205 protein-coding genes and 1 tRNA gene (2 of these 206 running past the window's edge) are annotated in these 230686 nt (G+C 44.8%); 119 read left to right on the top strand and 87 right to left on the bottom strand.

Annotation, left to right across the window (positions count from 1 at the left end; genetic code table 11):
* Positions 1-643, top strand: partial view of an ABC transporter permease gene (locus FHS57_RS07210; protein ID WP_183972185.1) — the end only. Its footprint begins 1778 nt before the window's first position; the window shows 643 of its 2421 coding nt (coding positions 1779-2421); its start codon lies beyond the left edge, outside the window; it ends in the stop codon at positions 641-643.
* Positions 644-740: 97 nt separating this feature from the next.
* Here FHS57_RS07210 and FHS57_RS07205 read toward each other — a convergent pair whose 3' ends face one another.
* Positions 741-1733 (bottom strand): hypothetical protein, encoded by a 993-nt coding sequence (locus FHS57_RS07205; protein ID WP_183972184.1) that lies wholly within the window; start codon positions 1731-1733, stop codon positions 741-743.
* Between the two features lie 33 nt (positions 1734-1766).
* Positions 1767-4706 carry an FAD-binding and (Fe-S)-binding domain-containing protein gene (locus FHS57_RS07200; RefSeq protein ID WP_183972183.1) on the bottom strand — a complete coding sequence of 980 codons (2940 nt, stop codon included), beginning with the start codon at positions 4704-4706 and terminating at the stop codon, positions 1767-1769.
* An 80-nt stretch (positions 4707-4786) separates the two neighbouring features.
* Here FHS57_RS07200 and prmA point away from each other — a divergent pair, with 80 nt between their 5' ends.
* The 3 genes from prmA (at position 4787) to FHS57_RS07185 (ending at position 7346) form a co-directional block, all read left to right on the top strand.
* Positions 4787-5620, top strand: a complete 834-nt coding sequence (gene prmA, locus FHS57_RS07195) for a 50S ribosomal protein L11 methyltransferase (protein ID WP_183972182.1) — start codon at positions 4787-4789, stop codon at positions 5618-5620.
* On the top strand, positions 5617-6438 hold the full coding sequence (locus FHS57_RS07190) for an NAD(P)H-binding protein (protein WP_183972181.1): 822 nt from the start codon (positions 5617-5619) through the stop codon (positions 6436-6438). The genes prmA and FHS57_RS07190 overlap by 4 nt, the downstream gene beginning before the upstream one ends.
* A gap of 395 nt (positions 6439-6833) precedes the next feature.
* On the top strand, positions 6834-7346 hold the full coding sequence (locus FHS57_RS07185) for an RNA polymerase sigma factor (protein ID WP_183972180.1): 513 nt from the start codon (positions 6834-6836) through the stop codon (positions 7344-7346).
* A 282-nt stretch (positions 7347-7628) separates the two neighbouring features.
* On the opposite strand, the gene murB is transcribed toward FHS57_RS07185, so the two are convergent.
* The 5 genes from murB to FHS57_RS07160 all read right to left on the bottom strand — a co-directional run bounded on the left by murB (position 7629) and on the right by FHS57_RS07160 (position 13734).
* Positions 7629-8648, bottom strand: a complete 1020-nt coding sequence (gene murB, locus FHS57_RS07180; RefSeq protein WP_183972179.1) for a UDP-N-acetylmuramate dehydrogenase — start codon at positions 8646-8648, stop codon at positions 7629-7631.
* Positions 8649-8694: 46 nt separating this feature from the next.
* Entirely contained in the window at positions 8695-9888 is a 1194-nt protein-coding gene (locus tag FHS57_RS07175; protein WP_183972178.1) for an RsmB/NOP family class I SAM-dependent RNA methyltransferase, read from the bottom strand.
* Between the two features lie 111 nt (positions 9889-9999).
* A complete protein-coding gene (locus FHS57_RS07170; protein WP_183972177.1) occupies positions 10000-11337 on the bottom strand; it encodes a GntP family permease in 1338 nt (445 codons plus the stop codon).
* 235 nt (positions 11338-11572) lie between these two features.
* Positions 11573-12100 carry an REP-associated tyrosine transposase gene (locus tag FHS57_RS07165; RefSeq protein ID WP_183972176.1) on the bottom strand — a complete coding sequence of 176 codons (528 nt, stop codon included), beginning with the start codon at positions 12098-12100 and terminating at the stop codon, positions 11573-11575.
* Between the two features lie 707 nt (positions 12101-12807).
* Positions 12808-13734 carry a LysR family transcriptional regulator gene (locus tag FHS57_RS07160; protein WP_183972175.1) on the bottom strand — a complete coding sequence of 309 codons (927 nt, stop codon included), beginning with the start codon at positions 13732-13734 and terminating at the stop codon, positions 12808-12810.
* 93 nt (positions 13735-13827) lie between these two features.
* Between FHS57_RS07160 and FHS57_RS07155 the strand changes: the two genes are divergently transcribed.
* From FHS57_RS07155 to FHS57_RS07145, 3 genes are all read left to right on the top strand, one after another.
* Positions 13828-15264 (top strand): NADP-dependent isocitrate dehydrogenase, encoded by a 1437-nt coding sequence (locus FHS57_RS07155; protein ID WP_183972174.1) that lies wholly within the window; start codon positions 13828-13830, stop codon positions 15262-15264.
* A gap of 12 nt (positions 15265-15276) precedes the next feature.
* Positions 15277-15516 carry a hypothetical protein gene (locus FHS57_RS07150; RefSeq protein ID WP_183972173.1) on the top strand — a complete coding sequence of 80 codons (240 nt, stop codon included), beginning with the start codon at positions 15277-15279 and terminating at the stop codon, positions 15514-15516.
* Between the two features lie 86 nt (positions 15517-15602).
* Complete coding sequence (locus FHS57_RS07145) at positions 15603-16142, top strand: hypothetical protein (RefSeq protein WP_183972172.1); 540 nt, start codon at positions 15603-15605, stop codon at positions 16140-16142.
* Here the strand turns inward: FHS57_RS07145 and FHS57_RS07140 are convergent.
* Genes FHS57_RS07140 through FHS57_RS07130 form a run of 3 tightly spaced genes read right to left on the bottom strand, consistent with a single transcriptional unit; the run spans position 16131 to position 18704 of the window.
* Positions 16131-16529 carry a hypothetical protein gene (locus tag FHS57_RS07140; protein WP_183972171.1) on the bottom strand — a complete coding sequence of 133 codons (399 nt, stop codon included), beginning with the start codon at positions 16527-16529 and terminating at the stop codon, positions 16131-16133. The genes FHS57_RS07145 and FHS57_RS07140 overlap by 12 nt on opposite strands.
* A gap of 12 nt (positions 16530-16541) precedes the next feature.
* Positions 16542-17774, bottom strand: a complete 1233-nt coding sequence (locus FHS57_RS07135; protein WP_183972170.1) for a sulfite oxidase — start codon at positions 17772-17774, stop codon at positions 16542-16544.
* Between the two features lie 33 nt (positions 17775-17807).
* Positions 17808-18704: a LysR substrate-binding domain-containing protein gene (locus FHS57_RS07130; RefSeq protein WP_183972169.1), complete on the bottom strand. Its 897-nt coding sequence runs from the start codon at positions 18702-18704 to the stop codon at positions 17808-17810.
* Between the two features lie 107 nt (positions 18705-18811).
* On the opposite strand from FHS57_RS07130, the gene FHS57_RS07125 reads away from it, so the two are divergent.
* Positions 18812-19768: an AAA family ATPase gene (locus FHS57_RS07125; protein WP_183972168.1), complete on the top strand. Its 957-nt coding sequence runs from the start codon at positions 18812-18814 to the stop codon at positions 19766-19768.
* On the opposite strand, the gene FHS57_RS07120 is transcribed toward FHS57_RS07125, so the two are convergent.
* Positions 19737-20636 (bottom strand): lysophospholipid acyltransferase family protein, encoded by a 900-nt coding sequence (locus FHS57_RS07120; protein ID WP_183972167.1) that lies wholly within the window; start codon positions 20634-20636, stop codon positions 19737-19739. The two genes, FHS57_RS07125 and FHS57_RS07120, sit on opposite strands and share 32 nt — an antisense overlap.
* 112 nt (positions 20637-20748) lie before the next feature.
* On the bottom strand, positions 20749-23613 hold the full coding sequence (locus FHS57_RS07115; protein WP_183972166.1) for an alpha/beta hydrolase family protein: 2865 nt from the start codon (positions 23611-23613) through the stop codon (positions 20749-20751).
* 103 nt (positions 23614-23716) lie between these two features.
* On the opposite strand from FHS57_RS07115, the gene proC reads away from it, so the two are divergent.
* Together proC and FHS57_RS07105 are read left to right on the top strand one after the other, a co-directional pair.
* Entirely contained in the window at positions 23717-24520 is an 804-nt protein-coding gene (gene proC / locus FHS57_RS07110) for a pyrroline-5-carboxylate reductase (protein ID WP_122932374.1), read from the top strand.
* A gap of 122 nt (positions 24521-24642) precedes the next feature.
* Complete coding sequence (locus FHS57_RS07105; protein WP_183972165.1) at positions 24643-28311, top strand: DUF7948 domain-containing protein; 3669 nt, start codon at positions 24643-24645, stop codon at positions 28309-28311.
* Positions 28312-28468: 157 nt separating this feature from the next.
* Here the strand turns inward: FHS57_RS07105 and FHS57_RS07100 are convergent, their stop codons facing one another.
* The 8 genes from FHS57_RS07100 to FHS57_RS07065 all read right to left on the bottom strand — a co-directional run bounded on the left by FHS57_RS07100 (position 28469) and on the right by FHS57_RS07065 (position 34994).
* Complete coding sequence (locus FHS57_RS07100) at positions 28469-29179, bottom strand: zinc metallopeptidase (protein ID WP_122932372.1); 711 nt, start codon at positions 29177-29179, stop codon at positions 28469-28471.
* 21 nt (positions 29180-29200) lie between these two features.
* Positions 29201-29686 (bottom strand): D-glycero-beta-D-manno-heptose 1-phosphate adenylyltransferase, encoded by a 486-nt coding sequence (rfaE2, locus tag FHS57_RS07095; RefSeq protein ID WP_183972164.1) that lies wholly within the window; start codon positions 29684-29686, stop codon positions 29201-29203.
* Between the two features lie 108 nt (positions 29687-29794).
* The gene (locus tag FHS57_RS07090) at positions 29795-30802 is read right to left on the bottom strand and encodes a lysylphosphatidylglycerol synthase transmembrane domain-containing protein (protein ID WP_183972163.1); all 1008 of its coding nucleotides are present in this window, start codon (positions 30800-30802) and stop codon (positions 29795-29797) included.
* Between the two features lie 95 nt (positions 30803-30897).
* Positions 30898-31245, bottom strand: a complete 348-nt coding sequence (gene panD, locus FHS57_RS07085) for an aspartate 1-decarboxylase (RefSeq protein ID WP_122932370.1) — start codon at positions 31243-31245, stop codon at positions 30898-30900.
* A gap of 34 nt (positions 31246-31279) precedes the next feature.
* The gene (panC, locus tag FHS57_RS07080) at positions 31280-32122 is read right to left on the bottom strand and encodes a pantoate--beta-alanine ligase (protein WP_183972162.1); all 843 of its coding nucleotides are present in this window, start codon (positions 32120-32122) and stop codon (positions 31280-31282) included.
* A 143-nt stretch (positions 32123-32265) separates the two neighbouring features.
* Complete coding sequence (locus FHS57_RS07075; protein ID WP_183972161.1) at positions 32266-32895, bottom strand: hypothetical protein; 630 nt, start codon at positions 32893-32895, stop codon at positions 32266-32268.
* A gap of 163 nt (positions 32896-33058) precedes the next feature.
* Entirely contained in the window at positions 33059-33418 is a 360-nt protein-coding gene (locus FHS57_RS07070) for a DoxX family protein (RefSeq protein ID WP_183972160.1), read from the bottom strand.
* A 304-nt stretch (positions 33419-33722) separates the two neighbouring features.
* Positions 33723-34994: a M14 family zinc carboxypeptidase gene (locus tag FHS57_RS07065; RefSeq protein WP_183972159.1), complete on the bottom strand. Its 1272-nt coding sequence runs from the start codon at positions 34992-34994 to the stop codon at positions 33723-33725.
* Positions 34995-35090: 96 nt separating this feature from the next.
* On the opposite strand from FHS57_RS07065, the gene FHS57_RS07060 reads away from it, so the two are divergent.
* Together FHS57_RS07060 and FHS57_RS07055 are read left to right on the top strand one after the other, a co-directional pair.
* Positions 35091-36485: a hypothetical protein gene (locus FHS57_RS07060; RefSeq protein ID WP_221225562.1), complete on the top strand. Its 1395-nt coding sequence runs from the start codon at positions 35091-35093 to the stop codon at positions 36483-36485.
* Positions 36486-36565: 80 nt separating this feature from the next.
* Positions 36566-36997: a hypothetical protein gene (locus FHS57_RS07055; protein WP_183972157.1), complete on the top strand. Its 432-nt coding sequence runs from the start codon at positions 36566-36568 to the stop codon at positions 36995-36997.
* Positions 36998-37068: 71 nt separating this feature from the next.
* Here FHS57_RS07055 and FHS57_RS07050 read toward each other — a convergent pair whose 3' ends face one another.
* Together FHS57_RS07050 and FHS57_RS07045 are read right to left on the bottom strand one after the other, a co-directional pair.
* Complete coding sequence (locus FHS57_RS07050; protein ID WP_183972156.1) at positions 37069-38322, bottom strand: glutamate-5-semialdehyde dehydrogenase; 1254 nt, start codon at positions 38320-38322, stop codon at positions 37069-37071.
* Positions 38323-38362: 40 nt separating this feature from the next.
* The gene (locus FHS57_RS07045; protein WP_221225561.1) at positions 38363-40798 is read right to left on the bottom strand and encodes a DUF5686 family protein; all 2436 of its coding nucleotides are present in this window, start codon (positions 40796-40798) and stop codon (positions 38363-38365) included.
* 138 nt (positions 40799-40936) lie between these two features.
* Between FHS57_RS07045 and FHS57_RS07040 the strand changes: the two genes are divergently transcribed.
* From FHS57_RS07040 to FHS57_RS06985, 12 genes are all read left to right on the top strand, one after another.
* Positions 40937-41305, top strand: coding sequence for a BlaI/MecI/CopY family transcriptional regulator (locus tag FHS57_RS07040; protein WP_028524084.1), 369 nt, complete (start codon positions 40937-40939; stop codon positions 41303-41305).
* Positions 41302-43392, top strand: coding sequence for a M56 family metallopeptidase (locus FHS57_RS07035; protein WP_183972154.1), 2091 nt, complete (start codon positions 41302-41304; stop codon positions 43390-43392). Before FHS57_RS07040 ends, FHS57_RS07035 begins: the two co-directional genes overlap by 4 nt.
* Positions 43393-43532: 140 nt before the next feature.
* Positions 43533-44048: a GtrA family protein gene (locus FHS57_RS07030; protein WP_310586977.1), complete on the top strand. Its 516-nt coding sequence runs from the start codon at positions 43533-43535 to the stop codon at positions 44046-44048.
* A 131-nt stretch (positions 44049-44179) separates the two neighbouring features.
* Positions 44180-45085 carry an ATP-binding cassette domain-containing protein gene (locus FHS57_RS07025; RefSeq protein ID WP_183972152.1) on the top strand — a complete coding sequence of 302 codons (906 nt, stop codon included), beginning with the start codon at positions 44180-44182 and terminating at the stop codon, positions 45083-45085.
* A 13-nt stretch (positions 45086-45098) separates the two neighbouring features.
* The gene (locus FHS57_RS07020) at positions 45099-45878 is read left to right on the top strand and encodes an ABC transporter permease (RefSeq protein ID WP_183972151.1); all 780 of its coding nucleotides are present in this window, start codon (positions 45099-45101) and stop codon (positions 45876-45878) included.
* Between the two features lie 31 nt (positions 45879-45909).
* Positions 45910-46971 carry a sensor histidine kinase gene (locus FHS57_RS07015; protein ID WP_183972150.1) on the top strand — a complete coding sequence of 354 codons (1062 nt, stop codon included), beginning with the start codon at positions 45910-45912 and terminating at the stop codon, positions 46969-46971.
* Entirely contained in the window at positions 46961-47650 is a 690-nt protein-coding gene (locus FHS57_RS07010) for a LytR/AlgR family response regulator transcription factor (RefSeq protein WP_183972149.1), read from the top strand. Before FHS57_RS07015 ends, FHS57_RS07010 begins: the two co-directional genes overlap by 11 nt.
* Before the next feature lie 205 nt (positions 47651-47855).
* Entirely contained in the window at positions 47856-48557 is a 702-nt protein-coding gene (locus tag FHS57_RS07005) for a LytR/AlgR family response regulator transcription factor (protein WP_183972148.1), read from the top strand.
* A gap of 60 nt (positions 48558-48617) precedes the next feature.
* On the top strand, positions 48618-49910 hold the full coding sequence (locus tag FHS57_RS07000; protein WP_183972147.1) for an MFS transporter: 1293 nt from the start codon (positions 48618-48620) through the stop codon (positions 49908-49910).
* Positions 49911-49914: 4 nt separating this feature from the next.
* A complete protein-coding gene (locus tag FHS57_RS06995) occupies positions 49915-51129 on the top strand; it encodes an MFS transporter (RefSeq protein ID WP_183972146.1) in 1215 nt (404 codons plus the stop codon).
* Between the two features lie 50 nt (positions 51130-51179).
* The gene (locus FHS57_RS06990) at positions 51180-51398 is read left to right on the top strand and encodes a DUF2683 family protein (protein ID WP_229601273.1); all 219 of its coding nucleotides are present in this window, start codon (positions 51180-51182) and stop codon (positions 51396-51398) included.
* On the top strand, positions 51395-51664 hold the full coding sequence (locus FHS57_RS06985) for a Txe/YoeB family addiction module toxin (RefSeq protein WP_122932350.1): 270 nt from the start codon (positions 51395-51397) through the stop codon (positions 51662-51664). Before FHS57_RS06990 ends, FHS57_RS06985 begins: the two co-directional genes overlap by 4 nt.
* A 63-nt stretch (positions 51665-51727) precedes the next feature.
* Here the strand turns inward: FHS57_RS06985 and FHS57_RS06980 are convergent, their stop codons facing one another.
* From FHS57_RS06980 to FHS57_RS06970, 3 genes are read right to left on the bottom strand one after another with little or no spacing between them, the layout of a single operon-like run.
* Entirely contained in the window at positions 51728-52831 is a 1104-nt protein-coding gene (locus FHS57_RS06980; RefSeq protein WP_183972144.1) for a hypothetical protein, read from the bottom strand.
* Complete coding sequence (locus FHS57_RS06975; RefSeq protein WP_183972143.1) at positions 52809-53405, bottom strand: mediator of RNA polymerase II transcription subunit 16 family protein; 597 nt, start codon at positions 53403-53405, stop codon at positions 52809-52811. The genes FHS57_RS06980 and FHS57_RS06975 overlap by 23 nt, the downstream gene beginning before the upstream one ends.
* 59 nt (positions 53406-53464) lie before the next feature.
* Positions 53465-54022, bottom strand: coding sequence for an RNA polymerase sigma factor (locus FHS57_RS06970; protein ID WP_183972142.1), 558 nt, complete (start codon positions 54020-54022; stop codon positions 53465-53467).
* A 213-nt stretch (positions 54023-54235) separates the two neighbouring features.
* Between FHS57_RS06970 and corA the strand changes: the two genes are divergently transcribed.
* The 4 genes from corA (at position 54236) to FHS57_RS06950 (ending at position 59788) form a co-directional block, all read left to right on the top strand.
* A complete protein-coding gene (gene corA / locus FHS57_RS06965; protein ID WP_183972141.1) occupies positions 54236-55180 on the top strand; it encodes a magnesium/cobalt transporter CorA in 945 nt (314 codons plus the stop codon).
* A 153-nt stretch (positions 55181-55333) separates the two neighbouring features.
* Positions 55334-56620 (top strand): sialidase family protein, encoded by a 1287-nt coding sequence (locus FHS57_RS06960; protein ID WP_183972140.1) that lies wholly within the window; start codon positions 55334-55336, stop codon positions 56618-56620.
* A complete protein-coding gene (locus FHS57_RS06955) occupies positions 56617-57117 on the top strand; it encodes a heme-binding domain-containing protein (RefSeq protein ID WP_183972139.1) in 501 nt (166 codons plus the stop codon). The genes FHS57_RS06960 and FHS57_RS06955 overlap by 4 nt, the downstream gene beginning before the upstream one ends.
* A 211-nt stretch (positions 57118-57328) precedes the next feature.
* Positions 57329-59788 carry a TonB-dependent receptor gene (locus tag FHS57_RS06950; RefSeq protein ID WP_374757995.1) on the top strand — a complete coding sequence of 820 codons (2460 nt, stop codon included), beginning with the start codon at positions 57329-57331 and terminating at the stop codon, positions 59786-59788.
* 15 nt (positions 59789-59803) lie between these two features.
* Here the strand turns inward: FHS57_RS06950 and FHS57_RS06945 are convergent, their stop codons facing one another.
* The 6 genes from FHS57_RS06945 to FHS57_RS06920 all read right to left on the bottom strand — a co-directional run bounded on the left by FHS57_RS06945 (position 59804) and on the right by FHS57_RS06920 (position 67432).
* Positions 59804-61405 carry a sensor histidine kinase gene (locus tag FHS57_RS06945; protein ID WP_183972138.1) on the bottom strand — a complete coding sequence of 534 codons (1602 nt, stop codon included), beginning with the start codon at positions 61403-61405 and terminating at the stop codon, positions 59804-59806.
* A 36-nt stretch (positions 61406-61441) separates the two neighbouring features.
* Positions 61442-62758: a S41 family peptidase gene (locus FHS57_RS06940; RefSeq protein ID WP_183972137.1), complete on the bottom strand. Its 1317-nt coding sequence runs from the start codon at positions 62756-62758 to the stop codon at positions 61442-61444.
* A gap of 136 nt (positions 62759-62894) precedes the next feature.
* Entirely contained in the window at positions 62895-63716 is an 822-nt protein-coding gene (locus FHS57_RS06935; RefSeq protein WP_183972136.1) for a helix-turn-helix domain-containing protein, read from the bottom strand.
* A gap of 13 nt (positions 63717-63729) precedes the next feature.
* Entirely contained in the window at positions 63730-65001 is a 1272-nt protein-coding gene (locus tag FHS57_RS06930) for a metallophosphoesterase (RefSeq protein ID WP_183972135.1), read from the bottom strand.
* Positions 65002-65010: 9 nt separating this feature from the next.
* The gene (locus FHS57_RS06925; RefSeq protein ID WP_221225560.1) at positions 65011-65982 is read right to left on the bottom strand and encodes an alpha/beta hydrolase; all 972 of its coding nucleotides are present in this window, start codon (positions 65980-65982) and stop codon (positions 65011-65013) included.
* A gap of 7 nt (positions 65983-65989) precedes the next feature.
* Positions 65990-67432 (bottom strand): SDR family NAD(P)-dependent oxidoreductase, encoded by a 1443-nt coding sequence (locus tag FHS57_RS06920; RefSeq protein WP_183972134.1) that lies wholly within the window; start codon positions 67430-67432, stop codon positions 65990-65992.
* A gap of 142 nt (positions 67433-67574) precedes the next feature.
* On the opposite strand from FHS57_RS06920, the gene FHS57_RS06915 reads away from it, so the two are divergent.
* Entirely contained in the window at positions 67575-68003 is a 429-nt protein-coding gene (locus FHS57_RS06915) for a hypothetical protein (protein ID WP_183972133.1), read from the top strand.
* Position 68004: 1 nt separating this feature from the next.
* Here FHS57_RS06915 and FHS57_RS06910 read toward each other — a convergent pair whose 3' ends face one another.
* The 11 genes from FHS57_RS06910 to plsY form a co-directional block, all read right to left on the bottom strand.
* Complete coding sequence (locus FHS57_RS06910) at positions 68005-68928, bottom strand: sugar phosphate isomerase/epimerase family protein (protein ID WP_183972132.1); 924 nt, start codon at positions 68926-68928, stop codon at positions 68005-68007.
* Between the two features lie 93 nt (positions 68929-69021).
* Entirely contained in the window at positions 69022-70929 is a 1908-nt protein-coding gene (locus FHS57_RS06905) for an amidophosphoribosyltransferase (protein WP_183972131.1), read from the bottom strand.
* Positions 70930-71054: 125 nt separating this feature from the next.
* Positions 71055-72338 carry a UDP-N-acetylmuramoyl-tripeptide--D-alanyl-D-alanine ligase gene (locus tag FHS57_RS06900; protein ID WP_183972130.1) on the bottom strand — a complete coding sequence of 428 codons (1284 nt, stop codon included), beginning with the start codon at positions 72336-72338 and terminating at the stop codon, positions 71055-71057.
* A 163-nt stretch (positions 72339-72501) separates the two neighbouring features.
* The gene (locus tag FHS57_RS06895) at positions 72502-73203 is read right to left on the bottom strand and encodes a membrane or secreted protein (RefSeq protein WP_183972129.1); all 702 of its coding nucleotides are present in this window, start codon (positions 73201-73203) and stop codon (positions 72502-72504) included.
* Between the two features lie 142 nt (positions 73204-73345).
* Entirely contained in the window at positions 73346-74272 is a 927-nt protein-coding gene (locus FHS57_RS06890) for an AraC family transcriptional regulator (RefSeq protein ID WP_028524107.1), read from the bottom strand.
* 189 nt (positions 74273-74461) lie between these two features.
* Entirely contained in the window at positions 74462-75619 is a 1158-nt protein-coding gene (locus tag FHS57_RS06885; protein WP_183972128.1) for an acyl-CoA dehydrogenase, read from the bottom strand.
* Positions 75620-75705: 86 nt separating this feature from the next.
* The gene (fabG, locus tag FHS57_RS06880) at positions 75706-76440 is read right to left on the bottom strand and encodes a 3-oxoacyl-[acyl-carrier-protein] reductase (protein ID WP_122932327.1); all 735 of its coding nucleotides are present in this window, start codon (positions 76438-76440) and stop codon (positions 75706-75708) included.
* 20 nt (positions 76441-76460) lie between these two features.
* The gene (locus FHS57_RS06875; protein WP_183972127.1) at positions 76461-76919 is read right to left on the bottom strand and encodes a MaoC family dehydratase; all 459 of its coding nucleotides are present in this window, start codon (positions 76917-76919) and stop codon (positions 76461-76463) included.
* A 6-nt stretch (positions 76920-76925) separates the two neighbouring features.
* Positions 76926-78530: a M28 family peptidase gene (locus tag FHS57_RS06870; RefSeq protein ID WP_183972126.1), complete on the bottom strand. Its 1605-nt coding sequence runs from the start codon at positions 78528-78530 to the stop codon at positions 76926-76928.
* A 30-nt stretch (positions 78531-78560) separates the two neighbouring features.
* Positions 78561-79181 carry a rhomboid family intramembrane serine protease gene (locus FHS57_RS06865; protein WP_183972125.1) on the bottom strand — a complete coding sequence of 207 codons (621 nt, stop codon included), beginning with the start codon at positions 79179-79181 and terminating at the stop codon, positions 78561-78563.
* An 87-nt stretch (positions 79182-79268) separates the two neighbouring features.
* A complete protein-coding gene (plsY, locus tag FHS57_RS06860; protein ID WP_028524113.1) occupies positions 79269-79913 on the bottom strand; it encodes a glycerol-3-phosphate 1-O-acyltransferase PlsY in 645 nt (214 codons plus the stop codon).
* A 133-nt stretch (positions 79914-80046) separates the two neighbouring features.
* Between plsY and FHS57_RS06855 the strand changes: the two genes are divergently transcribed.
* From FHS57_RS06855 to FHS57_RS06810, 10 genes are all read left to right on the top strand, one after another.
* The gene (locus tag FHS57_RS06855; RefSeq protein ID WP_183972124.1) at positions 80047-80757 is read left to right on the top strand and encodes an SDR family oxidoreductase; all 711 of its coding nucleotides are present in this window, start codon (positions 80047-80049) and stop codon (positions 80755-80757) included.
* 88 nt (positions 80758-80845) lie between these two features.
* Positions 80846-81754, top strand: coding sequence for an ROK family protein (locus FHS57_RS06850; protein ID WP_183972123.1), 909 nt, complete (start codon positions 80846-80848; stop codon positions 81752-81754).
* Between the two features lie 188 nt (positions 81755-81942).
* A complete protein-coding gene (locus FHS57_RS06845; protein ID WP_183972122.1) occupies positions 81943-83061 on the top strand; it encodes a glycoside hydrolase family 130 protein in 1119 nt (372 codons plus the stop codon).
* A gap of 3 nt (positions 83062-83064) precedes the next feature.
* Entirely contained in the window at positions 83065-83676 is a 612-nt protein-coding gene (locus FHS57_RS06840; RefSeq protein WP_183972121.1) for a PH domain-containing protein, read from the top strand.
* Between the two features lie 292 nt (positions 83677-83968).
* Entirely contained in the window at positions 83969-84658 is a 690-nt protein-coding gene (locus FHS57_RS06835) for a 3-keto-disaccharide hydrolase (protein WP_183972120.1), read from the top strand.
* Between the two features lie 3 nt (positions 84659-84661).
* A complete protein-coding gene (locus FHS57_RS06830; protein ID WP_183972119.1) occupies positions 84662-85543 on the top strand; it encodes a tyrosine-type recombinase/integrase in 882 nt (293 codons plus the stop codon).
* A gap of 12 nt (positions 85544-85555) precedes the next feature.
* Positions 85556-86872 carry an Nramp family divalent metal transporter gene (locus FHS57_RS06825; protein ID WP_183972118.1) on the top strand — a complete coding sequence of 439 codons (1317 nt, stop codon included), beginning with the start codon at positions 85556-85558 and terminating at the stop codon, positions 86870-86872.
* Between the two features lie 181 nt (positions 86873-87053).
* The gene (locus FHS57_RS06820) at positions 87054-87389 is read left to right on the top strand and encodes a hypothetical protein (RefSeq protein WP_183972117.1); all 336 of its coding nucleotides are present in this window, start codon (positions 87054-87056) and stop codon (positions 87387-87389) included.
* 196 nt (positions 87390-87585) lie between these two features.
* Positions 87586-88005: a hypothetical protein gene (locus tag FHS57_RS06815; RefSeq protein ID WP_183972116.1), complete on the top strand. Its 420-nt coding sequence runs from the start codon at positions 87586-87588 to the stop codon at positions 88003-88005.
* Positions 88006-88082: 77 nt separating this feature from the next.
* Positions 88083-88316 carry a hypothetical protein gene (locus tag FHS57_RS06810; protein WP_183972115.1) on the top strand — a complete coding sequence of 78 codons (234 nt, stop codon included), beginning with the start codon at positions 88083-88085 and terminating at the stop codon, positions 88314-88316.
* A gap of 25 nt (positions 88317-88341) precedes the next feature.
* Here FHS57_RS06810 and FHS57_RS06805 read toward each other — a convergent pair whose 3' ends face one another.
* The 3 genes from FHS57_RS06805 to FHS57_RS06795 all read right to left on the bottom strand — a co-directional run bounded on the left by FHS57_RS06805 (position 88342) and on the right by FHS57_RS06795 (position 89969).
* On the bottom strand, positions 88342-88680 hold the full coding sequence (locus tag FHS57_RS06805) for a type II toxin-antitoxin system RelE/ParE family toxin (RefSeq protein WP_183972114.1): 339 nt from the start codon (positions 88678-88680) through the stop codon (positions 88342-88344).
* Complete coding sequence (locus FHS57_RS06800) at positions 88673-88891, bottom strand: hypothetical protein (protein WP_183972113.1); 219 nt, start codon at positions 88889-88891, stop codon at positions 88673-88675. The genes FHS57_RS06805 and FHS57_RS06800 overlap by 8 nt, the downstream gene beginning before the upstream one ends.
* An 82-nt stretch (positions 88892-88973) precedes the next feature.
* Entirely contained in the window at positions 88974-89969 is a 996-nt protein-coding gene (locus FHS57_RS06795; RefSeq protein ID WP_183972265.1) for a cation diffusion facilitator family transporter, read from the bottom strand.
* Between the two features lie 104 nt (positions 89970-90073).
* Here FHS57_RS06795 and FHS57_RS06790 point away from each other — a divergent pair, with 104 nt between their 5' ends.
* Positions 90074-90631, top strand: coding sequence for an NUDIX domain-containing protein (locus FHS57_RS06790; RefSeq protein WP_183972112.1), 558 nt, complete (start codon positions 90074-90076; stop codon positions 90629-90631).
* A 31-nt stretch (positions 90632-90662) separates the two neighbouring features.
* Positions 90663-91289, top strand: coding sequence for a LysE family translocator (locus FHS57_RS06785; RefSeq protein ID WP_183972111.1), 627 nt, complete (start codon positions 90663-90665; stop codon positions 91287-91289).
* A 61-nt stretch (positions 91290-91350) separates the two neighbouring features.
* Here FHS57_RS06785 and FHS57_RS06780 read toward each other — a convergent pair whose 3' ends face one another.
* Genes FHS57_RS06780 through FHS57_RS06770 form a run of 3 tightly spaced genes read right to left on the bottom strand, consistent with a single transcriptional unit; the run spans position 91351 to position 93613 of the window.
* Entirely contained in the window at positions 91351-92718 is a 1368-nt protein-coding gene (locus FHS57_RS06780; protein ID WP_183972110.1) for an alpha/beta hydrolase family protein, read from the bottom strand.
* Positions 92715-93359 carry an SdpI family protein gene (locus FHS57_RS06775; protein WP_183972109.1) on the bottom strand — a complete coding sequence of 215 codons (645 nt, stop codon included), beginning with the start codon at positions 93357-93359 and terminating at the stop codon, positions 92715-92717. Before FHS57_RS06775 ends, FHS57_RS06780 begins: the two co-directional genes overlap by 4 nt.
* Positions 93356-93613, bottom strand: coding sequence for an autorepressor SdpR family transcription factor (locus FHS57_RS06770; RefSeq protein ID WP_028524127.1), 258 nt, complete (start codon positions 93611-93613; stop codon positions 93356-93358). Before FHS57_RS06770 ends, FHS57_RS06775 begins: the two co-directional genes overlap by 4 nt.
* A 179-nt stretch (positions 93614-93792) precedes the next feature.
* Here FHS57_RS06770 and FHS57_RS06765 point away from each other — a divergent pair, with 179 nt between their 5' ends.
* From FHS57_RS06765 to FHS57_RS06695, 15 genes are all read left to right on the top strand, one after another.
* Positions 93793-95016: an OmpA family protein gene (locus FHS57_RS06765; protein ID WP_183972108.1), complete on the top strand. Its 1224-nt coding sequence runs from the start codon at positions 93793-93795 to the stop codon at positions 95014-95016.
* Between the two features lie 101 nt (positions 95017-95117).
* Positions 95118-95786, top strand: coding sequence for a CBS domain-containing protein (locus tag FHS57_RS06760; RefSeq protein WP_183972107.1), 669 nt, complete (start codon positions 95118-95120; stop codon positions 95784-95786).
* Positions 95787-95836: 50 nt separating this feature from the next.
* A complete protein-coding gene (locus FHS57_RS06755) occupies positions 95837-96712 on the top strand; it encodes an NAD kinase (RefSeq protein WP_183972106.1) in 876 nt (291 codons plus the stop codon).
* 87 nt (positions 96713-96799) lie between these two features.
* A complete protein-coding gene (locus FHS57_RS06750; RefSeq protein ID WP_183972105.1) occupies positions 96800-97798 on the top strand; it encodes a DUF6089 family protein in 999 nt (332 codons plus the stop codon).
* Positions 97799-97852: 54 nt separating this feature from the next.
* Positions 97853-98542 carry a type IX secretion system protein PorG gene (gene porG, locus FHS57_RS06745; protein ID WP_183972104.1) on the top strand — a complete coding sequence of 230 codons (690 nt, stop codon included), beginning with the start codon at positions 97853-97855 and terminating at the stop codon, positions 98540-98542.
* 57 nt (positions 98543-98599) lie between these two features.
* Positions 98600-99610, top strand: a complete 1011-nt coding sequence (locus tag FHS57_RS06740; protein WP_183972103.1) for a dipeptide epimerase — start codon at positions 98600-98602, stop codon at positions 99608-99610.
* 18 nt (positions 99611-99628) lie between these two features.
* Complete coding sequence (locus tag FHS57_RS06735; RefSeq protein ID WP_183972102.1) at positions 99629-100711, top strand: aminotransferase class I/II-fold pyridoxal phosphate-dependent enzyme; 1083 nt, start codon at positions 99629-99631, stop codon at positions 100709-100711.
* A 123-nt stretch (positions 100712-100834) separates the two neighbouring features.
* The gene (locus FHS57_RS06730) at positions 100835-101533 is read left to right on the top strand and encodes a DUF2306 domain-containing protein (RefSeq protein WP_183972101.1); all 699 of its coding nucleotides are present in this window, start codon (positions 100835-100837) and stop codon (positions 101531-101533) included.
* 78 nt (positions 101534-101611) lie between these two features.
* The gene (locus tag FHS57_RS06725) at positions 101612-102082 is read left to right on the top strand and encodes a MarR family winged helix-turn-helix transcriptional regulator (protein ID WP_183972100.1); all 471 of its coding nucleotides are present in this window, start codon (positions 101612-101614) and stop codon (positions 102080-102082) included.
* Positions 102083-102485: 403 nt separating this feature from the next.
* On the top strand, positions 102486-103136 hold the full coding sequence (locus tag FHS57_RS06720) for a TetR/AcrR family transcriptional regulator (protein WP_183972099.1): 651 nt from the start codon (positions 102486-102488) through the stop codon (positions 103134-103136).
* Between the two features lie 50 nt (positions 103137-103186).
* Entirely contained in the window at positions 103187-104545 is a 1359-nt protein-coding gene (locus FHS57_RS06715; protein WP_183972098.1) for a TolC family protein, read from the top strand.
* 17 nt (positions 104546-104562) lie between these two features.
* Positions 104563-105750: an efflux RND transporter periplasmic adaptor subunit gene (locus FHS57_RS06710; protein ID WP_183972097.1), complete on the top strand. Its 1188-nt coding sequence runs from the start codon at positions 104563-104565 to the stop codon at positions 105748-105750.
* Between the two features lie 87 nt (positions 105751-105837).
* Positions 105838-109296, top strand: a complete 3459-nt coding sequence (locus FHS57_RS06705) for an efflux RND transporter permease subunit (protein ID WP_183972096.1) — start codon at positions 105838-105840, stop codon at positions 109294-109296.
* Positions 109297-109441: 145 nt separating this feature from the next.
* Positions 109442-109675, top strand: a complete 234-nt coding sequence (locus FHS57_RS06700) for a hypothetical protein (RefSeq protein ID WP_183972095.1) — start codon at positions 109442-109444, stop codon at positions 109673-109675.
* Positions 109672-110112 (top strand): PIN domain-containing protein, encoded by a 441-nt coding sequence (locus FHS57_RS06695; protein ID WP_183972094.1) that lies wholly within the window; start codon positions 109672-109674, stop codon positions 110110-110112. Before FHS57_RS06700 ends, FHS57_RS06695 begins: the two co-directional genes overlap by 4 nt.
* Before the next feature lie 4 nt (positions 110113-110116).
* On the opposite strand, the gene msrB is transcribed toward FHS57_RS06695, so the two are convergent.
* From msrB to FHS57_RS06675, 4 genes are read right to left on the bottom strand one after another with little or no spacing between them, the layout of a single operon-like run.
* Positions 110117-110620 carry a peptide-methionine (R)-S-oxide reductase MsrB gene (gene msrB, locus FHS57_RS06690; protein ID WP_183972093.1) on the bottom strand — a complete coding sequence of 168 codons (504 nt, stop codon included), beginning with the start codon at positions 110618-110620 and terminating at the stop codon, positions 110117-110119.
* Positions 110621-110670: 50 nt separating this feature from the next.
* The gene (locus FHS57_RS06685) at positions 110671-112380 is read right to left on the bottom strand and encodes an alpha/beta hydrolase (protein ID WP_183972092.1); all 1710 of its coding nucleotides are present in this window, start codon (positions 112378-112380) and stop codon (positions 110671-110673) included.
* A gap of 4 nt (positions 112381-112384) precedes the next feature.
* Positions 112385-113380 carry a glycosyltransferase family 2 protein gene (locus FHS57_RS06680; RefSeq protein WP_183972091.1) on the bottom strand — a complete coding sequence of 332 codons (996 nt, stop codon included), beginning with the start codon at positions 113378-113380 and terminating at the stop codon, positions 112385-112387.
* Between the two features lie 6 nt (positions 113381-113386).
* Entirely contained in the window at positions 113387-114421 is a 1035-nt protein-coding gene (locus tag FHS57_RS06675; protein WP_183972090.1) for a hypothetical protein, read from the bottom strand.
* Between the two features lie 136 nt (positions 114422-114557).
* On the opposite strand from FHS57_RS06675, the gene FHS57_RS06670 reads away from it, so the two are divergent.
* The gene (locus FHS57_RS06670) at positions 114558-115280 is read left to right on the top strand and encodes a class I SAM-dependent methyltransferase (protein ID WP_183972089.1); all 723 of its coding nucleotides are present in this window, start codon (positions 114558-114560) and stop codon (positions 115278-115280) included.
* Positions 115281-115329: 49 nt separating this feature from the next.
* Here FHS57_RS06670 and FHS57_RS06665 read toward each other — a convergent pair whose 3' ends face one another.
* Genes FHS57_RS06665 through FHS57_RS06625 form a run of 9 tightly spaced genes read right to left on the bottom strand, consistent with a single transcriptional unit; the run spans position 115330 to position 126093 of the window.
* A complete protein-coding gene (locus FHS57_RS06665) occupies positions 115330-116832 on the bottom strand; it encodes a lipopolysaccharide biosynthesis protein (RefSeq protein ID WP_183972088.1) in 1503 nt (500 codons plus the stop codon).
* A 2-nt stretch (positions 116833-116834) separates the two neighbouring features.
* Positions 116835-117899, bottom strand: coding sequence for a pseudaminic acid synthase (gene pseI, locus FHS57_RS06660; RefSeq protein WP_183972087.1), 1065 nt, complete (start codon positions 117897-117899; stop codon positions 116835-116837).
* Positions 117899-119023, bottom strand: coding sequence for a tail fiber domain-containing protein (locus FHS57_RS06655; RefSeq protein ID WP_183972086.1), 1125 nt, complete (start codon positions 119021-119023; stop codon positions 117899-117901). The genes pseI and FHS57_RS06655 overlap by 1 nt, the downstream gene beginning before the upstream one ends.
* Positions 119020-120030 carry a GNAT family N-acetyltransferase gene (locus FHS57_RS06650; protein WP_183972085.1) on the bottom strand — a complete coding sequence of 337 codons (1011 nt, stop codon included), beginning with the start codon at positions 120028-120030 and terminating at the stop codon, positions 119020-119022. Before FHS57_RS06650 ends, FHS57_RS06655 begins: the two co-directional genes overlap by 4 nt.
* On the bottom strand, positions 120017-120712 hold the full coding sequence (gene pseF, locus FHS57_RS06645; RefSeq protein WP_183972084.1) for a pseudaminic acid cytidylyltransferase: 696 nt from the start codon (positions 120710-120712) through the stop codon (positions 120017-120019). Before pseF ends, FHS57_RS06650 begins: the two co-directional genes overlap by 14 nt.
* Before the next feature lie 3 nt (positions 120713-120715).
* Positions 120716-121363: a pseudaminic acid biosynthesis-associated methylase gene (locus tag FHS57_RS06640; protein WP_183972083.1), complete on the bottom strand. Its 648-nt coding sequence runs from the start codon at positions 121361-121363 to the stop codon at positions 120716-120718.
* 7 nt (positions 121364-121370) lie between these two features.
* The gene (gene pseC / locus FHS57_RS06635) at positions 121371-122555 is read right to left on the bottom strand and encodes a UDP-4-amino-4,6-dideoxy-N-acetyl-beta-L-altrosamine transaminase (protein ID WP_183972082.1); all 1185 of its coding nucleotides are present in this window, start codon (positions 122553-122555) and stop codon (positions 121371-121373) included.
* Entirely contained in the window at positions 122552-123562 is a 1011-nt protein-coding gene (gene pseB / locus FHS57_RS06630; RefSeq protein WP_183972081.1) for a UDP-N-acetylglucosamine 4,6-dehydratase (inverting), read from the bottom strand. Before pseB ends, pseC begins: the two co-directional genes overlap by 4 nt.
* 50 nt (positions 123563-123612) lie before the next feature.
* A complete protein-coding gene (locus tag FHS57_RS06625; protein ID WP_183972080.1) occupies positions 123613-126093 on the bottom strand; it encodes a putative glycosyltransferase family protein in 2481 nt (826 codons plus the stop codon).
* Positions 126094-126227: 134 nt separating this feature from the next.
* Between FHS57_RS06625 and FHS57_RS06620 the strand changes: the two genes are divergently transcribed.
* Both FHS57_RS06620 and FHS57_RS06615 read left to right on the top strand, forming a co-directional pair.
* A complete protein-coding gene (locus FHS57_RS06620) occupies positions 126228-126812 on the top strand; it encodes a Uma2 family endonuclease (protein WP_028524152.1) in 585 nt (194 codons plus the stop codon).
* 2 nt (positions 126813-126814) lie between these two features.
* Positions 126815-128752: a c-type cytochrome gene (locus tag FHS57_RS06615; protein WP_183972079.1), complete on the top strand. Its 1938-nt coding sequence runs from the start codon at positions 126815-126817 to the stop codon at positions 128750-128752.
* Between the two features lie 86 nt (positions 128753-128838).
* On the opposite strand, the gene FHS57_RS06610 is transcribed toward FHS57_RS06615, so the two are convergent.
* Complete coding sequence (locus tag FHS57_RS06610) at positions 128839-129663, bottom strand: mechanosensitive ion channel family protein (RefSeq protein WP_183972078.1); 825 nt, start codon at positions 129661-129663, stop codon at positions 128839-128841.
* Positions 129664-129769: 106 nt separating this feature from the next.
* On the opposite strand from FHS57_RS06610, the gene FHS57_RS06605 reads away from it, so the two are divergent.
* Together FHS57_RS06605 and FHS57_RS06600 are read left to right on the top strand one after the other, a co-directional pair.
* The gene (locus FHS57_RS06605) at positions 129770-130261 is read left to right on the top strand and encodes a dihydrofolate reductase (protein WP_183972077.1); all 492 of its coding nucleotides are present in this window, start codon (positions 129770-129772) and stop codon (positions 130259-130261) included.
* A 43-nt stretch (positions 130262-130304) separates the two neighbouring features.
* The gene (locus FHS57_RS06600) at positions 130305-131762 is read left to right on the top strand and encodes a M20 family peptidase (RefSeq protein WP_183972076.1); all 1458 of its coding nucleotides are present in this window, start codon (positions 130305-130307) and stop codon (positions 131760-131762) included.
* A gap of 69 nt (positions 131763-131831) precedes the next feature.
* Here FHS57_RS06600 and FHS57_RS06595 read toward each other — a convergent pair whose 3' ends face one another.
* From FHS57_RS06595 to FHS57_RS06570, 6 genes are all read right to left on the bottom strand, one after another.
* Complete coding sequence (locus FHS57_RS06595) at positions 131832-132200, bottom strand: helix-turn-helix domain-containing protein (protein WP_221225558.1); 369 nt, start codon at positions 132198-132200, stop codon at positions 131832-131834.
* A complete protein-coding gene (locus FHS57_RS06590) occupies positions 132169-132486 on the bottom strand; it encodes a type II toxin-antitoxin system HigB family toxin (protein WP_183972075.1) in 318 nt (105 codons plus the stop codon). The genes FHS57_RS06595 and FHS57_RS06590 overlap by 32 nt, the downstream gene beginning before the upstream one ends.
* A 188-nt stretch (positions 132487-132674) precedes the next feature.
* Positions 132675-135722: an efflux RND transporter permease subunit gene (locus FHS57_RS06585; RefSeq protein WP_183972074.1), complete on the bottom strand. Its 3048-nt coding sequence runs from the start codon at positions 135720-135722 to the stop codon at positions 132675-132677.
* 45 nt (positions 135723-135767) lie between these two features.
* A complete protein-coding gene (locus FHS57_RS06580) occupies positions 135768-136835 on the bottom strand; it encodes an efflux RND transporter periplasmic adaptor subunit (RefSeq protein ID WP_183972073.1) in 1068 nt (355 codons plus the stop codon).
* Positions 136836-136850: 15 nt separating this feature from the next.
* Positions 136851-138218 (bottom strand): TolC family protein, encoded by a 1368-nt coding sequence (locus FHS57_RS06575; RefSeq protein WP_183972072.1) that lies wholly within the window; start codon positions 138216-138218, stop codon positions 136851-136853.
* 71 nt (positions 138219-138289) lie between these two features.
* Complete coding sequence (locus tag FHS57_RS06570) at positions 138290-138907, bottom strand: TetR/AcrR family transcriptional regulator (RefSeq protein WP_183972071.1); 618 nt, start codon at positions 138905-138907, stop codon at positions 138290-138292.
* A 195-nt stretch (positions 138908-139102) separates the two neighbouring features.
* On the opposite strand from FHS57_RS06570, the gene FHS57_RS06565 reads away from it, so the two are divergent.
* The 24 genes from FHS57_RS06565 to FHS57_RS06450 all read left to right on the top strand — a co-directional run bounded on the left by FHS57_RS06565 (position 139103) and on the right by FHS57_RS06450 (position 162398).
* Positions 139103-139615 carry an HNH endonuclease gene (locus FHS57_RS06565; RefSeq protein WP_122932275.1) on the top strand — a complete coding sequence of 171 codons (513 nt, stop codon included), beginning with the start codon at positions 139103-139105 and terminating at the stop codon, positions 139613-139615.
* Positions 139616-139742: 127 nt separating this feature from the next.
* Entirely contained in the window at positions 139743-141563 is a 1821-nt protein-coding gene (gene rpsA / locus FHS57_RS06560) for a 30S ribosomal protein S1 (protein ID WP_183972070.1), read from the top strand.
* A gap of 110 nt (positions 141564-141673) precedes the next feature.
* Positions 141674-141744, top strand: a tRNA-Cys gene (locus FHS57_RS06555).
* 293 nt (positions 141745-142037) lie between these two features.
* Positions 142038-143237 (top strand): c-type cytochrome, encoded by a 1200-nt coding sequence (locus FHS57_RS06550; RefSeq protein ID WP_229601271.1) that lies wholly within the window; start codon positions 142038-142040, stop codon positions 143235-143237.
* A gap of 42 nt (positions 143238-143279) precedes the next feature.
* On the top strand, positions 143280-146369 hold the full coding sequence (locus FHS57_RS06545) for a TAT-variant-translocated molybdopterin oxidoreductase (RefSeq protein ID WP_183972068.1): 3090 nt from the start codon (positions 143280-143282) through the stop codon (positions 146367-146369).
* 110 nt (positions 146370-146479) lie between these two features.
* On the top strand, positions 146480-147907 hold the full coding sequence (gene nrfD, locus FHS57_RS06540) for an NrfD/PsrC family molybdoenzyme membrane anchor subunit (protein ID WP_028524166.1): 1428 nt from the start codon (positions 146480-146482) through the stop codon (positions 147905-147907).
* A 50-nt stretch (positions 147908-147957) separates the two neighbouring features.
* Positions 147958-148485 carry a DUF3341 domain-containing protein gene (locus tag FHS57_RS06535; RefSeq protein WP_122932271.1) on the top strand — a complete coding sequence of 176 codons (528 nt, stop codon included), beginning with the start codon at positions 147958-147960 and terminating at the stop codon, positions 148483-148485.
* 15 nt (positions 148486-148500) lie between these two features.
* Complete coding sequence (locus FHS57_RS06530) at positions 148501-149091, top strand: c-type cytochrome (RefSeq protein WP_084332209.1); 591 nt, start codon at positions 148501-148503, stop codon at positions 149089-149091.
* 104 nt (positions 149092-149195) lie between these two features.
* Entirely contained in the window at positions 149196-150512 is a 1317-nt protein-coding gene (locus tag FHS57_RS06525) for a quinol:cytochrome C oxidoreductase (protein WP_183972067.1), read from the top strand.
* A 66-nt stretch (positions 150513-150578) separates the two neighbouring features.
* Positions 150579-151688, top strand: coding sequence for a cytochrome c oxidase subunit II (locus FHS57_RS06520; protein ID WP_183972066.1), 1110 nt, complete (start codon positions 150579-150581; stop codon positions 151686-151688).
* Between the two features lie 31 nt (positions 151689-151719).
* Entirely contained in the window at positions 151720-153597 is a 1878-nt protein-coding gene (locus FHS57_RS06515; RefSeq protein ID WP_028524171.1) for a cytochrome c oxidase subunit I, read from the top strand.
* Positions 153575-154597, top strand: coding sequence for a COX15/CtaA family protein (locus tag FHS57_RS06510; protein ID WP_183972065.1), 1023 nt, complete (start codon positions 153575-153577; stop codon positions 154595-154597). Before FHS57_RS06515 ends, FHS57_RS06510 begins: the two co-directional genes overlap by 23 nt.
* Before the next feature lie 2 nt (positions 154598-154599).
* Positions 154600-155475, top strand: coding sequence for a heme o synthase (gene cyoE, locus FHS57_RS06505; RefSeq protein ID WP_183972064.1), 876 nt, complete (start codon positions 154600-154602; stop codon positions 155473-155475).
* A gap of 42 nt (positions 155476-155517) precedes the next feature.
* Entirely contained in the window at positions 155518-156102 is a 585-nt protein-coding gene (locus FHS57_RS06500) for a cytochrome c oxidase subunit 3 (protein ID WP_183972063.1), read from the top strand.
* A 42-nt stretch (positions 156103-156144) separates the two neighbouring features.
* Positions 156145-156906, top strand: a complete 762-nt coding sequence (locus FHS57_RS06495; protein WP_183972062.1) for a cytochrome c oxidase subunit 3 — start codon at positions 156145-156147, stop codon at positions 156904-156906.
* A 65-nt stretch (positions 156907-156971) separates the two neighbouring features.
* Complete coding sequence (locus FHS57_RS06490) at positions 156972-157286, top strand: cytochrome C oxidase subunit IV family protein (RefSeq protein ID WP_028524176.1); 315 nt, start codon at positions 156972-156974, stop codon at positions 157284-157286.
* A gap of 4 nt (positions 157287-157290) precedes the next feature.
* Positions 157291-157809 (top strand): hypothetical protein, encoded by a 519-nt coding sequence (locus FHS57_RS06485; protein WP_183972061.1) that lies wholly within the window; start codon positions 157291-157293, stop codon positions 157807-157809.
* Between the two features lie 2 nt (positions 157810-157811).
* Positions 157812-158354 carry a DUF420 domain-containing protein gene (locus FHS57_RS06480; RefSeq protein ID WP_183972060.1) on the top strand — a complete coding sequence of 181 codons (543 nt, stop codon included), beginning with the start codon at positions 157812-157814 and terminating at the stop codon, positions 158352-158354.
* 21 nt (positions 158355-158375) lie between these two features.
* Positions 158376-158654, top strand: coding sequence for a CAMCR motif-containing small membrane protein (locus tag FHS57_RS06475; RefSeq protein ID WP_183972059.1), 279 nt, complete (start codon positions 158376-158378; stop codon positions 158652-158654).
* A gap of 24 nt (positions 158655-158678) precedes the next feature.
* On the top strand, positions 158679-159542 hold the full coding sequence (gene prmC / locus FHS57_RS06470; RefSeq protein ID WP_183972058.1) for a peptide chain release factor N(5)-glutamine methyltransferase: 864 nt from the start codon (positions 158679-158681) through the stop codon (positions 159540-159542).
* Positions 159543-159566: 24 nt separating this feature from the next.
* Complete coding sequence (locus FHS57_RS06465; protein WP_183972057.1) at positions 159567-160274, top strand: hypothetical protein; 708 nt, start codon at positions 159567-159569, stop codon at positions 160272-160274.
* A gap of 9 nt (positions 160275-160283) precedes the next feature.
* On the top strand, positions 160284-160742 hold the full coding sequence (yidD, locus tag FHS57_RS06460) for a membrane protein insertion efficiency factor YidD (protein WP_183972056.1): 459 nt from the start codon (positions 160284-160286) through the stop codon (positions 160740-160742).
* Positions 160739-161581 (top strand): hypothetical protein, encoded by an 843-nt coding sequence (locus FHS57_RS06455; RefSeq protein ID WP_183972055.1) that lies wholly within the window; start codon positions 160739-160741, stop codon positions 161579-161581. The genes yidD and FHS57_RS06455 overlap by 4 nt, the downstream gene beginning before the upstream one ends.
* Positions 161526-162398 (top strand): hypothetical protein, encoded by an 873-nt coding sequence (locus tag FHS57_RS06450; RefSeq protein ID WP_221225557.1) that lies wholly within the window; start codon positions 161526-161528, stop codon positions 162396-162398. Before FHS57_RS06455 ends, FHS57_RS06450 begins: the two co-directional genes overlap by 56 nt.
* A 36-nt stretch (positions 162399-162434) precedes the next feature.
* On the opposite strand, the gene FHS57_RS06445 is transcribed toward FHS57_RS06450, so the two are convergent.
* Both FHS57_RS06445 and FHS57_RS06440 read right to left on the bottom strand, forming a co-directional pair.
* The gene (locus FHS57_RS06445) at positions 162435-162878 is read right to left on the bottom strand and encodes a TM2 domain-containing protein (protein ID WP_164490112.1); all 444 of its coding nucleotides are present in this window, start codon (positions 162876-162878) and stop codon (positions 162435-162437) included.
* Positions 162879-162962: 84 nt separating this feature from the next.
* Positions 162963-163490: a hypothetical protein gene (locus FHS57_RS06440; protein WP_183972053.1), complete on the bottom strand. Its 528-nt coding sequence runs from the start codon at positions 163488-163490 to the stop codon at positions 162963-162965.
* A gap of 313 nt (positions 163491-163803) precedes the next feature.
* Here FHS57_RS06440 and cmk point away from each other — a divergent pair, with 313 nt between their 5' ends.
* The 13 genes from cmk (at position 163804) to lpdA (ending at position 195835) form a co-directional block, all read left to right on the top strand.
* Positions 163804-164511: a (d)CMP kinase gene (gene cmk / locus FHS57_RS06435; protein ID WP_028524184.1), complete on the top strand. Its 708-nt coding sequence runs from the start codon at positions 163804-163806 to the stop codon at positions 164509-164511.
* The gene (locus FHS57_RS06430) at positions 164508-165587 is read left to right on the top strand and encodes an NAD(P)/FAD-dependent oxidoreductase (RefSeq protein ID WP_183972052.1); all 1080 of its coding nucleotides are present in this window, start codon (positions 164508-164510) and stop codon (positions 165585-165587) included. The genes cmk and FHS57_RS06430 overlap by 4 nt, the downstream gene beginning before the upstream one ends.
* 44 nt (positions 165588-165631) lie before the next feature.
* Positions 165632-168841: a hypothetical protein gene (locus FHS57_RS06425; protein WP_183972051.1), complete on the top strand. Its 3210-nt coding sequence runs from the start codon at positions 165632-165634 to the stop codon at positions 168839-168841.
* Between the two features lie 468 nt (positions 168842-169309).
* Positions 169310-169576: a hypothetical protein gene (locus FHS57_RS06420; RefSeq protein WP_183972050.1), complete on the top strand. Its 267-nt coding sequence runs from the start codon at positions 169310-169312 to the stop codon at positions 169574-169576.
* Positions 169577-169646: 70 nt separating this feature from the next.
* Positions 169647-181334: an SdrD B-like domain-containing protein gene (locus tag FHS57_RS06415; RefSeq protein ID WP_183972049.1), complete on the top strand. Its 11688-nt coding sequence runs from the start codon at positions 169647-169649 to the stop codon at positions 181332-181334.
* Positions 181335-181339: 5 nt separating this feature from the next.
* Positions 181340-182344, top strand: a complete 1005-nt coding sequence (locus FHS57_RS06410) for a PorP/SprF family type IX secretion system membrane protein (protein ID WP_122932248.1) — start codon at positions 181340-181342, stop codon at positions 182342-182344.
* A gap of 101 nt (positions 182345-182445) precedes the next feature.
* A complete protein-coding gene (locus tag FHS57_RS06405; RefSeq protein ID WP_183972048.1) occupies positions 182446-184830 on the top strand; it encodes a carboxypeptidase regulatory-like domain-containing protein in 2385 nt (794 codons plus the stop codon).
* Between the two features lie 160 nt (positions 184831-184990).
* Positions 184991-186997 carry a carboxypeptidase-like regulatory domain-containing protein gene (locus tag FHS57_RS06400; RefSeq protein WP_183972047.1) on the top strand — a complete coding sequence of 669 codons (2007 nt, stop codon included), beginning with the start codon at positions 184991-184993 and terminating at the stop codon, positions 186995-186997.
* A gap of 115 nt (positions 186998-187112) precedes the next feature.
* Complete coding sequence (locus FHS57_RS06395) at positions 187113-188534, top strand: TlpA family protein disulfide reductase (RefSeq protein ID WP_183972046.1); 1422 nt, start codon at positions 187113-187115, stop codon at positions 188532-188534.
* Between the two features lie 397 nt (positions 188535-188931).
* Positions 188932-189849 (top strand): PorP/SprF family type IX secretion system membrane protein, encoded by a 918-nt coding sequence (locus tag FHS57_RS06390; protein WP_183972045.1) that lies wholly within the window; start codon positions 188932-188934, stop codon positions 189847-189849.
* A gap of 83 nt (positions 189850-189932) precedes the next feature.
* Positions 189933-192707 carry a 2-oxoglutarate dehydrogenase E1 component gene (locus tag FHS57_RS06385; RefSeq protein WP_183972044.1) on the top strand — a complete coding sequence of 925 codons (2775 nt, stop codon included), beginning with the start codon at positions 189933-189935 and terminating at the stop codon, positions 192705-192707.
* 48 nt (positions 192708-192755) lie between these two features.
* Entirely contained in the window at positions 192756-194306 is a 1551-nt protein-coding gene (gene odhB, locus FHS57_RS06380) for a 2-oxoglutarate dehydrogenase complex dihydrolipoyllysine-residue succinyltransferase (RefSeq protein WP_183972043.1), read from the top strand.
* Between the two features lie 125 nt (positions 194307-194431).
* A complete protein-coding gene (gene lpdA, locus FHS57_RS06375; RefSeq protein ID WP_183972042.1) occupies positions 194432-195835 on the top strand; it encodes a dihydrolipoyl dehydrogenase in 1404 nt (467 codons plus the stop codon).
* A gap of 39 nt (positions 195836-195874) precedes the next feature.
* Here the strand turns inward: lpdA and FHS57_RS06370 are convergent, their stop codons facing one another.
* Positions 195875-197164 (bottom strand): McrC family protein, encoded by a 1290-nt coding sequence (locus FHS57_RS06370; RefSeq protein ID WP_183972041.1) that lies wholly within the window; start codon positions 197162-197164, stop codon positions 195875-195877.
* A gap of 114 nt (positions 197165-197278) precedes the next feature.
* Between FHS57_RS06370 and rimP the strand changes: the two genes are divergently transcribed.
* From rimP to FHS57_RS06335, 7 genes are all read left to right on the top strand, one after another.
* Complete coding sequence (rimP, locus tag FHS57_RS06365) at positions 197279-197746, top strand: ribosome maturation factor RimP (RefSeq protein ID WP_183972040.1); 468 nt, start codon at positions 197279-197281, stop codon at positions 197744-197746.
* Positions 197747-197809: 63 nt separating this feature from the next.
* Positions 197810-199054 (top strand): transcription termination factor NusA, encoded by a 1245-nt coding sequence (gene nusA / locus FHS57_RS06360; RefSeq protein ID WP_122932228.1) that lies wholly within the window; start codon positions 197810-197812, stop codon positions 199052-199054.
* A gap of 168 nt (positions 199055-199222) precedes the next feature.
* Positions 199223-202573 carry a translation initiation factor IF-2 gene (gene infB / locus FHS57_RS06355; protein WP_183972039.1) on the top strand — a complete coding sequence of 1117 codons (3351 nt, stop codon included), beginning with the start codon at positions 199223-199225 and terminating at the stop codon, positions 202571-202573.
* Positions 202574-202797: 224 nt separating this feature from the next.
* Complete coding sequence (locus FHS57_RS06350) at positions 202798-203694, top strand: CPBP family intramembrane glutamic endopeptidase (RefSeq protein WP_183972038.1); 897 nt, start codon at positions 202798-202800, stop codon at positions 203692-203694.
* A gap of 54 nt (positions 203695-203748) precedes the next feature.
* Positions 203749-203961, top strand: a complete 213-nt coding sequence (locus FHS57_RS06345; RefSeq protein ID WP_028524209.1) for a DUF2007 domain-containing protein — start codon at positions 203749-203751, stop codon at positions 203959-203961.
* A complete protein-coding gene (locus FHS57_RS06340; RefSeq protein ID WP_183972037.1) occupies positions 203942-204775 on the top strand; it encodes a phosphatidate cytidylyltransferase in 834 nt (277 codons plus the stop codon). The genes FHS57_RS06345 and FHS57_RS06340 overlap by 20 nt, the downstream gene beginning before the upstream one ends.
* A gap of 57 nt (positions 204776-204832) precedes the next feature.
* Positions 204833-205567 carry a carboxypeptidase-like regulatory domain-containing protein gene (locus FHS57_RS06335; protein ID WP_183972036.1) on the top strand — a complete coding sequence of 245 codons (735 nt, stop codon included), beginning with the start codon at positions 204833-204835 and terminating at the stop codon, positions 205565-205567.
* On the opposite strand, the gene FHS57_RS06330 is transcribed toward FHS57_RS06335, so the two are convergent.
* On the bottom strand, positions 205568-206383 hold the full coding sequence (locus tag FHS57_RS06330) for a UDP-2,3-diacylglucosamine diphosphatase (RefSeq protein ID WP_183972035.1): 816 nt from the start codon (positions 206381-206383) through the stop codon (positions 205568-205570).
* 84 nt (positions 206384-206467) lie between these two features.
* On the opposite strand from FHS57_RS06330, the gene FHS57_RS06325 reads away from it, so the two are divergent.
* The 7 genes from FHS57_RS06325 to hemJ all read left to right on the top strand — a co-directional run bounded on the left by FHS57_RS06325 (position 206468) and on the right by hemJ (position 212107).
* Positions 206468-206974, top strand: coding sequence for a cupin domain-containing protein (locus FHS57_RS06325; RefSeq protein WP_183972034.1), 507 nt, complete (start codon positions 206468-206470; stop codon positions 206972-206974).
* Positions 206974-207504 (top strand): YfiT family bacillithiol transferase, encoded by a 531-nt coding sequence (locus FHS57_RS06320; protein ID WP_183972033.1) that lies wholly within the window; start codon positions 206974-206976, stop codon positions 207502-207504. The genes FHS57_RS06325 and FHS57_RS06320 overlap by 1 nt, the downstream gene beginning before the upstream one ends.
* A gap of 82 nt (positions 207505-207586) precedes the next feature.
* Positions 207587-208027: a YkvA family protein gene (locus FHS57_RS06315; protein WP_183972032.1), complete on the top strand. Its 441-nt coding sequence runs from the start codon at positions 207587-207589 to the stop codon at positions 208025-208027.
* Between the two features lie 179 nt (positions 208028-208206).
* A complete protein-coding gene (locus FHS57_RS06310; protein ID WP_028524216.1) occupies positions 208207-208407 on the top strand; it encodes a Sec-independent protein translocase subunit TatA/TatB in 201 nt (66 codons plus the stop codon).
* Positions 208408-208562: 155 nt separating this feature from the next.
* Positions 208563-210017 (top strand): Asp-tRNA(Asn)/Glu-tRNA(Gln) amidotransferase subunit GatA, encoded by a 1455-nt coding sequence (gene gatA, locus FHS57_RS06305; RefSeq protein ID WP_310586978.1) that lies wholly within the window; start codon positions 208563-208565, stop codon positions 210015-210017.
* A 78-nt stretch (positions 210018-210095) separates the two neighbouring features.
* A complete protein-coding gene (locus FHS57_RS06300) occupies positions 210096-211559 on the top strand; it encodes a lytic transglycosylase domain-containing protein (RefSeq protein ID WP_183972031.1) in 1464 nt (487 codons plus the stop codon).
* Positions 211560-211570: 11 nt separating this feature from the next.
* Positions 211571-212107: a protoporphyrinogen oxidase HemJ gene (gene hemJ / locus FHS57_RS06295; protein ID WP_183972030.1), complete on the top strand. Its 537-nt coding sequence runs from the start codon at positions 211571-211573 to the stop codon at positions 212105-212107.
* A 3-nt stretch (positions 212108-212110) separates the two neighbouring features.
* Here hemJ and FHS57_RS06290 read toward each other — a convergent pair whose 3' ends face one another.
* A complete protein-coding gene (locus tag FHS57_RS06290; protein WP_183972029.1) occupies positions 212111-213205 on the bottom strand; it encodes a C1 family peptidase in 1095 nt (364 codons plus the stop codon).
* Between the two features lie 204 nt (positions 213206-213409).
* On the opposite strand from FHS57_RS06290, the gene FHS57_RS06285 reads away from it, so the two are divergent.
* The 3 genes from FHS57_RS06285 (at position 213410) to FHS57_RS06275 (ending at position 216107) form a co-directional block, all read left to right on the top strand.
* On the top strand, positions 213410-214414 hold the full coding sequence (locus FHS57_RS06285) for a Gfo/Idh/MocA family protein (protein WP_183972028.1): 1005 nt from the start codon (positions 213410-213412) through the stop codon (positions 214412-214414).
* Between the two features lie 3 nt (positions 214415-214417).
* Complete coding sequence (locus tag FHS57_RS06280) at positions 214418-215275, top strand: LytTR family transcriptional regulator DNA-binding domain-containing protein (protein WP_310586976.1); 858 nt, start codon at positions 214418-214420, stop codon at positions 215273-215275.
* 118 nt (positions 215276-215393) lie between these two features.
* The gene (locus tag FHS57_RS06275; RefSeq protein ID WP_183972027.1) at positions 215394-216107 is read left to right on the top strand and encodes a DUF8737 domain-containing protein; all 714 of its coding nucleotides are present in this window, start codon (positions 215394-215396) and stop codon (positions 216105-216107) included.
* Here FHS57_RS06275 and FHS57_RS06270 read toward each other — a convergent pair.
* The 4 genes from FHS57_RS06270 to FHS57_RS06255 all read right to left on the bottom strand — a co-directional run bounded on the left by FHS57_RS06270 (position 216089) and on the right by FHS57_RS06255 (position 220682).
* A complete protein-coding gene (locus tag FHS57_RS06270) occupies positions 216089-217786 on the bottom strand; it encodes an ATP-binding protein (protein WP_183972026.1) in 1698 nt (565 codons plus the stop codon). The genes FHS57_RS06275 and FHS57_RS06270 overlap by 19 nt on opposite strands.
* 102 nt (positions 217787-217888) lie before the next feature.
* Complete coding sequence (locus tag FHS57_RS06265) at positions 217889-219019, bottom strand: sensor protein KdpD (protein WP_183972025.1); 1131 nt, start codon at positions 219017-219019, stop codon at positions 217889-217891.
* A 4-nt stretch (positions 219020-219023) separates the two neighbouring features.
* Complete coding sequence (locus tag FHS57_RS06260; RefSeq protein WP_183972024.1) at positions 219024-220097, bottom strand: porin; 1074 nt, start codon at positions 220095-220097, stop codon at positions 219024-219026.
* A 21-nt stretch (positions 220098-220118) separates the two neighbouring features.
* On the bottom strand, positions 220119-220682 hold the full coding sequence (locus tag FHS57_RS06255) for a K(+)-transporting ATPase subunit C (RefSeq protein ID WP_183972023.1): 564 nt from the start codon (positions 220680-220682) through the stop codon (positions 220119-220121).
* Positions 220683-220716: 34 nt separating this feature from the next.
* Between FHS57_RS06255 and FHS57_RS06250 the strand changes: the two genes are divergently transcribed.
* Positions 220717-220974 (top strand): hypothetical protein, encoded by a 258-nt coding sequence (locus FHS57_RS06250; RefSeq protein ID WP_183972022.1) that lies wholly within the window; start codon positions 220717-220719, stop codon positions 220972-220974.
* 12 nt (positions 220975-220986) lie between these two features.
* Positions 220987-221235 carry a Txe/YoeB family addiction module toxin gene (locus tag FHS57_RS06245; RefSeq protein WP_183972261.1) on the top strand — a complete coding sequence of 83 codons (249 nt, stop codon included), beginning with the start codon at positions 220987-220989 and terminating at the stop codon, positions 221233-221235.
* 17 nt (positions 221236-221252) lie between these two features.
* Here the strand turns inward: FHS57_RS06245 and kdpB are convergent, their stop codons facing one another.
* Complete coding sequence (gene kdpB / locus FHS57_RS06240) at positions 221253-223310, bottom strand: potassium-transporting ATPase subunit KdpB (RefSeq protein ID WP_183972021.1); 2058 nt, start codon at positions 223308-223310, stop codon at positions 221253-221255.
* 35 nt (positions 223311-223345) lie between these two features.
* Here kdpB and FHS57_RS06235 point away from each other — a divergent pair, with 35 nt between their 5' ends.
* Both FHS57_RS06235 and FHS57_RS06230 read left to right on the top strand, forming a co-directional pair.
* Entirely contained in the window at positions 223346-223669 is a 324-nt protein-coding gene (locus tag FHS57_RS06235) for a hypothetical protein (protein ID WP_183972020.1), read from the top strand.
* Positions 223666-224013, top strand: coding sequence for a toxin-antitoxin system TumE family protein (locus tag FHS57_RS06230; protein WP_183972019.1), 348 nt, complete (start codon positions 223666-223668; stop codon positions 224011-224013). The genes FHS57_RS06235 and FHS57_RS06230 overlap by 4 nt, the downstream gene beginning before the upstream one ends.
* On the opposite strand, the gene kdpA is transcribed toward FHS57_RS06230, so the two are convergent.
* From kdpA to FHS57_RS06185, 9 genes are all read right to left on the bottom strand, one after another.
* Entirely contained in the window at positions 224000-225742 is a 1743-nt protein-coding gene (gene kdpA, locus FHS57_RS06225; RefSeq protein ID WP_183972018.1) for a potassium-transporting ATPase subunit KdpA, read from the bottom strand. The genes FHS57_RS06230 and kdpA overlap by 14 nt on opposite strands.
* Before the next feature lie 10 nt (positions 225743-225752).
* Complete coding sequence (locus tag FHS57_RS06220) at positions 225753-225833, bottom strand: potassium-transporting ATPase subunit F (RefSeq protein ID WP_183972260.1); 81 nt, start codon at positions 225831-225833, stop codon at positions 225753-225755.
* Between the two features lie 281 nt (positions 225834-226114).
* Positions 226115-226708 carry a hypothetical protein gene (locus tag FHS57_RS06215; protein WP_183972017.1) on the bottom strand — a complete coding sequence of 198 codons (594 nt, stop codon included), beginning with the start codon at positions 226706-226708 and terminating at the stop codon, positions 226115-226117.
* Positions 226709-226744: 36 nt separating this feature from the next.
* Positions 226745-226966: a hypothetical protein gene (locus FHS57_RS06210; RefSeq protein WP_183972016.1), complete on the bottom strand. Its 222-nt coding sequence runs from the start codon at positions 226964-226966 to the stop codon at positions 226745-226747.
* A gap of 67 nt (positions 226967-227033) precedes the next feature.
* Positions 227034-228368 carry a sigma-54-dependent transcriptional regulator gene (locus tag FHS57_RS06205; RefSeq protein ID WP_183972015.1) on the bottom strand — a complete coding sequence of 445 codons (1335 nt, stop codon included), beginning with the start codon at positions 228366-228368 and terminating at the stop codon, positions 227034-227036.
* An 87-nt stretch (positions 228369-228455) separates the two neighbouring features.
* On the bottom strand, positions 228456-229331 hold the full coding sequence (gene galU, locus FHS57_RS06200; RefSeq protein WP_183972014.1) for a UTP--glucose-1-phosphate uridylyltransferase GalU: 876 nt from the start codon (positions 229329-229331) through the stop codon (positions 228456-228458).
* 8 nt (positions 229332-229339) lie between these two features.
* Complete coding sequence (locus FHS57_RS06195; protein WP_183972013.1) at positions 229340-229576, bottom strand: hypothetical protein; 237 nt, start codon at positions 229574-229576, stop codon at positions 229340-229342.
* The gene (locus tag FHS57_RS06190) at positions 229566-229760 is read right to left on the bottom strand and encodes a hypothetical protein (protein ID WP_183972012.1); all 195 of its coding nucleotides are present in this window, start codon (positions 229758-229760) and stop codon (positions 229566-229568) included. The genes FHS57_RS06195 and FHS57_RS06190 overlap by 11 nt, the downstream gene beginning before the upstream one ends.
* Before the next feature lie 41 nt (positions 229761-229801).
* Positions 229802-230686: the 3' portion of a M28 family peptidase gene (locus tag FHS57_RS06185; RefSeq protein ID WP_229601270.1), read on the bottom strand. It continues 684 nt past the right edge of the window; only the last 885 of its 1569 coding nucleotides appear in the window; its start codon lies beyond the right edge, outside the window — the gene reads right to left on this strand; the stop codon is at positions 229802-229804.

Genomic DNA, 230686 nt, shown 5'->3' with positions numbered 1-230686 from the left:
GACTCGCAAAGTAGAAATTGTGGGGGTGATGAAAGATTTTCACTATGGCAAAGTCGATAATCTGATTGAACCCGTTGCTTTTATGCACTGGACGCCCGAGGATAGAGCCGTCGTGAATGTAAAAATAAAAAGTACCGATTTGCTAGCAACAAGAGCCAAAATAGAGGCAGCTTGGAAGGGAATTGACCGAGTACACCCTCTAAACGCAAAATTTTATGACGAAGAAATCGAAGAGGCTTACAGCGAATTTTCTACACTGCTCAAAATCATTGGTTTCCTTGCATTTTTGGCTATTTCAATCGCCTCTATGGGGTTGTTTGGCATGGTGGCTTACACTACCGAAACACGGTTGAAAGAGGTAAGTATTCGCAAAGTAATGGGGGCTACGTCGAGCCATCTTATTTATGTGCTTAGCCGTGGGTTTCTGTTTCAGTTGCTGCTTTCGGCGGGTATTGCTTTGCCCGTGACGTATGTTTTCTTTGAACGCTTTGTACTCACCAATTTTCCTTATCATACACCTGTGCAGGTGGTTGAGTTGTTGGCGGGTTTATTGGTAGTATTGTTGATTGCCTTTCTGATGATTGGCTCGCAAACGCTCAAAGCGGCAAGAAGTAACCCCGCTGAAGTGTTGAAAAATGAATAAAACGAAGATAGATAATAAATAATGTCGAATGTAGAGTGCAGAATGTCGAATGAAATCCACTTACTCGACATTCTGCACTCTACCCTCGACACTCCAACTAATTTTTAGGCTTTTCAATGGGTTTGAAGCGTATATCAGTTGAAATAATGGCTTCGTTGATGGCTTCTAAATAAGAGGAATTAGGGAAATCACGTTGAAAGCGCTCGAAAAGCCCTTGGAAATTTTTTGTTCTTCCGTTGGGGCCGATACCCCCGCGGGTAAAAAGCGACCGATGCGTGAGTTGAGCTAGGGTCAACTCGCGCGTGTGCGGGAGGTGTTGTAGCCCTTCCGAAAGCGTATTGTAAGCCTTTTCCCATTGAGTACTGTCTGGAATGACAAATGTTCCTCGTACCATACCCATATCTAAACTCGTTCCCAAAAAATGCTGCTGAACAGACGAGATATATGAGTCAGAGATTCGGGCATCGTCTGAAAGTAGTTTAAAAGGCGGCTTTTCGTTGATATACAATTCTCCCTGCGACCGAAGGTGGGCCTGTTTACGAATAAACTTTTGTCCTTCGATGGATGCCATTACGTAGGTGTTCATAAACGAATGGCTAGTATCACACGTTCGTTGAAAGCGTTCCCAATACTGATCAGCGAGGTCATTAATAATCGTACTGTAATTATCCAAAGACATGTGCCTCACCAGCGGTTTGTCGGCCAAAGAATCTTTCCCGAACAGCATACTTTCGTACAAAAACTGATGCAGTGCGGCCGTACGCCCCTGCACTTGTGGTGACTGCATACGGCTTGGATTACAGAAAACGAGGGTGTCGTTGGGAGATAAAATAAAATCAACCCGATAGCCGAGGCAATCAATGGAAACTTTTTGGGGCGTTTCTAAACGAATATCGGTTTCAAAGTTGCCATGATTATCAGTGTACCCTTTCGCAATCGAACTCGACGAATAGAAGGAGTTCGAGAGTTTTATTGAAATTTGGTATTTTGAGGATGGGAACCCCTCAAAATGCCCCCGAATGTGAACATTGGGTTGCGCAAGGCACTGCATTGCTCCCAATAACAACGTACACAAAAATCGCATCTTCATTTGGTGTAAATAAATAGTGATTAAGGGTCAATTTTAACGCAAGGCATTCCACAAAATCTCAATCGGATGAAGGGCTTTTTTGCCCGTACCGTCTTTGATTTGGTGACGGCAACTGGTGCCTGGTGCGGCGATAAGCACATCGTCGGGCTGTTGTCGAACCGTAGGGAAAAGCACCAATTCTCCTACCTGCATCGAAAGTTCGTAATGTTCTGTTTCATATCCAAATGAACCCGCCATTCCGCAGCACCCCGATGGAATCAGCTGTACCTGATAGTTTTGTGGCAATGACAACATTTTCTTCGTCGGGGTCAGCGAACCAAGCGCTTTTTGGTGACAGTGACCGTGTAGTTTTATGAGCTGACGGTCTTCCGTAAATTGGCTACTACGGATGTTTTTGGCGTCGATTTCGCGAGCGATAAACTCATCAAACAACAAGGCATTTTGGGCCAATTTTTGCGCCTCTTCGCGGAGCGAGGCAGGTACCAAATCGAGGTATTCGTCGCGGAAGGTCAACAAAGCCGAAGGCTCGATGCCCACCAACGGCGTCTCGCTCGAAATCAAGTCTTTCAGCAACGTTACGTTTTGAATGGCTATCTTTTTGGCTTCTTTAACCAGTCCCTTCGAAAGGTACGTGCGCCCGCTTTCGAGGTGAGTAGGAATGAGCACTTCGTAGCCTAATTTCTCCAAAAGCTGAATGGCCTTTTGGCCAATTTCTACGTCATTAAAATTCGTAAACTCATCACAAAAAAGATAAACCTGCCCTTTGCCTTTTGCCCCTTGCTCCTTGCCCTTTGCCCACTGCTTCAACGTGGTGCTACTCAGCATGGGCATGGTGCGGTCGGGGTGAAAACCGACGATGCGGTTGGCGATTTTGCGTAAACTTTCGGTACCAAAAACGGCGTTGTACGCCCAAGGGACGAGGCTCGCGAGCTTCATCTGTTGCGTAAAGTTGGCAATCAAACGCGCACGAAACGGAACGCCATTTTTGTCATAATAGCTTTGCAAGAACTCGGCCTTCATTTTGGCAATGTCCACGCTCGACGGGCATTCTGATTTACAGCCTTTGCACGACAAACACAAATCAAGAATTTCTTTGGTTTCTTCGGCGCTGGTAGGCGTAGGCGTAGCCTCGGTATAAAAGTGACGAAGCATATTGGCGCGGGCGCGGGTGGTATCGCGTTCGCGGCGACTGGCCATGTAGCTGGGGCACATCGTACCTCCCGTGATTTGGGTTTTGCGGCAGTCGCCCGAACCGCTGCATTTTTCGGCCAACCGAAGGATGCTTTCTTGGTGGCTAAAATCAAAAACGGTTTCGGTTTTGGGCGCAACTTGGTCGGGTTGGTAGCGCAAAAATTCGTTCATGGGCGGCGTATCCACAATTTTGCCACGGTTAAATACGCCGTTCGGGTCAAAAATGGCTTTCACTTTTCTAAACAGCTCATACACCTGCTCGCCCATCATAAAAGGAATAAACTCGCCGCGCAGACGTCCGTCGCCGTGCTCGCCCGAGAGCGAGCCGTTGTATTTTTTGAGCAATACGGCCGTGTCGGCCAAAATCGCCCGAAACGTAGCTTTTCCTTCGGAAGTTTTTAAGTTCACCATTGGCTCCACGTGCAACTCGCCCGCTCCTGCGTGCGCATAGTATGAGGCATGAACCCCGTGTTTTTGAAGCACTTCGCCAAGGTCTTGAATGTAATCGGGCAGGTCTTCTACCGCTACGGCACAGTCTTCGATGAGGTTCACGGGCTGGGTGTCGCCAGGGAGGTTTCGGATAAGACCCAAACCTGCTTTACGAACATCCCACGCTTTTTTCGATTCGTCGCCAAACAAAAGCGGGTAAGCATAGCCCAAATTGGCGGCTTTTAGCTCAGCCACCAAGCGGCTCGCCATGGCTTCTACTTCGGGGCGGGTCGCAGCGCCAAATTCCACCATGAGCATGGCTGCGGGGTCGCCTTCGATAAAAAAGCGATTGTGGCGGTATTCGTTGTGGCCTTTGGTAAAATCCATGATGTATTTATCGACCAGCTCCGACGCCAATGGCTGATGACGCATGGCGAGGCCGTTGGCTAGCAACGACTCGTGCAGCGACGTGCAATGAATGCACAACAAACCCAACTCAGCAGGCGGCAGCGGCAATAAATTTAGTTTTGCTTCGGTCACAAAACAGAGCGTTCCTTCCGAGCCTGCAATAAGTCGGCATAGGTTAAAGGCTTCCGTTCCCCCAAAAGGCGCGGTATCCAGCAGGGCGTCGAGGGCGTAGCCTGTGTTGCGCCGAGTGACGGTTTTTTTGGGGAAGTTTCTATGAATTTCTTCTTGGTACGAAGGCGTTGAAAGCAGGGCAAAAATCTCGTTGTCGATTTTTTGCTTCAAGTCACCTTCGGTATTTTTTGGTGAATTAGTCTTTGAAACTTCGGGGCCAAAATGAACTTCGCTACCGTCGGAAAGCAGGGCTTTTACTTCCAACAAATGGTCGCGGGTGGTGCCCCAACTGATGGAGTGGAGACCGCAGGAATTGTTACCAATCATTCCGCCCACCATCGCGCGGCTCGCCGTGGACGTTTCGGGGCCAAACATCAAGCCGTAAGGTCTCAAAAAGGCGTTGAGGTCGTCGCGAATAACGCCAGGCTGTACTCGAACCCAACGTTCTTGTGGGTTGACTTCCAGGATTTTATCAAAATATTTAGAAATATCGATGACAATGCCATTGCCTACTACTTGCCCCGCAAGCGATGTACCTGCGGCCCTTGGAATAAGCGTCAGTTGGTGGCGGGTAGCAAACGCAATCAATTGTTGAATGTCCTTACTACTGCGCGGCAAAGCCACCGCCAAGGGCATTTCTTGATAGACCGAAGCATCGGTGGAGTACAATTTACGGATGGCTTGGTGCGGAGTGGTGGTATCAAAATACAATTCTCCCTCAAAATCAGAGGTAAGTTGTTCAAAAGGAAGTTGGGTAGTGGTAACGTAAAACATCAGACATGAATGGTTTGTGCAAATGTAGTTTAAAATCAGATTGGGCGTACCTTTGCAGCGAAACGGTAATTTATGAAACTATGCCTGCTACTTATTATGAAGCGCGTTTGACGCTTAATCCTGATTTTAACGAAATCGTGATGGCTGAATTAGGCCAAATTGGCTACGAGTCGTTTGTCGAAACCGACGAAGGGCTTTTGGCTTATATCATAGATGAACAATTTGACGCTGCCCAACTTCAGCAATTGGTTGACGACTACCAGTCGATGACGCCGATTACGGTGGAATACCAACAGCTCGAACCCAAAAACTGGAACGAAGAATGGGAGAAAAACTACCAGCCGATTGAAGTGGCGGGGAAAATCCGCGTGCGTGCGTCGTACCACGAGCCGAATCCTGCGTTTCAGTACGAAATTGTGATTGACCCCAAAATGTCGTTTGGAACGGGTCACCACGAAACCACTACCTTGGTCATGGAACAACAACTTTCGCTGGATCATCAGGGAAAATCGTTGCTCGACGTAGGAAGTGGTACGGGTATTTTGGCGATTTTGGGGGAACTATTGGGTGCGACTAAACTCACCGCCTTCGACATCGAAGAATGGGCGTACCTCAATGCCGTCGAAAACGCTGAGATGAATGGTTGTAAACACATGACCGTTTTTCAAGGAACCATCGAAGACTGTCCGCACGACACCTACGACATTGTGTTGGCCAATATCAACCGCAACATTTTGCTTCGCGAAATTCCTATTTATGAAACGTTCTTAAAAGCGGGTGGTACGATGATGGTGAGCGGTTTTTACGAGTTTGACATAGCGGATATTACGCAAAAAGCCGAAGAAGTTGGACTCAAGTTAGTAGCTCAAAAAACGCTCAACCAATGGGCAACCTTACGTTTTGAAAAACCATGAAAGTAAGTATTTTAGGATGTGGCTGGCTGGGCTTACCTTTGGCCAAAAAACTCATAGAACAAGGACACGTGGTCAGAGGCTCAACAACCCGTGCCGAAAAACTGAGCGAACTGCGTCAGGCAGGGATTGAGCCGCTTTGGCTGCAATTGTCGCCCGAACCGAAAGGAATAGGCTGGGACTATTTGTTGGATACCGAAGTGTTGGTTGTAAATATCCCGCCGCGATTGGCGCACACGGGCGCGACGTTTCATCCTGCCCAAATCGAGCACCTGGCCACTTTGCTAAAAAATAGCTCGGTGCAGCGCGTGATTTACGTAAGTTCAACGTCGGTCTATGCCGATGACAATCGGACGGCGGTAGAAGACGACGTAATAACACCCGAGCAGGCGGCGGCACCTGCCTTGGTCGAAGCCGAGCGTATCATTCAGGAAGTAGGAAAAACGTGGCTCGTGCTTCGTTGCGGTGGCTTGATGGGCTACGAGCGTATTCCTGCAAAATACGTATCGGGTAAAAAAAATCTGACGACGGGGCATTTGCCCGTCAACTATCTGCACCGCGACGACGCCATCGGAATCATTGAAACGTTTTTATCTTCGCCCAACGAAGCATGGAATCAAACCTATAACGTGGTTTCGCCCCAACATCCTACCCGCCGCGAGGTTTATTTGGGGAGTTGCGAACCGTTTGGGTATATTCCTCCAACGTTTGAGGATGATGCTTCAGCGCCTTACAAACTGATTTCGTCGGAGCGCCTGCAAACGCACCTTCCCTATTCGTTTTTGTACCCCAACCCTTTAGATTTTTATTACGCACTCTAAAAGGTCTCTCATTTTGAGGTAAGTAGATATACCAAAAAAGCGCCATCGAAAGTGGCGCTTTTTTGGTTGTTTCCTTCGGTGAATAGGGGGTTTTTGTTTAATAGATTGTTTTTAATATTAAACAGACATTAGAATTTTTGATTTTGTTTAACTTATTTTTCTATAAATTAAACAAAACTAAAAATTGTACTTTTTTGTGTAAAATGCCCCTTTTTTGCTTCTTTTTGACTTGTTTTTTTGGAAAAAAGGCATTGTAAAAGACATTAAAATTAGTCGCTTAGAATAAAATTAGTAGGATTTTGTTCTATAATTTCCAAAATAGGTTTGGTATTGTAAAATATTATTGTTTAACTTTGCTTCATAAAGATTAAACAAAAATCAACAATCCAAAGACCATGACCGCCATAGAATTCACCTACAATATTTCAAAAGTTTCAAAGTCATTGAAACCATTTGCCATGCGCCTCACCAAAGACCATGATGATGCCAATGATTTGCTTCAAGATACCTTGTTGAAGGCGTTTACCAACCGAGAAAAATATGCTGATGGAACTAACCTAAAAGCGTGGCTCTACACAATTATGAAAAACACGTTCATTACCAACTATCAGCGCATGGTAAGGAAGAATACTTTCATTGACGAATCTGAAAATTTGTACTACATCAATTCGCTTGAGAATAGCACGGATAATGACGCGCCTTCAACGTTTATAATGAATGACATCAACCGCGCCGTAGATTCATTAGAAGAATCGTTCCGTACGCCGTTTATGATGCACTACCGAGGATTCAAATACCATGAAATTGCGGAGCGTTTGCGTATTCCGATTGGAACAGTCAAAAACAGGATTCACATTGCTCGAAAAGAATTGAAAGACAAATTATACGTGTACGAACACGCATTTTAGGGGAGAATAGACAGATTCGGGCAGTTGGCCGTTTAAAGGGAACTTTTCAGTTGTCTTTAGAACGATTTGGCGAAGGTTTTATGTTATAAAAAGCGCAGTGAGTGAATTAAGCTGCAATAAATAGGTTTTAACAACTCTCCAATAAATATAAACCAAAAAGACGAAAAAAGGAGAGTAAAAAGATATAGAGGTTTGTTTTTTAAGGAAACATCAAAAATTTTAATTTTTGGTTAAAAAAGAGGAAGGTTCCGAAAAGTTGGCTAGTTTCTGGCCAACTTTTTTTTATACGAAGTTTACCTCTGTATGCAACCGAATACCAAATTGCTCTTCGACTGAGTTTTGAATCTTATAGGCAAGTTGTTGTATGTCAGCACCTTTTCCTCCGCCGTAGTTGACCAGTACCAGCGCTTGTCGGGTATGAACGCCAATGCTTCCAAAACGTTTTCCTTTCCAGCCGTTTTGTTCAATCAACCAACCTGCTGGCACTTTCACGGTCGTGTCGTTGATCACATAGCCTGGAATGGCTGGGTATTGGATTTTAAGTGCTTCGTACTGCGAAGCAGGGATTTCGGGGTTTTTGAAAAAACTGCCCGCGTTTCCGATTTCGGCGGGGTCGGGGAGTTTGCTACGTCTAATTTTGATGACGGCTTCACTTACTGCTCGAATGCTTAATTCTTTGACGCCCATTTGCGTAAGGGTCGTTTGAATGTCGCCGTACGATACCTGAAAAGTGGGCTGTTTGGCCAGCTTAAACTGAACACTGCTGATGATATATTGGCCTTTCACTTCATTTTTAAACACACTATCGCGGTAGCCAAAGCGGCAATCGGCATTGGTAAAAATGTGTTTTTCGCCCGTGGCTAACTGCACTGCTTCGAGGCGGTCGAAGGTGTCTTTGATTTCGACACCGTACGCACCAATATTTTGCATGGGGGCGGCTCCGACGGTACCAGGTATCAAAGATAAATTTTCGAGGCCAGCCCAGCCTTTTTCGACGCAGTGCATGACAAAACCATGCCAGTTTTCACCAGCCCCCGCCCGTACCCAGACGTGCTCTTGGTCTTCTTTCACAACTTGAATGCCTTTGAGATTGATTTTGACCGCCAACCCATTAAAGTCTTGCGTGAGGAGAAGATTGCTGCCACCGCCCAAAATGAGCATTGGTGACGTGTGTGCATTGGGAAGTTGAAGGAGTGTCTGAATGTCTTCTTCGTTTTCTACTTCTACCAAGTAGCGTGCGGTGGCATCGATACCGAAGGTATTATACGGCTTGAGTGAAACGTTGCTTTGAATGGTAAGCATTATGGGTGAGTGGTTCCTTGGACAAATAACGTAAAAAAGGTGGTTTTTAACAAGGTTTTACCAACGATGCCATATAAAACCCGTCGAATCCGTCGCGGGCGGGAGAGGTGCGCGTTTCGGTTTCAAGCGTCCATTGTTGGCCTTGCTCTTTGAGAAAGCGCTGCACCTGATTTTCGCTTTCTGAGGGTAAAATGCTACAAGTAGCATAGACTAATTTGCCGCCAGGTTTAACCATTTGTGAGTAATGGCTTAAAATATCGTACTGCGTTTGGCGAATTTGCGCCAAAAATTCGGGCATAATCTTCCATTTAGAATCTGGATTTCGTCGAAGCACTCCCAAACCTGAACAAGGCACGTCTAACAAAACGCGATCGGCCGTTTCGCGGAGGCGCTTGATGGTTTTGGCTTCGATGAGGCGCGTTTCGACGTTGCTTACCCCATTGCGACGTGCGCGGCGGCGAAGTTCGTCTAGTTTCCAGTTCTCTACGTCCATAGCAATCAATCTCCCTTGGTTTTGCATCAAAGCGGCCAAGTGCAAGGTTTTTCCACCAGCGCCTGCGCAAGCATCAATGACCCGCATTCCAGGCTGAACGTCGAGCGTGGGGGCAATCACCTGCGAACCCGCGTCTTGAACCTCAAAAAAGCCGTTTTTGAACGCCTCCGTTTGAAATACATTTTTCTTTTCTGTCAATGCCAACGCCGAGGGCAACGAAGGAAGTGGGTTCGTTTGAATGCCATCTTCAGCCAACTGCTTTTGAAGTGCTTCGCGGTTGGTTTTGAGGGTATTGACGCGTAAAACAACGGGGGCAGTTTGGTTGAGCGCGTGCAGTTCATCGTCCCATTTCTCTCCTAATTCCAAAGCTCCCACTTCGTCGAGCCAATCGGGGATAGATTCGCGGACTTTTCGGATTTTCTTAGCTTCTTCGTAGGCTTGACGAATACGCTGCGGCTGAATGTGGTCAAATTCGGTCCAGGCGGGAAGTTCGTTGCCCTTGAGTGTCTGCCAAATGGCAAAAATATCGCTGTAAGCGGGTCGTTCTTCTTGACTTACAAACAATAACAACCGCCACCAGCGGACGATTTCGTAGGTATTTTCGGCAATAAAACCGCGGTCGCGAGCGCCCCATTTACGGTTTGATTTGAGGACTTGCTCAATCACTTTATCGGCTTGACGGCCTTTTTCAAAAATTTCGCCGAGCGAAAAAACAATCGCTTCGACCAACACACGGTGGTATCTCATTCGGGGAAGATGGACAAATATTCCTCAAAAGTACAAGGAATTCCGCGAATGTCGAAGGTAGAGTGCAGAGTGTCGAATAATTCTGCCGAAGGATGCTCATCACCTGATTATTTACAGAAGTAAGAATTTTAGAAGATAAACCATGCTCAGAGCGACCAGGCCCATCAGGGTAGAGGCTGGCGAAAAGAGACGCAAGGTCTGAGATACGCTAAGATTGCCAAAGCGAGAAATGACCCAGAAGTAAGAATCGTTGGCGTGTGAAGTCACCATCGAACCTGCTCCCGTAGCAAGTAGGGCGAGCACCGTGCCTGTTTCGGAAGCAAAACCTAACGAATCTAACAAAGGCGCAATTAATGAAGCAGTAGAGACAACAGCAACCGTCGAAGACCCTTGGGCAGTTTTGAAAATAGCGGCTAATCCAAAAGGAATAAGCAGTCCCCAACCACCCGAAGCAATGGCCGAACCATAGACTTTTCCGAGTTCAAGCCCTTTGATGATTTCTCCAAAAGCTCCTCCCGCCGCCGTTACAATCAAAATCGGTCCTGCTTTGGAGATGGCATCGTCGAACAGGGCATTGAGTTGCTCCTTTTGCAGCGGACGAAACAATGGTAAGGTCAGTAGTAAGCCAACAATAAGGGCAGGAATAGGCTCACCCAAAAACTTGACCATTGTAAGTAAAACCGCAGGCAGCGCGTCGGGGCTAAGCAATACGACTGATTTGAGCGAAATGAGGGCAATGGGAACGATAATCGGTAGAAAGGAGCGCAAAGGAGAAGGAAGATTTTCGGTCGGAATGGTTGGGGTAGGTAAGGAGTTTTGATCGGGTGTTTCTATTTCGGGAGTTGGCTGGGCAAGGCTGTACAGATACCCTACAATGGCAGCGGGTAATGCGACCAATACGCCTAATAACATGGCTTTTCCTAAATCGACGTTGAGCACCCCAGCGGCGGCGGTGATTCCAGGGTGAGGCGGTACCAAGCAATGCACTGCATAAAGCGACGTTGCCAAACAGCCTATCAGCGATATTCGCTTTTGGGGCAATTGAAGCCCCAACGAAACGACAAGCCCGCTCAATACGACAAAGCCTGAATCACAAAAAATCGGTAGTCCAATCAAAAAACCAATGATACTCACGGCCAAGGGAGCGTAGCGTTCGCCTGTTTTAGCCAAAACAAAATGAGCAAGACTGAGGGTCGCGTTGGTTTTATCCAAAATAACGCCCAGCGTAGCACCCAAAATAATGAGTAAACCTATTTTTTCAAGTGTACCTCCAAAACCTACTTTGAGGGCTTTGAGTACATTTTCTCCGTCCATGCCTGCGGCAAATCCTACGCCCATTGCTACGAGTACCAGCACAAAAAAGGTGTTGAACTTGTACCGCGAGCTCAAAATAATAATGGCTAAAATGCTGATAAACAGTAGAACGCTGACGAAGAAAGGGCTAAGCATTATGAATAGGGTTTTTGTACATTATCATTGAAACTCAGCTAAGCCCTTTTTTTACTCTTATGATGGCGCGAGGCTGTGCCTCGTGCCGTTTATTTATAGGCTTCCACCCAGATTATAAATGAAGGCTAGAAGCCTTTGAATAGGAATCACGAGCAGAATGCTCGCGCTATCAGCGTTAAGAAGATGGCGCGAGGCTGTGCCCCGTGCCGTTTATTCAAAGGCTTCCAGCCTAGGTTTATTTTGGTATTTTTAATTCTGTAAATGGATATGCACTGCTGTAAATGTAATGTTGTGGTTCGTCAACCATACCTGCTTTTACAGGGTTATTCCAGATGTATTCTGTTTTCTCTTGTATCCATTTTGAAGATTCTAAACTAATGGGGTGATTGTGTTGTTGCCAAAATTGATTTTGGGCGTTGTGACTATTACGTTTGGCAAAAAACGTAAACATATACTGCAACCACTCTTTTCTACTTTCTTGAGGATTCTCTTGTATTTGTTCAATAATTCGTTTTGCCGTAAAGCTTTTAAAATCCCTCAAAATACTTCCAAGATTACCTTTTTTTGCTTCACAAATTAAATGAAGATGGCTAGGCATTATACAGAACTCATGGACAATAAGGCCTTTATTATCAATGCAATAATTTAGGTTTTTGATAATTGTTTCAGCGTAGTCTTTTCTAGTAAAAACATCAATCCATCCTACGACTGTAAGGGTAACAAAAAACAGCCCTCCCTCGAAAAATTTATACTTTTCTGACATACTATGTTGAAGTTAAAATGGCTAACTTGTTTAGCAGTAATAGGACGAAAAGTTAACCGAAAGGTATCAGAGGTAGCAGAAGATGGCGCGAGGCTGCGCCTCGTGCCGTTTATTTACAGGCTTCCAGCCGGAGTTATAAATTAAGGCTAGAAGCCTTTGAATAGGAATCACGAGCAGAATGCTCGCGCTATCAGTTTTCAGGCAGATGGCGCGAGGCTGCGCCTCGTGCCGTTTATTCAAAGGCTTCCAGCCTAATAGTGGGAGTTTCATGAAAAACGGCTAGAAGCCTGTGAATAGGAATCACGAGCAGAATGCTCGCGCTATCAGTTTTCAGGCAGATGGCGCGAGGCTGCGCCTCGTGCCGTTTATTTATAGGCTTCCAGCCAGATATCGGGAGTTTCATGAAAAATGGCTAGAAGCCTTTGGATAGGAATCACGAGCAGAATGCTCGCGCTATCAGCGTTAAGAAGATGGCGCGAGGCTGCGCCTCGTGCCGTTTATTTACAGGCTTCCAGCCAGAGTTATAAATTAAGGCTAGAAACCTTTGAATAGGAATCACGAGCAGAATGCTCGCGCTATCAGCGTTAAGAAGATGGCGCGAGGCTATGCCTCGTGCCGTTTATTCAAAGGCTTCCAGCCTAATAGTAGGAGTTTCATGAAAAACTGCTAGAAGCCTTTGAATAGGAATCACGAGCAGTATGCTCGCGCTATCCCTGATTTTCAAACCAAGCAAACTTTTCATGAATTAGGTTCTGTTTTTCTTGGGTCACGTAGTCTAAGTAAGCTTGGGCAACGGGCGAAAGCTTTTTGTCTTTCAACCAAATCAACGTCCAAGTAGAAGTGATGGGAAAACCTTCTACGGGAATAATGCGCAGTTGCTGATTGACCAGTTCGTTTTTGATACCAATGAGCGGCATGATGGAATACCCAAGTCCCGCAATGACGGCCTGTTTGACGGCTTCGTTGGAGGTCAATTCCATTTTTTTGCGGACGGGAAGGTTATTTTGAAGAATAAATTTTTCCATCACATGCCGTGTACCTGATCCTTGTTCTCGATAAATGAGCGGAATATTTTCAAAAATGGATTTATCATAAAGAGCTTCGTTGTACTGCGTTTCGGCATTTCCTACTACGAAAAGCTTGTTTTGCATAAGCTCAATTTTTTCAATTTTCAGGGTCTCGGGCAAGACACTTACCCACGAAAAATCAACCTCATTTTTTTCGAGACTCGTTACCACTTGGGTTTTGTTGGTAACGTCCATTTGGAGCTCTACGCCAGGGTGTTGCCTGATAAAATCGGCAATGAAGTAAGGGGCGATGTACTTGCCCGTCGATACCACCGAAAACTTGAGTTTGCCCGTAAGTTGACCTTTGTGGGCGTGCATTTTATAATTGATGGCATATACTTCGGTCAAAATCTTGTCGGCAGCTTCGGCTATTTCTTGACCAAAATCAGTGACGTAGATTCTCTTGTGGAGCACTTCAATCAACGGAATATCAAACTGCTCTTGGAAGTTTTTGAGCTGAATCGAAACCGCAGGCTGCGTCAAATGTAGCTCTTCAGCAGCTTTCGTAATGCTGCGTGTTTGTGCCACTTTGAGGAATATTCGTAATTGGTTAAGCGTATAATTCATAAAAAATATTTATGATAACTATTGTAAAGTTAAATAAAAATTTATAAATACTACTACAGACCTTTGCACCGTCAACCAAAAACAAATTCATTAATGAAAAGAATTACGGTAGCAAAGGGCGACGGCATCGGTCCCGAAATCATGGATGCCACTCTTTCCATTATCAAAGCCGCAGGGGCGCAAATCGAAGTAGATGAAATCGAGGTGGGTGAAAAAGTGTATTTAGCAGGTAACACCTCAGGGATTGCCAAAGAATCGTGGGACATTATCCGCCGCAACAAAGTATTCTTGAAAGCCCCTATTACGACTCCCCAAGGTGGTGGTTACAAAAGTTTGAACGTAACTACGCGTAAGTTTTTGGGTTTGTATGCCAACATCCGTCCGTGCATTAGTTTACATCCTTTTGTGAAAACAAAACACCCGCAAATGGACATCGTGATTGTGCGCGAAAACGAAGAAGATTTGTACGCAGGTATCGAACACCAACAAACCGACGAGGTGGTGCAATGTTTGAAACTGATTAGCCGCCCAGGCTGCGAAAAAATCGTTCGCTATGCGTTTGAGTATGCCAAAAACTACGACCGTAAAAAAGTGACGTGTTTTACCAAAGACAACATCATGAAGCAAACCGACGGACTGTTTCACCAAGTCTTTGATGAAATTGCGAAAGAATACCCTACCATCGAAAATGAACACTGGATTATTGACATTGGAGCTGCTAAAATGGCGGATACACCCGAAGCGTTTGACGTCATTGTGATGCCGAATTTGTACGGAGACGTGCTTAGCGACGTGGCCGCTCAGATTGCGGGCTCAGTAGGTTTGGCGGGTTCAGCCAATATCGGCGAAGAGTGCGCTATGTTTGAGGCGATTCACGGTTCGGCACCCCGAAGAGCAGGCCAAAACATGGCTAATCCGTCGGGCTTATTGCAAGGAGCGGTGCTGATGCTCAACCACATTGGCCAAACCGATGTAGCCGAAAAAGTACAAAACGCCTGGCTCAAAACCATCGAAGAAGGCATCCATACCTACGATATTTACAAAGAAGGGATTAGTAAGCAAAAAGTAGGGACGAAGGAGTTTGCCGAGGCAGTCATCAAAAATTTGGGTGAAAAACCGACTCAATTAAACGCCGTAAGTTATGCCGCAGGCACTTCGTTTAACCTGCCAAAATACCAACGCAAAGCTCCCAAGAAAAAAGAATTGCTAGGGGTGGATTTGTTTGTGCATTGGGACGGCGAAAGTGCCGATGAGTTGGCAGCGATGGTGCAGAAAATCAACACATCCGAGGCAACATTGAGCATGATTACCAACCGTGGTATCAAAGTTTGGCCAGAAGGTTTTCCCGAAACATTCTGCACCGACCACTGGCGTTGCCGCTTTAAACCTGTCGGAACAACCGAGTTAGACAAACAACAAATCGTAGGGTTGTTGGAGGCCGCAAGCGAGCACAACATCGACATCATCAAGACCGAAAACTTGTACGCTTTTGATGGCACCCCTGCTTTTTCACTAGGACAAGGACAATAACTTTCTGAAAAAATGAATATACAACTTTTGAATGGTCATTTTTCGTCATTGGAGGCCATTGACCTCTTGGCGCAGTTTGTGCAGGTGAAAGTGCGGTTTCACGAAAATAAAATTGAAAAAAGCCAAAATGAAGAAGATATAAAAATGCGCGAAAAGCGTATTAAGCAACTTCAGCAGGATTTTTTTGAAGCCAAACAACAGCTTTTGAAGCAACCAACTACTGGGCTGAATGCGGAGATAAAAATCAACTAACCTACACTGTACTTTAAGAAAAGTACCATTACCAAAGGGCTGTTCCAATTACTGGAACAGCCCACCTTCATCAACAACCAAATGCTATGAATTCCATTTCTTCAAATCAGTTATTTTTGGTATGTCCTTTCTGCCAAATGGAAGGATTTATTCGCAGGCATTTTGGCGACGTATTCTTTCTGACATCCCCTGCTTCGGTGTTTGATTTTGAGGATGATGCGTATTTGAAAGAAGTAAAGAAAACGATTCACAGCGAAAACATTCAGGATATTTACTTGGTGGGAGACGTTTCCTGTCGATTTGTGAGAAATGCCTTGATTCCGAGAAAGTTGGGTTATTTATGGTGCGAGCAATTTATCAGTGAACTGTGTTCTGAAACTGATACGTCGATTTCCTTGACGGAGAAATTACTCAGAAAACAACTCTATGAGCTAAGTGCTGAACGTATATTCGGTAGCGAACTAAAAAAAGGGGAACTACGATTGCACGCGTTAATGACTTCCAAGGCGGAGAATTTGATTTCTCCTGTGTATTGTGAGTTCTTACAACGAATGCAGCTAGGTATTGAAAAAAAAGCTAACGGCACGCGCCTTGAACACGTGCCGTCATTGGAGTTAATTCTCTAATTTATACCATTTTACATTACGCAGTGCTTCGCGCCGCGAGTAGGCACTTTGGCTGGGGGCGTAGTGTTTTGCTAGGTAATCGAGGACGGTCTTTTCTGACTCCCCCAAATCCCACAATTTATGATTGCGCTGCATCCAGCGAATTTTACTCAACCATTCGTCGCGGGTAAAACGGTGTTGAAGAATGAGTTTTGGGGAATGGCAACTCGTACATTGCGCCTTCACAATCATGAAGTTAGGGTCGAGGGCCAATCCTGTTTCTTTATCGACACTGTCGGCAACGGCTGCGGTCAGCGTCGCTGACGGATAGGCGGACGGTTCGCGGCGAATGGCCGCCAAACAAAACGCCACCACGGCCACACAAAGGAATATGATGTTCGTTCTCATTGGTATATCGGGTTAAACGACTTTAACAGCAATACGGTGACAAGCGTTGTTGAGGTAACCACCTGGATTCCACGCAGGAATCACCATCGGTTGCGATACCCCTTGCGAATCTACGGCGCGTACCCACACTTCGTAGTACCCTTTTTGAGGAAACTGGACTTGAGCGGCCCACTGCTGCCACGCCAAACGATTTTTGGGTGTTTGGAGCGTGGTTTTTTGCCAAGTAGCTCCGTAGTCAATGGACGTAAATACGTCTTTGACGGCTAAATCGCCCGCCCAAGCGTGGCCACGAAGAGACAGTGATTTCCCAACATCAATCATCGCGCCCGTTTTGGGGAAAGTAATAAGCGATTTTACGGGCATCGACTCAATGATGCGGAAGTTTTCGGGCGTTTCGGCTAGTTTTTCTCCTGGCATCACAGCTTGGCGTGGTACTCGGTAGCTGTGTCCGTCCATTTTGGCACCGTCGTGTTCTTTGTTGCGTACCGCAATCGTGTGCAGCCATTTGCCTGATACCGACGCAGGCCAGCCACCTACCACAAGGCGCAGCGGAAAGCCGTGCATTAGCGGGAGGTCTTTGCCGTTGAGACTCCACGCAATGAGGGTTTCGTCTTCCATGGCTTTTTTGATGGGAACCCCGCGCGAAATCACGACTTTGCTCGGGTCGCGGCTCGGATGAAGGTCTTTGCCATAATACCCAATATAAACGGCATCGTCTTTTAGACCCACATCGTTCAGAATATCTTTGAGGCGTACACCCGTCCATTCGGCACAGCTTACCGCCCCTTGATCCCACTGATTTCCAGAGGTTTGAGGAACATAGCCTGAACGGCCATTTCCGCCGCATTCCAACACCAGCTGGTAGGTGTAGGTTTTGAATTTGGCCTTTAAGTCGCTGATTTTATAGGTTTTGGTTTGCTTGACCGATTCACCTTTGATGGTGAGTGTCCAAGTCGAAGGGTCGATTTTTTCCTCAGGAACGAGGCCGTTATTACGAATAAACATCCGTTCTATGGGCGTAATGGCGTCGTCTAACAAGTGGGGCGGCGTTTCTACATTCCATGGTTTGTCACTCAGTACAACCATGTCGGGGTGCTTTCCTGCCAATCCTTCGTCGAAAGCCAACGGAACGTGGTGTGGAGGCATGTTTTTGGCAAAAACAATCTCCGTCCCCACCATGCCCGCAAGGGTAGTGAGGGCACTTTTCTTGAGAAAACCTCGGCGATTGTGAATGTGTGAGTTCATAGAGAAATCGAAATAGGTTAGATGGATACGTTGTTATTTTTTAGGATATTCACGAAAGGCAAACCGCATAAACGCTTCAGCCATAGGTTCTGGCTGACCTTGTAAGTGAATGAGCCAAAATTTCCGTAATAATTGTAATTCGTTGATTTTTATAATTTTAACTTGGCCCGTTGTGAGTTCTTTTTGGATAGAACGAATGGACAAAAAAGCCATGCAATTTGAATGCTCCAGAAACGATTTAATGCTTTCGGTTCCCCCCAAGTGCATTACGATTTGGAGCGACGATAGCTTGAGGTTGTGTTCTTTGAGGGCGCTTTCAATCACTTCTAACGTCCCAGAGCCTCGTTCGCGCAGTACTAGCGGAATTTTTGCTAACTCTTGTACCGAAATCTCGTTGAGGGTAGATAGCTTACTTTTAACGTGCACCACCGCTACGAGCTCATCGTCCATAAAATCAACGTATTTAATACCCGATTGGTGCTTTTTGCCTTCTACCACCCCCAAATCAATGTGGTGAGAAAGAACAGCATTTTCAATCATTTCGGTGTTGCCGTTGAGGAGAGAAAGCTCCACTTGCGGGAATTTTTCGTAGTATTTCGCCAAAAGTGGCGCAATCAAATACTGACCGATGGTCGTACTCGCTCCCAGCCGAAGAACACCGTTATGCTTGTCTTGCAGCGTCCCCAATTCAAACGCGGCTTCTTGGTATAAATGCAAAATCTGCGACGAATAGCGTTTCAAAATTTCGCCCGCTTCGGTTAATACGACCGAATTGCCTTTGCGCTCAAAAAGGCGTGTGCCGTACTGCTGTTCGAGTTCTCGAATGTGCTTGGTGACGGCTGGTTGGGAAACAAACAATTCGCTTGCGGCCTTGGTAAAGCTAAGGTGTTGGGCTACACTACAAAAAACTCTTAATCGAAAATCGGACACAGTGCTTATAAATTCGGTTGATATACAAAGTAAATAGAATTGTGAAAATAATGTCCTAAATGTCTAACTTTACGCTTTGAGATTTTGAAAAAAAGCGACAAACCAAGATGTCACAAAAAAAAATAAAAGCGGTTTTTGAAGAAATGGGTAAGGTAGTGGTAGGGCAAGAAACCCTCATCAACCGCCTTTTAGTGGGGCTTTTTACGGGAGGCCATATTTTGTTGGAGGGAGTGCCTGGGTTGGCCAAAACACTGACAGTGAATACTTTAGCTCGTGTGCTAAGCCTCGATTTTCAACGCATCCAATTTACGCCCGACTTGTTGCCTGCAGACATTGTGGGGACGATGATTTATAGACCCAAATTGGGCGATTATGAAGTAAAAAAAGGGCCGATTTTTGCCAATTTGATTTTGGCCGATGAGGTCAACCGTTCGCCTGCCAAAGTGCAATCGGCGTTGCTTGAAGCTATGCAAGAAAAACAAGTGACCATTGGAGAAGAAACATTCCAATTGGATCAACCGTTTTTTGTGTTGGCGACCCAAAACCCCGTAGAACAAGAAGGTACGTATCCGCTTCCTGAGGCGCAATTAGACCGTTTTATGATGAAGGTGTTCGTAGATTATCCTACCAAACCCCAAGAATTGGAGGTCATGCGTCGGATGTCGAATCTGGATTATAATTATGAGCCTAAGCCTATTTTGTCGAAAAAAGACATTGCTCAAATCCGTCAGGAAATCAACCAAATCACGTTATCCGAAACCCTTGAAAACTACATCGTAGAGTTGGTATTTGCCACGCGCCGCCCGTTGGATTATGCCCTTCGTGAAGAAGCACGCTATATTCAGTTTGGGGTGTCACCGCGCGGAACCATTAAACTCAACCTTGCCGCCAAAGCCTTGGCGTACATGGATGGCCGAGACTATGTGCTGCCCGAAGACATCAAAGAAGTAGCTCCCGATGTGTTCAACCACCGCATCATGCTCAACTACGAAGCCGAAGCCGATGGCATGACAACCCGTTTTGTGATTGATTCTATCCTTCGGAAAGTGGCGATTGGACGGTAGTTCGTTTGTGCTTCCATCGTTTGTGGCTCCAGAGCCAAGTCGCAGGTTCTTGGCGGATGTCGGCTTCGAGCCACTTCATCATTTTCTCGGTGATTTCTCCGTAGGCCGTTTCGCGGGGAGTGTCGGTGAGTAATTCAAAATTGGCGTAGTAATAACCGCGCTTTTGGGCGTGAATGTGCCCAAAAACAACGGGAAGGTCGTATTCTTTGGCGTATTTTTCGGTGCCAAACAGAATGGGGGTGTCTTGGTTTAAAAACTGCATCCAGTAGGCGCTCTCTGGATTGGACGGCGATTGGTCCATGGCAAAGGCCGCCGCCACGGGTTTCTCGACGACTTGCTCCCCAAACTGCGATTTGATTTCGTAAATCGATGCTAAGTTTAAACCCAATTTGCTACGGCTCTGCTTGATTTTTTCGTCAAAAAAACGATTGTTCAAAGGACGGTACAAGGCCATTACTTTGTGTTTTACGAGTGGGTCGATGCCCGTCACGAGCCATTCATAGTTGTGGCAATGCCCCGCGGCTATGATAATGCTTTTACCTTGTTTGGCATAATGGTCGAGAAGGTCTAAGCCCGTAAACGAAACGCGCTGCATAAATTCAGCACGGGTCATACTGAATGCCTTAACCGTCTCGATGATAAGCGTACACAAATGCGTGTAAAAGTCGCGGGCAATTTGCTGTATTTCAGCTTCTGATTTTTCGGGGAAAGAGTTGCGGATGTTTTCCACAACTACTTGTTTGCGGTAACCCACTACGTTGAAAAAAAGCCAACTCAGGCCATCGGCAATGGCATACAAGACGCCAAATGGAAGGCGAGAGATGGGAATAAGTAGGAAGTAATAGAAGAAAGCAGATAAATAATACATTCGATTGAGCAGAGCTGTAAGGTTTCAAAAACCTTACAGCTCTAAAGGGCTAAATAAAAACTACTTTTGCCAGACCTGGAAGGTTTTAAAAACCTTATAGGTCTAATAATGTCTATTTTTGCGAGCCACTACCGAGCTGCGAAGCCTTCTGAGAAGAAACGGGGCTAAGTCCTTGACGGATTCCCTTTTCGACCATTGGAAGGCCCTCCGACATCCACTCGGGAGCAGGTGCATCCTTGAGGTAGTGGTCAAAATATTGGTACAAACGTACGGCAAAATCTTTCATATTTTGTCGTTTTGTTAATCCATGTTTTTCTCCGTTGTAATTAAGCATCCAAACGGGCTTGTTGAGGCGCTTGAGTGCCATGTAAAATTCGATCCCTTGGTACCAAGGCACGGCACCATCATCGTCGTTGTGCATCATCAACACAGGCGTTTCGATTTTGGGGGCGTGGAAAAGCGGCGAGTTTTCGAGGTATTGCATGGGCTTTTCCCAAAGTGTCCCACCAATACGGCTTTGGGTACGCTCGTACTGCGCTTGGCGCGACATTCCTGAATCCCAGCGAATTCCGCCGTAAGCACTCGTCATGTTTGAGACAGGAGCGCCTGCTTCGGCTGCACGGAATAGGTTGGTTTGGGTCACAAGGTAAGCCGTTTGGTAGCCGCCCCAGCTGTGGCCTGAGATACCAATTTTGTCTTTATCCACAAACCCTTTATCAATCATACTCAACACGCCTGGCACGATGCAATTGTACGCACTTTGGCCAGGGTAGCCGTCTTTGTAAACAATATCAGGAACAAAAACCACGTACCCATTGCTGGTAAAGTACGAGAAGTTGATGTACGAACGAATCGGGCGAGGGGCGTAGTGGGTATGAATATTTTCGGAATTTTTCTCGTAGAAATACGTCATCATTGGGTATTTCTTGGTCGGGTCAAAATTCTCAGGTTTGTAGAGTAACCCTTGCAATGGTGTACCATCACCCGCGCGCCAATTGACGATTTCGACGCTTCCCCACCAGTAGTTGGCTTGCTGGGCGTTAGCTTCGGTAACGCGTTTTACGTTTTTGAAACTTAAATCGGTCGCGTACCAATCGGGATATTCTTTGAACGTTTCTTTGGTGAAAAGAACACGGTCGGCGTCTTTGGCCTTCAACACGGCCATTCCTACTTTGAAATCGCCTTCGTACAAACGCTGGATAGCACTGCCCGTCAGCTGACTGAAACCTTCTTGGCGGGTAGTTTCGTTGACGGTACGCAACAAAAGAGACTTACCAAGATCGATGTTTCGCTCTTCGGCATCCAAACGAACGTAGCGGTACTGGTTTTTGGCGGCGCGGCCATCGGTTAATTTTACGAGCGATGTAGGCTTTTTAGGGTCAATTTGCCAAATGTCAAAACGGTCATATACCAACAAATACTGGTCGTTTTTAGTCCAGCCCGCTATGCCGTACGGATTGGGGAAATCTGGATGGTCATCTTCTTCGTCGGCGTATTTAACGGTTTTATTATTGGTCAACTGAATGGTTTGATTGGCCGTAATATCGTGCGCAAACCAAGCGGTGTCAGGGTTAGAAAACCAGTACAAATACTTGCCTTCTGGTGAGGTACGCGCACTGCCTTCTATTTTTTCTTTGGCCATTTTTTTAGAACCATCGCGCAAGCTAATGATATAGGCATCCTCTACGGGATTCCAATCCCAGTGCTGGTGCGAGTAGCGACGGTCGGATTTACCAACGGCAAAATCAGCATTGCCTTCATTGACAAGTGTAACATCAGGAACTTCTAATGTACCCAACTGCGTCAATTTTAGGTCGTTAAGGTGAGCAACGGCCAAATACGACTGCTTTTTGTCGCGTTCGAGGCTTACTTTTTGCTGGGTTTGAAGGCGTTCGTCTTGCCAATGCCATACTTCCACGTTGACAATTTCTTCGGTAAGCAAGGTGGTGTCTTGTACGATGGGCTTGGGGTTGGTACCAAAAAACAACTTAGAACCATCTTTGGCAAAACGAGGGGTGTATTCGCCACTCACAAGCCATCCTTGCGCCGCAGGTTGGTTCGCCTCATCGGCTAGGCGAGCGGCAGTAGCTTGACCCGCTTTCCAGTAGAATAATTTGGGCAAACGAATTTGGGCTTTGCTGTTGGTGTCCAAATCGGCAATGAAAGCCAATTGTTCGCCATTTTCGTCAAAAGACAGCTTTTTGAATTTGTGCTTTGAATGCCCTTCATAAACCTGCTGAAGTTGGTTTGACGTGGGTTCAAAGACATAAACCCCCGCTTTGGTAGAATCGTTACCTGAAGTTGCAAATGCCAAGCGCTTGCCGTTTTTGCTCACTTCATAATCGGTCACAAACCCGAATGCGCGTTCGGTACTGGTTTTGAGCATACGCGTCACCAAGCGGTAGCCGTTTTCATCCGATTCGCGTTTGGCGCGTCTTGTGGGGGCTTTTTTGGTGGTGTCAGGCTTTACTTTGGGACTTTCGCCTAAGTACGCGACCCATTCGCTGCCTTTTTCGGGTAATTTGAATGACTGAATGGCAGGAAATTTGCTGAGTTTTTTGGTCGAAAGCGCATAGATGCCCAGCGAGTCTTTTGGCATTTCGTCCTTTTTCTTTTTGGCCCGCTTGGCCGCTTTGGTAGCGCTCAATTGGGGCTTGATTTTGAAAACGGCAAATTCAGAATCGTTGGAAAAACGCAACTCACCGCCTCGTGCCACCGAGTCGGTTTGGTTCGTGACAAAATTTTGAAAAACGACTTTCCCGTCGCCTTCTTGTGGGTTAAGCGCATAACCAAACCATTGCCCATTGTTGCTGACGACGCGCTCAGGAATGTCTTTCCAAAAGTCGTACACATCGTGGGTAAGGGCTTTTTTGGCAATCGGCGCGGGGGGCGGCGTTGTTTTTTTGGGTTTCTTTTGGGCGAAAGCAGTGTAGCAGCCCAAGAAACATAATGAAGTGTAAAGGAGAAGTTTTTTCATGAAAATGAACGTATTTGGTCTTCAAAAATACACTAATGGAGCGTTTTATTGGTAAATTATCCTCAATTTTGCGACATAATCTCAAACTTCTTAGTCGAAACTGATGAAAATTGCCATTGTAGGTTGCGGAAACATGGGAATGGCCTTTGCCAAGTCGTTTTTGCAATATGATTTAGTAAAAAAAGAAAACCTTCTTTTGATTGAAAAAAGCGCCAATCGCGCCGAAAACCTGCGAACCGAAAACACGGGTGTGGTGGTCGAAACCATCAGCGCGCACGTGGGCGAGTACGACGTCGTGATTTTGTCGGTAAAGCCGCAAGATTTCGGCATGGTTCAGGACGCCTTGCGGGAGGTACTTCAACCGCAGCAAGTGGTGTTGTCAATAATGGCGGGGATTCCGATTTCTACCATTCAAGAAACACTAAATCACCGTTTGGTCATTAGGGCCATGCCTAATACCCCTGCCATGCTGGGAATGGGTATCACGGGCTTTTCGGCGGCGAAGGAGTTGAGTTTTGCCCAATTGCTAAAAGTTGATAATCTCATCAATGCCACGGGACGCTCGGTGTTTTTGGAAGACGAGTCGATGCTTGATGCCGTAACGGCCTTGAGCGGTAGCGGCCCTGCGTACTTCTATTATTTGGTCAAAGCGATGGTGGAAGCAGGCAAGCAAATGGGCTTTGAGGAGTCGATGGCAACTTTGTTGGTAAAGCAAACCATGTTGGGGTCTTTCCATCTTATCAACAACGCCGATAAAAGCCTCGATGACCTGATTAAGGCCGTTGCTTCCAAAGGAGGAACGACCGAAGCCGCCCTTCGCGAGTTTGAAGGTGGGGGCTTGGCCCAGACGCTCCAAACGGGAATTTTGGCCGCTGAGCGCCGCGCCAAAGAACTCTCAAAAGGGTAATAGGAGAGGCTGAACGCTGATTTTTAAAGAAAATAACGAGGCTTTCCAACGTTCCAGCGTTTTGGAAAGTCTTGCCTTTATAGGTTGCATAATTTCAACGAATTCTTTTCGTTTGTTTTAGTATGAAGCATTTTGTACGCATTTTAGTTGTATTGTTTTTGGTGTGGGGAGAGGGGCGTGCGCAAACCCCCTCGGCGGTTCGTTTTGTGCGTAATCAAGGTCAATGGGACGCCGACGTACGTTATCGCGCCGATATTCCAGGAGGGTATTTGCTCCTGAAAGAAAAATCGCTGATGTACGTTTTTTTTGAGGGAAATCCTCTTCGTAGTGCCCATGCCACGGGTGAGCGCTTGTCTAACGCCCGTATAAGTCCGCTGGTAAACGGGCACGCGGTGGAAGTGATGTTTGACGGGGCGTCGTCGGCCATCAAAGTAAAAGAAGACCATTCAAACGCCGCCAAGTTTAACTATTTCTTGGGCAATGACCCCAGCAAGTGGGCGCAAGATGTGTCCTCGTTTGGCGAGATTGTCTATGAAGATGTCTATCCTGGCATCGACTTTAAAATGTATGCCTTCCGCCAAACCCTCAAGTACGAATTTTTGGTAGATCCTCAGGCCGATGCCTCTAAAATTAAGCTTCGTTACGAGGGTAGTAAGTCGTTGAAGTTGGAAGATAATCAACTGGCGGTCGAAACTTCCATCAATACATTTCGGGAATTAAAACCTTATACGTACCAAGAAATCAACAACCGTACCCGCGAAGTAGCAGCTCATTATCAGTTAGATGGAAATCAGTTGTCGTTTAATTTTCCAAAAGGATACGACCGCAGCCAAGCGCTGACGATTGACCCTGAGCTGGTGTTTTCGACTTTCTCGGGTTCGTTTGCCAACAATTTTGGACACGCTGCTACGTACGACGAACAAGGGAACTTGTATTCGATTGGTACATTGCACTCAACAGGGCCTTTCCCAGCCACTGCGGGAGCTTTTCAGCGTCAAGCAACGCAGAGTGTGGATATGGGTTTGTTAAAATTTAGCCCTGACGGTACTCGTCTTCTTTACGGAACCTACATTGGAGGCTCCGACGTTGACGTGCCGCACAGTATGATTGTGAATAACAAAGGAGAACTGGTGATTTTTGGGACAACATCGTCGCAAAATTTTCCGCTCTCATCTGGTGCCTATCAAACGCGTTTTGGCGGCGGAACGGCCGTTGAACCTGTCGGAGGATTTGGATATACCAATGGTAGCGACATTTTTGTGCTGAAACTGAGTGTCGATGGGTCAACGTTAGCGGCAAGTACGCTGGTGGGAGGCAACGGCAATGATGGAATTTGCCGCACTTTTGATTTTAACTTGATCAACTACAGCGATGAGTTCAGGGGGGAAGTAGTGGTAGATGACAAAGACAATGTCTATGTGGCTACTTCGACCAACTCGACCAATTTCCCGACGGTCAATCCCACCACGGCGCAGTACGGAGGGGGGCGCCAAGATGCGGTGGTGTTTAAGCTAAGTTCAGACCTCAGAACAATGCTCATGAGTACGTACTTGGGAGGAACAGCTGCGGACGGAGCATACGGCGTAAAATGGGCACCGTCGGGGGCTTTGTACGTCGCAGGGTTGACCCGAAGCTCAAATTTACCCGCTAAAACAACCGCATTTAAGAGCACCAAAAGCGGGGAAGAAGATGGTTTTGTGGCCAAATTTGTCAACGATAAATTGGAACAATTGACCTACCTCGGGACGGATAGCTCAGACGTGGCGTATTTGTTGGATGTGGATGCGGAAGAAAATGTCCACGTTTTTGGACTCACGCGTGGCCGTTATCCCACCACTACAGGAGTTTATAGCAATACCAATGCGGGGCAGTTTATTCATGCTTTAGATAAAACACTTTCGCGAACGATATTTTCAACCACCATTGGTTCATCAAGAGCAAGGCCAGATATTGCACCGACTGCTTTTTTGGTCAACGAATGTGGGAATATTTATTTGTCGGGTTGGGGAGGGGTCGTCAATTCACGAAATGGCTATAACCCCACCAGTAGCACCATTGGCTTGCCAACAACGCCTGACGCTTATCGACAAACCACAACGGGAAGCAATTTTTACATTGCTATTTTAGAAAAAGGAGCAAAATCGCTGTTATACGGTACATTTATTGGAAGTACAACCGCGAGTACCGACGGTGATCACGTGGACGGTGGAACGAGCCGTTTTGCCAAAAATGGTGTGATTTATCAGGCCACGTGTGTGTGTCGCCAAGCCAATTTCCCTTCTACGCCCAACGTGTGGGCGGTAAATCGTAACAGTGGGGATTGTAACAACGCGGCATTCAAGTTTGACATCGACCGCCTCAAGGCCGATTTTGATGTCTATCAAGGGACAACCAAAAATGTATTGTCGGGTTGTGCGCCTATGACGTTGGATTTCTTAAACACCAGTGAAGGTGGAAAGACTTATACCTGGGATGTGCAAGGAAACAACATCTCGCGTGATCCGCTGAAAGCAACTTACACATTTAATCAACCAGGTGAATACCGTGTGACGCTGCGGGCATCTAATCCCTTGGTTTGCCGTGGACAAGATGTTGTGACAAAAATTATCAAAGTAGGCGTAAGCAAAGCGGCTGCCAGTGGAGATACCACTGTTTGTAGCAACGTAGGTGTGCCACTCAAAGCGACTGGCGGATTGAAATATTCGTGGACGCCTGCGGCGGGTTTGAGCAATCCAACTATTGCTAATCCCATCGCGAAGGTGAATGCTACTACCAATTTTATTTGCACCATTACGGATTCGGCTTGCGTCGTGACGCGTACCGTAACGGTTAAAATCAACAACGATAAGCCTGACTTTGCGGCGTTTAAAGATACCACGATTTGCGTAGGACAAAGTGCCGTTTTGAGTGCCCAAGGTAGCGCCACTCGTTATCGTTGGACTCCTTCGTTGACGTTGAGTGATTCGGTCGGAACGCGGGTAACTGCCAAACCGTTGGTGACAACCGTCTATACCGTGACGGGGCAATATGCCGATGGGTGTTTGCCACAAAAAACCATTACTGTTCGCATTGATAACAATAAGCCTGATTTTAGAGTAACACCTGACACGACAGTTTGTGTGGGGCAAACGGCCATGTTGTTAGCGCAAGGTGCAGGGACAATTCGCTGGAAAGCGTCACCAACTTTGTCGGATACCACAATCAAAAACCCCGTTGCTAACCCTTTGCAAACTACTACCTACACCGTGACGGCTGTTTATCCTGATGGCTGTAAACCAAGTAAAACAGTGACGGTAAACGTGGAAAGTGGCCCACAAAACACCAGTTTTGATGTCGTACCCACCTACGCTTGCGGCAAACCGACGATGGTGCAATACGTGAATAGAACAACGGGAGCATCGCGTTATGAGTGGGATTTTGGTAATGGAACGAAGTCGGGCGTGGCGGCACCTGGAGCGTTGGATTATACCCAAAACGGAACGTATCAAGTAACACTCAAAGCGTATTCGCCGCGCGGGTGTGCAAGTACCGTGACGCAGTCGGTGTCGGTGTTGAACTTAGACAAAATTCCGAACGTCATCACCCCCAACGGCGATGGTAAAAACGATACCTTCGTGGTAGGCGCTCCAAGTACGCGCATTGAGATTTTTAACCGTTGGGGAAAACGCGTTTTCGCCAGTGACAACTACGCTGATGATTGGGGCAAAGATGTTATAAACGGCACGTATTATTACCAGCTCACACTGCCAGGCAATTCAATCTGTAAAGGCTGGATTCAAGTAATTGAATAGAGGCGAATGACGAATTGAGGAGTGACGAATGACGAATTTTGAATAACGATAGTGCAACAAAAAAGCGGCCGAAAGCCGCTTTTTTGTTTGTTTGTGTTGAGGTTGCTCACAACCTCAACGGTACTTTAGAGATTGTGAGCAACCTCAACACGTACTTTTAGTCATCGCTACGACGACCGAGCAATAAACTTGCGTAATATAGTAAGTTTGCTAACGCTCCCAACGCAGCTACTACGTAGGTGAGGGCAGCCCATTGGAGTGCATCTTTGGCCATTCCGTATTCGTTACGATTGACAACGCCACGTTGTTCAACCCACGCCAAGGCGCGGCGGCTTGCATCAAATTCGACAGGAAGGGTAATCATGGCAAACAAGGTTACCCCTAAGTTGGCGGCTACCAAAACAGTTAGAATGGTGGTGCTAACCAGACCTTGATTGTAGAAAATAAACCCGCCAATGAACATCATCGCCATGTTGAAAAAGTTCAGGATGTTGCTACACACCTGCACCACAGGTACCAATGCTGAACGCATCTTCAGGGGGCCATAAGCTACTTTATGTTGTACGGCGTGTCCGCATTCGTGGGCAGCCACGGCCGCCGCCGACACACTGCGTCCGTGATACACATCGGCGCTTAGGTTAACGGTTTTATCCGCGGGATTATAGTGGTCAGTAAGCATTCCTTCTACTTGCGTGATGCGCACGTCGTAGATGCCATTATCGCGCAGCATTTGTGAGGCAATTTCTGCACCACTCATGCCGTTCATTAATCCTACCTGCGAGTATTCGGTAAATTTGCTTTTTAAGCGCCATTGGACAATCATACCAATGACCATAAAGACAATTCCAATGAGAATTAAACCACCCATGTTTTCTTAGATTTTTCGCTGTCAATAACTATTTTTAATCTTTTCGATGAGCGAAGTCGTCGAATAACCTTTCACTAACGGAATGGTTTTCACGGCTCCTCCTCTATTAACGACAAAATCCGCACCAACGATGTTATCTACTGAATAATCGTCGCCTTTGACCAAAATATCAGGACAAATTGTCTGAATTAGCTCCAACGGCGTAGGTTCTCCGAACAAAATGACAGCATCCACAAACCCCAATGAGGCCATCAAGCGGGCGCGGGCGTATTCGTTGACCACAGGGCGAAGCGGGCCTTTGATGCTGCTTACCGAGGCGTCGGTGTTGAGGCCAAGCACCATTCTATCGCCTAAGTTACGGGCTTTTTCGAGGTAATCGATGTGGCCCAAGTGAACGATGTCGAAACATCCGTTGGTAAATACAATTTTTTGACCATCTGCTTGCCAAGCGCGGGCGGCTTGCGCACCTTCTTCCCAAGATAAAATTTTAGCGGCGGAGTTAAACATGAGATTGTTACGTAAAAATTACACAAAAGTTGAAATTGTAACCGAAGAATAAGTTATCCGTTATCAATCACGATTAACAGTTAACGGATAACAGTTATACACATAACGTTATCCCACTGCGGTTTTTGGGCTTTTTACGAGGGTGATGATAAACGAAATTCCGCCTAGAATTAGCATCAGAATCATTTGGGTACCGTGGATGTACGTCGCGAGGGCAAGGCCGTCTTCTTTCGATAATCCGTAAAGTACCAATGCGCTACTTACCAAAATATGATAGGGGCCAATGCCTCCTTGCACGGGTGCCGACATTCCCAAACCACTCATGATAAGAATGGTTAGTCCTGCCAGAAGGGTGAGGTTTGATGACTCAGGCAGTACAAAAAAACAAACGTACGAACTGAGCAAGTACATAGTCCAGATGAGAATGGTATGGAACAAAAACAACCACGGATTCCGTAGTTTTCGGACGCTCAACAAACCATCAATTAGCCCCAATACAAATCCTTCGATTTTGGCAAAAAGCGAATTTTGACGCAAACGCTCGGCATTTTTTCGGTAAAACCACCACGCGGCTCCTAAAAAGCCTATTCCTAGTACCGCCAAACCTCCCAAAAGGGCTATTCGATTGCTACCACTTCCTTGGCCTATCCCTAACTTTTCACCAAACAACTCCATGAAGAAATTGCTCAAACGCCCAAATTCGAGCACAAACGCAAGTCCAATCAAAAACAAAAGCGTTACAACGTCAAAAACGCGTTCGGCTACTACGGTACCAAAGCCTACATTGACGGGTACTTTTTCGAGGCGATTGAGCGTACCGCAACGGGTCACTTCGCCCGCCCGTGGAATGAGTTGATTGGCAAAATATCCCGTAAAAACGGCCACGGTCGAGTCGAAGGCAGAGGGACGATACCCCAGTGGTTCGAGGAGCATATTCCAACGGTAGGCACGGCTCCAAGCGGCAACGATGGTAAAAATGGTGACCAAAATGAGCCAGCTATGGTTGGCGTGTTGGAATTTTGCCCACATGGAAGCCAAGTCCATGTCTTTAAAAACGTACCACATCAACCCACCCGCTACGGCAAGCGAAAGGCAGTATTTGAGAATATTTTTCATCTGTATGTTTTTTGTAGTCCATAGTCCACGGTCGATAGTCCATAGTAGATTCGTTATTTTCTATGGACTGTGGACTATTAACTATCGACCATTAACTATAAAACTCTGTTATTTTCGTCGGGGAAAACGATTTTTGGTTTGAAGGTTTTGGCTTCTTCTTCGGTCATCATTCCGTACGAAATGATAATGACCACGTCGCCTACTTGGGCTTTGCGGGCGGCGGCACCATTGAGGCAAATAATGCCCGTATTGCGCTCTCCTTTGATGACATACGTGATGAGTCGTTCGCCGTTGTTGTTGTTAACTACGTGTACTTGTTCATTTTCCAAGATACCCGCCGCTTCCATGAGGGCTTCGTCGATGGTGATGCTTCCTACGTAGTTGAGCTCGGCTTGCGTTACTTTAACGCGGTGGATTTTTGACTTAAAAAGGGTAACAAACATTGTTGTTTGGATTGTTTTCGCGGCAAATTTCAGTCTAAAAAACTATATTATCAATCAGACGAACCTTTCCAAGGTGGGCTGCAATACACAGCGCGGTTTGTCCTTCAGGTTGTAGCTCAGTAACATCTTGCAGACTGAAAGCATTCACAATTTCAAAATATTCTAAACGAAAAGCGGGTTCTTGGGCAAAGTGTGCATCCATCCACGCTTTGACATCAGCGGGGGAACGACCTCCTAAAAGGGAAGCTTTGGCCGCACTTAGGCCCGCGTAAATGTGAGGCGCAAGGGCGCGTTCGTCGGGGGTGAGGTTACGATTGCGCGATGACATCGCCAGCCCGTCCGCTTCGCGAAGGGTGGGGCGAGGGTGAAGTTCTATTTGAAATCCCAAATCAATCATCATGCGTCGCACAACGGCCACTTGTTGCAAGTCTTTTTGGCCAAAATACGTACGGTCGGGCTGAACGATGTTGAATAATTTCGAGACAACGACGCCCACACCGTTGAAATGGCCAGGGCGAAATTTACCCTCCATCACACGTTCCAAATCGCCAAAATCGAAGGTTAAAAGGGACTTTTCAGGGTACATTTCTTGAACGGACGGCGCAAAAACGGCGTCGCAACCAACGGTTTGGAGCAATTCACAGTCGGTTTCCAGCGTACGAGGATACCGAGCGAGGTCGTCGGGGTTGTTAAACTGAATCGGGTTGACAAAAATACTGCAAACCGTCAGGTCATTTTGGGCGTTGGATGCCTCGATGAGCGACAAATGTCCTTCGTGAAGCGCCCCCATCGTGGGTACAAATCCGACAGATTTGCCTTGGGTACGTTGCGTACGTAAGTAGGCCCGCAAATCGGCTATGGTGGGAAAAATGTGCATTTTAGGTTTCTATATTGTTTGCAAGTCAACAAATGTACTTTTGAGTACAGGTTAAACTGTTGAAAAAGAGCTTCGGAGAGGCGTACCATTTGTAGTAAAATAAATGAGCCCCCATTCCTTTTAAGCTCCATAGGAGTGTCATCTTATTTCGTCAAATGGTTGTCCAATACCCATTGAATGTGCCATTTCAATCGTTCAAATGTACCGTTGTCCATAGGAGAAGGACCTTCAAACATACTTGAGAAAAATAGGGGTATTGTATCGTTAAAATAATAGGTTCCTATTGTGGAGTTAAACTCAGAAATTGAATAATTTCCTTCTTCTTTAAAACTCTCTAACAACTCACGACCAAAAGCATTATTGACAATAATAATTTTAGGATTTAATGCTTTGATAATTTCGGTGCTCACCTTGAGTTGGGCTTTTATAAACTCTTTATTTTCCTTCCATAATTTTTTAACATCCGTAGAATCCGTTTTTCTTAAAAAAAGTAAATCTATGTGCGACCATTCATAGCCTGTATTTTCTACGAGTAAAGGGAATCTTCTAAAATATTTGTGAAGTTTATCCCCTCCATGTTGAGGATAACTCGAAGTATTTGTGCCATCTACATTAGTTTGAATTTCCTCATTTTTTAATGGAGATGAGGGGTTTAAGCCAACTATTAAAATAGCATTTTCTAAGGCTGTTTTTGGCAAAAGAGCAGTGTCTTCACATTGAAAACGAGAGAATATTTCGTCAATTTCCTCTTTGTATTTTTGGAATACTTCCATTTGAAATTAAATTTTTTTGATGAAAAATAATGATTCTATCGTTCTGTAAGCGTGAAAGATGTCACTCCTATGGAGCTTAGTGATAAGAGGGGCGCTTTTCGTATCTACTAAGATTTCACCTCTCTGAGGCGTTTTTTAGTGCGTTTAGTCTATTTCCCAGATTCTATTTCTTATAAATAAACCAAGCCCAAGCAATCAAAACAAATTGAATGGGTAAACGTATCAAGGCGACTTGGTGGCTACCAATGGCAGGGTTTTCTTTGAAAACATCAATAACGTGCAAAGGCAAAAATACCAGCATCATGACGAAGATGCCAAGTGCGGCAAGTGAACGAAAACGGGGAATAAATATGCCTATTCCTACAGCAATTTCTGCGATACCTGCCAAGTAATTAATTGCGGCTTGGGGGAGGAAATCAGGAATGAACGGAAAAAACATCGCTGGCTTTAAAAAGTGACTAACGCCTGCAAAAATCATTACAGCTCCGAAGAGAAATGTTAAAACCAGCTTTGCTCTTTTCATTGATTTTTAAGTTTATTGTTAACTAAGGACTTTCAGTTATTTCGCCCGCAGAAGGCCGCTGACTAATAAAAACGCAGATTTTCGCTGAAAAAGGACTTAATGAGGCTATTCATCTGCGGTTCTCTCTGTGCTAATCTGTGGGTAAAAACGTTGGACAAGTCTAACTAACGCTGTATTGTTTTGCCTATTTATTGCTCCAGGGGAGCCAAATCTTCGTAGAACGAAATACCAGATTCTCCAAAAGCCCCATCGGGGTGACATATTTCACTTTTTCTACAAATAATCTGGACAGGCACGTAGAAAGTTAATTTTTTAAAAATCCGTTGTCAACTTTCCAGTTTTTCTTGTCCGAACGCAATTCAAAATTGGCGCGGTCGCCTAGTTTTAATACCACAGGTTTGCCGCTCTTGGGGTCGAGCAGTTGCGCTCCTTGGGCGTCGATTTCTTCGATGCCATAAAACACCGACAAATCACCAAAATCTTCGACACTACTGCGGTAGCTAAAGCCCGTCGCATCGGCATTATTGGACTCGTTGCGGTTAATGGCTACATCAACGGTATAGCTGACGCCGTTGAGTTCCGTGCGGGCGTTGCGGATAATAAGGTCAAAGTGGTTTTTCTCGTTTTGCGGAATTTTTTCGTAGTCGTTCCGATTCTGACGCGTGTAGGTTCCATCGGCGATGGCTTCAAGCGCGGTCAAAATAGCGATGAAATTCATCTTGCGTAAATACTGCTTCTCGGGGTCGTTTTTGTAGCCGCCCGACTCAATGAGTACCAAACTCGTTCCCCATTTGGCAATGTTATCGCCGAAAGCCCTGGGTTCAAACTCGTCCGAATACCGAGCGACCTGATTGGGGATATATTTCTGTAAATCGCGGTTCATGCCCACAATGAGCTGCATGGCTCGCTCGCGGACGGAGTTGATGGTACGTTCTTCGTTGTAAGCCGTTGCCAAAAACGAAATCGCGGCTACTTCTTTGGTATTCCCTACACTGTACCGAGGGCTTTGGTCGTGGAGGTTGAAGCCCACCAACGGCTTGAGGGTTTGTTGAAGGTTTTTAAGCAGTTTCGACTCTGGGCATTGAAGACGCACCGCATCGCGGTTCATGTCGATTTCTTGAGCCGTGCGGCGCTGCCAACGTTCGACGCCGTCGGGATTAAGCATTGGCACAAAATACAACGTACTTTTCTCCAAAAGCTTTTTGCGAAGGTCATCAAAACCATCGCCGCTGGCATTCAGGAAGTTAAAAATATCGAGGAGAGCCATCGTCGCGGTAGCTTCGTCGCCGTGCATTTGCGACCAAAGAAGCACAGGAGGTGCGCCTTTTCCGTATTTGATTTGATAAATGCCACGTCCTTCAAACGATTTTCCTGCTTCGCTTACCGCAAAATTAGGGCTCGTTTTGAGGCGTTCGATAAGCGGCACCAAGTGGCGGTGCTTAAATTCGCGACGTACGTTTACGCTTTTTTCTCGAAATAAATCGTGCGCGTCGAAAAGGCGCTGGGCGAGGTTACTTTGGGCAATAATGGTTTCAGACATACAAAAAAAAGAAACCACCAATAACAGGTGTTTCATGATCTTAAAGGAGATATTGTGAAAACTCCGCGAAAGTTCAGAACTTTCGCGCAGGTTCGCAAGTACGAACGCTAAATCAGCCATCAGCCCATGAAAATGAAATTGTTAATCATCGCTCTGCTGTTGATAGGGCTTGAACTCCGAAGTCAACGCCCTACCAGCTTTCTTGACCTTAAATTTGAAACGCCCAACCTCAAATACACCCCTCTAATAGATTGGGAAAACTACCAATTTACCGCCCGCGATGTACCTATTGATAGCAACCATTTTTTGCGCGTAGGCGTACCCATCGAGCGCTCGCAAGTGGTGTATGTTCATTACATGGATACCACCAACCGCACGTACATCCACCGTTTTTTCTTGCCCAAAGGCGATACCCTCAAAGGGCAGGAAGTCCACGGAAAGTTTGAATTTGAAGGCAAAAACAAAGCCGCAATCATCAACCGCTTTTTGTACCAGCAGGGGGTATTTGGGGGGGATTCGTTGATGAAGCGGCCGTTGATGCAAAAAGTCTCTACCGACATTTATACCAAATTAATGCAAGATTTGGCCGAAGAAAGCTGGGAACGCTACAAGGCGACACAAGACACCTCCGACACGGGCCAAAATGCGTTTGTAAGAGCGGCGTTAGAAGCGCAGTATTACGAGCGTACTAAGTTTTTTGTCGCTACTAAAAACTGGACGGAGGCTATGTTTGAGGAGTACCGCAAAGGGAATGAACCCTCGTTTTTTTCGTCGGAGGTATATCATCCGCCGTTGCGTATTTTGCCCTTTGACGATGCGGTGTTGTCATTGGACTACCAAGGGTGTTTGTTAGAACATATTCAAAAAGACATTACACCTCTGCCAGATTTGTACGAGGTAATGACAGAATTTTACAATGTACTAGACCGTCAATTGTCTCATTTGCCAGTTACGCGTGAAACGCTCTTGACGTCGTTGTTGCTGTGGAAAAGAGATTATCCCCGCAAATACGAGATTATCACCCGCTTTGAACGGGATTTTCCAAATTCGAAGCGCCTCAAAGAGTTGAAATACGAGTTTTGGAAAAATCAGAAGCCTGTTTCTGGAATCTCCATGCCTTCGTTGCCGCTTTTGACGGTGGACAGCAACCAAGTTTTTTTACCGACCCTTGCCAAAACCACCCATTCGCTGCTGTTGATTTGGAATACGTGGGAAGATGGCTGCGAACTTGCGTTGACTACTTGGGCAACTTTGGCAGAAAAATACACGTCTCCTAGCCTCAGCTTTGCTACCGTAGGGGTTCGGAATCATTTTGATAGTTGGAAAGAAGCGTTGAAGAAAAACGGGGTTACTTCAAAAACAGGAACTCATTGGTATGCCCGTCATGCGGAGATCGAACTACTGGAAGCAATGTTTGGGGCAAAACGCCCGCTGGTGGTAGTGATGGACGCCCAAGCCAATTACGTGGAGCATTTTTCGCCGTTTGAAAAGGAGCGACTGGATAAGTGGCTGAAACGACAATTTTAAGACTCGTTTATACCTTCCCGAAAGTTCCAAACTTTCGGGAAGGTAATTGAGGAATGGTAGTTTTATAAATTGACAATAAAATGAAAAAAACAATATATGCTTTCGTTCTTTTTGTGATAGTGAGTGGCTGTGACTTGGGAATTGACACTTACGAAATACACGATGTATCAAACAAACAGATTTTTAGGCCAGAAATTAGGGAGCTATTTTTAACAGACAGAACTGACAGCTACTCCATTCATGTTGAGGGTACCTTAGACGGTGATGCTGAAATCTATGTGTTGTCACCCAATGCCGATATTCACAAACTAAGAAGTTGTACGCCCTTTGATAATACTAAAATGAAAAAGGGTAAGGTAGATGTTATTTTCAATCGCAGTGGTTCTTATAAATCTGGTGAAAAGCCCTATCTCTATTACTTACCTTGCACGGCAAAAAAAGGGTATTTAAAAGTACGGATTTCGTTTACTGAGTACCTTAAGGGAAATGGGAAAAATACTCAGTTTTTGTAAATTTACACCTTCCCGAAAGTTCTAAAACTTTCGGGAAGGTAGTGCAAAACTTTCGGAAAGGTGTAAATTTATCACCAACGAACTTGTCCATCACCTACCACTACCCACTTCTCCGTCACGAGTTTTTCGAGGGCAAAGGGCCCACGGGCGTGGAGTTTTTGGGTGGAAATACCAATTTCAGCCCCCAGACCAAACACACCTCCGTCGGTGAAACGCGTGGAGGCATTGGCATAGACCGCCGCCGCATCCACTTCGGCCAAGAAGCGGTCGATGAGGGGTTGGTTTTGGGAAACAATAGCTTCGGAGTGGCGCGACGAATAATTCTGAATGTGCGAAAGCGCTTCGTCGAGGCCGTCAACTACTTTTACGGCTAGTTTATAATCCAAAAACTCGCGCCCAAAATCTTGGGGTTGAGCGTGTTGAAGTTTTGGGTAAGAGATGCCTTCAAAAATTGGGTACGATTCTTCATCGGCATACACTTCGACGTTCCACTTGATAAAATCGTCGTTGAGCATGGGCAAAAACTCAGCCGTAATGGCACGGTCAACAATCACGCAGTCCATGGAGTTGCAGACCGAAGGCCGCGAAACGCGCGCATTGACCACGATGTCACGAGCTTTGACAAGGTCAGCTGTGGACTCAATATAGCCATGACAAACCCCCGCACCTGTTTCGATGGTAGGAATCAAGGAGTTTTTCCGTACAAACTGAATCAACGACTCCGAACCGCGCGGAATGATAATATCGACATAGCGGGTAGCCGTGAGCAATTCGGTCACAAACTGACGGTCGGTAGGAAGCAGCATCACGGCGTTGGTATCCACTCCTGCTTCTTGCAGCGCTTGATGAATCAACCCTACCAAACAGCGGTTAGAAAAATCGGCTTCTTTGCCGCCCTTCAGCACACAGGCATTGCCCGAACGCAAACACAACGAGGCCACGTCCACCGTCACGTTGGGGCGTGATTCGTAGATGGCACCGACGACGCCAAGGGGAACCGCAATTTTTTTCAATTTAAGCCCTTGTTCAATCTCTCGTTCCAACAACACCTGCCCCGACGGGTCGGGCAACAGCGCTACGTCGCGAAGGCTGTCGGCTAGTCCCTGAATCCGTTTTTCGTTTAAAAACAAACGGTCTTTTTTGGGGTCGCCATCGGGCATTCGCTCCATGTCTTTCTGGTTTTCGGCCATAATCAGCGCTTGGTGCGCTAGCAGCAAATCGGCGAGGCGATTGAGCAAGGCCGTTTTTTGCTCGCTAGTCAAGCGACGCACTTGCGCAGCGGCTTGTTGCGTGGCTTGAAGTTGGGGTACGATGGTAGTTGTCATAATGAATAAATTGAGCCGCAAAGATAGCAACTTTGAGGGGTTATCGGCTCAAATTTATGCCCAACCAATACGCTTTTGCGTTGTTTTGCCAAAGTCCTGTGGGCGCAGGTGCGTACTGATACGCTACTCCCATGCCCGTACCTAGAAAAATGCTTCGAATCGGGATTCGCAAAAGGTCGCGCACTTCTAAGCCTGCTTCGGCGTGGAAAGGGTTGGATTGGTAGTTCCACGAAAACGAATGTTTTTCGGGCGTGCGCAGTCCCCCGACCAATACATTGTTATAGACCAGTAATCGAGGTTGGCTGTATTTATTTTTGAGGCGAAGCAAAGTGCGACTAAAATCGTGGCTGTAATACAAAGCCGCGTATCGGTCGGCAATAAACGCATACGAGGGCAAGGTACGGAAAGTGGCCAGCGGAAAACTCGACGCATTGAGCCCCGAAATGTTGATGAGTCCCGTACTTCCCAGCGACCCGAACAAGTAGGAGTAGGGCAGGTTACCACTCGTGTAGCCACCCGCCAGTTTTACGTTACTAAACCCAAGGCGTTTGGTTCTGAATTGAAAATAAAGCTGCATTGCTAATCGCCAATAGTCAAACTGACTTCCCAAGGCGGGCAGCCCTTTAGAAATCTGAACGTTGATAATGGGAAAATAACGATTTACTACCGACTCCATACGCCCCGTGCGATAGACGGCTTCTCGAAAAGCAAAACGCCAGTCGAGGGTAAGTTCGGTGATTTCAAATGTGTTGTTGTCCTGATAAAAATACCGATAACTGGGTGTACGCTGTTCGTGGTGGAGGTCTAACCGAAACCAATTCCACGGAAAAGGCTTAAAATGCAGCGATACACCGTACCGTTGGTAGTAGTCGGCCTGAAAGGGAATAGAGTCTTTTTGGGAGAAAAAAGGAAGCGATGGTTTGGGGTCGATGAGGTAATTGGGACCTAAAAATTCGGTCGTGCCTGGCTGGACAAGGTCGCGTTGGTGATACACACTAAGTCGATTGTAACGGTCGCGGGTGATGTGCCAACTAGCCAATATTTTGTATTTCCAACGGTGGTCTCTCAATCCGTAGCCAGCATATCCGTATAGCCGAAACCGCGGGCGGTTGCTTTGGTTGTTTTGAAGACCTACCCCAAGCCGTATAAACTCAGCTGAATTACCCATCAATAAATCACTCGGCTGAAACTCAATGGGGCCTATCTCAAATACATTGGACAGAAGGCTGCCTAAAATATGCCCATACGTGGAGTCGAGGCGGCTTGCCAGCCCATTGGGTTTTTTGAAATTGAAATACATTTTTCGTTCCCAGTCGGCCAATGTATCGGGGCGGAGGGCTTTAAACGTCTCGTACGTATGGCGCGTGGCGGAAGGACGCATGGCGCGTTGGACTTCGTCAAACAGCTGGTCGTCAAGCGGAATGTTCAGTGCTACGTCGTGGAGTTGCGTCGTAAACTTCACCTGAAAAGCACCCGTGTACCCGCTGGAGGAATACCCCGCCAAAAGCCGCGTGGTAGCGGTTTGGGGAAACCAACGTCCCGAAATCCGCTGGTAGCGTTGTTGAATCCGAAAACCAAAATTTTGTAACGTATCAACGGGCGCGACGTTGATGTATTCAAGGGCATAGCCGTCGGTGTTGATGTGCATCACTCCTTTTAAGGCATCAAAGTTCGTTTTGGGGTAGGGGCGAAAACTAATGATGAATGTGCTGTCGCGTTCGTGAAAGAGGGTGTCTTCGAGTGTAAAATCGTACTGGGAGAATGTTTTGGAATTGAGCGGATTGACATAAAATCGCTTGAGGAGGGGAAAGTTGTAGAGTTCGGAATAGAAATCAATTTTGTGCAAATCGAGCGGAAGGTAGTTGAGCATCTGACTGTACACCTGCGCGATGTTATTGACCGACGCCACGACTGTCTCCTTGTTTTTATTGGGCTTTTTGTGAATCAATTCACTGATGTTTTCTACGATGTAGATGGGCGCCGTTATTTTTTTAGAACCAATAACCTTCTTGGTCGAATCTTTCAACACTCGATTGAGGCTATCGACCACGACCAAGATTTTGGTGTAAGCACTTGCCTTGTAAGTATCGAGTTGGTTAGGGTCGTTTTGGGGACGGTTGGCCAACACGTTTCGAATAATGGCCCACGCGGGATTTTCGCCAGGACGCACACGTACTTCGGCCAACTCGTTGACTTTTTGACGGAGTTTGATGGTAACGGTTGTGCCTTTGGGGGTAACTAGTACCGTTTCGTAGCCAACCATGCTCACCAGTAGCGTGTCCGACGATGATTTGAGTCGCAGCGAAAACCGACCTTCCATGTCGGTGAGGGTTCCTGAAGTTTGGCCTTTGAGCCGTACACTGGCCTGAGGTAGCGGCACGTTGTCTTTGGCATCAATGACGATGCCTTTGACTCGGATTTCTTGAGCAATTACAATTTGGCATACCAAGAGACAAAGTAAAAGCTGTTTTATCATGGCCAAAAGAGAATTTTCTACTAAACGATACAAGGTGAAATAGATTTTAATCGAGTCCTACGAAATATTTCGTATAAAAAATTTGGTAATACGAAACGCTTCGTATATGTTTGCTACGAAATTATTCGTACTTAGACCATGAAACCAACAGACTCCGAACTCGAAATCTTACAAGTGCTTTGGCAAGAAGGCCCTTGTACCGTACGGCAGGTCAACGAGCGTTTGACCGAAAATCGCGACGTGGGTTACACCACCACCCTCAAACTAATGCAAATCATGTACGAGAAAGGGCTACTGACACGGGTAGAAGACGCCCGTTCGCACGTATATGAAGCCAACGTGAGCGAAGAAGAAACCCAAGCCACGCTGCTTGAGCGATTTGTGGGTACGGCCTTTCGGGGGTCGGCCAGCAAGCTGGTCATGCAAGCCCTTGGTTCGCACAAAACTACCCCTGCTGAACTGGATGAAATTCGTAAACTCTTAGACCAAATCGAACAACAGCCATGAAAACGACGACTTTTTTCTCCGAACCCATCACCTCGGCTTTGGGATGGACATTGCTTCACTCTCTTTGGCAAGGGGGAGTGGTAGTACTCCTTGCCGCAGTTGCGTTGTTTGCCTTGCGTAAGCGCTCAAGCGTGGTGAAGTATTGGGTAGGTATCAGCGGCTTGGTCGCCCAAGTTGTTGCTTCGGCGGCGACCTTTGTACTTTATTATCAGCCAGTAAGCGCCGTTGCCACGTCTTCATTGACAACGCTTCAAACGCAACGTTACTGGGCCTCGGGCATGACTTACGCCAAAGTGGCGTTGCCTTGGTACAAAGAAGTGCTCCTGTTTCTCCAACTCCATTTGGACACCATCGTGCTATTTTGGGGCATTGGTGCTTCGGTACTATTGGTGCGTTTGGTGGGAAGTTGGGTGTACGTGCAACAACTCAAAGCCGAAGGCATTCAACTGACCGAGCCTAGTGTGCAGTCGTTGTTTCGTCGGGTGTTGGGTACGTTGCGCATTCGTCAAAACGTGCATTTGTTTGAGTCGGTGCGCGTCAATACGCCCATGGTGATTGGGTTTATGAAACCTGTGGTGCTTTTGCCCGTTGGCTTGGTTACGGGGTTGAGCCCTAAGCAAATTGAGGCAGTTTTGGCCCACGAACTAGCCCACGTGAAGCGTTACGATTATTTGGTGAACCTACTCCAATCGTTGGTCGAAGTGGTTTATTTCTTTCATCCAGCCCTGTGGTGGTTGTCGGGGCGCGTCCGTCAAGAGCGGGAACACTGCTGCGACGACATTGCCGTTGCCGTTTGTGGCGACAAAATGGCCATGGCCAAAGCCTTGGCCGAAGTAGCCGCTTACCGTTCCACCCCCGCGTTAGCAATGGCGTTTGCCAATAAAAAAGGAGCCATGCTACACCGCGTCAAAAGAGTATTGGGCGTGACTGAAAAGCCGCAGCAACGGTTGAACGCGAGTGGTTTGTTGTTGGTATTACTCTTGGTAGTAGGCGTTTCTGTGTATGCTTTTCAGCCGCAGGATAAGCCCAAAAAAGACGCCAAACTTAGAAACACCAGCCATACCTTGAAAGACATGCAATTTGTGATGGATGAACAGGGTAAGTTGACCAAAGTAAAATGGAAAAATCGTTTTTTGTCGTCAAAGCAAGTGGCGGAGTTACAGCATCTAAAGGAGCAGTTGGCAGAGGGAACGGTAACGCTTAGCGATATTAAACAAGCTGATTTTAGGGCTATATTGTCTCGGATTACGGAAGTTGAAGATGGGTTGTCAACAGGTTTGTCTGCTTTGGGCAACATTTCGCTGGATAACATAGAGCTCATGGATGCAGTAGAAGATGTGATTGAGCCTGTTGAGGAATTGTCAGAAGTTGAACTAGCCGACTCCATTCTAGTCAACGGAAAATGGGTAGAGGTAGGTAGTGCATTTGAAGCTAAAATAGACGAGGCAAAAATGGCCTATTACCACCGCCAAATCGACAGCCTTCACCGATTGATGGAGCCTCAGATGCACAAAATGAACGAGCTGCGCCTAAAAATGGAGCAGTACGAATTTCAGGTAAACGAAGTGGAGCGCAAGCGGGAAGTACTCGAATGGAAAAAGAACAAAGCGTCCAATGAGCGCAGTCAAATTTTGGACAAACGTAGTCAGTTGCTTCACCAAGAAAATGCGGCCAAAAAGCTATCAGACGATCAGATTGAAAAGGCATTGGTGCAGTACGAAGAGCAGGTGAAACAATTTGAAAGTCAGATGCAGCAGTTTAATAAGCAGATGGCCGAATTGTCGGAACAAGAAAAGGCCGCCCGCAAGCCCATCGAGGAATTGGAAGAGCAACAACGTAAGTTGGAAGCGATAAACGAGAAGTTTTCGCAGGAAATGGAACGCTACTCAGATGAGTTGAATAATTTATTCCCGCCTCCGCCACCCCCGCCACCAGCCGAGTTTCGTGCGAAAGCGGCCCGTACTCCTCGCGCACCACGTGCCGTTCATACGCCCGCATCTGCGGCCAAGGCCGTGGCTCCCATTGCTCCCAAAGGTGCAGGAACGCCTCCGCCACCACCTCCGCCACCCGCCAAAAAGAAGAAGTAATTGGCCTTAAAAATACCCTTGAAAGCGCTCGGTTTGCTACCGAGCGCTTTCTTTGTAAGAGGCCATTTGATAAAAACCCTAGTTTATTTTTGGGCGGCTGTCAAAAATGCGTTTATTTTGTCCACTTACTATGCACACTTGTGAAGAAGAAAACTACTCTATTTAACATAAAAGACCTCGTCGTATATTTTTTGATTGCAGGTACTGGGGCCGTTGTTCAGCTTGCTTCTGGGAGTTTTTTCCGTAACTACGTCGATTTTTACACTTCGGTTTCGTTGGGTTATATCGTATCGTTTTTTGTTGGTTTTGTGTTAACAAAACTTTTTGCCTTTGATGCCCGAAATACCAACCAAACCCGCCGTGAGATGGTCAAATTTGGCATCGTAGCGTGTTTGTCTTTTGGAATTACCGTTGGACTTTCAGCCTTGTCATTAGAACTTTTTCACGCATCAAGTCCTACGGATTTTATCTACCAAATCCCGTTTGATTTTATTCCCGCTAAGTCAAGAGAAATCAACGTGACCGAAGCTACTTCTACTTTGGTAGGAATGGGCTTTAGTTTTGTGAGCAACTTCATTTTGCACAAAACCTTTACGTTTCGCAGTACAGGTTTCTACGACCGCGCCAAGGCAGCATTGAACTTAGGTAAAAACTAAGCTACGGCACTGACCCCGTTATTTCTCAAATTCACGTATAAATTGGGCTGATTCACGTAATAGAATTGATGGAAAGCACTTGAACTTCGATTTTTGACATCGAAATTCAAAATGTTTATCTATCAACAGCCATGTATTGTATCGAAACCAGCGAGTTGTCGTACCAGTATTCCCGACAGGGCAACGAGCTTAATCGGGTCAACCTTCGGGTGAAAGAAGGGAGCATCTATGGGTTTTTAGGCCCCAACGGCGCGGGAAAAACCACTACACTCAAGCTCATTTTGGGCTTATTAAAAAAACAACAAGGTCAGATTAAGGTCTTCGGAGAGGATTTTGACCCTCACCGACTGTCTGTTTTGTCCAAAATTGGCTCGTTGATTGAGTCGCCTTCGCTTTACAGCCAACTCACGGCTACGGAAAACCTCAGCGTTTGGCAAAAACTCTATTCTTGTCCAAAAACACGTATTCAGGAAGTATTGGAGTTGGTGGGATTGGGGCAAACTGGTGCCAAAAAAGCAGGACAATTTTCGCTCGGGATGAAACAGCGACTCGGTATTGCCACCGCTTTGCTGCACAGCCCGTCGGTGTTGGTGCTCGACGAACCTACCAATGGCTTAGACCCGAGCGGAATGGTGGAAATGCGGGAGTTGCTCAAACGCCTCAACAAAGAACACGGAATTACGATTTTGATTTCGAGTCACTTGCTGTCCGAAATTGAAAAATTGGTGACGGAGGTAGGCATCATCAACCAAGGCAAAATACTTTTTGAGGGGTCATTGGGTGAATTGATGCAGCGGCAACGGAGTGCGGGAGGAATACGGCTCGATACCAACAATAATGCAGCTGCCATTGAGCGGCTGATAGCCCAAGGACTGGACGCAAGGCAGGAGCAGGACAAAATCGTGCTGCCGTTGTTGGCGCGTTCGGAAATTGCCCAACTGAACCGCGAATTGGTACAGCATGAGCTCGATGTATATGAAATCAGCACCGTCGAAAGCGATTTGGAAAGCATTTTTATGACTTTAACTCACCTCTAATCTTCCCCAAAACATGACAACGTTTGTAGCTAGTTATCAGAGCGAATGGCTCAAAACCAAGCGAAGTTTGGCGGCTTGGCTAGTGGTTCTCGGTGGTTTTTTTATTCCGTTTATTCTTTTTTGGGCGCGGGTACTATACCCCGACAAACTCCGCAAAGAGGTTGTTTCCCCGACTTATTGGGAAGGGATTTTGGGGCAAAGTTGGCAGTTTATGGCTATTTTTATGCTGCCTATGGGCCTTGTACTGGCCACGAGCTTGCTTACCCAAATGGAGTTTCGCAACAATACATGGAAGCAACTCCACACGACTCCACAAAGCTATACCACTATTTTTTTGGCAAAGTTGGGCGTTTTGCTCACCATGCTTTTTCAATTTTTTGTGTTATTCAACCTTGGCATGTATTTGTCGGGCATACTTCCGCCCTTGGTGCGGGGGATTTCGCTGCCCAAACAAGCGTTTCCGTGGGAAGTGTATCTAAAAACAAGCAGTCATTTTTGGATAAATTGTTTGCCTATTGTTGGCTTTCAATACCTAGTTAGCCTTCAGTTTCGTAATTTTTTGGTGCCGCTCGGAGCGGGTATTGGGTTGCTGTTGGCGTCGTTGATAGGGCTGGAGTGGGAGCACGGGCATTGGCTGCCGTATAGTTATTGTCCGTATTATTTTTTCAGTCTTCGCGGGGCAAAACTGGGCACGTTGGCGGTCGATGTTTTTTTCAAATGGGCATTGGGATATTTCGTTGGATTTACGCTTTTGAGTTACTTCTTTTACGTCCTAAAAAAGGACAAAAGCTAAAGGTATATTTTTTAAAACCGACGCACAACACATGAAGCGAGGCGTAGTGATTTCATTGCATTTTGGGTACTGGGTGCTGTACTTTTTATTGCTGTCGCTGATACTGGTGTGTCTTCAATTGGGCTCACCCATCAAGGGGCAGCCTTTTTTTTACCAGTGGCGGTTTCACGTTTTCTTCAGCACTTTTGCCATTTTTCCCGCGCTATTGGGGTTTTATACTTTCTATTTTCTGCTGTTCGACCTCTTTTTGATGCGTCGAAAAATCGTGTTGTTGTTTGTGGTAGGCTTACTCACCGCTATGGGCTGCGGGCTTATCAGTGAGGTGGTTATGTCGGTGTTGTACACGTTTAAAGTGGGGCCAGGAGTGTTTCATGAGGGAGCGAAAACCACGTTAGCGTTGTTGGTGGTCATTACCATCATCGCGGTGCTCAACGGAGCGGTGGCGCTGATTATGCGGGGGTTTATGCGCTGGTACTCCGAAATCAAACTGAAAGAGGCGCTGATGCAAAAGAATTTTGAAATGGAACTGGCGTTGGTCAAATCACAAATTAGCCCGCATTTTTTGTTTAATACCCTCAACAATATTGACGTACTTATTGCCAAAAATGCCTCGCAGGCATCGGCTTACCTCAACCAACTGTCTGACATCATGCGGTTTATGTTGTACGAAACCAAATCGGAAGAAATACAATTGAGCCGCGAGTTGAGCTATTTGGAAAAATACATAGCCCTGCAAAAAATCAGAACATTCAACCCTGATTTTGCTCGTTTTCGAGTAGAAGGAGCGGTAGGCGAGGCCACGATTGCCCCGATGGTGTTGATTCCTTTTGTGGAAAATGCCTTTAAACACGCCGATGCGAGAAAGCAAGGCAATGTCATCGACGTTTCGGTGGAGGTATCATCCGAAGCCATTGTATTTGACTGTGTTAACAAACGTCGATTACAGCCTAGTACGACCGAATACGGCGGTTTGGGCAATGAACTTATCAAAAGACGGTTATCTTTGCTGTACCCCGACCGCCACCAATTAGACATTGTCAGTTCTGAAGAAGATTATCGGGTAAGGTTACGAATCAGTCGCCATGAAGCATAGCTGTATTATTGTCGAAGACGAACCTTTGGCGCTCGAACGCGCCCAAGGTTACGTGCAAAAATTGCCTTTTCTGAGCCTAAAAGCAACGTTTGAGAGCGCGTTGGAGGCATTGAGTTACCTGAAAAACAACCCGATTGATATTGTCTTTTTGGATATTCATTTGGGCGATTTTTCGGGCATTCAGTTGTTAGAAAGTGTGTCGCTGAAAGGGCAAGTTATTCTGACGACGGCCTACCATGAGTATGCCCTCAAAGGATTTGACCTCAAAATCGCCGATTATTTACTGAAACCTTACACCTTTGAGCGGTTTGTTCAGGCCGTTGACCGAGCGCAAAGTCTGTTGCCCAAGTCGGAGCCTCAAAATTCGAGGCCGTTTATTTTTGTCAAAACCGAATACCGCCTCGAAAAGCTCATGCTGGACGAAATCCTGTTTATTGAAGGCATGGGCAACTACCGAAGGATTCATACGCCTACTCAGAAAATCATGACGTTGCAGACCTTTGCTGAGTTTGAACAAGAGCTGCCGCCTAGCCTTTTGTGTCGGGTGCATAAGTCGTACATGGTAGCAATTGCGAAGATTGATTCGATTGAAAAAGACCGTATTCGGATGGGAGAAACCATCATTCCGATTTCGGACAGCTACCGACAAACGTTTTTTTCGCTCATCGGGCAAAGCTGAGTTTATCCCATTTGTGGGGTGGTTCGTCCCATATTTTTAGAACATCCGCGTAAAAAGCTGATTTTTGCGTCAAAAGTTGGGGTTGTGAGCAACCCTAACCGCTGTGAGTCAGGTTGCTCACAACCTGACCGACGGCTAAGAAATACAAAAGTTGTGCGTATGCTTGTTGGTTGTGAGCAACCAACAACACTTTAATTCAAAACCCATGATTGCTATTGCCATCGACGACGAACCCAAAGCGCTAGACATAGTGCGCGTTTTTGCCCAAAAAGTGCCCTATTTGGAGCTACAAGCTACTTTTCAGGATGCGTTTGAGGCGTTGGATTTTCTGCAAAAGCAATCGGTGGACTTGATTTTTTTGGACATAAAAATGCCTGATATTTCGGGGTTGGAGTTTTTGCGGGCGTTACCTAATCCACCCCTCGTGATTTTTACCACAGCCTACGCCGAACACGCCGTGCAGAGCTACGATTTTGATGCGGTTGATTATCTGTTGAAACCCTTTGCGTTGAGCCGTTTTTTGAAGGCGTGCAACAGAGCCCACGAAACGCTAAAAATGCGCGAATTGGCCTCGGAAGAAGCCAAAGTCCGCCCAGTGACGGTCGCGCCCACCGAGAGCATTTTTGTGAAAAATGGCTACGAGCAAGTGCGGGTGATGCTCGACGATATTTTGTATTTGGAAGCGGGCGGCAACTACGTTGTGTTTGTTACGAAAACCCAAAAAATTGCTTCTCGCATGACGATGAGCGAGGCAGAAGGCTTACTTCCAGGCGAGCAGTTTGTGCGGATTCATCGGTCGTATATTGTGGCAAAAAGTAAAGTTGAGCGGTTTGACCGTTATGAAGTGAGTGTGTCAGGACAATTATTGCCCATTGGGGCTAATTATAACACCGCAAAATTGGCATAAGAAGTTTTGGGAGCATATTTTTGCTATTATTGCAGAAAAACCATAACCTACATCCACTCAATGCCTAAATCTTCTAACCAAAATACCCTTTTTGGGCTTCCTGTTATTGTGGCCGCACTAGGCTACTTCGTTGATATTTACGATTTACTATTATTTGGAATTGTACGCGTACCTAGCCTCAAAGATTTGGGTTTGAGTGAGCAAGACGTGTCGGCGGTGGGGGCTTCCATCATCAACTGGCAAATGGGAGGTTTGTTGCTTGGCGGAATCATTTGGGGAGTATTGGGGGACAAACGCGGCCGCCTTTCGGTATTGTTTGGTTCCATCATTACTTACTCCATTGCCAACGTACTTTGTGGATTTATCCAAGATACCTCGTTTCTGCCAGCTACTGAGTTGTACAAATACTTACGCTTTATTGCGGGGATTGGATTGGCGGGAGAATTGGGAGCAGGCATCACCCTCGTGTCCGAAATTTTACCCAAAGAACTTCGTGCCATCGGAACATCGTTGGTAGCGGGCATTGGCCTGTTAGGCGCGGTAGTGGCCTATTTTACGGTCGAGATATTTGGCGACTGGCGCATTGCTTATTTTGTGGGTGGTGGGCTAGGATTTGGCCTTCTTTTGCTTCGCGTGGGCGTCATTGAATCAGGGATGTTTACCGAAGTCTCCAGTCAAAAACACGTCGCCAAAGGCGATTTTCTTTCATTTTTTACCAACTGGGACCGCTTTGTACGCTACATGAAATGTATTGGAATCGGTCTCCCAACGTGGTTTGTAATTGGAATTTTGGCCACGTTTAGCAATGAATTTGGCAAAGCATTGGGCATCACCGAACCCATCAAACCAGGGTTGGCCATTATGTGGTGCTACGTGGGTTTGGCAGGCGGCGACTTGGCCAGTGGGTTTATTAGCCACTACTTCCACTCGCGCAAAAAAGCCGTAGCGTTACTGATGGCGTTTTCGGGCGTGTTTAGCATTGTGTATTTGTTTGCGGGCGTACAATCTTCGACCATGCTTTATACCCTTTGTTTGTTGATGGGCTTCGGGATTGGCTACTGGGCCATGTTTGTGACCATCGGTGCCGAGCAATTTGGTACAAACCTTCGGGCTACGGCTGCGACAACCGTTCCCAACATGGTACGCGGAATGGTGATTTTGATGACGACGCTCTTTGCGGGTTTCAAAACAGGCTCGTTGGACGTCTTTGGTTGGTTTTCGCTCACTGTCCCTCAGTTGGGCGTTATCGGAGCGGGTACGTTGGTAGGGATTTTGAGCTACGCTCTAGGGTTTTACTCGACTCTCACCGTTCCCGAAACCCACGGCAAAGACCTTGACTTTGTAGAAATCTAAGAGGATGAAATACCGTGCTCTTTTTGCCTTGCCCGTCATTGTGTCGGCGCTTGGTTTTTTTGTGGACGTGTACGATCTGCTTATTTTCAGCATTGTACGCGTTCCAAGTCTTCAATCGCTGGGCTATTCGGAAGCCGAAGTTTCTAAAATTGGAACGTTTATCTTCAACTGTCAGCAAGCGGGTTTGTTGGTAGGCGGAATAGTATGGGGAATTTGGGGCGATAAACGCGGTCGCTTGTCGGTGTTGTTTGGGTCTATCATTACCTATTCGTTGGCCAACATTGCCTGTGGTTTTGTCGAAGACCCCAATCTGTACGCCTTACTGCGCTTTGTGGCGGGGGTAGGGTTGTCGGGAGAAATTGGCGCAGCCATGACCCTCGTGACCGAAATCGTCCCCAAAGAGATTCGCAGCCTTGGGCCGACGTTGGTGGCTGGGATTGGGTATTTGGGGGCGGGTGCTGCCTACCTGACCCAAGAATGGTTTACGTGGCGAACGGCCTACATGGTGGGCGGAGGCATGGGCTTGTTGCTGCTGCTCTTGCGAATTAGTGTGTTTGAGTCGGGGTTGTTTTTACAGCTAAAAGAAACGAAGGTTTCCCGAGGCAATTATTTGTACTTTTTTAGCAGCTGGCCGAGGCTGGTCAAGTATTTTCGTTGCGTGCTCATCGGCGTCCCGACTTGGTTTGTGGTGGGAATATTAGGAACGTTTGGCAATGAGTTTGGAAAAGCGCTGGGCATCGACGAAGGGATTTCGCCTGGCAAGTGTGTGATGTTTATTTACTTTGGCCTAACCGCAGGCGACTTCTTTAGCGGGCCGCTGAGTCACTGGCTACAATCTCGACGAAAAGCCATCCTATTTTTGCTTTTCATTGGAGTTATTTTTGTCGGAATTTACCTCTTCGGAGGTGTTAGGTCGGCCAATATGCTCTATGTAGTGTGCTTTTTGACGGGAGTTTGCACGGGCTACATTGGCCTGTACCTGATGATGGTGGCCGAACTCTACGGCACCAATCTCCGTGCCACGGCGACCACTTCGGTGCCGAGCGTGGTGCGAGGAATGGCTATCCCGATGACGTTGGCTTTTCAAGGGTTAAAACCTTCGTTTGGAGCGCTTGGTGGCGCGGCGTTATTGGGAGTATTGTGCTATGGTTTAGCCCTGTTAGCCATTTATAAAACCGACGAAACCTTTGGACGCAACTTGGATTTTGTGGAAGAGTAAGGGGATGAAATGACTTTTTTACTAATTTTGATTAAGTAACAACTATGGCTATGAAACAGATTACACTCAATATCCCAGACAGTAAGTATTCCTTCTTTATGCAGTTGGTAAAGTCTTTGAATTTTGTTCAAGTGGTTGATAAGGAATCTGAAAGTAGTTATAGCCCAGCCTTGGTGGAGAAGATTCAGAAAAGCCGACAGGAGTATCACGAAGGCAACTTTGTAAGCATAGAAAAAGAGAATCTTAAAGGATTTTTAGGAATCGAATGAGCTTTCGTATTGATTTTACAAAGCAAGCTCAAATTGACATTGACTTTCACAAAAAGTCTGGCAATAAAGTATTGCTTAGAAAGTTACTAACCCTTTTGGAAGAAATTGCAGAACATCCATTCACAGGAACGGGGAAACCTGAACCATTGAAGCATAATTTGACAGGATTGTGGTCTCGACGTATTAATCATGAACATCGACTTATTTACGAAGTTGTCGGTGAGGTTGTAGTAATTATCCTCGCTGCCAAAGGACACTATGAGTAAAGAAAACAATAAACCCCCGTGCTTGTCAAGCATGGGGGTTTATTGTTTTGAGACAGTTTACGATTATCGAAGGCTTACTTCACCGTATTTTGAGATGATTTTGACTTTGGTGCCTTTTCCGCTGCCAATTTTGCCTACGTACTGTTTGGTCATTTTGGGGCCGCGGTGTTCGTTGTCTTTGCGTTCGTCGTCGTTTTGAGTGAACGATACTTTACGGTCGTTGGGATATTTGAACCCGCCGTAGCTCACCGTGACGTCGAAGTTGCATTCGTTGTTTTCCATTGGAATTACCACCGACGAATAATTGGCCAAAATATCAACATTATCGGCCGATTGCGTCAGTTGGTCGATGCGGAAGCCGCCCGAGAAACTGAGCTTAATTTTGCTCGAACCTTTGAGCGTACCGATACGTCCACCCGAGTAGCTAATTTGGCCATCGAGGGTTTCTACTTCGCCGATTTTCATTTTACCAAACTTGTTGTTGAGCGTGATATTTTCGGCTTTTTCGAGTTCGAGGGTCGAATACGAAATATCGAGGTTGCCGTTGGTGATTTGCTGAATTTCCGCTTTACCGTACGATACGTCAATGTCATTTTTGCTACCTACCAAATCGTTGGCCATAAAAGTCCCGTACTTCGAAACAACGACCAATGGCGCTTTGAACGTAGGGATGTTGGTGTTTCCAAAACGATTTTTAACCGTCAAAGGCGTGTTTTTCGGCATCGACACGTTATAGTCGATTTGCACAAAATTCTTTTCGTTGTTGTTATTTTTCCAGCTCCAACCGTTTGAGTTGTTCGATTTGTTGATAATCGTACGAACATTGATTTGGTTGCCTTCCCGTTTGTCTTCAATCACTACGCCGTCGAGGTATTCTTGGGCGCGGTCATCGCTGCTTGAGTTAGCCACAATGTGAATGTCAATCCGTATTTCGTTTTTGTCCCAAAGGTTCACTTTTACCTGCCCAAACTGATTGTCGAGCAATAAGTTGTCTTTAGACGAAGTATCGTAGATCTTAATCACCGATTTTTTCTTTTCGATGGTGCCCCATTCGTGAGCCGTTGCTCCAAAGGCGAAAAGCAAACAGAAAGCTGCAAAAAAGGTACTTACTAACCGCTGTCTGCTAACTGCTGACTGCTGCCAATTACATGATTTTATCGTTTGCATGGTTGTTCTTGTTTTTGATGCGCTGGATAATGTCCAACTGTTGGTTTAATAAATCAATCTGCCACTGTAGGTTCTGAATCATGGCCTGAATCACCACTTCTTGGTTGGGGTTCTTCGGAAGGTCGGATTTCAGGTTTTGGTATGAGCGCTCAAGCTGATCCAGTTCTACGGCAAATTCTTTATACAAATTAGGGTTACTTTCAGTCATTTGGCGAAGCTCATCCCGTTTGGTATCAATCAATTGGGTATATTGACTGACTTGTTTGGCAAACGTTGGATTGCTAAGGGCTACTTCGGGAGCTTCTGTAATACCGTAATTTTGATTAACACGGTATCCAACCCACCCAAGGCCAATTACCAAAGCAATGGAGGCCGCAATGCGCCAGTTGAGGTTTCGCCAAGCCTGTTTAAACGGACTAGGCGTACTCACGGCAGGGGTAACTTCTGGGACAACTTTGGGCGCTTCTTCGGCGGGTAGTTGTTGGTTCAACCGATTCCAAAGGTCGTCGGAAGGTTCATATACATCAAACGCCTCTCGGTTGTCTCTTACGAATCGTTGCAATTTGTCTTTCATCTTCTTTGGTATTTATCGCGGCTCTCTTTTCTCTAAAACGGTGTGTTTTTTTAAGAAACTCAAAGAGGGCGTAACATTTCTAACAATTTTTTCTTTCCCCGCATATACTGCGTACGCGAGGTACTTTCGCTGATACCGAGGATTTCACCGATTTCTTCGTGGTCGTATCCCTCAAACAAATAGAGTGACAAAACAACACGGTAACCTTCGGGGAGCTGCTCAATGCACTTACGAACCCGTTCTACATCCATCTGAATTCCTTCTTCGTCGAACGGAACATCGTCGGCTATGTCTTGGTCGTCGCTGCCGTAGCCCTCAATATCAACCAGTTGCATTTTACGTTGTCGGAGGTGATTGATGGCTTTGTTGACCACAATCTGCTTCAGCCACGCCCCAAACGTGGACTGCCCTTTGAACGTATGTAAGTGGCAAAACGCATCCAAAAATGCCTCTTGCAGTACGTCTTCGGCCTCTCCAATGTGATTGACCACCCGCATACAGACGTTAAACATGGACTTTGAATACAACTTATAGAGTTCGTACTGCGCTTTGCGCTCGCCCTGTCTGCATCTTTCTACGAGTTCGACGTGTTTGTCTATGTATAGTTTAGATTCCAATTGGCTGTAATTTCGTAGTAATGACAAATCTGATTTAAAAGATGTTGCATCTTGTTGGAAAAAAAATCTTGCATTTGAGCAATTTCATCAAAACCTATGAAGTTTGCAAGTGTAAACCTTATAGGTTTTGTCGTTCGATCGTTTGCAAAACCTATAAGGTTTGGATAGGTTTCATCAACCAAATCACTAACTTTGGCGCAAATGCAGTGAGGTATGGTACGTATTTTTTATCGTGAAGGAAAGCACATCAAACGCGAAAACGACGTTCGCGAGATTGGACATTTAAAGCAAATTTTGTGGATAGACCTACAGTCGCCTACGCAAGAAGAAGAAGAATGGGTCGAGACGAAGTGCGATATTAGTTTTCAGACGCCCCAAGAAATTGTGGAAATTGAGAGTAGTTCACGGTATTTTGAGCAAAATGATACCATCAATGCGAACTCCAATTTTCTGAAAATCAATGCAGATGGCTACGCGATTTACCCCGTTTCGCTCCTGATTCGGGAAGGAGTACTGTTTACCTACCGCAACGGCGACTCAAAGACCTTTGCCGACACGGTTCGGAAAATGAAAGTGAGCCAAGAGACTTTTCAAAACGGCGTCGATATTCTTCTCCTTTTGCTCGAAACCCGCATCGAAAGCGACGCCGACGTACTCGAAGGACTCTCTCGTGACATTAGTACCATTAGCAAAGACCTCAATCGGGAACAAAAAGCAAAGCAAGAAATCCTGTTGAAAATCAATATGATGCAAGAAAATACCATGCTCTTGCGCGAAACTATTATTGATAAACAGCGGGTTTTGTCGGGCATTCTGCGAAGCCAATTTTTTCCCGATGACAGAAAAGAACGCTTACGCATTGTGTTGAAAGACATTAGCTCGCTTTTGGAATACAGTACCTTCAACTTTGAGCGATTGGAGTATTTGCAAAATACCTTTATGGGTCTTATCAATCTTGAACAAAACCAGATTATCAAGATTTTTACGGTCTTTACCATCATCTTTATGCCTCCTACGCTGATTGCGGGCATTTTTGGAATGAACTACACCATTTTACCCAGCAGCACCCATCCGTACGGTTTTTGGTTTTCGTTGTTGCTGATGGTGTTTTCGATGGCTGCCATGTGGTTTTTCTTCAAACGGAAACATTGGATATAGAAAACAAAGAAGAACTTATCTAGCAAAATCGGTAAGCCATCTATCAAAATCAATAATCGGTATAGTTCTTTTTTGAATCATTCAGAAAAGGAATACTTTCGTTTCAGTGATTGTTAGCTACTTACTCTTTTTTTAATCAAACCTTTTAGTCCAATGATGAATGTAAGCGCATTTCTTCCGCTCGTGTTGGTAGGTGTATTGGGAAGTTTTTTCCCAACAGCCACGCCGACGCCCTCCGAAATGGTTATTTGCCACGGTGAAAGTACGCCCGAATTTACAACTTGGGTTCCTACCAATACCAACTTTGCTGTTTCCCCCATCGACCTTGACCCCACAAAAACGTACTCAATGCCTCTGTTGGCCGAAACGACCAAAGGAGAATTGATGCTATCGTGGACCGAAAAAGAGGCTTCAGGAATGACCTCTTTCTGCGTAGCGTTTTCAAAAGATAAAGGCAAAACGTTTGCCGAAAAGAAGACCATTTTTAGCGGTAACGGCATTGGCAATAGCCGCATGATGCGGGCGAAAGTGCTTTCTAAAAAGGATGGTAGTTTTGTGGCCGTGTTTTCAAATCGCGGAGAAGCTGGTGCCGCACCCGCTTCAGGACGCGGAGGAGGGCGTTCTTCCAACATTGTGTATTGTGTTTCCAAAGATGGTGGCAACACGTGGACGGCACCCCAATCGGTGGATTCTGACCCTAAACAGGGAATTGTGCGTGGTTTCTTTGATGCGGTGGTTTTGCCAAACGATGAAATCGCCGTGGCGTATTTGAAAGACGTGGCCAATAGCACCAAACACGAAGAACGGGATTTGCGCATGGTCGTCTCAAAAGGTGGCGTAATGCAGCCCGAACGTTTATTGGATGCGGTGGTGTGCGATTGTTGCCCCATCAATTTGTCGGTGGATGCCAGCGGAGCACTGACGGTTGTGTATCGCGACAACAACGACGATATTCGCGATATGGCACGTTTGATTTCGACAGATAACGCGGCCACATTTTCAAAGTCGGCGATTGTATATAACGACAACTGGAAAATCATGGGCTGCCCTCACAGTGGCGCTATTTCTACTCAATACGGTAAAAGCGAGCTTTTGGCGTGGTTTTCGGGCTCAGACCAAGAAAAAGGCATTCGCCTGACAACCAGAGAGGGTAAAAAATTCTTTGTCTTGACCGAGGCTTCCGCAAAAAATCCCGCCTTGACTAGCAATGGAAATGCGGCGGTGATGCTGTGGGAACAAAGTAAAGGTGAAGGTACGCCAACTCAAATAGCCTACCGTAAAATTGCGGAAGGGCAAGTGTCGGAAACTACGTGGATCGCTGATGCTACCAATGCGACCAATTCAACTGGAATTGTTCTTGGAAACCAATTGGTTGTGGCTTACGAAGCAAAGCAAGCTGACGGCAAAAACAGTTTAAAATTTAGCTACGTACCACTATGAAAAACAAAATTTTGATTGGATTGGGAGCGGTTTTGATTCTCATCCAATTTATCCGACCTGAGAAAAATCTTTCTGACGACCGTACGTACGACGTTTCGACCAAATATGCCGTTCCTGCGGACGTAAAAAGCCTGCTGAAAGTAGCGTGCGACGATTGTCACAGCAATAAAACGGAATATCCGTGGTATTCAAACATTCAGCCTGTCGCTTGGTTTTTGGACCACCACGTCACCGACGGAAAGCGCCACCTCAACTTTTCAAACTTTACGTCGCGTTCGGTGGCGTACCAAAACCATAAGTTTGAAGAAACCATCGAGATGATTAAAGAAGGAGAAATGCCGCTGGAGTCTTACACTTATTTTGGATTGCATTCGGGAGCTAAATTGACCGAAGCGCAAAAACAAACGCTTATCAACTGGGCACAAACCAACATGGACTCGCTCAAAGCGCAGTACCCTGCCGATAGCCTCGTGTTGCGCCGCCCGCAAGGAAAATAGTGAGCGGCTCACCGTGCCGAGGGTTGCTTACGTGTGGAGGGGTGCTCACATCCCGACGCTGACGTGAAGAGGGTTGCTCACACCCCGACGCTAACATGTAGAAGGTTGCTCACAATCCGACGATAGCTAAAAAGCTTAGAAAGCCTCGAAAATATGACTTTTCGGGGCTTTTGTATGAGTACAAAACCTTCGACCCTTTCTTTAGTACAGTATGATGAAAACGATTATCTCCACCCCCTTTTTTACAAAATTTGTTGTTTTAGTGAGCCTTTCGTTGTTAGGCTTTACTTCATTACAAGCCCAGAACGCCCAGAAATTGGCGAAAGTCAAGGGCATTGTGACGGACGCACAAACCAACGCACCGTTGTCGTATGCGACCATTAGAATCCTAAAAAGTACGGACAGTACGCTTATTTCGGGGGCTATTACCGACGATAAAGGCCAACTGACCGTGGATGTTCCCTATGGACAATTCTATGCGGTGGTCGAGTTTATTGGCTACAAGCCGTTTAAAACCAGCACATTTACGCTTTCCAAAGAACAGTCTGCACACGACTTAGGAACGCTGAAAATAGCTGCCTCTGCCCGAACGTTGGACGAGGTGGTAGTACAAGCCGAAAAGAGCTCGATGGAATTGGCGTTGGATAAAAAAATATTCAACGTTGGTAAAGACCTAGCCAACGCGGGCGGGACTGCCATTGATATTTTGAGCAATGTACCCTCAGTATCGGTGGATACGGAAGGTAACGTAAAGCTACGCGGAAGCGATGGCGTACGGATTTTGATTGATGGAAAGCCCTCAGGATTAGTGAGTTTTAAGGGCGGAGCAGGTTTGCAGCAATTGCAAGGAAATCAGATTGAACGGATTGAAATTATTACCAACCCCTCGGCACGGTATGAGGCCGAAGGCTTGTCAGGGATTATCAATATTGTCCTCAAAAAAGAGCGTAAACAAGGTATCAATGGCTCCTTTGAAGTGGTGACGGGTTTCCGACCCAACTACGGAGTCGCGGCCAACATCAATTACCGCAAAAACAAGCTTAATTTATTCCTCAACTACGGCATTGCGTACCGTGTGCCGATTTCGGCAGGACGGTTGTACCAAGAGGTGTATGGCAAGGATACAACGGCGATTTTGCAACAAAACACCAGCGGACAGGTAAAAACCATTGCCAATACCATCCGTGGAGGATTGGATTATTTTTTCAATGAAAAGAATATTCTGACGGCTTCGTACCAATTCCGTCGGACGGACGTGCTGCGGATTACTGACAATACGTACAAAGATTACATCAATTCGTTGTCGAACCTACGTACCATCACCGACCGCCAACAGCGTGAAACCGAAGCCGAGCCTTATTCAGAGTATTCGGTGTCGTACAAAAAAACGTATAATCGTAAAAATCAGGAATTGATTGCGGATGTGCGCTACTTGACGTACTGGGAGCGTTCCGACCAAACTTATACCCAAAATAGCAGATTTCCCGACGGAACGCCGAATACCAAAGGTTCGGTGCTTCAAAAGTCGCTGAACGATGAGTACGAAAATCAACTCATTGCGACCTTGGACTACGTGCAGCCCATCGGGAAAGATGGCAAATTTGAAACAGGGATTCGTTCTAGTTTTCGCGATATGGTCAACGACTACATCGTAACCCAGCAAAACGCCCAAGGCGGTTTTGACGCCTTACCAGGCTTGGATAACTATTTCATTTACAAAGAAAATATCCACGGAGTTTACGGGATTTTGGGAAATAAAACCAAGAAATTTAGCTACCAAGCGGGTTTGCGGGCTGAGATTACGGACGTAACGACGATTTTGCGGGAAACCAACCAAACCAACCCTCGTAAGTACAGCAACTTATTTCCAAGTGCACACTTTACTTACAACCTCAATCCTGACAACGCCTTTCAGGTGAGCTATAGCCGTCGGGTGCGGCGGCCAACTTATAACGATTTGAGCCCGTACGTGACTTTGTCAGACCAACGTAACTTTTTCTCAGGAAATCCTGATTTGAATCCTGAATTTACCAATTCGTTTGACTTAGGACACATTTATTATTTTGAAAAAGGGTCGTTTACGTCGTCGGTCTATTACCGTCATACCAACGGGAAAGTACTCCGTATTCGTCGGGTGGACGCGCAGGGAGTTTCAAATACGCGTCCCGAAAACTTGGCCACGGAAGATGCGTACGGGGCTGAATTTACGAGCAACTACACGCCGTTTAAGTGGTGGAAATTAGACCTCAACTTTAACTTCTTCCGCGCCATTACCAACGGACAAAACCTAGATGCAACCTTCAAAGCCGATACTTACAGCTGGTTTGCCCGCCAAACGTCACGTTTTACGCTTGCTAAAGGCACTGATTTGCAAGTGCGTGCCAATTATGAAGCGCCTCAGCAACTTCCGCAGGGAAGTCGTAAGTCGCGTACATTTGTTGACTTGGCGTTTAGCAAAGAAATTCTCAAAGGCAAAGGCACGCTTACTTGCAACGTCATCGACGTGTTTAACTCGCGCTACATGCGCACCATTACCGAAGGCTTAAACTTCTACTCAGAAGGAACTTTTGGGATGCGCGCTCGCCAAATCAACCTGACCGTTATGTACCGCCTCAACCAAGCCGCAGGTGCTAAAAAACAAAAAAGCTTGATTAGCGGAGAGGAAGGGTAGAAGAGGCGAAGGAAATTACGCCAAAAAAGAAAAAAGACCTGCGATGCGTGATGGCTTTTTGGTACGTATTTTTTTGGAATTAATGGCAATCTCTAGGCTGACCGAAAATTCTTTCTCCGTCTGGTGAATCAGTAAATGATGGCGATTGGGGTAAAGAAGCTCCAAGCGTTTGCGAACATTGACGAGCCCGATGCCCGAGGAGTATTTCTCAGGGTCTTGGTCGTTGCGCGGATGTAGGCTGTTGTTGACCGTAAAGTGGAGCTTTTCGGTATCGCAGTGGAGTTTTACAAAAATCCACGAATGATTGCGCAAACTTACGCCGTGTTTGAAGGCATTTTCCACAAAAGGAATGAGCATCATGGGCGCTACTGAGCGCAAACAAAGCGAGTCATCAAGCTCAATTTTTAGCTCAAATTTATCGGATTCGCTGATGCGAAGGCGCTGTAAATCAACGTAGTTGCGCAAATATTGTACCTCTTGCCGAATGTCGATTTGGTCTTGGTTGTTTTCGTGCATCATAAACCGCATCATGTCCGACAGCTGCTGGATTCCCTGCGAGGTGCGTTCGGCATTTTCTTCAATAGACGTGGCGTAAAGGGTATTCATGGCGTTAAATAAAAAGTGAGGGTTGATTTGTGCCCGTAATGCCGACAACTCTGCTTGGTTGCGGTTGAGGCTGGTTTCCAACGGTTTTACCATCAACTGCCGCATAATGGTGACCACAATCGCCCCAATCCAAGCAACAAGAGCCAACATAAAAACGCCCTCTACTTGCACTGGAAACACCACGTAAGGGTGATAGATTTTGAATAAAATATGAACAAGGTTTCCAATCAAGCTTACGACCAAACTGGCTCCAAACAGAAGTAATACTTTTTGGATTGCCGCTCGACTCTCGGGGTATCGGTAAAAACGAAAACCTCTCCAACGGATAAAATGATGGTGGTACAAATAGGCGTGCAAAAACGACCCAAGCACCCACATAAAACCTGGAATAATAAACATATCGTTGGTCAAAATCTGAAAACTGGCAAAAGCCACAAATCCAACCAAGGCCAGAATGCTTCCTTCTTTTATGATTTGATAAGTGAGCGCATTTTCTTCCTCGGGTTGATGTTGCAACACCCACTGGTATAGCTGCGAAAGGACGGTGTAGATAGACGTAGAAAGGAAAAGTCCACTCGAAATCATGGCCACGTTGCGCAGACGAAACAGGTTGTAGAGTTTAGCCCCGATGATGTTGTAGTTTTTATCGTGACGAAATACCAATTCATCGTGCAAAAACAAGTAACTCCAAACCCCAGCCAGCAATAAAAAGCCTGCGGCAGTACAAGCCAAGAGCGCTTTAAGTTGTTCATCCCGTTGCCATAGCCTGACGACGTACTGAGATTGGATAAACCAACAACTCCAGACTCCTAAACCAATATTCAGAAAGGGTAAGAAGCCGTTAGTCCACCAGTTATAACTCAAAAAAATGCGGTGTTCTTCGTCGGCGTTAATAATACGCAAGACGTTGATATACTGGCTGTAATCGGTAGAAACAGCAATAAGTAAATAAATAGCCGTTAAAAGGCTGATTCCCCAAAGTTCAAAAGTGCGAAAGCGTTCGATGGTCATGGTGATGATTGGTTAAGAAAAATGGCTGTTAATTGGTTACGGTTTTTTGTCTATTTTTTCGGCCCACCCATCACTCCAACTTAGATTGATGGATTGGAATTGCCCTCCCGACTCATTCATAAATTCTACTTGATAATCTTCGCCTACCTGAAATAATGTTAGCGAAATGGGAGTCATTTGAAAGGGTGTTTTATTGCTTTGATTTACATCCCTAAAGTAAAGATTAGTACCTTGTTTCGTAATTTCAAATTCGGCAAAACGCCCCGTAAACCTAGCAAGTTTGGCACTGTCCAGAGCAATTGTAGCAGTTTTGGATTGATTGTAGTTGATAAGCCATTGTATCTTGCTTTTCTCATTTTCGTTGGCATTTTTTAGTTTGTTCTCCAACAGTTTGTTGTGGGCAAAAAGTAACGCATTCTTAGCCTCTGTACGTATTTCTGGAATAACCCCTGTGCCTTCCCAATCGGTATGCGTTTTTTCATTCTCACTTCGTAAATAAGGAATAAACCCTACCAACCCATTTCCTAAACTAAAACTTCTGGTTAGATGGGCACCACCACTTGTAGGCTCTCCTATCACAACGGCATTGTGCTGGTTTTGTAAGATGTAAGCGAAGCCTTCTGCCGCAGAAAACGTTCTTTTACTTGTTAGGACGTAAACAGGTATATCAAGGAAAAAATCCGCAGGCGCAACAAAGTTTTCTGTCCAAGTGTTTGTTAGGCGATTGAAGCTTCTGCCTGTTTTTGTTTTTTCTTTAAAAAAATACCCCAACAAATTGTTCGATTTGCCACTTCCTCCACGATTATTACGCAAATCAATAATTAAAGCATCGGTATGAGAAAGAAACTGGATTGCACTCCGAATGGTCTTTTTAGCTTCTTCGCTTGGTAAAGCGAAGTTTGTAAATTCGATATAGCCGATGTTTGATGGTAAAATTTCAAGTTTTCTAAAGAAAAAATTTTGTGATTTTTCGTTAGAAATATCTAGTTCAGTGATTTCTTTTTTGCCCTCTTGTGAATTGTTAAAATGGATAATATCTTGTTCCAATTTTATGTCGTACACTATGCGTAAATGCTTGTCATTTTGGATAGAATGGATGTCTTCGGTAAGGTTATCCGCCAACTCTTTAAGAGACGTCAGTTGACTATATTTTCCCAATTTATATTGGCTGGTTAGAAAATTGGTAATCAGTAACGCCTTATCAGGGTAAACGTACTTTTCTTGAATAGCCGTACGGATACTTTGAAGTGATTTCTGAATGACTAAACTGTCGAGTTGCTTCCCTTTTTCTTGGGCAAATAAGGTTTTCCCAAGTAGCGATAGAATTAATAAAGTCAAGATTTGGTGATTCATTTGACGGGGCATTGGTTTACTTTGCTTGATACGCCATAAAAAAGCTAATCAAAAGTAGAATCAGTAGCCACGCCCGTGCAAAATCTGTGACGAATCCAGTCAAATTTGGGGCAGAAAGGGCAGAATAGATTGTTATCTATACGTGAAAAGATTTTGAAAATACGTCCGTCGGCGTGTAGCCAAAGTGTTTTTTAAAGGCAAACGAAAAATGCGAGAGGTTTTCAAACCCCGTTTCGTAACAGGCTTCAAGCGGCTTTAATTTTCGTTCGGCAATTTGAAAATGGGCCAATTCTAGTCGTTTTTGCGTAAGCCATTTTTGGGGAGTAGTGTTGAACGCTCGCTTAAAATCGCGTTTGAAAGTCGTTAAACTTCTGCCTGTGAGGTAGCCAAATTTCTCAATGGGCATGTTGAACATGTAGTTTTTTTCCATAAAACCAATCAAATCGACTTTATACGGGTCGTCAAAATTGGCGAGTATGCTATCTACTTCTGGGTCAAGGGTTCTTAAAATACTGATGGCTTCTGTTAGTTTCAACGACGCCAGATAGTCGGGAAAGGGCTCTTTCATCTCAAAGTAAGGAATCAATGACGCCAGGCAGCTTTCCAACAAAGGATGATGCGTAAAACTGCGAATTTTGGGGACGGCCGTTATTTTGGCTTTTACGTCAATGTGTTTGTAAAAATCCCTTAGAATTTGAGTAGTCAAAAGCATCACGACTGTTTTGTGGGGCAAGCCGTCTTTGGGGTAGTTGATAATGGTGGCGGGTTTATTTCTCGGAATGAGAAAAATATCTCCCGTTTGAAAACGATGCGTGGCTTCGGCCTGCACAATCTTGGTTTCTCCCGAAATAAACCACACCAGCATGTGTTGGTCAAAGACAATTTCAGACTTAAAAAATTTGTCCTCGTAACACGAGAGTTTTATCTCGGGAGTTAAATGTTTCGATACGTGTTCCATTGCTCAACTGTTTTTATGCGCTTACTAATTCAAAGAGTGTGATTTCGGGAGGCATCCCGACTCGCCCAGGAAAGCCTAAATACCCAAATCCACGATTGACATACAACTGCTGATTGCCCTTTTGGTATAAACCTCCCCACTGTTTGTATTGCCACTGGGCGGGCGAATAGGTCTTCTCGCCAATCGTTACACCCAATTGCAGCCCATGCGTATGGCCGCTAAACATGACATCAATATCGGGGTATTGGGTGTTTACTTCCATGTCCCAGTGGGTAGGGTCGTGGCTCAGTAAGAGCTTGACCGCAGCCTCTTCTGTGCCTACAATTGCGCGTTGTAAGTTACCATTATTTGGGAAAATTGACTCGTTGGCCGAAATGTTTTCTACCCCAATGATGGCTAACTTCTCACCCCCTAGCTGGATGGTTCGACGGTCGTCTGTTAGCAAGTCGTAGCCAAGTACTTTATGAGCTTTCTTGACGTCGTCTAGGTTTTGTTTTTTGGCTTGAGGGCTTGGCCAGCCAGCATAAGCTCCGTAGTCATGGTTCCCAAGCGTGCTATAAACACCCAGCGGGGCTTTTATTTTATCAAAGAGATGTACATAATCGTTTACTTCCGTGGCGCGGTCGTTTACCAAATCCCCCGTAAAAAATACCATATCGGGCTTTTCTTTGAGCAGTAGCTCTATGCCTCCTTTTACAGCGATTTTGTTAAAAAAAGACCCTGAATGAATGTCTGAGATTTGCCCTATCGTCATGCCTTCAAACGACCGAGGCAGGTTTTTGATGGCTAATTTTACCCGACGAACACGGTAGTCGTGCGCCCCTGACAAAATACCCCACGTCAGGGCTGCGGCAGGAACGGAGGCTGCAACCAAGGCTGTCTTCATCAAAAACTCCGAACGAGTGATTGTGTCAGGACTTTCGGAGAGGGCCTGTGGCAGTTCATTGTTTGGGAAGAACTGCCCTTTTGCCCAGGTAAAAAAACGAGCAGCATCTCCTAAAAAAATGAGGGTAACGGATAACAGTTTGGAACCATAAACGGCAAACAAACTGAATAAAATCGCGGTTCGCAAGCGGCGTCCCAAGGCGTCGGGAGGGGCAAAATTATAGAGCCATAAACCGAAAATAATGATTGCAGTAAGGCTCCAAAAAGCCCATTTAACAAACTGCTGTACTTGGGCTGTGTTGTGTTGAAAAACTATTTTTACGGCTTGCCATACGTACCAATCAATGAGTAGTAATAGGCAGGTAAGAATAGGGATAACGATGTATTTGCTGGCAGTCATGGTTAAAAATCAGGAATTTGGGTATATGTATTTATCCATATAATTACTGTACGCTGTCAGCAAAAATGCCCAGGCTTCTTTACTTATTTCTAAAGTGGGGAAAATCACTTCAAAAGCATGGTAGCAACCTTCAAACAACCTGAAAGTGACGGGGATATTCGCCTTTCTCAGGTTTTCGACATAAGCAATGGTTTCGTCTCGGAATGGTTCTAAGTCGCCAACAAACGTAATGGTTGGTGGTAGTTTAGAAAAAATAGTGGCTCTGGCGGGTGCGGCATAGACAGGAATTTCCTTGTGTTGTACGTGAAGGTCTCGCAAATATGCTGTCCAGCCCATTTTGTTGGAACGAGAATTCCATCCCGCAGAGTTGTTATCCTTGGCTGATTCAGAATTCTGCCTGTCGTCTAGCATGGGATAAATAGGAATCTGAAACGCGATTTTTACGTCTTGGGTATCAGTGGCTTTTAGCGTAACAGCCGTAGCAATTCCTCCTCCTGCACTATGCCCTGCCACAATCAATTTGTCAGGAATAATGCCCAAAGCATTGGCGTTTTCATTCATCCACAGTAGCGTATCATAGCAGTCATTGAAGGCCGCTGGATAGGGAGCATCAAATGCCTTGCGATAATCGGGCGCTACAATGACACACGGTTTGGCATGTATGTAGTTTTTGATTATGGCCAAATAATCTTCAGGATTGCCCAGTACCAGCCCACCCCCGTGGATGTAAAGCATACCTGGGAGGGTAGTGTGGTGATTTAAAGGCTTAAAGATTCTTACCCGTATTTTTGGGCCGCCGTTCCTACTTGGGATATAATGTTCTTCTCCTTGAAGTCCTTCTATATTTTTACCCTTTGACCTAGCACTGTTTGCATTCAATAAGCGAACCCCAACGCGGTTCATTAGCAATCGCGAAGATAATTTCATAACTGCATAATTAGATTGCAGTTCTTTATGGTGCATTTCTTTCGTTACTCGCATGGTTGTGTTAGTTTGTGGTGATTAAATCTTTTAAACCGTTAGGGAAAAATGCTTCTACAAACGAGATAGTGTTCAGAAACTCCTTGTGACAAATAATCTTGCCGTCTTTGGAAGTGATGTGCCCCATGTATAATTGTTTGTAGCTCCTTCCATTTGCCAAAACAGCCTCGCTCTCATATTCGGCAATGGCCTCAGTAGGTGTTTCCATCAGAATTTTGATACTTGTAAAATGGAAATTAGGGGCATTTTGCAATAGTCCTTGCATGGTAGCTTCTATGGCGGTTGCCCCCATGATTTTTGACGGCATTCCTAGCGATGCTATATAAGGGGCATCGATGTATCCGTTTTCAGCGAAAAAAGAAGCTGTAGCCTTGGGGTTGCCTAAGCCAACACTTTCTAAATAGCCTTTCAATAAGTCTGAGGCTGATTTTAACTCTTGATTCTCCATGACTGTATCGTCGATTTGAAATTTAATGCCTGTTAACGTCTCGCTTAACTCCCAAAGGTGTTTGGCATTAGCCTCGTCTAATGAGTAATGCTGAACGCCGCTGGGCATGGATGCATCATGGGATACATGGGCAATGTCTGCATCCTCGCAATACACGCCACCAATATCGTTGAGCATCGGACTGGTAGCGCACCAAACCGTGGTGGCGGCTCCTTGGGGAATGGTCTTTAGCGAGGCGATTATTTCGGGAAATAAATTTCCGCCTGCATCGCAAAAACCCATTTGTTGAAATAACGCTATGGGGGCTTCTCTGCCCAATTCTGTGCCATGGATAGAGCCTGGGTGGAGAGAGTATGCGCGTACCTTAGACGATTTGCCACGATGATCTAACTCAAGGGCAAAAAGATTACTGGCCGTTTTGGATTGACCATAGCCTTGGAGGGTTTCATAATCTCGGTGGAGGAAATTGGGGTCGTCAAAATGAAAAGGGGCAAAGCGATGTCCGTCGGACGATACGTTGATGACCCTTGCTCCACAGGCAGCTACCAGCGCAGGCCACAGCCTTGCCGTAAGCTGAAACTGCGCCAGATAATTGGTCGCTAGTTGAGATTCAACTCCTCGACTGTCTCTGCGAAGTGGAACCCACATAATGCCTGCATTGTGGATAAGGAAATGAAGGGGGCGACCCGACGCGACGAATTTTTTGGCAAAGGCATCAATGGACTCAGGGTTTATCAAATCCATGGTTTCTAATTCGACACGCGGGATGCCTGCTAAATTTCGTTTTGCCTTTGTTACGTCTCTTGCGGGTACGATAACGGTGGCACCTGCGGCAGCGAGTGTTCTGACCGTTTCTAAGCCGATGCCCGTGTTTCCTCCTGTCACAATGGCAATTTTTCCCGTAAGGTCAATCCCTTTGATGACATCATTGGTTGTAGATGCGGCGTCAAATCCTGAACCTATCGGTTTCTGTAACGCTCCTTGATAATTGTTGTGTCCCATTTTTTTGTTGTTTTTGTTGGGACAAAGGTAGAGCAGTGATTTTTGGGAGACTTTGTTTAAAAGACCGAATATGCTTTGTTTAAAAGGCTGTTCCAACGAAAACGTTCTCTAAAACGTCCTACAATAAAAGAGACAAAGCCCGATGAAACCAGTTATTTTTTTGCTGTTGATTGTTGTGTTAGGAAGCTGTAAGCCAAAAACTGTTGTTCCCGAAACCATTGCGCCCTTGGTAGGCAAGTGGCGTTTGGAGGCGTATGAATCGACCGTCAATGGGAAGAAAGAATGGACGTTGACCAGTATCAACGCCTCAACGGCGAATTATATTCTTATTCGAGAAGATGGGGTACTGCTAACGGGCAATGGACAGGAATTGTGTTGCGCCCCTGCGGCATTGATCGTCAATGGAAAACGTTTTGAAATTGTTCCCAAAAGCGCGATACCCAACAACCCAATGTGTGCGCTAGTCGATTGCATTGGTTGCGCTACTTGGGACATCGAGTGGTCGGAAGATACGTTTATTCTCAATCTTTGTGTAAGTTCCAGCCGTAGCAGGTACGTGCGCGAGGATTAGCCTAGGCCAGTGGGATTCCTGTTTCTTTGGCTATTTTCATGACAAACAACCGCGCTTCATCGTATTCTTCGGGCGTGCGTAGGTGTTCTAGCATGAGCGGAACGGCGCGCGGAAGCGCTGTGACGTTTTGCAGGTAAGTCACGTAGTCCATGCCACCGCGCCCAGGCATGGTTTCGGCAAAATGCACATCTTTTCCTACTACATCTTTGGCATGGCAAGACACGATCCATTTCCCCAGTTTTTTGAAGGTATCGTTGATCAATGCTTTATTTTGATAAAACCGTTCGGGAGAGTTGATGATGTTGGCGATGTCGATATGCGCCGCGAAAGCAGGTCGGTCAATGGCTTTGATGAATTTTAAGCAGGAATCAGCATCGTTGGGCAAGCTCCATCCCATCATTTCGAGGGCAAATTTTGCTTTTTTGGGCTTAACCGCGTCGATGACAGCACGGCAATTTTCGACCGTTGCGTCAAAATATTCTTTGGTAAGGTTGCGGGCGTTGGGGCCGTCCCATTGTTTGGGATTGTACGAACCTCCGATGTCGATGCAGGTCAATGCGCCAATTTCTTCGGCCAAAGCGAGGCGTTCGGTTACGTATTCCCTATTTTTTCTGCGTTTTTCAGCATCTTGGTCGAGCATGTTGACCCATGCCCCTACCTCGGCAATGAGGACATTCTGTTCGGCAAATGCTTTCCGTAAAGCCGCGATTCGGGCGCTATCTTTTAATTCTACTTTGGGAACGTAAGCCGCACTATATCCCAACCGCCGATGTTCTTTGGCCAATTCGACGGGGTCTTCGCTTTTCAAAAAAATAGGGCCACCAAGGTACAACGGCCGTGCGGCTACCCGAAAGGAAGGCAGCAAAGCCATGCTGGCCAAACCACCAGCTGACTGTAAAAATCGGCGACGTGAAAGCAAAGACATACATCAAGAAGGCGGCCGAGACCCTAAACTACTATAAAAAAATCCCCCATTCGCGGTGGCGAACAGGGGAGGGTATGGTTGGTCCAAAGTAGGTTAGTAAGCTCTTACTACGCCGCGTCCTTCGTAGAAATTGACGTAGGCTTTGTTCACAACGCGGTTTCCGCCAGGGGTTGGATAATTTCCTGTGAAATACCAGTCACCGCTGTGGTTGGGGCAGGCTTTGTGCAGGTTTTCTACCGTTTGGAAAATAACCGACAATTCGGCCTTGAGGTCTTTAGGGCGAACAATCTCGGCTACTTTGCGTGACACTTCTTCGGCCGTAAATGGCTCAAAAAGTGCTTTGACGTAGTTTTGCTGTGAAGCATTGCCCGTTTCAAGTGCGGCTACACATTGGGCATATACTTCTTCGCGAAGGTTATCAAGGCCGCGTTCTTTGAGCAATTGCAAAGCGGCACGGAACGCCACAAAATCTTTCACCTTCGACATGTCGATACCGTAGCAGTCGGGGTAGCGGATTTGCGGCGCCGATGATACGATGACAATTTTCTTAGGGCCAAGGCGGTCGAGCAAACGCAAAATACTCTTTTCGAGGGTAGTTCCCCGCACGATAGAATCATCCACGACCACAATTGTATCGACGCCTTTTTTCACGACTTCGTAGGTCATGTCGTACACGTGCGATACCATCTCATCGCGGGCTTCGTCGCTGGTAATGAACGTTCGTTGTTTAACGTCTTTCGATACCAACTTCTCAATGCGCGGGCGGAAGGAAAGTATTTTGTCTAATTCTTCTGGAGAGAGATTGCCATCGGCAACGGCTTTTTTGCGTTGTTTGGCTAAATAATCTTCCAACCCTTCAATCAATCCAAAAAAGGCGGTTTCGGCCGTGTTTGGAATGTAAGAGAAGACGGTATTTTCGAGGTCGTAATCGACTTCTTGCAAAATCTGCGGAATCAGAAGCTGACCAAGTTGTTTACGTTCATGGTAAATGCCTGGATCAGAAGCTCTAGAAAAATAAATCCGCTCAAAACTACAAGAACGTTTTTCGAGCGGCTTTAAAATTTGGTGCTGATCGTACTCGCCATATTTGTCAATAATGAGCGCATGACCAGGCTTTATTTCTTGAATATCGGCGTAGTTGGCGTTGAAAGCGGCCTTGATGGCAGGTTTTTCGGAAGCAACTACCACGACTTCGTCGTCGGCATAATAATACGCAGGGCGGATACCCGATGGGTCACGAACCACAAACGCTTGTCCCGAGCCTGTCATGCCACACATGGCAAAGCCACCGTCGAAATCGCGACATGAGCGGTGCAATACGCGTACCATGTCCATGTTGTCTTCGATGACGTCTGAGAGATCTGGGTTTTCGTAGATTCCTTTAAAACGGTCAAAAACGCGTTGGTTTTCTTCGTCCAAGAAGTGCCCGATTTTTTCCATCACCGTCACCGTGTCCACGCGGTCTTTGGGGTGCTGTCCCAACGAAACAAGCTTGTTAAAGAGCGTGTCAACGTTGGTCATGTTGAAGTTTCCTGCGACCACCAAGTTGCGGCTACGCCAGCTATTTTGACGGAGCATGGGGTGGCAGTTCTCGATTTCGTTCGCCCCGTGGGTGCCGTAGCGAAGGTGACCTAACCAAACCTCACCCGTAAATGCCACGTTTTCTTGTAGCCATTTAGCGTCGTAGCGAAGGTCTTTGTCGTCGCCTTTGAGTTCTTTGAAAGCCTTTTTGAATTTCTTCTGGACTTTCGTAAAAATCTCTGCGACAGGTTGTTGATCGACCGAACGGTAACGGCTAATGTAGCGGTGCCCAGGTGGAACTTCGATTTTGATGTTGGCCACGCCCGCGCCATCTTGACCGCGGTTGACCTGTTTTTCCATCAAAGTGTGTAATTTGTAAACTGCGTAGAGGGGTGTGCCGTATTTGTCAATATAATATTGAAACGGCTTCCGGAGGCGAATGAGGGCAATGCCACATTCGTGCTTGATTACGTCGCTCATCAGAGGGTATGAAGTGTGTGACGGATTGTTAACACAAAGTTAAGAAATCAGATTCCAAAACCTTGTGTTAAATTACAAGAAAATTGAAAAATATAAAAAGGTAGCTGATTAATGCAATTTAATACCTACAAATACGGAACAACGGTCTCCAATCCCATTCCTCTTGAGCCTTTGATAAGCACATGGGTGTTTTGTTGGGGATGATCAATAACCCAGTTGTGTAATGAGAATTTATCGGGGAAATAATAGGCTTTAGGCAAAGCAGACAAAGCATCTTGCATGAGCTTCCCCGCCAAAATGACAACGTCAAATTTTTGTGCTGCCACCAATTTTCCCAGTGCTAAGTGTTCTGCAGGCGATTCGTCGCCTAGTTCGAGCATATCTCCCAAAATCACCATTTTACGCTCAGCTTTCAACTTTCCAAAGTTTTCAATAGCGGCTGCCATCGAGGAAGGGTTGGCGTTGTAGGCGTCCATAATCACCGTATTGCTTCCTTTTTGAAGGATTTGAGAGCGATTATTCGTCGGATTGTACTCCGCCACAGCGTTGTTGGCGTCTTGGTCCGAAACGCCAAAGTAAGCGCCAATTGCCAAGGCTGCGGCGATATTTTCAAAATTGTATCGGCCTGTCAGATGCGTATGGACGGTTTGTTGGTGGGCATCTTTGTAAATCACCAAAGGAGCATCTTCCAACAGTTGCGGGGCAGTGGCATCGGCTAGGTAAAGTACCTTTTCACTAAAATTGCGCTCGTCGGCCATTTCTTGGAGGGTAGCATTGGCGCCGTTGACAAACACCGTACCGCCCGAAGTCGAAAGCCAGTCAAACAATTCTCCTTTGCCTTTACGCACCCCTTCGATTCCTCCAAAACCTTCCAAATGGGCTTTGCCGATGTTGGTAATCATGCCGTGGGTAGGCTCGGCGATGCTGCTTAGAAGCGCAATTTCTTGTTGGTGGTTAGCGCCCATTTCTACGACGGCCATTTCGTAACTTTTGTCGATGGCCAACAGCGTGAGTGGCACCCCGATATGATTATTGAGATTGCCTTTGGTCGCGTAGGTGCGAAATTTTTTACTTAAAACGGCCGCAATCAGCTCTTTTGTGGTGGTTTTACCGTTGGAACCCGTTAAGCCCACTACTGGGATATTGAGTTGACGACGGTGGTGGTTGGCCAATTGTTGAAGCGCTTCTAAACTATTTTCCACCAATAGGAAACGGTTATCCACAGCGTACTCAGAGTTATCCACAATGGCGTATTTGGCTCCTTTTTCTAACGCGTCTTTGGCATAGACATTTCCATCAAACTTATCACCGCGCAGGGCTACAAACAAACAACCTTCAACAATTTGTCGAGTATCGGTTGAAACGCCATTACAGGCCAAAAAGCAATCGTATAATTGAGAAATCGTCATTTGTGTTTAACTTCATTTTATGTTTTTAAAAAGGGCTACTGTCGGAGAGGGGCGGGTTGTGAGCAACCCTTTTCACGAGAGGTCGGGTTGTGAGCAACCCTCCACACGGCATATTTGCCCCTTGCCCTTTGCCCTTTTTGCCTTTTGTTCCTTGCCCCTTGCACTACTGCTCCTTACTCCAGACTTCATAAATTTTAGCTCCTGCACTGCTGAGGCCACTGTGGTGCCAATCTTTGCCGTCTTTGAGTTCGTAATCAAAGGTGAGGGATGCACCTACGCGGCTATTGTCGCGGCTAAAAAATTCAATCGTTTCGGTGTATTTACCATCTTTGATGACATAACTGCCGCCTCCCGTACCCGAAAACTGCTTGGTTTCGGGGTTGATGGCCGCCCATTGAAAACGCGTTCCTGTGAGCATTTTGAGGGTCTTGCGAGGGCCGCGTTGCATGGGAGAAATGTTCCCGTCGTTGCCCATGCGTCCTGTGATGCGGTATAAGGCCGAGGCAGGCGTACTACCGTCGTCCATTTGTTGCCATTCTCCTACGTTTTCAACCGATAATTTTTTTCCCGAAATCGTTATTTTGAAAGTTAAGGTCTTGCCGACTCTGGAGGTATCCGCAGAATTGAACTCACTTTTGTAGGCAATGGTGCCGTTAGTGATTTTGTACGTTCCGCCTTCGGTATAAATAAACTCTTTTTCCTTGTAGCGGGTCATCATCAAGTAGTCGTCCGAGCAAATGAGCGAAGTGATAACTCCATCGTCACCTTTTTGCTGCCAAGTGCCTTTTAATTGAGCAAACGTGGGGGAGCTGAGCAAAAGCCCCATACCTAACATCCAGCAAGAGAAGCGAACTAGTGTTTTCATACGAGTGAAAGGGTTTTTTATTTTGAGCAAAGTTAATCCAAAACCTCCCAGAAACAATAAAGCAACTCTCACGAATGAAAGTTGCTTTATGGGGTAATTCATTTTTTCACTTGTACTGTCAGCGATGAAAACGCTATGGAAATTAGACGTTCATGAGCGATTCGCGGCGGCGCATTTTGCCCGCAGGAATGCCGAACATCATTTTGAAACGACGGCAGAAATAGGCCGTGTCTTTGTAACCAACTTCAGCACCGATGGCACGAATACTTTTTTTCGACGTCCGAAGCAAGTTAACGGCTTCTTCCATGCGTTGGTATTCGATGTAGTCTTGTGGGTTGATTTGGGTCAACATTTTGAAATACTGCCCTACGTAATCTTCCGATACGTTGGCGACGTTGGCCAATACCTTGTTTGATAAATCGCCTCCCAAGTTGTCTTTGATGTAGGCAAAAATATCAATCAAACGAGGGTCTTTGAAGTAGGTACTGTTGGTGACCAATTGCTCCACAAACAGACGGTTTTTCAAAATGTAGCGAATAACTTCAATCGCAAGTTCTTCGGTTTTGATTTTGATGATACGTCCGCGACCAGCTACGTCGTTGAAATCTTCCTGCAAGATTTCACCAATCAACCGACCAAGGTAGGTGTTGTGCTTGATGATAAATGGCGGAATGTCCAATGAGGTAAAGAAGTTGACCGAGTCAAATACTTTGGCGTCAAAAGCCACAAGCCCAAACGAGTGAGGTATTTTACCCACCTGTGACGAATCGCGCAGTGTATCGAAATACAATTCGCGGCGGGTCAAGAACTCTTCGTTGCTTACTACCTTTGGTTGCACATTGTCACCGCTGCTGTAAGTAACAGTGGCGTGCTTTCCACCTGGTATAAAAAGCATGTCCCCAACGTCTATTTTTTCGTTGCCAAAAGACACTTCCCCGTCGTAAAGAATCATCAACGAGTTCTCTACGTCATAAAAGTTTTTAATGGTAATAGTTTGCAACATCCGGATGTGACGAGCCTTGATGAACTTCACTCCCAGCGATTCGATGATTTTATTATAATCTTCCATTTGAAAATGGGTTAAGTGCGTCCCGTTTAAGTAAATGCAAAATTAGCGTTTTTCTGAAAATTTGTACAAAACTAATAATTGTACAAATCTAATACAAGTGTGGAATTTTTTTCAATATAAAAAAAAGTGCGCGAATCTCGCAAGGAAACGCGCACTTTTTTTTTGAAAAAGCCCCTAAAATTGGATTATTCAGGCTTTTTGCAATTCTCGGGCTATCACCAATTTTTGTATTTCTGAGGTACCTTCGTAGATCTGAGTTATTTTTGCATCCCGCATTAATCGCTCTACATGGAATTCTTTCACGTATCCATAACCGCCGTGAATCTGTACGGCTTCGGTGGCAGCCCACATTGCTACTTCCGAAGCAAAGAGCTTGGCCATCGCGGCGGCTTGTACGTAGTCTTTGTGCTCGTCTTTGAGGCGTGCTGCTTTATATACCAATAAGCGTGCTGCTTCGATTTTTGTGGCCATTTCGGCCAATTTAAACTGAATGGCTTGGTGTTCAAAAATAGCTTTGCCGAAGGCTTTGCGCTCGTTGGCGTATTTGAGAGATAGTTCCAACGCACCTGCGGCAATGCCGAGGGCTTGGGCGGCAATCCCGATACGACCACCGTTGAGGGTACTCATGGCAAACTTAAATCCGAAACCATCGTTGCCAATGCGGTTTTCTTTGGGCACTTTCACGTCGGTAAACATCAACGAATGCGTATCCGACGCACGAATTCCCATTTTATCTTCTTTTTTACCCACCACAAATCCGTCCCAGCCTTTTTCGACAATCAGGCAGTTGATGCCTTTGTGTTTGAGTTCGGGGTGAGTTTGGGCCATCACCAAGCATACCGATGAAATATTTCCATTGGTAATCCAGTTTTTGGTGCCGTTGAGCAGGTAATGGTCGCCTTTGTCTTCGCCAGTGGTATGTTGAGAGGTCGCATCCGAACCTGCTTCGGGTTCAGAAAGGCAAAATGCTCCAATGATTTCCCCCGACGCAAGTGGCGTAAGGTATTTTCGTTTTTGCTCTTCGGTACCGTAGGCTTCTAAACCATAGCACACCAATGAGTTATTGACCGATACCATCACCGAAGCCGACGCGTCCACTTTCGACAATTCCTCCATCGCCAGCACGTACGAAACGGTATCCATTCCACCTCCGCCGTATTCGGGCGAAACCATCATGCCCAAAAAGCCCAGCTCACCCATGCGTTTGAGGAGTTTTGGGTCAAATTTTTGTTCGTTGTCGCGTTCGATAATCCCAGGAAGAAGTTCGTTTTGGGCAAAATCGCGTGCCGCCTCCTTAACCGCCAAATGCTCTTCGGTTAAGTTGAAGTTGAGTCCTTCTAATACCATCGTGCTTTACTGTTTGTGAAGTGTAAGAGTTTGTTTTGACTTTGGGTCAAATGTACAATTTTGGAAAATAGTATGCAAGCATACTTTTAAGCAACTCCACCATTTACACTCAGGGTATGGCCATTGACGTAGCCCGCTTCTTCGGAGGCCAAATACAGGTACGCATTGGCAATGTCTTCGGGAAGTCCCATCCGTTTTACAGGGATGCCCGCTACGGTTTGGTTACGGACTTCTTCTGGAATCAAATCGGTCATTTCGGTTTTAATAAACCCTGGAGCTACGGCGTTGGCCGTAATGTTGTATTTACCGAGTTCTTTGGCCCAGGTTTTCACCATTCCGATGATGGCCGATTTGGTGGCTACGTAGTTGGTTTGGCCAAAATTTCCCGTTTGACCCACCACCGACGAAGTACAAATAATGCGACCATATTTTTTCTCTACCATGTACGGAACAATGGTTTTGGTACAATTGAAGACCCCGTTGAGGTTAATGTCAATGACTTGTGCCCATTCTTGGTACGACATTTTGAGCAACGATTTGTCGCGGGTAATGCCTGCGTTGTTGACCAAAATATCAATTTGTCCGTAGCGTTCGTAAATATCGCGGGCGGCGGCTTCGATGGCAGGTACGTCGGTGACGCTGATTTTGGTAAATTCAGCTGAAAATCCTTTGTCGCGGAGTTCTTGGGCGGTTTGTTCGCCCGCGTCGAGCATATCCCAGATAATGACTTTGGCGCCTTCGCGCGTAAAAATTTCGGCAGTGGCTTTCCCGATTCCTCGGGCTCCTCCCGTAATGATGGCAACTTTATCTTGTAAACGCATGGTTAAAAAAGGTTTTAGGGCTATTCAAAGGCTAAACTTATCATCTCGGCCACGCAGGCAGGTTTGGAATGTCCTTCTATTTCAAAGACAAGCGCCATGGTTGACTTTACGCCGTTGGGCTCTTGGTCTTCCACTTCTTTGAGGGTGGCGTGCATTCGTACGCGGCTACCTGTGGGTACGGGCGACGTAAACCGAACTTTGTTGGTACCATAATTGAGCCCCATCTTTGCCGATTTTACTTGGTACAATTCATACATGAACTTGGGCGCTAAGGAAAGCGTCAAAAAACCGTGGGCAATGGTCGTTTTGAACGGGGAGTACTTCGCGGCCATGTCGGTATCTACGTGAATCCATTGGTGGTCGCCAGTGGCTTTGGCAAAATCATTGACCATTTCTTGGGTAATTGTCACCCATTCACTTGTGCCAATTTCTTGACCTACGTGGGCCCGAAATGCGGCGAGGTTTTCAAAAATAAGCATGTGTCTTTAAGGTTTATTGCTATCGACTTTGATACGTTCGTCGCGGTTGGCCAATTCCCACGCAGTGTGAAAAACAAGCTGAACAATTTTTGACTGCTTGTCAAACATAATTTTTTCGACGTCATCGCCAGGGCGGTGGTAGTCTTCGTGAACCCCCGTAAAATAGAAAATAACGGGTACTTTGTTTTTGGCAAAGTTGTAGTGGTCGGAGCGGTAATAAAAACGATTGGGGTCGGTAGGGTTGTTGTAGGTATAGTCTAGTTTGTAGTTGGTGTATTTTTCGTTGGCGGCTTCGCTAATGGCGTGAAGCTCCGACGAAAGTTTGTCAGAACCAATCAAATACACGTATTTCGGGTCATTTTTGTGAGCAACGTCCACGCGGCCAATCATGTCGATATTGAGGTCACAAACGGTATTTGCCAACGGAATGACGGGGTTTGAAGTGTAATATTCGGAGCCCCAAAGTCCTTTTTCTTCGCCCGTTACGGTCATAAACAGAATGCTGCGGCGGGGGCCATTTCCTGCGGCTTTGGCTTTAGAAAACGCCTCGGCCAATTCAAGAATAGACACCGTGCCAGAGCCGTCGTCGTCGGCGCCGTTGTTGATTTGTCCATCCGAAGAAATGCCAATATGGTCTAAATGCGCTGAGATGACGATAACTTCGTCTTTCTTGTCGGTGCCTTCCAAGAACCCAAGCACATTCTCGGTCATTATGATGTTGTCTTTGCGTTCAGCTTTGAGGCGAATGGTTCTTTCGGAAATGGCGTTGACAGGTGGTTTGCCCGTTTTCGTAATTCCCTGCTTGATTTTTGACCATTTTTTTTCTTTGATTCCCAATAAATCAAGCGCCATTTTTTTAGAAACAGTAAAGGTGGCGTAGCTGCTAGGCGTTTCGTTATAAGGCTTCATCGAAAGGCGGTTGAAGCGTTGGCTCATCAACATTCGGCGATTGAGTTCTTTGGTAAAATCGTCGCCCGTTAGTTCCGAAACAATCAAGACGTATTTGGCTCCTTTGCTGCTGGCGAGGTTAGCTTTGCGTTGCCAAGCCATGTTGTCGTTGCTCCATTTGGTGGCTTTATCGTCGCCCGAAAGCAAAAAATTGCCTTTGCTGTCTTTGGGTTCACCTTCCCAAATCAGCACGGCTTTGCCCGTGACGTTTAGGTTGGCGTAATCGTTGTACTTGTCTGACTCGATGCCGTAGCCCGCAAAAACAACGGGGACTTTTTCTTCCGAAAGCACATTAATGATGCCGTTCAGGTAAAAATCATGTTGGAGTTCGTAGCGCTCTTTTTCGGTGGCCAAATACACTTCGCCCCAGCTTTTTTGGTAGAGGGCATAAGGCTGAAAGTACGATTTTGAGCCATCGACGGCGGGAACAATCGGTTGTAGGCCAACGGATTTGAAGAAATTGGCGACGTAATTGGCCGCTTTTTTTTGCCCTGGCGAGCCCGTATCGCGTCCTTCGAGGCTATCGTGCGCAATGACGCGCAAATGGCGTTCGAGGTCTTGGGCCGTAATCGTTTGGGCAAATTGGGTAGAGGCGTCTTGGGAAACTGCCTGCGTAAAGCACAGCGCCAACAGTGGTACTGCTTTAAAAAAAAGTTTGGTCATGGTTTTGGTTTGGATGAATGAAAATATCAATTACCACAATCTCCAAGAGGCGATTTGGCTGATAAAATTAGGAATAGATTCGGGCAGAAGAAAGGCCATAAATACAATGCCGAAAAGCGCACCGTACAAGTGGGCGTCGTGGTTGACACGGCCGCGATTTTGGCGAGATTCATAAAACGAATAAGCCATGTAAATTCCCCCAAAAATGAAGCCCGGTACGCAAATCGCGAAATAGAGACACACTTTTTGGAGCGGAGCCAATAGAATAAACGCAAACAAAAGCGCCGATACGCCACCCGAAGCGCCAAGGGAATTGTAATTACTGTTGTTGCGGTGCTTCAAAAAAGTAGGAATGTCCGACACCACGATTCCTGCCAAAAAGAGAAGGAGGTAATAAATAGTGCCGTTGCTGCCAAAATACCCCCCCAAAAACATCTCCATCGCTTCCCCAAAAAAGTAAAGGCTGAACATGTTGAAAATGAGGTGTCCGACGTCGGCATGAATAAAGCCCGAAGTAAGAAAGCGATAATATTCGTTGTATTTAGAAACACGAACGGGATTAAAAACCCACTTGTCGAGCAACGAAGGGTTTTGCCAAGCGTACCAGCTTAGACCAATAGAAACAAGAATGATGACGATAGTAAGCGACATTACAGCGAGGGTAGTTCAAAAAGGTGTTGAAATTGATACCATTACAACACAAACATAATGGAACTACCGTAAACCGCCAATGTTTCGTTATTTATTGCGACGTCGCCACAGATAGACCCTACTTTCGCTGCCGTTGAAGAGGCGAACGATGTTTTTTTGGTGGGTTAAGACCACAATCGCAAACAAAAGAAACCCAAAAACGATTAAAAGAGTACTGGCTTGTCCAAAGACCCCCAAGACCAACATCATGGGGAAGGCAAAAGCGGCGACAATGCTGCTCAAAGAAACGTAGTTGGAAGCCAATAAGACCAAGACAAATATGGCAATACAGACGGAAGCAACTTGCGGATCAATCGCAAGCACCATTCCCAACGAAGTCGCAACCCCTTTTCCGCCTTTGAAACGCGTGAAAACGGGGTATAAATGGCCCAAAACCGCCATTACACCGAGTAAAAGCTTGAATGTTAGAATTTGGGGGCCGTCGATTACCTCTAAGAAAAAAAGAATGTTGGCGAGCATCGTCGCTGTCCAACCCTTTAAGACGTCAATCAAAAGAACAATGGTCCCTGCGCGTTTCCCCAACACTCGAAATGTATTGGTGGCACCTGCATTTCCACTACCAAATTTCCGAACATCAATCCCAAAATACGCTTCACCGTACCAAATGGCAGAGGGAATAGATCCCAACAGGTAAGCGGTCACAAAGGCCGAACACACGTGCCAGAAATTCATGAAAGAAGTGTAAGTTTTTTAAGTTGAATCAAAATCGTATTTATGAGCTAAATATTGCTTTTTATTCTAAAAAAGCCAACAAAAGTAAAACTTTATCTTAACCTTTGTTTAACGAAAATAACATTTTTTTAAGATGACCCCTATTGTAATTGTCAGTGGAGGAACGAAAGGAATCGGAAAAGCGACCATCGAACGTTTTATGGAAGCTGGATTTGACGTCGCTACTTGTGCGCGCCGTGAAGCCGATTTGGTTCAGCTCCAGCAGGAACTTCAAACGACATTTCCCCAACAACAACTTTTTTATAAAACGACCGATATGGCCATAAAGTCTGAAGTAGAGGCATTTGTGGCATATATTCATAGTTTAGAGCGGCCCATTGCGGTTTTGGTTAACAACACGGGCTTGTTTGCACCTGGGCAAATTCACAACGAACCCGAAGGCACGCTCGAAAGCATGATTGATACCAATTTATACAGTGCGTATTACCTGACGCGTGGGGTGATTGAAAAGATGATTTCGGCCAAAAAAGGGCATATTTTTAATCTCTGTTCTACGGCAAGTATCACCGCCTACACCAACGGCGGGTCGTACTGTATTTCAAAGTTTGCGCTCTACGGCATGACCAAAGTTTTGCGGGAAGAACTCAAGCCGCACGGGCTCAAAGTAACGGCTATTTTGCCAGGGGCTACCCTAACGGCAAGTTGGGAAGGAGTAGAATTGCCCAAAGAACGCTTTATTCAAGCAAGAGACGTGGCTGAATCCATTTGGTCGGCCTATAACCTAACTCCTGGAGCGGTGGTAGAAGAGATTTTGATACGCCCGCAATTAGGAGATATTGGATGATTTTAGGAATTTTGGGTCGAAAATTGGTAACTTGCGCACTTAGTCTCCTTTTTTATTATCATTCACCGATAACGATTTACACGCACTGATGGAACAATACTTGGGTATAGACGTTGGTGGCACCAACGTTAAAATGGGCGTTGTTGACACCGAAACGGGTCGAATTTCTAATTTCTACAGCCACGATACGGCAAGCTGGAGAGAAATGGGACACTTCGAAAAACATTTAGGTGACGCTATTGCGATTCAATTGCACGAATACCCCAACATTAAAAAAGTAGGTATAGGTCTCCCTGGGATGATTAACCGCAAACGTACCGTACCGTTAGAAATTACCGCTATCCCCGAAATTGACAATGTTCCGTTGGTAGATTACCTTTCTGGCCGTTTTGAAGGTGTGCAGTTTTTCCTTGAAAACGATGCAAATGCGGCGGCACTTGGGGAGTTTTATTTTGCCGAAGAAAAAATCGACGAAAATTATATTTTCATCACTCTGGGAACAGGCGTAGGTGGAGCGGCAATCATCAACCGCAAGGTTTTTGTGGGCGGCGATGGCAACGCCATGGAGCCTGGGCACGTTCCGTCGAAAAACGGAAAAGTGTTGGAACGTAACATTGGTAAAAAAGAATTGCTCGACCTTGCCAATGACATGCGTAGCCGCTACACAAGCGAAACCCAATTGCCAGGCGATGGCTCAATTTCAACCACAGGTTTGGTGGCTGCCGCCGCAGAAGGCGACGAGTTGGCACTCAGCATCTGGAACGAAGTAGGCGAAATGCTAGGCGATGGCTTGGTAGCCATGATTCGCATTTTGGACATTAAATTAATCTTGATTGGTGGTGGTTTGTCCGCGTCGTTTGAGTACATCCTCCCAGCCGTTGATCGTCGTCTCAACTACTGGTTGACGCCCTATTATTTGAAAGACCTTACGATTAAGCGTGCTACGTTGGGCAACGATGCGGGCCTTCTGGGCGCGGCGTCTCTTTGCTTCGATTAAGTAAAGTACGTTTTTTATACTTCTTCAAAACCCGTAGAAAAGTCAAAGTGCTGGCTTCTTCTACGGGTTTTTTGTTTTTTAATAGGGTAAAAATGCGAAAGAAAGATGTTTGTGAAAATATCAGGTTGTGAGCAACCTGATGCACAACGGTGAGCAACCTGATGCACGAAAATTCGATACGTAAAACCATGAAACAGCTATTATTCATTTTGAGCTTAACAGGCTCATTGTCATTTGCCCAAAACAATCAACGATGGATGATTGGCCCTTTCCAAAAAGCGGATGCCGCCAATCCCATTTTGGAGGCCAAAGCAGGTACGACTTTTAAATGCCCTGTGCGAAACGAGGTGGTTAACTGGGAAGAAAAGGACGTTTTCAACCCCGCAACGGTCGTACGAAATGGCAAGGTGTATATGGTGTATCGTGCTGAAGATAAAGTGGGTAAATATGCGGGTACGTCGCGTTTGGGGTTGGCCGTTAGTGCCGATGGTATTCACTTTAAACGGATGCCCGAACCTGTCTTTTATCCCGACAACGATTTCATGAAAAAGTACGAATGGGAAGGCGGTTGCGAAGACCCGCGCATTGTCGAAACCGAAGACGGGCGCTATGTAATGACCTATACTTCTTACGATGGTAATTTGGCGCGTTTGTGCGTGGCGTCATCTGCTGATTTAATTCATTGGCAAAAACATGGATTAGCTTTTGGAAATTTTATCAAATCAACCCGCGATTTTTGGTCAAAATCAGGGGCGATTGTGTGTCGAAAAGTAGGAGATAAATTTGTTGCGACCAAAATCAACGGTAGGTATTGGATGTATTGGGGCGACCAAGCGCGGTTGTACGTGGCTACTTCTGACGACTTGCTGAATTGGTACCCCGCCACTCGACCTACTCAAGCCGATTATAAACCGTTGGACGTCTCGGATGTTAATTGCGTGGCCGTGGCCACTACCCGCAATGGCAAGCACGATTCACGTTTGTTGGAGTCGGGGCCGCCTGCATTTTTAACCAAAGACGGGATTGTGTTGATTTACAACGGCATGAATTACAACCAAACGGGAGACGGCAACTTGCCCGAAGGTACCTACGCCGCAGGACAGTTTTTGTTTGACCCCGAAAACCCAACGCAGTTAAAAGACCGTTCGGAAAACTATTTTTTAAAACCCGACAAACCGTATGAAATTACGGGTCAAATCAACCAAGTATGTTTTGTTGAAGGGTTGGCATCGTTTAAAGGAAAATGGTTTTTATATTACGGCACGGCCGACTCAAAAATCGGGGTGGCTGTAAGCAAACAAAAATAAGCTATGTTCGTTTTCTGGATTTTTGCCTTCATTTTTGGGCTATTCGGCTGGTTGGTGTATGGCAGTAAAAAACTCATTGAAGGAGTAGAAAAAGAGTATGAGTTAGTGGAGCAAGTACAAACCTACGACATCTCGGATAAACAATATTGGCGAAGTTTTGATACGATTATGGGTGTTTTTTTTATTTTCATGGGGTTATTGTTCATCTGGATGTTTCTGAGCAACCTCCCACGTAACAATAGTGCTTTAATAGTAATGGTAGGGAGCTTTGTACTATTGCTGTTTTTTGGCTTAGCGGTGTTACTTATTTACCCGAATTACCGTTATCGGATATTGACTAAAAACCGCCCCGTGACCTTCGACCCCATCCATAAAATGATGGGAGTAAGGGAAACAGATGGAGAGCGTATTTTCTCGGTAAATGAAATTGAAAAAATAATTATTCATGCGCCAGGCGGGCGTATTGATGTTAGGTATTGGGAAATGAAATTGAAAAGTGGTGAAACGCTTTTGTTCGACCCCCGTTTTTGGATGGGAATGGTCACCGAAAAGTTCTTTGAAGGAGTTCCCCAAGAAAGCAAAACGTATTGGATTCCGTGGTTTCGTCATGAGTAAAAGAACTAACTTGAGATGGCGCGAGGTTGTGCCTCGTGCCGATGATAGGAAGGCTTCTAGCCTTTCGTGTTATTGAGGCTGGAAGCCTTACCATAGTGAGCACGAGCGTGGACGCTCGCGCAATCGGTGAAAGAAAAACGTATTGGATTCCGTGGTTTCGTCATTGGGAAGTATAGGAGTCAGCAAAAGATTTACGTTATTTACTATTTCTTACAGGTTAAACGCATTTTTTTTAAAACAGCCTCGAAGAGGCGAAACATTTGTAGAAAATTAAAACCAATTTATACAAAAGATGAAAAAGAGTCGTATTGTATTATTCCTCTCGCTCCTGATTGTTGGGGGTACTGCGCAGGCGACGAAGCCAGGCCCTTGGAAAAATTTGTTTGATGGAAAAACAACCAAAGGGTGGCATACCTACGGGAAACAAGGAGTGACGGGCTGGATGGTCATGGACGGTTCGTTGATGACCCACGGAAAATCGGGTGATTTGGTCACCGATGAAGAATTTGAAAGTTTTGAGCTAGAGTTTGAGTTTAAAATTCCAGCGAAGATGAACAGCGGTGTGATGTACAAAGTCATTGAAGACCCCAAACATCCACCTTATTACTCAGGGCCTGAGTTTCAAGTGATTGACGATGAAGGGTATCCGCCATTTAACGACAATGGTAAAATGGTGAAAATCAACGATAAACAAAAAACAGGCGCGAATTACGACATGCAAGCCCCAAGTAAGTGGGTAGCAAAACCTGCGGGTCAGTGGAATAAAGCTAAAATTGTGATCGACGGCAATCACATCGAACACTGGGTCAATGGCGTAAAAGTGGTTGAATACGAGTACGGTGGCGATGCGTGGAAGGCGCAGTTGGCCAAAAGTAAATTTACGAAATGGGCCTACGCGACTCCGCACGCCAAAGGTAAAATCGCGCTCCAAGACCACGGGGATGAGGTTTGGTACAAAAATATGCGCATTAGAAAACTCTAAAAAATGATAGAAACCTTCTTACAACACCTGACCTTCGAAAAACGCTTGAGCCAGCATACCCTCACCGCGTATGCCAAAGACTTGGAGCAGTTTAAGGAGTTTTTGGAAAAAACCTACCAACTGCAAGACTTGGCCAAGGCCGATTTTCGAATGATTAGAGGGTGGGCAGTAAGCATGGTGGAAGCCGAATTACACCACCGCAGCGTGAACCGAAAATTGGCCACGCTGCGGTCGTTTTATGGGTATTTGTTGCGTTGTAAAGCCATCACGATTAATCCGATGCTGCGGGTGTCGTCGCTCAAAACCGACAAACCATTGCCGCAGTTTGTGGAAGAAAAAAGCCTACAATTGCTTTTTGACGAAATTACGTTTCCGCTCGATTTTGAAGGCACGCGCGACCGTTTGGTGTTGGAGTTGTTGTACGGCACAGGAATGCGTTTGGCCGAGTTGATTACCCTCCGCGACGGCGACGTCAATGCCTATGACCAAACGTTGCGGGTCTTTGGAAAACGGAGCAAAGAGCGCGTGGTGCCAATTTATAAAGGCTTGGTCGAGATGATTAAGCAATACCAACAATGTAGAAACGAGCAGTTTCCGAATCCTCCAGATCAAAGCCTGATTTTGACCAACAAAGGCGAACCCGCCTATCCCGTGCTGATTCAGCGCATTGTGAAAAAATACTTGTCGGCGGTGACATCACTCCAAAAACGTAGCCCTCACATACTTCGGCACACCTTTGCGACGCATTTGCTCAACAACGGTGCCGACCTTAATTCGATTAAAGATTTGCTGGGACACAGTAGCTTGGCGGCGACGCAGGTTTATACCCACAATTCAATTGAAAAACTCAAAAAAATCTACAAACAAGCCCATCCCAAGGCATAAATCTTCATTGCTATGCTTGCGCCTCCCCAAACCCTCTTTCAACGTTTTCGTTACCTTGGCCCTGGTTTTATTCTTTCGGCAGCCATTGTGGGGTCGGGCGAGCTGATTGCGACGACGGCGTTGGGAGCCAAAGCGGGTTTTGTGACTTTTTGGGTGGTGTTGGTGAGTTGTTTGGTCAAAGTAACCTTGCAATTGGAGTTTGGAAAAAATGCGATTTACACGGGTGTGCCTACCATGCAGTCACTCAACCGCCTCGATGGTAAAAAGTGGGGAAAGGCGCATTGGAGTATTTGGCTGTGGTTGTCGCTGCAAGGCTTAAAACTGCTACAAGTCGGTGGGATTGTGGGCGGCGTTGCCATTGTACTTAACATGACATTCCCGTTTTTGGGAACAAACCTTTGGGCAGCAATTGCAGCGCTCGTTACGGCTGTGTTGGTCTATCGTGGTTTTTACAAACCCGTCGAGCAAGGGTCGTTGATTATGATTATTCTGTTTACCGTTACGGTGCTCATTTCCCTTATTTTGTTGCAATTTACCCCTTACGCCATTAGCTGGGAGCAACTTAGCAGCGGTTTGTCTTTCTCACTTCCGCCTGCGGTGACAGGCGTGGCGATTGGCGCTTTTGGAATCACGGGCGTAGGCGGCGACGAAATCATGTTTTACAACTATTGGTGCATCGAAAAAGGCTACGCGGCCTACGCAGGCCCCAACGACGGTAGCCCCGAATGGGCCGACCGAGCCAAAGGTTGGATAAAAGTGATGTACTTGGATGCCGTGTGTTCGATGATTGTTTATACCCTCGTAACGGCGGCTTTTTATTTGTTGGGAGCGGCATTGTTGCACCAACACGGCGAAGTGCCCGAAGGCTATGCCATGATCGAAACCCTTTCAAAACTGTTTACCCAAACGCTGGGCGAATGGGCCAAAGTGATTTTTTTGATTGGTGCTTTCTTTGTGCTTTACTCTACCCTTTTTACCGCGACGGCCAGTTGGTCACGGATTTTTGGCGATGCATTTGGGCAACTCGGCTGGGTCAAATTCGACGACGAAGCCTCGCGCAAACGCGTGATAGGAATGCTTTCGTGGGCTTTTCCTATCATTTGGTGCGTGCTTTTTTTGGTTATTCAGATGCCCGTTACGATGATTCTTTTGGGCGGAATTGCAACTTCTATTTTGCTGCTTTTGGTACTTTGGGTAGCGTTGGTGTTTCGCTACCGAGAATTGCCCGCATCCCTTTCACCCACACCTACCTACAACTTCTTCTTCTGGTTAAGCGTCGTGTCGATTTTAATGGTGAGTATGTACGGAGTTTGGCAAGTGGTAAAGTAAGTTATCAAATAACTATTTAAAGTTACTTTATAGCACATTTTCAATGTCCTGAATGAGGTTTGGTTTTTGTACTGCCCGCTTTATTGTTGGTGAAAAAACTTAAATAGGTACAATTTTTTATATAAACCCATATCTAATAGGAGAAAATGTTAGAATTGTTGCCAATAATTCCATCTAAAAAATGAAAGCAATAGAGCGAATGGTGAAAGAATCATCAATGCTTAATGAGAATCAAAAATCATTGATAACGAGTGTTAAAGAGGTTGGGGAAATTGATATAGTTTCTGTAAAATCCTTGCAAGAAATTTACTCAAAGCGCCTTTTACTTTTAAAAGAGGTTTTGAATAAAGACTATTATAAACAATCTAAAATTCAATATTTTTTGAATTGTTTAGAGAAATGTGAAGGTAATAATATTAAATATTGTGCCTTTTATTCTTCCAATAGAAGAATAGGTATATTTTTTGACTTCAACTTGACAGAAGTATTTTTTGTTACGGATGGTGTAATTAGTTAGTGCCAGATCCACCCTTGGGGCGACTACGAATTGTTATACGTCTTTGATTATGCACTTTGGCACAGAAATATCCGTGAAAGATGGGTAGCCAAATTTTGTGAAATTCACTAGGTTACCAAATTTGGCTTAGATTGCGGCAGACTTCCAAGAGGGCAAGATTTGTCTGGCCCTTTTACAATCCCTAAATAAAATAGGTATGAGGATTAGCTTAAATTTTTCAACAGTCGAATGGGCTTCTTTACCAGATGAAGTTCGGAGTGAAATAAATCAATATATGATATCTGCTATGAATATCTTTGATCATTTCCTTGAACTTAAAAATGTAAAAGTGAGGAGGCTCAAGGTATTTTCTCTATCATTAATACCACCAAAGGAGTTTGACAACATTTTCCAGTTTGGTGATTTTCGATCTTCCTGTCAATGTAATGTAACTTTTGACTTGTTCAATTATTTTAAACAAGAACCAAGCGAGGGTGAAAGGATAAAGAAACTATTGACCATTGTTAGAGATAGTTTTGTCAAGATATGTATTCATAATCAACTGGATTATTCAAGTTTTGATTTGGCCTATAAGTTAGCAATAGAAGAAGTAGAGAAATTTAAAGAGATTGATTAGACCCAGATAGATAGCTTTTCTCTTCTAACACTGATTCTACAATCCACTGGTACCAATGTTCTGGTCAAGCTACCCTATTGCCAGGCTTTGAAGCCACCGCAAAAGATGCGTTCTTAGCTAAAATTGGCTCGGTTAATATTTACCAATGGCAGTACGTCTTAACCGACCACTTAGGAAATCAACACGCCTTATTCGCCAACAGAAATGGCGATGGCTTGCTTCAACAAAGCACCGATGAAAACTCAAACGAAGTATTGGCTTTGCGTAATTACTCTGCTTTTGGCCTAGAACTGAGTGGTAGAAATTGGTAAGATAGTAGCCCCAAGAAATGGTTTTCTATTTATCGCCCAAAGCTTTGTGAATTAGGATTTTAATATCGTTGTCGCTAATTTTTTCTTGTTCGGATTTATCGTAGATAGAGAGTAGGTACAGCTCGGTATCGTCCGAAATGTAGTAGGTTATTACCCTTGCTCCACCGCTTTTTCCTTTGTTTTTAGAAGTAATAGCTAGTCGTATTTTGTAGGCGTTATTGCCCAAAGAGGTACCGAGTGTAGGATTTTCTTGGAGTTTGGCTATTAAACCCTGCATATCGGCATCGAGAGAGCGATATTTTTTAGACAGTTGTTTATACTCACGCCTAAACTCTGGAGTAAATGTTATCAATAACTCATTCATTCGTTTCGGCGTTCCGATCAAAGAGCTCAGCAATAGCAGGTTTAGGCAATTTGCCCGCCCTCATGTCTTGCATCTGTTTAAGGCTACGATCTAAACTTTCCAAAACAGGCGAATGTTCTGTCTTTTGCTTCACCTTTACAAAGTCAAACTTTTCAAGCAATTCCAATAAAAATGGGGCTTCTGTATCTCGTACTTGAATCAGTAAATCCATTATTGTAATATTTTAATGAGTTAAATGTAAGGCTTATATATCAATATTCAAAAATACATTTTTCCTCTAGTTGGCCTTGTAGTCAATCGGCTTCTACGAAGTGCTTTTGATTTTTCGACAAGTTGTGGATGCTCCAATCAATGTCCTTTTTGAAAGCTTTGCTTCGCACGGGGCAGCCTTCGAGACGGCAGTACTTGCAGCAGTCGGGGAGGCAAGGGTCGGCATGGATAAAAAGCTCCACGTTGCCAACGTAATTGGCTTCGAGTGCATCTTCAAATTCATGAACGGCTTGGTGGACTTGTTGCAAATCCCAATAATAAGGGAGCGTCAAATGGCAGTCGATGTGGAGGTCTGAGCCGTACTTTTGAATCCGCATGTTGTGCACATCCACCCAATAGTCTTGTTTGTGGTTGCGTAAAATATCAACAGCATGTTCAAACAACTCGGGGTCGGTTTCGTCCATCAAAGCTCCCACCGAGGTACGAATAAGTTTAAAACCGTTGTAAAAAATCACTAATGACAACACCAACGATGCTGCGCTGTCAATCCACTGAATTTTGGTAAGCATCAACAAGCTCAATCCGACCAAAATCAAAACGCTGCTCAAGCTGTCGGTAACAAGGTGTTTGCCGTCGGCAATGAGGGCTTCCGAGCGAGTCGTTTTTCCTACTTTTTGTAAATAATAACCCAACGCTCCGTTGATGACAACGGTCAACAGAATAAGAAAAACGCCCCAGTCGAGGTGTTCAACGGGCTGAGGATGAAGTAGATGCTGAACAGCCTCGACGGCAATCCAGACCCCAGCTATGATGATAAGTGCTCCTTCAAAACCTGACGAAAAAAACTCAATTTTGCCGTGTCCATACGGGTGGTCATGGTCTTTGGGTTGCGAAGAAAGGTAAATGCTATAGAACGCAAAGGCACTAGCAATGACGTTAATGATGGATTCGAGAGCGTCGCTAAGAATGGCGTTGGAATGGGTCAAATAGAACGCGGCGAACTTGATACTCATCAAGATTATGCTCAACACAAGGGAGACGATAATCCAGCGAAATTTAGATTTTTGGCTAACTTGCACGACTTTTTTAAAAGTAATTGGCCGCAAAGGTACGAGTTTAGGGGGAAACAATTGCCCTGTACAACACTTATTCGACCATTAAAACTTGTCAATCGACCAAACGTATGTCTTTACCGAACGAAACAATAAACCCGTGGAAAACCCTTAAAAGTGAAGTGGTTTACGATAATAAATGGATTCAAGTACGGCACGAAGATGTCATAAATCCCAGCGGTGGTGAAGGGATTTATGGGGTAGTCCATTATAAAAATAAAGCCATTGGCGTGATTCCTATCGACAGCGAAGGCTACACGTACTTGGTCGGTCAGTATCGCTATCCGTTGGACGAATACTCGTGGGAAATTCCCGAAGGCGGTGGCCCGATGGACGAAGACCCGATTGAAGGCGCCAAACGAGAATTGTTGGAAGAAACGGGGCTGATTGCGGCCAAATGGACAAAAATTGCGCGCGTTCACCTTTCCAATTCGGTGGGTGACGAAGAGGGCTTTTTGTACATCGCCGAAGACCTTACCCAAGCCCAAGCCGAGCCAGAAGATACCGAACAACTGCACGTTCGGAAAATAGCATTGTCGGAGGCCATTGAAATGGTGATGCGCTCCGAAATTACGGATTCACTCAGTGTCATGGGCTTATTAAAAATAGCCCGACTGCGAGGGATTTAGAAAGTAGATATTCAACAACAACTAAAAACGAATGCTTATTGCTGCACTTTACGGCCTCATTACGGGGGTTTTACTCTGTCTTACTTTTGGAACTGTCTTTTTTTCATTGATTCAAACCAGCGTTGAGCGCGGCTACCGAAGCGGAATTCAAATCGTTTTGGGCGTGGTGGCGAGCGATGCTTTTTTTTGCTTTACAGCTATTTTCGGAACGTCATTTTTGCCCCAAATTGAACACTTTGACAAATGGGTAGGGGCCATTGGAATTATTTTTTTGGTGGTTTTGGGGGTTAAAAACTTCTTTCGCGTCCCGACCATTGCGTCGGAAGATAAAGAAGACGAACCTCGAAGTAAGCGTTCGATGGTAAAATTGTTTTTAAAAGGCGTGGCTCTCAATGCCCTCAACCCCGTCAATTTTATGTCGTGGGCGGCCATTGCTACGTACCTTCGCACCAAAGGCCGTTATGATTTGGCCGAAATGATTATTTTCTTCAGTATGAGCCTCGTAGGGGTGTTTGGTACTCAGACTGCTTTGGCCGTTTATGCCCAGCGCCTTCGCCAGTTTATCACAGTTAAGCGCATGAAGTACGTCAACGTCATTACGGGCGTGGTATTTTTGGGCGTAGCGGGAAAACTCCTTTGGGAGCAGTTTTTGAAATAAAATTACACCTTCCCGAAAGTTCTTTACCTTCCCGAAAGTTCAAAACTTTGGGGAAGGTGTTTTATCGCTTCTTCACCCAATTAGTCACCAACTCAAGGGCTTCTACGGAGAATGTTTCCTCCAAAAGACCGTATTCGGCGGAGGTACACTTAGTACATTTTTGGAACAAATGGTTCAGGCCAGGCAGTTCAACCGTCTCAAATTGTTTATTGCCAGCAGCCGTCAAACCGCTTTTAAAACCCTCTAAATTGGGTTGAGAAGCCACCTGAACGTCCTTACTGCCGTTGAGGGCAAGGACAGGAATCGTGATTTTTGACAAAACAGGCTGCGGGTCATATTTGATAAAATACCGATACCAAGAGGAGTTCATGGCTTCGATTTGTTTCAGAAAACCCTTACGACCTTGTTCCGTTCGGTAGCCAAGTTGCCCCAACACGCTTTCGGGTTGGGTTTTTACCCATTGGTCAAAGGTAGCTTGAAGGCTATCTTTGATGTCGCCTTCCAGAGGTAACCTAGCGACCGTTGAGTAGATGACTTCGTTGAGGCTACGCACTTGATTTCGGTAGGTTTCATTGCTACCCATTTGTTTCAAAATATCGTCGCTCTGGCGGAGAAGTAATTCTTTTCCACTCATCCCCAAACCCGCCAAGGAGACAATAAACGCCACGTCTTTTGATTGTACCGCTGCAAGAGGTGCAATGACACCGCCTTCGCTGTGGCCGATTAAGCCTATTTTTTTTGGGTTAACTTCTTTTCGCGTTTTGAGGTAACGAATGGCATTTAAAACATCTTGGGCGTAGTCGGCCGACGTTCCTATCGAACCCGTCGTTTCACCTACCCCTCGGTCGTCAACGCGCAACACGGCGATGCCTTGTCGGGTTAAGTGGTCGGCGATGACCCAGAACGCTTTGTGCCCAAAAAGGCTTTCATCTCGGTCTTGCTGACCAGAACCTGAAATAAGCACCACTGTTTTGAACGGGCCTTTCCCTTCGGGCAAAGTGAGTGTTCCGCCAAAAGTAATCGAACCCTCATTGTTCGTAAATTTGACCTTTTCATCGCGGTAGGGAAAAGGCGCTTTAGGCATTTGGGGACGTTTAAAAAACGATAATTCTGCCACCCGTTTTAGGCGCAACGGGGTAGGAAAACCATTTTGTTTCCACTGACCTTCAAACGACAAAGAATCTATTTTACCACTGAGCAAAACGTTGACACTTTTTAGCTCACCTCGCAAACTATCTCCCTGAAATACAGTGTTTTTTAAGGGTTGCTCAAACATTCCCTGCTCAGGAATAAAAACCTGGGCGGTTTGGGAAGTAGTAGTTATTTTGAGCCCAAATTTGAGCGTTGAGATTGTACCCTCGTACCACGTTTGCGAAAAACTCGTGTGTCCAATTCCTAAGCACAAGAGTACTTTTATCCACTTTTTCATTTTTTTTCTTGTTGATATACACGGTATGAATATGCCACAATCCAGATTGTTGAGCCAAAAATTAACCCTAGCGTCCAAAAAAGTTTCCACAATTCGGGCAGCCAGATGACGACAAACGCTCCTAATAACCCCATTCCAAAGTACAATTTGGCGGCCAATTGGTGAGTTTTACGCCACACAGTTTCGCTTTCGAGTGTCCACGGAGTACGGAAGCCTACAAAATAATTGGACTTGATGTTGTTGAAGTAGTTCCCAATCCCCGCAAACAGTAAAAATACCCCGACCAGCAAAATCGTCGTAAAGTTCTCGCCTGCCATTTCCGAGAGAGAGGCGCGAATAACCAAGCAATGCACCAACGCTAGAAAGGTCACAATCAGCAGCACTAACTTGGGATAATGTTCTGATAAACTAGCTTTGTTGAGACGAGGATCAAGCTGTGGAACGTACCGCAACAAAAAATATACGCCAATGGAAACGGCGCTTAATATGGTAAGCGTCCATTTGGGGCCGTAGGCATCGGGTTTACCACTTGGACCAAAGTGCGTTGGGACGATGTCGGGAAGTTGGTTCCACACCAAAAACAGATAAACAAGGGGAAGCACAATAGCGACCCAGGCGAGGTATTCTAAGGTCTTTTTCATTGGTTTTTAAGGGTGAAAATCCAGGATAATAATTCGTCTAAAACGGTAGTATTGAGGGTGTAATAGATAAACTGACCTCGTTTGTCGGCACTGACAAGTTCGGCTTGCTTGAGCAAATCTAAGTGGTGAGAAATGCTCGGTTTGGTCATGTCAAACCGTTCGGCAATTTCTCCCGCAGTAAGGTCGCCTTCCCGCAAGATTTCTAAAATTTGCCGTCGAGTGGGGTCGTTAAGGGCACGGAAAAGGGTGTTCATGGTTGATTAAATAATTAGACAATTATCTAAATACTTTTTCATTTAAAAATATACATTGGTAGAAATGGTCAAAAAGTGGAGTTGAATGGCGGAGAATTAACGATTTTTAACAAACAAATAGCACTAATCTTTTTTCAGAGACGTTATTCGGGCGAGTAAAAAGAATCTTTGCTAAGACCATGAAACGACTACGCTACTCCTTTTTATTATTTTTATGGGTTTCATTTGGGGCGATGGCTCAGAAAATTACCACGTTAAGCCCCTACGTTGAAGAACAATCGCAGCCAGATGTGGCACTTACTAAAGTGGAGCTGACCGATGACTACACGATATTGCATTTTAGGTTTGAGTCTGCGCAACGTAATCCCACCCTTCGCGATTTTTTTGGCGAGCGCCAAGGAAATTTAGATAGAAACTATATTGAGGTTGACCCTAAAAGCCGTTTGTACGAACCTAAAAATACAACAAAAAAATACAGATTTATCAAGGCAGTAGGGATTCCTGTAGCCCCAGAAACCCGCACGGTTTACCCTGGCGATGTGGTGAAATTTTCGGTTTACTACGAAAGACTCGACCCGGGCATCGAGGTATTTGATATGTTTGAGGGAAAAGATTACGGAACAAAGCGGTATTGGAATTACTTTGGCGTACACATTCGTAACCCAAGGAGAGTGCCGCCCAAACCCAAGCCTGAACCTAAAAAAGAAGAACCGCCCGTTATTGCCAATACACCCACACCTGTGCCGCCAATTGAGAGCAAACCAGAAGCTCCCGTAGCCAAAGTGGTGACATTGCGGGGAACGGTGATAGATGCTAAAACGAAAAAACCGATTGCCGCAAAAATAAGCTACGTCGTACCGAGTGAAGACAATGGACTGGACTCGATGCAGTTGTCTGCGTCGTCGGGGAAATTTAAAATTAGCTTGGATGCGGGCAACAAATACGCATACGTGGCCGCAGCGAAAGGGTATTTTCCTGTTAGTGGTGCGTTTGATTTGACAAATGCAAAGGCTGGAGAGGAAGTCGCCAATGAAATTACCCTAAATCCCGTAGCGGTGGGAGAAAGCATTACGCTCAACAATATTTATTTTGATACGGGTAAGTATGATTTGTTACCTGCTTCATCGTCTGAGCTTGACCGCCTTGTTCAACTCATGCGCGAAAATACCAACATGGAAATTCGAGTGGAAGGGCATACCGACAATCTGGGTGATTTTGATAAAAATGTAGAATTGTCGCAAAACCGCGCCAACGCCGTGAAAAAGTATTTGGTAGCCAAAGGAATTGACTCCGCGCGGGTGGGAGCAAAAGGCTTGGGTTCTACCCGCCCTGTTTCCAAAGGAACATCCGAAGCAGAGCGCCGTCGCAACCGTAGGGTTGAGTTCATCGTAGAGAAACTTTAAGCTACTATTGGTGCTCATTGGTACTGTTTGTAATAAATTCACACAATATTTTTGGAAACTTTAAATAACTTTTCTAAGTTTTCCAAAAAATACACATCAACATGCTCGCTGAAGAACTTATTAACTCTACGACGCCCGTTTTACGACCGTACGATTCGGTGGGGCAGGCGGTTGACTTAATGGACGAGTATGGCCTACGTCAGTTGGCCTTGGTGGAAGAGGAAGAATATAAAGGACTGCTCAGTGAGGACACGTTGTTGAGTTTACCTGACGACGAAAAGCAGCTTTCGGACTTAAACCTTCCGCCCAACCCAGTTCATGCAACATCATTTCAACACATTTTTGAAGTAATGGGAATTGCTAACCATTACCAATTAGATACGGTTCCCGTACTGGACGAAGACAATTTGTACGCAGGTACGATTTTGGTAAGCGATATGATTTCTAAGTTTGCCAACTTGCTTGGAGTTCAAGAAAAAGGGGCGGTGGTCGTGCTTAAAATGGCCAACCGAGATTATTCATTGACCGAAATTAGCCGATTGGTCGAATCCAATAGCACAAAAATTATTAGCAGCTTTTTTTCGGGAGCTGAATACGGCGCGCTTGATGAAGCCACGCTGACTTTGAAGCTAAATCGTACAGAAGTGTCGGCCGTAGTAGCCACCCTAGAACGCTTCGGCTACATGGTAGAGAACGTCTTTGGCAATGCACCCGTGGAAAACCCTGACCGTCATCGCCTTGATTTATTGTTACGGTATTTAGAAACCTAATCGTAGAAAGTTCTACCTTTGCGTCCTTACTTATTTGAGAAGCGATACCCATGAAAATCGCCATTCACGGACGTATTTTTACCACAGAAACGCAGCCTCACGTACAGGCTTTATTTGATATACTTCAGCAAAAAGGGGTAGATTTCTCAATTTCTGCGTCCTTTTATACGCATCTTCTTCAAGCAGGAGTAGAGCCACATACGCCCAAAACGTACCCCCATCCGCACGGGGCACCCGATGCTGATTTTATTTTTAGCATAGGTGGCGATGGTACGTTGTTGGAGTCGGTCATGCAGTCGCGTTCGCGCCAAATATCCATTTTGGGGATAAATACGGGGCGTCTAGGCTTTTTGGCGACCGTTTCCCCTGAGTGTATTCCTACCCAATTAGCAGCGCTTTTTGAAGGAAATTACCAGATTGAAGAGCGGGCATTGGTTAGTGTAAATTCGGACAACGATTTATTTGAAGATTATAACTTTGCCCTGAACGATTTTACCATCACGAAAACCGATACTTCGTCGATGATTACCATTCATGCGTACTTAGACGGGGAGTTTTTAAATTCGTATTGGGCTGATGGACTTATCGTTTCTACTCCTACAGGCTCGACTGGTTATTCATTGAGCTGCGGAGGGCCTGTTGTATTACCAACCAACGACGTTTTTGTCATCACTCCTATTAGTCCGCATAACCTGAACGTTCGCCCCATGATTATTCCCGATGGAAGTCAGTTGACTTTTCGGGTAGAAAGCCGTAGTAATAATTTCCTTGTTTCGCTTGACTCGCGGTTTCGGATTGTGGATTCTACCATTGCGTTGACCGTAAAAAAAGCGGTTTTTAAAGCGCGACTTGTCAAGTTTAAACAAGATAATTTTGTACAAACCCTACGTACAAAACTACATTGGGGGTTAGACGCCCGCAATTAATCTTAGGCGCGATTTTTGCGGGGATATTCAATAAAAAGATTCATTTTTGCGTTGAACACAAAGTCACGCATCAATCCAGTAAAGCGAATGAATTATAAGATAATTGTCGGAATCGTGTTGTTTACGCTGTTTGTGACGCTCCAATCGGAAGCACAACGCCGTCGTCGAACGCCATTTGAGCAGTACTCTACCGTGAGTTTTGGGGCGGGAACGTCTAGCTATGCAGGTGATTTGGCACCCTATCGAAGTCCAGTGAATACCTTGTTTAAAACCATGCGCTGGAATATTAATGCCGCTTATACGAAGCATTATACACCGCATTTGGCAGCCCGTTTTGGGTTTACGTGGGCACAAATTTTTAGTGACGATGAATACTATAACCGCGGAGGTACGCCGTTTTCAGGGGCGTATGTTCGAAACTTACATTTTCGTAACAACCTTAAAGAGTTTAGTTTGGTAGGTATTTACAAGTTTTGGGGAGATGGACGTAGTCCGAATCGTCGTGCAAAGTTTACCCCCTACATTTTTGCTGGAGTTGCGCTGCTTGCTCATAATCCGAAAGCAATGGTTCCTGATTCAACATCTTACGACAGGTATCCTAAAAATAAGCGTTGGATAGCCCTTCAACCACTAGGAACGGAGGGGCAGGGCCAGCCAGGCTTTGAGAAACCTTACTCATTGGTAACGTATTCTATTCCTTTTGGATTGGGCTTTACTTGGAAAATCAATGACCAGTGGAACGTTGGGGTAGAAGGTGGCTTCCGTTTTTCGGGGTCAGATTTTTTGGATGATGCAAGTGGTTTTTATCCAAATCCTGACATTCTTAAAAATGACATGGCACGAGCGATGTCAAACCGTACGCTTGAGCAAATTGCAGCACGTACTGGACGTGATCGTACTGAAACTGTAGCCAGAATTGTCGATCCCAACAACCCGACAGCTAATCCGTTTGCAAATGGTCCTTTGGGAGGATGGCAACAGGGTGATTTTAGAGGAAATCCTGTTCGGAAAGATACCTACATGCTTTCCAGCATCACAGTAACCTATGTGTTACCAACTAAAATTAAATGCCCGCCGATTCGTTAAGTTATTGGACTTCGTTAAAAGTTAACAAGGGCAAAAACCAAGAATTTATCATACGTGGATAGCAAACTGCACACTTATTTTATCGGCTTCCTTTTGGGAGCCTTTTCTTTACAGGCCGAAGCCCAGCGGTGGAATATTGGCGCTGGACTAGGAGGGTTTAATTACAAAGGAGACTATGCTCCTTTTTTTAACCCTAAAAACTATTTGCCTGGAGGCCATGCTTTTGTGCGTTATAATGCGTCGCCAGCAGTTTCGTTGAAATTAGGCGGAAATATGGGCATTATTGGAGCAAAAGACAGTCGCTCGTCTGACCCTTTCAATCAGGCCCGTAATGGCTCGTTTCGTTCTAGGGTAGCTGAAGGAGATTTGATACTTGAGTATAACTTTCTGAATTACTCGCAACGCCGCAAAGACGTCAATTGGACGCCCTACCTGATGGGCGGATTGGGTTTTTATAAATTTAAACCGCGCACAAAAACGGCCGAATATAAAACAACCCAAATGAATATTCCTTTTGGAGCGGGAGTGAAGTGGGAGTTTAAACGCCCGTGGAGTTTAGAGTTTGAGTTTGGTACTAGGGTTCTTTTTACCGATTACTTAGACGATTTGGGAGATAACGTGCCATTGGGTCAAAAACTCCAACTTGGCAATCCAACTACCCGCGATAAATACTACTACACGTCAATTACCCTGAGTTATACATTTTATAGTATTATTTGTCCGCCAGGATTTTCGACGGATTAAGCAACGCAAAGAGGAGAGAAAAGATGTACTTTTGTCTCCTCTTTTGTTTTTAGACGTATGCAATTATACTTTCATCGCTTCGACTTACGGCTTCGCCACACCTTTACCATCGCTCACGATTCGCGCGATGTGCAACCTACGCTCATTGTAGAACTCCGAGAAGGGAGTTTTCGGGGCTTTGGAGAGGCTACTTCCAACAAATACTACGGTATTACGATTGAAGGAATGATAGGCCGCCTTGAGCAAATACGAAATGTGATTGAAAACGATATCCTAACATCTCCCGAGGAGTTTTGGCAGTTGACCAACCAATACCTTCACGATATGCCGTTTGCGCAGTGCGCTTTGGATGAAGCAGCAAACGACCTTTGGGCCAAAAAACAAGGGAAAAAACTCTACGATGCCTGGGGGCTTTCAGCCGATGCAATACCAATTACTGATTACACCATTGGAATTGATAGCATTGATAAAATGGTGGCAAAAATGAAGGAGTTTCCGTGGCCATTGTACAAGATTAAATTGGGTACAGCAGAGGATTTGGAGATTGTCCGAACCCTACGTAGCCATACTGATGCGGTGTTTCGAGTAGATGCGAACTGCGCTTGGACGGCGACGCAAGCCATCGAGTATAGCCATGAATTAAAAAAATTAGGCGTTGAATTTATCGAACAACCCCTGCGTGCGGACGATTGGGCGGGGATGAAACAAGTCTATGCCGAAAGTGCGTTGCCCTGCATTGCCGACGAAAGTTGCATTGTAGAAGCAGATGTGGCCAAATGCGCAGGTTACTTTCACGGAGTCAATGTGAAGTTGACCAAATGCGGTGGCCTTACGCCCGCACGACGAATGTTGGCCGAAGCCAAAACCCTTGGCCTGAAAACGATGGTAGGCTGTATGAACGAAAGCAGCGTGGGTATTTCGGCGATTGCGCACTTGTTGCCGATGCTCGACTACGTGGACATGGACGGTACGTTGCTTATCGCCAACGACCCAGCAACGGGAGTTCAATTTGATTTTGGAAAAATTATTTTTGCCACCGAAAACGGTACAGGTGCACAATTGCATTAGTACCAACGTTGACCTGTTTTGAATTCTGCTAGTTATCACCAAATCACCCACTTGCCTAATCGGACGATTGAGCTCGATGGAAAAACGTACTTGTATTTTAGCGGTACGGCGTACCTAGGTCTGCCGCAACATCCTGCTTTTCAAGCCTTGATTCAAGAAGGGTTGCAGGCGTACGGAAGTGTATATGGGAGTTCGCGTAATGGAAATCTCCAGTTGCGTATCTATGAACAAGCGGAGGCTAAATTAGCGGCTTGGACGGGCTCGGAGGCGGCGCTGACGTTATCGTCGGGGATGTTGGCAGGACAGGCCGCAATTCGGCAGTTGATGTTAGATGGGTACGAGTTTGTGTATTCTCCCGATGTCCACCCTGCGGTGTGGCATTTGCCTCAAGTGTCGATTCCAGCCGTGAGTTTTGAGGAGTGGGTTGAAAACGTAGTGAAACCATCGTCTTTTCAGGATACAGCTAAAGTATGCGTAGTCACTAATTCCGTGGATGCTTTACGCGGAAAATTATACACGTTTGATTGGATAACACGCCTTCCCGACGACCGAGAATGGGTCTTGCTCGTTGACGATTCGCACGGATTGGGGGTGATTGGCGAGGAGGGAAAAGGTATTTGGGGGCAAATTCCGTCGTTACCTCACGTTCGGATTATCGTTACGGCGTCTTTGGCCAAAGCGATGGGGTTGCCTGGCGGGGTCATTTTTTCGGACAAAATCACACTCCAAAAAATTCGTTCGACGGCTTACTTTGGCGGTTGCTCACCCATTGCCCCTGATCACCTGTACGCGTATTTACACGCTACCGACTTATATGCTGAGGCATACCAACGTTTGGCGTATAATGTCCGTCAATGCGCTACGCAACTTGCTTCTTTGGGGCTTTTTAATGCTTCCAACGCGTTATTTCCAGTGTTTTACACTCCTCACGACGACTTGTATCCATTTTTGCTTCAGCGGGGTATTTTTGTGTATAGTTTTGCTTATCCCAAGCCAACCGACAGGGCTAATACCCGCATTGTGTTGAGCGCTTGGCATACCGACGAAGACATTGAAACCTTGGTAGAAGCGTGTCGTGTATTTGCCGAGACTAGGCGCTAATTTTTCCACTCTTTCGGGGCGACACTTCACGCCAAAGATGCGACGCTTCGTCGTGTTTTGCTATCCTTGTGCCTGATTTTCTACGAGTTTTGGTTCATCAATCAACCAATAACCAGTCAGGCCATGAAAACTTTTTTCCTTATCACGCACATTGTTTTTGGGTTTTTAGCCCTTGGAGTAGGAATTGTTCCGATGCTTTCCAAAAAAGGCAATACCCTTCACAACCGAACAGGGTTGGTGTATTACTGGTCGATGGTGATTGTGGCGTTTTCTTCGGTAGGTTTGGTGTTAGTAAGCCCTTTTACAGATGGACGCTTGTTTTTGACAGGCATCGCTGTTTTTAGCTTTTACATGTGTTTTACGGGAAAACGAGCCTTGCAACAACGTGGAAGTGAGCCAGTTCGTTGGTATGATTGGGCGATTTCGTCGGTCATGGGGGCGGCGTCAGTGATAATGATGGCCTATGGTTTGTATTTTGTGCAGCGTTCATTTCAAACGGGGCACTTTTCATCGATGAGTATATTATTTTTGGCTTTTGGTTTTTTTAGCGGCACCAATGCGTTGTACGATATTCGAAAGTACCTTGCTCCCGAAAAAGCAAAGTATGGTGCGAAAGAATGGTTTTTTATCCACATTGAGCGGATGGGTGGGTCGTACATTGCAACGTTTACCGCGTTTGCGTTAGTAAACATCCGTTATATTTTTCCCGAAGCGCCTCAAGCAGTCTATATTGCCACTTGGATTATGCCAGGTCTGATGGGTGGGTTATTTATTGGCCGTGCCGTTCGTAAGTACGCTACTAAATTTCGTTTGGCAGTATAATAAAAATAGTATGCAAGCCTACCAAGTTAAAGATTAACTTCTATATTTGCCTAAACTGATACCAACTCACAATAGGCAATGCGCAAGGAAAAAACGGTGGATTTTCATATTAAATGGGCTTGGCACGCCATTTCGAGAATGTACAATACCTACGCGTCTCGTCGCTACGACATGACGATGGCCATTGGGTATGTACTGCTAAATATTGACCTCGAATACGGGACGCCTGCTACCAAGATTGGGCCGTCAATCGGGATGGAGCCCCGCAGTCTGACCCGAACACTGAAAGCACTCGAAGAACGCGGCTGGATACGTCGAGAAACGGACGAGACAGACAAGCGTTTTGTCAAAGTGTTTTTGACCGACGTGGGTAAGCGCAAACGCGAACAAGCCCGCGAAGGAGTCATCTCGTTTAATACGATGTTGCGGGATCAAATTCCTTTGGATAAGTTGGTTGTGTTTTTTGATGTAATTAAAGAAATCAATCGGTTGGTTGAAGAAGAAAATAACAAGCTCAAGGCGGAAAATCTCCTAAACGAAGAATTGTAAACATAGGTTTATCCTCATTTTCTTCCCTTTCGTCCCTGTTTTTACCCACTTTACGTAGTTTTTGTACGCTACCGTAAAGTGGGTTTTTACTTTTGTAGCGGTTGGTTTTTCAGGACATCGTCCAATTTTTGAAAAACAGCTATGGTTAAATTTATTATTTGAAAAGTACAAAATTTATTTTTTGTGTACCGCCTCAAAATTTCATAAAAAAAAGTTAACCCTACTGACATAGGGTTGTCACTAGCGCCCATTTATTTTGTATTATAGATAATAATCAACTTACTAGATACTTAGAGCCTAAAACACAGCCATGACTTTTTTTAAAAAAACTTCGGAAACTTTGAACTTTCATTAAGTTTCCGAAGTTTCGTATAAAAAAAGTGAAAAACTAAGTACAGTAAGAGTGAGAGAAAGAATCTTAGATAAAGCCCAAGAATTGTTTTTTCGGTACGGAGTGAAAAGCGTAACGATGGACGACATTGCAAGGGAATTGGGCATTTCTAAAAAAACCATTTATCAGCATTTTGAAGACAAAAACGCAATAGTGTATGCAGGAGTTGAGCACCATTTTGCTTGTGACCGCACCATTGCCGAACAGATGCAAAATGAAGCACCCGACCCGATTGCAGAGATGGTAATGACTTCTGAAATGATGCGCCAAACGATGGCGGGCATGAACCCAACGGCCATTTTTGACATCAAGAAGTATTACCCACAAGCGTGGGATTTGTTCTCTAAGTATAAAAAAGAATTTATTCTTGAGATGGTCAAGAAGAACCTTTTGAAAGGCATCGAAATGGGCTTGTACCGCTCCACTGTCAACGTAGATATACTATCGCGCTTGAGACTCGAACAGGTAGAAATGGGGTTAGACCCGTATCTCTTTCCACTTGGACAGTTTAACCCATTGGATACTCAATTGGAACTGCTCGATCACTTTTTACGCGGAATTGTAACCATTGAAGGACTAAATCTGTATGAGAAATATATAACCAAACAGCTTTCAACGCCTATATCCACCATGGCTTTTTTTAGCCAAAAGAATACCTATTAACAGCTCATTTTTTTAACAACCCCACAATTTTATAATCAACACTTTACTATATGCCACAATTTCGACCGCAATGGAAATGGCTGGTACTGCTTATGCTGCCACTGTTTCCGACGTACAGCCAAACGCGTTATTCACTTCAAGAAGCCATTCAATACGGATTAACGCACAACATCAATGTAAAAAATACCCAAACTGATGCCCAAAGTGCCGAGTCGCGCATTGGAGAAATTAGAGCTGTGGGGCTTCCGCAGGTAACTGGGTCAGTAAGTTTACTTGATAACCTAATCATTCAACGTGCTTTTTTACCAGCAACCTTCTTCCCTGGAGGGAAAGAAAGTGATCCTCCAATTGCAGTTCAATTTGGGGTAAAATATTCGGGTAATGCGGCATTACAACTTTCTCAAATCTTGTTCAATGCACAGTGGTTGTTGGGTTTAAAAGCAGCCCAAGCGTACCGTGAATTGGCAGTTAAAAACGTGACTCAGTCTAAAATTCAGGTGGCTGAAAGCGTTTCTAAAGCGTACTACAGCGTGTTGGTTGCCGAAGAGAGAGCCAAAGTGCTCGATTTAAACATCCAACGGTTGGACAGCTTGACCCGCGAAATGAGTGCCATGAACCAAAAAGGGTTTGTTGAAAAACTCGACGTTGACCGTTTGGAAGTGTCGCTTAATAATCTCAAAACAGAACGGACGAAAGTACAAAACCTAGTGGATTTGAGTTACTACATGCTCAAGTTCCAAATGGGAATGAAACTTGACGAACAAATCGTCTTAGCTGACCGAATCAGCGAAAGTGATGTAGAACGAATTGGACGAGAAATCAAAGCCGATGATGGTAGCGGTTTTAGCTATGACCAACGCGTTGATTATTCTATTCTGAAAAGCAACTTGTTGCTTTCTGAAATGGATGTTGAAAACAACAAGCGCGGCTATTATCCAACGGTAGCTTTGTTTGGTGGCTACGGCTACAACACAGGTCGTAATAGCATTGGGGATGTTTTTGGTTCACCTTGGTTTAACAATGCTAATATCGGTTTGAGCGTGAACATCCCTGTCTTTGATGGTTTTACGAAGAAGTACAAAATCCAACAAGCCAAGTTTACGGTGGATAAAGTAAAACAAAGTTTGAGTTTGGTAGAGCAGTCGATTGATTTGCAGATTCGGAGTGCCAACATTACCATCATCAATGGCCTCGAAACGCTGAAAAACCAAAAGCGTAACTTGGATTTGGCCCAAGAAGTGGTACGGGTTTCTAAAATCAAATACCAATCAGGAACAGGTTCAAACATTGAGGTTATCAACGCCGAGTCGGCCTTGAAAGAAGCTCAAACCAACTATTTCGCTTCGTTGTATGATTTGCTACTTGCCAAAATCGACCTCGACAAAGCAAAAGGAAAATTATCCTTCTAATCTTTAAAAACTTTATTATGAGCACATTGACAACATATACTACCAATAAAAAAACTCCTTTTAATACAGGGCTTCGCGCGGGTGTAGCGGTGCTGTTCCTCTCGGTTTTTGTGACTGCCTGTGGTGGCGGAAAAACAGATAATTCGTTGGCGGGTAAAAAAGAAGAACTTGCCAAATTGAAAGCGGAGTCAAAGACATTGACCGAAAAAATTGCCAAGTTGGATGCCGAAATCAAGGCAGCTGACCCAAGTATGAAAGCGGCAGAGAAAGTATTCCCTGTACTAACAGAAGCCTTGCAGGCGCGTAGCTTCAAAAGCTTTATCGAAATTCAAGGAACGGTTGAAACCAAAAATACGGCAACAGCAACGCCTCGTATGGCAGGTACTTATACCACGGTTTACGTAAAAGAAGGCCAAACAGTGAAAGCGAGCCAGTTGTTGGCTAAAATCGACAACGCTATTTTGCGCGACCAGATTGCGGCGTTGAAACAGCAAATGGAATTGGCGAATGTTGTTTTTGAGAAACAAAAAGGACTTTGGGACCAAAAAATTGGAACAGAAATCCAGTATTTGCAAGCCAAAAACAACAAAGAAGCGTTGGAGAAAAACTTGGCCGTTCTCGAAACACAAGTGGATTTGTACAACGTGTACGCCCCAATCAGTGGTGCCGTGGAGCGTGTGATGGCCAAAACGGGTGAAGTTGCTGCGCCAGGAATGCCGTTGGCAAGCATCGTGAACTTGGGAAGCCTCAAAGCAACGGCCAACGTGCCTGATGTTTATATCAGCCACATCAAAATGGGCGATGCTGTAAAGGTTGTTTTGCCTGATTTGAACCGTGAAATCAACGCCCGCGTGACGTTCATTAGCAAGTTGGTAAACCCAGCTAACCGTACCTTCAAAATCGAAGTAGCGATTCCGACCAGTTCAGACATTAAGCCAAACATGCTTTCGGTGTTGAATATTGCCGATATCAACAAGTCTAATGTGTTGGTAATCAAGCAAAATTACATTCAGAGTACTGAGTTTGGAGATGTGGTGTACGTAGCAACTACCGAAGGCAACAAAAAAGTAGCCAAAGGGCGTAAGGTGAAAATGGGGGTAGCTTACAACGGTGACGTCGAAATTTTGGATGGACTCCAAGCAGGCGATTTAATCATCACAGACGGCTATCAAGACTTGGTCGATGGTCAGGCAATCAGTTTCTAAAAACTGTTAATTGTTATTCGTTAATGGTTAACCGTACTGATGTTGGTAACCAATTAATTGACAACGATTAACCTAAACCGTAAGGTTATGACAACCCTAAAAGACTTCAAAGTGACGCGTTGGTGTTTAGAAAATAAAACCACCGTCTATCTTTTTACAGCTATAATTTCACTAGCGGGTTTGTTCGTGTATTTCACGATGCCCAAAGAACAGTTTCCCGAAATCGCCGTTCCGACGGTGATTGTCTCGACGATTTATCCTGGCGCGAGCCCCTCGGATATTGAAACTGTCATTACAAAACCCATCGAAAAGCAAATCAAAGCGGCGAGTGGGGTAACAAAAATTAAGTCAAACTCGATTCAAGACTTCTCGTTGATTACGGTGGAGTTTTCGACGGGAATCAAGGCGCAAGAAGCCAAACAACGCGTAGCGGATGCCGTTGACAAAGCGTTGGTGGACCTTCCGTCTGACCGCAAACAAGACCCTTCGGTGCAGGAGGTAAACTTCTCGGAGTTTCCGATTATGAACATCAACTTGGCGGGGAATTACTCGTTGAAAAAGTTGAAAGATTATGCCGAACAACTCAAAGACGAAATCGAGTCGTTGCCCGAAATCACGCGGGTGGACATCGTAGGGGCGCTTGACCGTGAAATCCAAATCAACCTCGACTTGTACAAAATGCAAGCGGCGGGGGTGTCGTTTTACGAAATTCAAAACGCGATTCAGGGTGAAAACATCAACGTATCGGGTGGTGAGTTAAACGTGGACAACGTTCGCCGTAACTTACGCGTAGTGGGAGAGTTCAAAGATGTGCGCCAATTGGAAAACATCATTGTTCGTTCTTCGACAGGTGCTACGCTTCGTTTGGCCGAAATTGCGGAAGTGAAAGACGGTTTTGCCGAAAAACAAAGCTATGCAAGTTTGGATGGAAAAACGGTAATTACGCTCAACGTCATCAAGCGGGGAGGGGAAAACCTTATTTCGGCGGCAGATGAAATCAAGGCAATTTTGAAAAAATACGAAGAAACGAAGTTCCCTGACGGCTTGAAAGTAAGTTTGACCAACGATAGTTCGGAGCGTACCAAAGTAGAGTTGAACGACCTACTCAATACCGTTATCTTGGGCTTTATCTTCGTAGTATTGGTACTGATGTTCTTTATGGGGGTTCAAGATGCGATTTTCGTAGGACTTTCGGTGCCTTTGTCCACGCTAGTAGCGTTTGTGTTGTTTCCCGTTATTGCTTCGGCAACGGGTATTACGTTTACGCTTAACACGATTGTACTCTTTGCGTTTTTATTAGGACTCGGGATTGTGGTTGACGACGCGATTGTGGTGATTGAAAACGCCCACCGTGTTTATAACGATGACAAAAAACTGACCCGTACCGAAGCCATTTCGTATGCTGCTGGTGAGGTATTTATCCCCGTATTGTCAGGTACACTGACGACCATCGCGCCGTTTTTGCCATTGTTGTTTTGGCCAGGTATTGTGGGTGAATTTATGAAATTCTTGCCATTGACGCTGATTATTACCTTGTTTGCGTCGTTGTTTGTGGCTTACGTAATGAACCCTGTTTTTGCCGCGTCTTCACTAAAACGCGTTGAAGAACATGCCAACGAGGACAAATCATTCAAGTCGATTCGCACCCCATTGTTTGTGTTGCTAGGACTTGCGGCAGTAGGATATTTAATCAACTTTGGGATTGGCAACTTGCTTTTATTTATTGCCATTCTATATGTATTTAACCACTACATTCTGACTCCAAAAATCATTGTTCCTTTCCAAGAAAACGTGTTTCCGCGTCTTAAAAACGGCTACCGTAAAGTGATTGCGTGGGTAATTACGGGTCGCCGCCCTTACGGCGTATTTGCGGGAGTGATTGGTATATTGGTTGGAACGTTTGTGTTGATGGGAGCTTTTCCTCCAAAATCAGTTTTCTTCCCAAGCGGTGACCCTGATTTTGTGTATGTGTATTGCGTGATGCCACAAGGAACGGACGCTTCTAAAACCAACGAGGTAATGAAGCAATTGGAAGACCGAGTGTATAGCGTAATCGGGAAAAATAGCCCAGCAGTAGCCTCGGTCATTACGAACGTTGGTATTAATGCGGGTGACCCTTTCAACCCTGACCGTACGGTAGTACCGCACAAAGGGAAAATTACAGTGGCTTTCAAGAGCGTAGAAGAACGACTTCACCACGGAGTATCGACTTCCGACATTTTGGCGAAAGTGCGTGAAAAAGTAAAAGGAATTCCAGGCGCACAAGTAACAGCTGAACCCGAAAGTAACGGCCCTCCAACGGGGAAACCAGTGACGATTGAGATTGCGGGTGAAGATTTTGGCCAGTTGGTAGAAGTAACCGCAAAAGTAAAAAATGCCATCGTCAAATCAGGAATTCAAGGAATTGAAGAATTGAAATCGGATTTGGTGTTGAACAAACCTGAAATTGTGATTGACATCAACCGCGAGCAAGCAGCCCGTGAAGGTATCAGCACGGCTCAGATTGCGTTGCAAATTCGTGGGGCATTGTTCGGAACTGAAGTGTCTAAATTCCGCGACGACAAGGATGATTATCCGATTATGGTGCGATTGAAAGAAGGCGACCGCAACCAGATTGAGAAATTGTTGAGCATGAACGTGGTATATCGTGATATGAACCTTGGTGGTGTATTGCGCCAAGTTCCTTTGAGTACATTGACCAACATTCGTTACGCAACTACTTACAGTGGTATCAACCGCAAAGACCAAGAGCGCGTAGTGACGTTGTCGTCGGATGTACTTGGTGGATTCAACGCCAACGAAGTAAACGTACAAGTGCAAGAAGTAGTGGATGGCCTAGACCTTCCACAAGGTTATACGATTCGTTTGGGGGGTGAACAAGAAGAACAAATGAAGTCAATGCAGTTCTTAGGAGCAGCCTTTTTGGGAGCTATCTTGTTGATTTTCTTGATTCTAGTGACACAGTTTAACTCCACCAGTAAGCCACTTATTATCTTCTTTACGGTATTGTTTAGCTTGATTGGGGTGTTCCTTGGATTCATGCTTACGGGCAAAACCATGTCTATCATTATGACAGGGGTGGGTATCTTTGCTTTGGCGGGGATTGTGATTAAGAACGGTATCTTGTTGATTGAGTTTACGGACGAATTGAAAACCCGTGGTTACCCAACCCGTCAAGCGTTGATTGAAGCAGGAGCCGCTCGTTTGACGCCCGTATTATTGACGGCCTCAGCTTGTATTTTGGGTTTGATTCCGCTGGCATTGGGGATGAACATCAACTTTGTGACGTTGTTTACCGAATTTAATCCACAAATTTTCATCGGAGGTTTCAGTGCCTTGTTCTGGGGGCCATTGGCTTACACCATTATCTACGGCTTGTTGTTCAGTACTACCCTTACGTTGATTGTAGTTCCAACCATGTACTGGATTGTGGAGCGTTTGAAGTTTCGTTTGGGCAAAAAGTCAGCAGCTGAAGCAGTGTATGTTTTCAACAATGGTACCTCAAACGGCAACGGCCACCACGTTGAAGAAGAAGTAGAACATTAATTATTTTGAAGGTTTAGAGAAGCTTGTTAAGAAAAAAGCCGTTCCAATGGAGCGGCTTTTTTTGTGGATAGTACATGAAAATTTGAGAAATTTTTGATATTTCCACAAATAAACCTATTTTCGATAACAGAATTATAGCAATACTATGACTACTATTCAGATTAAAGTAAGTGAAGCACTAGTAACTCGGTATGGTGTAAAAGCACTACAGGAACGCGTGCAACGTGAAATGGAATGGGAAGAAATGCGCCTTTTGGCGGAAGCACATCAACAACATTTGCAAGAAATAGGTATTGATGCTGATACAGTTGTTGAAAAAGCGAGACAGGAGGCTTGGGGAAAATTCAAGGTTGAAAACGCTAATCTTTTTCAACCTTGAATCAGTTTATTACAGATGCTAATGTTATTTTCAGTTGTCTCATCAGTGGACGTGATCAATACTTGCATATTATAGCTGAAAACAAATTTTATTTGCCTGATTTTGCCCTAACTGAGATTCAAATTTACCAAGAATTAATTACAGGAAAATCAGCAATGGCAGGCCAACAACTTCGCGATTATACCCTGCACTTATTTGAAAAGTTGATAGTTGTTCCTAATTTTTTAATCTCAACTCAAAATTACTATCGGGCATTTATGCTTTGTAAAGAGATTGATGAAAAAAATACAGTTTATGTAGCTCTTTCACTAGAATTTGGATATCCTCTACTTACAAAAGACACAGAACTTGCTTTGGGGTTACGCCAAAGAGGCTTTGTAAATGTTGTTCTTCTTTCAGAGTTCTTAGATGAAAAAAATAATAGGGGAAAGATATAACCCCTCACTTCGTTGTATTTGCTACAAACTTCAAAGCTAACGAGTTCATACAATACCGTTGACGAGTAGGAGCGGGGCCGTCGTAAAAAAGGTGGCCTAAGTGCCCATTACACCGCCTACAGCGTACTTCAATGCGTTCTTCGCGTTCTGAATAGTCCTTGCGAAACAACAGACAATGGGGAGTAGCGGGTTGCCAAAAACTGGGCCAACCTGTGCCACTGTCGTATTTTTGGGCTGAGTGAAACAGCAAATTTCCACAGGCGGCGCAGTGATAGTTACCTTCGCCTTTAAAATCATGGTATTCGTTGGTAAAAGGAGCTTCGGTTGAACCCTCCCGTGTGACAGTATAAACGCCGTCGTCCAGAACTTCTTCCCAAACACCGTTCGGTACTCGTATTTCCGTGGTATCAGTCAATGAAAAGTACGGGTTTTGTTTGGGTACTTTGCTGGCTCGCTGACAGCCAGCTACCATCAATAATCCTACTAATCCTCCCCAAAGTAGTTTCATACGATTTAGGAACTGTTAGAGATTTGGTAGTTTATAGATTTTTAATTAGATCAATACCGCCAACTCTTTAAATCGGCTCCTGCGGGGGCACCAGCTTCGATACGCTTCAGAATTTTGGGAATGTACATGGTATTATAACGAAGCCGCGACACGTAGTTCGGTACGTTGGGGTCGCCGTTCCAGCAGTGTTCAAAACGGTCGCCGTATTTTACTTCACCGTCGTAGTGCGGGTTCTTGGTTGTTTTTAAGAAATCTTCCATCAAATAGACCGCATTGTTGAGGTAATAATTGTCCATATCGCCGCAGTAGATGTGGATTTTTCCTTGCAGTTTTTTCCCAACAGTGGCCCATTGGCGTTTGAGGATGTGCATCAAATCGTAGTTTTCTGACCAGTATTTTGCTACACTATGGTCGATTTTACCCGTTTCTTTGTCCCAAATGGGCTTAGGATACCCATTTTCCCCCATTGGTGAGTAGGTTGCTTGCCAAATGTCCCATTGGTCGCCCGAACGTGAGTTGTCACCAATGGCCAGTTCGCGTTGGTTGATTTCTTCAATGGTGCACTTTACCTGACCTAGATAATTGCGCATCCCTGGGCGTGCAGTTTTCTTGAAGTCGCTAGGCAAAAAGTACGCGTTTTCGTCTTTGTAAATATTAACAACCGTGTAAGCTTCAAACGTAATGGGGTCAGGACAAGCCGCAAAACAGCCGTTAAACTCATCGGGATAAAACACTTGGGCCGCAAGAGCCTCCCAGCCTCCCGTGCTGCCGCCGTAGAGAAAACGCGCCCAACCTTGCCCAATGCCTCTGAATTGTTTCTCAATTTGGGGAATCAACTCGTACATGATGGCGTCGCCGTACGGCCCCATATTGGCCGAGTTGACGGCGTACGAATCGTCATAGTAAGGCGTAGCGTGTTGGATTTCGACGATGAGCATTCGAGGAAAATCCTTGCTCGTCCATTGTTTGTAAAAATTGTAGGCTTCTTGCCAAACGAATTTTTTATACCCATAAATCCCAAAACGAGCGATGTAATCGGTCGTGTCCATGTCGGCGGGAGGAGGTGTTTCTTTGAAGCCATCAAAGTCGGCGGGGAAGTGGCCGTGGTTGATACAAATGGGGTATTTTGCTTCTGGGTGTTCATCAAAGCCATGCGGCAACAGTACGTGAGCTCCCAAATACATAGGCCGCCCCCAAAATTCAGTCAAGAGTTTGCTCTGAATCTTGATGTGTTTGATGTACTTCGTGTCTTTGGGCTCGGGCAAAAGCGGGTTTTCTTGATCAAGTACAATTTTTACTACCTGCTTGGCCTTGGGGTCGTACTTGATTTTGAAGGGTTTTGAAAACAAATTACCAGGAGCTGTGCGGTAGTTTTGGCCTTCACCTCGGTCCATCGGTAGTTTTACGGTATGTCCCGTTTTTAGCTTAAACGTTTCGTATTTGTGCAAAAGGGCTTGCACCCAATATTCCCCCGCAGGAAAATCTTTGAGGGCTTTGACAGGATATCCATAAGCGCTGGCGCTTACCAAAGTAGGTTTGTCGGCTTGCCAAGCATCCACGTTTTGTCCAAAAAGCTGTTGGGAGTTGGCTTCATCGCTTACTTGGAAGCGCGGCTCAGATTTGTTGTCTTTGGCCAAAAAAAGCATCAAGCGCCCGTCGAAAGTATTTCCTTTTGATTTGGGAAAACTGACCGAAAATTGCGTTTGAGCTACGGTAACGTAGGCACAGAAAAGTAGTAGAAATAAAGGTACGGTTCTCATAAGTTTACTTTTTAAATACCCAGTGATAAAAACGTTTGTGAAATGAACGCTGGAGTTGAAGAAGCTTTACTGCCCACGTTGGCGGTAAGGCAAAAAGTAAAATACTCCACCCGAGTAAAATACTACTTTTTCGTTCAATAGACAAGTAAAATGCTTCGCGTATCGCAGCCTTACGCCCTTCACGTTCGAGGGTTAAGATACATTTTTCAACAAAATCATTATTTAATAACGTTTCGTTGAGCTTGACTAGCTGAGGGGTGGGTAAAATGGGGCGTAACCGTTGCCGAACTTCAATAAAACTATTGACCATAACGATGCGATTACGAGTCATGCTGGTATGATGTAAGCGCATGAGCGGCAAGGTATTAGGTAAGTCTAGGTACTTAAATTGGACGTTTTTATAACAACACCGAATCCAAAACTCCCAGTCTTCACAAGAAGGTAAATCTTCCGTAAAAAGCCCCGTTACTTTTTCTATCGTCGTTCGCCGCATCACGGGCATGGGAGGCATAATGACGCAGGAAATCACTAAAAATGGCAAAAGAGCTATTCCTTCGCCCGACTTATCGAGGGTCCAAGGGGTGTTTTTATGTTGGGGAGAAAAAATAAGTTCAGAGGTGCCGTCATAAAAATAGCGTAACCCGCCATAAACAAGCTCAACCTCGGCATGTGTTTCCAAATACGCCGTATGGTGTTGGAGCTTGTCGGGTTGTAATAAATCATCGGAATCCAAAAACTGAATGTATTTCCCCGTTGTGGCCCGAATCCCTGTATTGCGAGCGGCAGGAAGTCCCTGATTTTGCTGATAAACGTAACGAATACGGGGGTCACTTTCTACAAATTTTTGTACAACCTCAGCACTATCGTCGGTAGAGCCGTCATCCACAACCACGCACTCCCAGTTTTGAAGTGTTTGATTTTGAAGACTTTCTAATGTTTCGGCAATAAACCGACCGTAGTTATAACAAGGGACAATGACTGAAACCAATGGTTGATTCATTGGGCATTAATTTTGAGATGGATACGACAAATAAGTGACATTTTGGAGGTAAAAACTCGGCAACAAATGCCCAAAATCTTGAAAAACGGGCTGGTCTTGGCAACAGATTTTGTAGATACTCACCACCTCCGAACCAGCCAAATGAGCATAAAGCCCAACGCTACTTATACAAACATAAATAACAGGGCGCTGACTGAGGGAAATTTGTTCGATAGAGTCAGAGGCGCCTAGCGTGTGGAGGCTGGCCTTCCCAGCGACTTTTTGCTGCATAAACGCTTCAATGGCTTGCAATGAAGCTTGCCCTTGAGCGGGGTGAAATTTTTGATGAATACTGGTAAAACCACGTTTGAAGGCATCGGTTACAATCACGTCAATCCATCGAAGGTAGGTAGTTGGCGTCAAACCATGGTGGTCATAGATATTGTCATGAACAATAACGCACTGGTACTTTTCCTCAGATTCAATCTTAGGAAAAGGTAAACCAACTATTTGGAGATTGGTAAGCGTAGGAAAAGAGTGTTGTGATACCCCAAATGCACCCAAATAACGTCCCAATTGTGTCGTAAAAAAACTACGATTTGAACGATTTCTTTGACCAAAATTTAGATAATAAAGTACCGAACGAAGCGGATTAAAGGGCTTTTTAATGTCCCAATCGGCGGGAGGTCGATAAGCCACTAGCCCTTCTTCAATATAATAATAGCCCTGACACATCGGATGCGTCACCATGAGGTGAAAAATACTGCTGTAAGCATGGGCAGCGTAGAGGAAAAAGGGCTGTTGGTGCGTTATTTGTTCAAGCCACTGGTCAAATGCTCTCACCTTGTTCCAAGATTTCCAAAAAGCGATTTGAACAGCAAACGAATCTATCGGATAATGAGAAAAAGGCAGTGGTATCGCATGGTAGGTGCCGTCTGGAGGCAAGAAATTACGGCTAATGAGAAGTGTAACTGCTTCGACGGGAATCTTTTCGAGGCGAATCACTTCCAGTGCCATAAAGTACGTGATTGGACTGTGGACGTTGAATAAATGTCGAGTCATGAAAATGAGGCCGCTTAGTCACAAAATAGGGATTCACTAATTGTCAAAGGTAGGAATAAATGTAGCCTAGGCCAAAAAGGACTGCTATTTGCTTTATCTTTGTACTTTCTTTCAACCATTCACTTAAAGAAACATTATGTCGCTTATCGGGAAGATATATCGCCAATTAGAACCACTCATTGAGGTCTTTTTTCGAACAACACGTCAATCTAAAACGGCGGCCGATCCTAGTAAATGGAAAGCAGAGGCCCAAAAAGGAGAGTTCGCTTTTCACAAAAACGACACATGGCGCCAAACGGAAGGCTTCTTACAACAAACAAGCGTCTTGTTTAAAGCATGGGGTTTTGAAGCGGATGAATTTGCGGGCAAGGTAGTTTTGGATGTGGGAGCAGGGAGTATGTTGCGTGGTAAATACTTTAAAAATGCCAAATTGGTGGCCTTGGAACCAATGGCCGACGACGTATTGCGCGAAATTCCGTGGACGGATTTACGTGATGCGTGGAAAGTGTTTTCAACGCCCGCCGAGCAATCCATTCCAGAATTGGTCGGGCAAGTTGACTTTATCTTTAGTATCAACGTTCTCGACCATTGTTATAATTTTGACGAAATCATCGCCAATTTATATACCTATCTAAAACCTGGTGCAAGGGCATTTTTGTCGTTTGATGAGCATTACGTGACCAACAAAATGCACCCGTTGATTTTAACTGAAACTATTTGTCCGCCGATTTTTGAAAAGGCTGGCTTTAAAATTGAAAAATTTAACAAAGGTTTTGAAGGAAAAGCAGCGGAGGTAATGAAAGTGTCAACCTACGGCCACGGACAAACTTGTCTCAATTATTGGTTAAGAAAACCATAAGGTAGTGCCAAATAGACTTTCCAAGTTTTTAATTTAAACCTGGAAAGTCTTATTTTATTATTCCCCAGATTTTTTGATAGATAGTTTTGCACTGTTGGTTAAACTCTGGGGAGTAGCCACTTACATAAAAACCACCGACAAACAGCAACGTAATGGTAACGGAACGGTAAGCCATGTCTCCAAGTATGGCAATCGGGCTGCCTGTTAAACTTGGTAGTAAACTTACTAGCCCAAAAGAAGCAATTCCCATCCCAATAACAATGGCGTTTTTGGAATTAAAAGGTTGAAAACCAAACAAGTACCAAAGGAGCCCATAACGGCAAAGGTTGTAGATGAATACTGAAACAACCGCTCCAATCGCAGCCCCTTCAATCCCGAACGTAGGAATCAATTGGTGGTTTAATAATACGGTACAAAAAATAAGGACGATAAAGAAAATCGTATCGAGGTAGTAATACTTTGAGGTATTAAGAATCGTACCGTTGATACCAGTTGCCATGTCCAACACTTTTGAAAGACCAATCCACACAATCACCCAGCGGCCTGCTTCGTAGGCGGGTGGTAGAAACTCGAAAATGTTGTCGAGGTTGACGCAGATTCCGAGAAATACCCATAACCCTACGAAAAGTTGAACCAAACAGCTCTTTTGGTAAATTTTGGCAATATTTTCGTGGTCGTTATTTTTCCACGCTTCTGCTACTATCGTGCCCGCAATAAGCTGCATCGCAATCATTGGCATGGCTATGACTGTTCCAAAAAACGACGCTGTGCTATAAACTCCCACTGCATTCAAGTCAATCATATCGGTAATCATGATTTTGTCGATGTAGAGGACAATTTGCGAAGAAAGTGAGGCGATAATGGAGAGCGCGCAAAATTTAAGAATGGGAACCAATAAGTGGGATTGTTTTAAAAAACCAAAATCAGGGCGTAACGAAAATCGCCCTTCTCGAATGGTTTTGAGCACAATAAGTACCATTGGTAACGAAATTCCCGCGCACCAAATCATCATAAACTGGTCGAAGTTTATCCAGCGAAAGGCGTACAGAAGTGCAACCACGAGGTTGTTGAAACGTAATACAAATTGGCTTAAAAACGTACCCGTCACGGAGTCGTAATGCAGGCGAGAATAAACATCAAATACGTTGAATATCAACATAAAAGCCACGATAGGTAGCAAATACGGGTAATATTTGACCAACAGAATGGACTTCTTTTGGTATTCTTCGATAAGCCCTTCTTTGAAAAACCAGAGCGCAACAACGACGATAATAAAACCAATAAAGGAAAACAACAGGGCTAAAAATACGTAGCCATGGTCGTTGGTTTTGGCATCACGAAAATAGGGGAAGTAGCGTGTTCCCGCTCCGTTGAATCCAAGGTTAGCAAATAAGGGCAGCAGTAGCATCAACGACAAAAACAGGCTGATGAGCCCATTTTGGTCAGTTGCAAAGAAATTAGGGATAACATACCCCTGAGTTACCAAGCCAACTGCTGCGCTTAAGTAAGAATAGATGGTACTTTGAAAGGTCTGTTTTTTGATTTGGGCCATTCCTATGACGAGGCAATTAGCCCCCATTCTAATGCAGTACCAGCTTCAATGTCGCGCGAAGCGTGGCTTTGTAAAATTTGATCATAATAGCGCGTATGCAATCCATTGGCAGGACGAATACTGCGAACATTCTCGGCCGTAAAAGCCTCACCTGCTTTGATGTCTTTGACTACGTACAGCGAGCGTTTGAATTGTAGGCTTTTTTGTTCCTTGGCCGATAATTCGTAGTTGACTCGCCCCATTGCTAAAAACGCTCGTTCTGATTCAACCACCAAAGCGTTGATTTCCTCAGGTTCAAGGGAAAATGCGGAGTCCACGCCCCCATCAGCTCTACGTAACGTGAAGTGTTTTTCAATCACCCGTGCGCCCAACGCTACTGAAGCTACTGCCGCACCAATACCCATGGTGTGGTCTGAAAGACCGACAGGGCATCTGAAAAGCTCGCGCATGTGCGGAATGGTCAGTAAGTGGGTATTTTCGGGGGTTGCAGGGTAAGTGCTGGTACATTTTAGGAGTACTAATTGAGTACAACCATTGGTTTTTAGCACTTGTACGGACTCTTGGATATCAGCAATACTCGCTACACCTGTACTCATAATGACAGGCTTCCCCGTTTTGGCCACTTTTTTGAGAAGCGTATGGTCGGTATTTTCAAACGAGGCAATTTTGTAACAAGGCACTTCCAACGACTCTAAAAAATCAACGGCCGAAAGATCGAATGGGCTACTGAAAGCAATCATCCCGAGGGATTTAGCACGGTCAAAAATAGGCTTGTGCCATTCCCAAGGGGTATATGCTTGTTGGTACAGTTGGTGTAAGTTTTGATTCTTCCAGAGTGAATTATCGTCGCGGATGTAAAATTCGTCCGATTTGCCATTAAATGTGATGGTATCGGCTGTGTAGGTTTGAAGTTTAAGTGCATGAGCACCAGCTTTGGCCGCAGCATCCACCAGCTCAAACGCTCGTTCAAGCGATTGATTGTGGTTACCCGACATTTCAGCGATAATAAACGGCCGATGATCAGGGCTAATAGTTACATGACCGATTTGAATTTCGTTGGCAAACATTATCGTTTTTTTAATTTCTCAATCTCTTTTTGAAGCTCTTTTATTTGGGCAGCTTGCAGTTGGAGAAGTTGTTGTTGCTCTTTAATAGCTTCTACTAGAACGGGGGTAAGGCCGTCATAGTTCAGAAACTTAGTACCGCTTTCGTTGTGCGATACTAACTCAGGTAATACATTCTCAACTTCTTGAGCGATTAACCCTACTTGTTTTTCGTCGGAAGTATTCCAGTTGTAGTAGTAACCATTCAATTGGTTCACCATTTGTAACGCATTACCTATTGGGGCAATATTACGTTTGGTACGAGCGTCAGAGAGCGCATTTATGGTGCCATAGACGGTCACTTTGGCGTTTGGAACAGGAACGCCGCCAATGCCTATATTGGTACCATTGTCGTACAATTGACTATTAACCAGCACGTTCGATTGATTAAATCTTGGCAGACTATTGATAGCAGGAGAGGTAGTAGCTATCGCAACGGTTGAATTGTTTGGCAAGAAGTTTCTCAACAAAGTTCCTTGAGCATCAGTCGTAAGAAGTACACTTCCTAGTCCTACCTGTACACCTTCGAACCGAACAGAACCTGTGGTATGTAATTGGGCTTGAGGAGTGATGGTACCAATGCCTAGTGAACCATTGGCTGATAAAATCATTTTTATCACGTTTAGGTTTGTCCACGAAAATAAAGGTCGGTTCGTAACAAAACCAGGCCCTAAGAGCGCTTCTCCATTGGTGTATGTTCGAGCATCAAACTTGACAATAGGCTCATTACCAAAATCATTTTCAGGGGTTGTTGAAACGCTGAAAGACATAGAAAAACGTCTGTCTGTTTCATTATGCGCAAGAATAGAGGGCATAAAGCGCCCGTTTAAAACCGTAGAATTGGTAAATGCCAAGAAATCTTTGGGTGCATCAGCAACCTTGATTTTAAGAATTTGCTCCAATGTAGAATCACTAGGTGTTTTAAGAATAGATATTAACCCTCTTAAATTGCTACCTACCCCCAAGTTTGGAGGTAAAGTAATAGCCGTATTTGAATTGTCTTCCACCCAAGCGTCTGGTGTAGGGTCTTGTCCTTTAACAGTTAGGTGCAGGACTATAAAGACGAAAAAAAAGAACACTTTTCTCATGGCTGACGATTGGTTTGTAGTTTGTAATAATCGGCGGTGCTTTCTAATTCATGAAATCCTGCCCGTTCAAAAGCTTTTTTGGAAGCAAGATTAGCGAGCTTGATGTAAGCAATGACACTACTTTCGGTTTCAAACGTTTCAAAAAATGCTTGAATACTTTGCGCTATCATGGAAGTGGCAAAGCCATTACCTCGAAAATGGTTAGCAATTGAGATGCCAATGACGGATTCATCGTCGTTTTTGTCAATTCTAACTTGTCCAACTGGCTGTTTTAAATGGTTCTCAAATACCAACATCAGGCTATTAGGGGCCTGTATTTTTTTTACAAACCAGTCAACGTGCTTATCGTACGGAATCGGGTCAGAATTGAAAGAGTTTTGTCGAGTTCCCTCATCATTGGCCCATTCAAAATACAAATCAACATCGGAGCCTATTGCCTTTCGGAAGCTGAGCGTTCGATTCAATTTGGAATGAATGAGTACGTCAATAAATCGCCCATCAAAAAAACAATGTTCCTTGAGGCGAGCCTCAAGCGGAAAACCTGCCTTTTCAAGAACTGGATATAAATGAGGTCTTACATCAAAAGCATAGGTAAATAGCTTGTGAAAGTTGGCTTCGCTAAAACCTACTTTTTCAATTAATTGTAGATAATTTAGCCAAAACTCCTCGAAATAGTCTTTTTCAAGACTTGTATTCATCAGAAAAGAAATTTCGGCATATTTATCAACCCAGTTAATATGAACCAAACCACCATAAGCAACAAGTTGCCCGTCTTTGAGAAAGGAAAAAAGTAGCTGAGAAGGTTGATTTTGTTCAAACAATGAACTCACTACCGTTGAAAAATAGGCTTCCTGCGCTTCAAGGGTAAGGGGCTTTGATTGACGTAAATGATAAATTTGCTCATTTCGCCATTGCCTGATTAAATATTTGTCTTCGTCTCTTAGAGGTACTAGCTGATACGATTCATTCTCAAAAATTTGACGAGATAAACATTTATAATTTCTCATATAATAGCATGTATTTCAACTCCGCCAATTTCCAATCTTGTTCATTATCAATGTCTTGAGCTTCTAGTTCTGAAATTTCAATGCAGCTCGTATTGTCGGTCATGAGGCGCTGATTGATGAAAAAACGAGCAACGTCAAAGAAATAAAACTGCCCTGCATCGTGGTAGCATGGTTCTAAATCTTGCGAACGGGCACTAAAATACTGTGGCTCACGGAGTACGAACCGCTGGTCAGTTTTTTGGACGAGGCATCGTTGTATAGGATACGAAAACCGCATGACAGGAAACACCGCGTCGAATTCTCCCTCTTTTAGTGTTTGAGAAGCCTTTTGCAACAGCTCTTTTGTGACAAAAGGCGCTGTTGGGTAAAGGCAACAAGCTGTGCTAAAATGGTGCCCGATATGTTGATACGCTTCCAGAACTTCATTGATTACATCTGCCGTTGTTGCAAAATCATCAGATGCTTTTTCTGACCGCTGAAAAGGAACTTTTGCGCCGTATTCTTGGGCAATTTGGGCAATTTCAGCGTCGTCTGTCGATACCATTACTTCGTCAAAAAGATTACTAGCAAGCGCCGCTTCAATGCTGTACGCAATGATTGGCTTCCCCAAAAAATCTTTGATGTTTTTACGGGGAATGCGCTTGCTGCCTCCTCGGGCCGTAATGATGGCAATACAACTCATCGGCTATTGTTTTTCCAAAAGATACATGTAGTCCATATTTCCTTGCTGTGAAGCAGAGACGTATGGGTACATTTTGCGATATATTTCTTGGAGCTGATGGAAATTTTCTTGGAAAATTTTGCTGTAGTCTGCCTTCCAAAGAAACCCTTCGTTGCCGCGGTAGTTTATGTTAACCAAAGAGCTGGCGAAGTACTCAAAACCCCAAACGTATTTTTTGCTACAACGCACCATTTCTGACATGATTCGCGGTAGGTCGTCGGGAGCAATGTGAATAAGCACGCCGTTTGTTACTACCACATCAAAGTAGCTGTCTTTGAAAGGAATATCAAACCCTGACCCTTGAATGATGTTTACGTTTTTGACGATTTCTTTAGCTTTTTCTACCGCGTAGTGCTGTAGCTCAATTCCGTATAAATTGGTGAAACCCATTTCTTGGAGACACCGTAATTGTAGCCCAATGTTACAGCCCACTTCTAAGATTTTGGCATCTTTGGGGAGGTCACGAAGGCAATCCTCGTTCATTTGAGTCTTTGTAATCCCCCATTCGTGTCGATAAAAGTCGTCATATTGAGCTGACGTCCAGTTGTTTCTATCGGAATAGGCTTTGCCAAATTCTCCGCTCCAAAACGCTTCCTGTGTGGTGGTTGACATGATGTATTTATGAGTGATAAAAATCAATAATTGTTTGAATAACAAACGCTTGTTGGGCTTCTGTGAGGGTAGGGTACATCGGCAAACTCAAGCAGTGGCGGTAATAGTTCTCGGCAGCAGGGAAATCACCTTCTTTCCATCCTTGAGCGCGGTAATACGGCATCAAATGGCACGGAATGTAATGAACTTGGGCAAAAATCTGCTGTTCGCGTAAGTGGGTATAAAGTCCCAAACGGTTCTCTACTTCTACCACATAAAGGTGGTACGCATGGCCCTCAACCACGCCCGATTGTCCTTTGATAAACGATAATCCCTCAAAAGCTGCGTTGTAAACTTGCGCAATTTCGCGTCGTCGAGTGAGGCCTTCGTCGGCCCTAGCCAGCTGAGAAATTCCCAATGCTGCCTGAAAATCGGTAAGTCGGTAATTATAGCCTAGCGTTTGCATTTCCATGTACCAGCCTGGGTAGTTGGTGGCTTGCTCGTCGCCTGCGGCAAACGCAATGGAGTTTTGGAAACCATTGGTATCGCGACTGATGCCGTGGGTACGAAGTGTCAGCAGCTTTTGGTAAAGGGAAGCATCATTGGTAGTAATCATTCCTCCTTCACCGCAAGCAATGTGCTTTACGGGGTGAAATGAGAAAATGGCCAAATCGGCAAATTGACCATTTCCGCAACGTTGTAGGTGCACTTGGCTATCGTTGAAATAGCCCCCTGGCGCGTGACAAGCATCTTCGATAATCCACAGGCCGTATTCGTCAGCTAGGGTTCGAAAAGCCTCTAAATCAACCGCACGTCCTGCAAAATCAACGGGGACAATTCCCTGATAGGTTCCTTTAGGAGCGGAAGCAAGCAGGTTGCGCACCGCCTTGATGTCCAATAAATAGGTGTCGGGGTCAATGTCTGCAAAAACAACCTCCCCGCCGCAGTAGCGAACACAGTTGGCTGATGCCGCAAATGTAATAGGCGTAGTAATCACTTTTTGGCCTTCGGTTACGTCCAACGCTAGCGCACACAAGTGCAACGCGGCTGTTCCGTTGGCCACAGCCACGGCATATTTTGCGCCGACATATTCCGCAAATGCGACTTCAAATTGATGAATAGTGGGGCCTTGCGTCAGAAAATCAGCGCGCAACGCCTTGGTCACTACTTCAATATCGTCGTCGGTAATATTTTGTCTTCCGTAAGGAATCATACTTCAAAATTGGGGTCAACGTGCTGCTTGATTTGTTGGCGTAAATCATCGACTGTAAGCCATTCGTCGTTGGTACCTGAGTTATATTCAAACCCGTACGGGACTTTGCGGCCGTTGAAGGCGTTGACGTAATCGTCCATGCTCCAAATCGGTGTACTTGGGCAAATAACGTAGTACTTGTCAAGTTCGATGGTATTGAGCGAATCGGTTTCGGTAATCATTTCCTCGTGGAGTTTTTCCCCAGGACGAATCCCCACCACTTCTTGACGTGCGTTAGGCGCAATAGCTTCGGCTACGTCAGTAATGCGGTAAGAAGGAATTTTTGGGACAAATATTTCGCCTCCCCAAGCATTTTCGAGGGCAAACAGGACCATTTTTACCCCGTCTTCGAGCGAAATATTAAAACGAGTCATGTCGGGGTGAGTAATGGGCAAAACTCCTTCTTTGCGTTTCTGCAAGAAAAAAGGAATAACCGAACCGCGCGAGCCAATGACGTTTCCGTAACGCACGACTGAAAAACGAATATCACGAGCGCCTTTGATGTTGTTGGCCGCCACAAACAATTTGTCGGAACAAAGTTTGGTTGCGCCATACAAGTTGATAGGAGCCGCCGCTTTATCGGTCGAAAGGGCTACTACTTTTTGGACACCCGTAGCCAAGGCCGCTGTGATGACATTTTGACCGCCTAAAATGTTGGTCTTGATGCACTCCATCGGGTTGTACTCCGCCGCAGGAACTTGCTTGAGGGCTGCCGCATGAATGATAATGTCGATGCCTTCGCACGCCATCGTGAGGCGGGCTTCGTCGCGAACGTCCCCAATAAAATACCGTATGACGGGGTATTTGCTGTGGCTAAATTCTTGTGACATTTCAAACTGCTTCAATTCATCGCGCGAATACACCACCAAACGCTTAACGTCAGGGTATAGCTTGAGAATCGTTCTAATAAATTCCTTGCCAAATGAGCCCGTTGCTCCAGTTACAAGGATTGATTTTCCATTTAACATTATTTAATCAAGAGGATTATTCGGTGGTTGATACCTGCACGCGAACTGCGTTAGGCTTGTTTTTTGGTACGAAAATCTAGGAACAAAGCCCCACCGATGAGCAGTAGCCATGCGATAGAAGCGTACAAATCTATTTTTTGACCTTGGCTAACCGTTTTTGCATCAAATTTGAATTCGATGGTGTGTTTTCCTGCTGGAATAACCATGGCTCTAAGCACGTAGTCAGCTCTAAAATGAGGGGTTTCTTTTCCATCAATGTACGATTTCCAATCTTCGTTCCCTTTGTAGTACATTTCTGAGAAAACAGCTATTTGAGGGCTTGATGTATTAGATTCGTACGCCAATTTTGTGGGGTGATAATTCGTCAAACGAATCGTCCCTGTGCTGTCAGCCGATGGCTGTGCTCCCTTTAGAATATCCGCAAAACGCTTATCTACAACGGCGGTTTTACCTGGGTTGAAATTATCTAACGCGGCCATTTCTTCGTCGGGATTGTTGACCATTTTCAACTCACGAACAAACCAAGCGTTTCCAAGCGCCCCAGGGTTTTGTTGTACTACAGGTTGTTTTTTCTCGTCAGGTACAATGAAGTATTTTGTATTGAGCATGTTGAAAACAGCCATGTTGTTTTTAACCATCTGGCGCTCAATCAGGTCTTGGGTACGGCGCAGTTTTGAAGCACTATAACCTCCCACCGACTTGTGGAATGCCGATGCCCGAGGGTCGGCAAAAGGATTGCTGGTAACATCTAATACGCGGTAGTCTGGGTCGGTATCTCTCAAAATTTGCTGATCTGCAGCGTTAGGTTCTACGTTTTGAGCCGATTCAAATTTAGGACGAAAATCGTCGTTGTTGAGGTAACGCTTGTTGACGCTCCACATGTCTATCAACGTCAGCGCCGAGATAATTCCGACAACGGCCGTCGTATTTTTAAGTTTATTGGTAATAAAAGCCCAAAGAACCGCCGCCGCCAACAGAATGAAAAGCACAGTACGCAAGGCATCCGAACGAAGCATAGAAGCGCGGTCATCGAGAAGGGCGTTGTAAAGATCATTCGCTGCGGCTTTGTTGTTGCCAAAGCTTTGGGCCATTTGCTCTACAAACGCGGCATCGTTATCGCTGCGTAAACCGACCAAACTTGGAACAATGGCCAAGATAAGGGCAAGACCTGCCGTTGAGCCCAAACTAATAAAGAACGGCTTTTTGAATTCTTCCCAAGAAGGACGGTTTTCAATGAGTTGCTTTACGCCGAGCGAAGCGATGATAATCATACAGAACTGCGTCAGCGAAAGAATCATGCTTACCGAACGGAACTTGTTGAAGCCTGGAATGTAGTCAAATAAGAAGTAATTGAGGGCGGTGAAATTGCCACCCCAACCGAGCATTAAGGTAAAAATACCTGCGATTAGGAACGGAATACGGTAACGTTTTTCGGCATAAAATAACCCCAGTACAAACAAGAAACAGATAATCGCCCCTGAATATACACCGCCACCTACGAAGGTCTGGTCGCCCCAGTAAGTGGGCAATTGATAGGCAAACTGAGCGGCATTTTGTCCATCTACGCCGTAGCGAGTGAGGGTTTTGTACGATTCTGATTTGGTATCTAATTCACCGCCCGAACTGCCTCCCGAAAAGTCAGGAATCAAAAGCGTTAGTGATTCAAGCTTACCATAACTCCAGGCAAAAGCATAGTCTTTGGTGAGCCCTTTACTATCGCTATTTCCTGTACTTGCAGCTTCGCCTTTTACAGGGGTAAGTTCTGACCCACCGCGAATGGTTTCTTTGGAGTGGTCATAAAGTGTCCAAAGCCGTGAGGTATTGGTCGCCAATGCTAATGCACAGAAAATAGCCGAAGCACCAAAAAAGATAATGAGCGATTTTACTGCTCCATTTTTTACCGCTCTAATGGTTTCAAAAATGGCTAAAATGCCTAAAACGATGGCAGAATAATACGTAATCTGAGGGTGATTGGCGTGAATCTGCAAGCCAAGCCCCAAACTAAGCAGGACGGCTCCCAACCAAGGTCGCTGATTAAACCCAAAGATAACCCCTGCGGCCATCAGAGGAAGGTAAGCAACGGCATATACTTTGGCGGTGTGTCCTGCTTCAATAATTTGAAAGTTATACGTAAAAAATGCGTAGCCAATGGCACCCAAAATGCTGGTCCAAAGGTCACAACGGAAGCCTCTCAACATCAAATAGGCACCAATCAAATACATCCCAATGAAGGTCGCTTTGATATTGAATAGGGTATAAATCAGTCCGTGAATTTTGATAAAAATACCGTTTGAATAATCGCCTCCCACCAAAAAAGTAGGCATTCCTCCAAATAAACTATTGGTCCAGCCAATGTATTCGCTGGCGTATTTGCGTATTTCGCTTTGAAGCGCTATGAAACGATCAACATCGCCCATCGCCAATTGCTGCCCTTTCAAAACAGGGCTCATGTACATAATGGCAAGTGCTAAAAAGCCAATAATGGCAAGTAGGTGTGGTAAAAGACGACGGAAGTCAAACTGGTTTCTCATATAAAGGTTTTATAGATTGCACAAAATTATAAAAAAACTCCAAAGGTGGTTGTTTCAAGGCTTGGATGGCTGAAATTGGGAATGATTCTCTATCTTTGCTCAACGAATGAGAGATTCCTAATTGATAGCAACCCATGCTGATTCCATTGCATCTTCCTTCTCGCGAGCAATTTACTGATGATGAATTGGTAAACTTCTGCCTTTCAAACCCCGATTTGATGGTAGAACGTAACGAGTTTGGACAAATTTTTATCAATATGTCTCCTACGCATCTGCTAACCAGTTCTAACAACAGCGAATTGAATGGTGAGTTTGTCATTTGGAATCGCCGTACAAAAGCTGGAAAAGTGATTGATTCTAACGGCGGTTTTTTCTTGCCCGATCGCTCCATGCGCGCTCCTGACGTGGCGTGGATTCGGAAAGAACGCTGGGCTGAGTTATCAACGGCCGAAAAAAAATCGTTTCCGTATTTAGCCCCTGATTTTGTGCTTGAGTTGGAATCTGACACGGATAATTTGGAGGATTTGAAACAAAAAATGCAAAAATGGATTGACAATGGCGTGCGATTAGGTTGGCTAGTAGCCATGAGTGAACAACGAACATACATCTATCGGCCGTATGCGGCTATTGAAACTAAATTGTTTAGTGAAACCCTAACAGGCGACGACGTTCTCGTCGATTTTGAAGTAGTATTGACCAATATCTTAGAAATACCGTAGTAATGAAAAAACAAGTTATCTGCACAATCACCTCCCTTTTACTGAGTTTAGGCGTATCCTTTGCGCAAGAGTCCCCTTCAGAAGAAGATTTTTACAAAATTGTTACGCCACCTGTCCCTGAGGGTATTTTGCTCGAAGTAGGAGGGATGACCACCCTTCCTGATGGTCGTTTGGCCATTGGAACGCGCCGAGGCGATGTTTGGTTGCTCGAAAACCCTACAGGTTCAAAGCCGTACTACAAAAAATTTGCTTCAGGTTTACACGAAATCTTAGGGCTTGTTTACCAAAACGGCGCGATGGTTTGTGCGCAACGTGGAGAATTGACAAAATTGATTGACAAAGACCACGATGGCAAAGCGGATGTTTATGAAACAATCTACGCTTGGCCGTTGTCTTCGCACTACCACGAGTACAGTTTCGGCCCAAAAATCGCTCCAGATGGTTCGTATTTTGTATCGGGTAACGTCGCTTTTGGGGACGAAGAGTGGTGGGCAGGTGAAAGCCGCCGCCCGTTGCGTGGTTGGATTTTTAAAATTACGCCTGATGGCCAAATGGAACCGTGGGCAACGGGCGTTCGCTCTCCTTGCGGTTTAGGAATGGTGGATGGGGAGTTGTTTTATGACGACAACCAAGGCGACTGGATGGGTTCAGGCGGTATTTGGCACGTGAAAAAAGGGGCTTTTATGGGCCACCCTGCGGGCTTGAAGTGGGCTAACAGCCTTACTAATTCTCCCATCAAAATTACCCAAGAAGAAGTATATGCGATGGTAGATCCGCGTAAAACGCGTGACAAAAACGGCAACGCCATCAAGCCTGAAAACGTACAAAATGAGAAATTTTTGACGTTGGCCGATATGAAGAAAAAATATCCTGAAACCCAACTTCCAGCAGTGTGGCTGCCACACGGTATCTTAGGGGTTTCAAATGCTGAAATTTTAGCGGATCAAACGGGTGGTAAATTTGGCCCTTTTAGCAACCAACTTTTTGTGGGCGACCAAGGACAAAGTAAAGTGATGCGCGTTTTCTTAGAAAAAGTAAAAGGCGAGTACCAAGGAGCTGCGTTTGATTTCCGTTCGGGTTTTCAGTCGGGGGTGTTGCGTATGGCGTGGGCTAACGACGGCGGCTCACTTTACATCGGAGAAACCAACCGTGGTTGGGGCTCGTCGGGTGATGCTAACCAAGGCTTGCAGCGTTTGGTGTGGAATGGCAAGACACCGTTTGAAATGAAGGCGGTTCGTGCCATGCCTGATGGTTTTGAAGTTGAATTTACGCTTCCAGTGGATAAAAAATCAGCTGAGAACTTAGCCTCGTATGCGGTTCGTAGCTTTACTTATAAGTACCATCCTGTGTATGGAAGCCCAACGGTGAACGAAGCTAAATGTGCTATCAAAGGGGTAAAAGTATCGGAAGATGGCTTGAAAGCGCGTATCGTAGTGGACAACTTGCGTGAGCACTACATCCACGAATTGAAACTTGACGGCGTTCGTGCTTCTACGTCGTACTGGTCTTTGGTACACCCAACGGCTTTCTATACGTTGCATAATTTGCCTGATGGAGAAAAGTTGAAAGCCGCTGATATGAGTACAAAATCGTCAGCTACTACAACGACAGCCACTGCCAAAGTAACGGAGAAAAAAGCAACTACAACCGCATCGGGTAAAGCACCAACGTTTGAGGAAGTTAAGCCTTTATTGGCCAAAAATACGTGTTTGGCTTGCCACGCGGTTGACAAACGCCAAGTGGGTCCTGCTTACACAGAGGTGGCAAAACGTAAGTATTCAAACGAAAAAATTGTAGAGCTTATCTATAATCCTAAGCCTCAAAACTGGCCTGATTATGCTACACCAATGGCTCCTATGCCGCAGGTACCGCGTGATGAAGCGCTCAAAATTGCCGCTTGGATTAACTCACTAGCACCTAAGTCGGCTCCAAAGCCGTAAGTGAAATAGATTTTAAATAAAAAGTGCGTAACCCTGAATTTTAGATGGGTTACGCACTTTTTATTTTTAGGCTTATTTGGATAAAATTATGCCTTCGTAGGTTGCATCACGACGTGGACTTCGGCAGGTGCGGGGGCTAGGATATTATCAGAGCTAAATTGTTTGCTAATGTGTTCGTGTACAAAGTAATAAACATCCCAGTAACGGTCTGGGTGTGTCCAAACGCGAACGTCGAAGAAAATGGCATTTTCGGTTAATTTTGTTACCAAAACATCATGTTCGATGTCTTTGAGCGCACTAGGGCAACTAGCAATAACTTTTTGAATCGAAGCCCTAATCTTGTCAACCCCATTGGGAGCACCTGCTGCAAAAACCATGTCCACGCGAATTTTACCTTTGCCAGAAATATTTGTAATGGCTCCCGTAGAAAGTCCGCCGTTGGGTAGGGTAATGGTTTTGTTATCAGGAGTAAGTAAAACGGTATCAAAAATACGAATGGCTTCTACGTGTCCTGTAAAGCCTTGGGCAGAAACTAAATCTCCGACACGGAATGGTTTAAAAATCAGAATTAATACGCCACCAGCAAAATTGGCCAAACTACCCTGAAGTGCTAAGCCAACGGCTAATCCAGCGGCACCTAAAATAGCCACAAATGAAGTAGTTTGAACACCCAAGACACCAGCACAACTTAGCAACAACATGATGTTGAATGTGACACTGGTGAGAGAAAGTAAAAAAGGCTGAACATCGCGGTCAATTTTTGCACTGTTCATCCGCGTGCTTAAAAAGCGCATGATAGTGCCAATTAGCATTCGCCCAATAATGAAGGCAAAAATAGCCAGTAATACTTTGCCTCCGTACTGCGTGACGGCTGCCATAAGCTGATTTTTAAACGTAGTTAAGTCTAGCATTGTCGTACGATGTTTGGTGTAAAATGGAGAATTTGCCTTTTGACCACGTCACTTTCTATTAGTCACGTTAAATTTGCGTAATTATAGAATTAACAGAATTGAACTTATGCTTCTTTCCTTGATTGTAGCCGTTGCTCAAAACGGCATTATCGGGCGCGATAACCAACTGATTTGGCATTTGCCCAATGATTTAAAACAATTTAAACGCCTTACCACGGGCCATCCCATCATCATGGGGCGCAAAACGTTTGACTCTATTGGAAAACCGTTGCCAAATCGTACCTCCATTGTTATTACTCGCAATAAAGAATGGCAGCATGAAGGGGTAGTGGTGGTACATTCCGTGGAAGAGGCCATCGCAGCGGCACAACAGACCCAAACCGACGAAGCTTTTGTGATTGGTGGGGCGGAGATTTACCGTAAAATGTTGCCCTTGGCTGATAAACTTTACCTGACCGAAGTCAAAGCTGATTTTGAAGGAGATGCGTATTTTGAAGCCATTTCTAACAACGAATGGAAAGAGGTAAGTCGGGTTGCTCATTCGGTCGATGAAAAGCATTCGGTACCGTTTGATTTTGTGGAATTAGTTCGTAAATAGCGCTGAATACGCTTTATTTTCAACTAATTACCCCTAACGCCCGATGAAAAAGATTTTCCTTTCGCTTGCCGTATTGTTGTTGGCGCTGATTTCTGTGTTGGTTTTTAATACGTTTCGACTAAGCTCCAAACAGATGCAAGGAGTTGCGCCTTTGCCCGCGCTTACGCTCAACGATTCGGTCGTGAGTCACTTATCGGAAGCGATTCAATTTCGGACGGTTTCGTACGAAGACTTGTCGCTCATGGATAGTACGCAATTTGAAAAATTTGTGGGGTATTTGGCAAAAACGTATCCCTTGGTACATAGCCGTTTGAAGTTAGAGCGAGTGAATTCGTATGGGTTGTTGTACGAGTGGAAAGGGAAAAGTACTAGTTTAAAACCTGCCCTTTTGATGGGGCATTACGACGTAGTTCCTGTGGTGCAAGGCACCGAAAAAATGTGGAAACATCAGCCTTTTGCGGGCGATATTGCAGAAGGATTTGTGTATGGACGCGGAACGCTAGACGATAAAGTAACGGTAATGGGCGTGCTGGAAGCGGTCGAACACCTTTTAAAGTCAAACTTTACCCCCGAAAGAAGTTTTTACTTGGCCTTTGGGCACGACGAAGAAATTTCGGGTAGAAACGGCGCGCAGCAAATCGCGGCTTTGTTGGAAAGCCGTAAAGTGGAGTTAGAATATGTAGTTGACGAAGGGGGGGTGATAAAAATTGACGGTGTTTCGGGAATTAACCAACCTATCGCGCTGATTGGTGTGGCGGAAAAAGGTTATACAACCTTGCAGTTGAGCGCGACAGGTGACGGTGGACATTCGTCCATGCCGCCCGTCCAAACCAGTATTGGAATGCTCGCGGAGGCGATTGATAAACTTCAAAAACATCCGTTTCCTGCGCGTTTGGGAGGAGCCGCAGGGTATATGCAAGATTATTTAGCTCCTGAAATGCCCTTTTCAACCAAGTTGGCGATGGCAAACCGCTGGTTGTTAAACTCGGTCATTATTGGCATTTTGGAAAAAACAAATGCGGGAAATGCCATGGTACGAACCAGCATTGCCCCGACGGTCATTCATGCGGGCGTGAAAGACAATGTTTTGCCCGTAGAAGCAATTGCCAAAATTAATTTTCGGATTTTGCCAGGCGATTCGGTAAAAACGGTGATTGATTATGTTAAGAAAGTTGTTGGAAATGAACGAATTACGGTAGAGTCGCTCAAACAGTTTGACTCAGAACCTTCGCCCGTTTCGGACACTGCAACGGTAGGTTTTCGCGCCCTTCACCGAACTATCAAAGCCTGTTTTCCTACATCTATTGTGGCACCCTATTTGGTGGTTGGAGCTACGGATGCGCGTTACTACAAAAATGTTTCTAAAAACTTATACCGTTTCATGCCCGTACGCATGAACGACGAAGACCTAAAGCGCCCGCACGGCACCAACGAACGTATCAGTATCGAAGACTTCAAAAATGTGGTGCGTTTTTATGTTGAATTAGTGAAGGGAAGTTAGGGGTAGAATGTGCTATCAAAATCAAACCCAAGACTATCTAGGTCTTGGGTTTAATGTCACAAAAGAAAGTTAGTAAGCTGCAATAAGCGTTTCGGCTGGAATTTTAAGTTCTTTATTGAGAATGCGAATCATCGAAATACTCATTTTTCGTTTACCGCTTAAAATTTCGGATTTATGGCTACGAGAGCCTAAAATTCTACCCAAATCCGCTTCGCTTAACCCCATTTGATCTAATTGGAATTTAATAGCCTCAATGGGGTGAGGGGGCGCAATTGGGTAGTGCACTTTTTCATATTGTTCAATTAGAACACTAAGAAGTTCTAGTTCTGCCAATTCGGCAGACTCTTCTTCTAAATCTAGCTGAGTAAGTTGGTATGCTCTTTCAAGAGCATTATCATATTCTTCCTCAGTTTTTATCAGGCTTTTTATAGACAACATTTTCTACATTTATTTTATCGTACTCCGAATGTGTACCCACCCAAACTACGAACACCATCTTTATCTTGTACTCTATATCTACTATTAATCGGTAAGTATTACCGTGAATATCAAAAACAACTCGTTTTTTATTGATAATTGAAGTTTTCCCAAATTGCTGTTTAAGCTCGTTATGAGTTTTCCATTGGGCTTTTTCTGTGATGCTATACCAGCTTTTAAGTGGTTGTTCTGCATTAGGCTCTTTTTGCCAATATTCTTGTAAAATTTTTTTTGATATAATTCTCATGAATCATTTTTTACGTTGTTAAACATATTATTATCCTCCTTTCTTTTGTGATTGGTAAACTAAACTAGTTTGAAATTCTTTTGCAAAGATAAAATGTTCCCAGAGAGGGAACAAATGTTTGGGTTAAAATTTTAAGGAAAATATACACCATAATCTGAGTTAGTGATTCAGACTATGATGTATTCATCTTACTGTTTCACCTCCACTTTCGGCGGAATCAACCGATACAAAACGGGCGTCACAATCCGTGATAACAGCGTTGAGCTAATCAAGCCCCCAATCAACACCCAAGCCAGTGGCGAATAGAGCGGGTTGCCTTCGATGGCCAATGGAATCAGTCCACCAATGGCTGTTAGTGACGTTAGTACAATAGGAACAAAACGTATTTCGCCCGCTTCTTGAATTGCTTCTAACAACGGCCTGCCTTCTTCTCGAAGCTGATTGGTAAAATCCACCAGCAAAATGGAATTTTTTACCTCAATCCCAATCAAAGCAATAAGACCAATCACCGCGACAAACGAAAGCGGATAGCCTACAATCCAGAGCATTGTAAAAGCCCCAATAATCCCTAATGGAATGACAGAAAGCACAATTAATGAGCTTTTGAACGTGCCAAATTCAAGAATTAACACTCCTAAAAAACCAAAAGCAGTAATCAAAATGATGGTGCCGAGGCCGCCAAAGGATTTTTCACGGGCTTCGAGTTCTCCCGCTGCCTTGTAGCTAAAGTCTTTCGGAAACGGATGTTTTTCAAGTTTGGCCAAAATATCGTTATAGACATTGTCCACCAAAAAACCGCTTTTCACAAAGGCTGAAATCGTCACAAAACGGTCGCGGTCAAAGTGGCGAATTTGGTTGGTTGAGGTTTCAAATTGCACATCTGCAATTTGGCGAAGTGGCACAGCCGAGCCCGTCAATGTGTTGATATAGAGATTATTTAAAACATCAGGAGTGGTGGTTTTTCCTTTGGGAAGTGTAACATTGATGGCGTAGTCGTCGCCGTCACTATCTTTGAACGTTCCAATGTTTAAACCTGCAATGGCCAAACGAACCGTGCGGTTAATATCGGCAATCGACATTCCCAACAAGCCTGCTTTTTCTTTGTTGATTTTTACCCGCAAATCGGTTCGGCGAGTGGTGAGTGGATTTTTTACGTAAATGGTGCCTTGCGTATCTTTCAAGATTTTTTCTACGTCTGCCGCTACCGTGCGCAATTGCTCCAGGTCGTCGCCCAAAACGCGAATGGCGATAGGCGCTTCGGTGTTAGGCCCTTGCTCAAAATCAACTACTTCGACGTTGGCATTGGGAATGTAACGCAGCTTTTCGCGGAGTTTGTCAATGATTTTCTCTTTTTGAGGTGGATGAATTTCATCTTGAAGTTGGACAAATACCTCCGCATAATTGCTTGCCTCAGAGCGCTCGATGACGTTGTAGTACATCCGAGGGTTGCCTCGTCCAACGCTGGTTGAAAAGTACTTAACCTCTGGGACTTGTTTCAGTTCGTTCTCGACTAAACGAGCTACGCGGTTGGTTTCGTTTAAGCTACTTCCTTCGGGGGTTTCAAACGTTACCCTAAACATGGGTTTTTCTGACTTTGGAAACAGGGCAAAACCAATTTGTTTTGGAATCATTAACGAGGCACCAAAAATGACGCCCGCAAATAAAAGAGAAGGCAGTGGATGACGTAATGCCCAGTTGAGCAAACGACTGTACGAACCAGAAATTACTTTTTTCAATGCTCTCAAGAAGATATTACCCTCGGGATTGTGGCTATTTTCTAACAAACGACTGCTTAAAAATGGTACAATCGTGAGCGATACAATCATGGACGCGATGATGGTCATGGTGACAGCCGTGGGAAGACTTCGAATAAAATCGCCTGACGCTTCGGGCAAAAACATCAAAGGTAAAAAGGCCAACACAAGCGTAACGGTACAACCAATGACGGCCAGCGTAATTTGTCGGGTAGCTTTGATGGCCGCTTCACGTTTGCTAAATCCATCCCGAATCCAACGTTCGATGTTTTCTACTACCACAATGGAGTCGTCCACCAAAATTCCTAAGGCAACGATTAAACCTACCACACTCAACTGGTTGATGCTGTAACCCAAATAGTTGACGGCGGTAAGCCCAATCGCCAATGAAAGCGGAATCGAAATCATCACCACCAACGCGGCTCTAAAACCGAGTGGCAGCAGAGTGAGTGCCACCAGCAAAATGGCAATGCCGAAATCTTTGGCAAAGCGTTCGAGGCGTCGGTCAACACTCATCGATTGGTCAAAGTACTTCACCATTTTGATGTGCTTTGGCATCGTTTTTTCAAATTCGGTCAGGCTTTGGTTTAGTTTTTTACCCGTTTCCGAAATGTTTTTACCCGATTTTTGAGCGGCCACCACCAACACCGCCCGACGGCCGTTGAGTCGGGTCAAATTGGTTTCTTCTTCGTAATTGAAATCAACGTCGGCTACGTCGCGGAGGTAAATGATTTTTTGGCCATTGGTAGCCACCACCGTATTACGGATTTGGTCAAGAGATTCGTAGTCACCGCTGGTTTTTACATTAAAACGCCGCGCACCTTCCTGAACACTTCCTGCGGGGATGTTGAGGTTTTCACTTTGCAACGCCCCCAATACACGGTTGACTGCAATGCCTTCTTGCGCCATTTTTTCAACATTGAGCGAAATCCGAACGTTTTCTTTGGGAAATCCGTAGTCTTTCACTCCGCGTAAATCTTTATTTTTCTCAAGTACTTTTCTCAAACGTTCGGAGTACTGAGCCATTTCTTTGTACGAAGCGACTTCCGATACCAAAGCGACTTGTACGATGTTGACCAACCCTGGGTCAAATTGAAAATAACGAATATCAAAAATATCATTGGGCAAAATCCCCCGCATCGAATTGACTTCACGAGCGATTTCTTGCTTCTTTTCGTCGTTGTCAACCGAGTAGTCGTATTCCAACATAAACACCGCCAAACCGTCGTCGATGGTGGTACGGATATTGCGAACGTCTTTTAGTTCATTGAGGCGTTTTTCAACGGGGTCCACCACCAGTTCCTCCATGTCTTTGGGGTCAGTACCAGGGTAAATTACCGATATAATAAAGGTAGGAGCCTCGAAAGTCGGGTCTTCGGAGCGAGGCATGGTGAAAAGTGAGTTGAGCCCCAGCGCGACCACTCCCACAAACATCACCAGCATAAACTGCCAGTTTTTGACGGAAAATTCGGATAGATTCATTGTTTTTAGCGTCTTTGCGTGATTAAAAATTGGTTCATCAATGCGTTATTTTACAATCACGGTAGAGGACTCAGTTAGGAAAGCGCTACCCGAAGTGATTACTTCTGAGATGCCTTCTAAGCCATTTGTAATCAAAACTTTATCCCCGTCCACAAAGCCGATTTGTACAGGCAAGCGCTTCACTTTTTTGCGGGTTTCATCCAATACATAAATGAAAGCTTCTTTGCCATTTCCTTCTACAATTGCCTCTAGGGGCACAACGGTGTAAGTGCGGCTTTGGACGGGTTTTAATTCAACTTTGGCAAAAAGACCCGTGGCCAAGCGCTTTCCTTTGGGCGCAATCCGTACTTCAATGTCGTACAACTTATTCATGGGGTCGGCGGCAGGGGCGAGTTTGGTAATTCGACCTTCAAAAGCTTCTGTGGGGTAAGCATCAAGCTGCACATTGGCTTTGTCTCCTACTTTTAAGCGCGCCCAATCTTTGTCCGAAACCCCTACACGCACCACCCAGTCGCCTTGACGATTGGACGTAATGTAAAAGATGGGCGTCCCAGGGCCCGTCAATTCACCTTCGTTCCCCATTTTTTTGACAACTGCGCCGTCGATGGGCGAAATGATTTGGGCGTACGAACGGTTAAACTGAGCGATTTGGAGATTTTGCTTGGCAATGTCCAGCGCGGTTGTCACGTTTTGCATTTGCTCTAGCGTCGCGGCGGTGTCCTTTAGCATATTTTCGACGCGTTTAAAATCTCGTTCAGATTTTTCAACGCCGTATTTGGCCTGATTCACCTGAGCGTCAATCTCAGTCGTATTAAGCGACGCAAGAAGTTGGCCTTTGCTCACTTTTTGGCCTTCGGTCACATAGACTTTTTGGATTATTCCGCCAATTTTAAACGATAACCTCGCTTCTTCTGATGAGGCTACCAACCCAGACGCAACGATACTTTCAGAACGGGTAGCTTGGTCAACTTTGGTGAGTGAAACGGGTACCAATACCTCATCAGTTTCGGCGGTTTTTTGCTGGGTTTCGTCCTTTTTATTACAACCTATAAGAAGTAAACTCAATAATAATGAGCTACTTATCAAGCGGAATGTGTTATATAAAGAGTTCATAGTCAGAGAAGCAGATTAGTTGACGGCTGTGATTTTATTGAGAGTTGCTTGTTTAGAAAGTATATCAAACTGTGCCAAAGATTCTTGCAATTGGGCGTTGAGCAATTCGCTTTGGGCTTTGACGTATTCAATAAGTAGGACATTGCCATTACGATAGCGACTGTCGATGACCTTGAAATACTGCTCGGCTTTACGGACACCGTCGGCCAATGATTTCATTGATTCTTTGGCGGCTTGAAGCTCAAAATAAGCCTGCGTTGTTTGGAGTTCAATCTGTTTTTCAACTTCCGATTGCTTCGTTTTTAGCAACTCCGTTTGAATTTTAGCCTGTTGAATTTTTGATTTTCGCTCGTATCCCTTAAATATATCCCATTGTAACCCTATTTGAGTAACAAGGTAGGCTTGTCCCGAAAATTTATAGCCATATCCCTGAAAACCAGTATTCCCACCAATGAAAACAGAAGGCCGTTTTGCAGCTTTTTCGTGGAGCGTAATGGCAGTTTGCGAAGCTAAAATGGATTGAGCAAGCTGCTTTAACTCTTGACGATTTTGACTGGCTAAGCTAGTCAAGGAACTTAAAGCGGGCGAGGGGGCAATGAATTGCTTTTGATTAGAAGCTAAAAGCAAAGAATCGGTTTTAATGTCGCTTCCGAGCTCGCGATTGAGCAAAAAATTAAAATAAGCTTTGGCTACGTTTGAGTTTTTTGCGGCCACAATCGCTTGTTGTTCGAGTTTACTTAGCTCATATTCAGCACCTACCACGGCATCTTTGGTAACCACATTGTTAGAAACAAGCTTTTGGTTGAGCCGTACAAGTTCATGCAGGGTTTTCTTGGCATTTTCAAAAATCTGTAAAGCCTCCTGCGATTGTAAATACTGAAAATAGGCCGTTTCGATGGTATATCTTAATTCATTCTCAACCACTCGCTTGCGAGCCTCTTGGGCCGATAACAACGTTTTCTGAATCAGGTAATTATACTGAATTTCAGGGTTGTAAATTGAGTACTGAAAACTCAGCTTTGTATCATGAAAATGATTGGGAGCCAATAGTTCATTGACGTTTTCCACTTGAGGAAAATTATTGGTCTGAGTGAGTTGGTTGAGTGTATTATAGACGGGATTCAACAAATCCCCGACGGGAAACGCTAACCGCCGCCCACCTGCGGCCAAGGAGTAGGTGGGGTTGAAGCTCACTTTTGGATAAAAAAGTGATTTTGCTTGCACGATGGCTTCATTCACTTTTTGAATTTCAAGCCCTTCTTGTTTGAGGGAAAGGTTGTTTTGCAAACCTTCTTGTACGTACGTTTCCAAAATGGCCGATTGTTGGGCTACTGCTCCTAAACTACAAAGAATCAGTAACCACAGGTAGATAGTTCTAATCATATATTATTTAATAAACAGTGTTTAGATAGTAAGCAAAAAAACGAATTTAATCGAGTGTCAATCGTAGGTAATTAAAGGGTTTCTTTAATCATTTTGGTAAACAGCACAAACGACTGCTGCATTCGTTGCAATTGTTGGTTGTCTTGAAACATACTCATGCGGTTTTTTAAGTAAATAGATACCAAACCGTGCATATAAGACCAAATAGTAATGGCCGAAACCTCAATATCTGTATTTTTAAAATAGCCTGCGTTGACACATTCTTGGATTGCCCATTTGAGTAATCCGAACGATTTTAGCCCATCTTCCCACACCTCATCGCGACAGGCTAAGGCTTCAATGGGGGCTTTCATAATAAACATAAGGTCGTATAACTCAGGATTTTCGACTGCAAACTTGATGTACCGATGCCCCATTTCAATCAAGCGTGCAAAGGAGTCTTGTATAGTTTGTAGCGAACTCAGTTCCTCCATCAGTTTTAAGAATGCTTCTTCATGGAGTGCAAAAAATAATTCGTTTTTGTCTTTATAGTATAAATAAATGGTGGCTGGACTGTATTCTATGACGTCTGCGATGTTCCGAATACTTGTTTTTTCATACCCTTGCTCCAAAAAAAGCTCCCGTGCGGCGTTCAAAATGAGCCGTCGCATGTCTTCTCTCTCTCGTTCTTTTCGCTCTAGTATTCCCATGAAATAGAATAAATTGTTGATTTATATTACAAATTTACTGAACAGTGTTTAGTAAACAATAGATGTTTATTTTTTTGTTCCAAAGCCAGCCCAAAAATTTCCTAGCAAGAAGATTATGTTAAGATATTGACTGAGGGAGAGGATATTACCTCAGAATTTTATAAATTGCAAAAACCTAAAAAACTTGATGTCGGTATGGGTAGGAAAGTCTTAATTTTGAATCAAGATTACTCCGCTTTAGGCATTTGTTCGGTTCCTAAAGCCTTTTTACTCGTCTATTTAGACAAGGCCGAATTGGTTGCTGCGTCTTCGGCGTTTCAATTACACACCGTAAGTACTTCATTTCCGCTGCCAACTGTTATTCGCCTGAACCGTTACATTAATCTTCCCTACAAAGGCGTGATGCTCACGCGGCAAAATATTTTCAAACGAGACGGGCATCGGTGTGTGTATTGTAGTTCGACGGAAGACCTTACGTTAGATCATGTGATGCCAAAATCCAGGGGAGGGCGAACAAGCTGGGAAAATCTGGCAACGGCCTGCAAGCGCTGTAATGCCAAAAAAGGGGATTGCACCCCCGAAGAAGCTTCCATGCCCATGCGTCATCGACCCTTTAAACCTTCATTTGTGCTATTTTTGCGCGATTATTCTGGGGCTGTGGAAGAATCATGGATGCCTTTCCTAACAAAGAGAGAAAAGGTGTATTAAAAATTGCATTTTTTTTGGAAAACATCTACCTTTGCACTCCGTTTTGCGAAAGGCGGAGGTTTGTTTCACCAAATTTCAACCTAAATGCCGATAGGTTGATGTATAAAAGGCAATTTTAAAACTTATCATGAGTAAAGCTCAATTAGCTGATTTTGATTGGGATAGAATTGATAACCGTGGCTTTGGTAGCGGTTACTCAGTAGCTGAAAAAGCCCAGCTAGAACAATTGATTAACGGGACTCTTGCACCCGTCGCCGAAAAAGAAGTAGTTAAAGGTGTCGTGGTCGGTATGAATGACCGCGAAGTGATTTTGAATATTGGTTCAAAATCGGACGGTATCGTACCGCGTTCAGAATTCCGCGATTTGTCGGATTTGAAAATCGGCGACGAAATTGAAGTATATATCGAAAACCAAGAAGACCCTAACGGTCAGTTGGTTCTTTCTCGCAAAAAAGCACGCGTTATTACAGCTTGGGATAACATCCAAAAGTCATTCGACGAGGATTTGGTTATCGATGGTTTTGTGAAGCGTCGTACAAAAGGTGGTCTTATCGTGGATATCTACGGTATCGAAGCCTTCTTGCCAGGTTCACAAATTGACGTTAAGCCAATTCGTGACTTCGACATCTTCGTAGGTAAGAAAATGGAAGTGAAAGTTGTGAAAATCAACCACGCTAACAACAACGTGGTCGTGTCTCACAAAGTTCTTATCGAGAAAGACCTTGAAGCACAACGTCAACTTATCCTTACAAACCTTGAGCGCGGTCAAGTACTTGAGGGTGTAATTAAAAACATGACTAAGTTCGGTGTGTTCATCGACTTGGGTGGTGTTGATGGTTTGTTGCACATTACAGATATTTCTTGGGGACGTATCAACGATCCTTCGGATTTGTTGAGCCTTGACCAAAAAATCAACGTAGTAGTACTTGACTTCGACGAAGATAAGAAGCGTATTTCACTTGGTATGAAGCAACTCCAGCCTCATCCTTGGGAAGCACTTTCTACCGAGGTTGAAGTTGGCTCGAAAGTAAAAGGTAAAGTAGTAAACGTAGCTGACTACGGTGCTTTCCTTGAAATCATGCCAGGCGTAGAAGGTTTGATTCACGTTTCAGAAATGTCGTGGTCACAACACCTACGTAACCCACAAGATTTCTTGAAAATCGGTGACGAAGTAGAAGCAGTTGTATTGACATTGGACCGCAACGAGCGTAAAATGTCTCTTGGCTTGAAACAATTGACCGCTGATCCTTGGACACGCCAAGAAATCATCGAGAAATATGCAGTTGGTTCAAAACACAAAGGTGTAGTTCGTAACTTGACTAACTTTGGTCTTTTCCTTGAATTGGAAGAGGGTATCGACGGTCTAGTTCACGTATCTGACCTTTCATGGACAAAGAAAATCAAGCACCCAAGTGATTTCATCAAAGTTGGTGAAGAACTTGAAGTAATGGTACTTGAACTTGACGCTGATAACCGTCGTTTGTCTTTGAGCCACAAACACCTTGAAGAAAACCCATGGGATACTTTTGAATCAGTATTCGCAGTAGGTTCAGTTCACAAGTGTACTGTCGTTGGTAAAGGTGACAAAGTAGCTACGCTTGAATTACCTTACGGTATCGAAGGCGTTGCCGTGTTGAAAAACCTTGCTAAAGAAGATGGTTCGGTTGCGGAAGTAGGTGAGTCACTTGATTTCAAAGTAACTGAGTTCTTGAAAGAAGAAAAACGCATCGTTCTTTCTCACGCCAAAACTTGGCAAGATAAAGAAGAGCCTAAAGTAGAAGAAAAAGCGGCGAAACCTGCTAAGGTTGAAAAAGCAAAAGACGCAGAGAAAGCTACACTAGGTGACCTTGAGGCACTTTCGGCATTGAAAGAACAATTAGAAGAAGGAGAAAAAAAGAAAAAATCGACTACTTCTAAGAAAGTTTCAAACGAAACAGACGCTGAATAGTGAATTATTCAAAATAAAACACTATATTTGCACTTGGATATGAGTTAGCGATTTCGCTAACACTTTTAACAAAGTTTAGTATTTATCTAACACATTATCCAAGTGTTTTTGGTCCTGTGGCCGAGTGGCTAGGCAGAGCTCTGCAAAAGCTCGTACAGCGGTTCGAATCCGCTCGGGACCTCACTAAAATACATATTTCTAAAAAAAGTACCATTCAGCTATGATAACCATTTCACAAGCTGAATGGTATTTTTGTTTTTAATTCTACCTGTTTTTCCTCAAATACAGAATAAAATTAGGTTTTAGGTGGGTTCTGCTCTTTAATTAGAAGAAGTCTAAATAATTAAATTATTGCAAATTAAGAATAGAAATACTTTGGCACGTACCTATTAGTGCATTACTTTTGTAGGGTCAAGAAGTATCATGTTTTTGTTAATTCATACACGAATGAAGAGTAGTTTATTTTTCAAAAAAATGCGCAACATCAGTCGGCTATTAGTAGTAGCAATGTTGACTACTGTTGGATTCAGTGCAGTAGCTCAAGATGGTGATGCAGCCAATGGCGAATCACTATTTAATAACAACTGTAAAGCTTGTCACTCAGCAAAAGACGAAGTAGTCGTCGGGCCAGGATTGAAAGACATTCAGAAACGTCGGGACTTAGCTTGGCTTGTTAAGTGGGTGAAAAACCCGAACGGAGTAATCCAGTCAGGTGACGAATATGCAGTTGCTTTGTACAACAAATTCAACAAAGCGCAGATGACTGCCTTCCCAGCATTTGGTGAAACGGAAGTAAAAGACATCGTAGCTTACATTGAAAAAGCAAATACAGCAGTGGCGGCAGCTCCTGCAGCGGCGGGTGCTACTGCGGCAGCGGGTGGAGTAGCAGCTGAGTCGTCTGATTTGTTTACGTACATTTTGGTTGCATTATTATTAGTGATGCTACTTGTTCTTGGAGTATTGCTGGCAATTGTATCTATTCTCTCAAAAGCAGTGAGCGGAGAAGTAGGTGCTGGTGATGGCGGTTCTTTTGGCGACAAACTTCGTAACGGTTTGGTAGCCATGAGCAAAAACTCAGCTATCCGCAGTGCAACAGTATGGTTCTTTGTATTGATGGTGACGAAAGCTACCCTTGATGGCTTGTATGGCGTAGGTATCCAACAAGGATACGCTCCAAAGCAACCAATCGCTTTCTCGCACAAACTGCACGCAGGTCAATATAAAATTGACTGTAACTACTGCCACACAGGGGTTAACCGTGGTAAGTCTGCGACAATTCCTTCGGCAAACATTTGTATGAACTGCCACGGAGTTATCAAAAAAGAATCTCCAGAAATCCAAAAAATTTACTCGGCTATCGAGGAAAACAAGCCAATCCAGTGGGTACGTGTTCACAACCTACCTGATTTGGCGTATTTTAACCACGCCCAACACGTAAACGTGGGTGGTCTTCAGTGTCAGCAGTGCCACGGTGAAATCCAAACGATGGAGGTTGTTCAACAACGTTCAACCTTGACAATGGGTTGGTGTATCGACTGTCACCGCAAGACAGACGTTAATACAAAAGAAAACGCCTATTATGACAAGCTAGTTCAGCTTCATGCTGAGAAAAGCGATAAGCCATTGAAAGTGGCTGATATTGGCGGCTTGGAATGTTCAAAGTGTCACTACTAGAACTAGAAAATATAAGAATCCAGAATCTACATTCATAAATATATGGAAAACCAAACGAAGAGGTATTGGAAAGGACTAGAGGAGCTTCGGAATGATGAGACTTTTGTAAAAAACGCCCATAACGAATTTGGTAGCTTTGAACCTACTAATTCCAGTGAAAACAAGAGCATCGTCGATGGTATTGGTTCAGACCGTCGCGATTTCTTGAAAGTGCTGGGATTTGGCGTTGCTGCCGTGTCGTTGGCTGCGTGTGAAGCTCCCATAAGAAAAGCAGTTCCTTATCTCAACAAGCCAGTAGATACCTTCCCGACTATCGCAGATTGGTACGCATCGACGTACGCTGAGGGCGGAGATTATGCTAGTATTCTAGTAAAAACTCGCGAAGGACGTCCAGTCAAAATTGAAGGAAACAAACAATCGAGTGTAAGCAGAGGAGGGGTTAGTGCTCGCGCACATGCCTCTTTGTTGGCGTTATACGATATTGAAAAATTGAAAGGCCCTAAAAAAGGGGATGCTGATGCTGACTGGGATGTAATTGACAAAGAAATCTCAGCTCAATTGGCAAAAGGCGGACAGATTCGTATCGTTTCTTCTACCATTTTAAGCCCTTCAACAAAAGCTGTTATCGGCGACTTTGCTGCAAAATATCCTACAACAAAACACATTTCTTACGATGTAAATTCAGCATCTGGCTTAATCAAAGCGAACGCTGAGTCTTTTGGCAAAGCAATATTGCCATCGTATGATTTTAGTAAAGCAAAAGTAATTGTAGGTTTAAGTTGCGACTTTTTAGGTACTTGGGTTGCTCCAGATGCGTTCTCAACCCAATATGCCAAAGGCCGTAAAATAAGCAGTGCAAAAGGCGGAAATAAATCAATGTCGCGTCACTTCCAATTTGAGACAACATTGTCACTTACTGGTTCAAACGCTGACTACCGCACAGCCATCAAACCTTCACAAGAAGGTCTTGTAGCGTTGGCGTTATATAATAAGATTACTGGCAACGGAAGCGCTTCGTTAGGTGCTGAGGTTGACAAAATGCTTGATAAAGCAGCGAAAGAATTAAAAGCTGCCCAAGGGGCTTCGTTGGTCGTATCTGGCTCAAACGATGCGAGTGTTCAAGTTGTAGTAAATGCTATTAACCAAACACTTGGTTCGTATGGCGCTACGATTGATTTGGGCACACCAGCGTACTTCCGTCAAGGAGATGACGCTGCCATGAACACGTTGATTGATGAAGTAAAAGGTGGTTCAGTAAGCGCCGTGATTTTCTACGGTTGCAACCCTGTCTATGATCATCCACGTGGAGCTGAATTGAAAGAAGGACTTTCTAAAGTAGCGCTTTCGGTTTCATTTGCTGATCGTGCCGATGAAACATCTTCACTTTGCAAATACATCGCACCTGCTCCTCATTATTTAGAAAGCTGGGGTGATGCACAACCAGTTGCTGGATTCTATAGCTTGCAGCAACCTGCCATTTCACTGATTTATAAAACGCGCCAAGCACAATCAAGCTTATTGAAATGGGCTGGTTTGAATTCTGACTTTTACGCTTATTTGCGTAACTACTGGAAAGCCAACGTAATTGGTGGGGCAGATTTTGAAAATGCTTGGACAAAAGCATTGCATGACGGTGTTTATGAAAAAGGAGCCGTAGCAGCTAGTGGTGCTGGAACAGTGGCAGGTGTAGAAGCCGCAGTCGCTGCAATCAACGGTGCCTACAAAGCAAATGCTTCTGGCCTTGAAGTGGTTCTTTATGAAAAGGTAGGAATGGGAACAGGGGCATTAGCCAACAACCCTTGGTTGCAAGAGTTCCCAGATCCAATCACAAAAGCTTGCTGGGATAACTACGCATGTGTTTCTCAAAAAACAGCAAAAGAACTAGGAATAGCGCAAGACGACGTTGTTAAGGTAGAAATAAAAGGTAAATCTGTTGAATTACCAGTCGTAATTCAGCCAGGTCAAGCCAACGGAACCGTCGCTATTGCGATTGGGTACGGTCGCGAGAAAGCTGGAAAAGCAGGTAATGGTGTAGGGGTAAATGTATATCCTCTGGCTCAACTGAAAGGCGGAGCTGTTAGCTTCAGTGCAGGTGAAGGTACCCTAACTAAAACTGGAGATACACACAAAGTTGCGCAAACACAGACTCACGACACCGTAATGGCGCGTAAGTCGGTGCTTCAAGAAGCTCGTCTTGGTGAGTATCAAAAAGATAGCAAAGCAGGTCGTTATTTCCCGCACGTTGTTACTTCAGAAGGGGTGAAAGCGCCAGGAGAAATTTCATTGTGGAATGGTTATGAAAAACCAAACCATTCTTGGGGATTGGCGATTGACCTTAACTCATGTACAGGTTGTGGTGCGTGCGTAATTAGCTGCCAAGCAGAAAATAACGTTTCGGTAGTTGGCCGCCAAGAAGTAATCAACCGCCGTGAAATGCACTGGATTCGTATCGACCGCTATTACAGCAGCGATGCACCAGTGGATGATTTGAGTGGTTTGGAAGTTGCCTCTGAAAACCCAGAAGTAACATTCCAGCCGTTGATGTGTCAGCACTGTGGAAACGCTCCTTGTGAGACGGTTTGTCCAGTATTGGCCACAACCCACAGCACAGAAGGTTTGAACCAAATGGCTTATAACCGTTGTGTAGGTACACGTTATTGTGCAAACAACTGCCCATACAAAGTACGTCGCTTCAACTGGTTTAAGTACTTCGATAACGATAAATTCGATTATCACTTCAATAACGACCTTGGTAAAATGGTCATCAACCCAGACGTAACTGTACGTTCGCGCGGGGTTATTGAAAAATGCTCAATGTGTGTGCAACGTATCCAAGAAGGTAAGTTGAATGCGAAGAAAGAGCGTCGTCGTCCAATTGACGGAGAAATTGAAGTAGCATGTTCGCAATCATGCCCAACAGAAGCGATTGTGTTTGGTGATATGAATGATCCAAGCAGCCGTATCTCTAAGTTGTTGGCAGAAGAGAAAGAAGGACGTGCATTCCAAATGTTGGATGAAATCAACGTCAAACCGCAGATTTCTTACTTGACTAAGATTCGTAACAAAGATGTGGATACTTCTAAAGCTACGGCTCACGAAGGGCACCAACATGCTGAGCACGGAGGTCACTAATAAATCAAAGCCACTGCTTTTCGGAGCAGTGGCTCTCGATAAAATAGTCGAGCTATTTTGTCAAAGTACACAGAGAAAAATCAATAAAATAACTATTAACTCTTAAAAATATGCACGTTACTTCACCCGTAAGAACCCCTCTTGTAACAGGCGGCAAGACGTATGCTGACGTAACAGAGGATATCTGCAAGCAGGTGGAAGGTAAACCAACCAAAGAGTGGAAAATAGCATTTGCCATTTCTGTTGTGGTTTTACTGTATGGTACTTGCTGTCTCTTCTGGACTTGGTGGGAAGGTTTGGGCGTTTGGGGCCTTAATAAAACTGTAGGTTGGGCATGGGACATTACCAACTTCGTATGGTGGGTAGGTATCGGTCACGCTGGTACACTTATCTCCGCAATCTTGTTGTTGTTCCGTCAAAAATGGAGAACTTCTATCAACCGTGCTGCTGAAGCGATGACGATTTTCGCCGTTATTTGTGCGGCTTCGTTTATCTTGATGCACATGGGCCGTCCGTGGATGGCGCACTGGGCTTTGCCTTTGCCAAACACATTCGGATCATTGTGGGTTAACTTCAACTCTCCATTGGTTTGGGACGTATTCGCGATTTCAACGTATTTTTCAGTATCTTGTTTGTTCTGGTATGTAGGTCTTGTGCCTGATTTGGCTACTATCCGTGACCGTGCTCAAAACAAAGTATCTAAATATATTTACGGTACATTGGCAATGGGCTGGAATGGTTCAGCCAAAACTTGGGCACGTTACGAGTACATCAGCTTAATCTTGGCTGGTTTGTCAACACCACTCGTACTTTCAGTACACACGATTGTATCCATGGACTTTGCAACCTCGGTTATTCCTGGTTGGCACACAACCATCTTCCCTCCTTACTTCGTAGCAGGTGCGATTTTCTCTGGTTTTGCCATGGTACAAAACTTGATGCTTATCGCTCGTGTCGTATATAAGTTGGAAGATTATATCACATTTGAGCACATCGAAATGATGAACAAAATCATCACGTTGACGGGTTCGATTGTGGGGGTAGCTTATTTGACTGAGTTCTTTATCGCTTGGTATTCAGGCGTTGAGTACGAAAGCTACGCATTTATCAACCGTGCTACGGGGCCATACTGGTGGGCATACTGGGCGATGATGACGTGTAACGTAATCTCTCCACAGCTTTTCTGGTCACGTTCACTTCGTCGTAGTGTTAAATGGACGTTCTTCATTTCCGTCATTGTAAACATCGGTATGTGGTTTGAGCGTTTCGTAATTATTGTGACGTCACTTCACCGCGACTATATTCCGTCGAGCTGGGCAATGTTTTCACCAACAATGTTTGACATCGGTGACTATATCTTCTCATTTGGTTTGTTTGGCACTCTTTTCTTATTGTTCTCTAAGTATTTGCCAGTAATCAACATGGCAGAGGTGAAGGGTGTATTGCGGACAACTTCTGAGCAATTGCCCAAAAAAATCGCAGGCGTTTCTAAAGCAGACAGATTAGCTTCTCCTGCCTACAAAAAAGATGCAGAATAAGAGAGTAAGGGAAGTTAAAATTGAGTTTTCAAAAAATAATTGAGACAACAATGACGGACGCAAATAAGAAGTTTTTGGTAGGTGTTTATGACGATGATGACGTAGCACTCGCCGCAGTAAATAAAATTAAAAGCGCTGGGGTGAAAATCTACGAAGTGTATTCACCTTTTGCTATTCACGGAATGGACATAGCAATTGGCCACCCACGGACTCGTATCGGTATTGCGGCATTTTGCTTTGGTTTGACTGGGTTTTTATGCGCAATTACGTTGACTACTTGGACAATGGGAATCGATTGGCCGATGGTAATTGGTGGAAAGGATCCCCTTTCTTTTCCAAACTACATTCCAATTATGTTTGAGCTTACGGTACTTTTTACGGCTTTTGGTATGACAATTACCTTTTTCCTGTCAAATGGATTAGGGCCAACCGTTGAGCCACTTTTGTTTGACCCACGTTGTACTGACAATAAATTTGTGATGGCGATTGACCTAAGCAAAAACAAAATGTCAGAAGCTGAAATCGCTAGTTTGGTAAAAGCTTCAGGAGCAGAAGAGGTGAGTGTTAAACAGGTTTAATGTTTTTAAATGAAGATGAAAAAAATTAATACATTAATTGCTGGTACGTTTGCTGTCGTCGCTGCTTTGAGTTCTTGCCAACGTGGTCACGATGATGCAGGTTTAGAATATGCTCCTAACATGTACAACTCGGTTGGTTATGAGCCATATACCCAAATTGAGAAAAACCCCATCAATGCTGATGGTAAAAACATGCGTGAGCCTGTAGCAGGAACGGTATCTCGCCGTAACTACAAAACTCAATTTGACAGCTCAAGCGTGGACTTGATGATTTACCACATCGGTAAAGATGAGCTCGCTACTGCGGAAGCCGTTTTGAAAAACCCTGTTCCAAATACTGCAAAAACACTTGCAGAAGGAAAAGCACTATATGGAAGATATTGCCAACACTGCCATGGTGAAACAGGGGCAGGAGATGGCCCAGTAGCTGACATGTACAAAGGGGTACCTAATTACAAAGCAGATGCTTACCTTAATATGAATGATGGACATATTTTCCACGTAATTACGCACGGAAAAGGTCGTATGTGGGCACATGGTTCACAAGTGACTCCCGAAGAGCGTTGGAAAATTGCTCACTATATTCATAAATTACAGAAAGGCTAGTACTAAGTTACTGTAATAAACCGAAGCGGCAAACCGCTAATTACGAACAAGTTAGCGGTTCGCCGCTGCGATAACCAACAACAACTTAAAGATAAAGATTTATAATGGGCGCACATCATCACGAAGTTGTTTCTGTCGAAGAACAATTTGAATTTACCGCCGAATCAAAACGCAATTTGCTCATTGGGATGGGTATTGGCGCTGCGCTGGTATTGATCGGAGCATATATGTTATCTCAAGGTGGTGGACATGGGCACGAAGCTCATGGGGCTGCGGGTCATGCTGCTGAACATGCACACGACCATGCCGAACACGCTTACCACTGGTCACAACGTATCATTTCTAACCTTTGGGTAAATAGCGTCTATTTTGCTGGTATTTCTGTCATTGGCTTATTCTTCTTAGCTTATAATAACCTTGCTCAGGCGGGTTGGTCGGCCGTATTTAGAAGAATCCCAGAGGCAATGCCTGCATTCTTGCCAGTACCAGCTATTATTATTTTGGTGCTTGCTGTAGGCTTTGGAGATAAATTATTCCACTGGATGCACGAAGGTATTATGGATCCCAATAGTCCACACTACGATGCCATCATCGCAGGTAAAAAAGGATTTTTGAACAAACCATTTTATTTCATCCGCCTCGTTTTGTATTTCGGTTTGTGGTATGGCTTGTGGAAAGTATTGAGAAATTTGTCGCTTCAAGAAGACGAAATTGGTGGAACTGAGAATTATGAAAAAGCCATCAAATTCGGAACGGCATTTTTGTTAGTTTTTGGCGTAACTTCATCTACTTCAGCTTGGGATTTTGTGATGGCAATCGATACTCACTGGTTCTCAACCATGTTTGGATGGTACACACTCGCTAGTTGGCACGTCGCAGGTTTGGCAACAATGACGCTTACCATTGTTATGTTGAAAGAGCGTGGCTATTTGAAAGCAGTAAACGAAAGCCACCTACACGACTTAGGTAAATTCTGTTTTGCCTTCTCAATTTTCTGGACATACGTTTGGTTTGCGCAGTTCTTGCTTATCTACTATGCTAACCTTCCAGAAGAAGCTATCTACTACCGTGAGCGTTTTAGTGGTTATGGTGGTATTTTTAAAGCACCATTTTTCATCAATCTTTTCTTAAACTTTGTTACCCCTTTCCTAGTTTTAATGACAAGGGATTCGAAGCGTACGCCATTGATTTTGAAAATCGCTTGTTGGTCAATCCTTGTAGGTCACTACTTCGATTTTTATACCAACATCATGCCAGGTACGGTAGGCGAACATGCTGGTTTTGGGCCTGTTGAGTTTGGCTTTATTTTATTGTTTGCTTGTGCGTTTATTTGGTCAGTTTCAACTCAGTTGACGAAAGGCAATCTAATCCCTCGCAACCATCCAATGTTAGAGGAGTCTCTTCACCATGATGTTGCGTAATTTGTAGAAATTGATTTTGTCGTAACTAGCAAAATCTCTAAATCAATATAAAACGACACAATAACAATGATTTATTTAGTTGGATTACTACTGGTTGTGCTGCTTGGAATTGCAATAGCCGTAGCAGCAAAATTGCAAAAGGTAATGGGTAGTACTCAATCAGAAAGTGATGCTCCTGTACCAAACAACAAAGTCAATGCCGCACTTTGGATGGTGTTTTTGGTTGCAGGTTCAGTAGCAATGGTATGGTCTTACCTCGCATCAAGAGATGCTTTTTTGCCAGAAGCGTCTTCCCCACATGGTCGGGAAACAGATAGCCAATTTTGGCTTGATATGGGTTTGTTAACGATTGCGTTCTTTATCGTAAACTTTTTGCTTTTCTTCTTCTCTTGGAAATATCAGTACAAAAAAGGCTATAAAGCTACTTTTTACCCTGAAAACCACAAGTTGGAGTTGATTTGGACTGCGATTCCTGCCGTAATCATGGCATCATTGGTATTTTTAGGATTCCGTTCATGGACTAAAATTATGGCCGATGCTCCAGCTGATTCTCAGGTGGTCGAAATTATGGGAAAACAGTTTGGTTGGATTGTTCGTTATGGAGGTGTTCAGGACAATAAGCTTGGAGCCTATAACTACAAGTTAATCACTTCAGATAACGAAATGGGCGTTGATTATTCAGACGAAGCATCAATGGACGACTTTATCAATCCAAGTGAAATGCACGTGGAAGTAGGTAAGCCTGTCTTGTTGAAAATCCGTGCTCGTGACGTTTTGCACAGTGTGTATATTCCTCACATGCGTGTTAAAATGGATGCAGTTCCTGGTATGCCAACAAAATTTTGGTTTATTCCAGATAAGTCAACGGAGCAAATGCGTGCAGAATTAAACAATCCTAATTTCGATTACGAAGTTGCATGTACGGAAGTATGTGGACGTGGTCACTTTGCAATGCGCTTGCGCCTGATTGTTGAAGACAAGGCTTCTGCTGATGCTTGGAAACAACAACAAAAACCTTTGCTATCGACTATTTTGGAGGCAAACCCTAAGTTTATCTCTAAAATCCCTGAAAAATTGCGTGCAAAGGCAATGAATTATGCTCCTTACGTAGAAGAAGCTGATAGTACCACTGCTTCTACAGGTTCGGCTGCGGCTGCAAGTGCATCGATGCGTTAATAGAAATTATAACTTTAAAATCTAAATAAAAATGTCAGTAGTAGAGGCTAACTTGGGACATGATGTCCACTCTCACGATGAACATGAGCACCACGAGTTAAACTTCTGGCGCCAATATATCTTCTCTGAAGATCACAAAGTGATAGCCAAACAGTACATGATAACTGGTATTTTTTGGGCTATCATTGGAGCTGCGATGTCCGTTATCTTCCGTTTGCAACTAGGGTTTCCTGGTGCAGACTTGAGCTGGCTAAAGCCATTTCTAGGTGATTGGATTACTGAAACAGGCGCATTAGACCCTAACTTTTACCTTGCCCTTGTAACCATGCACGGTACCATCATGGTATTCTTTGTATTGACGGCAGGTTTGAGTGGAACTTTCAGTAACTTCTTGATTCCATTGCAAGTTGGAGCTCGTGATATGGCATCAGGGTTCTTGAACATGCTTTCGTTTTGGTTGTTCTTTGTTTCAGGTTTATTGATGTTTATCTCTATCTTCCTTGAAACAGGGCCAGCAGCAGGTGGTTGGGTAATTTACCCGCCATTAAGTGCATTACCACAAGCCCACATGGGTTCTGAAATGGGGATGACGCTTTGGTTGTCAAGTATGGCGATTTTTATCATGTCTTCATTGTTAGGAAGTTTGAACTACGTTACAACCGTAATCAACCTTCGTACACGTGGTATGACTTTCACACGTCTTCCATTGACAATTTGGGCGTTCTTAATCACGGCCGTATTGGGAATTATCTCTTTCCCTGTATTGCTTTCAGCAGCTTTGTTGTTGATTTTTGACCGTCACTTCGGAACAAGTTTCTATTTGTCAGAAATTTATATCAACGGTGAAGCTTTGCCAAACGTTGGTGGTAGCCCAATCTTGTTCCAACACTTGTTCTGGTTCTTAGGACACCCAGAAGTATATATCGTATTGTTGCCAGCCCTTGGTATCACGTCAGAAGTAATTGCAACGAATGCTCGTAAGCCAATCTTTGGTTACCGTGCGATGATTGCCTCTATCATGGCGATTGCATTCCTTGCCTTTATCGTATGGGCGCACCACATGTTCGTAACAGGTATGAATCCATTCTTGGGCTCAATCTTTATGTTCTTGACGTTGATTATTGCGGTTCCATCGGCGGTAAAAGCGTTTAACTACATCACAACTTTGTGGCGTGGAAACATCGTCTTTACGCCAGGTATGTTGTTCTCAATCGGTCTGGTATCGTTGTTCGTATCAGGTGGTTTGACGGGGATCATTCTTGGAAACTCGGCATTGGATATTCAATTGCACGATACTTATTTTGTAGTAGCTCACTTCCACATTGTAATGGGTGCTGCTTCTGCCTTTGGGTTCTTCGCGGGTATTTACCACTGGTATCCAAAAATGTTTGGCCGTATGCTTAACAGTACACTTGGTCAAATTCACTTCTGGCTTACTTTTGCTGGGGTATATTTGGTATTTATGCCAATGCACTACATCGGTATTGCAGGTTTCCCACGTCGTTATTACCAATTCACAAGCTTTGACTTTGGTAAGTCGTTCACTGATTTGAACATGTTTGTTTCGATAGCTGCCATCTTTACTTTCTTTGCTCAGTTTATATTCCTTTGGAATTTCTTCTACAGCATGTTTAAAGGTAAAGTAGCACCTCAAAACCCTTGGAATTCAAATACTTTGGAGTGGACAACACCAGTAAACGTAGGTCACGGAAACTGGGTAGGAGAAATTCCTGCGGTATATCGTTGGCCATACGATTATAGCAAGCCAGGATCTGACGTTGATTTTATTCCTCAAAATATTCCTCACTCTCAAACGCTCGAATCTAACTTCCCGCATGAGAATGAGTATATAGCGCAGGAAAAAGAAATTGAGGCTCAAAATTATAATGACCAGTTTGCGTCACACTAATTCTGATACAAATAATCGCTTATTTCAGAAGCTAGCACTTCTAACAGTAGTTGTCGTTTATGTTTTGATAATAATCGGCGGGATTGTTAGAAGTACTGGCTCTGGGATGGGTTGCCCCGATTGGCCAAAATGTTTTGGCTCTTGGGTTCCTCCAACGGAAGTTTCTGAACTACCTGCCAACTACCAAGAAATTTTTGGTGCCAAATTAAAAGGAGAGGTAGAATTTAATGTAGTTAAGACGTGGACAGAATACCTTAATCGGCTTTTTGGGGTATTTACCGGGCTCTTAATTTTTGCTACTCTTCTCGCTTCTATTCCTTTTCTTAAACGCGACCGACCCATTTTTTACATGAGCTTACTGGCATTTTTGCTAGTAGGGTTTCAAGGTTGGTTGGGTGCAAAAGTGGTATCTTCGGAGCTTGCGCCCGTTATGGTCACTTTGCACATGTTGCTGGCGATTGTCATCGTATTTGTACTGATTTATACCATGGCAAGGTCGTACGTTGGGGATGTGCAACTCGTTGAAATCAAAAAGAAAACGTTCATAAATAAGTGGCTTATTTGGACGTTGATTTTATCACTCGTGCAAGTCTTACTAGGTACGCAAGTGAGGGAAGTAATGGATGTGGCGATAAAAGAACTCGGAGAAGCTGGCAGAAATCAGTGGATAGAGCATTTGGGCGTGAAATTTTACATTCACCGATCTTACTCCATTTTGCTTTTTGGGTTGCACGTAGGTTTACTTTATTGGCTACGAAAAGCGGCCTCTCAAAGCGGTATCATTTATAAGTTGACGCTGGCGTTGTTGGTGATGGTTATCATTGAAATAGCTACTGGGATTATCATGGCATATTGGTCAGTCCCTGCATTTGCGCAACCTCTTCACTTGACACTCGCTACAATTGCACTGGGATTACAGTTTGTTCTTTTGTTGTTAATTAATGCCGAAGTAGTCTTCAACAAAAGACAATTATTCACTACTGAAAATATTAACGCCTAACAATGACATTGGCAATCAATTTATTTTTTGAAAAAGTACGCAGCTATTTGGAGTTGATGAAACTTCGCTTGGCGTGGTTAGTGGCTTTTTCGGGGGCGTTTGGATATAGCCTAGCGGTCGAAAAAGTAAGCTGGCCTAGCCTATTACTTTTTATTTTGGCGGCTTTTTCAATCACTGGTGCGGCAAATATCATCAACCAAATCATTGAGAAAGATTTGGATAAATTGATGAAAAGAACCCAAAATCGACCACTTCCTAGTGGCCGTGTTTCGGTGAATGAAGCTACTATGTTTGCCTTAGTCTTATTCGCTTTTGCGACGTTCATATTTTTGACAGAGTTCAATGTAAGAGCGTGTGCTTTGGCCATCCTTTCCACGATTTTATACGGCTTTGTTTACACACCTCTCAAACGCGTGGGGACGATAGCAGTTTTCGTAGGAGCCATTCCTGGGGCATTTCCGCCAATGATTGGCTGGGTAGCTGCCACAAATCAGTTTGGACTAGAACCAGGCATTTTGTTCGCGATTCAATTTTTCTGGCAATTCCCACACTTCTGGGCCATTGCTTGGGTGTTGGATGAAGATTACAAAAAAGCAGGCTTTAATCTTTTACCTTCAAAAGGAGGAAAAGACCTAAATACGGCGATTCAAATGATGATTTATACCTTATTTCTCTTGCCAGTAGGGTGGTTGCCGTACGAGCTTGGAATGACAGGAATTAACTCAGCGCTGGTCGCTATGCTGTTTGGCGTGTTGTTTTTGGCTCAAACGTTTCATTTGATGCGGAAGTGCTCAGACAAAACAGCCCTACAGCTTATGTTTGGCTCATTTGCGTATTTGCCCATTGTACAAATCGCTTATTTGTTGGATAAGGCTTAGTTGTTGAAAACTAAGTAATGACTTAAAATAATTTTTAAAACTATGGCAAAGGTTGAAAAACTAAGGATAGAGGAAGCGCCAGAAACCTTGTCGATGGATCCCAAGAAGTTTATCTTGTGGGGTTTTATCGTAACAATTATCATGCTTTTTGCCTCGCAGACAAGTGCCTATTTGGTGCGTAGAGCAGAAGGAAACTGGGTTGAATTTGAGGTTCCTCAAATTTTTTGGACAAGTTCTGTTGTCTTGATTATTAGCAGTATTGCCATGCACTGGGCATATTTAGCTGCAAAAAAAGACAATTTCAATACGCTCAAAATCGCAATTTCTATTACTTTTGTGCTTGGACTGGCGTTTTTGTGGATGCAAGTAGAAGGATGGAAAGACCTAGTGGCCCAAAACATTTATTTCGTTGGTAACCCCTCAGGTTCGTTCTTTTACGTTTTTACGCTTCTTCACGGCGTTCACTTGGTAACAGGTCTGATTGTGTTGTGTGTTACTTTTATCTCGGCAATGCGCCTAAAAGTTCACGCAAAAAACTTGAGAAGAATCGAGATTTGTACCACATATTGGCATTTTCTTGATATTCTTTGGCTTTATTTATTTGCATTTCTTTTGTATTTCCGTTGATTAAACATTTTACTTAAAACCTGAATTTTTAATAGAATAACGATGGCTGCTACTGCACAACCGAATGTGAAAAATGTATGGCTAGGTGGAGTTGAGCCCATGAAGGCTAGCTACGGGAAGTTGATGATGTGGTTCTTTTTAGTATCAGATACATTTACTTTCTCGGCCTTGTTGGTTTCTTATGGCTTAGTTCGCTTCAGTTATCCTGCCTATGCGGGTAAGGTCGCTGATTTTGTATCATCACCTGCCTATTGGCCAATTCCTGAAAAGGTATTTGATGCCCTGCCATTTATGCACGGCCTTCATGCCCCACTCGTTTTTGTAGGGATTATGACCTTCATTTTGATTCTTAGCTCGGTTACAATGGTACTTGCAGTAGAAGCAGGTCACCGTATGGATCGCGCTGCGGTTGAAAAATATATGTTGTGGACAATCCTCGGTGGCGCTACTTTCTTGGGTTGCCAAGCATGGGAGTGGACGCACTTTATCCACGGAACAGACAATGGAACTGTGATCAAAGAATTGGTGGATGGCTCATGGGTGTCTAAAACAGTTTTTGGCGCTAACTTGACCCAAAACCAATACGGCCCTCCAGCGTTTGCTGATTTGTTTTTCTTCATTACAGGATTCCACGGTACACACGTATTCTCAGGAGTAGTGCTTAATTACTTGATTTTCTACAGAACGTCAACTGGTTTTTATGATCGCCGTGGGTCGTATGAAATGGTAGAAAAAGTAGGTCTTTACTGGCACTTTGTTGACTTGGTGTGGGTATTCGTATTTACATTCTTTTACTTGGTATAAAATGCTGTTGGGAAGGCTTTATTTCCTACTACCTAATTTCTAATCTCCTTTAATTAAGAAAAAATATGGCACACGTTCACGAACACGACGAAAACGCTGGCGCAGAACAACGCAAAGCAATTTGGCGTACATTTTGGATCTTACTTATCCTTACGGCTTTAGAGTTCTTGATTGCATTCACATTGACCGCAGGTACGCTTAAAACAGCTATCTTCGTTGGAATGACGATTGTAAAGGCGTTCTATATCGTAGGTGAATTTATGCACCTTAAACACGAAGTAAAGTCGTTGATTTGGGCAACTTTGCTTCCTTGTATTTTCGTCGTTTGGTTGCTAATAGCATTAATGACAGAAGGCGGTTCTATTTTTGATTTGAGATAGTACGATGCAAAAGTATATAAAAGCCGGAATGCTGACCTTGGTGTTGGCATTACCGGCTTTCATTGTTTTATTCTTACATAGCTTTGGTGAAAACCACTTTGAGCTACCCTATTTTGTCCCCGCAGTTGATGCTGCTGGAAAGCCAATTTTAAACGGAAAAGATACCGTTTTTTATCAGGTTCCATCGGCTGCCCAAGGGACGATAAAGGTTGCTGGATTCTTCCATCCAGATAGTGATGCGGTGGTAAGACAGCATTTTGACAGGGCAAAAAAGCTATTTGACAAAGAAGCAAGCTTTAGTGTGGAGAAAGGAACTCCCGAACTACTGATAGATACGTACAAGCTTGGTAATTTAAAAAATGGGAAATCAAAACAAACCATTCCCTACAACGAACAGTTGGTGTTAGTGGATAAACAAGGCTATATTCGAGGTTTTTACAATGGTAAAGATGAGAAGGATGTAGAACGTTTGGTGACCGAAATAAGCGTACTGTTGGATATCTATCAAAAAAAGGAAAAATAAGTATGTCAACTATCACTGTTCCGCAAAATAAAAAATTCAATCAATGGATCAACATAATCGCCGTTGCGATTCCCGTTGTGGTCGCTATTTTGTTGAATCCAAGTATCCCAAAAGTGAACTTGGGCGAGTGGACAAAAATATTACCTCACGTCAATGGAGTGATTAATTCTCTCACGAGCGTGTCGTTACTTGCTGGATTTTATTTCATCAAGCGTAAAAATATCGCCGCGCATCGGGTTATGATGACCATTTCCTTTTGTTTAGGGGCGCTTTTCTTGGTGAGCTACGTCTTGTATCATTTATCGAACGAATCTACCGTCTTCGGAGGCGAAGGAATCATTCGTCCAATTTATTATTTCTTGCTCATTACGCATATCACGCTTTCGATTGGGGTCGTGTGGTTTGTGCTACGCGCAGTATATTATGCGTTTAGCAATCAGATAGACCTGCACAAGAAAGCTGTCAAATGGGCGTTTCCTATTTGGCTCTATGTCAGTATAACGGGCGTAATCGTTTATTTAATGATTTCGCCTTACTACCAATAACCGATATTAATCAACAACACTATGAAAAAGTATGGTATCCTTTTAGTGATGATGCTCCTGTTTGTAGTAAGCACTGACGGGGCGTTTGCTCAATGCGCCATGTGTAAAGGGGCGGTTGAAACCAATATGAGCACTGGAAAAAACGTGATTGGAAATGGCATCAACATAGGCATCGCTTATCTGTTTGTTTTTCCCTATCTAACGGTGGCTGTGATTGCTTATTTGTGGTACCGAAATAGTCGTAAAGCCTTAGAACAAAAAATGGCGCTACAGGCACGTATGCGCGAAGTGCTTAAATAAAACCAACACGTGTCGAAGAGCTCTATGTATTCCTCAGCCAAACCTCTTTTTGATTATATCGTTCAAAACATAACTGCGTATCCTCACAAGGAAGCGAGGGCCATGGCATTTATGCTGATGGAACATTTCTTACGGCTTCGCAATGTGGATGTGCTCGTAGATAAGCCTATCCCCGCCAATGCTTCGCAGCCTGACTGGGATACTATCGTCAAACGTTTAAACCAAAGTGAGCCAGTACAACACATCATCGGTTCGACGTATTTCTGCAATTTGGAGTTTAAAGTATCGCCGTCGGTGCTTATTCCTCGTCCAGAAACCGAAGAATTGGTGCGGTTGATTGTCAAGGATTGTTATTGGGAGGAAAACCCCGTTAAAATCGTTGATATTGGCACAGGAAGCGGCTGTATTGCGATTGCGCTCGACCGATTTATGTCGTTTGCCAAAGTCTGGGGTTGGGATGTGTCGGAAGATGCCTTGGCGATTGCGCAAGAAAATGCCCACCGTTTGTTGTCAGAAGTAACGTTTGAAAAATACGATATTTTAAGAGAAGACACTTTCGCGGGTGAGTTTGATTGTGTGGTGAGTAATCCGCCCTACGTGACTTATTCCGAACAGTCGAGCATGGAGCCTAATGTATTGCGTTTTGAGCCGCATTTGGCGTTGTTTGTGGAAGATACCGATCCCTTACTTTTTTATCGTGCCATCGCCGATTTTTGCCTCAAACACCTGAAAAAAACGGGCGCTTGCTACGTCGAAATCAACGAACATTTTGGACAGGCAACCAAGCAACTTTTCTTAGAAAAAGGCTTTGTTAAGGTTGATGTCATTCAGGATATGTACGGAAAAGACCGCATCGTGAAAGCAAAGTTGTCGATAGAGGGTCTGTAATACTACATCGGTTTTTGTTTAAAAATGAGTATCTCAGTGAGTTATTGGAAATTATTTGTAGCGTTTTTCGTTGTAAATCAGCTTGTTGCTCAAAGCGTACGTAAAGTTAGTGCAACGATGACAATGCGCACGGCCCACAAAGGAAAAACCATCAATACCCGTGCTGAATTGTGTTATGCAACTTCTGGACGGATGGTCACGCTTTTTCCTAAACCTGCTGAATTGTACGTCTTTAACAACTCCAACGGCGAAATTAAGGTGTTTGACCCCACTAAAAATACGGTATTGCAGCAGCAAAACGCGACTTATAGTACCGAAACAACCCAGTTTTTCTATTTTCTACACAATCGGAAAGCAGATTTGGGGTTGTCGAGCATGGGGTTTTCGTTGAGCCAAACAAAGTTTGAAGATGGCCTTATGATTTCGACTTGGAAATCACCTACGCCGATGGCAAAAAGTATCAAACGCGTTGAATTGGTACACAAAGGGCAGAACCCTATTTTTATGAAATACATAGACCCCTCCGAACGGACGATAAAAAAGGTCTATTACTACGAATATACAAAACTAGGAAGCGTTGATTTTCCGCAGACAATCACGCAGATTGACTACGTAACTGCCAGGGATTCGATTATCACCAAAACGGCCTATGGTGCATTAAAAATCAATGAGCAAGTAACTTCTACCTTGCTTGATTTTGTGATTCCTGCTAACGCGAAGATTCTCAAATAACGTTGTTGGATGGCTAACAAGACCAGAAATATACTCCTGTGCGGAATACTGTTGTTGGCTTGTACAATGGGCCAATTGCGGGCGCAGGTGTCAGACCTAGAGCTGTTGGCTGAATCTGGATCGGCCCCAACGGTTTCGTTTGGGAAGGTAGAAAAGCCCAAGCAATCCCCTTTCTTGCGTTATAATCCTGTCTATTGGTTGCTCAATGGCGCATTGACGGGCTATCAAAAAGTAATTTCACCCCAAATATCAGCCGATTGTCTTTACGAATTATCTTGCTCGCGTTTTAGCAGGGTGGCGATACAAGAATTTGGCGTTTTTAAAGGCATTGCCCTCACTGCCGACCGAATTTCACGCTGCAACCGTGTGGCTGCCACAAGCATTGAATTGCTCCGAATCAATATGCAGACAGGGAAAGTGGTGGATACGCCCGCCATGTATCGGATAACCCCCAAAAAGACTCCATGAGGTATTTGAAAGAATGGATATGTATTGGGTTGGTAATAGGGCTAGGCTTGGCAACGATGGCGCAGCAAACCCAATCGTCGGATTCACTTTTTTTGGAATATTTGCTGGAAAAAAAAGCGTATAACGATGTCCTCAACTGGACAAAATACCGAAAAGCATTTCCTTATTATCGGGGTTTGGCTTATTACAATCAGCTTCAGCTTGATTCCGCTATTTCTTGCTTCCGTCAGCTTCCTGTCATACATGCCCATTTTGAAAAAGCTCGCTTTTTGGAAGGAATTGGGCATACGTTTTTAAAACGTTATGACAAAGCACAAGTGGCATTGACGGATTTTGTCCCCAAAGATTCGTTGTTTATTGCTTTGCAAAATTTCCAGTTGGCGGGAGTTGCATTGCTGAAAAGAGACACAGCAGGCTTTGTAAGGCGCCAAAAGTCCTTCACAGGGCATTATTTCGCATTTAGTCAAGAGGAAGACAACCTCGAAAAAAACTACCGTCAGATTCGGACACATCGACGCAAATCTCCTTGGGTGGCAGGTATGATGTCGGTGGTGATTCCTGGAAGTGGGAAAATATACGCTGGAAAAACGGGGCAGGGAATTATTACATTCATTCAAAATGTAGCGCTAGGGGTTCAAGCCTACGAAGCATATCGCCGCGATGGATGGAAAAGCCCTCGCTTTTTGATTTATGGAGGATTGTTTTCTTTCTTCTACGTGGGTAATGTGTGGGGAAGTGCGTTAAGCGTGCATGTACGACGACAAGAATTTAATGATAAGGTGAATGAACAGATTCTATTCAATATGCAAATTCCTATTCGTACTGTGTTTAATCAGTAGGGAAGGACTTACGCAGTCGCCTGATAGCCTGATGGCCCAACAAAACTATGGGTTGGCGGCGGTGTTGTATGAGAAACAAATTTTTGAATTGACCCAATCAGCCTTGTCGGAAGATTCACTTCGGCAAACGTATAATCAATTGCTTACCCGAAAGATTCAGGCGCAAAAATCTGAGCGCAGTTTTGAAGATGCTTGGCAAACCGCCCAACGTTTTGATTTGAGCGAACCAGATAATTCCATTGCTTTTCGGATGCGGTATGAAACTATTTTGTGCGGGTATTTGGCCCAGCACTACAACGAGACGTATGGGCTGTTGCAACAAACCAAGTTTTATACCCAAGATTCACTGCTTTCAGAATCGCTGCAGGTAGTAGAAATCTTCACGTTGAATGAACTAGAGCGTTGGACAGAGTCTAAAGCCGTATTTCAGCAATATACCGCGCGTAAGGGCCTAAATATAAATGCGGACGAGCTGTATAAGTTTTTGAAGAAAAAGCCTAAGAATCCAGATAAAGCCCAATTGCTGTCGTTCTTGATGCCAGGGCTGGGGCAGGTGTATGCAGGGTATCCTAAGGAAGGAATAGTTTCGTTAGGCTTACAAGCCATTGCCCTCGGATTTGGGGTGTATCACGTCTGGCACAAGTATTATTTTATTGGCTTTTTTACGGGTGCAGGAATGTTTCAAACGTTCTATTTTGGAGGAGGGCGCAGGGCGGCCATCATGGCAGAAACAACCAATAAAAAGCGCAAAGCCGCTAATAACCAGCGAATACGAACGGTGGTGATTGGGGCAGAAACAAAAAAGGGAAGTGAGTAACTCACTTCCCTTTTTTGTTAACTTGTTCTGTTTTGCTTAGTTGGCAAACATGAAGAACTTCTTGTTGTTGACGTACTTGTCAAAATTCTTCTCTTCAATTACTTCTAAGAGAAGAACAATCCAGTCAATCAAAGCAACAATACCCAAACCACCGCAGGTAAGGATATAGCCAACGATAACCCCACCAGCAGTTCCAAGGTAAGCACGGTGGATACCTAAGAAACCAACTACCCATGCCAAAATAAATGCAACAACTGGTTTTTTGTCACCTGCCATTACTTTTGTCATTTCGTTTCCTTGGCCCATTAGGCTTTCAAGCGCTGTGGCAGCTTGCTCAACGTTTGCTACGTCCAACTGATCGCCTGAGTTAAGCGTTTGTTCAACAGAAACTGCATCAACATAATACTCAGCAGTAGTAGCGTGGCTCTTTGTAACAAGAAGTACAGCAAAGCAAAAAACAAGTGCAAATAGTTTTTTCATAAAATTACTTGGAGGTTTAAAGTTCGATTACGTCCCAAAAATAACCTATGAGACGTAATCAACAAATGGACAATGAAAGATTTTTTAAAATTTAAACGAAATACCTGCTTGAAGCCATGAACCACCCGAGCCCAATTCAGCAAAACCAGATAGATTATTCGTGAATTGGAAGCCAGCACCTACACGGGCCAACAATCGAATAGAACCATAAGACGAGTCAATGCCACTGCCGTACCAGTAGTCATAAGGATAAGTAACGTGGCGGTAAAGAACTCCACCAGCTACGTAAAGATCAAATTTGTCGTCTTTCATGTTAAGAACGCGATTCAAGTGATACGCAGCACGTGGGCCGATGTTGATTTCGTTATAGCTGTAACGCACACCCAAAGCAGCACCGATAAGACCAGTATTAGGGCGCTCATAAGAGGCAAACAAACCTACGCCGAGGTCGTCCATGATACCGTATTCTACCGATGCGTTGGCACCAATAGAACCAAGGCCAACGCCAATGTTGACTTTCTTATCACCTTTTGAGAATTGGGCTAATGAAGATGTGGAGGCACAAAAGAAAGCTGTGAGTGCCAATAATGAAGATAATAACACCTTTTTCATGGTAAATTGTAATTTATGGTTGTAAAACGCTTCAAAGAAAACACAAAAAAAGTTTGCTTGCATAAATAGGATACCGAAAATTATTATTCGGTATTTTTTTATGCTTTTTACCGAGCATGGAACGTAAATGTACAAAAATGAAATACGTAAATACAATGACTTTTGTAATTTTAATGTACAGAAAACTAGCCAATATGCGCAAAAATGTACCGATGAAAAGAAAAGGAAACTGACAAAATTCATTTTACCACAAAACGGTGGAGTGGGATAGGGCATTCTGCGTATCTTTGCCCCAACTATATTAATCTGTTTCATGCCAAAAATTATTATTGCTGTTGACGGCTATTCGAGCTGTGGAAAAAGCACTACGGCCAAAGGGGTAGCTGCCTATCTGGGCTATGCGTACATTGATACGGGGGCGATGTACCGCGCCGTTACGCTTTATTTTATGACGCAACATGTCTCATTGACCAACCCCAAGGAAGTCGCCAAAGCACTGGAAAATATCAAAATAGATTTTAGACGAAACCCCGAAACAGGCCGCAATGAAACTTATCTGAACGGACTGAATGTGGAAGACGAAATTCGTAAATTGTACATTGCCAACTGGGTAAGTGAAGTGAGTGCGGTGTCGGAGGTGCGCCGTGCGATGGTGGCCCAGCAGCAACGAATGGGCAAAGCCCGTGGTGTGGTCATGGATGGGCGTGATATAGGCACCGTGGTATTTCCTGATGCTGAGCTGAAAGTATTTATGACCGCCGAGCCCGAAATCAGGGCGGAGCGTCGTCAAATTGAATTATTAGCCAAAGGAGAAATGTTGGACCTTGACGACATTCTTCAAAATATAAAAAAACGAGACCACATTGATACCACGCGTAGCGATAGCCCACTCCGTCAGGCGTCGGATGCCGTAAGTGTTGATACGTCGTTTATGACGCTTGACGAACAAATAGATTTGGTAACACAATTGGCAGATGAACGTATAAGCCGTTCGATGCGAAAAAGAACAAACGCTTCATGAAAGCCGATTACTTAATTGTAGGGCAGGGGATAGCTGGTTCGGTCTTGGCTTGGACGTTGGAGCAACGAGGCTATCGAGTCGTCATTATTTCAAGTGCTGATTTGCCAACGGCGTCCAAAGTTTCAGGAGGAATCTTTAATCCGATTACTGGGAAGAAATTGGCACGTACTTGGAAGGTCGAGGAGATTTTTCCGTATGCACGTACATTTTATCAGGAAATGGAAGAAACGTTCCAAACGGAGTTAGTTCACTTGTGTGATGTATATCGCCCGTTTCGCTCCATTGAAGAACAAAATACGTATTTGGCCCAAACCGCCGACCCCAACTTGGCGAAGTACGTAGCTGCGGAGGCAAATGACGAAAAATTTGCCCCATTTATCGAAAATCAGTACGGAGGACTCCAAATTACGCATTCGGGCTGGGTCGATTGTCCTGAGATGCTTGAAAAAATAAAAGCGTATTTTGTTGAAAAAAGTCAATATTTGGTCGAAAATTTCGATTACAATAGTATTGTTTTTCAGGAAAATAGCGTGATTTACAAAGAATGGGAGATTAAAAAAATACTATTTTGTGAAGGCTATGAAGCGCTTCAGAATCCATTTTTTAATTGGCTGCCGTTCAATCCTGTAAAAGGACAGACGCTGATAACGCACGTAGAGGGCTATTCGATTGAAGAAATTGTGAACCAAGGAACGTTTATTCTGCCCATCGACAAAAAAGGAAAATGTCGATTTGGGGCAACTTATACTTGGCATGATTTGAATTGGGAAACAACTGAGGACGCTCGTCAGTTTCTAATAGACAAGATAGGTGTATATTTCAAAAAACCATATACCATTCTTGAACAGCAAGTCGGGATTCGTCCGTCCACCAAAGACCGTCGGCCATTGGTAGGGATACATCCAGAGCATCCTCAATTGGGGATTTTCAACGGGCTTGGAACAAAAGGCGTAACACTCGCTCCCTTTTTTGCATCCCAATTTGTGAATTTTTTAGAATTAGGTGAAGAATTGGACCCAGAGGTGAATATTACGCGCGTTTTTTCGTTATATTTTCGTTCTAAATCAAGTCAATAATTGACTCACCCTGAAAGTTATTGGCAGACAACAGTTTCGATTCTATGAAAAGGTGTTCTATTTTTCGGATTTTTTGGATTGGACTTATCCTTTGTGGAGCAATCGCACAAGGCCATGCCCAAAACTATCCTTCGCAAGAGCAATTTGGTAAAAACCGAGTTCAGTATCAGAGATTTGATTGGAAAATCCTCAAAACCAATAACTTTGAGATTTACCACTACGGAAATGGAACGCCCTTGGCGACCTTGGCTGCCCAATATGCGGAGTCAGAAATAGATCGTATCACGGAGGTGCTGGGTTATACGCTCTATAACCGCATCAAAATCTTCTTGTATAACTCTCCTCAGGAGCTTTTGCAAAGCAATATGGGGATGGCCAATAGCTCCGATTTAAGTGAAACAGAGCTAAATCTGGCTAAATCTCGCCTAGAAATTGCATTTACGGGCGACCAAATCAGTTTTAAAAAACAGCTCATTAGAGAAGTTTCGAGGCTAGTCGTATATGATATGTTGTACGGCGGAAGCCTTAAAGATGCCCTACAAAGCTCGCTGTTATTGACCCTGCCAGATTGGTTCATGTCAGGAATCGCTGCCTATATTGCCGATGGTTGGAGTACCGAATTGGACGATTATATGCGCGATGCTATTGTGAATCGCCAGATGAAAAAACCTTCTTTATTGACTGGCACGGAGGCAACGATTGTTGGACAATCCATCTGGAACTACATTGCTGAACGATACGGGAAAGACAATATTTCCAACATTTTAAACCTTACCCGTATTATTCGTACCGAGCAAACAAGTGTAGCCAGTACCCTTGGGGTATCGTTTACCAAGTTTCTGAAAGATTGGCGTGATTTTTATTCCAACATGGCCACGACAGTGAGTGCAACCAACAAAGAACCGACGGGCGATTGGCGGGAAGAATTGGATTTGCCGCTGGGAGGGTTAGCAAACTCTGTACGATTAAGCCTTGATAATCAGTATGTAGCGGTTACAAATCGGAAAGAAGGAAAATATACAGTAGAGGTTATCAATGTCGAAACAAAAGCAAAAACGACCATTCTCAAAGGGAAATATTCACTGGAGAAAAAATCATATTTGAGCCGTGTTCCGCTCGTTGCTTGGAGTCGAAACAATGGGTTGGCCATTATTACGGAAGAAAATGGACGCGTATTTTTGGAGATTTTTGACATCCTAGAAAAAGGAAAATACAAACTTCGGATGAGCCGCGAAATTAGGGGCATCAACCAAGTCACGGACTTTGATATTTCCAACGATGGCTCAACATTAGCCCTCAGTGCAGATAGCCGTGGACAAAACGACTTGTATTTGTTTAGCGTGGGTAGGGCTTCTTTGTTACCGCTTACCAGCGACCTGTACGACGACAGAACGCCTCATTTTGTAGCAGGTTCTTCAACAAGAGTGGTATTTACGTCTAACCGAATCAAAGATTCTCTTTTAATTTCAGATAAAGGCTCATACAAAACGGTAAAGGATAAAATGGCATTGTTTGTTCATGACGGGAACCCGCGTGCGCAAACAGTATCCCGTATTGTTGATTCTTTGGGGATAATTTCTAGCCCACGTACATCAGATGAGAATACTTTTTATTTCTTATCTGATTATAAAGGTATCACAAATTTGTATCGCTATGAGTCAGATATAAAGAAATTGACTCCCCTCACCAACTTCAATCAAAACATTCGGGATTACGATTATTTGCTTACATCGGGGGCGTTTACAAGTTTAAATTGGACCAAAGACCACGAATCGGTCATCTACCAAAAAACTTTGTCGCCGTTGTCAAATGACTCAGCACCAACACCTCGAATGCAGAGTATGGCGGGGATGTCGGTGTATAAAACTGAACTGCGTAACAACCCAGCGGCGGATGCTAGCTTGATTGCTCAAATGGCTAACCCTCGTAAAATGCAACTAGACTCAGGAGAGGTAGATACGGATAATTATGAGTTTGATGCAGATGTATTAAAAACCTTTGAGTATCGTCAACGTAGAGGGACGGCCGTGACGAGTGCTGCCAACTTACCCGTGCGCAATAGAAGACGTGAGAACATTACCATCAAAGGTCCCATTACGTACAAGAGTTTGTTTATCAGTAACGATGCTACCTCCGATTGGCGAATAGATCCTATCCGTGGTTTTGGGTTTTCACAATCCCTAACGATGAACGATTTGCTTGAGAATCACATCGTTAAGGCTGGGTTTTTCTTAGGATTACTCAATTTTAGAACCAATAATCTTTGGGCAGAATACAGTAATTTAGCGCACCGAATTGATTTCACCGCTCGGGTGGATCGGCAAAGTTTGTACGTACAACCGCCCGCAAGTCAGAAGTATAGATACAATCGTGTGGCTGTAACGGCCGCTTACCCGTTCAATAATTTTGCCAGAGTAGCAGTGACTCCTTTCTTTGCTGAGTCTCGATTATTGGATGTGAGTAATATTGCAGCAGCGGATGTTACTTCTACTTACTTAGGAGCAAGGGCTGAGTTTGTGTATGACAACTCTCGCATCAATGGCATGAACATGATGGAAGGCACGCGCTTTAAAGTTCGCTATGATTGGTTTGGTGGAGTTTCGGGTACGAAAGGTTTTAATCGCTTGGCCATTGATTTACGGCATTATCAAAAAATTCACCGTGACCTCATTTTTGCGACCCGCCTTTCATTTGCCCATTCGGGTGGGCGCTCACCCAAACAAAGTGTCATGGGTGGAATGGAAAACTGGACGGGAAATAATCAAGAAGGAAGGTCGGTAAATCCGCTGGCAGTGGGGCTAAGTAGCTCGTTGATTCCAATTGATAATAGGGATATATTTTTTGTAGAATTGGCTACAAATTTAAGAGGGTTTAATTTTAATAAAGTATCAGGGACTACCCATGTACTCTTTAACGGCGAGCTACGGATGCCGCTTGTGAAATACTTTTACCGCGGGCCAATTACGTCCAATTTTCTCCGTAATTTCCAACTTGTCGGATTTACCGATGTGGGTACTGCATGGACGGGAAAATGGCCATTTAATCGTCAAAATAGTTTAAATACGGAGATAGTTCGCCTAGATTTCTTTAGTGCTACTGTCAACAATTTCCGTAATCCTTTTATGGTCGGATATGGTTTAGGGGCAAGAACGATGTTGTTTGGTTTCTATGTTAAGTTCGACTACGCATGGGGGTTAGACAACGGAGAAGTAAACAAAGCGATTCCTTATCTGACACTTGGTTATGATTTTTAGGATAGTAATTCTATCAACAAAAAAGCCGGGCAAAAAGCCCGGCTTTTTTGTTGATAGGGAGGTACTTAAACGGCATATTTTTGTGGCTAAATAAGCCAAATTAGCACATTTGAGCCGTTTTGGAGTAGTAAAAAAATGGTTTTGTTGGCACGGTTTTAGCTAAACTCAGTGTATAGTTTCAAACTTGAAATAGTTATTTAAAATATTAAAAAAATGAAATATTGTAGTGTTTGCTTTTTTTTGTAATTTTTATTGTTAAGTGTCTGTAAAACAAACACTTATTGCGGTAGTTTAAAACTCTTCTGTGCGATTGTTGACTTTGGCATAATTTTAGATACTTTCTGAGTGGGATAAACCCCCAATTGTAGTTAGTTCAGAGGAGTTATTTTCTGGCGGTAGTATTCTACTGGAATACCACTTACTTCTGACTAAATATAATATACCGAAATCACATAATCACCGTGACCGATGAGTGCAACATTTACTAAAGTCCAGCACCTAGCTACGCTTCCCATTCAGGTGGGAATGAGTCGCATTCTGAGTACTTTTTTGGGCAACACAATGGTTTGCTTGGAGATGCTTACTTTTAGAAGAAAAAAGGAGGATGGGCATAAAGTGACAGATTGGAGGACTTACCGTCCTAAACTCTCAGCGGGAGGACAAGGTGCCGTATGGGTTAATTCTGTAAGGATAGACCAATACTACCATTTACCAGGCGCGTCGCCACCACCCTAAAGTATTTTCATTAAGTTAATAGTAAATACCCCAAAATTTTTATACTTTTCAATCAATTATTTTGCAGACTATGAGTCAGTTATCCATTTCTCCTCCTCAGAATAAGCAGCGTGTTCTGAGGACGCGTTTCGACGAAAAGTCGAGACGATGGGTATCTACCTCCCCGCCATTGACGGAGGAGGAGGTAAAAGGCTATGAACCAATAGGATATGTTGGTTCGGCTGTCCCGAAAAATCGCATGCTGAAGCCCATTAAGTCATTGATGGGAATGCTTATGTTAGTGCTAGTTACTGCCATTTCAGCAGTAGCTCAGGTAGCACAAAAAACAGTAGATGTTAAACTTACCAAGCAGGTTAGTGTTTCTCAACCTACCATTGGTCAATCTATCAAGTTTACAATCTACGCCAAAAACGACGGACCAGACGCTGCTACGGCTGTCGTGGTGAAGGACATCTTCCCATCGGGAGGTGCAACCCTCACTGGAAACTCTCCTGCTGCAGGAACAACATTCGACGCTGTAACAGGGTTGTGGAGTATTCCCACCATCAGTGCTGGAGATTCTGTTAAACTTGAGTTAACAGGAACAGTTACTGGTCGAGGTGTTTACTTCAACATCGCGGAAGTGATGTCAATGGGTGCGAATCAGGAAGATGCTGATTCAGACCCGGGCAACGGTGTTTTAGGGGAAGATGATTACGCAACGGCCTGTTTCTCAGTGCCGCTTTTGTGGTATCCGGGCGATGAGTACACAGTTGCTCTCGCTGTGCCAGGGTATTCAAACCTAACATGGACAAAAGTAGGCAAAGGCCCAATTACTGGTGCCGCGGCTGATAGTGCCTCTGTAAGTGGTGATACCTTGATTATTAAAGGTACAGGACGTTTTTCGTTTACGGCACAGGTCAATACTTGTCCCGCTACTGGATGTTGTGAAATTATCGTGATTCCAGGGCCACTTGGAAGCATTGGTGATTTTGTATGGAAAGATGTGAATGATAACGGTGTTCAAGATTCGGGCGAAGCTGGTGTAAACGGCGTTCGTGTGATTCTTTGGAGCGCCGTAAATGGTGTGCCAACAACACCACTTGATTCAACCCTGACAACGACAAACCCTGCCGATAATACAAAAGGCGGGTATTATAGTTTCACAGGATTGGTAGCTGGTGATTACATTGTTCAAATTGACAAGTCAACATTGCCAACAGGTTGTATTTTAAGTACTAAAGTCAATCAAGGTGGTGATGATACCAAAGACAATGATTTTAACGCAACGACAGGCATTAGCCAAGTTATTACGTTAAATCCAGAACAAGGTGGCATATTAAAGGATAACCCAACTGTTGATGGTGCATTGTTTAGCCCACTTGGTAGCATTGGGGATTACGTTTGGAAAGATACCAATAACAATGGTATCCAAGATGAAGCGAATACAGGTGTAAATGGTGTTAAAGTAGTTCTATTCCAAAGAAATCAAGGAGGAACTTTAGTAGCAGTAGATACAACTACCACTGCAAACAACCCATCGGGAGGAAATCCTGGTTGGTATTCGTTTGAAGGGTTGTCAAAAGGAGATTATCAATTGAAAGTATTGGTGGGTACGTTGCCAGCAGGTTGTGTGTTGAGCGACTCTACTAATAAAGGAAGTGATGATACCAAAGACAGCGACTTTAGCCCAACGACTGGACTTAGCCAAATCGTTTCACTTGACCCAACGTTAGGTGGAATTAATAAGGATAATCCAACGGTCGATGCCGCATTGCGCAACTTGTTGGGTAGCATTGGAGACTATGTTTGGAAAGACACAAACAATGACGGTATCCAAGATGCTTCTGAAACAGGAGTCAATGGGGTGAAAGTGATTTTGTGGAGTGCCAACTCAAGCGGTTTGCCAGTTTCTAAATTAGATTCAATGGTGACTGTAACAAACGCTGGCAAGATGGGTTATTATACATTTAATAACTTAGTCAAAGGTGATTACATCGTTCAGATTGTAACAAGCACCTTGCCTGAAGGTTGTGTGTTGAGCACGAAAGTTAATCAAGGTGGTGATGATACTAAAGATAGCGATTTCAATCCAACATCAGGCTTGAGCCCAGTTGTGAAGATTGATCCTGCTTTGGGTGGCATCAGCAAAGACAATCCTACAATTGACGGTGCATTGTTTAGCCCACTTGGCAGCATCGGCGACTTTGTATGGAAAGATTTGAACGACAATGGTCAGCAAGACAGCGGTGAACCAGGAGTGAAAAATGTACGCGTTATATTATATAAAGGTAGCGGCAACACATTCTCTCCAATTGATACGGTTTACACAGGCATTAGCGGAGACTATCTCTTTACTAACCTAGCAGGTGGTTCTTATCAAGTAGTGTTTGACCCAACTAGCTTGCCTGATACTTGTCAGTTGAGCTTGAATCAGAATGTGGGTTCAGATGTAACGGATAATGATGCCAACCCTGTAACAGGACGCACAGCAACCATTGTGATTGATCCAACCAAAGGTGGTATCGATAAAGACAATCCAACGGTTGACGCCGCAGTTACATCGTTCGACCTAGCGTTGACGAAGTCATTGGCAGCGGGTCAGAGCGCAAACGTAACGCCAGGCGATTTGGTAACGTTTACCTTGACAGTGAAGAATGAAGGTTCGATGACAGCGACGAATATCATGTTGTCAGATTCATTGCCAGTAGGCATGACGTTGGCAGATGCAAACTGGACGGCAGCAGGTCGAATTGCGACGAGAAATGCCGTGATAGCAGGGCCATTGGCGCCAGGTGCAACAACATCGGTGAACATTACTGTACGAGTAGATGCAAACTTCACAGGAACAAGCCTAACGAACTACGCGCAGATTAAAGACGCGAAAGATAAGAATGGCAATACTGTGAAAGATAAGGATTCGACGCCAGGCAACGGCTTCACACGTGGTGAAGACGATGATGACGACGAGCCAATTCAAGTGACACCACTTGGAAGCATTGGAGACTTCGTATGGAAAGATCGCAATGACAATGGTCAGCAGGATGCAGGAGAGCCAGGCGTGCAAAACGTGAAGGTGATTTTGTGGACAGGCAACGCGAACGGCCCAGTATCGAAGAGAGATTCAGTGTTGACAGGTGTAAATGGACAATATTTGTTCAGCAACTTGCCAGTAGGAACGTACTATGTACAGTTTGACACGAAGAGCTTGCCAGACACATGTCAGCTGAGCTTGCGTCCAAACACTGGTTCAGATGTAACAGATAGTGATGCAAATCCTACAACTGGCTTTACAGGCGCAGTAGTATTGACACCTGAGAAACGCAGTGATTTGACAGTAGATGCAGGTTTGACAACGTTCGACCTAGCGTTGACGAAGTCATTGGCATCGGGTCAAAGTGCAAACGTAACGCCAGGCGATTTGGTAACGTTTACGTTGACAGTGAAGAACGAAGGTTCGATGACAGCGACAAACATCGTATTGTCAGATTCATTGCCAGTAGGCATGACGTTGGCAGATGCAGATTGGACAGCAGCGGGTCAGATTGCGACGTTGAACACGGCGATTGCAGGCCCATTGGCACCAGGTGCAACTACTTCGGTTGACATCACGGTACGTGTAAATGCAAACTTCACAGGAACAAGCCTAACGAACTACGCGCAGATTAAAGATGCGAAAGATAGAAATGGCAATACTGTGAAAGATAAGGATTCGACGCCAGGCAACGGCTTCACACGTGGTGAAGACGATGATGACGACGAGCCAATTCAAGTGACACCACTTGGAAGCATTGGAGACTTCGTATGGAAAGATCGCAATGACAATGGTCAGCAGGATGCAGGAGAGCCAGGCGTGCAAAACGTGAAGGTGATTTTGTGGACAGGCAACGCGAACGGCCCAGTATCGAAGAGAGATTCAGTGTTGACAGGTGTAAATGGACAATATTTGTTCAGCAACTTGCCAGTAGGAACGTACTATGTACAGTTTGACACGAAGAGCTTGCCAGACACATGTCAGTTGAGCTTGCGTCCAAACACTGGTTCAGATGTAACAGATAGTGATGCAAATCCTACAACTGGCTTTACAGGCGCAGTAGTATTGACACCTGAGAAACGTAGTGATTTGACAGTAGATGCAGGTTTGACAACGTTCGATCTAGCATTGGCTAAGTCATTGGCATCGGGTCAAAGCCCGAATGTAGCTCCAGGCGATTTGGTAACGTTTACGTTGACAGTGAAGAACGAAGGTTCGATGACAGCGACAAACATCGTATTGTCAGATTCATTGCCAGTAGGCATGACGTTGGCAGATGCTAACTGGACTGCAGTAGGCCGAATTGCTACAATGAACACGGCGATTGCAGGGCCATTGGCACCAGGTGCAACTACTTCGGTGAATATCAGAGTGCGTATAGACGCTTCATTCACAGGAACAAGCTTGACGAACTACGCGCAGATTAAAGACGCGAAAGATAGAAATGGCAACACTGTGAAAGATAAGGATTCGACGCCAGGCAACGGCTTCACACGTGGTGAAGACGATGATGACGACGAGCCAGTATTCTTGGCACCTTGTCCAATTCCACCAACTCCAACTTGTACGGGTACAATTACGAATGACTGTCCAGAGGTTTGTGTGAACTTGATGGCACATATCTCAAGCGATATTCGTACGCCTGGTGGTAAGTTTGAATGGCGCACAGGCCCACGCCCAACCGACCCATTGGTTGCTGATCCAACAAAAGTATGTGCTTCTGGTAAATACTATTTGTTTGAAGTAGCTGCTTGTGGTGTATATAGCAACGGTGCGTTGGCAGAAGTATCTATTAAGAGATGTCCAGCTGATTTGAGTTTGGCTAAAACAGTTAGCAACAAAACGCCAAATCAGAACGATAACGTTACTTATACTATTAAAGTAACAAACAGCGGGCCGTCAAGAGCGACCAATGTAGAAGTAACAGATACATTGAAAGCTGGATTGCAGTACGTATCAGGTGATGCTGCATTTACATTGACAGGTTCAGTGTTGACTGGAAAAATTGCTCAAATTGATTCTGGTGCAACTGTTTCACTTTCGTTTGTAGTAAAAGTAACTGGTTCAGGAACCATTAAGAACTTTGCTCAAGTAAGCAAGTCTGACCAACCTGATCCTGACTCAACTCCAGGCAACGGTACAGGTACACCGAAAGAAGATGATGAAGATGATGAGGTTATCACCGTGAAGGTGCCATGTACAATTCCTCCAACACCAACTTGTGGTGGTATGGGCGAAAATACATGTCCTAACGAGTGTGTGAACTTGACTAGCTTCATCCACAGCGATATTCGCACTGAAGGTGGACGTTTCGAATGGTACACTACATATGACCACAAACCTGGTACACAAGTAGAAGATCCAACGAAAGTATGTAAATCAGGCGAGTACTTCTTGTTTGAAGTAGCTAAATGCGGTGAGTATAGCAATGGCGCGATGTTGAAACTTACGATCAAGCCTTGTATTAAATTCACTGACTTAGCAGTAGCAAAATCAGTAGTAGAAGCAGGTCCTTATACAGTTGGTCAAACAATTACGTACAACGTGGTTGCTTCTAACAATGGCCCAGTAAACGCTACAAGTGTAACAGTAAGCGATGTATTACCAGCGTCATTGACGTTTGTGAGTGCAGATCCAGCTGCTGAGTACAATGCTGCTTCTGGTGTTTGGACAATCGGAAACTTGGCAAATGCTGCAAACCGTACGTTGAAAATCCGTGCAACAATCAACGCTGTTGGTACAATTACTAACACGGCGATTGTGAAGAGCCCAGACAACGACCCAAGCAAAACGTCTAATGACACGTCAAGTGTGACGATTAAAGTGGATTGCGTGAAACCAGAACCACCAATCTTGGCATGTGCTACTACGAATATCTGTCCAAGTGAAAGCGTAGAAATTCATGCAGTAGGTTGTGCAGGTGGAACCATCCTATGGTCAAACGGCGCAACAGGTTCTAGCATCACTGTTAGTCCAGTAACTACTACTACTTACACGGCAACATGTAAGAAAAATGGTTGCGAAAGCGTGCCATCAAACGTAATCACGATTTATGTAAATACACCAACGACGCCAACAATCACAGTAAGTCCTTCGACGACTATCTGTGCTGGAAGCTCGGTTGTATTGACAGCTGCTAATTGTGCAGGTACACTTTACTGGAATACAGGTGCAACAGGCGCTCAAATCACAGTAACACCAGGCACGACGACAACTTACACTGCTTATTGCAAAATCGGTAAGTGTGAAAGTCCAAAAGCAAGTGTAACAATCACTGTAACACCAGGCGGTCCAACACCAGAGGTTATTTGTAGCACCGACAAAGTTTGTCCAGGCGAAAGCGTAACACTCGAAGTGAAAAACTGCACGGGAGTTGTAGAATGGTCAACGGGCGAAACTGGTCCAGCGATTGTAGTAACACCATCTACAACAACTGCTTACTGGGCAGTATGTAACAATGGTGGATGTAAGTCACGCTCGAAAGACTACGTGATTACTGTAACTCCAATTTCGGCACCAACAGTAACAGCTAGCTCAGCTGCAGTTTGCAACGGCTCAAGCGTAACCTTGACTGCCGCAGGTTGTGCAGGAACTGTATTGTGGTCAAATGGCGCATCAGGTGCAAGCATCGTGGTGACACCAGCTTCTACAACTACTTACACTGCCACTTGTACAGTAGGTAAGTGCGTAAGCGCTCCATCTGCTCCAGCAACAATCACAGTAGGTAACCCAACTGCACCAACAATTGCAGCGGAACCAACGTTGATTTGCGCAGGCCAGAGCACAACGCTTACAACAAGCAGCACTTGTGAAGGTACAATCGTTTGGTCAAACGGTTTGACTGGAAGCTCAATCGTAGTAAGCCCAGCTTCTACAACAGAGTACACAGCGGTATGTAAAGTAGGTACTTGCGAAAGTGCTAAATCAAATAAAGTGAAGGTAACTGTAACAACAGCGGGTGCAGCACCAACCGTAGTTGCTTCTAACACAAGCATCTGCGCAGGTGAAAGCTCAGTACTCACAGCTTCAGGATGCTCAGGCACATATGTGTGGAGCACAGGAGCAACGGGTGTAGCAAGCATTACAGTATCTCCAGCAACGACAACGACTTACACAGTTTCTTGCCGCGTAAATGGTAAGTGCGATAGCGCACCAGCAAGCGTAACAGTAACAGTAGGTCAAAACGCAACGGCGCCAACAATCACCGTAAGCCCATCATCAACAGTATGTGCGGGTACGAAAGTGAAGTTGACAGCAGCAGGATGTAACGGTGGAACAATCACTTGGAACACAGGAGCTACAGGTTCAAGCATCGAACCAGTAGTAACAACGACAACTACTTACACAGCAATCTGTAAAGTAGGTAAGTGTGAAAGCGCTCCAGCTACGGCTACTGTAACAGTAGTACCTGCGCCAGAGAAACCAGTGGTAATTTGTAGCACTGACAAGCTCTGTCCAGGTGAAAGCGTAACACTTGAAGTGAAAAACTGTGCAGGTATAGTTCAGTGGTCAACAGGTCAAACAGGCCCAGCTATCGTAGCTACACCTACTGTAACTACTACTTATACTGCCATCTGTAAAGTAGGTGAGTGCTCAAGCCCAGTATCGGCTGATTACACCATCAAGGTGATTCCAGTAACACCTCCAACCGTGACAGTAGCACCATCAAGCATCAAGCTAGGTGAGTCTTCAGTGTTGACTGCAACAGGTTGCGAAGGCGAAATCACTTGGTCGAATGGTCAGACGGGAGCAAGCATCGTGGTATCACCAACTTCTACAACTTCTTACACAGCAGTATGTAAAGTAGGCGTATGCGTAAGCTCGGCATCAGTTCCTGTAACAGTAACTGTGAAGACTTGCACAGCACCAGTAATTGCTGCAAATGCTGCGGTTGTTTGTGAAGGTACGCCAGTATCGCTTACTGCAACTGGTTGTGAAGGTGGTACAATCAACTGGTCAAACGGTGCAACTGGAAGCAGCATCACTGTTAATCCAGTAGGTACAACTACATACACAGCTGTATGTCAGAAAGGTGATTGCACAAGCGAAGCATCGAATGCCTTGACTGTGGTCGTTACAAAAGTATATGCACCAACAATCTTGGTATCGAATACATTGATTTGCAAAGGCGAATCAGTAAGCTTGAAAGCGTCAGGTTGTGAAGGAACAGTAGTATGGTCAAATGGAGCTACAGGTAGCGCAATTACCGTAACGCCAGAAACAACTACTACTTACACGGCCACATGCAAAGTAGGTAACTGTACTAGCTCGGCTTCTACACCAATCACAATTACGGTTGGCAAACCAGAAGCTCCAGTGGTTACAGCATCGAAAACAAGCTTGTGCTTCGGTGAGTCAGTAACGCTCTCAACAACGAGCCAGTGTAATGGATACATCCAATGGTCAAATGGCCAAGTTGGAAGTTCAATCACGATTGTTCCAGCGGCAAGCACCATTTATGTAGCATACTGCTGCAACAATGAAGCTTGTAAGAGTGTAGCATCGAACCCAGTGAACGTCTCAGTAGCGCCGAAAGTAACAACTCCAGTGGTCGTAAACATCGCTAATGTTTGCCCAGTGAAGACGGTTGATTTGGCAACGGCTGTTAAGAACTACACGGCAGGTTCGGGTCTAGTACTTGAATTCCGTAAAGGAAATACACCAAGCTCACCGTTGGTAGAAACCCCATCGGCAGTAGGTGTAGCAGGTACTTACTACGCATTCTTCCGCTCAACAACAGGCTGTTATAGCGAAGGTGTGGCGATTTACGTACAGATTTCATCTTGCGAAACAACGCCATGCGAAACTAATCCAGCTACGGCGGATGCAGGTGCAGATGCTTCAATCTGTGCGGCTCTTGAATACAAACTCAATGGTAAGATTGGTGGGGTAGCGACAAGTGCGGTTTGGACAACAAGCGGTACGGGTCGTTTCAGCAACGCTCTTGCACTTGATGCAACTTATTATCCATCGTTGGAAGACTTGATTAAGGGTGACGTAATACTCACCCTTACCACCAACGATCCAGACGGTGACGGTAAGTGTGTTGCAGGTAAAGATGCCTTGAAGTTGGTGTTTGAAGGTATCAAATTCAGACCTCAAATCATCGTAAACGGTACGCTTAAAGCAGATACATTGCCACAAACAATTACTATCTGCCAAGGCGACACCGTGAAATTGAAAGCAAGCGAAGAAGGCTACCAAGTGAAATGGTTTAAGGATGGTAAAGTATTGTTCCCTGCCTCTGATGGTATCAGACAGTGGAATGTGACTGAGCCAGGTACTTACTCTTACGCCTTGGTGGACGCTAAACGTTGCTGCTCAGTTAACTCCGCTTACATTACAGTAGTAGTGAAGTCGGTACCAACGCCAATCGTGAAAAACATGCGTAATACTTGCCCAAGTACTACCGTGGATTTGACAAAAGCGATTGAAGGTGGTTCAAACTACACGACGGAATTCCGTTCGGCAGCCGAGCGCCTTTGCACTTGCTTGGTCGGAACACCAGAAGCAGTTGGAGCTGGCACTTACTACATCTACTACAAGAAAGATGGATGCTACAGTGCACCAGCAGCAGTTGAAGTGAAAATCTTCGACTGTGCTACTGACACGCTTCGTTCAGATGTAAGCATTGCAAAAACGGCTAACAAGTCGGTTGTAAGCTTAGGTGAGCAAGTAACGTATAAAATTGTAGTGAAAAACGGTGGTCCTCATACGGCAACTAACGTGGATGTACGTGACGTGATGCCAGCTGAACTCGAAGTGGTTTCTACTTCAGGAATGACAGCATCAAACGGTACACTTACAACACGTATTGCAACGTTGGCATCGGGAGATTCGGCTACATTGACTGTCGTAGCGAAAGCAATCAAAGCAGGTAACCAAGTGACCAACAAAGCCTTGATTACGTATGCTGACCAAGTTGACCCAGCTACTTCAAACAACCAATCTTCAGTAAGTATCGTAGTAAGCGATGGTACAGTTAGCCCAGCTATCGGTGTTGCGCTTGCGGTTGATAAAATCACGAAGAAAGGCGAAGGAAGCGATGAAAGCTACGACGTAACGTACAAGATTACGGTTAAAAACGTAGGAAATGTGCCACTTACGAATGTAGCAATTGCGGATAGCTTAACTAGTAAGATTGGCGCACCAGCTACGTTTACCGTAGTGGGCGCACCAGCAGTAGCTAGTGGAAGCACGTTGGTTCCAAATACCAACTACAACGGAACGACTGATAAGAACATCTTAGGTACTGGAAGCGCACTTGCAGTAGGTGCAGAAGAGGTGATTACAGTAGTTGTAAATATCAAGCCTAACGGCAACTACGGACCGTTTGCTGGTAATGTAGTAGCAAGTGGCGATGGAAGCGGAACACCAGTATCTGACGTGTCAAACAAAGGTACAGTGGTGGATGCCCCAGCAAGCACTTCTACAGCAGTACGTTTCGACTTGCCAAGTACCTTGATTGGTTTGTCTAAGTCAGCAGGTTCACCAGTATTGCTTGAAAATGGAACTTTCAAAATTCCATACACAATCACTGTCACGAACTTGGGTACAAACGACCTGACAAAGGTTCAAGTAAAAGACGACTTAGGTCTTACATTTGGAAACAAAGCGTCGATTATTGGTAAGCCACTTGTAACTGCCGACGAAGGATTCGCAGTAGAATCTAACTACACAGGTCAAGGGCTTCTTACAAACATGTTGGTAGATTCGTTGAGCTCATTGCCAAAAGGTGCGTCTCGCAAAATCAACCTTGCAGTGATTGTTTCGTTGCACAACCCTGATTCGGTAACAACGTTCAATAACATTGCGATTGGTTCGGCACTCACCCAAGCAGGGGTTGCAACGTCGGATACGTCAACGGTAGGTTCAAATGCTGACCCTGACAATGACCTTGATCCACGTAACAACAGCGAATCGACACCAGTATCGCTTAACTCGACTCCAGGTAAAGGATTGCTTGGTTTGGCGATGTCAATCAAAGATACCTTGCGCAAAGGCGACGGTAGCTTGAACATCACTTACCGTGTCATCCTCAAAAACTACGGAACGGGTACATTGACGAACGTTCAGGTATCAGACTCATTGTCGAAAGTATATAGCTCATTGACTGGCGCAAGCTATCAATTGGTTGGAACACCAACGGCAAATGACTCAAGTACACTACGTATCAACCCTGACTTTGATGGTCTTCGTGATGTTAATCTCTTGATTGCAGAACAAAGCCGCTTGGCAGGTGGACGTACTGACTCGTTGTTCTTCACAATCAATGTGACAACGGATGGACGTTTGACACCATACCAAAACCGCGCCCTTGGTTCGGCCCTCGCTGGTCAGAATACGGTAACAGACTTGTCAACAAACGGTCTGAACCCAGATTTGAACAACGACAACGACCCAACAGGTGCAGCTGAGTCTGAGTTTACTCCAATTGTGATTCCTTCAGATGGCGGTATGTTTATCCCAGAAGGTTTCTCACCAAACGGTGACGGTATCAATGATAAATTTGTCATTCGTCACCCATCTGGCACGAAGATTGTATTAGAAATCTATAACCGCTGGATGAATTTGGTGTATCGTAACAACGATTATAACAACGATTGGGAAGGTACATCAAACGTAGGTATTGGAACAAGTAATCAGAGCATCCCTGCTGGAACTTACTTCTACAACGTAGTTCTGATAGACCAAAACGGCGGCGAGATTAAGAAGTCAAGTCGATTTATGACCATTAACCGCTAATAACGATGATCAACCTCATCAAACAAAAGTATGCGTTCTTACTGCTGCTAATCGCTCTGATTAGCAGCAGTAAAACCTGGGCCCAGCAGGACAAGTTGTTCTCGCAGTACATGTTTAACATGATGGCCTTGAACCCCGCGTATGCTGGGAGTCGTGACGTGCTAAGTGCAACTGCACTATACCGTAACCAATGGGGCGGAATGACAGGAGCACCCCAAACCGCAACTTTCAGTATTGATATGCCCGTAAACCGCGAAAGAGTAGGGTTGGGCTTGCAGTTGTTCAACGACCAAATCGGTCTCGAAAACTGGACAGGTGCGATGCTTTCTTACGCTTTCCGAATTAAAGTTGGCGAACGTACAACTTTGGCATTAGGTTTGCAGGGTGGTGCCATGAATTTTCGCTGGGATTTGGCCAAGGCAGATTTAGGAAATAACTTATCCGATCCTGCTTTTGCTAGTAACATCTCGAAAATTCTGCCAAACTTCGGTACGGGTATTTACCTGAGCAACGACCGCTCATACCTCGGGGTGTCAGTACCTTATTTGATTGAGAACAATTTGAATGATTATGACAACGACCAACGTGCGAAAGTACGTCGCCACTTGTACGCAATGGGTGGGTTTGTCGTAGGCCGTAACTCGGTTAAACTCAAACCCTCAATGATGGTTCGCTACGTAAATGGCGCGGGTCTATCGTTGGATGGAAACATGAACTTGTGGTTCAACGACCGCATCGCTTTTGGGGTGTCGTATCGTCACAATCGCTTTTCAACTTATGCGGGCAAAATTCAACAACTTCCTGATGGTAGCATCATGAAAGGCGACGCACTCGTAGGAATGATTGAGCTTCAGCTTTCTGATCAATTCCGATTGGGATACTCGTACGACTGGACTCGTAACAACCTCAATCAAAGTCGTAAGTTTTTGAACATCCCAACCCACGAAATCATGCTGCGTTACGAATTCGGATTCAGCAAGAGTAAGATTCTTACTCCACGTTATTTCTAAGGGTTTAATAGTAAAATCTAGTTAAGGGTATATTCTTCATGAAGGGGTATTGCAACGCCAACAGGGGAATATACCTTTTTCTTTACCCAAATTTTGGAATTATGAAGACGTCTATCTTATCGACTCTATTGGTAGTTGCGCTTGCATGTGTTGAAGTGAAGGCCCAGACGACGTTGAGTCACGCAAATCGCCAATACGAAATGATGGCCTATTCAAAGGCTATCGAGCTTTATGAGCAGTCATTAAAAGACAACCTAAAAGACTCTACCAAAGTAAATACACTCGTCAAATTAGGGCATAGCTATCACCAAATTAGAGATACCCAAAACGCCGAACGTGTGTATCGACTTTTGTTTGGAGAAACAAAAAGTATTCCTAAAAGTCAAGCAAGTAGCTATTTGTACTACGCCCAGGCATTGGCAAGCAATGGCAAATACGATGAGGCAAAAGACATGTATGAGCGCTACAGCCAAGCACAACAAGACGACAACCGTGGCAAAGAATTTACAAAGCTTTACGGCGACGTAAATAAGCTTAAAAAGAATAAAACAAGTTATAAGATTGAGGCACTCGATAATATAAATACCAATAGAGCAGAATTTAGCCCTACCTATTATAAAAAAGGCTTGGTGTTTGTGTCTTCAAGAAATGAAGGTGTAAACATCAAACGAACCTACGGTTGGAATCAAACCGCGTTTTTGGATTTGTACGAAATCCCTGATTTGTCGGTGGTCAACTCCGCTAAAACAAGTCGTGTGGGTGGTTCTGAAACCACAGCAAGAGCGGCCAAAGGCAAAGGCGTGTATTTGCTTGGCGCGGATGAATACACCGAAAGAACAGCCAACGATTCGAATACGCCAGGGAATTTTAAAGTAACGAGCAATGGTAAACCTGACCCTCTTCAAAATGCGAAAATTGAATCGCAAAATATGGGGAAAGCCATCAACTCAAAATACCACGAAGGCCCCGTGGCTTTCTTTAAGGATGGAAGTAAAATGCTCTTTACTCGTAATAATTACTTGGATGGCAAGTACAAAACGAGCAAAGACGGTGTGAATAAATTGAAACTGTACATCGCCGATAAAACAGGCAGCGACTGGGGAAAAATTAAAGAACTACCCTTCAACAGCGACGAATATTCGGTAGGGCATCCTGCCTTGTCGAAGGACGATAAGTTGTTGTATTTTGTCTCCGATATGCCAGGTGGCTTTGGGGGAACGGATATTTATGTAAGTAAGTACGAAAACAACAACTGGTCGGTGCCCGTCAATCTAGGCCCAGCAGTAAATACCAAAGGTAACGAAATGTTCCCGTTTGCCGATGAGCAAGGAAACTTGTATTTCTCCTCAGATGGCCACGCAGGACTTGGTGGATTAGACATGTTTTATGCCAAACTCATCGAAGGCGTAATGGCCAAAAAGCCAAAGAACCTTGGTGAGCCTATCAACTCAACCAAAGACGACTTTGGACTGATTACCGACGGCGAGCGTAAAAGTGGCTTTTTTAGTAGCAACCGCCGTAACGGTGGAGCCGACGATGATTTGTACCGTTTTGAGCGTTCGGGGCCGCTAGACCCTTGCCAAGACATCATCGTAAACGTGTTTGACGCTGAAACCAAGAACGCCTTGGCCAACGTGGACGTAGAAGTCATTAGCAAAGACGAAAGCGCGCCAGAGTCAAAAACCATGACGACCGACAGCGAAGGAAACCTTCGTTTGTGCTTGGATAGCGACATTGATTTTGTGTTTAAAGCGTCGAGTGAAGGCTATTTGAACAATACCCGCAATTTTACCACCAAAGACTTGGATATTTCGGAGCTGGTAAAATTGGAAATCCCACTCGACAAAGCAAAGCCTAAAAATACGGGGCCTAAGACCTTTACGTTGCGCGGGTTGGTAACAACGCAAAAAGAACGTAAACCCATTCCTGGTGTAAAAGTATTGCTCCACAACGAATGCGATGGCTCGACCCAAGAGTCGGTGACGGACGAAAACGGAAGCTATAAATTTGAGGTGCCTATTGGCTGTGATTACTCGATTGAAGCCATGAAAGATAACTTGGGTACGATGGGTAGCAAAGTCAAAGGGGGCGAAACGACCGAGGCCAACATTACGATGTTTGAAAAAGGGGATGTCATCAAAATTGATAATATCTACTATGACCTCAACAAATGGGATATTCGTTCAGACGCAACGGTAGAGCTTAATAAGCTGGTTGACCTGATGAAAAAATACCCGAAAATGAAGATTGAGTTTGGGTCACATACCGACAGCCGCGCCTCGGCCAAGTACAACAAAACGCTCTCAACGCAGCGGGCAAAATCGGCCGTGGCGTACATCGTAAAGCAAGGTGTTAATTCAAAGCGGATTATTGCGGCGGGTTATGGTGAAAGCAAGCTCGTCAACAAGTGCAAAGACGGCATTGGCTGTACCGAAGAAGAGCACCAACAAAATCGCCGTACCGAAATCAAGATTTTGAGTTTGTAGAAATAGATGTTTTGAAGGTGAGTTAGTAGAAAAGCAGAGGTTCGCGAGGGCCTCTGCTTTTTTTGTGGGGTATTGGGCTCACTGGAATAAAAAAACAGTTGCGAACTAGTACATAATTCACTAACTTTCTTGGAATAATGGCACCATTCGCCCAAATCGTATGCTCAAATTCGGGACAAGAACGTTTATCGTCGGTTTACTGTTGGGTATCTTCGTCAAAACGACCGCCCAAACGCAGGTGTTGGTTGGTAAGGTAATAGATGCCCATACCTCGGCGCCTGTTCCTTTTGCGGTTGTGTTTATTAGCAATACTTCCAAAGCCACCGAAACCGATACGCTGGGGAAATATACCCTAAAAAACGTCTTTCAACACCTGCGCGGTGGTAGCGTAGAAGTCGTGGTTTCGTTGTTGGGTTACACTACTTTTCGCCAGAAAATTACGTACAGCCAACGAGATACGCTTTTTCTGCCCATTTCGCTGGTTCCTTCCCAACAAACCATCGCCGAAATAGCCGTTAAAGGTACGCGCGACCAAACGTGGCTCAAGCAGTTCAAAAAATTTGAGAAGGCGTTTATCGGGACGGGTGAAAATGTTCGCCATACCAAAATTCTGAACGCTTGGGTCGTTGACTTTGAGGGCGACGGCAATACGTTTTCGGCTTCGGCCAAACAGCCCATTGCCATCGAAAACAAAGCGTTGGGATACAACATCTATTTTGAACTTCAACGGGCAACGGTTTCGCCTATACGCAGTAGCTTTGCGGGCTTGGCGCGGTTTGAAGAACTGAAATTGACAGACCCCAAACAACAAAAGAAAGTTGCCGAAAACCGCCAACGGGCGTATGAAGGCTCGGAGCGGCACTTCTTGAAGGCACTCGCCCAAAACAAACTCAAACAGGAAGGCTTTGTGGTGTATGAAGTCAGTCCTACCTACCACGAAAAAACGACGTTTACGCATTTGAACCCGCAGCTGGGCAAGCGCCTGTTTCCTTTCAACGATACGGCGGCCGTACGAATGGGCAAGTTTCCGACGTCGAGGGAATTGTATATTCGGAATGAAATTGAGGTACTCAATGTCAACCAAGTAGCGCGAATCGGGACGTACCAAGATGCCCCTTTTCCCGTGTCGTGGCTGCGTATAAAAGGCGGAAAAACCGAAGTGACGACCTCGGGCTTGCTTTTTGACGCTAACAGCAGCGAATGGGCGGGCGACATTGCTGAACGGCGAGTCGCCGATTTGTTGCCGCTGGACTTTGACCCTGAGCCGCTGCCCGAATCCGCTAATTGGCAGTTGTTATTGCCCAAAACGGAAGCCGAAGCCCCCATTTTGAGTGCGTTAGAGGCACTTCCCGCACCGCTGGTGTCGGTCAAACATTCGTTTGAAGGAGATTCGACGGTTTTTCGCATCCAAGTAAAAAAAACAGACGGAACGCCCGTGCAGGGAAAAGTGTCGATTGCGGTTATCGAAGACCTGCAAGCGAGCGCGGCCGACACGTCGTTGCCAGTCGTGGCCATTACCGATACGTCGTCGATGGCCGTCGCTCCCAACAATGGCATTACGTTGGAAGAGGTAAAAGTGAAGGTCAAACAAAACAAACGCGCTACCCAAACTTTGTTGGGAAAAATAGACTACGTGGTGGAAAGTAAAGACCTCCGAGACATTATTTCGGGGAACGTTATCACGGCGTTGCAAAGCAAAGTGCCTGGCGTTGATATTTTCGAAACGACCGACAATGGCGGTTTTAGCCGAAAAGGGGCAAGAATCCGAGGCGGAGGGTACAGCCTACGGGCGACATCGTCGGGGGAAGAGGAACCGCTTTTTTTGTTGGATGGCATTCCGTACGGAACCCTGCAAAGCCTCAGCGCCATTCCCGTAAGCGAAGTCGAACGCATTGAAGTCATCAAACGCGCGAATCCGTTGTTGGGGTTGCGCGGTAAAAACGGAGCCATCAACGTCGTGACCAAGCGGGCGGTGAGCCACTCCGCTGCTCCTACGGCCTCCGTCAACGATGGAAAACTGTTTTATTGGCAGCCAACCACGGAGTTGTCGGAAGAAGGGGAAGTGTTGGTTCGATTTCTTTTGCCCAGAGGTGTCACCTATTACGTCACCATCAACGGCCTAACGCTCGAAAATCAGCCTTTTACGCATGAGCTTCGGGTACGTTAAAACCAAACGTTAGCACAATGCTGGACAAAAATCTTAAAATCATCAAGAGAGGTGATTCGAGAATTTTGAAGGAAGTGGAAGAGATATTACGCAAAAAATAAACCTCTCAATTTTTATGCGTCTCAAAACGACCTGGACTATTCTCCTTTTGTCTTACAGCTATTTATTGGTTTTTCCACTAAAGGTTTTCTCCCAGAACGTAACTATTTCTGGAGAAATCAAAAACCCGCTCGATTCTTCCATGTCTTTTATTTTGCTTCGGCATGGTTTAGTGGGAGAGCGTGAAATCATAGAAGCGAAGCTAGACAAAGCGAATAAATTTACGTTGAAGCTGGTTTTAGATGACTTAGCTTACATTCATTTTTATCACAGTAATGAATCGTCGGTTGTGTTGAGAAACTGGCTTATCGAAAAGGGGGACAGTGTGACCATGTATTTTGATGCCACAAAAATTTTGGAAACAATGTCGTTTAAAGGAGTAAATGCTGCCAAGTATAATTATTACGTGGAAGATGCCCGCAATTGGGGTTCTTGGGGCGAGAAGTTTATGCAAAATTTTGGTAAGCCTATTGAATTTCAGTTTAAATACATTGATTCTGTTGAGGCGGGAAGGATAAATTTATTAGCCAAATTTGAGAAAATAACGTCGCCTCTGTTTGCAAAGGTCAGGTATGCTGACGTCAAGGCAGAGGTGAATAGTTACCGTTTTACGCCATTATTGCCCGAAAACAAGCCTCCCATTTCATTCTATGATTTGCCGAATGAACTGAAGAAGTTTACGCGAACAATGCCTTTACAAAGTGATACTACGGCAAAATCTTTGTATTACGTTGGCTATTTAGATGCGTTATCCTCCTTTCTGTACAACGACATGAAGGTGATGTTTAAAAGTTCGACGATGAGCTTGATGGATTTTCAGCGGAGTTTATACCATCCAAAGGTGGCAGAAAACCAGTTTGCGTACCAAATTTTTGATAAGCTCAGAACAGAAGGCTGGAATCCCACGAACCAAAAACTTTACGATAAATACGTTGAAGATTATCCAAATAGTCCATACATCCCTTTTTTGAAAGGTAGGCAAATCAAAGCAAAAGTAGTGGCCGAAGGACAAAAAGCATTTGATTTGGGAGTTGAGGCATTGGCGAAGTTAGAAAGCTACAAAGGCAAAGTAATTGTGTTGGATTTTTGGGCAAGTTGGTGTAGTTCTTGCATTGCGGAGGCCAAAAACGTCAAAAAGATAAAAGAATCCTTGAGTACGCCTGACAAAGTAGTGTTTTTGAGCATTTCTTTGGACGACAAAGAGAGTGATTGGAAGAAAGCCATTGCTAAATGGGGGATAGTGGGGCATCATATACGGTTAAAAAATGGCTTTAAAGACACAGTTGCAAAGCAATACGGTGTCATGGGGTTGCCAAGTTACTTTATCATCGACAAAGAAGGTAAGTTTGCGGATACCAATCCACCGAGACCTAAATACAATGAAGGAAAGGATTTTTTAAAGACGATTGAGCGAGTTTTACTTGAGCCTACTCACTAAAATAATAACCTCCATCCGTTATGAAAACGTTTCAGCTTATTTGTCTGGTGGTTTTTTAGGGTGTAAGAACAAATACAAGAGTTGGTAACATTCAATTTAAAACACATAGCGCACATTAGAATAAACACATAGTAAACATACATCGGCTTTTCTAGTTGTTTTCTATGTGAAAACGCTACGTGAACTATGTGTTTCACTTTTGCCTAGCCACCTGCAAAGTTTCGTACAGCGAAGTAGTGTATATGTTTGTCTCCTTTGATAGAAAAGACCAAGATTTTGCAATAAATTCAGTCACTACCTCTCAAAAAGCAGAAGCTCGCAAGGACTTCTGCTTTTTTTGTTGTGTTTGGCAAGATTCCTGCTTTCTTTTGCGTTGATGAATGAATCAACTCGTGTAATGATGAAAAAACGATATTTACGAAAAACAGCCAATTTTCTGCTAACAGCTTCCTGCTTGCTACTAACCGCTTACCACGCCCAAGCCCAGCGCGAAGTGCAGTATGCCCAGTATTTGGTAAATCCATTGGCGATTAACCCCGCAGCGACGGGAGTGCGTGAAACCTTCCACTTCAATGCTGTATTGCGGCGTCAATTTGTGGCGGGTGTACAAGGGCTGCCCATTACCCAATCGTTTGCCATGGACGGAACCGTAGCGAATGGAAAAATTGGCTTAGGACTCCAAGGGCTAAACGACCGCGTGTCGGCCAATACGGCCGTGTTTGGGAGCATTAGCTACATTCACAAAATATCAGAAGAGCAAAAATTGTCGATTGGGGCATTGGGTGGAATCAACGTTTTGCCTGCCCGCGATGTGCTCAATACGGGCGGAAACATCAATAAAGCTTTGCCAAGTGCGGGGGTTGGAATTTATTACGAAGATGAAACGTTTTTTGGAGGAGTGTCGATGCCCGAAATCCTCAAACAGCAGTACGGATACAACAGCACGAGCGGATTAATCAATTACCAACGACCCATTTTTGTCCAACTAGGTATGAAATCAGAAGTAAGCGACGGAATCATTGTCAAGCCATCTCTACTTCTTACCAAGCCCGAAAAGTCAAAAATGCGCCTTGATTTAAACGCCATTGCTACGGTACAGGACCGCTTTACGGGCGGGTTATCGGTTCGATTTGGCAGTACGACTTATTGGCAAGCACTGCTTGCGTACGACATATCGAAGAACATTCGGATTGGTTATGCGTATAGTTCGCGCCGAGTAGAGGATTTTAACGCCCAAACCAATAACATCGCAGGAGTAGGAAAGGGAATCCACGAAATTGTTTTTACCCTTCAACCGAATCCTCAAAGAGATTAGATTTTTGCTAAAACTATACGATTTTTGCAATTAATTACAAATTCAAAGCTAACTTTGCGCCCCTGAAACTAAGTGGTTTTTAAATGGAAAAATACTCATATATAGCGAATTCAGAAGCTGCGTACATTGAAGAGTTGTACCAAAAATACCAACAACAACCTGACTCCGTTGATTTAAGCTGGCAACGTTTCTTTGAAGGGTTTGAATTTTCACTCAAATACGGTGATTCAAAGCCTACCCTGAATGGAAACGGAACGGCTACGACCGAAAAGCCCGTCTCGGCTAGTCATACCCGTAAAGAGATGGAGGTAGTACACCTTATCAGAGGGTACCGCCAACGGGGACATTTGGCCTCGCAAACCAACCCACTCGGGCCTCGTAAAAATCGCTATCCAGAACTCGATTTATCGGATTTTAACCTCGCAGAATCGGATTTAGATACTGTTTTTGAAGCAGGTATTGAGGTGTTTGGCCGTGCTGCTACCCTCCGCGAAATTGTTACGGCTCTCCAAAAAGTTTATACGGGTAAAATTGGTTTTGAATACCAATACATCCGCGACCGTAAAGTGAAGAGCTGGTTGCGTAAAAAGATTGAAAATGAGTTTCTAAACTTCAATCCGACGATTGAACAGAAGAAGCGCATTCTCGAAAAATTGAACGATGCCGTTACGTTTGAGAATTTTTTGCATACCAAGTTTTTGGGTAAAAAGCGTTTTTCGCTCGAAGGTGGTGAAGCTACGATTCCAGCGTTGGATGTGGCCATCAACCGTGGAGCTGAATTAGGTGTGGAAGAAGTGGTAGTGGGGATGGCTCACCGTGGTCGCCTCAACGTATTGACCAACATCATGCACAAGCCCTACGAGCAAGTATTCAATGAGTTTGAAGAAAACGTAGTATTGGACGAGTTCAGCGATGGTGACGTAAAATACCACATGGGCTACGAGAGCCAAATCGAGACGCCTGAAGGTAAACGCGTCAGCCTCAAGCTGATGCCGAACCCGTCGCACTTGGAAGCTGTCAATCCTGTCGTAGTTGGATACGTGCGTGCCCGTGCGGATGAGCACTACAACCACATTCCGGGTCAAGATAAATATGATCCTGTATTACCTATCTTGATTCACGGTGACGCCGCCGTGGCTGGACAAGGTATTGTCTATGAAGTAACCCAAATGTCGAACCTTCCTGCGTATTATACAGGAGGAACGTTGCATTTTGTCATCAATAACCAAATTGGTTTTACGACCGACCACGAAGACGACCGTTCGTCGATTTATTGTTCGGATATTGCCAGAATTGTGGACGCGCCTATTTTCCACGTCAATGGAAATGACCCAGAAGCAGTGGCGTTTGTGATGAAAGTAGCGGTAGAATTCCGTCAGGAATTTAACCGTGATGTGTTTGTGGATATGGTTTGTTACCGCAAATACGGCCACAACGAATCGGATGAGCCGCGCTTTACGCAACCGACGATGTACGCTAAAATTTCACAGCAACTCAACGGCCGTGATTTGTATTTGAAAGAACTGACCGAACGCGGTGAGTTGGATGCGCAAATTGCCGACCAAATGCGCGCTGAGTTGGAGGGAGAGTTGCAAGAGTTATTGCAAAAAGTGAAACAAAAGCAATTGCTGTACGAGCGTCCAAAACTCGAACGTGATTGGGCCGAATTGCGCCGTTCAGTACCTGAGGATTTTGAGCAATCGCCCGAAACAGGTATTTCTAAAGAAGTAATTGAGAAAGTGGGTAAAGCCCTTTCAAGCCTTCCTGTCGATTTCAAGGTGTTGAAACAAATTGAAAAAGTGTTGGAAGAACGCAAGCAGATTTTTGCGGGCGAAAAACCTTTCAACTGGTCAGCAGGTGAGTTGCTGGCTTACGGTTCGCTTTTGGCAGAAGGCAGAACGGTCCGTATGACAGGACAGGACGTGCAACGTGGGACCTTCTCGCACCGCCACGCGGTATTGCACGAAAGCGAAACCAATGCTACGCACAACAGCTTGGCCTACATTGGCGAAGGGCAAGGTAAATTTGAAATCTATAACTCATTGCTTTCAGAGTATGGAGTAATGGGCTACGAATACGGGTATGCCATGGCAAACCCGCACGCATTGGTGATTTGGGAAGCACAGTTCGGAGATTTTGGCAACGGTGCTCAAATCATGATTGACCAGTTTATTGCGGCTACCGAATCGAAATGGAATGCCATGAACGGCTTGGTGATGCTTCTGCCACACGGCTACGAAGGCCAAGGCCCTGAGCACTCAAGCGCCCGTCCAGAGCGTTTCTTGATTCTTTCGGCTGAGTACAATATGTACGTGTGTAACATCACGACTCCTGCCAACTTGTTCCACATGATGCGCCGCCAGCTAACGACGCCGTTCCGCAAGCCGTGTATTTTGATGTCGCCTAAGTCGATGTTGCGTAGCCCAATGGCAGTTTCTCCAATGAGCGATTTCTTAGAAGGAAGTCGTTTCCAAGAAACCATCGGCGATACGTATGCGGATCCTAAAAAGGTGAAAAAAGTGTTGTTGTGTACTGGTAAAATTTATTGGGAGTTGTACGACAAACAACAAAAAGACCAGCGCAAAGACGTGGCCATCATTCGGGTTGAGCAATTGCATCCGTTCCCTAAAAAGCAGATTGAAGCGCATTTGGCTCAGTACAAAAAAGCCGAAGTTGTATGGGTGCAAGAAGAGCCAGAAAACATGGGTTACTGGTCGTTTATTCTTCGTGAATTCCCAGAAATTGGTTTGGGAAGTGTGATTGCCCGCAAAGCAAGTGCATCACCTGCGACGGGTTACATGAAAATTCACACGGTGGAACAAGCCGACCTCATCGAACAAGCTTTTGCTGGAAAATAACAATTAACGATTAACTTGTGCCTCAGCACGTAAAGGATAATAAGAAGGATGTCACAAATTGAAATAAAAGTCCCAACCGTTGGGGAATCTATCACCGAAGTAACCATTGGTTCTTGGGTGAAAAAAGACGGGGAAAGCGTCAAGCGTGATGAAGTAATATGCAGCTTAGACTCTGATAAAGCATCTTTTGAAGTAGTGTCAGAAGCCGATGGCGTATTGCGTATCAAAGCACAAGAAGGAGATGTTCTGCCGATTGGTGGTTTGATTTGTATTATCGAAGCGTCTGCTGCGGCACCCGCACCCGCTCCTACACCCGCTCCAGTAGCGGCGGCACCTGCTCCTGCTGCTCCCGCAGCATCGGCACCCGTAGCCGCTAAAGTGGTAGAAATGAAAGTGCCAACGGTGGGCGAGTCAGTTACGGAAGTGACGATTGCGAACTGGAACAAAAAAGACGGCGATGTAGTACAATTAGACGAGGTTTTGTGCGAACTCGAATCGGACAAAGCAACGTTTGAACTTCCTGCTGAAGCCGCAGGAACGCTCCGTATTGTTGCCGAAGCAGGTGCTACCTTGCCTATTGGTGCGACTATCTGTCGCATCGAAGTAGGAGGAGGGGTTAGCCAATCCGCTGCTCCAGCCCCCGTTCCCGTAGAAACCCCCGCTGCTGCGCCAGTGGCATCGGCAAGTGGTTATGCCTCGGGTCACCCATCGCCAGCCGCTGCCAAAATCCTTTCGGAAAAAGGAGTGAACGCGGCAGACGTACAGGGCTCAGGTGTTGGTGGACGTATTACCAAAGAAGACGCTGAAAAAGCGCAAGTGGCAGCGCCAGCGGCAGCTACGCCTGCTCCTGCCCCTAAAGCAGCTCCTGCGGCACCAGCCGCTCCAAAAGCCGCTGATCCACGCGGACAGCGTCGCGTAAAAATGACTTCGTTGCGTAAAACCATTGCTCGCCGTTTGGTAGCAGTGAAAAATGAAACGGCCATGTTGACAACCTTCAACGAGGTGGACATGAAGCCTGTCATGGAGTTACGCGCCAAATACAAAGATAAATTCAAAGAAAAACACGGTGTTGGCCTCGGCTTTATGTCGTTCTTTACCAAAGCGTGCGCGATTGCGTTGCAGGAGTTTCCTGTCGTAAACTCGTTCATCGACGGGGAAGAAGTGGTGTATAACGACTACTCAGACATTTCAATCGCCGTTTCTACTGACCGTGGTTTGGTTGTGCCTGTGGTTCGCAATGCTGAAAAAATGACCTTTGCCGAAATCGAGAAGGAAATCATTCGTTTGGCAGGCTTAGCGCGTGACAACAAATTGACCATCGATCAAATGCAAGGTGGAACGTTCACCATCACCAACGGTGGTATCTTTGGCTCGATGCTTTCAACTCCGATTATCAACGCGCCACAATCGGCGATTTTGGGGATGCACAACATCGTAGAACGCCCAGTCGTCGTAAATGGCGAAATCGTGGTACGTCCTATCATGTACGTGGCACTTAGCTACGACCACCGAACCATCGACGGTCGTGACTCAGTGAGCTTCTTGGTACGTGTGAAGCAAATCCTTGAAGACCCAACACGTTTGTTGTTGGAGGTCTAAAAAAATAATGCAAAGACGCTTTTTCAAGGCGTCTTTGCTGTTTTATAGAGAGTTCTGGTTATGCAAAAGTGAGACTAAAAATAGCTAATAACTCGTGCTTCGGCACATAAATTCATAACTAACCAATGCAATACGACGTTATCGTTATCGGTTCAGGGCCAGGAGGCTATATCTGCGCCATTCGTTGTGCTCAATTAGGCTTGAAAACGGCCATCATCGAAAAATATAAAACGCTTGGAGGAACTTGCCTTAACGTAGGTTGTATTCCTTCAAAAGCATTGCTTGACTCGTCGGAACATTACCACAATGCGGCGCACAGCTTTGCTGAACATGGCATCAAACTCGAAAACCTACAAGTGGATTTGGCACAGATGATTGCCCGCAAAAGCGAGGTGGTTAGCCAAGTATGCAAAGGCGTAGAGTTTTTGATGAAGAAAAACAAAATCGACGTTTACCAAGGGAAAGGCTCTTTCGTGGATAAAAACACGGTGAAGGTGACCAAAGATTCGGGCGAAATTGAAATGGTAACGTCAAAAAACATCGTTATCGCCACAGGCTCCAAACCTTCGTCACTGCCTGGTATCACCATCGACAAACAACGCATCATTACTTCTACCGAAGCTCTTCAAATGAAAGAAGTGCCTAAGCACCTTATCGTGATTGGCGCAGGGGTGATTGGGGCAGAATTGGGCTCGGTCTATGCACGTATCGGTGCCAAAGTGAGCTTTGTAGAGTATGCTTCGGCCATGATTCCTACCATGGACAGTACGATGGGCAAGGAGCTTCAACGTAGCATGAAAAAGCTTGGTGCTGATTTTTATTTGAGCCACAAAGTAAAAACGGTAGAAAATACGGGAGATGAGGTGGTCGTAACGGCCGAAAATCCGAAAGGAGAAACGGTTACTTTCACGGGCGACTACTGCTTAATGAGCGTAGGACGCCGTCCATTTACCGATGGATTGGCCCTCGAAAATGCAGGTTTGACAACCGACGCACGTGGGAAAATTGAGGTGGACGAACATACACTTCAAACCAAAGTGTCTAACATTTATGCCATCGGTGACGTGATTCGTGGGGCAATGCTCGCCCACAAAGCTGAAGAAGAAGGTGTATTTGTGGCGGAAACCATCGTGGGTCAAAAACCACACATTAACTATTCGCTTATTCCAGGCGTTGTTTATACATGGCCAGAGGTAGCAAGTGTCGGAAGCACCGAAGAAGAACTCAAAGCCAAAGGTGTGCCTTACAAGTCTGGTTCGTTTCCGTTCAAGGCGTTGGGACGTGCCCGCGCTAGTATGGACATCGACGGTACGGTAAAGGTACTGGCTCACAAAGAAACTGACGAAATTTTGGGAGCTCATATCATTGGCCCACGCGCTGCCGACATGATTGCGGAAGCCGTGGTAGCGATGGAGTACCGTGCATCGGCTGAGGACATTAGCCGCATGTCGCACGCGCACCCGACTTATACCGAAGCGTTTAAAGAAGCGTGTTTAGCCGCCACTGGCAACCGCGCCTTGAATGCTTAGTAATTGACTTAATAACAACAGTATGGATACCCCGATGAGCTAGCTCATCGGGGTATTTGTTTGATGGTCAATAATTGCCCGAACTGTTCCGATGGCGGTCGATAAAGGTTGGGTAATGTCAAAGGGCAGAATGATTAGCTGAAGCGCATCATCAAAGCGGAAAGCGGGGAGGGGAGTTGTAAAACTTTCGTGAGCAGGATAGAGCAAATACAACTCGGTTGCGCGGTATTTCTGGCCGTAGGCGTAGAGCTGGTACAAATCCGCCTGGTCGATGCCATAATTGGGAGCCTCGGGAGAGATGCGTTTCCATTTTATATCAATCACAATCACATGTTTGTGGAGTCGCAAAACCAAGTCGGGGCGTAGTTTAAATTGGGGTTTCCCGTCGTGGCGTTGAAGTAAGTAGTGGGCTGTTTCTTGATAAACAACTTCGTATTCTTGACAATAGCGTTTAAAGCCTTGTGCTACGTATCGTTCAAACAATTGTTCGGTAGGAAATAAAAGCGACTCGTTGGTGTTTTTGCCGAAGGTACTCCACGATTGATTCATCAGCAGGATTTTAGCCCATTTTAACGCTTGTGTGTAGCGGTCAAAACTTCGCGCTAAGTGCTGAGCTTTCTGAAAGTCTTCCGTCAGCGTAGAAGAGGGCTGTATTTCGTCCCAAATAAAACGTAGCTTTCGTAGTTTGGCCTGATTAGGTAGATAGTGGCTTCGTTTGGCCAAGAACTCAATGCAGGTTTTGAGCAGCCGATTGGGTAAAATATCGGCGATAAACTGGTCGTGTTCAACGGCCAATAATTCGGGATGAGCGTGGTTTTGGCGATGATACTGCCATTTCCCCTTCAAAAAACGACTTTGTTCCTCCACCGTCTCGTACGATTTTTGAATCCCTTGTCGGGTCAATTGTTCAATTTCGGCAATAAACGCGGAGATGAAAATCTCCCAAACGGGTAAGTGTGCCTGTTGCAATTGCGCTTGCGAAAGTCGATGAAAGGGCAACTCGGGTACTGTGCGTAGCATTCTCAAGAGCGCCAAACGCATCTCAGGCAATTGAGTGTGTAAGGCTATTTTGGGTAAAATCTCAATCTGTGTTCTATCTGCAAGTTGGAGCACGCCCACGTAGTTTTTTATACGGATAAATTCTCCCCCTTTTTGAACGCTGTAAGTCAAAAGTGGGTCGGTATTGGCTTGAAAAGATAACTGTTTTAAAAGCTCAAAAGTAGAATCAGACACAAAAATGGCCGAAAGTGTATCGGTTTGCTCCTTACGAAGGGCGGTAGATAGTCTTCGGATGTACCCGTGTTCGGTAATCGTAAAGTGCTGTGGCATAGCATAAGTTAGAGTCACACTTGCTAAATTAGTAAAAATCAATTACCTTTGTCCCTAATTATATGATGATTGATTACAGAGGGGAACGAAATTCCCCTTTTTTGTTGGCAAAAAATGAACCTAAAAGAAAGAATAATCGCTTTGCTGTCAACGCTTTTGGAAGAGGATGAATTCTTCATTGTGGAGGTACAAGTTTCCCCTTCAAAAGTTCGGCAAAAGGTGACGATATTGATGGATAGTGACGCGGGAATTAGCATCGACGAATGTGCCGAAATAAGCCGCAAACTAGATGATATGATTGAAGCGGAGGAGCTTATTCCGCACGCTTATACCCTTGAGATTTCCTCGCCAGGCGTAGATTATCCCTTAGCTTTTCCTCGTCAGTTTCAGAAAAACATTGGCCGTACGCTAAAAGTGATTCTGAAAGATGGAATCGAAAAAAGGGGAGAGTTAATCGCTGTTTCGGACGAAGGTTTTACCGTCAAGGAAGAATTGAAGAAAAAGAAGAAAGACCAAGTCCCTGCGGAGTTGACTTTTGCCTATGGTGATATTGTCAGAGCAGAAGTACAAATCAAATTTTAATACGAATAAAAACTAACGAATAATCATAAACTGTGGCTTGCCACTTAACTCTTTCGAAAGAAAATGGATAGTGCAGTATTGATAGAATCATTTGCGGAGTTTGCGCGTTCCAAAAACATCGATCGTCCTACGATTATCAAAGTATTGGAAGATGTGTTTCGTACAATGATTCGTAAGAAATATGGAACCGATACCAATTTTGACGTAATCATCAACCCAGACAGTGGAGACCTCGAAATGTGGCGTACCCGCGAAATCGTGGACGATAACTCGGAAGATATTTGGGAACCGGATAAAATTCCATTGGCAGAAGCCCGTAAAATCCAAGATGACTTTGAAGTAGGTGAAGAAGTAGCCGAAGAAGTGAAATTGGAGGACTTTGGCCGCCGCATGGTACAAACAGCTCGCCAAACATTGATTCAAAAAATCAAGGATTTGGAGAAAGAATTGTTGTACTACAAATACAAAGACATGGTGGGCGATTTGCTCAACGTGGAAGTGTATCAAATTTTGAAAAATGAGCTTATTTGTTTGGATTCGGAAGGAAACGAACTCGTATTGCCCAAACAAGAGCAGATTTTCAAAGACAAGTACCGCAAAGGGGAGCCTGTAAAAGTGGTAATTCACAAAGTAGAGTTAAACAACGGCACGCCACGCATCACCTTGTCGCGTACGTCGCCAGTGTTCTTGGAGCGTTTGTTTGAAAACGAAATCCCTGAAATCTACGATGGCCTTATCCATATCCGTAAGATTGTCCGCGAACCAGGCGAAAGAGCCAAAGTCGCAGTGGAATCATACGACGACCGCATCGACCCCGTAGGAGCTTGCGTGGGTATGAAAGGTTCACGTATTCACACGATTGTACGTGAATTGAACAACGAAAACATCGACGTCATCAACTACACTGAAAACTTAGAGTTGTTGATTCAACGTGCGTTGAGTCCTGCAAAAATCACCTCGATGGTGATCGACCGCGAAGCCAAACGAGTATCGGTGTATTTGAAACCAGACCAAGTGTCGTTGGCAATTGGTAAAGGAGGACAAAACATCAAACTGGCAGGCCGCTTAGTGAGCATGGAAATCGACGTATTCCGTGATGTAGAAGGTCAGGAAGATGAAGAAGACGTTGACTTGAACGAATTTACGGACGAAATCGACGAGTGGATGATCGAAGAATTCCGTAAGATAGGTTTGGATACTGCGAAACAAGTAATCAGCATCAGCAAAGAAGAATTGATTCGCCGTACCGATCTTGAAGAAGAAACCGTTGATGAAATCTTAGAAATTTTGCGCCGAGAGTTTGAATAATTCGGGACTTTTAGATTTAAAATGTCCATTACAAACGGTTTTTAGGCGTTGTTAGTACGAGAGATACTAAGACTTGACAAATAAATCTGTATCTTTGGACTAATTTTCAGGGTTTTTCCAGAAAAACGAATAAACAATAACCCGTACTTTAGTACGAAAATTTCCAATATGTCGGAAGAAAAAAGTATGCGCCTTAGCCAAGCGGCCCGAATTCTCAACCGTAATCACGCAGCGGTTGCGAGTATTTTGGCTGCAAAAGGGTATAAGGTGGACAACAATCCTAATACAAAGCTAAACGCAGAACAACTTGAGTTTTTGGCGAAAGAATTCAAGGCTGAGTCGTTGTTGGGGGGAAGTGCACCCAAAAAAGAAGAAGTAGTAACCACGCCACCAGCAAAGGGAGAAGATAGCCCCGTGCTGTATTTCCGTAGCTCACAAGCAGCAGGTAACAACAAGCCTGCCAGTGAATCAGCCTCTGAATCAACGTCGCCAAAAGAACCAGAGATTTTACGTGCCGAGACATCTCAAATTGGATTGAAAGTAGTAGGTAAAATTGATTTAGACGCGCCTAAATCATCGGTTACACCTCCTCAGCCAGCTCCCAAGCCAGTTGAAGAGCCGAAACCTGTGGTGGTAGTTCCTCCTGTTGAGGAGAAAAAACCAGAACCACCTGTGGCGCCTAAGGTAGAAGAACCAGTAGTAGTTGTGAAACCACCAGTGGTTGAAGAAAAACCAGCGCCAGCGCCAGTACCAACTCCAGCCCCTGCTCCTGTAGTAGTGGAAGTAGTGGAGACAAAACCAGCTCCTGCTCCAGAGCCAATAAAACCACCTGTGGAAACCCCGAAAGTGGAGGAGAAAAAAGAAGAACCAGTGCAAGAGGTGAAGCCAACTCCTGCTCCACCAAAAGTTCAAGAGCCACCAGTGAAGGTAGAAGTAAGCCAACCGCAACCTAAACAGGAGGTTGAGAAACCAGCTCCACGAGTTGAAAAACCTCAGCCGCCAGTAACTCCTCCCCAGCCAGCCAAAGAAGAGCCGGCCGCTGCCCCCGAAGTGGAGGCACAACCTGTACTTATCGAAGCGAAAGCTGATCCACTAAAAGGTTTGACCATTTTAGGGAAAATTGAGCTTCCAACGGATCGCCGTAGTGGTGATGCGGGAGGAAATCGCGATAAGGACAAGGACAAAAAACGCAAGCGTAAGCGTGTACGCAAAGGGGAAAAGGTGGTTGAAAATGCGCCTACTAACCGTAACAACAACAATAATAATAACAACGGTAACAATACTGCTGGAAATAACAACGGTAACAACAACACAAACGCCAACAATAGTGGCAACAGCGGAAGAACGGGAGATCGACCTGCGAGGGACGGTCAGAACAGACCGCAGCAAGCCTCTGGAGGAAATGCGCAAGGTGGAGGTAACAACAATAATTCCAACAATAACAACAACCGCAGAGGTCCAAACTCGGGTCAAGGACAAGGTGGGAATACAAATACTAACAATACCAACACCAGTAACAATACCAACAATAACAACAACAGTAATAATAACAATAAAAAGGGCGGAAACACGGCCAATAACAACCGCCGCGAACGCAAAGAGGAAATCTCTGACAAAGAAGTATCAGACTCAATCAAGGCAACAAATGCTCGTTTGACTGGTACTACGCGTGGTAAAAACTTTGGAGCTGACAAACGCCGTGAGCGTCGTCGGGTTCGTGCAGTAGCAGAAGAAGATCGCTTGATGCAAGAACAAGAAGATGCAAAAGTACTCAAGGTGACAGAGTTTGTCTCGGCCAATGAGCTTTCGTCTTTGATGGACGTGTCGGTGCAAGAGGTTATTTCTGTGTGTTTGAGCATGGGTATGTTCGTCTCAATCAACCAGCGTTTGGATGCAGAAAGTATTACCTTGATTGCGGATGAGTTTGGTTATGACGTTTCTTTCATCTCTGCCGAAGAAGAAATTCAGGGCGATGTACAGGAAATTGAAGACGATGAGGCTGATTTGCAAGAACGCGCCCCTATCGTAACCATCATGGGTCACGTTGACCACGGTAAAACCTCGTTGCTTGACTACATTCGCCGTACTCGCGTAGCAGCGGGTGAAGCAGGGGGAATCACGCAGCACATTGGTGCCTACAGTGTAAAAACAGATGGTGGTCGCCGAATTACCTTCCTCGATACACCAGGTCACGAAGCCTTTACGGCGATGCGTGCGCGGGGTGCGAAAGTAACCGACGTCGTTATCATTGTAATTGCTGCGGACGACTCTATCATGCCTCAAACGCGGGAAGCGATTAACCACGCACAAAACGCGGGTAGTCCGATTGTGTTTGCTTTTAGTAAGATTGACAAGCCTGGAGCTAATACGGAAAAAATCCGTGAAGCATTGGCAAATATGAATATTTTGGTGGAAGAGTGGGGTGGAAAGTACCAAACACAAGAAATCTCGTCAAAATCAGGGGTTGGTATTCCTGATTTGCTCGAAAAAGTATTGTTGGAAGCCGACTTGCTCGAACTCAAAGCCAACCCAGAACGCCGCGCTTCGGGTACTGTGATTGAAGCATCGCTGGACAAAGGCCGTGGCTATTTGGCAACGGTATTGGTTCAAACGGGAACCCTTAAAGTAGGAGATCCTATTTTGGCAGGTTCACACCATGGACGTGTGAAGGCCATGTTTGATGCGTCAGGAACGCGCCTAAAAACTGCGGGGCCATCTACACCAGTGCAGTTGCTTGGTTTGAACGGGGCGCCTCAAGCGGGGGATAAGTTCAATGCGATGGAATCAGAACGTGAAGCACGGGAGATTGCCAACAAGCGCGAACAAATCATGCGTGAGCAAACAATCCGTACTCGTAAGCACATTACGCTGGAAGAAATCGGTCGTCGTAAGGCCATCGGAACTTTCAAAGAGTTGAACATCATCATCAAAGGTGACGTGGACGGTTCGGTCGAAGCCTTGTCGGATTCATTGTTGAAACTTTCGACGGAAGAGGTACAAGTGAATATCGTCAACAAAGCGGTGGGTCAAATCGCTGAGTCGGATGTCAACTTGGCGATTGCGTCGGATGCCATCATCGTTGGTTTCCAAGTTCGTCCTTCTATCAATGCTAAGAAACTTGCAGAACAAGAACAAATCGAAATTCGCCTCTACTCGGTCATTTACGACGCTATCAACGAAGTAAAAGATGCGATGTTGGGTATGTTGGAGCCAACAATGGAAGAAGTCATTGTGGGTAACGCTGAGATTCGCGAAGTGTTCAAGATTAGCAAAGTGGGTACTGTAGCAGGATGTTACGTAACCGATGGGCATCTTAAACGTAATAACAAAGTGCGCGTTATCCGTGACTTTATTGTGGTTCACGAAGGTGAAATTTCGCAACTTAAACGTTACAAAGACGATGTAAACGAAGTTAAATCAGGGTTTGAATTTGGTCTTAGCATCAAAGGGCTTAATGATATTCAAGTAGGGGATATTGTAGAAAGCTTCGAAATGAAAGAAGTAAAACGGACGCTGTAAACATACAAATACATTGATTGCGACGGGCTTTTGGTATCACCAAAGGCCCGTTTCGTTTTAAGGAAGGCAGAGAACGTCGCACAAACGTTGCCTGAGTGTGGGACAAAGTATCATAATTTGGTAGGGAATGTTATATTTGTGTAAGTTTATTTAGTTAATCCGTGGAAGAAATACAATCAGATATTTTTCATAGTGTCCCCCAAAGGCCCCCTTGGCGTAACGTCATGTTACTTTTTGGGTTGGTTTTGCTGGGCTCTTCGCTAGGTAATCTCCTCGCGATGGCGGCGATTATGGCCTTGAGTATGACGCATGGTGGGTTGGGGCTCGAAGACATCGCTCAAATGCTGCAAAAGCCTGAGACTTACCCGCACTCATGGTGGTATTTGATGTTGATACAAGCCGTATCACATTCGTTTACATTTCTTATTCCTAGCGTTATCTATTGGCGATGGTCAGAACAACATCGGGTCGAAGAGTTCGTGCGTCGTCCGTTACCTTCTTTTTTACTGCTAGGAGTGGCTTGTCTGGCCGTGCTGGCTTTTATGCCGTTGAATAGCCTGATTATTGAATGGAATAACAGTGTACATTTACCTCAGGGGCTATTTAGGGTCGAAAGCTGGATGAGACGTAAAGAGCAAGAATTGGCAATAATGACCCAGTTTTTGACCGAATTTAAGTCATTGCCCAAGCTATTAGTGGCTATGACGGTGATGGCTATTATTCCAGCCATTGGTGAAGAAGTGCTGTTCAGAGGTATTATTCAGCGAAAAATATTTCATAAAATTGGAGACATGCACATCTCCATTTGGTTGACGGCGGCGATATTTAGTGCTACCCATTTGCAGTTCTTGGGCTTTATACCCCGAATGCTCCTAGGCGCCATGTTTGGCTATATGTATGCGTGGAGTCGAAATTTATGGACACCTATTTTTGCTCACTTCGTCAATAATGCAGCTACACTGCTAATGGTTTACCTGTCGAACCAGCAGCTAATTTCAATGAATGTTGAGAATCCCGAATCTACTATTTCATGGACGGGGGCATTAATATCATTAGTACTAACGGCAGGTTTGCTTTTAAACTTAAAAATAATTTCTCACCGTAGAGTGGCTCAGTTGTAGATTGTTTAGCACTATCTGCATTGCACGGAGGCGCTTACATTTACAATAAATCAAATGACTGTTGATAATTGGGAAAAAATCTTTGAGACAAGTTTCCAGCATCGTGCCGAAATCGTGCGGGAATACTTAGAGCAACAATCTATTTCGGGAGTTGTTATTAATAAACAGGATAGCAGTTACCACTTTGGCAAGTACGAGTTGTATGTTCCTTTGAAAGATGCTATCATTGCCAAAACTATCGTAGAGAATGAAATCTCCTTTGAATAACCTATCTAATCTTCAACAACGTATTATTGCCGCAATTGTAGGGGTAGCCATCATTTTATCCGCTATTTTATACAGTGATTGGACGTTTTTATTGCTTTTTTGTGCCATCAGTATTCTTACGCAATTAGAGTTTTACAAGCTACTAGGGCTTGACGGAAATCAACCCTTAACCTATTATGGCACGTTATGCGGGGTATTTATCAACCTTCTGACATTTTTGATTGAAAAAGAAGTAATTGATTTCCAAAATTACTTCCTGATTAGTCCGATGGTGACCATGATTTTCTTTATAAAATTATACAAGAAAAAAGACCTAAAGCCCTTTCAAAACATCGCTTTTACGTTTTTGGGTATTATTTACGTCGCCATCCCTTTTTCGTTACTAAGTGTCTTGGCGATGCGTGGTGGAGTCTATAATTACGAAATCGTACTCGGAAGCTTATTTCTATTGTGGGCAACCGACGTAGGTGCGTATTTTGCGGGTACTTATTTCGGAAAAAGAAAGCTTTTTGAACGTGTTTCTCCCAAAAAATCATGGGAAGGGGCCGTTGGTGGGGCTTTTTTTGCAGCCATTGTAGCTTTTATCCTTGGGATTTACTTCCGCTCGTACGAAGAATGGGCCTGGTATTGTATCGGAGCAGTGATTGTGGTGGCAGGTACATTAGGAGATTTAGTGGAATCTCTTTTTAAAAGAAGCATCGCCATCAAAGATTCTGGTAGTACAATCCCAGGACACGGTGGCTTTTTAGACCGTTTTGACGGCTTGCTGCTTTCGGCACCGTTTATTGTGACATTCGTTAAAATTTTTTCATAGATAAAAACGTTACTCATTATAAGGACACACCTTTGCGTTCATTTTTGACCAGAAACTATGCTACAAAAACATACATACAGCTACTTCCTTGTTGGGGTTATTTTTTTGCTTTCATTGCTGAACACAGTAGAAGGACGTGCCCAAGGGCAGGTAAAAAGCATTATGTTTACGGGGCGTGTAGTCGGAGTAAAAGGTACTCAAACGCTCGCGAAAGCCTATATTTTTATTCCAAAAGCAGGGCGAGGAACTTTGGCGGACGAAGCAGGATATTTTGCCTTGCCCGTATTTCCTGGAGATAGTGTGGTGTTTAGTTATTTGGGATACCAAAAACAATACCACGTGGTTCCAAAACGCCACATGGAAGAATCGTATTCGGCCATCATTTTGATGAAAGAAGACATAAAAACGCTGGCTGAAGTGAAGGTCTATCCGTATGCAACGGAAGAAGACTTTAAAAAAGCGTTTATCGCCATGAAATTGCCTGACGAATTTGAACGCGAAAACCTCGAACGAAATACGCGCCAAGAGCTCTTGATGCAAATGGCGGCCGCCACACCGATGAGCGCCGCATCTAACTACCGAAGTTTTATGGACCAACAAATTTTTGGTCGTGATAATGCCGCCAACCGAAGTTTCTCAAACACCCTGCCTTTCTTGAATCCCTTTGCTTGGGCAAGCTTTATTAAGTCAGTCAAAAACGGTGACTTGAAAAAGAAAGAATACCGAGATATTCTTAAACAAGCCCCACGCGAAAACATCTCCCGCCAAGATATTTTGAAGAAAGACAATTAATTACGCTTTTTGGGGTTCGTCGTAATCGACGAGCTGGGTTTCTTGGCCGTCAAAAACGGCGTAAGAATTATATACAATCCAATCGCCCAAAATGAGGGTTCGACTGCGCTGATTGATGGGCAAATCGAGCTTGATGTGTCGGTGTCCAAAAACGTAAAAATCGTGATGGTGTAGTTTTTCTTGTTCCTTTGCATACAAAACAAGCCACTCTTTGTCTTCGCCCCAATACGACGGCTGCCCTTCTTTTTCGTGTTTGCGCCAGCTATGCAACGCCCACGATTGCCCCATCCAGAGTGCAACATTGGGATGTAAAAGGTTACCAAAAGCCCAACTCGCCAGTTTACTTTCAAAAACAATGCGCAGTAATTTGTAAAAATGGTCGCCTGGGCCAAGCCCGTCGCCGTGCGCAATGTGAAACGACCGAATGGGCGCATTGGGTGTGGTTTCGACCAGTAAATCAAGCGGGCGGCGGTAGGTTTTGATGTTTAATTCTTTTTCAAAATAATCGGTCATCCACATGTCGTGATTGCCAGGGAATGCGATAATCTGGATGCCCGCATCCGTCAGTTCCCCGAGTTTTCCCAACAACCGAACAAAACCACGCGGAACGACGCGTTTGTGTTCGTACCAAAAATCAAACAAATCGCCAACCAAGCAGATAAGTTGGGCATCGTGACGGATACTTTCTAGCCACCGCACAATGCGCTTTTCGCGGACGAGGCTATCGGCATGAGTGGGGGCACCAAGGTGAAAATCAGAGGCAAAATAGATTTTCTTTGCGGGCGAAAGGCTAACTTTTAAAGATTGAAAAGACATGTGACTTTGAAACATTCGGGCAAAAATACGGAGATTACTTTACAAGATTTTTTCTAATTTTACGACTTACCCAAGCAAATGTTCATGGAAACACCCATCCCCACTAAGTTAGAAGTAGTTGAAACCATCGCTGCGCAGTTGGCCGAGCAAGGTTTTAGCATTGTTAAGCAAGATCAAACCCGCCCATGGGGAGGTTTTTTTGTGATTAACGAAGACCAAACGCCGCAGTTTGCCGCCACCTATTTCCCGACAGTTGAGCTGTCAAGCATTCAAATTACGCAAAAACTAAGCCCTAAAATACTACTCGTTGCACCCGAGAAACGATTGTCGTGGCAATACCACCACCGCCGTGCGGAGATTTGGCGCGTTGTGTCAGGCACAGTAGGGGTTGTGAAAAGCGATACCGACGAGGAAACCGAGGTGCAGTCGTACCAGCCAGGTGATTTGATTACCTTGCGTCAAGGAGAGCGTCACCGTTTGGTGGGGTTGTCAGAATGGGGCGTCTTGGCCGAAATTTGGCAACATACCAATCCCGAACACCCTTCAGACGAAGATGATATCGTGCGTGTACAAGATGATTTTGGAAGATAATGGAAAAGCTAAAATACCCCATTGGTCGTTTTGAGTTTGGAAAAGCCTATTCGGCGGCCGAAACGCAAGCGCATATTCAGGAAATCAGTGCGCTGCCTTCAAAGTTATTTAACGTGGTGAATGTACTTAATGAGGTACAATTAGAAACACCCTACCGCCCCGAAGGCTGGACGGTGCGCCAAACGGTCCATCACGTTGTTGATAGCCACATGAATGCTTACATTCGCTTTAAGCTGGCGTTGACCGAGGACAATCCCGCAATTAAGCCCTACGAAGAAGCCTTGTGGGCTGAATTGGCCGATGGCAAAGGCGCGCCCGTAGAATGGTCGTTGCAGTTGCTGAAATACGTGCATTTGCGTTGGGTAATGTTGCTCAACTCACTGACCGATGCCGATTGGGAACGTACCTATTTTCACCCAGAAACAAAACGGGTATTCCCGCTGCGCGAAGTAGCAGCGCTGTACGCTTGGCACAGTGAGCACCATTATGAGCATATCAACCAGCTTTGTATCAAACAAGGTTGGAAATAAGATACGCGCCTAGCAAATCTTTTCAACCATTTTTACGTTTATGAGGGTGTAAACAAATTAACACCCAATTAATAGTACCGAAATGCCTTCCGCGTCCACTTCTGACAATATCTTAGTTCGGGTATTGAAGTCTGTATTTTTTAAAAGCGCCACTGGTAAAGCAGGGCGTTATGCCCGCAATGCGGGCAGCCTTTTAGAGCTTTTGGGAAAAGTATTGAACAAAACCAATGCGTTAAAAGGGGCGACCTACGATTCCCTCAGGGAAAAAGTGATGTTATTGGTACGTTTGCTCAAAGCCTACGTTAAGGGAGAATACAAAGCCGTACCATGGAAAACGCTGACCCGCATTATTGCGGTTTTGCTGTATTTTTTGTCACCAATTGATGTCATTCCTGATATACTACCAATTGTAGGATTGACCGATGACATTGCCTTGGTTGTTTGGTTGTTTAATGCCATTGGCGACGACCTTGATGCTTTTCGTGAGTGGGAGTCAAAACGAAATACTATCACGATTGGCTGATAATCTGCGAAATAGTTGTTAATTTTGCCAAAAGATTCCTTAAAATAGGGTTAAAAATCGAAAATCAACGGTAAATAAACAGTCCTATTTCGTTTTATTACTGTAATCAATACATTGCTTGAATGTACAGCAATGTATAAAAGCAACAATTTAGAGAAATCACTAACCGCATTTTCAAAATGAATACGCTTTCAATTTTTTTAATCATGGGCTTGGGTGGACAGGAACTCATTTTTATCGCCCTTATCGTGTTGTTACTTTTCGGCGCAAAGAAAATTCCTGAGTTGATGAAAGGGTTAGGAAAAGGCATTCGTGAATTCAAAGAAGCTTCTAAGGAAGTGAAAGAAAACATCGAAAAAGGACTTGACGAAAGTCGCTAAGGTCTGCCCGCTAATTTTCGGAGAAATGTTGCCGAAAAGAGGCTTTTTTACGACAATTTAGCTAAAAATCAGCAGTAGCCTTCGGACTACTGCCGATTTTTGTTTTGTACCAATCCCAATTTAATGCCAATTTCGTTGGCGGTAATCTATTGATTGTGAGCTATCATTATACCTCTCTTAGTGAAATTCAAACCGACCTCCGTTCGGGTGTTGTATCGTGCCGTGAGCTAGTGGCGTATTATTTGAAAAACATAGAGGAAAAAAATCCAGTCTTGAATGCGTTTGTGGCGGTGTATGACCAAGAAGCAACGCAAAGAGCAGAAGAAATTGACCAAAAAATTGCGGCAGGAACGGCAGGACGCCTAGCGGGAATGGTACTCGGAATCAAGGATGTCCTTTGCTATCAAAATCACGGATTACAAGCAGGAAGTTCCATTTTAAATGGTTTTGTGTCGCAGTTCACTGCGACTGCTGTACAGCGGGTATTGGCCGAAGATGCAATCATTATTGGCCGTCAAAACTGCGATGAATTTGCGATGGGTTCTTCCAACGAAAGCTGTGCGTTTGGGGTGGTGCGCAACGCTGCGGATACATCCCGCGTTCCTGGAGGTTCGTCGGGAGGCTCGGCAGTGGCAGTCCAAGCAGACATGTGCTTGGCATCATTAGGCTCAGATACGGGTGGTTCGGTGCGTCAGCCTGCGGCTTTTTGCGGGCTTGTTGGCCTAAAACCTACCTATGGACGTGTATCGCGTTGGGGGCTGATTGCCTACGGTTCTTCGTTTGATTGCATAGGGCCAATCACCAAAAGTATAGATGATGCTGCTCTTTTGCTAGAAATCATGGCTGGAGCGGATGATTTTGATAGTACGGTATCTCAGCAGCCTGTGCCTTCATTTACGCAAGCGGTAGCCAAAACGACGGTTCAAAAACAAAAAGTAGCGTATTTGCGAGAAGGCGTAGAAAGCGAGGCATTACAACCCGAAATTCGCCAAGCCATGCAAGCAAAACTTGACTGGTTACGTGAGCAAGGGCATGAAGTAGAGCCGATAGATTTTGCGCTACTTTCGTACATCTTGCCTACCTACTACATTCTTACCACGGCAGAAGCGAGTTCTAATTTATCTCGTTTTGACGGCGTGCGCTACGGTCACCGTACGGCGACTCCCGTGGATTTGATGGAACTTTACAAAAAATCGCGCAGTGAGGGTTTTGGTAAGGAAGTAAAAAAACGCATCATGCTTGGTACGTTTGTGCTCAGTGCGAGTTATTATGATGCGTATTATACCAAAGCTCAAAAAGTGCGTCGTCTGGTAAAAAATCAGACCGATGAGCTTTTTAAGAAATATGACTTTTTAATAATGCCAACTACGCCAACAACGGCCTTCCCGATTGGAGACAAAACCGAAGATCCGTTACAGATGTACTTGGCCGATATTTTTACGGTACAGGCAAACGTGATTGGGTATCCTGCCATTTCGATTCCTGCAGGAACCGACGCGCAGGGCCTTCCCATGGGGCTTCAAGTACTAGGAAAACCCTTCGGAGAAGCTGACTTGCTGGCTTTTTCAAAATACATAGTAGCCAAAGAACCAGCAAGTTCTTTGGCCTAATACTCAACATAAGCGATAAAATAGCCATTGAAAAACGAACAAAAAAGATGTAAAACCTAACGAGAAAACAACGGAACGATGATGGAATTGAAGCGAATTGTGGGCATGGGGTTGGTAGCGGGGATGTGTTGGCTTGGAACAAGCGTGGGTGCCTGTGCACAAGAAGTAGAGACTGACACCAACGTAGTGGAAGAACAAATTCAAGTAGAAGCAATGGCCGACTCAACGGTGTCGGAAGCGCTTGTACGCGAACGTCTTGCTAAGTTGGAAAACATCATTCCACTCCGTTATCATAAGGTAACGCATCAGTTTGTGGAGTATTTTATCTACCGCAAGCCGAGCTTTGTGAAGCGAATGTTAGAGCAAATGCACTTGTACTTTCCGTTGTACGAGCAGATGCTTGAAAAACACGGAATGCCGCGTGAGTTGAAGTTTTTGTCATTGATTGAATCGGGGTTAAACCCGCGCATTATTTCGTACGCAGGAGCAGGAGGGTTGTGGCAATTTATGCCTGCAACGGGTCGTGAGTATGGGATGAAGCAAAACGACTACATCGACGAGCGTTTTGACCCCGTAAAATCAACCGAAGCCGCTTGTGTGTATTTGAAACGTCTTCACCGTGCTTTTGGTGATTGGGAAATGGCTTTGGCCGCTTATAACGTAGGGCCAGGCAATGTAAAAAGGGCGATGCGCCGCTCAGGTTCGAGTACTTTCTGGGGAATCTATAATTTCTTGCCCAAACAAACGCGCCATTATGTGCCTCAATTTGTGGCCATGACCTATTTGATGCACTACCACGCCGACCACGGTATTTTTGCAGAAACCCCCGATTATCCCATGCTTTTTGACACGATTCAAGTGTCGGGATATGTCAATTTGCATACGTTTGCGAAACTAAGCAATATTTCGTTGGATGAGTTTTATAAACTTAATCCACAAGTTATCAACACTGAACTTCCTGCAACTACCAAAGAATACGTGCTCCGTGTTCCGAGTCATAATTTTGACTTTTTTCAAGAAAATCGTCTAGCCATTTGGGATTCAGCGACGAAATCACCCTTCCAAAGCCGTATGTTATTGGCAACGAACGGGGAGGAAACTACCGATAGTGCTGGCGCTATCAAAAAAGTAGGTGGATTGGTTGCGGCGGGCGACGAAAATGAAGATCCAGAAACCATCATTACGCGCCAGACGCGAAAAATGTACCACACGGTGCGCCGAGGGGAGACTCTCGGGAAAATAGCAAGCCGTTATGGGGTAGATACGTACGACCTAAAACGCTGGAACCATTTGCGAGGCAATAGTATCATGCGTGGTAAGCGATTGGTTGTCTTCAAAGAGACTACCAAAAACGCCAGTGCGCCAGCGCAGTTGGCATCGGATACAAAGACGAAAATTAAGATTCGTTATCACCGCGTTCAGCCAGGCGATACGCTTTCGACCATTGCCGAACGTTATGGAATCAATATCAGTCGCTTGAAAAAAATCAACCGCTTAAAAGGCAATACTGTTCGTAAAGGGCAGAAACTTATTGTAGGGTAACAGCATCATACATGGCACTTTTTTATTTTAAAGCTTTCCACATTGTGGGGGCAGTTGCGTGGTTTGCGGGCTTGTTTTACTTGGTACGAATGTTTGTGTATCACGTAGAAGCCGAACAAAAGCCTACTCCTGAGCTTCGAGAAGCGTTTAAAGCGCAGTTTAACCTTATGGAATGGCGGGCGTATAAAATCATCTGCAACCCCGCCATGATGCTTACATGGACATGCGGCCTCACGATGACCTTACTCAATCCAGGCTATTGGCAAATGGGTTGGTTTCACGTTAAGTTGGCCATTTTGATTTTACTGACGGTTTATCACCTTTGGTGCAAACGTATTATTGTGCAGTTGGAACAAGGTAAAAATCCGTTTGATTCCTTCCAATTTAGGCTTCTTAACGAGCTTCCTACGCTCTTTTTGGTGAGTATTGCGTTGTTGGCGGTTTTGCGCGACACGCTCAATTTCCTGTACGCTTTTGGCGGCGTTTTGGTCTTTGGCGTACTGCTGTTTATGTTTGCCAAAGCGTACAAGAAACGGCGAGAAGGGTAGAAGTTATTCCGTCACCTCATAGCTATAATTTTCATCGAGGGCGTATTCGAGGCAAAGCTCGTCGAGGGCTTCTAAAAACGATTCGTAATCTTCGGTGAGGATTTCGAAGCTAGACATTTCAATGTAAATACAGTCGTCTTCTTCAGTTTCTTCGTATTCAAAATAGAAATCTTCTTCCGATTCTACGTATTCGAGGCAAAGCTCTTCGAGCGCAGACGCAAAGTCTTCTACGTCGTCGGAAGATTCTAATTCGACCCAAAATTCTTCCAAGTACGTTAAACCCTCTTTTGCAAAATACGATTCTTCGTCATCAGAGGCAATGTCTTCGCTGAAGTCTAAGTTTTCGACTGCTTTGATAATCCAAGAATCATGGGCATTCAAATCTTGGTGGATGATGTAGTCGTAAGGAATGTAGCAGTAGCCGCTGTCTCCCCACTCTTCACCCCATGAGTTGCGGACAATAAATCGCTGGTCAGGGTCTGAATAGCCCACGCACAACATAGCGTGCCAGCCGTGCGTTTCGCGTTCGGTCTCGCGCGCACGAGGCAGGGGCACTCGGCCTTTGTTGGTCGTGGCGGAGTCAAATGAGTTAAAAGTATTGAGGGCAAAAGCAATGGGATAGCCTTGGGCGAGGGTTTGTTTCCACAGTTCGAGGTCGGTTTCGAGGTATTCTTCCTCCACTACTTTAAACAAACTCGCTTGGTTGTAAGAGTCTTCATCGGGTTCTTCGAGAATCATTTCTTCGTCGTTTGCCCAGTAGTCTTCGGAGCAAGCTCCGTATTCTTTTAGGGCTTCAATTGCCGCTGTCATGGTGGTACCTTCGTCTTCGCTTTCCATTCCTTCCACGGAGCGGGCATTGTAATAAATAAAAAGCCTACTTACATCGCCTGCTTCACCGAGCGTTCTTTTGGCGAGGTACTCGTAGGCGCCCGCAAAGGCATTGGCCACGCAGCTGTTTCCTACTTGGTATTCGATAGAAGTTAGGAAATTTCGTAGGTCAACTTTGGGAGGAAGGGATTGTTTTTTAGCCACTTTTCGATACGTGGTATTGTCAGGGACACTACCTGCTCGGTAGCCGCCAATCTTGGGTTTGGGCATAGTTGGGTAAAGGTTAGTTGAAAAACCAAAGTTAAATAATTCAGCAGATATTCATAGGTAGCATCCTCCATACCAGTCATTTTGTTACGTTAAAAGGATATTTCAATATAAAAACTGAGCAAAATGTGATTTTACAAGCATCGAAATGCCTTTTTTTGCGTATCTATACGAAAAGATTAACAAAAACAGACTAAAAGAAAGGTTATGATACGTTGGGGAATAATCGGGCCTGGGCGGATTGCTCATAAATTTGCTCAAGATTTAAAGCATGTCGAAGGAGCGGTTCTGATGGCGGTTGCATCGCGCGACAAAGGACGGGCGGAAACATTTGCCAATGAATACGGAGCTAAATATGCCTATGGTAGCTACGACGAAATAGTGGCTTGCCCTGAGTTAGATGTGGTTTATATTGCGTCGCCGCACGTATTTCATTTTGAACATACGCTACTTTGTCTAAGCGCAAATATTCCTGTACTGTGCGAAAAGCCGTTTGCGATGAATAGGTTGCAGGTGGAGACGATGGTGGAATCGGCGCGAATGAGAAATACTTTTTTGATGGAAGCCTTTTGGACGCGCTTTTTGCCATGGACCCATAAAATGCTCGAAATCATTGAGTCGGGGGCCATTGGGAAAGTGATGGGCTTAAAAGCGGATTTTGGTTTTCGGGCAAACCAAGATTTGACGCAACGTGCCTACAACAAAGACCTTGGTGGAGGAGCACTGCTTGACATTGGTATTTATCCTGTGTTTTTGGCATACTTAGTTTTTGGGATGCCTTACGAAATTGCGTCGCACTGTACGTTTGCCGAAACAAAAGTGGATGAGTCCACTGGGATGACATTGACCTATCGCGATGGTAGTTTCGCTTTTTTAAGCTGCACTTTTAGGGCTGAAACTACTTCTGATGCGGTTATTTATGGTGAGAAAGGCATGATTTTTATTGAACCTCGTTGGCACGAAAGCAAGGCATTTACGGTCAAATACCAAGATGGAACGACCGAGCGCTTCACTTTTGATCGTCCGACGTGGGGCTACCAATACGAAATAGAAGAAGTAAATATTTGTTTGAGGGAAGGAAGAAAAGAAAGTGATTGGTGGACATTGAGAGATAGCCTGAACCTAATCCAAATTTTGGACGCTGTTCGTAATACCATGGAGTTGGTTTATGAAGACCACGATGATGTACCTACAAGACCGTTTAAGCTTTGATTTGTGAGCGGAAAGGTAGTATCGAGGTGGCAAGACTGGATGGCAAGGGGTATTTTTGTGCCTATTGCTGCTTTTGTGGCATCTCATGTGGTATTTACCAAGCGCTTCCCCTGGCAAGAAGATTATGCTTTTCCATGGCCTTATTTCCTGACAGTTGCTACGGTGATGCTGTCATGTTGGGAAATAAATCTACGTTTGTTTTGGTGGTTAGATGCATCGCTTCCATTTTATATCAACCCATTGAAGCGAATTGCTCGGCAATTAGCTTTTAATGGGGGGGCAACATTGCTGACGTTTCTGCTTGTTTTTCCACTGGCTCAGCGGGTGTATGTGGGGCATTGGCCTGCATTTGCGTTGCTGTTTACGGGGGTAATCGTTTGTTTTACCATTGCAATTGTTGTGAACGGGGCTTATATCTCCCTTTATTTACTCCAAACGATTTATTGGCAAAAAACGAATTCTTCCCCCGAAAAACTACCTGTGGCATCGCAAAAATCGTTGATTCGAGTAGCGACGCCTCACGGGCAGTTGATGGTACAGCCCGCAGAAATAGCCTATTTTTATTCTTCAGGCGGGGTGATTTTATTAGTGAAAGCAGATGGTAGCAAACACACAACAAGTTATGCCTCTTTGATAACATTGTCCGAGGAATTGGGCGTTTATTCGTGTTTTTTTGTCATTAGTCGCCAATTCGTAGTTTATGTCAATGCCATAAAAGCGGTAAAGGAGGAAGCCAATCGAAAGCTAATAGTTTCCTTAGTACCTGCATTGCGACAAGTGGATGCCACCGAAGAGGTGGTGGTGAGTCGCTATCGAAGTGGTGAGTTTAAAAAATGGCTAGAAAAAGCGGCTTCCACCTGACCATTCATCCCCAAAATCGCTACCGTTCGTTTTTTAAAGGATAAATCTGCTCTACACTTCGCCAAAAACTACGGTTACTTTGGCTGGGTAATAACGCCCAAACTTTGACCGTTGAATAATGCAGGCTAATCTTGATTTTTTTCCAATTCCCATTTCTGATGGGCTTTCTTGGGCCTTTGGGAGTGTAGTTATCTGTTTTGGATGGTTTGTTTGTCGCCTGTTGCGCACCGTTTCACGGCGTATTGCCTCCTACTTTTTGGTAGTTGGCTTGGCGTGGTTGGGTATGCTTTGGGGGCTTGCTCAAACCCCCTTTTTTGCTCAGTTGGATGCCAAGCCTCCGCGCTTTTTGGTGGTCTTAGTCCCGCCTATGGCATTCGTTACCTCCTTGTTTTTAACCCGCCAAGGGCGGTATTTTCTTGACCAACTTCCGCTGAAACCGTTGACTTGGCTGCATACCTTTCGAGTGGCCGTAGAGGTATCACTTTGGTATTTGTTTTTGGAGCATCAAATCCCACAAATGATGACGTTTGAAGGTTATAATTGGGATATTTTGGCGGGGATTACTGCACCACTACTCGTATGGTATCTTCAACGTGGCACATTGTCTCGGTGGGTTGTGTTGGCGTGGAACCTAGTGGCGTTGGGCTTGCTAGTAAACATTGTAGGCATGGCGCTTCTGTCGGCCCCGTTGCCATTTCAGCAATTAAACTTTGCTCAGCCCAATGTGGGTGTATTCAAATCAACGTTCATTTGGTTGCCAGGGTTTGTAGTTCCTGTGGTATTTTGGGCGCATTTGGTGGCTATTCGGCGGATTTATGCCACAGGCAATTGAAACCAAAAGCGGCTGCCCAGACCAATTTCACTTTCGACCCCAATGTTTCCTTTTTGGGCTTCGATAAACTCTTTCGAAATGGCCAACCCGAGCCCCGTACCTGCTTTGCTTTGGCCGTTGGAGGGCACTTGAAAATAGCGTTCAAAGACCCGTTGTTGGTATTTGGGGTCGATGCCTTTGCCCAAGTCTTTGACCGAAAATTCAATGCAATTAGTTTTTGAACTGGGTTTTACTTCTACTTCAATGATTGATTTTTCGGGGCTGTGACGGATGGCGTTGGAAAGAAAGTTTAACAATACCCAAGTGGTTTTGTCCGAATCGGCTTGAACCAAAGGTAGCGTCGATGGTATCTGTACTTGAATGTCGATTTGTTTTTGGGAAGCAAAAAACTGAAGGGCTTCCACGGCGGGAGTCACGATTTCGGTGGGTGAAACGCTCCTAAAATTGAGTTGAAGATTGCCCGTCTCTACCTGCGATAAATCAAGTAATTCGCCCGTAATCTTGAGTAATCGTTGGCTGTCTTCTTGAATCTGGGTGACAAGTAGTTTTTGTTCGTCGTTAAGGTTGCCAATGCGGTCGTTTTCGAGCAATTTTAAGCTCATTTTTATACTAGCAATGGGCGTTTTAAGCTCGTGCGAAATGGTGGCAATAAAATTGGTTTTGGCTTGGTCGAGGTCATGAAAAGGCGTAATGTTTTTGAGAACGATGACTTTACCCAAACGTTTTTCTTCATTGGTGACCTCCAACGTTTCTTTTGAAAAGTAGCTTTCGCGTTCATTGGCGAAAATCTTGAGTGGTTTGGCCGTCGGTTCGTTGTTGAGAAGGCTACGAAGTAAGTCATTTTTGAGGGCAATATCGGGGGCGTATCTTCCTACAATTTGAACGGCATCAAGCCCGAGCATGGTGGCTGCGACTGAGTTGATAAACAACAAATGATTGTGCTCATCAAGCCCGATGATGGCGTCGTTCATTTGGTTGATGATGGTTTCGGTACGGCGTTTTTCAAACAAAACCCTCGCCAAACTGCTGTGTTCGTATTCATCGAGCTTTTGTGCCATTTGATTGAACGCTTTGGCCATTTCGCCTAGTTCATCGTTGCGTTCTACACCTAGGCGAGGTTCGTAATTTTTGCGGGTAATTTCGCGTAAACCTTCGGTAAGCTGCTGTATTGGGTCAGAAATATACCGAGGGAAGTTAATAATAAACGAAAAGGCAATGAGTGCACAAAACGTGGCGATGAAAACCAAGTAGGAATAGATTTCGTCAGCCATTTTTTTGACCTGTTCGTTTTTTTGAAAAATGGATTGCATGTTGAGTTGAACAATCGTATTCAGCTGTTTGTTGATAAGTCCAATGCGGCTGCTGTCTCGGGTAGTCCGAAACGCATTAAAATGGTTGCGAACTTGTCGAGTGCTTTCTCCTTCCCCGAGCTCCGTAATGTTGCGTTCTTGTTGAAGGAGAGCTTCATTAAACGATTGAAAATCTTCGGATTTCCAGTTGTTTTCGTCGATGATTCCACGCATCGCGCGAGCGTACTCAAGCGAAATGTAATTGTCTTTTAAAATCCCTTGGGCTTCTTGAGACAGTTTTTGCAGGTACCAAGCGCCTAACCCGCCAAGGAGAAGTATCACGACGAATAAAAAGCCAAGTGCTAGGCGTAATTTTACTTTGAGTTTCATGGAGAGGGTTCTATTAGGGTAAGACGATAGTCAGACCAACGGTTTCGGTCTGACTGTCGTCTTACCTTTTTTGCGATTTCGGTCTGACTGTCGTCTGACCTTTTAGCTGATAACAATTAAGTCAATGTCTTTGTCGGCTACTTTTTGGAGCAATTTATGAAAGAGCGAGTTTCCCGTTACGCTTCTCCAAAAACCCTCGTGTGGTTTGCCGATGCAAATGTTCGTGCTGTTTTGTTTTTGGGCCATGTCAAAAATAGCTTGCACTACGTCGTCGCTTTTTATACGTACGACTTCGCCGCCTAGTTCGGTGGCTAATTTAAAATTATTTATCAGGTGCCGTTGCGCTGCTAACCCAATTTTGTCGGCATCTTCTTTGGAGGTTTGCACGTAAAGAACGCACCATTTTCCTTGGTAATAACTGGCCAAACGGGCCGTTTTTCGTAAAATCTTGCGGGCAATTTCGTGGTTAGAACTGATGCAGGCCAGAAATCGTTCGGAACGAAGTCCCACTTTTTGAACGACTTCCGTTTCCACTTTTCGCTCTACCTGCGAGGCCACTTCTTTGAGAGCCAACTCCCGCAACTGCAAGATTTTTTCGGCCTGAAAGAAATGGTTTAGCGCCGTCTCTACCTTCGATTTATCGTAGATTTTGCCTTCTTTGAGCCGAGTGATAAGTTCATCGGCGGTGAGGTCAATGTTTACGACTTCGTTGGCCTGCTGCAAAAGGCTGTCGGGCACGGTCTCTTTTACTTCAATGCCCGTAATGTTAAACACCTCTTCGTTGAGACTTTCTAAATGCTGAATATTAACGGCCGAGATAACATTAATGCCCGCATTGAGAATGTCGAGTACGTCTTGCCAGCGCTTTTCATTTTTTGACCCTTGAATATTGGTATGTGCCAACTCATCCACCACTACCACTTCGGGATGCAGGTTGAGGATGGCCTGCACGTCCATTTCTTCTAATTCTTTTCCACGGTAAAAAACGGTACGGTGCGGAACCATCGGCAGCCCTTCTAGCAATGCGTGGGTTTCGGCGCGGCGGTGGGTTTCGATAAATCCGATTTTAACATTGACGCCGTGCCGCAAAAGCGTGTGTGCTTCTTGCAACATGCGGTAGGTTTTGCCAACGCCCGCACTCATGCCAATATACACTTTGAACTTACCCCGCTTTGATTTTTGAATCAGGTCGAGGAAATAAGCCGCGTTGGGTTCGGGTGGTTGAGCGGGCATAAGGTTAAAAGGAAAGGGCTAAAGAGGTGGTCAATGTAAAATTTTGACGAGTGATCGTTCCGTGCTTTTCAAAAATCGCATCTTTACTTTGTAGGTTTCTGGCTTCTATCCGCCACGCAACGTTGGGAAGTGGTACAAAGTCAAGGTTGCACGAAAAACCATTAGTGACAAACCCATTAGGTGTTCCTGTCGCAATAACGACCCCCGTTTTATCGGTGTAGTTTTCGATTCTTCCCGCGATGACCCATTTGGGGTGCGCTTGGTATTTGAGAACAACCGCCCAACTACTCCATGGGTCGTACTGTGAGGAACCCGTTTGCCGTTGTTCCATTCCATAATCAATGTCTGCGATAATGCCCCATTGGGGAGTTAACTGAACAATCCCGTAAAAATTATGAAAGAAACGGTTTCGGTTAGCATCATCGGGGCGACTTCCCAAAAAAGTACTAGAGTTGAGCGTGACGTTTGCGGTGGGTTTGAACGTTACTTGCGTACCTATTGCCAGCCGCGTATTTCCGTCGGGGCGACGCATTTGTTGCCAGCCGTTGAGAATTAATCCTGACACCAACCATTTTTCATTGGGGGAAGTGTAGCCAATTTTTGCCCCTGTTTCGTAGTAAGGCGTATTGTCGGCCATGAGGCTGCGGGTTAGAGCCCAACAATCTTTCGAAACGGCACTTTCAAAACCAATGTGCGATGAAAATACGCCCATATCGAGCCAAAGTTGTCGGTTTTTGGAAAGCTTAATCCCTACATTGGCTTCGTAAATGTTGCGTAAAGTGGCAGGTTCGGCCGCTAAGTTAGCGTTGGAATATGTCCCTGCCATGAGTGCCAGGTTTGCGCGCAATTGTTGCGACGTATAAGCCGCTTTTACAAAACCTAAATTGATGTTAAACTCATTGTGACGGTTGTGACTATAGATAAACGATGGACGTTCATTGCGGACAGGCTGATTGAAGTCATAGCTGTAATAGGCTTCTACGTAGCCACTTATGCTTAGTCTGGACGTAGAATCATGTTGCGCAAAAAGAGAGAATAGGGGTAAGCCTGCGAGGAGAGCAATTAAGAGCGATTTCATCTTGATTTTTGGAAAAATGACCTATTTCAATTGGTCTAATGCGATATTAAGTGCTAAAATATTGACTTTGTCGGGGCCAAACAACCCTAGCCAAGGGGATTCGGTATGGGTCTGAACAAGGTCTTTTACTTGAGTTTCTGATAAATGACGGATGTTAGCAATACGAGGTACTTGAATATAGGCTGCTTGGGGCGACAAATGAGGGTCAAGCCCGCTGCCCGAAGCGGTAACCAATTCAGCAGGAATGTTAGCCTTTTTGACAGCAGGGTTGTGTACTAAAAATGTATCGATACGTGCCTGCACTTGTGCAAGGTATTCGGGATTGGAAGGACCTTTGTTGGAGCCTCCCGAGCCAGCGGCATTGTACTCAACCGCCGAAGGACGCGACCAAAAATAGGCATCATGAGTGAATTTTTGACCTACTTTGGCAAAACCAACCACCCGACCGTTGGCAGAAATTGTCTCGCCACGGCCTTGGGCAGGAGCTACCAACGCAGCTCCCCAAACGAGTAAAGGATAAATAACGACCAAAAGCACAAAGGTGGTGAGGGTCATAATAACGGCAGAAAAAAAGTGCGTTTTCATCTTTTTTTATAATTTTGAAGAAAAGAAATTCAACATGGAAACAATCATTAAAATACGCCCATCGGAATTGACGGTTAATCTGCTAGAGAAGTTACAATACCTACTTAAAGGAAATGACAACTACGAGATTACAATTCAGGTGGCCGAAAAACCATCCCGCTCATCCTTACGTTTAGAGACCAAAGATGAGTATAAAGAACGGCTGGATAAAGCAATCAGTAATGTAGAAAAAGGCGAAAGCGTGGTGGCTTTTTCATTGGAAGAGTTTTCTAAGTTATCTGGTTCGCTTTAGTTTATGTGAAACATTTACTTTGATTCGAGTGCCTACAAAGATTATGTTGACTGGTCTAAGCTGAATCAGGAAGTTTTTAATAAGATTAATGACCTGATTTTTGACATTACACGTGACCCTTTCAGAGGAATAGGCAAACCAGAACCATTGAAGGGTAACTGGACAGGTTACTGGAGTCGTCGTATTAACAGTGAACATCGACTGATTTATAAGGTTGATAATGAAAAAGTGTCAATCGTAAGTTGTCATGGGCATTACTAACGAGAGGGGTTTTTGCCCTAAACAAGACTCCCCACCAATAAATCAATGAGTTTGATGCCGATGAAAGGAATAATAAGTCCTCCCAAACCGTAAACTAGCAGGTTTCGACGAAGTAGCGCGCTTGCCCCAATCGGCTTGTAAGCTACCCCTTTTAATGCCAACGGAATAAGCATTGGGATGATGATTGCGTTGAAAATAACCGCCGATAAAATGGCACTTTCAGGACTACTGAGGTGCATGATGTTGAGCGATTGCAAGGCAGGAATGGACGTCATAAACAAGGCAGGCACAATGGCAAAGTACTTGGCGACGTCGTTGGCGATGGAAAAAGTCGTGAGGGTTCCGCGCGTCATCAAGAGTTGTTTGCCAATCTCTACAATTTCAATGAGTTTCGTTGGGTCATTGTCCAAATCCACCATATTTCCTGCTTCTTTGGCGGCTTGGGTGCCGCTGTTCATGGCTACACCTACGTCGGCTTGAGCAAGGGCGGGAGCGTCGTTGGTACCATCGCCCATCATGGCTACCAGTTTGCCGTTGGCTTGCTCGGCGCGGATGTAGTTCATCTTATCTTCGGGTTTTGCTTCGGCAATAAAATCATCTACCCCTGCGACTTGCGCAATGTACTTGGCCGTAAGCGGGTTGTCGCCCGTTACCATCACGGTTTTTACCCCCATTTTGCGCAATCGTTCAAAACGCTCTTGAATGCCAGGTTTAATCACATCTTGCAGCTCAATGACGCCTAGCACGCGCTCGTTTTCGGAAACCACCAGCGGAGTTCCTCCGTTGGATGCAATTTCGCGAACCTTCGCTGCCGTATCATCAGGAAAAGTATTGCCAGCTTGTTCTACCAATTGGCGAATGGCATCCTGCGCACCTTTCCGAATACGAACACCGTTAGGCAAGTTTACCCCCGAACAACGAGTTTCGGCCGTAAACGGGATAAATTCCCCCGTAGCCCCGCGCTGGGTTAGGGACGGTACGCCGCGCGGGTCAGCCAACTCAACAATGGATTTACCTTCAGGAGTGTCGTCGGACTGAGAGGCATAAAGAGCATACGTGACAAAATGTTCACTTTGAATGCCTGTGGTTGGCCAAAAATGGGTGGCCTTACGATTTCCAATGGTGATGGTTCCTGTTTTATCCAATAAGAGCGTATCCACGTCGCCAGCTGTTTCGACGGCTTTCCCCGATTTGGTAATGACATTAGCGCGGAGGGCGCGATCCATTCCTGCAATTCCAATCGCGGAGAGCAAACCGCCAATGGTGGTGGGAATCAGGCAGACAAACAACGAGATAAAAGCCGAGATGGGAATAGGCGTATTGGCGTAATCCGCAAAAGGTTTGAGGGTGACGCACACAATCACAAAAATGAGCGTGAACCCTGCCAACAGAATCGTAAGCGCAATTTCATTGGGCGTTTTTTGGCGGGAAGCCCCCTCCACCAACGCAATCATTTTGTCCAAAAAGCTTTCGCCTGGTTGGGTGGTGACTTTGACCTTGATTTGGTCGGAAAGAACTTTTGTCCCACCCGTCACCGACGATTTATCGCCACCTGCTTCCCGAATCACAGGAGCCGATTCGCCCGTGATGGCCGATTCGTCGATGGTTGCGAGTCCTTCGATAATCTCGCCGTCAGAAGGAATGATATCGCCTGCTTCGCAGACAAAAATATCCCCTTTGTTCAATTGCGAAGAAGGGATGATTTGTAGTTCATTGACCTTCATATTTCCTACAGGACGAATGACTTTCGCAGGCGTTTCTTCGCGGGTTTTACGGAGGCTATCGGCTTGGGCTTTTCCACGGGCTTCGGCCAAAGCTTCGGCGAAATTGGCAAAAAGAAGGGTAAGCAACAAGATGGCAAACACTAGGAAGTTGTACGTCAGACTACCTTGGGTAGTGTCGCCCCCGAAAGCGATTTGGAGGCAAACAAAAAACATCACTACTGTCCCTAACTCTACTGCAAACATGACGGGATTCCGAAACATCACAGTAGGGTTAAGTTTGATAAAGGATTCTATCAGAGCGGTTTTAGCCATTCCTCCTTGCAAGAGAGAGGAAGATTGAGAACGTTTCATATTTTTTGTAATTTTGAATAAAAAATTATACAGACATGACGACAAGTGAGATTGATGCGTATAATGCAATGGAAGAACTTGCCAATGGGCTTGGTTATATGAGTGTTTTTGATTTTACTAAAATTCAAATCAAAAATGTTACTCTGCAAAAAATCGCCTATTACCAAGCACGTGTTGATGGGTTTGAAAAGAAATATGGAATGAGATTTGAGGAGTTTCGCCAACGGGTAATTAATCCTTCTGATGCAGTTCTATCAAAATTTGGCATTATAGAAAAAGAAGATGATGACAATGATTGGGAAGATGCACTGGATTTCATACAAATCTATTCTAGGGCCTTACAACGAGTGATTCCATGAAAGAAATTATTGAAGAGTTCACTTCGGTAATTCTTAGGTTTACGGTTCATCGCGAGGGAATAAAAGGAGTAAAAGAAATAGAGCGTTGCCAAATTATATTTATTGATGCTACCCGTTTGGTAGTTTATCAGTCGGTACAAGGCACAAAGTTTAAGTACAGTTATCAGTGGATGGATTCCGAAAACCGAACGCTTTACCGATGGGATAATACCCCACATTTTCCTCAATTTTCTACATTCCCGTTTCATCGTCACGTTGGTGAATTTGAAATTGCTGAGCCTTTTGAACAAGTTGATTTAAAAGTAGTTTTGGAATTTATTAGTCCTCAACTTAGCGCAACGTAAAATACTCTGCCAAAGGCCCAAGTGCCAACGCTGGGAAAAACGACAACGCAGCGACAATGAAGATGACGGCCAATACCATAAAACCAAAGGTCGCGGTGTCGGTTTGGAGCGTTCCTGAGGATTCGGGAATGTACTTTTTGTTGGCCAAGATACCTGCTATCGCTACTGGGCCTATAATGGGCAAATAACGACTTAACAGTAAGACAATTCCGCACGTAATGTTCCAAAAAGGGTTGTTGTCGGCAAGCCCTTCAAAGCCTGAACCATTGTTGGCCGAAGACGAGGTGTATTCGTACAGCATTTCCGAAAATCCATGAAAGCCAGGGTTGTTGAGCCATCCAATGTTGGGGTTTTGAACAAAAACAAAGCTAGATAAAGCCGTAAACGCCAAAATCAAGAGCGTATGGAGCAAGGCGACCAGCGTGGCAATTTTCATTTCTTTTGCTTCTATTTTTTTGCCCAAAAATTCGGGTGTACGCCCTACCATCAGCCCCGAAATAAACACAGCAATGATGATAAAAATATAGAAATTGAGGAAACCAACGCCAACCCCACCGTAGAGCGCGTTGATCATCATGTCGAGCATCTGTAAAGCACCCGACAGTGGAGTCATGCTGTCGTGCATGGCATTGACCGAACCGTTGGAAGTGGCAGTCGTAGCCATTCCCCAAAACGCTGACGCGGCTGCTCCAAAACGAACTTCCTTGCCCTCCATACTTCCATGCGATTGGTCAATCCCCAATGCTGAAATAGCAGGGTTGCCTTGCATTTCGACGTAAACCGAAGCCCCCGCCATCAATAAAAAACCGAAGGTCATTACTCCAAAAATCATCCAAGCTAGTTTTTTGCGGTTGAGGTAGAAGCCTAACGCAAACACAAATGCAATAGGAATGAGAAGTATCAGGATGTTTTCGACGGCATTAGTGAAGTAGCTGGGGTTTTCTAAGGGGTGAGCTGAATTTACCCCAAACCAGCCACCTCCATTGGTTCCGATTTGCTTGATGGCAATCATGGCGGCGGCAGGCCCGCGCGATACTTGTACGGAATCGCCTTGCATCGTAACAATCGAGGCTTTCCCTTCCCAATTCATAGGAACACCATTAAATACAAGTAATAGTGCCGATACCAACGATAATGGAAGTAAAATACGGGTGCAAGATTTTAGGAAATACACGTAGAAATTTCCTAAACCCCTCTCTAAACCTCTCCCCTCTGAGGGAGAGGCTTTTTGACTTGAGAGGGATTGAGGGCTGGGTTTCATTGCTTTAAACACGATGGCGCCCGCAGCCATGCCCGTACCAGCGGTCACAAATTGCATAAACATTAACCCCGCAAGTTGCGAAAGATACGTGACCCCCGTTTCGCCTGAATAGTGCTGTAAATTACAGTTGACCAAAAATGAAACGGCGGTGTTAAAGGCTAAATCGGGGCTCATCGAAGGGTTGCCGTCGGGATTCAGTGGCAACCGGCCTTGGTTCATCAAAATAAACATCATCCAGAAAAACCAGAGGGAGTTGATGGTAAGCAGTGCGACAAGGTGTTCTTGCCACGTCATTTCCTTTTTGGGATTGATGCGGCAGATTTTATAAACCCATTCTTCGAGCGGAGACAGAAAGTCCAACCACGTGGGCTGACCTAAATAGACGTTGGCAATGTAGCGCCCGAGGGGCAATGCTAGCAGGACAGTCAAACCAAAAATAAGTGTGATACCGAGAAGTTCGTACAACATAGAAGTAGGATTAAAATTTTTCAGGCTTGAGCAGAACGTATAATAGGTAGCCAAAGACGGCCAAAGCGAGGATGAATAATAGAAGGAACATGAGGCTATCGTTTTGTTAAGTCAAAACCGCTTATGCGGACATAGCCATAGGTGCCAAAGCCGTGCCACAGCTTTTGGTGTTTTTATAAACGGCTTGTAATTAGGAAGTTGTCTGTTTAGTGGCGCTGAAAGGAGATAGGAGATTTTTTCAAAATGGAAAAAGAGTTTTTCATTTTGAAATTTTCAAGCGTATGTTGACAGGCTGAAGTGCGTTTCAGATTGATACCAATTTGATTGATGAAGAAGAAAAAATGTATGATTGTTGGTACTATTATGAATAGTTTACGAACCTATTTCAGGAAAATTTTTAACTATCCAATTGGGCAGGATGTGGTGGCTAAATTCATGTACTTGATTGGGATAGTAACCCGAATAAACTAATTCAAGAGAATTGTAAGTGACATTGATAAGGGTGATATGTTTAAATTGAGCAATATTCTTTCTGAGTAAGCCAATAGTATTATAGCACATATCCCTAATAACGGCAGGCTCAACCTCATGTCCTCCTGAATTGGCCCGAATTGCGGCTCTATTCAAGCAAATCTGGTAAAAGTCAGTAAAAAAGAGAAGAACATGAATTTCGTAATGAGGGCAATATCCGTGAATCCTTTTGAGTAATCCATATTGATTATTTGTCCCTAGATTAAGCTCAATACCAAATCCAGTATTAAGAGCGATGTTATCATGGATAAGCTCCCATATCCTTTGATTGGCACGTTCCTCATAATTGAGGATGCCCATTTTTTTAAACTCAGCTTCTATTTCGTCATGATTGAGTACCTTTATCTGATAAGGAATAAAGAATTGCCCATTGGTACTTTTGCCGATTCCTGGAGGACCTGCGATTATATAGAGGATTGGAGTTTCTTTAATCATAAGTGATTGACAAAATAGACGTATATTTATACCTATTTAGTCAATGATTTCAATTCTTCCATCGGCATATTCTGCTAGAACTTGCCCGTTTTTTTCATACACCCAAGGTTGACCTATTGCAAATAGGTGCTCTTTAGCTTTGAGTGCGACAGCTTTGTAATAGACTTCCCGTTCTTGGGGAGTCATGTCGATAATACGCTTAACCATTGTACCTTCGTGGATACCTAAATTGAGCGGTGGTTCTACTGCTGCTGCCATCTTAAATAAGGATTGATTCACTTAATAAACAAATATAAAACCAAAAAAGAAAAAAGGAAGACATTTCCTACAACTTATACTCCTCAATCTTACGATAAAGCGTAGTAAGGCCGATGCCTAACAAGCGGGCTGCTTCGGGTTTTTGCTGTTGGGTGTGGTGAAGAATGCGGCGGATGTGCTGTTTTTCGAGTTCGGCGAGGGTCATCATGCCCTGAAACGAAGAATCATTGCCCCCCTGAATATCATAAGGCAGTTCATTAGGCGTTAACTCCGACTGAGGAGGCAGTAGGATAATGGCTCGTTCAATCACGTTTTTCAATTCACGGATGTTGCCTTTCCACGAATGTTGTGCTAGTTTTTGAAGAAATTCAGGCGAAATTGAAGGAGCCGAACGGTTCATTTTTTTTGCGTACAACTGCACAAAATAAGCAGCTAAGAGCGGAATATCGCTCGGACGCTCGCGAAGAGCGGGAAGCGGAATTTCAAATACCGATAACCGAAAGTACAAATCGAGGCGGAAGTGCTGCTGCTCGGCTTCTTGGCGCAGGTTACGGTTTGTCGCGGCTACAAAACGTACATTGACGTTCGTAGGCTTGGTATCACCCACTTTATAAAACGAGCTAGTTTCGAGTACGCGTAGGAGTTTTGCTTGGAGGTCGAGGCTCATTTCGCCGATTTCATCCAAAAATAATGTCCCGCCGTGAGCTTCTTCGAGCAATCCTTTTTTATCTTTCAAAGCACCCGTAAATGCTCCCGCTCGGTGCCCAAAAAGCTCACTTTCGAGGATTTCTCGGCTAAAGGCGCTGCAATTGAGCGCGACAAAGGCTTTATCTCGCCGTGGACTTTCGTGGTGAATGGCTTGGGCAAATACTTCTTTTCCCGTTCCCGTTTCGCCCAAAAGTAAAACAGTTGTGTCGGTTTGGGCTACTTTTTGAGCGAGTAAAATGGCTTGTTGTACTACGGCTGAAGTGCCTACAATGCTTTCAAACCCTACTTTTTGGCGAACCTTCTCTTCGAGTCGTTTTACTTTTTGCTGAAGCTCGGCTTTTTCTACCGCCCGTGCCACTAGGGGAACGATACGGTCGTTGTCGTCGCCTTTGGTGAGGTAGTCAAAAGCACCATTTTTTACGGCTTGTACTCCGTCAGCAATCGTTCCGTAGGCCGTCAAAAGAATAAATTCGACGAGTGGGAAGCTTGCTTTGAGTTGCTTTGTCAATTCTACCCCGTGGGCGTCGGGTAGTTTGACGTCGCAAATAACTGCCTGAATGTCTTGTTTTTCTAAAATAGAAAAGGCCGAACGCGCATCACCTGCCTCGCTGACGTGGTATCCTTCCAGTTCTAAGATGCGTTTGAGCAACCCACGTAGTTTGACTTCATCGTCGATTAGGAGAAGATTTGCCATAAGTAAGAATGCTATCCGTTAACTGTTATTGCTAGTCGGTTAATCGCCTGGACTCCTGATAACAGTTAACGGATAACAATTAACATTTTATTTACCTTCGTACTCCGCCAACGTCTCACGCAAGAACTTCAAGAAAGGCGCTGAAAATTCTTTGCGTTTGAGGGCAAATTTGACGGTAGTTTTCAAGAAATCAAGTTTGTTACCAATGTCGTGGCGCTCGCCTTCGATGCGGTGCGCGTAGATATTTTCACGACGAAGTAAGATTTGGAACGAATCGGTCAACTGAATTTCGCCGCCTTTTCCTTTGCCTGTTTGCTCAATCGCCGTAAAAATTTCGGGAGAAAGAATATAACGTCCCGCAATCGCAAGGTTCGACGGAGCCGATTCAATAGAAGGTTTTTCGACGAGGCTGTCGAGCTTCATGATGGTTTCGCTCAAAGCGTCGCCACCCACAATCCCGTAACGATTTACTTTTTCGCGAGGAACGGTTTCTACCGCAATGACTGTGCTTTGGTACTGCTCGTAGGTATCGATGAGTTGTTGGGTAACAGGAATCACCGAGTCCATGATGGTATCACCCAAAAGTACCGCAAATGGTTCGTTCCCAACGTGTTGCTTAGCGTAATAAATGGCATCTCCGAGGCCGTTGGTTTCACGCTGACGGACGTAATGGATGTTGGCCATGTCGGACAAGCGGCGCATTTCGTTCCAAAGTAGCTCATCTTGTTTTTCTTCCAACTTCGCTTCCAACTCTACGTTGCGGTCAAAGTGGTCTTCGATGGCGCGTTTGCCACGGCCTGTGATGATAAGAATATCTTCAATTCCCGAATCGACGGCTTCTTGCACCACGTACTGAATGGTCGGCGTGTCGATGATAGGAAGCATTTCCTTGGGTTGAGACTTAGTTGCAGGTAAAAATCGAGTACCTAAACCTGCGGCGGGTATAACGGCTTTACGAATCATTGTGGGGATTAAAAAATAGAACGTATGATTTTGCCTTTGACAAAATCACGATATTCGGGTTTCAAAAAAGTATTTTGTTTTTTCAAAATGCTACTCATATTGAACATGCCAACAATATGAGTAGCAAAATAACCTTGGCGAGAAGACACTTTAGTAAGCATCTCTGGCCTGATTTCGATGGTATATTTTGGAAAGAAATTTTTTGTAGTCATCAATACCGCATGTTGAAAAACTTTACCCTTCATAGTTTCGGAGTGATTTCGCAAGTATTCGATTTCCGTTCATTACCGCAGCCTTTCGATAATCATTGGCTGTGTATTCACGTTCTACTTCTCGTTTCAGTAAAGCCACAACAATTTCCAAAATGGCCTCATCTTCGACGCTGTCGATGAGTTCGTGAGCCTTTTGTCTAGTTTGAACTTCTACCATATCTGTATTAGTTTTTAACAAAATTAACAAAAAACAACTACTTACTTTCCATACAATGCTTTAGCGGCTGGTTCGTATTTGTCGCCTGCGGTCCAGTAAGGCTTTACGGGTTTGTTGCCAATGAGGCGAGCCGTATAGGCAAACGATTGGCAGAATTTCAATAAATAATCGAAATCGACCGAGTCAGGATTGTCGGCGGCTTGGTGGTAATACTTGGCAATTTCTCCGTCAAAACTCTTAAAACCTGGGGCAAAATCGGGGGCGGGGACACCTTTGGCGGCCAAACTAACGTTGTCTGAGCGGTCAAATAACCCTTGCTCGGGCGATGGGTCTCCAAAAACGCCTAGCCCAAACGCTTTGCAACCTGCTTCGATTTCGGCTTTGCAGTTGGTGCGGTCAAGCCCAATGACTGACACAAGGGTTTTGTCGGCGTAGCCTGCACCGTCGCTGTTGAGGTTAAAAACGCACTGATTGAGCGGAACAAGCGGATGGTCGGCGTAATATTTACTACCCAATAAACCTACTTCTTCGCCCGTGTAGGCGATGACTAAAATCGAACGTTTGGTGGGTTTGAGCGAAAGGGTTTTGGCCGCTGTAAGCATGGCCACCGTTCCGAAGGCGTTGTCGCGCGCACCGTTGAAAATGCTATCAGCAGCGGTGTAGGTATTACCTCCTTTTTTACCCATCCCTACGTGGTCGAAGTGCGCGGTTACGACCACATATTCGTTTTTAAGGACAGGGTCGGTACCCTCAATTACTCCCACTACGTTGTGCGATTTGACGGAAGTTTGCTCACGTCCAGTGGTTTTGAAGGTAGCCTGTGTAGCGCCACTTTTAAACAAATCGGCGTATTTTTTCTGTTGTCCATTGACCCACACGTGTGCGACGGCATCGCCTAAGCCATTGTCTAAGCTTGTTTTTTCTCC

The sequence above is a fragment of the Runella defluvii genome, assembly GCF_014195535.1.
In the GTDB taxonomy this organism is placed as follows: Bacteria; Bacteroidota; Bacteroidia; order Cytophagales; family Spirosomataceae; genus Runella; species Runella defluvii.
This window is presented reverse-complemented; position numbering and strand designations above follow the sequence as displayed.

Coding starts and splice junctions, on each gene's coding strand:
- FHS57_RS07205 (WP_183972184.1), bottom strand. CDS start 1,733: ATGAAGATGCGATTTTTGTGTACGTTGTTATTGGGAGCAATGCAGTGC.
- FHS57_RS07200 (WP_183972183.1), bottom strand. CDS start 4,706: ATGTTTTACGTTACCACTACCCAACTTCCTTTTGAACAACTTACCTCT.
- prmA (WP_183972182.1), top strand. CDS start 4,787: ATGCCTGCTACTTATTATGAAGCGCGTTTGACGCTTAATCCTGATTTT.
- FHS57_RS07190 (WP_183972181.1), top strand. CDS start 5,617: ATGAAAGTAAGTATTTTAGGATGTGGCTGGCTGGGCTTACCTTTGGCC.
- FHS57_RS07185 (WP_183972180.1), top strand. CDS start 6,834: ATGACCGCCATAGAATTCACCTACAATATTTCAAAAGTTTCAAAGTCA.
- murB (WP_183972179.1), bottom strand. CDS start 8,648: ATGCTTACCATTCAAAGCAACGTTTCACTCAAGCCGTATAATACCTTC.
- FHS57_RS07175 (WP_183972178.1), bottom strand. CDS start 9,888: ATGAGATACCACCGTGTGTTGGTCGAAGCGATTGTTTTTTCGCTCGGC.
- FHS57_RS07170 (WP_183972177.1), bottom strand. CDS start 11,337: ATGCTTAGCCCTTTCTTCGTCAGCGTTCTACTGTTTATCAGCATTTTA.
- FHS57_RS07165 (WP_183972176.1), bottom strand. CDS start 12,100: ATGTCAGAAAAGTATAAATTTTTCGAGGGAGGGCTGTTTTTTGTTACC.
- FHS57_RS07160 (WP_183972175.1), bottom strand. CDS start 13,734: ATGAATTATACGCTTAACCAATTACGAATATTCCTCAAAGTGGCACAA.
- FHS57_RS07155 (WP_183972174.1), top strand. CDS start 13,828: ATGAAAAGAATTACGGTAGCAAAGGGCGACGGCATCGGTCCCGAAATC.
- FHS57_RS07150 (WP_183972173.1), top strand. CDS start 15,277: ATGAATATACAACTTTTGAATGGTCATTTTTCGTCATTGGAGGCCATT.
- FHS57_RS07145 (WP_183972172.1), top strand. CDS start 15,603: ATGAATTCCATTTCTTCAAATCAGTTATTTTTGGTATGTCCTTTCTGC.
- FHS57_RS07140 (WP_183972171.1), bottom strand. CDS start 16,529: ATGAGAACGAACATCATATTCCTTTGTGTGGCCGTGGTGGCGTTTTGT.
- FHS57_RS07135 (WP_183972170.1), bottom strand. CDS start 17,774: ATGAACTCACACATTCACAATCGCCGAGGTTTTCTCAAGAAAAGTGCC.
- FHS57_RS07125 (WP_183972168.1), top strand. CDS start 18,812: ATGTCACAAAAAAAAATAAAAGCGGTTTTTGAAGAAATGGGTAAGGTA.
- FHS57_RS07120 (WP_183972167.1), bottom strand. CDS start 20,636: ATGTATTATTTATCTGCTTTCTTCTATTACTTCCTACTTATTCCCATC.
- FHS57_RS07115 (WP_183972166.1), bottom strand. CDS start 23,613: ATGAAAAAACTTCTCCTTTACACTTCATTATGTTTCTTGGGCTGCTAC.
- proC (WP_122932374.1), top strand. CDS start 23,717: ATGAAAATTGCCATTGTAGGTTGCGGAAACATGGGAATGGCCTTTGCC.
- FHS57_RS07105 (WP_183972165.1), top strand. CDS start 24,643: ATGAAGCATTTTGTACGCATTTTAGTTGTATTGTTTTTGGTGTGGGGA.
- FHS57_RS07100 (WP_122932372.1), bottom strand. CDS start 29,179: ATGGGTGGTTTAATTCTCATTGGAATTGTCTTTATGGTCATTGGTATG.
- rfaE2 (WP_183972164.1), bottom strand. CDS start 29,686: ATGTTTAACTCCGCCGCTAAAATTTTATCTTGGGAAGAAGGTGCGCAA.
- FHS57_RS07090 (WP_183972163.1), bottom strand. CDS start 30,802: ATGAAAAATATTCTCAAATACTGCCTTTCGCTTGCCGTAGCGGGTGGG.
- panD (WP_122932370.1), bottom strand. CDS start 31,245: ATGTTTGTTACCCTTTTTAAGTCAAAAATCCACCGCGTTAAAGTAACG.
- panC (WP_183972162.1), bottom strand. CDS start 32,122: ATGCACATTTTTCCCACCATAGCCGATTTGCGGGCCTACTTACGTACG.
- FHS57_RS07075 (WP_183972161.1), bottom strand. CDS start 32,895: ATGGAAGTATTCCAAAAATACAAAGAGGAAATTGACGAAATATTCTCT.
- FHS57_RS07070 (WP_183972160.1), bottom strand. CDS start 33,418: ATGAAAAGAGCAAAGCTGGTTTTAACATTTCTCTTCGGAGCTGTAATG.
- FHS57_RS07065 (WP_183972159.1), bottom strand. CDS start 34,994: ATGAAACACCTGTTATTGGTGGTTTCTTTTTTTTGTATGTCTGAAACC.
- FHS57_RS07060 (WP_221225562.1), top strand. CDS start 35,091: ATGAAATTGTTAATCATCGCTCTGCTGTTGATAGGGCTTGAACTCCGA.
- FHS57_RS07055 (WP_183972157.1), top strand. CDS start 36,566: ATGAAAAAAACAATATATGCTTTCGTTCTTTTTGTGATAGTGAGTGGC.
- FHS57_RS07050 (WP_183972156.1), bottom strand. CDS start 38,322: ATGACAACTACCATCGTACCCCAACTTCAAGCCACGCAACAAGCCGCT.
- FHS57_RS07045 (WP_221225561.1), bottom strand. CDS start 40,798: ATGATAAAACAGCTTTTACTTTGTCTCTTGGTATGCCAAATTGTAATT.
- FHS57_RS07040 (WP_028524084.1), top strand. CDS start 40,937: ATGAAACCAACAGACTCCGAACTCGAAATCTTACAAGTGCTTTGGCAA.
- FHS57_RS07035 (WP_183972154.1), top strand. CDS start 41,302: ATGAAAACGACGACTTTTTTCTCCGAACCCATCACCTCGGCTTTGGGA.
- FHS57_RS07025 (WP_183972152.1), top strand. CDS start 44,180: ATGTATTGTATCGAAACCAGCGAGTTGTCGTACCAGTATTCCCGACAG.
- FHS57_RS07020 (WP_183972151.1), top strand. CDS start 45,099: ATGACAACGTTTGTAGCTAGTTATCAGAGCGAATGGCTCAAAACCAAG.
- FHS57_RS07015 (WP_183972150.1), top strand. CDS start 45,910: ATGAAGCGAGGCGTAGTGATTTCATTGCATTTTGGGTACTGGGTGCTG.
- FHS57_RS07010 (WP_183972149.1), top strand. CDS start 46,961: ATGAAGCATAGCTGTATTATTGTCGAAGACGAACCTTTGGCGCTCGAA.
- FHS57_RS07005 (WP_183972148.1), top strand. CDS start 47,856: ATGATTGCTATTGCCATCGACGACGAACCCAAAGCGCTAGACATAGTG.
- FHS57_RS07000 (WP_183972147.1), top strand. CDS start 48,618: ATGCCTAAATCTTCTAACCAAAATACCCTTTTTGGGCTTCCTGTTATT.
- FHS57_RS06995 (WP_183972146.1), top strand. CDS start 49,915: ATGAAATACCGTGCTCTTTTTGCCTTGCCCGTCATTGTGTCGGCGCTT.
- FHS57_RS06990 (WP_229601273.1), top strand. CDS start 51,180: ATGAAACAGATTACACTCAATATCCCAGACAGTAAGTATTCCTTCTTT.
- FHS57_RS06985 (WP_122932350.1), top strand. CDS start 51,395: ATGAGCTTTCGTATTGATTTTACAAAGCAAGCTCAAATTGACATTGAC.
- FHS57_RS06980 (WP_183972144.1), bottom strand. CDS start 52,831: ATGCAAACGATAAAATCATGTAATTGGCAGCAGTCAGCAGTTAGCAGA.
- FHS57_RS06975 (WP_183972143.1), bottom strand. CDS start 53,405: ATGAAAGACAAATTGCAACGATTCGTAAGAGACAACCGAGAGGCGTTT.
- corA (WP_183972141.1), top strand. CDS start 54,236: ATGGTACGTATTTTTTATCGTGAAGGAAAGCACATCAAACGCGAAAAC.
- FHS57_RS06960 (WP_183972140.1), top strand. CDS start 55,334: ATGATGAATGTAAGCGCATTTCTTCCGCTCGTGTTGGTAGGTGTATTG.
- FHS57_RS06955 (WP_183972139.1), top strand. CDS start 56,617: ATGAAAAACAAAATTTTGATTGGATTGGGAGCGGTTTTGATTCTCATC.
- FHS57_RS06950 (WP_374757995.1), top strand. CDS start 57,329: ATGATGAAAACGATTATCTCCACCCCCTTTTTTACAAAATTTGTTGTT.
- FHS57_RS06945 (WP_183972138.1), bottom strand. CDS start 61,405: ATGACCATCGAACGCTTTCGCACTTTTGAACTTTGGGGAATCAGCCTT.
- FHS57_RS06940 (WP_183972137.1), bottom strand. CDS start 62,758: ATGAATCACCAAATCTTGACTTTATTAATTCTATCGCTACTTGGGAAA.
- FHS57_RS06935 (WP_183972136.1), bottom strand. CDS start 63,716: ATGGAACACGTATCGAAACATTTAACTCCCGAGATAAAACTCTCGTGT.
- FHS57_RS06930 (WP_183972135.1), bottom strand. CDS start 65,001: ATGACTGCCAGCAAATACATCGTTATCCCTATTCTTACCTGCCTATTA.
- FHS57_RS06925 (WP_221225560.1), bottom strand. CDS start 65,982: ATGCGAGTAACGAAAGAAATGCACCATAAAGAACTGCAATCTAATTAT.
- FHS57_RS06920 (WP_183972134.1), bottom strand. CDS start 67,432: ATGGGACACAACAATTATCAAGGAGCGTTACAGAAACCGATAGGTTCA.
- FHS57_RS06915 (WP_183972133.1), top strand. CDS start 67,575: ATGAAACCAGTTATTTTTTTGCTGTTGATTGTTGTGTTAGGAAGCTGT.
- FHS57_RS06910 (WP_183972132.1), bottom strand. CDS start 68,928: ATGTCTTTGCTTTCACGTCGCCGATTTTTACAGTCAGCTGGTGGTTTG.
- FHS57_RS06905 (WP_183972131.1), bottom strand. CDS start 70,929: ATGAGCGACGTAATCAAGCACGAATGTGGCATTGCCCTCATTCGCCTC.
- FHS57_RS06900 (WP_183972130.1), bottom strand. CDS start 72,338: ATGACGATTTCTCAATTATACGATTGCTTTTTGGCCTGTAATGGCGTT.
- FHS57_RS06895 (WP_183972129.1), bottom strand. CDS start 73,203: ATGAAAACACTAGTTCGCTTCTCTTGCTGGATGTTAGGTATGGGGCTT.
- FHS57_RS06890 (WP_028524107.1), bottom strand. CDS start 74,272: ATGGAAGATTATAATAAAATCATCGAATCGCTGGGAGTGAAGTTCATC.
- FHS57_RS06885 (WP_183972128.1), bottom strand. CDS start 75,619: ATGGTATTAGAAGGACTCAACTTCAACTTAACCGAAGAGCATTTGGCG.
- fabG (WP_122932327.1), bottom strand. CDS start 76,440: ATGCGTTTACAAGATAAAGTTGCCATCATTACGGGAGGAGCCCGAGGA.
- FHS57_RS06875 (WP_183972127.1), bottom strand. CDS start 76,919: ATGCTTATTTTTGAAAACCTCGCCGCATTTCGGGCCCACGTAGGTCAA.
- FHS57_RS06870 (WP_183972126.1), bottom strand. CDS start 78,530: ATGACCAAACTTTTTTTTAAAGCAGTACCACTGTTGGCGCTGTGCTTT.
- FHS57_RS06865 (WP_183972125.1), bottom strand. CDS start 79,181: ATGTCGCTTACTATCGTCATCATTCTTGTTTCTATTGGTCTAAGCTGG.
- plsY (WP_028524113.1), bottom strand. CDS start 79,913: ATGAATTTCTGGCACGTGTGTTCGGCCTTTGTGACCGCTTACCTGTTG.
- FHS57_RS06855 (WP_183972124.1), top strand. CDS start 80,047: ATGACCCCTATTGTAATTGTCAGTGGAGGAACGAAAGGAATCGGAAAA.
- FHS57_RS06850 (WP_183972123.1), top strand. CDS start 80,846: ATGGAACAATACTTGGGTATAGACGTTGGTGGCACCAACGTTAAAATG.
- FHS57_RS06845 (WP_183972122.1), top strand. CDS start 81,943: ATGAAACAGCTATTATTCATTTTGAGCTTAACAGGCTCATTGTCATTT.
- FHS57_RS06840 (WP_183972121.1), top strand. CDS start 83,065: ATGTTCGTTTTCTGGATTTTTGCCTTCATTTTTGGGCTATTCGGCTGG.
- FHS57_RS06835 (WP_183972120.1), top strand. CDS start 83,969: ATGAAAAAGAGTCGTATTGTATTATTCCTCTCGCTCCTGATTGTTGGG.
- FHS57_RS06830 (WP_183972119.1), top strand. CDS start 84,662: ATGATAGAAACCTTCTTACAACACCTGACCTTCGAAAAACGCTTGAGC.
- FHS57_RS06825 (WP_183972118.1), top strand. CDS start 85,556: ATGCTTGCGCCTCCCCAAACCCTCTTTCAACGTTTTCGTTACCTTGGC.
- FHS57_RS06820 (WP_183972117.1), top strand. CDS start 87,054: ATGAAAGCAATAGAGCGAATGGTGAAAGAATCATCAATGCTTAATGAG.
- FHS57_RS06815 (WP_183972116.1), top strand. CDS start 87,586: ATGAGGATTAGCTTAAATTTTTCAACAGTCGAATGGGCTTCTTTACCA.
- FHS57_RS06805 (WP_183972114.1), bottom strand. CDS start 88,680: ATGAATGAGTTATTGATAACATTTACTCCAGAGTTTAGGCGTGAGTAT.
- FHS57_RS06800 (WP_183972113.1), bottom strand. CDS start 88,891: ATGGATTTACTGATTCAAGTACGAGATACAGAAGCCCCATTTTTATTG.
- FHS57_RS06790 (WP_183972112.1), top strand. CDS start 90,074: ATGTCTTTACCGAACGAAACAATAAACCCGTGGAAAACCCTTAAAAGT.
- FHS57_RS06785 (WP_183972111.1), top strand. CDS start 90,663: ATGCTTATTGCTGCACTTTACGGCCTCATTACGGGGGTTTTACTCTGT.
- FHS57_RS06780 (WP_183972110.1), bottom strand. CDS start 92,718: ATGAAAAAGTGGATAAAAGTACTCTTGTGCTTAGGAATTGGACACACG.
- FHS57_RS06775 (WP_183972109.1), bottom strand. CDS start 93,359: ATGAAAAAGACCTTAGAATACCTCGCCTGGGTCGCTATTGTGCTTCCC.
- FHS57_RS06770 (WP_028524127.1), bottom strand. CDS start 93,613: ATGAACACCCTTTTCCGTGCCCTTAACGACCCCACTCGACGGCAAATT.
- FHS57_RS06765 (WP_183972108.1), top strand. CDS start 93,793: ATGAAACGACTACGCTACTCCTTTTTATTATTTTTATGGGTTTCATTT.
- FHS57_RS06760 (WP_183972107.1), top strand. CDS start 95,118: ATGCTCGCTGAAGAACTTATTAACTCTACGACGCCCGTTTTACGACCG.
- FHS57_RS06755 (WP_183972106.1), top strand. CDS start 95,837: ATGAAAATCGCCATTCACGGACGTATTTTTACCACAGAAACGCAGCCT.
- FHS57_RS06750 (WP_183972105.1), top strand. CDS start 96,800: ATGAATTATAAGATAATTGTCGGAATCGTGTTGTTTACGCTGTTTGTG.
- FHS57_RS06740 (WP_183972103.1), top strand. CDS start 98,600: ATGCAATTATACTTTCATCGCTTCGACTTACGGCTTCGCCACACCTTT.
- FHS57_RS06730 (WP_183972101.1), top strand. CDS start 100,835: ATGAAAACTTTTTTCCTTATCACGCACATTGTTTTTGGGTTTTTAGCC.
- FHS57_RS06725 (WP_183972100.1), top strand. CDS start 101,612: ATGCGCAAGGAAAAAACGGTGGATTTTCATATTAAATGGGCTTGGCAC.
- FHS57_RS06715 (WP_183972098.1), top strand. CDS start 103,187: ATGCCACAATTTCGACCGCAATGGAAATGGCTGGTACTGCTTATGCTG.
- FHS57_RS06710 (WP_183972097.1), top strand. CDS start 104,563: ATGAGCACATTGACAACATATACTACCAATAAAAAAACTCCTTTTAAT.
- FHS57_RS06705 (WP_183972096.1), top strand. CDS start 105,838: ATGACAACCCTAAAAGACTTCAAAGTGACGCGTTGGTGTTTAGAAAAT.
- FHS57_RS06700 (WP_183972095.1), top strand. CDS start 109,442: ATGACTACTATTCAGATTAAAGTAAGTGAAGCACTAGTAACTCGGTAT.
- msrB (WP_183972093.1), bottom strand. CDS start 110,620: ATGAAACTACTTTGGGGAGGATTAGTAGGATTATTGATGGTAGCTGGC.
- FHS57_RS06685 (WP_183972092.1), bottom strand. CDS start 112,380: ATGAGAACCGTACCTTTATTTCTACTACTTTTCTGTGCCTACGTTACC.
- FHS57_RS06680 (WP_183972091.1), bottom strand. CDS start 113,380: ATGAATCAACCATTGGTTTCAGTCATTGTCCCTTGTTATAACTACGGT.
- FHS57_RS06675 (WP_183972090.1), bottom strand. CDS start 114,421: ATGACTCGACATTTATTCAACGTCCACAGTCCAATCACGTACTTTATG.
- FHS57_RS06670 (WP_183972089.1), top strand. CDS start 114,558: ATGTCGCTTATCGGGAAGATATATCGCCAATTAGAACCACTCATTGAG.
- FHS57_RS06665 (WP_183972088.1), bottom strand. CDS start 116,832: ATGGCCCAAATCAAAAAACAGACCTTTCAAAGTACCATCTATTCTTAC.
- pseI (WP_183972087.1), bottom strand. CDS start 117,899: ATGTTTGCCAACGAAATTCAAATCGGTCATGTAACTATTAGCCCTGAT.
- FHS57_RS06655 (WP_183972086.1), bottom strand. CDS start 119,023: ATGAGAAAAGTGTTCTTTTTTTTCGTCTTTATAGTCCTGCACCTAACT.
- FHS57_RS06650 (WP_183972085.1), bottom strand. CDS start 120,030: ATGAGAAATTATAAATGTTTATCTCGTCAAATTTTTGAGAATGAATCG.
- pseF (WP_183972084.1), bottom strand. CDS start 120,712: ATGAGTTGTATTGCCATCATTACGGCCCGAGGAGGCAGCAAGCGCATT.
- FHS57_RS06640 (WP_183972083.1), bottom strand. CDS start 121,363: ATGTCAACCACCACACAGGAAGCGTTTTGGAGCGGAGAATTTGGCAAA.
- pseC (WP_183972082.1), bottom strand. CDS start 122,555: ATGATTCCTTACGGAAGACAAAATATTACCGACGACGATATTGAAGTA.
- pseB (WP_183972081.1), bottom strand. CDS start 123,562: ATGTTAAATGGAAAATCAATCCTTGTAACTGGAGCAACGGGCTCATTT.
- FHS57_RS06625 (WP_183972080.1), bottom strand. CDS start 126,093: ATGAGAAACCAGTTTGACTTCCGTCGTCTTTTACCACACCTACTTGCC.
- FHS57_RS06620 (WP_028524152.1), top strand. CDS start 126,228: ATGCTGATTCCATTGCATCTTCCTTCTCGCGAGCAATTTACTGATGAT.
- FHS57_RS06615 (WP_183972079.1), top strand. CDS start 126,815: ATGAAAAAACAAGTTATCTGCACAATCACCTCCCTTTTACTGAGTTTA.
- FHS57_RS06610 (WP_183972078.1), bottom strand. CDS start 129,663: ATGCTAGACTTAACTACGTTTAAAAATCAGCTTATGGCAGCCGTCACG.
- FHS57_RS06605 (WP_183972077.1), top strand. CDS start 129,770: ATGCTTCTTTCCTTGATTGTAGCCGTTGCTCAAAACGGCATTATCGGG.
- FHS57_RS06600 (WP_183972076.1), top strand. CDS start 130,305: ATGAAAAAGATTTTCCTTTCGCTTGCCGTATTGTTGTTGGCGCTGATT.
- FHS57_RS06595 (WP_221225558.1), bottom strand. CDS start 132,200: ATGTTGTCTATAAAAAGCCTGATAAAAACTGAGGAAGAATATGATAAT.
- FHS57_RS06590 (WP_183972075.1), bottom strand. CDS start 132,486: ATGAGAATTATATCAAAAAAAATTTTACAAGAATATTGGCAAAAAGAG.
- FHS57_RS06585 (WP_183972074.1), bottom strand. CDS start 135,722: ATGAATCTATCCGAATTTTCCGTCAAAAACTGGCAGTTTATGCTGGTG.
- FHS57_RS06580 (WP_183972073.1), bottom strand. CDS start 136,835: ATGAACTCTTTATATAACACATTCCGCTTGATAAGTAGCTCATTATTA.
- FHS57_RS06575 (WP_183972072.1), bottom strand. CDS start 138,218: ATGATTAGAACTATCTACCTGTGGTTACTGATTCTTTGTAGTTTAGGA.
- FHS57_RS06570 (WP_183972071.1), bottom strand. CDS start 138,907: ATGGGAATACTAGAGCGAAAAGAACGAGAGAGAGAAGACATGCGACGG.
- FHS57_RS06565 (WP_122932275.1), top strand. CDS start 139,103: ATGGGTAGGAAAGTCTTAATTTTGAATCAAGATTACTCCGCTTTAGGC.
- rpsA (WP_183972070.1), top strand. CDS start 139,743: ATGAGTAAAGCTCAATTAGCTGATTTTGATTGGGATAGAATTGATAAC.
- FHS57_RS06550 (WP_229601271.1), top strand. CDS start 142,038: ATGCGCAACATCAGTCGGCTATTAGTAGTAGCAATGTTGACTACTGTT.
- FHS57_RS06545 (WP_183972068.1), top strand. CDS start 143,280: ATGGAAAACCAAACGAAGAGGTATTGGAAAGGACTAGAGGAGCTTCGG.
- nrfD (WP_028524166.1), top strand. CDS start 146,480: ATGCACGTTACTTCACCCGTAAGAACCCCTCTTGTAACAGGCGGCAAG.
- FHS57_RS06535 (WP_122932271.1), top strand. CDS start 147,958: ATGACGGACGCAAATAAGAAGTTTTTGGTAGGTGTTTATGACGATGAT.
- FHS57_RS06530 (WP_084332209.1), top strand. CDS start 148,501: ATGAAAAAAATTAATACATTAATTGCTGGTACGTTTGCTGTCGTCGCT.
- FHS57_RS06525 (WP_183972067.1), top strand. CDS start 149,196: ATGGGCGCACATCATCACGAAGTTGTTTCTGTCGAAGAACAATTTGAA.
- FHS57_RS06520 (WP_183972066.1), top strand. CDS start 150,579: ATGATTTATTTAGTTGGATTACTACTGGTTGTGCTGCTTGGAATTGCA.
- FHS57_RS06515 (WP_028524171.1), top strand. CDS start 151,720: ATGTCAGTAGTAGAGGCTAACTTGGGACATGATGTCCACTCTCACGAT.
- FHS57_RS06510 (WP_183972065.1), top strand. CDS start 153,575: ATGACCAGTTTGCGTCACACTAATTCTGATACAAATAATCGCTTATTT.
- cyoE (WP_183972064.1), top strand. CDS start 154,600: ATGACATTGGCAATCAATTTATTTTTTGAAAAAGTACGCAGCTATTTG.
- FHS57_RS06500 (WP_183972063.1), top strand. CDS start 155,518: ATGGCAAAGGTTGAAAAACTAAGGATAGAGGAAGCGCCAGAAACCTTG.
- FHS57_RS06495 (WP_183972062.1), top strand. CDS start 156,145: ATGGCTGCTACTGCACAACCGAATGTGAAAAATGTATGGCTAGGTGGA.
- FHS57_RS06490 (WP_028524176.1), top strand. CDS start 156,972: ATGGCACACGTTCACGAACACGACGAAAACGCTGGCGCAGAACAACGC.
- FHS57_RS06485 (WP_183972061.1), top strand. CDS start 157,291: ATGCAAAAGTATATAAAAGCCGGAATGCTGACCTTGGTGTTGGCATTA.
- FHS57_RS06480 (WP_183972060.1), top strand. CDS start 157,812: ATGTCAACTATCACTGTTCCGCAAAATAAAAAATTCAATCAATGGATC.
- FHS57_RS06475 (WP_183972059.1), top strand. CDS start 158,376: ATGAAAAAGTATGGTATCCTTTTAGTGATGATGCTCCTGTTTGTAGTA.
- prmC (WP_183972058.1), top strand. CDS start 158,679: ATGTATTCCTCAGCCAAACCTCTTTTTGATTATATCGTTCAAAACATA.
- FHS57_RS06465 (WP_183972057.1), top strand. CDS start 159,567: ATGAGTATCTCAGTGAGTTATTGGAAATTATTTGTAGCGTTTTTCGTT.
- yidD (WP_183972056.1), top strand. CDS start 160,284: ATGGCTAACAAGACCAGAAATATACTCCTGTGCGGAATACTGTTGTTG.
- FHS57_RS06455 (WP_183972055.1), top strand. CDS start 160,739: ATGAGGTATTTGAAAGAATGGATATGTATTGGGTTGGTAATAGGGCTA.
- FHS57_RS06450 (WP_221225557.1), top strand. CDS start 161,526: ATGAACAGATTCTATTCAATATGCAAATTCCTATTCGTACTGTGTTTA.
- FHS57_RS06445 (WP_164490112.1), bottom strand. CDS start 162,878: ATGAAAAAACTATTTGCACTTGTTTTTTGCTTTGCTGTACTTCTTGTT.
- FHS57_RS06440 (WP_183972053.1), bottom strand. CDS start 163,490: ATGAAAAAGGTGTTATTATCTTCATTATTGGCACTCACAGCTTTCTTT.
- cmk (WP_028524184.1), top strand. CDS start 163,804: ATGCCAAAAATTATTATTGCTGTTGACGGCTATTCGAGCTGTGGAAAA.
- FHS57_RS06430 (WP_183972052.1), top strand. CDS start 164,508: ATGAAAGCCGATTACTTAATTGTAGGGCAGGGGATAGCTGGTTCGGTC.
- FHS57_RS06425 (WP_183972051.1), top strand. CDS start 165,632: ATGAAAAGGTGTTCTATTTTTCGGATTTTTTGGATTGGACTTATCCTT.
- FHS57_RS06420 (WP_183972050.1), top strand. CDS start 169,310: ATGAGTGCAACATTTACTAAAGTCCAGCACCTAGCTACGCTTCCCATT.
- FHS57_RS06415 (WP_183972049.1), top strand. CDS start 169,647: ATGAGTCAGTTATCCATTTCTCCTCCTCAGAATAAGCAGCGTGTTCTG.
- FHS57_RS06410 (WP_122932248.1), top strand. CDS start 181,340: ATGATCAACCTCATCAAACAAAAGTATGCGTTCTTACTGCTGCTAATC.
- FHS57_RS06405 (WP_183972048.1), top strand. CDS start 182,446: ATGAAGACGTCTATCTTATCGACTCTATTGGTAGTTGCGCTTGCATGT.
- FHS57_RS06400 (WP_183972047.1), top strand. CDS start 184,991: ATGCTCAAATTCGGGACAAGAACGTTTATCGTCGGTTTACTGTTGGGT.
- FHS57_RS06395 (WP_183972046.1), top strand. CDS start 187,113: ATGCGTCTCAAAACGACCTGGACTATTCTCCTTTTGTCTTACAGCTAT.
- FHS57_RS06390 (WP_183972045.1), top strand. CDS start 188,932: ATGATGAAAAAACGATATTTACGAAAAACAGCCAATTTTCTGCTAACA.
- FHS57_RS06385 (WP_183972044.1), top strand. CDS start 189,933: ATGGAAAAATACTCATATATAGCGAATTCAGAAGCTGCGTACATTGAA.
- odhB (WP_183972043.1), top strand. CDS start 192,756: ATGTCACAAATTGAAATAAAAGTCCCAACCGTTGGGGAATCTATCACC.
- lpdA (WP_183972042.1), top strand. CDS start 194,432: ATGCAATACGACGTTATCGTTATCGGTTCAGGGCCAGGAGGCTATATC.
- FHS57_RS06370 (WP_183972041.1), bottom strand. CDS start 197,164: ATGCCACAGCACTTTACGATTACCGAACACGGGTACATCCGAAGACTA.
- rimP (WP_183972040.1), top strand. CDS start 197,279: ATGAACCTAAAAGAAAGAATAATCGCTTTGCTGTCAACGCTTTTGGAA.
- nusA (WP_122932228.1), top strand. CDS start 197,810: ATGGATAGTGCAGTATTGATAGAATCATTTGCGGAGTTTGCGCGTTCC.
- infB (WP_183972039.1), top strand. CDS start 199,223: ATGTCGGAAGAAAAAAGTATGCGCCTTAGCCAAGCGGCCCGAATTCTC.
- FHS57_RS06350 (WP_183972038.1), top strand. CDS start 202,798: ATGTTACTTTTTGGGTTGGTTTTGCTGGGCTCTTCGCTAGGTAATCTC.
- FHS57_RS06345 (WP_028524209.1), top strand. CDS start 203,749: ATGACTGTTGATAATTGGGAAAAAATCTTTGAGACAAGTTTCCAGCAT.
- FHS57_RS06340 (WP_183972037.1), top strand. CDS start 203,942: ATGAAATCTCCTTTGAATAACCTATCTAATCTTCAACAACGTATTATT.
- FHS57_RS06335 (WP_183972036.1), top strand. CDS start 204,833: ATGCTACAAAAACATACATACAGCTACTTCCTTGTTGGGGTTATTTTT.
- FHS57_RS06330 (WP_183972035.1), bottom strand. CDS start 206,383: ATGTCTTTTCAATCTTTAAAAGTTAGCCTTTCGCCCGCAAAGAAAATC.
- FHS57_RS06325 (WP_183972034.1), top strand. CDS start 206,468: ATGGAAACACCCATCCCCACTAAGTTAGAAGTAGTTGAAACCATCGCT.
- FHS57_RS06320 (WP_183972033.1), top strand. CDS start 206,974: ATGGAAAAGCTAAAATACCCCATTGGTCGTTTTGAGTTTGGAAAAGCC.
- FHS57_RS06315 (WP_183972032.1), top strand. CDS start 207,587: ATGCCTTCCGCGTCCACTTCTGACAATATCTTAGTTCGGGTATTGAAG.
- FHS57_RS06310 (WP_028524216.1), top strand. CDS start 208,207: ATGAATACGCTTTCAATTTTTTTAATCATGGGCTTGGGTGGACAGGAA.
- FHS57_RS06300 (WP_183972031.1), top strand. CDS start 210,096: ATGATGGAATTGAAGCGAATTGTGGGCATGGGGTTGGTAGCGGGGATG.
- hemJ (WP_183972030.1), top strand. CDS start 211,571: ATGGCACTTTTTTATTTTAAAGCTTTCCACATTGTGGGGGCAGTTGCG.
- FHS57_RS06290 (WP_183972029.1), bottom strand. CDS start 213,205: ATGCCCAAACCCAAGATTGGCGGCTACCGAGCAGGTAGTGTCCCTGAC.
- FHS57_RS06285 (WP_183972028.1), top strand. CDS start 213,410: ATGATACGTTGGGGAATAATCGGGCCTGGGCGGATTGCTCATAAATTT.
- FHS57_RS06275 (WP_183972027.1), top strand. CDS start 215,394: ATGCAGGCTAATCTTGATTTTTTTCCAATTCCCATTTCTGATGGGCTT.
- FHS57_RS06270 (WP_183972026.1), bottom strand. CDS start 217,786: ATGAAACTCAAAGTAAAATTACGCCTAGCACTTGGCTTTTTATTCGTC.
- FHS57_RS06265 (WP_183972025.1), bottom strand. CDS start 219,019: ATGCCCGCTCAACCACCCGAACCCAACGCGGCTTATTTCCTCGACCTG.
- FHS57_RS06260 (WP_183972024.1), bottom strand. CDS start 220,097: ATGAAATCGCTCTTAATTGCTCTCCTCGCAGGCTTACCCCTATTCTCT.
- FHS57_RS06255 (WP_183972023.1), bottom strand. CDS start 220,682: ATGAAAACGCACTTTTTTTCTGCCGTTATTATGACCCTCACCACCTTT.
- FHS57_RS06250 (WP_183972022.1), top strand. CDS start 220,717: ATGGAAACAATCATTAAAATACGCCCATCGGAATTGACGGTTAATCTG.
- kdpB (WP_183972021.1), bottom strand. CDS start 223,310: ATGAAACGTTCTCAATCTTCCTCTCTCTTGCAAGGAGGAATGGCTAAA.
- FHS57_RS06235 (WP_183972020.1), top strand. CDS start 223,346: ATGACGACAAGTGAGATTGATGCGTATAATGCAATGGAAGAACTTGCC.
- FHS57_RS06230 (WP_183972019.1), top strand. CDS start 223,666: ATGAAAGAAATTATTGAAGAGTTCACTTCGGTAATTCTTAGGTTTACG.
- kdpA (WP_183972018.1), bottom strand. CDS start 225,742: ATGTTGTACGAACTTCTCGGTATCACACTTATTTTTGGTTTGACTGTC.
- FHS57_RS06220 (WP_183972260.1), bottom strand. CDS start 225,833: ATGTTCCTTCTATTATTCATCCTCGCTTTGGCCGTCTTTGGCTACCTA.
- FHS57_RS06215 (WP_183972017.1), bottom strand. CDS start 226,708: ATGATTAAAGAAACTCCAATCCTCTATATAATCGCAGGTCCTCCAGGA.
- FHS57_RS06210 (WP_183972016.1), bottom strand. CDS start 226,966: ATGGCAGCAGCAGTAGAACCACCGCTCAATTTAGGTATCCACGAAGGT.
- FHS57_RS06205 (WP_183972015.1), bottom strand. CDS start 228,368: ATGGCAAATCTTCTCCTAATCGACGATGAAGTCAAACTACGTGGGTTG.
- galU (WP_183972014.1), bottom strand. CDS start 229,331: ATGATTCGTAAAGCCGTTATACCCGCCGCAGGTTTAGGTACTCGATTT.
- FHS57_RS06195 (WP_183972013.1), bottom strand. CDS start 229,576: ATGAAGGGTAAAGTTTTTCAACATGCGGTATTGATGACTACAAAAAAT.
- FHS57_RS06190 (WP_183972012.1), bottom strand. CDS start 229,760: ATGGTAGAAGTTCAAACTAGACAAAAGGCTCACGAACTCATCGACAGC.